This window comes from Pseudomonas sp. P9_35, from assembly GCF_034008205.1.
Lineage (GTDB): Bacteria > Pseudomonadota > Gammaproteobacteria > Pseudomonadales > Pseudomonadaceae > Aquipseudomonas > Aquipseudomonas kilonensis.
Map to the genome: position 1 here is coordinate 1,433,622 of NZ_CP125373.1, position 222,079 is coordinate 1,655,700.

Here is a 222,079-nt window from a genome sequence, read left to right on the forward strand (position 1 = left end):
CGCGGTTTGTCAGGCGCTGGAGTTTTTTGTGGGAGCGAGCTTGCTCGCGATGGCGGCCTGATGGTCGGGTACATATCCATTGCTGCGGTAACGGCGGCTTAGGGTTCCGCCCTGACGGCGGCTCACTTTTGAAAAGCCCGGGAGCCGGCCCAGTCAAAAGTAAGCAAAACGCTCTTGCCCCACCACTCGGTGCCTCGCCTAGGCTCGGCATGCCCGAACGAAGGCATTGCTCCGTGGGCCCGCCGCGAAGGGCCATCCATGGCCCAGCGCGGCTACCTCGGCATCCATGCCTGGATGCCCACTGCGCAATGCCTGCGTTCGGCCAGCGTGGTTAACGGGGCGCCGAGATCAACGTCCACCGCGAGGCGGCCTAACAGCCGGCCTGGCTCTTGCGGTCGTACACCCGTCAGATCTGTTTGAGCAGGACCTGTGGGAGCAAAGCTTGCTCGCGATTGCGGTGTGCCAGTCAACATCAAGTCGACTGAACGGACGCTATCGCGAGCAAGCTCGCTCCCACAGTTTGATCTTCAGTGAGGGCCCGCTGCGGTGTGTCAAATGGCGCCGTCGGTGCGCAGTTTGGCGATCTGCTGCGCGTCGTAGCCAAGCTCGCCGAGCACTTGTGCGTTGTGTTCACCCAGCGCCGGCCCGACCCATTCGGAGGTGCCCGGGGTGTCGGAGAGTTTCGGTACGATCCCCGGCATCTTGAACGCCTTGCCGTCGGGCAACTTGGCCTGCAGGAACATTTCACGAGCCAGAAACTGCGGGTCGCTGAACATATCTTCGGCGCTGAAGATCCGACTGGCCGGCACCCCGGCCTGGTTCAATTGGTCGATAACGCTATCGAGCGGCAGCGAGTTGACCCAGCGATCGATGACGCCATACAGCTCGTCACGGCGGCTATCACGGCCGTCGTTGCTGGCCAGTTGCGGGTCATTGGCCAGGTCGTCACGGCCGATGATCTGCATGAAGCGCTTGAAGATCGCGTCGCCGTTGGCGCCAATCTGCACGTGCTTGCCGTCAGAGCTGGTGTGGATGGACGAGGGGGTGATGCCGGGCATGATGTTGCCGGTGCGCTCACGGATGAAGCCGAACACGTCGAACTCCGGCACCATGCTTTCCATCATGGCGAAAATCGCCTCGTACAAGGCCACGTCCACCACTTGCCCGGTTCCGCCATTGATCTCGCGGTGACGCAGGGCCATCAATGCGCCGATCACGCCCCAGAGGGCGGCGATGGAGTCGCCGATGGAAATTCCGGTGCGCACCGGCGGACGGTCCTCGAAGCCGGTGATGTAGCGCAGGCCGCCCATGGACTCGCCTACCGCGCCAAACCCCGGCTGATCTTTCATCGGCCCGGTCTGGCCGAAGCCCGAAAGCCGCACCATCACCAGTTTCGGGTTCAGTGCGTGCAGGACATCCCAGCCCAGGCCGAGCTTTTCCAGTACGCCGGGGCGAAAATTCTCGATCAGGATATCGGCTTCGCCGATCAGTTTTTTCAGGATCGCCAGGCCTTCAGGGTGCTTGAGGTTCAAGGTCAGGGACTTCTTGTTGCGTGCCTGGACGAACCACCACAGCGAGGTGCCTTCGTACAGCTTGCGCCACTTGCGCAGGGGGTCACCGCCGTCGGGCGATTCGACCTTGATGACTTCGGCGCCGAATTCGCCGCAGATGCGCGAGGCGAAGGGCCCGGCGATCAAGGTGCCGAGTTCGATGGCTTTGACGCCGGCAAGGGGTTTGGCAGTAAGCGACATGACAGATCCTGTAGGACAAAGGCAGAACGAATAGAGCGTTTTATCATAGGCCAAGGCTGGTCGCCGCAGGTTGATGGTCGGCAATTCGTGGATTGCCCGCGTCATCGGTTAGACTTGCCGCCTTTCCTCGTATCAAGAAGCCCGTTCATGGCCCAGCCGTCCACGACCTATAAGTTTGAACTGAACCTCACCGACCTTGACCGCAATGTGTACGAGAGTGTGAAGCAGACCATCGCCCGCCACCCTTCGGAAACCGAAGAGCGCATGACCGTGCGCCTGTTGGCCTACGCGTTCTGGTACAACGAACTGCTGGCGTTTGGTCGTGGTCTGTCAGACGTCGATGAGCCTGCGCTGTGGGAAAAAAGCCTGGATGACCGTGTGCTGCACTGGATCGAAGTCGGCCAGCCGGATGCCGATCGCCTGACCTGGTGCTCGCGCCGGACCGAGCGCACCAGCTTGCTGGCCTATGGCAGCCTGCGGGTCTGGGAAGGCAAGGTGATCCCGGCGGTCAAGAACCTGAAAAACGTCAACATCGCCGCTGTACCCCAGGAAGTGCTCGAAACCCTGGCCCAGGACATGCCGCGGGTGATCAAGTGGGATGTGATGATCAGTGAGGGCACGATTTTCGTGACCGACGACCGTGGCCAGCATGAAGTCCAGCTGCAATGGTTGCTGGGCGAGCGTGGCTGAGCCCACCGGGCCCTGTAGGAGCTGCCGAGCGAAGCGAGGCTGCGATCTTTCCCCTGGCGCTTGAGTCTCAAGCGAAAGATCAAAAGATCGCAGCCTTCGGCAGCTCCTACGGGGTCCAGCGTGAGCACGCGCTCTTGTCACAGTCTGCGATTCCTACAAAAAAATAGAGAAACGTCCGTTCCCCATGCGCATAGAACCCCGCCAACTGCCCGACACCTTGCCATTCCTGGGTGACCTGCCGCCCCTGTTGACCCGCCTGTACGCAGCGCGTGGTGTGCAGTCCGAGGCTGAACTGGACAAGAGCCTGGCGCGCTTGATTCCCTTCCAGCAGCTCAAGGGGATCGACGCCGCGGTGGATCTGTTGGTGACGGCGCTGGAGCAACGCCAGCGCATCCTGATCGTGGGCGACTTCGACGCCGATGGCGCGACCGCCAGCACCGTGGGCATGCTCGGGTTGCGTCTGCTCGGTGCGGCCCATGTCGATTACCTGGTGCCCAATCGCTTCGAATATGGCTACGGGCTGACCCCGGAAATCGTCGAAGTCGCCCTGGCCCGCGAACCGCAGTTGCTGATCACCGTGGATAACGGTATTTCCAGCGTGGAAGGCGTGGCGGCGGCGAAAGCGGCGGGGCTCCAGGTGCTGGTCACCGACCACCACTTGCCCGGCCTCGAACTGCCGGCAGCCGATGCCATCGTCAATCCGAACCAGCCGGGCTGCGAGTTCCCGAGCAAGGCCCTGGCCGGTGTCGGGGTGATTTTCTATGTGCTGATGGCCCTGCGGGCGCGTCTGCGCAGCCTGGGCTGGTATGCCAGCACACCCCAACCGAACATTGGCGAATTGCTCGACCTGGTGGCCCTGGGCAGCGTGGCCGACGTGGTGCCTCTGGACGCGAATAACCGGATCCTGGTGCACCAGGGCCTGGAGCGGATTCGCGCCGGACGCGCCCGGCCCGGCATCAAGGCGATCCTGGAAGTGGCCAAGCGCGATGCTTCACGGATTACCTCCACCGACCTCGGCTTTATCCTCGGGCCGCGTCTGAATGCGGCAGGGCGCCTGGACGACATGAGCCTGGGCATCGAATGCCTGCTCACCGACGACCCGGCCCTGGCGCGGGAGATGGCGGCGCAACTGGACGGCATGAACCAGGACCGCAAGTCCATCGAGCAGGGCATGCAGCGCGAAGCCCTGGCCCAGCTCAAGGACCTGCCGGTGGAGTCGATGCCGTTCGGTTTGTGCCTGTTCGATCCGCAGTGGCACCAAGGGGTCATCGGCATTCTCGCCTCGCGGATGAAAGAGCGCTATTTCCGTCCGACCATTGCTTTTGCCGATGCCGGGGACGGCTTGCTCAAGGGCTCGGGTCGCTCGGTGCCGGGTTTTCACATTCGCGATGCGCTGAGCGTGGTGGCGGCGCAGCACCCCACCCTGATCAGCAAGTACGGCGGTCACGCCATGGCGGCGGGGCTGACGCTGCCGGAGGCGAATTTTCCGTTGTTCGCCGAGGCGTTCGATGCGGAAGTGCGCCGGCAGTTGCGCGAAGAAGACCTGACCGGCCGGCTGTTGTCGGATGGCACCCTGGCGGTCGAGGAGTTCCACTTGGAACTGGCCCGGGCACTGCGCCACGCCGGCCCCTGGGGCCAGCATTTTCCTGAGCCAATGTTCCACGGCCTGTTCCAGTTGGTCGAACAGCGCGTAGTGGGCGAACGGCACCTGAAGGTCGTCCTCAAGAGCGAGTGCGGCTCGGTGAAGCTTGATGGCATCGCCTTTGGCATCGACCGCGAGATCTGGCCCAACCCTACCGTGCGCTGGGTGGAACTGGCCTACAAGCTTGACCTCAACGAGTTCCGCGGCCAGGAAACGGTGCAGTTGATGATTGCCCATATCGAGCCGCGGTAGCCGATCGGCCTTTGTGGCGAGGGAGCTTGCTCCCGTTGGGCCTGTAGGAGCTGGCGAAGCCTGCGATCTTTTGATCTTGATCTTTCGCTCTCGACTCAATTGTCAGTGGAAAGATCGCAGCCTCGTTGCACTCGTCAGCTCCTACACAGCTCCTACAGCGTCCAGCGGGAGCAAGCTTCCTCGCCACAGGGTTTCAGGGGCGCCTTAAGTGAACTGCATTGCGCCACACCGTCGGTTTTTAAGTTCTGAACCCTCCGTCCTTGCGGGTTGTCGACTAGGCTCTAAGCACTGCTTGATAGCCCTTGTGACGTCTTGTCGAGTTTTTTGCCCGCGGGGGCGGGAGTTGCACCTTTTGTCACTCGTCGACTTTTCAAACAGAACCCTGGAGCCTGCCCACTGATTCGAGAGGTGCCCCATGAGTCTGCTGCTGGAACCCTATACCCTTCGCCAATTGACCCTGCCCAATCGCATCGCGGTATCGCCGATGTGCCAGTATTCGAGCACCGATGGCCTGGCCAACGATTGGCACCTGGTGCACTTGGGCAGCCGTGCCGTGGGCGGCGCCGGCCTGGTGTTCACCGAAGCCACCGCTGTTACCGCCGACGGCCGCATCACCGCCCAGGACCTTGGGCTTTGGAACGATGAACAGATCGAGCCGCTACAACGCATCACCCGTTTCATCACCGCTCAGGGGGCAGTGCCGGGCATACAACTGGCCCATGCCGGACGCAAGGCCAGCACCTGGCGACCCTGGCTGGGCAAGCATGGCAGCGTAAAACCGGCGGACGGCGGCTGGGTGCCGGTCGGCCCGTCGCCGATTGCCTTCGACCCACAACACACTCCGCCGGTGCAGTTGGACGAAGGACAGATCGCCGGTGTGATCCAGGCCTTCGTGGATTCGGCCAAGCGCGCCCTCACGGCCGGCTTCAAAGTGGTCGAGGTTCACGCGGCCCATGGTTATCTGCTGCATCAATTCCTCTCGCCCTTGAGCAATCAGCGGCGCGATCAATACGGCGGCTCGTTCGAGAATCGCATCCGCCTGGTGCTACAAGTCACCGAAGCGGTGCGGGCCGTATGGCCTGAAGAACTGCCGGTGTTCGTTCGCGTTTCCGCCACTGATTGGGTCGAGGACGGGTGGAACCCGGACGAAACCGTGGAGCTGGCGCGGCGCTTCAGGGCCCTGGGAGTGGATTTGATCGATGTGTCATCGGGTGGCACGGCCGCCAATGCGGAAATTCCCACCGGCCCGGGTTACCAGACACGCTTTGCCGAGCGGGTGCGCAAGGAGTCGGAAATCGCCACCGGCACTGTCGGCATGATCACCGAACCGGCCCAGGCCGAACACATCCTGCGCACCTGCCAGGCCGATATCATTTTCCTGGCCCGCGAATTGTTGCGCGATCCGTACTGGGCCCTGCATGCCGATGATGACCTGGGTGGTCGCAAGGCCACGTGGCCCGCGCAGTACCAGCGGGCCACGCATCGGGACCAGCCGATTCATGAGTCGGATTTGCGCGATTGAGTGTTTGGTAAAACAAAAAAGCCCCGGTCGTCATTGGCCGGGGCTTTTTGTTTATTGGGCTGGATTGTTCGGTGGTTGTACCGGCCTCATCGCGAGCAAGCTCGCTCCCACAGTGGATTTGTGTTGTTCACACATAACCTGTGGGAGCGAGCCTGCTCGCGATAGGGCCAGCCCAGATACCCGATCCCTATCAGGGATATTTGCGCTTATCCGGCGCCGGCGGGAAGTACTGGTACAACCAGGTCTCGCTCAAGGTGCGGTCCTTGGTACGAATGAACAGGCGCATCTGCACCGGCTCCACACTGTCGTCGGTCGGGTACCAGTCGAAGGTGATGCGGTAGCCCTTGATTGCATCCATCACCAGCACGTTGAAGTCTTTCACTTCACCGTGGGAGCAGGTCACCACCGGTTCGATGCCGGTGCCCGGCGGCAGTTGGTCGAGGCCACCGCCGCTGAAGTCGACGGCAAAGCGACGGGCCCAGACGGTCGGGTAATGCTCGCCCGGTGCCCAGCCTTCGATGAAACCGCCCATGCCTGAGCGGGTGGCGTCGACGTGGGCCAGGTCCGTGCTGACTGGCGGCAGCGCGCTCCAGTAGAGCTTGTAGCCATAGTTCAGCGAGTCGCCGGCGGCCACCGGTTTTTTCGGCGTCCAGAACGCGACAATGTTGTCCAGGGTTTCGCCGGTGGTAGGAATCTCCAGCAGGTCGACCGAGCCTTCGCCCCAGGCCGTCGTCGGTTCGACCCACAGGCTTGGGCGCTTGCTGTACCAGTCCACAGTGTCCTGGTAGCTGGCGAAGTCGTGGTCGGTTTGCACCAGGCCGAAACCTTTCGGGTCCTTGTCGGCGAAGGCGTTGAATTGCAGGGTGGCGGGATTGTTCAACGGCCGGCACACCCATTCGCCGTTGCCGCGCCACATGGCCAGCCGGTCGGAATCGTGGATTTGCGGGTGAATGGTGTCGCACATGCGCCGTTCGACGGTGCCACAGCTGAACATGCTGGTCATGGGCGCGATGCCCAACTGTTCGATGGCAGTACGGGCATTGATGTGCGCGTCGATCTCCATCACTACCCGGGTCGGCTGGCAATCAATGTCAAACCGATAGGCACCGGTGGCGCTGGGGGAGTCGAGCAGGGCGTAGACCACGAAGCGGGTGCTGTTCTTGTCCGGGGTTTCAAACCAGAATTTGGTGAAGTCCGGGAATTCTTCGCGCTTCTTGGCGTAGGTGTCGATGGCCAAACCGCGGGCCGACAGCCCGTATTGGCCGCTGGCATCCACGGCGCGGAAGTAGCTGGCCCCCAGGAACGAAAGGATGTCGTGCCGGTCCAGTTCCGGCGCCTTGAAGACGCGAAAGCCGGCGAAGCCCAGGTCACCCGTCAGTTGCGAGGTGTTGACCGTGGTTTTCTGATAGTTGAACAGCTCGGGGCGGAAGTGCACCTCACGGGCCATGCGCGTCTTCGGGTCGACGCTGTACATGCGCACCGGCTGCTTGAAGCCCATGCCGACGTGGAAGAATTGTGCGTCCAGTTGCCCGTCCAGCTCATTCCACAGCGAGTGATTGACGTCGTACTGGATGGCGTTGAACTGCAGCGGCGACATTTGGGCCAGGGTTTCTGGCAGGACTTGCTTGGTGTCGATATAGCGGCTCTCGGCCAGCCGCCGGGCCTGATCCTTCAAACCGTTGAAGTCGAAAGGACGGGCTTCGCCATCGGCAGTCTGATCGGCGGCCCAGGCGCGTGCGGCCATGAGCCCGGAGGCTGATAGCCCGGTGTAGGCGGCGAAGGCCATGGAGGCCTTGAGCAGATTCCTGCGGTGCATAAATACAACCTTTTCTCGAAACAGTCCCGAGCCGATCCTGGCAACAGTGACTGATAAGGGAGTTCGGACATGCCTTTGGCCAAACGCGACGAACGTTAGAACAGATGCCTGAGAGTTGGATCGGTTCACCGAGGCGCAAAATCATAGGGGAAATACGGGCTTTGAGAGCAAGGAAAGCGTGGCTTGGTCAAATTTTCTTACAGTTATTTCTTTTTTTATGTCGATTCCGACTTTTTTTGACTAATTACTCTAAAACTCCCTTTTCACGCTTTGAATCCTCCCTATTCTTTAGCGTGATAGGCGATCTAACCCGGATTCAGACGGCGCTATCAGGTCAACCTCGACGTAAAGAAGGACAACTCATGACAAAAATACAGGGCATTACCGAAATGCTGGGGATCTTTCCAGGCCTGACCAACCCACGCAGGACACGCCGGCTCAGCCTGGAAGAATTGAGACTGGTCGAGCGCTATCGGGAGTTGTCGGAAAACGACCGTATCGCCATGCGCTACCTGGTGGATGCGATGCGCAGTGTTTCGCGGTTTTGAAGCGTGGCGCAGGTGGGCGGCCGGAGCAGGAACGCCGGCCGACATCACTCCACCGACCAGCCCTGAGGGCGTTCGGTGCGCTGGTGCAGTATCCGCAGCACCTGCAGTTGTCCATGCTTGAGCCGGTAGGGGGCTACGAACGGGTAGCGGGTCAGCACCAGCTCTCGAATATCGGGAGCGACCGAAGGACGGCCCGAGCCGGGAAAGCGTTGCAGTTGGCGCAGTGTCTCCAGGATGGCGCTGATGACGTCATCAGCGTTTTGGTAATGTTCGTGGATCGAGTCGAGGTCACTCTGTGCTTTGTCGGTCAGTACGATGCTCGGCACGTTTTGCCCACTTGGCCTTCACGGCGTCCAGATCGGTCAGGTTTCCAGCGTCGGCATCGGCTATGCCTTCGCTGATGGCTTGCAGATGCCAGGATTCGGCTTCCACATATCGGACCAGTGCACGCTTGAGGTGATATTGACGGTCGCGGTCGGTGGCGGCGGCCAGCAAGTCCAGCTGTTGGGCCAGACCTTCTTCCACACGAAAGGACAAAACGGGCGAGGCCATGGCTGATCTCCAAGGTGTATACGTTGTAGACAACCTAGGGGCTGCCAGGATTTCCGTCAACCGGCGAGCGTGCCCCGATCGACGAAAACCTTAGCAGGACGAACGCTGGGCAGGCGTGGGCATGTGTTGCCAAGGTTGTCTTGGTGTCAATGCTTGAACATCACATGCCGTACTACCGTGTAATCCTCCAGCCCATACATGGACATGTCCTTGCCATAGCCGGAACGTTTCTGACCGCCATGGGGCATTTCGCTGACGAGCATGAAGTGCGTGTTCACCCAGGTGCAGCCATATTGCAGGCGTGCCGACAGGCGATGGGCACGGCCAATGTCGGCGGTCCACACCGATGAGGCCAGGCCGTAGTCCGAATCGTTGGCCCAGGCCAGCACTTGTGCTTCGTCGAGGAACTGCGTGACGGACACCACTGGCCCGAAGACTTCCCGGCGGACGATTTCGTCATCCTGCAGGGCGTCGGCCAGCACCGTCGGCTCGAAGAAAAACCCGTTGCCGTCCACGGCCTTGCCGCCGGTGATCAGGCGGATATGCGACTGGGCGATGGCCCGTTCGACGAAACCGGCCACGCGGTCGCGGTGCTGGGCGGTGATCAGTGGGCCCATCTCGGTGTCTGGCGCGGTTTGCAGGCCGTACTTGATGCTGCCCACGGCGGCGCCGAGCTTCTCGACGAACTGGTCGTAAATGCCTTGCTGGGCATAGATGCGGCAGGCAGCGGTGCAGTCCTGGCCGGCGTTGTAGAAACCGAAGGTGCGGATGCCCTCCACGGCGGCGTCAATGTCAGCGTCGTCGAAAATGATCACCGGGGCCTTGCCGCCCAGTTCCATGTGCATGCGTTTGACGCTGTCGGATGTGCTGGAAATGATGTTTGAGCCAGTGGCGATGGAGCCGGTCAGCGACACCATGCGCACCTTCGGGTGGGTGACCAGCGGGTTGCCGACGGTTTGCCCACGACCGAATATCACGTTGAGCACGCCGGCCGGGAAAATTTCCGACGCCAGTTCTGCCAGGCGCAGCGCCGTCAGCGGAGTTTGCTCCGATGGCTTGAGCACCACGGTATTGCCGGCAGCCAGGGCCGGGGCGATTTTCCAGGCGACCATCATCAGCGGGTAGTTCCACGGCGCGATGGAGGCGATGACGCCCACCGGGTCGCGGCGGATCATCGAGGTGTGCCCCGGCAGGTATTCGCCGCCTGCCGAACCACTCATGCAGCGGCTGGCGCCGGCAAAGAAGCGGAACACGTCGGCAATCGCCGGGATCTCGTCGTTCAGCGCGGCACTCAAGGGTTTGCCGCAGTTGTCCGACTCCAGTTCCGCCAGTTCTTCGCCGTGGGCTTCGATGGCATCGGCCAGCTTGAGCAGCAACAGGGAACGGTCCTTGGGCGGCACTTGCGACCAGGCCTCGAAGGCGGCATCGGCGGCGCGCACGGCGGCATCGACCTGAGCTTCGCTGGCTTCATTGATCTCCACCAGCACCCGGCCCAGCGATGGGTTGAACACCGCCTGGCCAGGGCCTTCGCCGTTCACCAGATGGCCGTTGATCAGCAGTTTGGTTTGCATGTCCATGTCCTCTTGAATGTTTCCCAAGTCCCCTGTGGGAGCGAGCTTGCTCGCGATAGCGGTGGATCATTCACCCTTTGCAGCGACTGACACGACGCCTTCGCGAGCAAGCTCGCTCCCACAGGATTTCGGTTCTGATTATTTCCCGCCGCTACCGGCCACGCTCTCACCGCCTCGGGTCAGGTAATACGCGCCCAATATCGGCACCATCGTGACCATCATCACCAGCATCGCCACTACGTTGGTCACTGGCACATCGCGAGGGCGGCTGAGTTGGTTGAGCAGCCACAGCGGCAAGGTGCGTTCGTGGCCGGCGATGAAGGTGGTGACGATGATCTCGTCGAATGACAGCGCAAACGCCAGCATCCCGCCGGCCAGCAGCGCTGACCCCAGGTTGGGCAAGATGATGTAGCGAAAGGTCTGCCAGCCGTCGGCCCCCAGGTCCATCGAAGCCTCGATCAGGCTGTGGGAGGTTCGGCGCAGGCGGGCGATGACGTTGTTGTAGACGATCACCACGCAGAAAGTGGCATGGCCGACGACGATGGTGAACATCCCTGGTTCGATGCCCAAGGTCTTGAAGGTCGCCAGCAGCGCAATGCCGGTGATAATGCCCGGCAAGGCAATCGGCAGGATCAGCATCAGCGAAATGCCTTGCTTGCCGAAGAAATCGCGCCGGTACAGCGCCGCCGAGGCCAGGGTGCCAAGCACCATGGCGATCAGCGTGGCGATGGCCGCGACCTGCAACGACAGCTTGATCGCCTCCAGCACATCCGGGCGCGCGAAGGCGACGCTGAACCACTTCAAGGTCAGGCCCTTGGGCGGGAAGCTGAACGCGGCGTCCTCGGTATTGAAGGCGTAGAGGAAGATGATCAGGATCGGGAAGTGCAGGAACACCAGCCCGCCCCACGCCGCGATCCGCAAGCCCCACGAGGCCCGGTCTTGAGAGTCAGAGTGCATCGAAAGCTCCCAGTCGCTTGACGATGGATAAATACAGGGCGATCAGCACAATGGGCACCAGGGTGAACGCCGCGGCCATGGGCATGTTGCCGATGGCGCCTTGCTGGGCGTAGACCATGCTGCCGACGAAGTAGCCCGGCGGGCCCACCAGTTGGGGCACGATGAAATCCCCCAGGGTCAGCGAGAAGGTGAAGATCGAGCCGGCGGCGATGCCGGGAATCGACAGCGGCAGGATCACCTGCATGAACGTCTGGTGTGGCCTGGCGCCCAGGTCGGCCGAGGCTTGCAGCAGCGATGGCGGCAGACGCTCCAGGGACGCCTGGATCGGCAGGATCATGAACGGCAGCCAAATGTAGACGAATACCAGAAAACGCCCCAGGTGTGAGGTGGACAAGGTGCTGCCACCCACGCCGGGAATCCCCAGCACGAACTGCAACACCGGCCCCAGTCCCAGGTGCTGGACGAACCATTGCGCCACGCCACCCTTGGCCAGCAGCAGCGTCCAGGCATAGGCCTTGACGATATAGCTGGCCCACATCGGCAGCATCACCGCGATGTAGAAAAACGCCTTGGTCTTGCCACTGGTGTAGCGCGCCATGTAGTAGGCAATCGGGAACGCGACAATGGCGCTGGCGATGGACACCGCTATCGCCATGCTCAGGGTGCGCAAAATGATGTCGAAGTTCGACGGCTGGAACAGCGCCGCGAAATTCGCCAGGGTCAGGTCCGGCGTGACCGCCATGGTGAAGTCGTCGAAGGTGTAGAAACCCTGCCAGAGCAAGGTCAGCAGCGAGCCCAGGTAGATTGCGCCGAACCAGATCAGCGGCGGCACCAGCAACATCGACAGGTACAGGTTGGGGCGCCGGTACAGCAGGTTGGAAAAACGTCGCAACGGTGAACCGGGCGTGGGCGTTTGAGCGATGGCCAGGGTGTTCATCTCACACCTCGCCACTGACGGTGTCGTGCAGCGCGACCATCGCCTCCCGGGCCCAGCGTACGCTCAGGTGCTGGCCGGTCTGGTGCTGGGCGGTGTTGTCGAGCCACTGGGTGTTGGCCTGGCTGAGGTTCAGGGTCTGGCCGTTGGCAAGCTTCAACTCGTAGCGCGTGGCACTGCCCTGGTACTGGATGTCGTGCAGCAGGCCGTGGACTTCGATCTCACCACTGGCCAGCGGACCCTCGGCGAAACGCACGTGTTCCGGGCGAATCGAGAACGGCTGTGGATAACCGCTCAGTTCCCGGGCCAGCTCGCCACGGATCACGTTGGAAGTGCCGACGAATTCGGCGACGAAGGTGGTCGCCGGTTTCATGTACAGGTTGCGTGGGGTATCGACCTGTTCGATGCGGCCCTTGTTGAACACCGCCACGCGGTCGGACATCGACAGTGCTTCGGTCTGGTCGTGGGTGACGAAAATGAAGGTGATGCCCAGTTGGCGTTGCAGCTTCTTCAACTCGCCCTGCATCTGTTCGCGCAGCTTCAGGTCGAGGGCGCCCAAGGGTTCATCGAGCAGCAACACCCGCGGGCGATTGACCAACGCGCGGGCCAGGGCCACGCGTTGGCGCTGGCCGCCGGAAAGCTGTACCGGCTTGCGTTCGCCGTAGCCGCCCAGGGCAACCATCTCCAGCGCTTCGTCGGCGCGCTTGATGCGCTCGGCCTTGGCGATGCCTTTGACTTTCAGGCCGTAGGCCACGTTGTCGCGCACGTTCATATGGGGGAAGAGGGCGTAATCCTGGAACACCGTGTTGACGTCCCGTTGGTACGGCGCAAGCCCGGTGGCCTCTTCGCCATGGATGCGGATCGAGCCGGCACTGGGTTGTTCGAACCCGGCGATCAGTCGCAGGCAGGTGGTCTTGCCCGAACCGGACGGGCCCAGCATGGAAAAGAACTCGCCGTCCTGGATGTCGATGCAAACCCGGTCAACGGCTTTCACATCGCCGAACTGACGGGATACCTGGGTGAATTGGACTGCAAGCGTCATGGTGCGGGGCTCCAAAAAGCGGGACTGCTGTTGAATCGTTGCTGGGTTGCCGTGCACCAAACCTGTGGTAGCAGTGCTGTGGGAGCAAAGCTTGCTCGCGATACAGGCGCCTCGGCTCCCCGAGATACCGCGTCATCTTCATCGCGGGCAAGCCTTGCTCCCACACAAGAGCGGTGCTCAGCTCCAGATTTTCGCCGACTGAGGCCTTACCGCCCGCCCATGATCGCAATGTAGTCCTGGGTCCAGCGGCTGTACGGCACGAACTTGCCGCCCTCGGCCTGTGGGGTTTTCCAGAAGGCGATCTTGTCGAACTGATCGAAACCGTTGGTCTTGCAGCCCTCGGCGCCCAGCAGCTCGCTGCCCTTGCACGCCGCCGGCACCGCCGGCAACGAGCCGAACCACGCGGCGACGTCACCCTGGACTTTCGGTTGCAGCGACCAGTCCATCCACTTGTACGCGCAGTTGGGGTGCTTGGCCTCGGCGTGCAACATCGTGGTGTCGGCCCAACCGGTGGCGCCTTCTTTCGGAATGGTCGAGGCGATCGGTTGCTTCTCGTTCATCAGGCCGTTGACCTGATACGGCCAGGCGCCGGATGCCACCACGCCTTCGTTCTTGAAATCGCTCATCTGCACGGTGGTGTCGTGCCAGTAGCGGTGGATCAGCGGCTGCTGGGCCCGCAGCAATTCCAACACTGCCTTGTACTGGGCTTCGTCGAGTTGGTACGGGTCCTTGATGCCCAGCTCAGGCTTGGCGGTCTTGAGGTACAGCGCCGCGTCGGCGATGTAGATCGGGCCATCGTAGGCTTGCACGCGGCCTTTGTTCGGCTTGCCGTCGGGCAGGTTCTGGGCGCTGAACAGCACGCTCCAACTGGTGGGCGCCTGCTTGAACACGTCGGTGTTGTACATCAGCACGTTTGGGCCCCACTGGTACGGGGTGCCGTAGGTCTGCTGGTTGACCACGTACCACGGTGCATCCTTGAGGCGCGGGTCGAGGTTTTTCCAGTTGGGGATCAGCGCGGTGTTGATCGGCTGCACGCGCTTGCCGGCAATCAGCCGCAACGAGGCGTCGCCCGAGGCGGTGACCAGGTCGTAGCCACCCTTGGTCATCAGGCTGACCATTTCGTCGGAGGTAGCGGCAGTTTTCACATTGACCTTGCAACCGGTTTCCTTCTCGAAACCGGTGACCCAATCGTAGGCCTTGTCGCTTTCGCCGCGCTCGATGTAACCCGGCCAGGCGACGATATCCAGTTGGCCCTCGCCGGCGCCGACGGCCTTGATAGGTTCGGCGGCCTGGAGGCTGACGCTGGTCAGCAGCGCCGTGGTGATTGCACTGAGCAATACGGTCTTGTGCGCGTACATGGAAATCCCTCTTGCTTTAATTATGGTCGGGGCAGTGTTCGAACAGGGTGAAGCGCCATGGGTGGCCTGTTATTAGAGTAGTGCTGTTATCTAGAGATGCTGGCCGTGGCGGGCCATGATGTGGCGCACCACGCTGTAGTCCTGGAGCGAATCGCTGGACAGGTCTTTGCCGTAGCCCGAACGTTTCAGGCCGCCGTGGGGCATTTCGCTGACCAGCATGAAATGGCTGTTGATCCAGGTGCAGCCGTATTGCAGGCGCGCCGCCACTTGCATGGCCTTGTCGAGGTTCTGGGTCCATACCGAGGACGCCAGGCCATATTCGGAGTCGTTGGCCCAGTCCACCGCCTGGCTGAGTTCGTCGAAGCGGGTCACGGTGACGACCGGGCCGAATACTTCGCGCTGGACGATTTCATCGCTTTGCTTGCAGCCGGCCAGCAGCGTGGGCTGGTAGTAGAAGCCGGCACCGGAATGCACCGCCGCGCCGGTAATGCGTTCGATGTGTGGTTGGCCGAGGGCACGCTCGACAAAACTGGCCACGCGGTCGCGCTGGCGAGTGCTGATCAGCGGGCCGATCTCATTGTCGGCGTCGCGCTTGCCGGCAAAGCGCAGGCTGCTGACCGCCGCGCCGAGTTCGGCCACCAGACGATCGTGAATCCCGTCCTGGGCGTAGATCCGGCAGGCCGCGGTGCAATCCTGCCCAGCGTTGTAGTAACCGTAGGTGCGCACGCCTTCGACCACGGCCTGGATGTCGGCGTCGTTGCACACGATCACCGGCGCCTTGCCGCCCAGCTCCAGGTGCGTGCGCTTGAGGGTTTTCGCTGCTGCCTGGAGGATCTTCTGTCCGGTGACGATATCGCCGGTCAGCGAGACCATGCGCACCTTGGGATGGCTGACCAGATGGCTGCCCACACCTTCGCCGCCCCCGCAGAGGATGTTGATGACGCCTCGTGGCAGGATCTGGGCCAGTGTTGGCGCCAGGGCCAGGATCGACAGCGGTGTGTGTTCCGACGGCTTGAACACCAGCGTATTGCCGGCGGCCAGGGCCGGGGCGATTTTCCACGCGGCCATCATGATTGGGTAGTTCCACGGTGCAATGGACGCCACCACGCCAATCGGGTCGCGGCGCACCATGCTGGTGTAGCCGGGCAGGTATTCGCCACTGAGCTGGCCGGTCTGGCAGCGCACGGCGCCAGCGAAGAAACGGAATACATCCACCGTCGCACTGAGGTCGTCCTGACGCGCCAGGTGCAGCGGCTTGCCGCAGTTCAGGGATTCGAGGCGGGCCAGCTCATCGGCGTTCCTTTCGATGGCGCTGGCGATGTCCAGCAGCAGGTTCGAGCGTTGTTGCGGCGTGGTGCGCGACCAGCCGTCGAAGGCCTGGTGGGCGGCGAGGATCGCAGCTTCGACCTGCTCGGTACTGGCCTCGGCGATGTGAGCCACTACTTCACCGGTGGCCGGGTTGAGAATCGGCTCGACGATGCCTGCACCGGGAACCAGCTCCCCATCGATCAGCAACGCGGTGCACAACGGGGTTTGCGTACCAGCCATTTTTATAGGTCTCAGTTGAAACAAAGAACCTGTGGGAGCGAGCTTGCTCGCGATAGCGGTCTGTCAGTCGAATCAATGTTGCCTGACCCACCGCTATCGCGAGCAAGCTCAGCTCCCACAGGAAGGGGGCGCGTAGTCAGATTAGTGCTCAGCCACAAGGCCGACAAATTCGAAATACTCAAGGCTGCGTTCGATTAAATAGATGGCTTGCGCCCGCCATGGAGCTGTTCCCGGGCGACCGCCAGGAACGGGTCGACCGACGCCGGTCGCGCCGTGCCTCGGCGCCAGGCCAGGCCGACGTCAAGGGTCTGGTTGAGGTCGGCAATCGGTCGTGCTTCGATGATGTCGCCTTCCAGCGACCATGGACGGTAGGTCATGTCCGGCTGGATCGACACGCCCAATCCCGCCGCCACCAGGCTGCGCACCGCTTCGGTCGAGGCCGTGCGCAGGGTTATCTTCGGTTGCAGGCCGGCACCGCGCCACAGACGCTGGGCGTTGCGGTCCATTTCATCGACGTTCAGTTGGATCAGCGGTTCGCGGGCCACATCGGCCAGGTTGATGCTGTCGTGTTCCAGCAGTGGGTGCTGCGCCGGCAGCCACAAACGGTGTGGTGAGTGCGTCAGGACTTCGGTCTGCAGGGCGTGGCGGTCTTCCAGGTTGGACAGGATCAACACCCCGACGTCGATTTCGCCGCTGACCAGCAAATGCTCGATGTACGGGCGTTCGTCCTCCATCACGCGGATTTCCACGTTTGGATAGGCGCGCTGGAAACGGGTCAGCAGGTCAGCCAGGTAATAGCCGGCGACCAGGCTGGTAACGCCAATGGTGACTTGGCCGGCGATCTGGTCGGTGCTCTGTTGCAGGCTGCGCTTGGCGTTGTCGACGGTGGCCAGGATCAAATGGGCCTGGCGCAGGAATTGATGACCCTGGTGGGTCAGGGTCATGCCCTTGGCGTGGCGGTTGAACAGGCTGACGCCGATTTCCTGCTCCAGTTGCTGGATGGCCAGGGTCAGGGTGGATTGGGAAATGAACGCCGTTTGCGCAGCGGCGGAGATCGAGCCGGTTTCGGCCACGGCGATGAAATGGCGGATCTGGCGCAGGGTCATCATGGTCGAATACCCGGTGGGCGGTTTTATCAATGTGCTGGAGTGTATATCGTTTTTTTAGAAGGATAGGTGAGTGCGTCTTTGAATGAGCCAGGCAACATCTGGAAGCAATCTCGCCGCAGGCGCCGGGGCACTTTCGATCTAGGCTGGTGGCCTTACGTTGACCCGAAATGTGGAGACGACAAATGAACACCCGTGGATTGCTCGATCAGCTTCTCAAGTCCGGCCAGGAAATGTTGCAGAACAAGGCTGGCGGGTCCCAAGGCAAGTCGTCTGGCGGTCTGGGCGGATTGCTCGGCGGCTCCGGCAACCTGGGCGGGATGCTTTCCGGCGCGGGCGGCGGGGCACTGGCCGCCGGGGCCATGGGCCTGTTGCTGGGCAACAAGAAAGCCCGAAGTTTCGGCGGCAAGGCCCTGGCCTATGGTGGGCTCGCGGCCTTGGGCGTGATCGCCTACAAGGCCTATGGCAACTGGCAGGCCCAGCAAGGCACTGCGCCGAAAACCGAACCGCAGACCCTCGACCGTGTACCCCCGGCGCAGGTCGAGCAGCACAGCCAGGCGATCCTCAAGGCGCTGGTGGCGGCGGCCAAGGCCGACGGCCATGTGGACGAGCGCGAGCGGCAGTTGATCGAAGGCGAGTTCACCAAGCTCGACAACGACCAGGAACTGCAACACTGGCTGCACGCCGAACTGAACAAGCCCCTGGACCCCACCGACGTCGCCCGCGCCGCCAGCACCCCGGAAATGGCGGCAGAAATGTACATCGCCAGCGTGATGCTGGTGGACGAGGAAAACTTCATGGAGAAATCCTACCTCGATGAACTGGCGCGCCAACTCAAGCTGGAGCCGGGGCTGAAGGTGGAGTTGGAGAAACAGGTACGTCAGGCGACTGTATAGAACAGTCCCAACCACAGTCCCCTGTGGGAGCGAGCTTGCTCGCGATGGGGCCCGGTCGGTCACAGTGTTTTTGACTGATGCACCGCTATCGCGAGCAAGCTCGCTCCCACAGCTCAAAAATCCCCTCACACCGCCATACAGGCCCGACACCGCCCTCGGCTATACTCCCCAGCATTTCAAGTACCCGAGGTTTTACTGTGAAGAATTGGACATTGCGCCAACGCATCCTGGCGAGTTTTGCAGTGATCATCGCCATCATGCTGTTGATGGTGGTTGTCTCGTATTCGCGGTTGTTGAAGATCGAGGACAGTGAAGAAAACGTCCGGGTCGATGCGGTGCCAGGGGTGTATTACAGCTCCATGATTCGCGGTGGCTGGGTGGACAGCTACGTCTTGACCCAGCAAATCGTCGGCCTTTCGGGCAACCGGGAAATCACCGCCGAGGACAAGGCCCGCTACCAGGGCTTCGAGCAGCACCTGCGCGAAGAGATGCAGAACTACCAAAAACTGATCCAGAACCCGGCCGACCAAGCCTCTTTCGACGAGTTCGAGGTCAATCACCAGGCGTTCAACCAAGCCATGGCAAAGGTCCTGGACTTGTACCAGCGTAAGGACTACGAAGGGGCGCGGCAGGCCTTGGACAAAGAGCTGACGCCAGAATGGATCGGCGGCCGCGGGCATTTGAACCACATCATCGAGCGCAATCGTGAGCTGGCGGAAAACGCCACCCAGACCATCGGCGATGCGGTAACGGCGGCCAAGGTCGCCATGGGCCTGTCGTTTCTGGTCGCGCTGGTCGTCGCCGTACTCTGTGGCCTGTTGCTGATGCGGGCGATCATGGGGCCGATGAACCGCATCGTCGAGATCCTCGAGATCATGCGCAGCGGCGACCTGAGCGGGCGCCTGAACCTGGCGCGCAAAGACGAATTCGGCGCCGTGGAAACCGGCTTCAACGACATGATGGCCGAGCTGACCTCACTGGTGTCCCAGGCCCAACGCTCCTCTGTGCAGGTCACCACTTCGGTGACCGAGATCGCCGCCACCTCGCGCCAGCAACAGGCCACGGCCACCGAAACCGCCGCCACCACCACCGAGATCGGCGCGACGTCCCGGGAAATCGCCGCCACCTCACGAGACCTGGTGCGCACCATGACAGAGGTGTCCACCGCCGCCGACCAGGCCTCGGTGGCCGCCGGCTCCGGCCAGCAAGGCCTGGCGCGCATGGAGGAAACCATGCATTCGGTGATGGGCGCCGCCGACCTGGTGAACGCCAAGCTGGCGATCCTCAACGAGAAGGCTGGCAACATCAACCAGGTGGTGGTGACCATCGTCAAGGTGGCCGACCAGACCAACCTGTTGTCCCTCAACGCGGCCATCGAGGCCGAAAAGGCCGGCGAGTACGGTCGTGGTTTCGCCGTGGTCGCCACTGAAGTACGACGCCTGGCCGACCAGACCGCCGTGGCGACCTATGACATCGAGCAGATGGTGCGCGAGATCCAGTCCGCGGTATCGGCCGGGGTGATGGGCATGGACAAGTTCTCCGAAGAAGTGCGCCGGGGCATGGCTGAAGTGCAGCAGGTGGGTGAGCAACTGTCGCAGATCATCCATCAGGTCCAGGCCCTGGCACCGCGGGTGTTGATGGTCAACGAAGGCATGCAGGCCCAGGCCACCGGTGCCGAGCAGATCAACCACGCCTTGGTGCAGTTGGGCGATGCCAGCAGCCAGACCGTGGAGTCCCTGCGCCAGGCCAGTTCCGCCATCGACGAGCTGAGCCAGGTAGCCGTAGGGCTGCGCAGCGGCGTCTCGCGTTTCAAAGTCTGATGGGCGAACTCGAGACCCGGCGTGGCGCCGCACCGACGGCCCGCCAGTCGTTGTTCCTGGTGTTCTGCATCGGCAACGAACGTTACGCCCTGCAGGCCATCGATGTGGTGGAAGTGCTGCCGCGCCTGCCTCTCAAGCCGATTGCCCGGGCGCCGTCCTGGGTGGCGGGGGTGTTTGCCTGGCGTGGCACGGTGGTGCCGGTGATCGACCTGTGCGCCCTGACCTTTGGCCAGAGCGCACAGGCCCGGACCAGTACGCGACTGGTGCTGGTGCGCTATCAGGGCGACGCGCAACAAACGGGACAGGTGCTGGGCCTGATCCTGGAACAGGCGACCGACACCGTGCGCTGTGACCCGGCCGATTTCAAACCCTATGGCCTGGACAACCGGCAGGCGCCGTACCTCGGCCCGGTGCGCGAAGATGCCCAGGGATTGCTGCAATGGGTGCGGGTTAATGACCTGCTCGATGAATCCGTTCGGGCGCTGCTGTTTCCTGCGCCGCCGCTGAACCTCGACGACCTCGAGGCAACGCCATGAACAACGACCAGCGCTTTTTCGATTTTCTCAAGGAGCGCATCGGCCTGGATGTGACCTCCGTCGGCACCGCGATCATTGAGCGGGCCGTGCGTCAGCGCATCGGAGCCGTGCCTGGGCGAACCGCCGATGAATATTGGCAGGGCCTGCAGTATTCGGCCCAGGAGCAGCAGGCGCTGATCGAAGCGGTAATCGTCCCGGAGACCTGGTTTTTCCGCTACCCCGAATCCTTCGCCACCCTCGCCAAGCTGGCAGTCAAGCGCCTGGCCGAGATCAAGCACCTGCGCGCGCTGCGCATCCTCAGCTTGCCGTGTTCCACCGGCGAAGAACCTTATTCGATTGCCATGGCCTTGCTCGATGCAGGCCTGGGACCGCATCAGTTCAAGGTGGACGGCCTGGACGTCAGCCCGCTGTCGGTGGCGCGGGCCAAGGAAGCGCGTTACGGCAGGAATTCCTTCCGTGGCGCGGAGCTGGGTTTTCGCGAGCGGTACTTCGACGCCGAAGACGAGGGCTACCGCCTCAGCGAGCGGGTGCGCGAACAGGTGCGTTTGCAAGTGGGCAACCTGCTGGATCCGGCCTTGTTGGTGAACGAGGCACCGTACGACTTTGTGTTCTGTCGCAACCTGCTGATCTATTTCGACCAGCCGACCCAACAGCAGGTGTTCGAGGTGCTCAAGCGCCTGACCCATCAGGACGGTGTGCTGTTTATCGGCCCCGCCGAGGGCAGCTTGCTGGGCCGACTGGGTATGCGCTCGATCGGGATCGCCCAATCGTTCGCCTTCAGCCGCCAGGGGGCTCCCGAGCCGCAACCGTTGCCGGCCTTGATGCCGACCCCGCTGCCGGTTCGTCAGCCACCGCCCCGCGTTGTCCCTCCGGTGATTCGACCGCGGCCGTTTGCGACGAGCGTGACGCCGATTGCCGAGCCCAAAAGCAGCGATGCCGCGACCTTGCTGGCCAATATTGCCGCCCTGGCCAACGCTGGCAAAAGCGCCGAGGCCCGCGTGGCTTGCGAGGCCTACTTGCGCAGCCACGCGCCAAACGCCCAGGTGTTCTATTGGTTGGGCCTGCTCAGCGACATGGCTGGCAGCGCCCTTGAAGCCCAGGGTTTTTATCGCAAGGCGCTTTATCTTGAACCGCAACACGCCGAGGCCCTGGTGCATCTGGCGGCGCTGCTGGCTTCCCAGGGAGACGCGGCCGGAGCCCGTCGATTGCAGGAACGCGCCGCCCGTAGCGGGCGCGCGGCAGACAGTGAGCACAAACGATGAGCGGTTCGGCTTCTTACACCGTCACCCATGACGATGCCCAGGCAATCGACGACTGCTGGAATCGCATCGGCGTGCATGGCGACAAATCCTGTCCGTTGTTGGTCGAGCATATTCACTGCCGCAATTGCTCGGTGTATTCGGCGGCCGCCACCCGGCTGCTCGACCGTTATGCCTTGCCACAGGATCAGCGGGATCTGTCCCTTGCCCCCGCGGACACCGATGTGGTCACGCGCTCGCTGCTGATGTTCCGCCTCGGTGAGGAATGGCTGGGCCTGACGACGCGCAGCCTGGTGGAAGTGGCGCCGTTGCAGCCGATCCATTCCTTGCCCCACCAGCGCTCGCGGGCCTTGTTGGGGGTGGCGAATGTACGCGGGGCGCTGGTGGCCTGCTTGTCTCTGGTGGAGCTGTTGGACCTGGAGCCCGGCGCGGCGGTGGTTGCCGGCGCACGGGTGATGCCGCGCATGTTGATTGTCGCGGCCAAGGGCGGGCCGGTGGTGGTGCCGGTGGATGAGGTGGACGGCATCCATGCCATCGATGAGCGCATCCTGGCGAGCGCTTCGCAATCGACGGGCAAGTACACCCGTGGCGTGCTGCCCTTCAAGGGTCGCAGCCTGCGCTGGCTGGATGAAGAACAACTGCTGTCCGCCGTGGCTCGGAGCCTGTCATGACCCCTGATCAGATGCGCGACGCCTCGTTGCTGGAACTGTTCAGCCTGGAAGCCGAAGCCCAGACCCAGGTGCTGAGCACCGGCCTGCTGGCCCTGGAGCGCGACCCGACCCAGGCCGAATACCTCGAGTCGTGCATGCGCGCGGCGCACTCTCTCAAGGGCGCGGCGCGCATTGTCGGGGTGGACGCCGGGGTCAGCGTGGCCCATGTGATGGAAGATTGCCTGGTCAGCGCCCAGGAGCGGCGCCTGGTGCTGGGCGCCGAGCACATCGACGCCTTGCTGCAAGGCACCGACCTGCTGACGCGCATCGCCACCCCGGGCAACAGCGTCGGCGCCCCGGACATTGACGCCTATGTGGGGTTGATGGGGCGGCTGCTTGATCCCAACGCGCCACAGGCCTCGGCGATGGTCTTGCCAAGCGTCGAGATTCCGGTCGAGACATCGGTCGAGCCGCTACGCGTCGAGCTGCCGGAAGTGGAACTGCCCCCGACAACTGAGCCGGCCCCCAAGCGCAAACGGGTCACCGAAGGCGGCGAGCGGGTCTTGCGGGTCACGGCCGAACGCCTCAACAGCTTGCTCGACCTGTCGAGCAAGTCCCTGGTGGAGACCCAGCGCCTCAAGCCCTGGCTGGCGGCGATGCAGCGGCTCAAGCGCCAGCAAAGCAGCGGCTTGCGCGCCCTTGAAGAGCTGAACGTGCACCTCAAGGACCATGCCCTGAGCCTGCAAGCCCAGGAAGCCCTTGGCGATGCCCGCCGTTTGCTCGCCGAAACCCAGCAATTGCTGGCGCAGAAAACCGCCGAGCTGGATGAGTTCGCCTGGCAGGCCAGTCAGCGGGCGCAGGTGCTGTACGACACCGCGCTGGCCTGTCGCATGCGGCCGTTCGCCGATGTGCTTTCGGGTCAGGTACGCATGGTCCGTGACCTGGGCCGCAGCTTGGGTAAACAGGTGCGCCTGGAGATTGAGGGCGAGAAAACCCAGGTCGACCGCGATGTGCTGGAACAGCTCGAAGCGCCGCTGACCCATTTGCTGCGCAACGCCGTGGACCATGGCATCGAACCCCCGGAGCAACGAATACTGGCCGGCAAACCCGCCGAAGGCCTGATCCGCCTGCGGGCTTCCCATCAGGCTGGCCTGTTGGTGTTGGAGTTGGCGGACGATGGCGCCGGGGTGGACCTGGAACGGGTGCGCCGCAGCATCGTCGAGCGCGGCCTTTCCCCTGAGCAAACCGCCGCCAGCCTGAGCGAAGAGGAGCTGCTGACTTTCCTGTTCCTGCCCGGTTTCAGCCTGCGTGACAAAGTCACCGAAGTGTCCGGGCGCGGCGTCGGCCTGGACGCCGTCCAGCACATGGTCCGGCAGTTGCGCGGTGCGGTGGTGCTGGAGCAGACGGCGGGCGAGGGCAGTCGTTTCCATCTCGAGGTGCCGCTGACGCTGTCGGTGGTGCGCAGCCTGGTAGTGGAGGTCGGCGATGAAGCGTACGCCTTTCCCCTGGCCCACATCGAACGCATGTGCGACCTGGCGCCGGAAGACATCGTCCAGCTCGAAGGTCGCCAGCATTTTTGGCACGAAGGCCGGCATATCGGGCTGGTGGCCGCCAGCCAATTACTCAATCGCCCGGCGACGCAAGGCAGTAGCCAGACCCTCAAGGTCGTGGTGATCCGCGAGCGCGAGACGATCTACGGCGTGGCGGTGGAGCGCTTCATCGGCGAGCGGACCCTGGTGGTCCTGCCCCTGGACGAACGCTTGGGCAAGGTCCAGGACATTTCCGCCGGGGCCTTGCTCGACGACGGTTCAGTGGTGTTGATTGTCGATGTCGAAGACCTGCTGCGTTCGGTGGACAAGTTGCTCGATACCGGGCGCCTGGAGCGTATCGCCCGGCAGAACCAGGCCCAGGCCCCGCGCAAGCGGATCCTGGTGGTGGACGACTCCCTGACCGTGCGCGAGCTGCAACGCAAGTTGTTGCTCAATCGCGGCTACGACGTGGCGGTGGCGGTGGATGGCATGGATGGCTGGAATGCATTGCGCTCGGAGGATTTCGACTTGCTGATCACCGACATCGACATGCCACGCATGGACGGCATCGAGCTGGTGTCGCTGTTGCGGCGCGACAACCGCTTGCAGTCGCTGCCGGTGATGGTGGTGTCCTACAAGGACCGCGAAGAAGACCGCCGTCGTGGTCTCGACGCCGGGGCCGACTATTATTTGGCCAAGGCGAGTTTCCACGACGACGCCTTGCTCGATGCCGTGGTCGAATTGATCGGAGGGGCGCGCGCTTGAAGATCGCCATCGTCAATGACATGCCCCTGGCGGTCGAAGCCCTGCGCCGCGCCCTGGCGTTCGAGCCGGCGCATCAACTGGTCTGGGTGGCCGCCAACGGCGCCGAGGCGGTGCAGCGTTGCGCCGAATACACCCCGGACCTGATCCTCATGGACTTGTTCATGCCGATCATGGATGGCGTGGAAGCCACCCGGCGGATCATGGCCGACAGCCCGTGCGCTATCGTGATTGTCACCGGTGACAGCCAGCAGAATGTCCACCGGGTGTTCGAGGCCATGGGCCATGGCGCGTTGGATGTGGTCGACACCCCGGCCCTGGGCGTCGGTAACCCGGCAGATGCGGCGGCGCCGCTGCTGCGCAAGATTACCAACATCGGCTGGCTGATCGGTGAGCGCAACAAGCGTGAACGACCTGCGCCAGCGGCGCAGCGTGCGGCAGTGTCGCGCAAGAGCCTGGTGGCCATCGGGTCGTCGGCGGGCGGGCCGGCGGCGCTGGAGGTGCTGCTCAAGGCGCTGCCGCGTGACTTTGCCCCGGCCATCGTGCTGGTCCAGCATGTGGACGAGGTGTTCGCTGCAGGCATGGCCGAGTGGCTGGGCAGTGTCTCGGGCCACACGGTGCGCCTGGCCCTGCACGGCGAGACGCCGCAGAGCGGCACGGTGTTGCTGGCCGGGACCAATCATCATCTGCGTTTGTTGAAGGACGGCACCCTGGCCTACACCGCCGAGCCGGTGAACGAGATCTACCGGCCCTCCATCGACGTGTTTTTCGACAGTGTCGCCCAGTACTGGAGCGGTGATGCGGTGGGTGTATTGCTCACTGGCATGGGCCGCGACGGTGCACAAGGGCTTAAGCTCATGCGAGAGCAGGGCTATGTGACCATCGCCCAGGATCAGCGCAGCAGCGCGGTGTACGGGATGCCCAAAGCGGCGGCCGCCATCGACGCCGCCGCCCATATTCTCGCCCTGGACGCTATCGCGCCACGGTTGTTGGAGATTTTTACCCCATGATGAACCCCGCCAGCCTTGCGCCAGGGCGTACTCAGGTAAGCCACCATGAATGATCTGCAGCTCGACGAATTCAAGCGCGATGAAAACGCCGCCATGGTCTTGCTCGTCGACGACCAGGCGATGATCGGCGAGGCCGTGCGGCGTGGCTTATCGAACGAAGAAAACATCGACTTCCACTTCTGCTCCGACCCTCACCAGGCCATCGCCCAGGCCGTTCGCATCAAGCCGACGGTGATTCTCCAGGACTTGGTGATGCCCGGCCTGGATGGCTTGAGCCTGGTGCGCGAGTACCGTAACCATCCCGCCACCCGTGATATCCCGATCATTGTCCTGTCCACCAAGGAGGACCCGCTGGTCAAGAGCGCGGCGTTCGCCGCCGGAGCCAACGACTACCTGGTCAAGTTGCCGGACAACATCGAACTGGTGGCGCGTATCCGCTATCACTCGCGTTCCTACATGATGCTGTTGCAACGCGATGCGGCCTTTCGCGCGCTGCGGATCAGCCAGCAGCAACTGCTCGACACCAACCTGGTGCTGCAACGGTTGATGAACTCCGACGGCCTGACCGGCCTGTCCAATCGCCGGCACTTCGACGAATACCTGGAGCTGGAATGGCGCCGGGCGATGCGCGACCAGAGCCAACTGTCGCTGCTGATGATCGATGTGGATTATTTCAAGTCCTTCAACGACAACTTCGGCCACCTGGAGGGCGACGAAGCCCTGCGCCAGGTCGCCACGGCGATCCGCGAGGCGTGCAGCCGTTCGTCCGACTTGCCGGCCCGCTACGGCGGCGAGGAGTTCGCCCTGGTCCTGCCGGGCACCTCGCCGGGCGGCGCCCGGCTGATGGCCGAGAAACTGCGCCAGAGCGTCGTCGCCCTGAAGATCCCACACACCACGCCCAACGCCGGCGCGAACCTGACCATCAGCATCGGCGTCTCGACCTTTACCCCCCAGCAGGGTAGCGATTGCCGGCAACTGATCCTGGCGGCGGACAAGGGGCTGTACATGGCCAAGCACAATGGGCGTAATCGGGTGGGGGTTGAATAAACCCTTTGCCTGGCGAGATTGCTTTTGTGGCGAGGGAGCTTGCTCCCGCTGGGCTTGTAGGCGCTGTGTAGGAGCTGTCGAGTGCAACGAGGCTGCGATCTTTCCCCAGCCAATTGAGTCCCAAGCGAAAGCTCAAGATCAAAAGATCGCAGGCTTCGCCAGCTCCTACAGGACCCAGCGCGAGCTTGCTCCCTCGCCACAGGACCTGTGGCGTACAAGGAATTGGTGTTCCTAAAGCCGCCAGGCGGGCTGCCGCTGGCGCTTGATTACGTTATACTCGCCGGCTTTCAAAAGTTCGCCAACGAGTGCTGCCCGCCATGGAAATCAACCCGATCCTGAACACCATCAAGGACCTGTCCGAGCGCTCCGAAACTATTCGGGGGTATCTTTGACTACGATCAAAAGCATGAGCGTCTGACAGAAGTCAATCGCGAGCTTGAAGATCCGAATGTCTGGAACAACCCTTCGTACGCCCAGGAACTGGGCCGCGAGCGTTCTGCGCTGGCGCAGATCGTCGAGACCCTGGACGAGTTGTCCAGCGGCCTGGCCGATTGCCGCGACCTGCTGGACATGGCTGTCGAAGAGAACGATGAAGGCGCGGTCGGCGATGTGGTCGCCGAGCTGACACGCCTCGACGAGAACCTCGCCAAGCTGGAATTCCGTCGCATGTTCAGCGGCGAGATGGACATGAACAACGCCTACCTGGACATCCAGGCCGGTTCCGGCGGCACCGAAGCCCAGGACTGGGCCAACATCCTGCTGCGCATGTACCTGCGCTGGGCTGACAAACGCGGTTTCGACGCCACCATCATGGAACTGTCGGCCGGTGAAGTCGCCGGGATCAAGGGCGCCACCGTGCACATCAAGGGCGAATACGCCTTTGGCTGGCTGCGGACCGAGATCGGCGTGCACCGCCTGGTGCGCAAGAGCCCGTTCGACTCCGGTAACCGCCGCCATACCTCGTTCTCGGCCGTATTCGTTTCGCCGGAAATCGATGACAACATCGAGATCGAGATCAACCCGGCGGACTTGCGCATCGACACCTACCGTTCCTCCGGGGCCGGTGGCCAGCACGTTAACACCACCGACTCGGCCGTACGGATTACCCACGTACCGACCAACACCGTGGTCAGCTGCCAGAACGAGCGTTCCCAGCACGCCAACAAAGACACCGCGATGAAGATGCTCCGGGCTCGCCTTTACGAGCAGGAAGTGCAGAAGCGCAACGCGGCGTCCCAGGCGCTGGAAGACACCAAGTCGGACATCGGCTGGGGTCACCAGATCCGTTCGTACGTGCTCGATGCCTCGCGGATCAAGGATCTGCGGACCAGCATCGAACGCAGCGATTGCGACAAGGTGCTCGATGGCGATATCGATGAATACCTGATCGCCAGCCTCAAACAAGGGCTGTAACGCGACACCCATGCGGCGGGCAGGCACGCTTCCATCAAGGAGCATGACTCGCCCGCAAACTCCGGCCCGGGGCCGGGGGCAACGAACCTGTGATGGAATCCTTAAAGACATGAGCGACCTAGAACTCGACCCGCAAGCCCTGCAACAGGAAGAAAACTCCCTGATCGCCCTGCGCAAGGAAAAGCTTGCTGCCGAGCGCGCCAAGGGCCAGGCCTTCCCCAACGACTTCCGCCGCGACGCCTACTGCGACGTCTTGCAGAAGCAGTATGCGGACAAGACCAAGGAAGAGCTGGCCGAGGCGGCGATTCCAGTCAAGGTGGCCGGTCGTATCGTGCTCGATCGTGGTTCGTTCATGGTGATCCAGGACATGACCGGGCGCCTCCAGGTCTACGTCAACCGCAAGACCCTGCCGGAAGAAACCCTGGCCGCCGTCAAGACCTGGGACCTGGGCGACATCATTGCCGCCGAAGGCACCCTGGCCCGCTCCGGCAAGGGCGACCTGTACGTCGAGATGACCAGCGTGCGCCTGCTGACCAAGTCCCTGCGCCCGCTGCCGGACAAGCACCACGGCCTGACCGACACCGAGCAGCGTTATCGCCAGCGCTACGTCGACCTGATCGTCAACGAAGACGTGCGCCAGACGTTCCGCGTGCGCTCGCAAGTCATCGCCCACATCCGCAGCTTCCTGATGAAGCGTGACTTCCTGGAAGTCGAGACGCCGATGCTGCAGACCATCCCCGGCGGTGCGGCGGCCAAGCCGTTCGAAACCCACCACAACGCCCTGGACATGGAAATGTTCCTGCGTATCGCGCCGGAGCTGTACCTCAAGCGTCTGGTTGTGGGTGGCTTCGAAAAAGTCTTCGAGATCAACCGCAACTTCCGTAACGAAGGCGTTTCGACCCGGCACAACCCCGAGTTCACCATGCTCGAGTTCTACCAGGCCTACGCCGACTACGAAGACAACATGGACCTGACCGAGGAACTGTTCCGCGAACTGGCGCAGCTGGTTCTCGGGACTACCGACGTGCCGTACGGCGACAAGGTGTTCCACTTCGGCGAGCCGTTCGTGCGCCTGTCGGTGTTCGACTCGATCCTCAAGTACAACCCTGAACTGACTGCCGATGACCTGAACGACATCGAAAAGGCTCGCGCCATCGCCAAGAAGGCCGGTGCCAAGGTGCTCGGCTTCGAAGGCCTGGGCAAGCTGCAAGTGATGATTTTCGAAGAGCTGGTCGAGCACAAGCTGGAGCAGCCGCACTTCATCACCCAGTACCCGTTCGAAGTGTCGCCGCTGGCCCGTCGTAACGACGAGAACCCAAGCGTGACCGACCGTTTCGAGCTGTTCATCGGTGGCCGTGAAATCGCCAACGCCTATTCCGAGCTCAACGATGCAGAGGACCAGGCCGAGCGTTTCATGGCCCAGGTGGCTGACAAGGACGCCGGCGACGACGAAGCCATGCACTACGATGCCGACTTCGTGCGTGCCCTGGAGTACGGCATGCCGCCGACCGCTGGAGAAGGCATCGGCATCGATCGCCTGGTGATGTTGTTGACCAACTCGCCGTCGATCCGGGACGTGATTCTCTTCCCGCACATGCGGCCTCAAGCGTAAGTGCTTCAACTAAAAAGCCGCCTGGAAGGGCGGCTTTTTATTGCCTGTCTGGTACAAACGTATCAATTGGTTACTTTTTCAAAGAGCGAGGAAGACCTGTCGTGAATCGTGCAATGGCTTCAGAAGGTGCAGCGGGCGTCGCCACGGCTGTCGCTGAAAGTGTTCAGTACCAAGGCCGCAAGGCCAGCCGACAGGGCAGTGAGCAGCGTCGCCAGGAGATTCTCGACGCGGCCATGCGCATTGTGGTGCGCGATGGCGTGCGAGCCGTGCGCCACCGCGCAGTGGCCGCCGAAGCCGGCGTGCCGCTGTCGGCCACCACGTATTATTTCAAGGACATCGATGACTTGCTCACCGATACCTTCGCCCAGTATGTGGAACGCAGCGCGGCGTTCATGGCCAAGCTGTGGACCAACAACGAAGGCCTGCTGCGGGAAATGGTCGCTTACGGTGACGGCAGCGCCCAATCGCGTTCGCAGCTGGCGGACGACATTGCCCGGATGACCGCCGACTACGTGCAACACCAATTGGACAGTCGCCGTGAGTACCTGATGGCCGAACAGGCCTTTCGCCAGGAAGCGCTGCTCAACCCGCGCCTGGCGGTGTTGGTGCGTTCCCACCAGCAGATTTTGCTGCACGGCACCTGTCAGTTTTTCCAGGTATTGGGCTCCCGTGAGCCGCAACAGGATGCCAAAGTGTTGACGGCGATTATCGGACGGATGGAATATCAGGGCTTGCTCAATGGCGCCGAGCCGGTAGCCGATGAAGATATGCTCGGCATCCTGACCCGCTACATGCACCTGGTACTGGCGTCGGTGTAACCCCTTGTGGGAGTAGGCTAGGTGGGAGCAAAGCTTGCTCGCGATGAACGATAACGCGGTCCCTCGATAGACCGAGGTGCCTTCATCGCGAGCAAGCTTTGCTCCCACACACACCTGCTCCCATATGTAAGGACGAGGCGCTGTGCCATAGGGAGTTCAAATGAAAGCCTGGCGTGCCGTTGTACTGGCCGTGTCGTTGCTGCTGCTCAGTGGTTGCCTGGTGTCGTTCAAGGCGCCGTTGCCTGACAGCGAAGCCGCGCCCGAGGGCCTGCTCGGTCACTGGACCAGCACCAATGCCTGGGGCGAACCGTTGAACCTGGAGCTGACGAAGGTCGGCAAGCACCGCTACCAGGCCATCAGCTACTTCAGGGCCAGGCCCCATGAGCGCGAAGCCATCCCGCTGACTGTTTCCCGTCATGGCAGCCGCTGGTATGTGTCGGCCAAGGTGCCGGCCCGGTTTGGCGGCCACTATTTGATCGCCGGTTTCGAGTTGACCGACAAGCAAGAGCTGGTGGTCTACAACCTGGACGTGGATCAGATCAACCAGGCCATCGTCCAGAAACGCCTCAGCGGCCAGCCGAACCAGAGCGAGGAAGGTGACGGGGTGCTGGTGGACAGCGACATGAACAAGGTTTTCAGTTACCTCGACGACCCGGCCAATTCCGATGTGTTCTCGGAGGCCGTGCGCTACCAGCGGCTGGTCAAATCCCAATAACAGCAACAAGCGGACGTTTTTTCACAGGAGTTCCGGGTGGACGATTACCAGCAGACGATACGCACCTTGTCCGATCGCATTGTGCTGGCGCAAACGCCGATTCGCATCCTCGACGCGGTGAAGTGGGACGAGAACATCCGCAAGGGCTTTCTCAAGGCCAAGGGCAAGGAAATGCCCGCGGTGGATCGCGACTATTACCTCAACCGGCCACTGTCCTTCGATTCGAGCAAGGTGAAGCTGGAGTTCCAGAACATCGAGCGTGACATCACCCGCCAGCTTGGGCAGTTCAACCCGGTTGGCCAGATCATGCGCCGCATGTGCAAGGAATACCGCATGGTGGTGCGCATGCTCGAGGCGCGTGGCACCGAGGATTTCGGGCTGATCTCCCAGGAACTCTATGGCGCCGCCTCCGATGCCTTCCACGCCGGCGACCCGACCTTGGCCGACCTGGGCCTGATGCTCTCCGATTACCTGAACAACATCGATGGCCGTGGCGACCTCAAGGACGAGCCCAAAGTCCTCAGCGCCAAGGAAGCCGTCAGCCTGCTGCAACACCGCCTCAACCGGGTGTTTGGCGAAGCCGAGGAAACCATCCGGGTGTTCGAGTCCGATGGCATCGTGGCCGATGCAGCGGCGGGTGCGGACTACATCAAGATCCGCACCGATGCGATGTTCAACGAGCGCGACGTGCGGGCGTTGGAAGTCCACGAAGGCCTGGTGCACGTCGGCACGACGCTCAACGGCCTCAACCAGCCGATCTGCACTTTCCTGTCCAAGGGCCCGCCCTCGTCCACGGTGACTCAGGAAGGCCTGGCGATCCTGATGGAAATCATCACCTTCGCCTCCTACCCGAGCCGCCTGCGCAAACTGACCAACCGCACCCGGGCCATTCACATGGTGGAGGAGGGCGCCGATTTCCTGCAGGTCTTCGAGTTCTTCCGCGAGCAGGGTTTTGAAATGGCCGAAAGCTACGGCAACGCCAGTCGGGTTTTCCGAGGGTCGGTGCCGACAGGGCTGCCATTTACCAAAGACTTGTCCTACCTCAAGGGCTTCATCATGGTTTACAACTACATTCAGTTGGCCGTGCGCAAGGGCAAGCTGGAACAGGTGCCGCTGCTGTTCTGCGGCAAGACCACCCTCGAGGACATGCGCACGTTGCGGCAACTGGTGGACGAAGGCCTGGTCGTCCCGCCCAAGTACCTGCCCGAGCAGTTCCGCGACATGAACGCCCTGTCGGCCTGGATGTGTTTCTCCAACTTCCTGAACCACCTGAGCCTGGACCGGATCGAAGCGGATTATTCCAATATCCTTTAATCGCACCACCAATCCCTGTGGGAGCGAGCTCGCTCGCGATAGCGTCAGTACAGGCAGTACGGCTGTGACTGACCCGCCGCTATCGCGAGCAAGCTCGCTCCCACAGGGGGACTGCGTTTACTTCTGACTTGCGAGGCTTCACCGGATGCGAACCCTCGGCATCATTTGCCTGTTGCTGGCCCTGAGCGGTTGCAGCTCCCTGCTGTTTTACCCCGAGCACGGCCTGCCGTTCACCCCGGAGCGGGCCAGGCTCGAGTACCGCGACGTCACCCTGACCACCGCCGACGGTCTCAAGCTCCACGGCTGGTGGCTGCCCGTCAAACCGGGTGTGGAGGTCAAGGGCACGGTCCTGCATTTGCACGGCAACGGCGGCAACCTGGCTTGGCACTTGGGCGGGAGCTGGTGGTTGCCGGAGCAGGGCTACCAGGTGTTGATGGTCGACTACCGGGGTTATGGCCTGTCCGAAGGCGAGCCGAGCCTGCCGGCGATTTACCAGGACATTGACGCCGCGTTCCAATGGCTCGACCAGGCGCCCGAGGTGCAGGGCAAGCCGCTGGTGCTGCTCGGCCAGAGCCTGGGCGGCGCGCTGGCGGTGCATTACCTGGTCGAGCATCCGCAGCGCCAACGGCAGCTCAAGGCCCTGGTGCTCGATGGCGTGCCCGCCAGTTATCGCGACGTCGGCCGGTTTGCCCTGAGTACCTCGTGGCTGACCTGGCCGTTCCAGGTGCCGTTGTCCTGGCTGGTGCCGGACGGTGACAGCGCGATCAGTTCCGTGGCGCAATTGAATGGCGTGCCGAAATTGATCTACCACAGCCTGGACGACCCCATCGTGCCCCTTTCCAATGGCATCCGCCTGTATCAAGCTGCGCCGCCGCCGCGGGTCCTGCAGTTGACACGCGGCGGCCATGTGCAGACATTCGCCGACCCGACCTGGCGCACCGTGATGCTGCGCTACCTCGACGACCCCCAGCACTTCGACGGCCTGCGCCGCCTGGGCGAGGTCCCGAATTACCCGAAATCACCCGTTGAATCACCTGAGAGCCCGCAATGAGCGAAGAACGTAACGCCATCCCCCTGATCATTACCGGTATCTGCAGCATCCTCGGCACCGTTGCGACGCTGTGGTACTACGGCTACCTGCACTTCGCCAAGCCCGAGGACGCGTTGCTGCTCAACCAGTTCACCATGCTCAAGACCGTACCGGGCGAGGACTACAAGGTTTCCCTGGAACCGGCCCCCCAGGTCGCCCAGTGCATTGATGGTGTGCTGGTATTGTTCGACACCGAGCAGAAAGGCCTGACCGGCGTGCTGATCAACGAGAAGAAACGCGCGGTGCGCTGCATGGGCCAGGAAACGCCGCAAAAATTGCAGCCATAAGCGAGCCCCCTGTGGGAGCGAGCTTGCTCGCGATAGCGGTGGTTCAGCAGCCTAAATAGTGCCTGACACTCCGCCATCGCGAGCAAGCTCGCTCCCACAGGGAATGGATATTTGGCCATGAAAAAGCCCCGCCTGATTAAAGTCAGGCGGGGCTTTTTTGTTGCACTCAGCCGATCAGTTGGCGCTCATGGTCGAACGCGGGGCGACGGGTTGGTTGTCGTTGGAGATGGTCACTTCCACGCGACGGTTCATGGCACGGCCCGAGACGCTGGTGTTGTCAGCCACCGGGAACTCCTTGCCGTAGCCCTGGGTCACGATGCGAGCCGGATCGACGCCCATCTTCACCAGCGCGAGTTGCACTGAGCTGGCGCGGCGCTCGGACAGGGACTGGTTGTAGGAGTCCGAACCGGTGCTGTCGGTGTAGCCTTCGATGATCACCTTGCGGTCCGGGTTTTCCTGGAGGAACTGCGCGAGTTTGCTCACATTCGTCATGCCGCTGGCGCGCAGGTCGGACTTGTTGGTGGCGAACAGCACGTCGCCGAAGGTCACCAGCGTACCGCGTTCGGTCTGCTTGGCGTTGAGGCTGTCCTGCAGTTGCTTGATCTGCGCGTTGCGCGCATCGAGCAAGGCACGCGCACGTTCGTCACCGGCGTTTTTCAGCTCGGCTTCGGCGTTGCGCAGGGCGATGGTCTGCTTGGCCACTTCGACGCGCTGGTTGGTCAGGTAGGCCAACTGGTCGACCTTGGCTTCGTCTTCCTTGTCCATATAGGCCTTGTCAGCCTTGGCCAGGAAGTCGGCGGCGTCCTTGGTTTCCAATGCAGCCACTTTGGTCGCCGCTGGATCAGCCTGCAGGCCGTTGTAGTTGGTCCGTGCCTGTTCCAGGTTCGCGTTCGGGTCGTGGGAGCAAGCGGCCAGGGCTACGCAGGCAGCGAGCAGGGCGGGCATCATCAAGTGTTTGTGCATCATAGTCTGTCGTCCTTTTATCAATGAGAAGTACGTCGTGGCGTGAACGGCTTACTGAACCTTGTTCATGCCTTCCTGACGCAGTTCCTGAACCCCTTTCTGAGAATCCTTGAGTGCTTGTTCGGCCTTGGCGGCCTGAGCCTTGCGCTCGGCGACGCGGGCGTCCCACTCGGCTTGTTCGGCCAGACGCTTGGCTTCGTCGTATTTCTTGTCATGCATGGCGATTTCCGCCTGCTTGAGTTTGTCCTGGGCCGATTTCATTTCCACAGCAGCGAATTCGGTACCGCCGGCGCTGACGGCGCTGTTGACCGCCGATTGGGTCACCGCGTACTGCTCCGAAGGTGGATTACCGGCGCAACCGGCGAGAATGAAGCTGCTACCGATCGCCAGGGCAGCCAACTTCAAGCCGCGCAGGCCAGTGGATGAGGGTTTGGCAGTGCAGGTATTCATAGGCTTCAACTCCATTGGAAAACTCCTGAAAAAACGACAAATCCATGCTGGGACCGAAGCCGTGACGTCTGGTTTGGCGCTGGCGCCAAGGCGCGTTTATTTAAACAACCGTTCCAGTATGGTTACTCGGTGTGACCCGAGGCGTTTTTCAAAAGTTCAGCGAAGATGGCCATTCGCCAAAAGAATTACTGACTGATCGGTCAGCGGCAGAAAAGCTGAACTTTCAAGGCGCGCAGCGGTATTCCCGGTGTAGGGAGCGTGTATTTTTTGTGACGGGCGCGTGTGTAGGAGCTGCCGAAGGCTGCGATCTTTTGATCTTTCGCTTGGGACTCAAGCGTCAGGGGAAAGATCGCAGCCTCGCTTCGCTCGTCAGCTCCTACAGGAGTCAATGCAGGAATCAGTGTTTGGATTTGTCGTTCTGCGAGGAAAGTTCGTGCAGATGCCGGCGGGACAACGCGAGGAATCGCGGGGTCGGGCCCACGTCCTCGTACAGCGGGTCGCCTTCTTCATCGGTGGCGACGACTTGCGAACCCTTGATGTAGGGGAAGCTTGCTTCCAGCTCCTCCAGCGCCGCCCCGATCAGCTCGCCGAGCAGTTCCTCGGGATGGCGCTTGGGGTACATGTCGCAGATTGCTGCCAGCCGGGCGGCGGCTTCCACGTCCAGATGAATCGTGTAGCCAGTCTGGGTCAGACGGCCCTTGGCGTTTTCTTCCCAATGCTGGGCAAGCTCACGAATTTTCATGATGACCTCAATAAGCCTGCTCGTGGCAGGCGCGGTGAGTGACAAGCCGTTGTGTGGCTTAATCATGAGACTAGCTTTGTCCTGCAAGGTTTAAAGTCCCTTCGTCGCTTGTCATAAGCGACGGGCATCGGCACTCTCTGATCCAAGAGCTGTCCGGACTTTTTTGCTGGAGAAATGCTGATGACCGATATCGATGCCCGCTTGCGCGAGGACGTCCACCTGCTCGGCGAACTGCTGGGCAATACCATTCGCGAACAATACGGGGATGCGTTTCTCGACAAGATCGAGCAGATCCGCAAGGGCGCCAAGGCTGACCGACGCGGTTCCGTGGACGCCGAACTCAGCGCCAGCCTCAACCAGTTGAGCGAGGACGAACTGCTGCCGGTGGCGCGGGCGTTCAACCAGTTTCTCAACCTGGCCAACATCGCCGAGCAATACCAACTTATCCACCGCCGCGAAGAATCGCAGCCGGAACCCTTCGAGGCGCGGGTGTTGCCCGAGCTGCTCGCCCGGTTGCGGGCCGAGGGCCATGGCGCCGAGGCCCTGGCCCGGCAATTGGGGCGGTTGGAGATCGAACTGGTCCTCACGGCCCACCCCACGGAAGTGGCTCGCCGTACGCTGATCCAGAAATACGACGCCATCGCCGCGCAACTGGCGGCCCAGGATCACCGCGACCTGACCAGCGCCGAGCGCGCGCAGATTCACGAACGCCTGCAACGCTTGATCGCCGAAGCCTGGCACACCGAAGAAATCCGCCGCACCCGGCCGACCCCGGTGGACGAGGCCAAGTGGGGGTTCGCGGTGATCGAGCACTCGTTGTGGCAGGCCATTCCCAATTACCTGCGCAAGGCCGACCAGGCCCTGCATGCCGCGACCGGCTTGCGCCTGCCACTGGAGGCCGCGCCGATCCGTTTTGCTTCGTGGATGGGCGGTGACCGTGACGGCAACCCGAATGTCACCGCCGCCGTGACCCGCGAGGTGCTGTTGCTGGCGCGGTGGATGGCGGCGGACCTGTACCTGCGTGATGTCGATCAACTGGCGGCCGAGCTGTCCATGCAACACGCCAGCGAGGCCTTGCGCGCCCAGGCCGGCGACAGCGCCGAACCTTATCGCGCCGTGCTCAAGCAACTGCGTGAACGCCTGCGCGCCACCCGCAACTGGGCCCACGCCTCCCTGAGCGCCGCCACGCCGCCTAGCGCCGATGTGTTGCAGCACAACCGCGAACTGCTGGACCCCCTGGAGCTGTGCTACCACTCGTTGCACGAATGCGGCATGGGTGTGATTGCCGACGGGCCGCTGCTCGATTGCCTGCGCCGGGCGGTGACCTTCGGCCTGTTCCTGGTGCGCCTCGACGTGCGCCAGGACTCGACGCGCCATACCGCCGCCATGACGGAAATAACCGACTACCTGGGCCTGGGGCGCTATGAGGATTGGAACGAGGAGCAGCGCATCAGCTTCTTGCTGGCGGAACTGAGCAACCGGCGTCCGCTGCTGCCGGCCCATTTCAAACCATCGGCCGACACGGCGGAAGTTTTGGCGACGTGCCGGGAAGTGGCTGCGGCGCCGGCGGCGTCCCTGGGTTCCTACGTGATTTCCATGGCCGGTGCGGCTTCCGATGTCCTCGCGGTGCAGCTGTTATTGAAGGACGCCGGCGTGTTGCGGCCAATGCGCGTGGTGCCGCTGTTCGAGACCCTGGCCGATCTGGACAACGCCGGGCCGGTGATCGAGCGGCTGTTGCTGCTGCCCGGTTATCGCTCGCGGCTGCAAGGCCCTCAGGAAGTGATGATCGGCTATTCCGATTCGGCCAAGGACGCCGGGACCACCGCGGCGGCCTGGGCGCAGTATCGGGCCCAGGAGCGGCTGGTGGACATCTGCCGCGAGCAGCAAGTCGAACTGCTGTTGTTCCATGGTCGCGGCGGCACGGTGGGCCGTGGCGGCGGTCCGGCGCACGCGGCGATCCTGTCCCAGCCACCGGGTTCGGTGGCCGGGCGTTTCCGCACCACTGAGCAAGGCGAAATGATTCGTTTCAAATTCGGCCTGCCGGACATCGCCGAACAGAACCTCAACCTTTATCTCGCTGCGGTGCTTGAAGCGACGCTGCTGCCACCGCCGCCGCCCACGCCGCAGTGGCGGGACCTGATGGACGAACTGGCGGCCGATGGCGTCCGTGCCTATCGCGCCGTGGTGCGGGAAAACCCGCAATTTGTCGAGTACTTCCGCCAGTCCACCCCCGAGCAGGAACTGGGGCGCCTGCCCCTGGGCAGCCGTCCGGCCAAGCGTCGGGCCGGTGGCATCGAAAGCCTGCGGGCGATCCCGTGGATCTTCGGCTGGACCCAGACCCGCCTGATGCTGCCGGCCTGGCTCGGCTGGGAAACCGCGCTGAGCAAGGCCCTGGAGCGCGGCGAAGGTGAGTTGCTGGGGCAGATGCGCGAGCAATGGCCGTTCTTCCGGACCCGCATCGATATGCTGGAGATGGTGCTGGCCAAGGCCGACGCCGATATTGCCCGCTCCTATGACGAGCGTTTGGTGGAGCCTGGGCTGCTGCCTTTGGGTGCGCAGTTACGCGACCTATTGTCGCAGGCCTGCTCGGTGGTCCTTGGGTTGACCGGTCAGTCGCAGCTACTGGCACATAGCCCTGCCACGCTGGAATTCATTCGCCTGCGCAACACGTACCTCGACCCGCTGCACCTGTTGCAGGCCGAACTGTTGGCGCGCTCGCGGCAACAGGATGTAGCCCAGGGCAGCCCCGTGGAACAGGCGTTGCTGGTGTCTGTGGCAGGGATTGCCGCCGGTTTGCGCAATACCGGCTAAGATCAGGCAGCGCACCGAAACGGCTCGCCCGGTGTTCCCGGGCGTTGTCCGCCGGGGGAGGGAACGGGTTGGCCAGGTGACAGTTCGTTGCCCGGTTGCGACTCTCGCCACCCCCTCCGAAGGTCGTATCGGGCGCGGGTTCCTCCGACTTTCGGCGGCTTGTGTGGGTCGGGCCTGCTGTGTATCTTGATCAGCCTTTGGCCGTTTGGGCGGTCACGATCCTGTTTTTCGAAGATTGGCCCCACGAGGCGAATCCGAGCGTTTTACATAAAAAATTGAGGAGCACATCGATGCGCGTCATTCTGCTGGGAGCTCCCGGGGCCGGTAAAGGTACTCAGGCAAAGTTCATCACCGAAAAATTCGGTATCCCGCAAATTTCCACTGGCGACATGCTGCGTGCCGCGGTCAAGGCGGGCACTCCACTGGGCGTTCAAGCCAAGGGCATCATGGATGCCGGCGGCCTGGTGTCGGATGACCTGATCATCGCCCTGGTCAAGGATCGTATCGCTCAAGCCGATTGCGCCAACGGCTTCCTGTTCGATGGCTTCCCGCGCACCATTCCCCAGGCCGAAGCCCTGGTGACTGCCGGTGTTGAGCTCGATCATGTGGTCGAAATCGCGGTCGACGACGAAGAGATCGTCCAGCGCATTGCCGGTCGTCGTGTCCACGAGCCGTCCGGCCGTGTCTACCACACCGTCTACAACCCGCCGAAAGTCGCGGGCAAGGACGACGTCACCGGTGAGGAGCTGGTGCAGCGCAAGGACGACACCGAAGAAACCGTGCGTCATCGCCTGTCGGTCTACCATTCCCAGACCAAGCCGCTGGTGGCGTTCTACCAGAACCTGTCGGCTGCTCAGGGCAAGCCGAAGTACAGCCACATCCCGGGCGTTGGCTCGGTCGATGCGATCACCGGCAAGGTGCTCGAAGCGCTGAGCTGAAAAGTCTGATCAGTTGCATCAACTACGGCCCGCTTGCGGGCCGTAGTTGTTTATACTGGCGCACTTTTTTCCACCTGATTTACGGACACATCGATGAGTACCTTGCTGGCCCTGGACACCGCGACTGAAGCTTGCTCCGTTGCCTTGCTGCACGACGGCAAGGTCACGAGCCATTACGAGGTGATCCCGCGCCTGCACGCGCAGAAACTGTTGCCGATGATCCAGAAACTGCTGAGCGATGCCGGGACGACCTTGCAGGCAGTGGACGCGATTGCCTTCGGTCGCGGGCCGGGGGCTTTTACCGGCGTGCGCATCGCCATCGGTGTGGTGCAAGGGCTGGCGTTTGCCCTGGAGCGGCCGGTGTTGCCGGTGTCGAACCTGGCAGTGCTGGCCCAGCGCGCCTTGCGCGAACAAGGCGCCCGCCAAGTCGCAGCGGCCATCGATGCGCGCATGGACGAGGTGTACTGGGGCTGCTATCGCGAAACCGACGGGGAAATGCGCCTGGTCGGTGCTGAAGCGGTATTGCCGCCCGAAGCGGCGGCGTTGCCGAGCGGCGCCGATGGCGACTGGTTCGGTGCCGGTACCGGCTGGGGCTACGGCGAGCGCATCGCCGTCAACCTCAGTGGCCAGGACGCCACCTTGCTGCCTCACGCCGAAGACCTGCTGACCCTGGCCCGCTTCGCCTGGGCCCGTGGTGAAGCCATTGTGGCCGATGATGCGCAACCCGTTTACCTGCGGGACAAAGTCGCCACGCCAAAATCCGAGCGGTAAACCCAGGCTTGACCACACTCCCAAGTGGGCACAGTTGTGGCGAGGGAGCTTGCTCCCGCTGGGCCCTGTAGGAGCTGGCGTAGCCTGCGATCTTTTGATTTTGATCTTTCGCTTTCGATTCAATTGTTCGGGACAAGATCGCAGCCTCGTTGCACTCGACAGCTCCTACGGCGCAGCTCAGCGGGAGCAAGCTCCCTCGCCACAAAGGCATTGCTCGCCGCCAAAGTGGTGTTCTCACAAAAGTCAGTTTCGCCCCCAAAAGTCACACCCAATATTGCCAGTCGTCACTTTTTTCAGCCCGTTTTTAAACCTTTTGGACTTTATGTGTTCTAGTTATCACTTGCGCATTTGCGCGGCTGCGAAAGTGCCGCTAAATTGCCATCATTGATACCGAGCATTCTGTTATGCGTATAGACGGCTTTTCGTCCCAGTCCTATCCCATCAAGCGCAAGCCTCGTGCAGGCAAAGTCGCTGAGCAAGAGTCCTTCGATGAAGATATCGATGGCGAACTGGAGTTTCCGTCTGAAGAGCAACTGGCTGCTCGCGCCGCCAAAGCCTCCGCGCAACGCCTGAGCAATCTTCCCGCCCGCCAGCAAGACATGCTTTACCACCGTGCGATGAGCCGCAGTGTCGCCACGGCCCTGGCGAGCTACCTGAGCACCGCCGGTTTCGTCGATTGGGATATGGAAGTGCTGGGTCTCGATCTCTATATCTGATGGTCTTGCCTTACTACCTGGGCTGTCCGTCCTGGAGCGAAAACGCCTGGCGTGATTATCTCTATCCCCAGGACGCGAAAAGCACCGATTTTCTGAATCTCTATTCCCAAGTGTTCAATGCCGTGGAAGGCAATACGACCTTCTACGCCAGCCCATCTGCGGCCACGGTCCAGCGCTGGGCCGAAATCATGCCCGAGCACTTTCGCTTCACCGCCAAGTTTCCCGGTGACATCAGCCACAACGGCGACTTGCGTGAGCGCCTGGTGGCCACCGAAACCTTCCTGCAGCTGCTCAGCCCCTTGGGTGAGCGCGTCTCGCCGTACTGGCTGCAACTGTCCAAGGCCTTCACCCCGAATCGGTTGCCGGAACTGGCAGGGTTCATCGACGCCTTGCAGCGTCCGTTGGCCGTGGAGGTCCGTCACGATGAGTTCTTCGCCAAGGGCGATGCCGAACGGCGCCTCAATCGCCTGTTGCTTGATCGTGGTGTCGAACGCATCTGTCTCGATCCCCGGGCCTTGTTCAGTTGCACCTCGCTTGATCCTGCGGTGCTTCACGCGCAATCGAAAAAGCCCCGCGTGCCGCCCCGGCCTGCGGCGTTCACCCAATGTCCGCAAGTGCGCTTCATCGGGCATCCGGTGCTGGAAGCCAATGAGCCGTTCCTGACGCCGTGGGTAGAGAAAATCGCCGGATGGATCGAAGAAGGGCGCACGCCCTATATCTTCCTGCACACCGCCGACAACCTGTTGGCAGCGAAACTCGCGCAGCGCTTCCACACTCGCCTGATGTGTCGTTTGCCTGGCTTGCCGGCCCTGCCTGAGCTATATAGAGAGCCCGCCGCCGAGCAACTGGGTTTGCTCTGAGGCCAACACTCTCTTTTCAGGAGCGAACTACATGGATGCGCAAACTCGTCGAGCCCAGGCGTTCAAGGCCTTGCACGAACGTGAAGGGGCTTTTGTCATTCCCAACCCGTGGGATGCCGGTTCGGCCAAGATGTTGGCCAGCCTCGGCTTTGAAGCCCTGGCGACCACCAGTGCCGGCCACGCTTTTTCCTTGGGCCGGCCCGATGGCGCGTTGGGCCTGGAGAACACGCTGGCCAATGTGCGGGCGATTGTGGCGGCCACCGACCTGCCCGTGGCCGTTGACCTGGAGAACGGTTTTGCCGATGCCCCCGACGATTGCGCGCGTAACCTGCTCCGTGCGGCAGAGGCTGGTGCGGTGGGTGGTTCGATCGAAGATGCCACGGGGCGCGAAGACAGCCCGATCTATTGCTTCGACCATGCCGTAGCGAGGGTCAAGGCCGCCGCGGACGCCGTGCGCAGCTTGCCGTATCCCTTCCTGCTGACGGCCCGGGCGGAGAACTTCCTGCACGGCAATCCGGACCTGGACGACACCATTCGCCGCTTGAAGGCCTTCGCAGACGCGGGGGCCGACGTGTTGTACGCCCCGGGGCTGAGCAGCGCCGAGCAAGTGCTTGCAGTGGTGCGGGCCGTGGCGCCGAAACCGGTGAACGTGCTGATGTCCGGGGCGCTGGACCTGACCGTCGCGCAGTTGAGCGAGTTGGGCGTCAAGCGCATCAGCGTCGGATCGGCGTTGGCCCTGGCCGCGTATGGCGAGTTCTTCCGCGCCGCCGAAGAAATCCAGCAACAGGGCACGTTCACCTTCACGCGCCGCTCGATGCCGTTCAAGCAGGCCAACCAATTTTTCAAGGGTTGATGCCCGAGGCAACGTCGTGCGGTTTTTGAAAGTTCTTGCTGTAGTGGCGCTGCTCGTTGGCGTCGCGGTGCTGGGGGTATGGCGCGGCTGGGTGGCTGTGCCGCCCCAATGGAATCCCTGGGCGCCCCTGGACGTCAACCTTGCGCCGAACCTGCTGACCCGCTTCAAGCTCATGGCCCTGCGCAACGACCGGCAGCTGTGCGACCAGGCCCTCGCGACCTCGGGGTTGCGCACCGCTCGCCAGGCTGACAGCGGGGCCAATACAGATTGCCCGCTGACCAACGTGCTGAGGGTGCAGGGCGGTGAAGTGGCGCTGAGCAGCAGTTTTCTCGCCAGTTGCCCGCTGGCCGTGGCCTTCGCGCTGTTCGAGCGCCATGGGTTGCAGCCGGCGGCAATGGCGGTCTACGGGCAGAAAGTGGCGCGAGTCGATCACCTCGGCAGTTTCGCCTGTCGCAACATGTACGGTCGTGAGAGCGGGGCGCGCAGCCAGCATGCCACCGCCAGTGCGCTGGACATCGCCGGGTTTCGCCTGGCCGATGGGCGCACGGTCAGCGTGCTCAAGGACTGGCCCAAGGACGATGCCGATGCGCGGTTTTTGCGTCAGGCCCGCGACGGCGCCTGCGATATGTTCAGTGTGGTCTTGAGCCCGGATTACAACGCGGCGCACCGCAACCATTTTCATCTGGACGTGGGGCCATGGTGGATCTGTCGTTGATTTAAGCGGCGATACGCAGGTTCTGCAGCACGATCGGACGTGCCCAGCGGGTGTCGAAGTCCAGTTGTTTCTGCTGCGCCACCAATTCCTCTTCCGGGAAGGATGGGAACGGCTTGTCCAGCAGGTCGAGTTCGAACTCGGCGATTGGCAGGTGCAGTGGGCGCGGTTGCGGTGCCGGGCCGGGCTCCGGCAGCGGTTGGCCGGCGGTGAGGACGAGTGGGCGAACCCAGTTGCTTTCGAAGGTCTGCTGTTTTTGCTGGGCGGCGATTTCTTCCGCTGGGAAAGGCGGGAAGGGCTTGTCCAGCAGATCGAGTTCGAATTCGGCGATGGGCAGGAACAGTGGCTCAGGCGGCTTGACCGGTGTTTCGGTCACTTCGCAGGTGCGCTGGCTGACGATGTGTTCCAGCAACTCGGCGCCGAGGGTCGGTTCAACGGCCTCATCGAGGGCCACTGGCTGGTAGCTGCCAGGTGCCGGTGCGTTATCACCCAGTTGATCGGCCAGGGCCCGGGCAAAAAAATCCTGCCACAGGTGACTGACGCCGCTCAGCGCTTGGGTGTTACGCAGGCTGTAATCGCCGTAAGGGGAGATAACGCCTATCGATGTGGATTGAATGTCTGACATTTTTCTCGGTCGACGCTCAGCTCTGGCAAAATGCCGTTCACCGTTGTTATCGGCCGTTTTTGCCGATCCTTAATTTTTTGAGCATGTTTCCAAGAATGAACAACTTCCATGAGTGAGCAACCCGCAGTCTGCCGCATCCATGTCGAGGCCCTGGCCCCGGCCTTCCAACCGCAGGCCGAGCACTGGGCCGAGCGGCTTGGCCTGCCTTTGCAAGTGGACGATGGCGAGTTTGCCTTGCAGATTGGCGAGCAGGGGTTGCAGTTGCAGCAACTGGGCCCGGACGCGCCAGGACCGGTGCGGGTGGACTTCGTTGAGGGCGGAGCGGCCCATCGTCGTTTGTACGGTGGCGGCAGCGGCCAGATGATCGCCAAGGCGGTCGGCATTGCCCAAGGTGTGCGTCCGCGGGTGCTGGATGCCACGGCCGGGTTGGGCAAGGATGCGTTTGTGCTGGCCAGCCTGGGCTGCGAAATGAGCCTGATCGAGCGTCAACCGCTGATTGGAGCCCTGCTGGAGGATGGCCTGGCCCGCGCGGCGGAGGACTTCGACGTGGCGCCGATCGTGGCGCGCATGCGTTTGCTCAAGGGCAACTCCATCGAGGTGATGCGCAACTGGGAAGGCGAGCCGCCCCAGGTGATCTACCTGGACCCGATGTTTCCCCATCGGGAGAAAACCGCCCTGGTGAAGAAGGAAATGCGCCTGTTCCGCCCCTTGGTGGGCGATGACCCGGACGCCCCGGCACTGCTCGCCGCGGCCCTGGCCCTGGCGACTCACCGGGTGGTGGTCAAGCGCCCACGCAAGGCCCCCTGTATCGAAGGGCCGAAGCCAAGCCATGGGCTCGATGGCAAATCCAGTCGCTACGACATCTACCCCAAGAAAGCGCTCAAGCCCTGAGGCCGTGTCGCCTGCATCGCGAGCAAGCTCGCTCCCACAAAGGGCGGTGGTGAACACAGAATCTGTGAACACCCTCGATCAAACTGTGGGAGCGAGCTTGCTCGCGATAGCGGTTTGTCTGTGGTATCGCCTTCGCGAGCAAGCTCGCTCCCACATTGGATTTGTGGTGTTCATCAAACCCTGTGGGAGCGAGCTTGCTCGCGATGAGGCCCTGCCAGCCAGCGAAAGGCTACCGGTCGAGCTAAGGCCGATAGGCCCGCATGAACAACCCCACCACTTCCTGCACATGAGCCTCGGCGGCTTCCGGTTCCGGGGCCGGGCCGCAGCCAGACAACAACCGGAAATTCGCCGCGCCCTTGATCAGGCAGAAGAAATGCTCGGCAGCATTGCGCGGTTTATCGATGCTCAGGGCACCGCTCTGGTTGATCTTGCTCAGCAGCCGCTCCATGCCTGAGAGCATCCGCTGTGGGCCTGCTTCGTAGAAAATCGTCGACAGCTTCGGATCCTGGCTACCCAGGGCCATGATCAGCCGATGCAGGTTCAACGATTCCTCGCTGCTGACGAGCTGGTGAAAGCCACGGGCGATGTTCAGCAGCACGTGTTCGATCGGAACGCCGTCCGGCCATTCGAAAAACAGCGGCGGCACCTGTTCTTCGCACTTGGCGATCACGGCAGCGGAAAACAGCGTCTCCTTGTCGTTGAAGTGACTGTAGACCGTCAGCTTCGAGACCCCGGCCTCGGTAGCGACGGCGTCCATGCTGGTACTGGCGTAACCCATGCTCAGGAACAAGCGTTTCGCCGCGTCGAGAATGGCCTGGCGCTTGGCCAGGTCCTTGGGACGGCCAGGGCCGGAAGGGATTGGAGGATTGTTCGACATTTCTTCGCTTTAATACTGGACTGGTGAGTTTGCTATTAATAACATACTCGCCAGTATAATTATTCCAAGCACCATTAGCGAAAGGTCACTCGCCATGTTCCGCTATGCCCTGCCCCTCGCCGTGCCAATCACCCTGGCTTTTTTATTGTCTGCGTGCGGTCATGACGAACCGGTCCCGGTCGCCGTGCGCCCCGCCATGGTGGTGAAACCACAGCCTTCAGCCCAGGCGATGGACAGTTACCCCGGTGAAGTGCGAGCACGTTTCGAGCCCGACCTGGCCTTTCGGATTGGCGGCAAGGTGAGTCGACGACTGGTCGAAGAGGGCCAGCGGGTCAAGGCCAATCAGCCGCTGGCTGAACTCGATCCCGAAGATGTGCGCCTGCAACTGGAAGCCTCCCGTGCCCAGGTCGCCGCCGCGGAGGCCAACCTGAACCTGGTGCGGGCCGAGCGTGACCGCTACAAAACCTTGATGGAACGGCAGATGGTCAGCCGCTCCCAGTACGACAACGCCGAAAACCTTTACCGCTCTGGCACCGCGCGGCTCAAGCAGATCAAGGCCGAGTTCGATGTCGCCAACAACCAGGCCAGTTATTCGATATTGCGTGCGCCCCAGGATGGCGTGGTTGCCCGGCGTTCGGTGGAAGTCGGGCAGGTGGTGTCGGCCGGGCAAACCGTCTTTACCCTGGCCACCGACGGCGAGCGTGAAGTGCTGATCAGCCTGCCGGAGCAGGGTTTCGGCCGGTTCAAGATCGGCCAGCCGGTTTCGGTCGAACTGTGGAGCCAGCCCGATCAGCGTTTCAGCGGACACATTCGCGAGCTGTCGCCGGCCGCCGACCCCAAGTCTCGCACCTTCGCCGCCCGCGTGGCCTTCACCGCCGGCAGTGTTCCGGCCGAGCTGGGCCAGAGCGCGCGGGTGTTTGTCCAGACCGCCGACAAGGTGCCGCTGTCGGTACCGTTGTCGGCCCTGACGGCTGAAAACGGCGCGACGTATGTCTGGGTCGTTAACGCCAATAACACCCTGAAGAAAGTCCCGGTGCGGGTCGGCGCCTTCGGCGAAAAGACCGTTCCGGTGCTGGAAGGCCTCAGCCCCGATGACTGGGTGGTGGCGGCCGGTGTGCATGTGCTCCTCGACGGCCAGCAGGTGCGGCCGGTGGATCGCTCCAACCGCGTGGTCAATCTGACGGCCAAGGAGTAATCCCCGATGGGTTTCAATCTTTCCGAATGGGCGCTGCGCAACCGCCAGATCGTACTGTTCCTGATGCTGTTGCTGGCCATCGTTGGCGCGCTTTCCTACACCAAGCTCGGCCAGAGCGAAGACCCACCGTTCACCTTCAAGGCCATGGTCATCCGCACCAGCTGGCCGGGCGCCACGGCCGAGGAAGTCTCGCGACAGGTCACTGAGCGCATCGAAAAGAAACTGATGGAAACCGGCGATTTCGAAAGGATCGTCTCGTTCTCCCGTCCGGGCGAGTCCCAGGTGACCTTCGTGGCCCGCGACTCCCTGCATTCGGTGCAGATCCCCGAGCTGTGGTACCAGATCCGCAAGAAGATCAGTGACATCCGCCACACCTTGCCGCCGGGTATCCAAGGGCCATTTTTCAACGATGAATTCGGCACCACCTTCGGCAACATCTATGCACTGACCGGTGACGGCTTCGACTACGCCGTGCTCAAGGACTACGCCGACCGCGTCCAGATCCAGTTGCAACGGGTCAAGGACGTGGGCAAGGTCGAACTGCTCGGTTTGCAGGACGAGAAGATCTGGATCGAGCTGTCGAACGTGAAGCTGGCGACCCTCGGCCTGCCCTTGGCGGCGGTCCAGCAGGCCCTTGAAGAGCAGAACGCCGTATCGACCGCCGGCTTCTTCGAAACCGGCAGCGAGCGATTGCAGCTACGGGTTTCCGGGAATTTTCAGTCCGTGGAAGAGATCCGCAACTTCCCGATCCGGGTCGCCGATCGTACGTTCCGCATCAGCGATCTGGCGGATGTGCGCCGGGGGTTCAACGACCCACCGGCGCCACGCATGCGTTTCATGGGGGAAGATGCCATCGGCCTGGCCGTGGCCATGAAGGAAGGTGGTGACATCCTGGTGCTGGGCAAGGCCCTCGAGGTCGATTTTGCCCGGATCCAGGACACGCTCCCGGCCGGCATGCAATTGCGCAAAGTGTCGGACCAGCCGGCGGCGGTGAAGACCGGGGTCGGTGAGTTCGTCCAGGTGTTGGTGGAAGCGCTGACGATTGTGTTGCTGGTGAGCTTCTTCTCCCTTGGGCTGCGCACCGGGATGGTAGTGGCCCTGGCGATCCCGCTGGTACTGGCAATGACGTTTGCCGCGATGTACTACCTGGGCATCGGCCTGCACAAGATTTCCCTCGGCGCGCTGGTATTGGCGCTGGGGTTGCTGGTGGACGATGCGATCATCGCCGTGGAGATGATGGCGATCAAGATGGAGCAGGGTTTCGACCGGATCAAGGCCGCCAGCTTTGCGTGGACCAGCACGGCGTTCCCGATGCTCACCGGTACGTTGATCACCGCGGCCGGCTTCCTGCCAATCGCCACTGCGCAATCGGGCACCGGTGAATACACCCGTTCGATTTTCCAGGTCGTGACCCTGGCATTGGTGGCGTCCTGGGTGGCTGCGGTGGTGTTTGTGCCGTACCTGGGGGAAAAGCTCCTGCCGGACCTGGCGAAAATTCACGCGGCCAAACATGGCACGGCTGACGGCCAGACCGACCCTTACGGCACGCCGTTCTATCAGCGTGTCCGGCGGATGGTGGAGTGGTGCGTGCGTCGCCGCAAAACCGTCATCATCCTGACCGTGCTGTTGTTCGTCGGCTCGGTGGTGTTGTTCCGTTTCGTGCCGCAGCAGTTCTTCCCGGCATCGGGGCGGCTGGAGCTGATGGTTGACCTGAAGCTGCAGGAAGGCGCCTCCCTGAACAACACCGCCGAGCAGGTCAAGCGCCTTGAAGCGCTGCTCAAGGACCACGCGGGCATCGACAATTACGTGGCCTACGTCGGCATCGGTTCACCGCGCTTCTACCTGCCGCTGGATCAACAACTGCCGGCGTCCAGCTTCGCCCAGTTCGTGGTGCTGGCCAAGACCATCGAAGACCGCGAGCCTTTGCGCAGTTGGCTGATCGCGACCCTGAACGAACAGTTCCCAACCCTGCGCTCGCGGGTCACGCGCCTGGAAAACGGCCCGCCGGTCGGCTACCCGGTGCAGTTCCGCGTCACGGGCGAGCACATCGAAAAGGTTCGCGCCCTGGCGCGCAAAGTGGCGGCGAAAGTTCGCGAAAACCCTTACGTGACCAATGTGCACCTGGACTGGGAAGAGCCGAGCAAGGTGGTGTACCTGAACGTCGATCAGGACCGTGCCCGAGCCCTGGGCGTGAGCACTGCCAACCTGGCGAGTTTCCTGCGCAGCTCCCTCACTGGCTCCAGCGTCAGCCAGTATCGGGAAGACAACGAATTGATCGAAATCCTGCTGCGTGGCACGGTGCATGAGCGCACCGAACTGTCGTTGCTGCCAAGCCTGGCGGTGCCGACCGACAACGGCAAGAGCGTTGCCCTGTCGCAGATCGCGACCCTGGAATACGGTTTCGAAGAAGGCGTGATCTGGCACCGCAACCGCTTGCCGAGCGTGACGGTACGGGCCGATATCTACGGCAAGGAACAACCGGCAACCCTGGTACAGCAGATCTTCCCGACCCTGGAGCCGATTCGTGCGCAGCTGCCGGACGGTTACCTGCTGGAGGTGGGCGGTACGGTAGAAGATTCGGCCCGCGGCCAGAAATCGGTGAACGCCGGGGTGCCGTTGTTTATCGTGGTGGTGTTGACGTTGCTGATGCTGCAACTGCGCAGTTTCTCACGCACGGCCATGGTGTTTCTTACCGCGCCGCTGGGGTTGATCGGTGTCACGCTGTTCCTGTTGATGTTCCGCCAGCCATTTGGTTTTGTCGCCATGCTCGGCACGATCGCGCTGTCGGGGATGATCATGCGCAACTCGGTGATCCTGGTGGACCAGATCGAACAGGACATCAAGGCGGGACTGACGCCCTGGCAGGCGATCATAGAAGCGACGGTGCGCCGCTTCCGCCCGATTGTGCTCACCGCACTGGCGGCGGTGCTGGCGATGATCCCGCTGTCGCGCAGCCTGTTCTTCGGCCCGATGGCGGTGGCGATCATGGGCGGCTTGATCGTGGCGACGGCGTTGACGCTGTTGTTCCTGCCGGCGTTGTATGCGGCGTGGTTCAGGGTCAAGAAAACCTGAGGCGTACAGAGGCCAGAACAGATCCAATGTGGGAGCGAGCTTGCTCGCGATAGCGGTGTAGCAGTCAACCAAGATGTTGAAGCCAATACCGCCATCGCGAGCAAGCTCGCTCCCACAGTTGTTTTGGATTGAGGCTTAGAGGGTGCCGAAAACCTTCTTCGCCAAACTGGTCGCCGCAGCCGCCGGGTTCTGGCGAATGGTGGCTTCCTGCTTGCCGATCATCTCGAACAACCCGTCCAGCGCCTGCTCGGTCACGTAGTTTTCGATGTTGGAGCTCTTGGCGTCCAGCACGCCGAAGGTCGCGGCCTGGCCGGCGAAAGCATTGTATTTCTGCGCCAGGCCGACCTTGTCGGTGGCTTGCTTGACAATCGGCAGGAACTTGGCGCGGATCTGCTCGCGGCTGCTCTTGTTCAAGTATTGCGTGGCGGAGTCTTGGCCGCCGCTGAGAATGCCCTTGGCATCGTCCACGCTCATGTTCTTCACAGCATTGACCAGGATCGGCTGGGCCTGGACCACCGCAGCTTCGGCGGCCTGGTTCATGCTGGTTTCCAGTTGATCGACCTGATCACCCATGCCGAAGGCTTTCATCTTGCTGGCGACTTTGCCCAGCTTGCCTGGCAGTTCGATCTTCACATCCGGGTTGTTGCTGAAGCCGCCGGGGGTACCCAGTTGCTTGACCGCTACCTGCGCGCCTTGGGTCAAGGCGTCCTTGAGACCGCCCGTGGCGTCTTTTTGCGACAGGTCGCCCAGGGACAGGGCCATGGCATTGGCGCAGATCAGCAGGCCTGCGCACAGGCCGGTGAAACGGAAGGTTGAGCGAAGCATGATGGCGTCCTTGAAAAAGTTGGAAAAAGGAATCAGCGTGCGGCGTTGACGCGGATCTTCAACGGCTGCGGATCCTTGCCATCGAGTTGCACGGCGTGTTGTTCGGTGGTGATGAACATCAACTGGCCGTCCACTTCGATGCGGGCGCTCACGGCATAACGATGGCCGGGCTTGACCTGGGCTGGATCATAACTGAGGTGGAACGGCAGCGGGACCTGGCCTTTGATCGGGCCGCTCTGCTCATCGAGCACCACCGCAGGGGCGTCGGCCAGGGAAACGTCCTGCAGGCTCACGCTCAAGGTCGCGTTGGGCGGCAGGGCGATGCGTTGCAGATAGAACACTTCGCCATCGAGGCTCGCGACGGAGGCGGCGGGTGGCGTTGCTGATTGGCATGCGGCCAGTAAGGAAAAGAATGCGAGCAGAACGAGCTTTTTCATTTGGAAGTTCCTTTTTGCTTTGACCTGGCAACGTGTGGGCGCCAAAGCGAATCTGGAGCATCGAGAGGTAAAAATCCAGCCGAAGCATCACCGCCCAGACGATTCTTCCACCCCTCGATGGGTGAAACTCAAACGCCAAACACGTTGCCTATTCTTGATAGGTGGGTTTATGGAGCATAGGTATTAAACCGAAGACATCAGTATCTCGATCGCCTTCAAGTAATTGCCGCGAGGGTCGACGGTATGATCCATTTTAGTGGTAAAGCGCAGTTCCCCTTCCGTTTCGATACGCGCCCTGACCACATAGGTATGATTTTCGATGACAGCCGATGCCGGCACTAGGAGTTCGAAGGCCAGGCCTGCGGTTTCGGCGTTGTTAATCACGCAAGTCGCAACGGTTTCAGCCGGCGCGTCGGCGACACTGATGTCTTCAAGGGACGCATAGAGAGTCGAGTTGGGAGCCAGGCTGATTTTTTCCAGGTAGTGGGCGATGCAAGAAAGGTTGTAGTGGTTCATCGTAATGTCCTTATATTAAGTTTTTTGCCGTCAGTGGCGCTGGATGACACCAGCAACATGCTGGCGTCGAAGAGATTGGAGGGGTTGCCTCATATCCAATTGAACGTTGCGGACTCAGGAACCAAACGAGAGTGGCTGAGTGTTTTCGGTGTTCGACACGGGCGCAAGGGTCAGATTGACATCAACTTCCTGATCACCACCGTTCCAGATGAAGGTGTGTGGGGTATCAAGAAACACTGGGGTCGGGCCATTGATTTGCACTTTCAGCGAAAACTCTTCCCCTTTGGTGGCAACATCGCCATCAACGGTCAGGCTGACGATCCATGGCATTTTAGGTATTTGGTTGGAGCCACTGCCACCGGAGGTATGCGGTGTTGTGAAGCTGATGTGAGTACCACCGCTTTCAGGCAGTTCATAGCCGTCAGGCAGGTGAATGGATGCTGTAATGGTGTGTAGGCTCATGCTGAATTCCTTTTCAGTACGTCGACATCGACGTGAGCCCATCCTAGAGGCCTGCTCAAGAGTTCTCTGTAGGTCTTTTCTTCGTTTGACGTCGCTTTAGCCGCTCGGCAGCGTCGGAATACTCGCTGGCTGCCCGATCAAACTCACCGGAACTGTTCCATGTTTCTCGGTGAGTGATCGGCAGCCTTCAACTGTCGGGGCTGACGGCGACGTCCGCGGCATCTTCACTGCGATGCAACGCCACCTGGCGAATCGACAGGCGAATTTCCGCCGGCAGCACCCGCTTGGCCGCGCCTTCGGCCAGTTCGCCCAGCAGCTCGTGGTAGCTGAGTTTGCCAGCCTCGTCGCGGTGCAGCACATCGAGGTCGAGCATGGTCTGGATGAAGTGGCGGAACAGGCTCTTGTCGAAGAACTCCGGCGCATTCAGGCCATGCAGGATCGACAGGCGCTGGGCCATGACGGTGCAGAGGTCTTCCAGTTCTTCGGCGCTGATGGTGTTCTGGCCGCTGTTGAGCAGCAGCGAGACGGTCATGTAGAAGCGCTGCAAGGTCTGGGCGATGCTTTTTGACAGTAGGGTCAGCAGCACGAAGTGCCGCGAACTCGGCGCCGGGCGCAGGTACAGGTCATTTTCGAAACGCAGCAGGCCCTGCTCGACGAATGCTTCGAGCCACTGGTCGACCACGCCATCCAGTTCTTCCAGCGACCAGCGAATGAACAGCTCCGATTGCAGGTACGGGTACAACGCGTGGGTGTAGCGCAGGATCTGCTCGCGGCTCATGCGCGAGCTGCTCTGGAAGAAGCTCGCCAGCAACGCCGGCAGGGCGAAGATGTGCAGGACGTTGTTACGGTAGTAGGTCATCAGTACCGCGTTCTGCTCATCCAGGTACAGAATCTTGCCCAGGGCATCGCTCTGTTCCGACAGCAGGTCCATGCCTTTTACATGTTCGATCAGCGCCCGGCCATCACCTTCGGGCAGGGTGGTGTGGGGCGAGTACGGGACCTTGCGCAGCAACGCCAGGTACAGGTCGAGCACCCGGGCCATGGCGCGGTCGTCCAGGGCCAGGCGGCTGGTGGACAGCAGCGCCAGGGCGACGAGGTTGACCGGGTTGATCGCCGCGGCTTCGTTCAGGTGCCGGGCCACGCGTTCGCCCAAGCGGTGGGTGGTCGCGTTGAGCCAGGCCGGTTTGAATTGCGGACCCAGGTCCTGTTGGCGCCAATCCGGCTGTTCGCCGTCGAGGAATTCCGCCAGCTTGATCGGTTCGCCGAAGTTCACCGCCACCTGGCCGAAGCGTTGCTTGAGGGCGCCGATGACCTTGAAGATGTCGAAGATCGATTCTTTTTTCTTGCTGGCTCCGCGCAGTTCGCCCAGGTAGGTGCGGCCTTCCAGTACGCGCTCATAACCGATGTAGACCGGCACGAACACGATGGGCATGCGCGAGGAGCGCAGGAAGCTGCGCAGGGTGATGGCGAGCATGCCGGTCTTGGGTTGCAGCATGCGCCCGGTGCGCGAACGCCCGCCCTCGACGAAGTACTCCACCGGAAAGCCTTTGGTGAACAACGTGTGCAGGTATTCATTGAACACAGCGGTGTAGAGCGGGTTGCCCTTGAAGGTGCGACGCATGAAGAACGCCCCGCCACGGCGCAGCAGGCCGCCGATCACCGGCATGTTGAGGTTGATGCCGGCGGCGATGTGCGGCGGCGTCAAGCCGTTGCGAAACAGCAGGTACGACAGCAGCAGGTAGTCGATGTGGCTGCGGTGGCACGGCACGTAGATGACTTCGTGGCCTTGGGCGACCTTCTGCACGCCTTCGATGTGGTTGACCTTGATGCCGTCGTAGATCTTGTTCCAGAACCAACTCAGCACCACTTCCAGGAAGCGGATCGCGGTGTAGGTGTAGTCCGAGGCGATCTCGTTGCCGTAGCGCAGGGCCTGGGCCTTGGCTTTTTCGGCGGAGATATTTTCCCGCTCGGCTTGCTCGGCAATCGCCTGCTTGACCAGCGGCTGGTTCAACAGGCCCTTGACCAGGTTGCGCCGGTGGGAAATGTCGGGGCCGATGACCGCTGCTTTCAGATTGCGGAAGTGCACCCGCAGGATCCGCTGGGCCATGCGTACGGTGCGTTCGTGGCCCTTGTCGTGTTCGATCAGCTCGCGCAGGTGGATCGGCGCGGAGAATTGCACGCGGGTCTTGCGCCCCAGGATCATGATGCTCAACAGACGACGCAGGCGCCCGGTGACGGCCCAGCTGTCGGCGAACAACAGCTTCCAGGGGCTGGATTCGCTGTCGGGCGACTGCCCCCAGAACACGCTGACGGGGATGATCTGGGCGTCTTCGGCAGCGTTGTGGGTGAGGGCGTTGACCAGCCGCGTCAGGGTCGGTGGCGCACCGCGCTTGTCCTGGCGGCCGATCCAGTCCGGCGCCGGCGTCAGGTAGAAAAACGCCGCCGGTTCCAGCAGGTTGCCCACCGAGACCGGCAGCACCGGACGGGGCAGGCCGGCCTTGGTGCATTCGGTGTCGAGCACCGCCAGGTCAGTGAGCGAAGGATCTTGCAGGACGTAGAACACCGGACGACTGCGGTCGAGGTTGAGGGTGAAGGACGACTGGTTGATCGTCTCTGAGCGAACCCAGAGGTACAACAGTCGGCGCAGGGTGCCAAACACAAGACGGCGGAACGGGGAGCGGGTCATACGGCTTCTGCATGAGTGAATGGGATAGGGCGGGCGCCAGTGTGCCGGATTCGCCGAAAATCGGCAAAAAAGCGCCGAAGTAAAGTCAGTTGAGAGTTTTTCCGGGTGTCATATACTCGGCCAGTGCCTGCCACGGCCTCCCTTATGGACGGCCGGGTGGTGGCTAAAGTTCGTACGGCTTTGCCTTTTGCGGTTGGGCGGAAAAAGCCGACTCAAAAAATAAAAATGGGAGTGAGCATCATGGCAGCACGGGAAACCGGCAGTGTGAAGTGGTTCAACGACGCGAAGGGTTACGGCTTCATTCAGCGTGAAGGCGGGGCGGATGTGTTCGTGCATTACCGCGCCATCCGCGGCGAAGGCCACCGTTCACTGACCGAAGGCCAGCAGGTCGAGTACGCGGTCGTGGAAGGGCAGAAGGGCTTGCAGGCTGAGGATGTGGTGGGGTTGTAACCCCACGCTGGAAGCCATAGTAGATGCCCTGTGGGAGCAAAGCTTGCTCGCGATAGCGCCCGGTCGGCTTGCACCAATGTTGAATGTACTTCAGCCATCGCGAGCAAGCTTTGCTCCCACAGTGCTCCCACATTTGGATCTAGGCTGCACCTGAGACGGGTGTCACGCCGTCTTCCAGGTAATCTCTTCTTCCCCATCGGCGCTGATGCGAATCCAGCGATCCGCCGATTCCTCACCTTCTTCCTCAACCCATGACCCAGGCGCGCAGCGCACTTCGACGTTCAGTGCGGCGAAGGCGGCGCGGGCGCAGGCGATGTCGTCTTCCCACGGGGTCTGGTCACTTTCCAGGTACAGGCTGTTCCATTTGCCCACGGCCTTGGGCAGCCAGGTCACGGGAATATTGCCGGCCTTGCACTTGTAGGTCTGGCCTTTCTGCACCCAGTCGCTGCACGGGCCCAGGGCCTGGCCGAGCCAGGCGGCGATGGCCTTGTGGTCGACGTCGGCGTCTTTGAGGTAAATCTCGATATCGGGTTGGCGCATGGATGTCCTCGCTGCGGTCTTGAAAAATCCATTCGCGGATTTAACGGGGCCCGAGCGGTTGCCCGGGACCGGAATCAAAAGGTTATTGAAGAACGAAATAATCGTAGCGCATCGACACCGTGACCTGGAACGGCTCGGCCTGCTCGATCACGCTGGCCCGGCGTTCGGCACTGGCGCGCCAGCCGTGGGGAGTCATGGCCAGCAGGTTGGCGCGGTCCTGGCCACTGTCGAGGGTCAGCTTGAATTCGAGGGTTTCGCTGTGATCCAGCACCATGCCCGGCGGCACCAGGGCCAGGTGCTTGTCGTCGGTGTATTCGCGCACCTCGTCGTACAGGCGCTCGCGCAATTCCATCAGGTGGCCGGCGGTGGGGCCGACTTTCATCAGGCCGCCGCCGGGGCTGAGCAAGCGCTTGGCCTCCTGCCAGTCCAGCGGGCTGAACACACTGGCCAGGAACTGGCAGCAGCCGTCCGCCAGCGGCACCCGGGCCATGCTGGCGATCAACCAGGTCAGCTGCGGGTTGCGTTTGCAGGCGCGCTTGACCGCCTCGCGGGAAATGTCCAGGGCATAACCATCGGCGTTGGGCAACGCTTCGGCGATCTGCGCGGTGTAGTAACCCTCGCCACAGCCGATGTCCAGCCAGCGCCCGGGCGCGCGTTCGGCGGCCAGTTCCGCCAGGCGCCGGGCGACCGGGGCGTAATGCCCGGCATTGAGGAAGTCGCGGCGGGCTTCGACCATCGCCTGGTTGTCGCCGGGGTCGCGGCTGTTCTTGTGCTGCACCGGCAGCAGGTTCAGGTAACCCTGCCGCGCGCGGTCGAAGCGGTGGCCGGCCGGGCACACCACACCGTTGTCCACCGCGTTCAGCGGTTCACTGCAGATCGGGCAGGCGAGCATCAGGCGAGCAACTTGATCAGCGTCTTGTAGTAGATCTCGGTCAGCACATCGAGATCGGCGGCCAGCACGCGTTCGTTGACCTGGTGGATGGTCGCGTTGACCGGCCCCAGTTCCACCACTTGCGTGCCCATGGTGGCGATGAAGCGACCGTCGGACGTGCCGCCGCTGGTGGACGCCTGGGTCTCGCGCCCGGTGACGTCCTTGATGCTCGACGATACGGCGTCGAGCAGCGCACCGGGTTCGGTGAGGAATGGCAGGCCGGACAGCGCCCAGTCGATGTGCCAGTCCAGCTGATGCTTGTCGAGGATATCGGCAACGCGCTGTTGCAGGCCTTCGACGGTGGATTCGGTGGAAAAGCGGAAGTTGAACACCGCCACCAGGTCACCGGGGATCACGTTGGTCGCGCCGGTGCCGGAGTTGAGGTTGGAGATCTGGAAACTGGTCGGCGGGAAGAAGTCGTTGCCATGGTCCCAATGCTCGGCGGCCAGTTCGGCCAAGGCGGGCGCGGCCAGGTGGATCGGGTTCTTCGCCAGGTGTGGATAAGCCACGTGGCCTTGCTTGCCGCGCACGGTCAACTTCGCGCCGAGGGAACCACGTCGGCCATTCTTGACCACGTCCCCCACCAGCGTGGTGCTCGACGGCTCGCCGACGATGCACCAGTCCAGTCGCTCCTGGCGGGCCTTGAGGCGCTCGATCACGGCTTTGGTGCCGTGGTGGGCCGGGCCTTCCTCATCGCTGGTGATCAGGAAGGTCAGCGAGCCCTTGTGGTCCGGGTAGTCGGCGACGAACCGTTCGGCCGCCACCACCATCGCCGCCAGGCTGCCTTTCATGTCTGCCGCGCCACGGCCGCAGAGCATGCCCTGTTCGTCGATGACCGCATCGAACGGGTCGAGCTGCCAGGCCTGCACCGGACCGGTTGGCACCACGTCGGTGTGCCCGGCGAAGCACAGCACCGGACCGTCATGTTTGCCATGGCTGGCCCAGAAGTTATCCACATCCTCGATGCGCATCGGCTCGAGCGTAAAGCCCGCGTTGCCCAGGCGCTGCATCATCAGTTTCTGGCAATCGGCATCCACCGGCGTCACGGACGGACGGCGGATCAGGTCGCAGGCGAGTTGCAGGGTCGGCGAGAGGTCGGCGTGGGCCGTCATGAAAGCTCCGGGAATATAGTGTGAACGCAAGGCTTGTGCAGGCGCGGGCTGGCTCGCGCAAAATGGCGGTTATCTTATAGCAAAACGACCACCATGGGCCCCTGGCGGGGGACAGGTGGAACACAAAACCTGTGGGAGCGAGCTTGCTCGCGATGGCGGTGGATCAGTAGCGCTGGTGTTGACTGACACACCGCTATCGCGAGCAAGCTCGCTCCCACAAGGGGAAATTGGTGGGATTCAATTCGCGAACAGCTCGAATTGCCACGGCAAAGCCCTATAATGCGCGCCGGTTTTTGGGGTAATGGTCATGAGTACAGAAGATCCACGGTTTGCCGGCATCGCCCGTTTGTATGGCATCGAAGGCCTGGAGCGCCTGCGGGCGGCCCATGTGGCGATTGTCGGGGTTGGCGGTGTCGGCTCCTGGGCAGCGGAAGCCATCGCCCGTTGCGGCGTGGGCGAGATCTCGCTGTTCGACCTGGACGATGTCTGCGTCAGCAACGCCAACCGCCAGTTGCATGCCCTGGACAGCACCGTTGGCAAGCCCAAGGTCGAGGTCATGGCCGAGCGGCTGCGTGGGATCAACCCCGACTGCACCGTGCATGCGGTGGCCGACTTTGTCACCCGCGACACCATGGCCGAGTACATCACGCCGAACATCGACTGCGTGATCGACTGCATCGACAGCGTCAACGCCAAGGCTGCGCTGATCGCCTGGTGCAAGCGCCGCAAGATCCAGATCATCACCACCGGCGGCGCGGGTGGGCAGATCGACCCGACGCTGATCCAGGTCTGCGACTTGAACCGTACGTTCAACGATCCGCTGGCCTCCAAGGTGCGCTCCACCTTGCGCCGCGACTATGGCTTTTCCCGCACCGTGACCCGCCACTACAGCGTGCCTTGCGTGTTCTCCACCGAACAACTGCGCTACCCGAAACCGGACGGCAGCATTTGCTTGCAGAAGAGTTTTGTCGGCGACGGCGTCAAGCTCGACTGCGCTGGTGGGTTCGGCGCGGTGATGATGGTCACGGCGACGTTCGGCATGGTCGCAGCGACAAAGGCTGTGGATAAGATCGTGGCGGGCGTGCGGCGGCCGGCGGATAGGGTCAAGCCTCAGGTTTGAGGGTGGGATTGATGGCCTCATCGCGAGCAAGCTCGCTCCCACAGGGGATCTGGCTGAATGCAGTATTTGCGTACACCCAAATCCCCTGTGGGAGCGAGCTCGCTCGCGATGGCGGTTACTGAGTCAACTCAAACATCCGCTTCAACACCGCATTCAATCCATTGCTACGCGACGGCGACAACTGCCGCGACAATCCCAACTGATTGAACCAGTCCGGCAAGTCCACCTGCTGCAACTCGTCTGCGGACAAACCATTGACCCGCGCCAACAGCAACGCCACCAGCCCACGAATCAACCGCGCATCGCTGCTGGCAGAGAACCGCCAGTGCCCGTCGTGCAACTGACCCACCAACCACACCTGGCTTTCACAGCCGTGGACGAGGTTGGCATCGCACTTGTCCTCGTCGCTCAGAGGCGGCAAACGCTCGCCCCATCGCATCAGCAGCCGGGCGCGTTGTTCCCAGCCCGAGGCTTCCTGGAAAATCTGCAGCGCTGTGGCGGCCTCGGCGGGCAGGTTCATCGGAGCATTTCCAGGGCCTGGTCCAGGGCCTCGAAGAAACGTTCGAGATCGGCGGAGTCGTTGTACAGCGCCAGCGACACCCGGATCGCCCCGGACAGCTTCAAATGTTTGAACAGCGGCATCGCGCAGTGATGTCCGGCGCGCACGGCGATGCCTTGCTCGGTCAGCAGGTGCGCCAGGTCGGCGTTGTGGATGCCTTCGACCACGAAACTGACCAGGGCCAGGCGCGGGTTGCCCACCAGGCGAACGCCGTTGCGGGCCAACAGGCCATGGAGCAGGTAGTCATGCAGTGCTGCCTCATGCTCGATGATCGCCTGCGGGTCGAGGTCGGACAGGTAATCCAGGGTCGCCCCCAGACCGATCACGCTGGCAATCGGCGGTGTACCCGCTTCGAAACCCAGCGGCGCGGGGCGGAAGCTGGCGCTGTGGTAATCGGCCTGTTGCACCATTTCGCCGCCGAACTGCCAATGACGCAGGTTGCCGAGGGCTTCGGTACGGCCAAACAGCACGCCCAGCCCGTCGGGGCCGTAGAGCTTGTGGCTGGAAAACACGTAGAAGTCGCAGCCCAGCGCCTCCACGTCATGGCGACCATGGACCACGCCTTGGGCGCCGTCGATCACCGTCAGCGCGCCCTGGGCCTTGGCCAGCGCCAGCAGCGCCGGCACTGGCTGCCAGGCGCCGAGCACATTGGATAACTGGCTCACCGCCAGCAAGCGCGTACGTGGGCCGATCAGTTCGGCGGCGGCGCCAGGGTCGATCACCCCGTCGGCATCCAGTGGCAACACCACCAGGGTCAACGAACGGCGCTCGGCCAGTTGCTGCCACGGCAGCAGGTTGGCGTGGTGTTCCAGGGCGCTGATGACGATCTCGTCGCCCGGGTTGAATAGATGCTCCAGCCCGTAGGCCAGTAGGTTCAGCGCCGAAGTGGCACCGTGGGTGAAGACCACTTGCCCGCAGTTTCCGGCATTGAGCCATTGCGAAACCTTGAGGCGGCTGTCCTCGAACGCCTGGGTGGCATGGGCGCCCGGCAAATGTTGCGCCCGGTGCACGTTGGCCGCGCCATTGGCGTAGTAGTGCGTCAGGGCATCCAATAGAACTTGGGGTTTTTGCGTGGTCGCGGCGCTGTCCAGGTAGGTCTGGCCTTGCCGTTGCAGGGCGGCGATGGCCGGGAAATCGGCGCGCCAGGGGGATTGGATCAACATGCTTTCGGGCCCTGCTGGAGGTACGCCGGCCCCTGTGAGGGCGGGCTTTTTTTTGTGGGAGCAAAGCTTGCTCGCGATGGCAGCGACACGGTTTACGGTGAGACCGCGTCATCGTTCATCGCGAGCAAGCTTTGCTCCCACAAAAAAAGCTCGCTCCCACAGGTGAGGGTGTGAAGCGGCTTAGTTGTGGGCGTGCAGTGCTTCGTTCAGCTCGATGGCCGATTTGTGCGTCTTGCATTCCACCGCACCGGTCTCGGAGTTGCGGCGGAACAACAGGTCGGGCTGGCCGGCCAGGTCGCGGGCCTTGACCACTTTGACCAGTTGGTTGTTTTCGTCCAGCAGCTTCACTTTAGTGCCGGCGGTCACGTACAGGCCCGACTCCACGGTGTTGCGGTCGCCCAGCGGGATACCGATGCCGGCGTTGGCGCCGATCAGGCAGCCTTCGCCAACCTTGATCACGATGTTGCCGCCACCCGACAGGGTGCCCATGGTCGAGCAACCGCCGCCCAGGTCCGAGCCCTTGCCGACGAATACGCCCGCCGAAACACGGCCTTCAATCATGCCCGGGCCTTCGGTGCCGGCGTTGAAGTTGACGAAACCTTCGTGCATTACGGTGGTGCCTTCGCCCACGTAGGCGCCCAGGCGGACCCGCGCGGCATCGGCGATGCGCACGCCAGCTGGGACCACGTAGTCGGTCATTTTCGGGAACTTGTCCACCGAGAACACTTCCAGCAGCTCGCCACGCAGGCGGGCTTCGAGCTGGTGCTCGGCCAGTTCGCTCAAGTCGATCGCGCCCTGGCTGGTCCAGGCCACGTTCGGCAGCAGAGGGAAGATGCCGGCCAGGTTCAGGCCATGAGGCTTGACCAGGCGATGGGACAGCAGGTGCAGCTTGAGGTAAGCCTCAGGCGTGGAAGACAGTTGGGCGTCTTCGGCCAGCAGCGTGGCGACCAGCGGCTTGTGGCTTTCGGCCAGGCGGGTCAGCAGCGCGGCTTGCGCGGCATCGACACCCTTGACGGCTTCCGCCAGTTGCGAGGCCTGGGCGGTAGTGAAGGTGATGGCCTGGTTGCCGTCGCTGTAGCCGAGAATCGGTGCGATGGCTGCGACGATGTCAGCCGACGGGTTGAGCAGCGGCTGTGCGTAGAACACTTCCAGCCAGGCGCCTTGACGGTTTTGTGTGCCGACACCGAAGGCCAGGCTGAACAGGGTAGTGGACATGAAATTACCTCTACAAAATGGACTGGGCAGGCTTACTTGATCTCTGCCGCATAAATATCTGGCTTGAAGCCAATCAGGGTTCGGTCACCGAGGTCAAGCACCGGGCGCTTGATCATCGAGGGTTGGGCGAGCATCAGTTCGATGGCTTTCGGCTGGTCGAGATCGGCTTTGCGTTCGTCGTCGAGCTTGCGAAAGGTCGTACCGGCACGGTTCAACACCACTTGCCAGCCATGCTCGTTGCACCATTGGGTCAGGTGCTCACGGTCGATGCCGGCAGTTTTGTAATCGTGAAAGTCATAGCGCACCGCGTGCTCATCGAGCCAGGTCCGCGCTTTTTTCATCGTATCGCAGGCTTTGATGCCGAAAAGCTGTAAGTGCTTGTTTTCCTTGGGCATGAATGCTCCCCCAAAACGTTCCCGGTATCGTCCTGAAAATCAGCGGACGATTATGCCACGTCGTTCCTTTCAGTGCCTTGACTGTCGCGACGGATCGGACGAGGCGGAACCGACAGGAAAGAGGTGACCACACAGCACGGGTAAACCCAGCACTTTTGCGTACAAGAGGCCCGCCCATGGATTCCATCTCCCTGACACTGCACCATCCACTGACGCATCAAACTGAAGAAACACTCCCGACCCATTCAACGACATCGACCACCAGGACCGCCGTATCCGTCCCGATCGGCCCTGTCACGGCTGAACAGGACCTGACAAATCGCACTGGTGCAATCAAGGCCCAGCTCAGCCGGGTATTCGAGCCGCATATAAACGGTGCCAATCGCGAGGCCTTCGAAGCATTGATCGACGATCGTTCGCGTACCTTGGCCAATGACGGGGAAACTGCGGAAAGCGTCGATGCCGTGCTGACCAAAGGCTCGCGGCTGGATCGCGCGTCCCATGACACTGTTGGATTCCTTCGTTCGGTTCCCTTCGGCGCGGCGTCCATCGCGCTGGACTTCGTCCCGGCGGTGACCGGCAATGGCTCGATTACCGCGCCGTTGGCGCTGTCGGCCATTGCCGGCCTGGTCAGCAGCGCCACCGACACGGTTGGCAATGGCCTGATCAAGCGCGCCACCAGCGACACCCAGTGGCTGGCGGCCGAAAATGCCGATCTGGAGCCGGTCATGCAGGAAGCCGCCCAGGCGGTGAAGCCGAGCCTGACGACCCAGGCTATCGAAGGCAGCCTGACGTTCCAGACCTTCTCCGCGCGAAACGTGTTGCGCACGGTCATCCAACCCGTCGTGACGAAGACCGTCGATGCGCAAACGGGCAGCAAGGTGGACTCGGTGATAGCTGCCATCGGCTCTCCGCTTTCAGGCATGGCCGCTTATGACCTGCAACATTCCATCGATAAATCCAAACACCGGATTGGTCCGGAATACCTGCTGGGGCGTCAAGACTGGCACCAGCGTTACAAGGACCTCAAGAATTATGGCGTAGGGAGTGCTGCGATGGGCATTGCGAAGCGGGTCGGCAGCCTGCCGCTGGACGCGATGCGCGATGGCAGCAAATCGCTGCAAGCCTTGGTTACGCCGACAGGCTTGGTCAGTGGTCTCGGAGCGTTGGCCGGCGGTATTACTGCGATCGGCATGGCCCAGACCGCCGCTGTCAACGCCGCCAGGCGCGCCGGGATTTCGCCTGCGGGGGTTGCGGCGGCGGGCAAGGCGACGGTTACGGCCACGATGGCCCCGGTGCTCGCCGCCTGGGTGACCACGGCTGTGATGACCCAACCGTTGGCGGACAAGGCTTCTGCTGCGTTGGACAGGCTTTCCGCCGGTCCCGCTCATCCGGATGAGCTGGAGGGAATGTTGCCCTTGGTCGAAAGGTCGACGCCCGAACCGATCGTGGAAGACAGCGACAACGAGGGTGACAGCGTCGATTTTGTCTCGGCCCGCTCGACGCTCAGTGCCGCTGAGCGAGCTGTTTAGCGTCGGATAGTCTCCGGTCGCTTCTGCCGCATGGAGGTTAGGAGCGGCCAGGGGGCGGCCTCAATCGACACGCAACTGAGCTTGCTTGGCCCCGTCTGCGTGGCTGGGTCAACCCGAGGATGGACCCAGACTCCTGCCAGCGTTCACTGGTGACGGGGCGATCATGGTTGCCGGTAATAACGAATTCAAGCCAGCTTGATTCTTGAAACAGGGCTGGATGAGATCTGTTGAGCTTCTAAACCAATAAAATCAATGGGTTGTTCTATGAAGGTCGGTTTTATTTCGTTTTTTGTCTGAGCAAGCGATCGTGGTCTGTCAGACGCGCCGAAGTTTCCGACAAGTTTTTAAGGTTGTCCGTCGGAAGCGGGGGCTCTAGCCTCTGGGTGTCGCTGCCAATTCAGCGACCGGACGTGAGAATCCGAACTCCTCTAGGCGCGCAGGCGTCGACCATATAAAGTGCAGGCGCTTTTCGTCTGCGCATTATGTTATGGCGGCTGTGCGCGGGCATGCTTCGGCATGGCCGGGCTCCTAGAGACTCGGATTCTCACCCCGCGTACGGCTGCCACCCTCCGGTCCGTGAGAAGACTCGGTGGCGGCTCCCACTTCTCTAGGAGCTATAAACATGATCAAAGAAACGCCGAATCCTCCAAAGCCAGCCTCCACTTTCCCCTACGGCGATTACGCACCCGAAAAGCTGCAAGAGGCCGCTGACCGTGTGCTGGATCATTACCTCAAACCTGACGACAGCAAGCCAGAACCCAAACCCTCAGTACAGCTATTCACTGTGGCTGACGGTATCGACACTGAAGTGTTGCTGGCCAATCTCAGTGAAACCCTGGCTTCGGCCAATGCAATGCTCAATGACCTTGCCTTCGATCAGGACGGCTCGCGACGACATGTCGCATTGGGAGTCGCCCAGATGATTGAGTTGGGGATGTTGTTGGCGAACAAGTGCCTGGATCGGGTAGAGCTTCGGACTTGATGTAATAAGTGCCGGCCTCATCGCGAGCAAGCTCGCTCCCACAGGAGGTTGGTGTCGATCACGCGTTCTGTGATCAACACCCATCCACTGTGGGAGCGAGCTTGCTCGCGATAAATCGATTGGCTGACGCAATAATACCTGCGGCCACTGAACTCTGTGGCGAGGGAGCTTGCTCCCGCTGGGCCGGGCTGGCGCTCCAGCGCGAAGCGGCCCTGAAACCGGGCAACGCGGTATGTCAGGTAGATTGAGTTAACTGCTTCAGGGGCCGCTGCGCAGCCCAGCGGGAGCAAGCTCCCTCGCCACAACAGCGCTTATGCGTGAGCCTCTTCCTGCTCGGGCACCAACCGTACTTCCACCCTTTGACCCAACGCACGCGCTGCGCTGGCAAGTGTTGCCAGTGTCATTCCCGCATCGTTCTGGTCCAGTGCGCGATCAACAGCAGTGCGACTGGTGTGCATCCGCTGTGCCAAGGCTTTTTTGGTCACTTTCTGAAGCTTCATTGCTTCGGCAATCTGCCAGGCAATAACGCGTTTGAGCGCAGCTGCGGAAACTTCTTCGGCGATACCTTGCTCGGCGAGGAAGTCGTCAAAATCAGATCCGATGTGCTTGTTCATGTGCTGTGCCTCATAGTCTTGCTTTGCGCTGCTTGGAGGTTGCCATGTCGGTGGTTGGTTTTTTTTTTGACTTTTCTTTATGAAAGCGTGGAGTAGAACCATGTCAGAGCCCACCACAGTGAAGAGAACGCGGGCGATGGTATCTGCGAGGTCAATCCTGACCTCCCATAGCCCAGTGTCCAGCTTGCGAACCACCGGCATACCTATAGGCCAACCAATCTGAACGGTCTTGATGTCAGTCCCGATCATCCGCCTATGCTCGCGAGGCAGCTCAGTTAGCCATTCGCGAACGGGCTCATTCCCGGCGTCTGTGCGGAAGAAACGTACGTTCAGTATGGGGGCAATATCAACCATGAATGGAGTGTACCGAAATAGGTGCATTGCGCAACCCGGGTATTACTGAGGATTCGTACAGGGGCTCAGTTGGTCGGTACGGATGGATCGTTCCCACGCTCGGCGTGGGAATGCCGCCAGGGACGCTCCGCGTTCCGCTTCGGGGATGTGACGCAGAGCGTCACGGGATGCATTCCCACGCAGAGCGTGGGAACGATCGATACAGCCATCAACCCCGACGTTGGATGAACGCGCGGATTCGCTCCGCCGCTTCCACGCATTCAGCCAATGGCGCGACCAAGGCCATGCGCACGCGGCCGGCGCCTGGGTTGACGCCATCGACATCGCGGGACAGGTACGAGCCTGGGACGACGGTCACGTGTTCCTGTTCGAACAGGTCCCGGCAGAAGGCTGCGTCGTCGCCCGCCACATTTGGCCACAGGTAGAAACTGCCATCGGGGCGTTGCACGTCCAGCACCGGGCTGAGGATCTCCAGCACGGCGTCGAATTTCTCGCGGTACAGCGCGCGGTTGGCGCGTACGTGCACTTCGTCGTTCCACGCGGCGATGCTCGCCAGTTGGGTCTGAACCGGCATCGCGCAGCCGTGGTAGGTGCGGTACAGCAGGAAACCCTTGAGGATGTCGGCGTCGCCGGCCACGAAACCGGAGCGCAGGCCGGGCAGGTTGGAGCGTTTGGACAGGCTGTGGAACACCACGCAGCGCTTGAAATCCTTGCGGCCGAGTTCGACACAGGCGCTGAGCAGCCCCGGCGGCGGGGTTTGTTCGTCGAAGTACAGTTCGCTGTAGCACTCGTCCGCGGCGATGACGAAGTCATGTTCGTCAGCCAGGGCGATGAGTTTCTTCAGCACGTCCACCGGAATCAATGCACCGGTCGGGTTGCCAGGGGAGCACAGGAACAGGATCTGGCAGCGTTTCCAGATGTCCGGCGAGACCGCATCGAAATCCGGGTTGAAGCCGTTCGCGTCCAGGCACGGCAGGTAGTGCGGCTTGGCCCCGGCCAGGAACGCGGCGCCTTCGTAGATTTGGTAGAACGGGTTCGGGCTCACCACCAGGGCGTCGTCGCCACGGTTGACCACGGTCTGGGTGAAGGCGAACAGGGCTTCACGGGTGCCATTGACCGGCAGCACATGGCGCGCCGGGTCCAGCCAGCCGTTTGGCACGTTGAAGCGGCGCTCGCACCAACCCGTGATGGCCTCACGCAACTCCGGGATGCCGAGGGTGGTCGGGTACACCGCCATCTTTTCCAGATTGCTGGCCAGGGCTTCAGCCACGAAGCTGGGCGAGCGATGCTTGGGTTCGCCGATGGACAGGGCGATCGGGCGTTTGTCCGGGTTGGGCGTGACGCTGCCAAGCAAGGCGCGGAGCTTTTCGAATGGGTAGGGCTGGAGCTGGTTCAGAGCGTTGTTCATCGAGGGCCTCGTCAATGTGGGCGCGGTCCTTGTGGGAGCGAGCTTGCTCGCGATGGCGGTGAGTCAGGCAGCATCAATGCTGGATGCTCCGTCGCTATCGCGAGCAAGCTCGCTCCCACAGAGGGGGATTGTTCGTTCAGATGCTGATACGTGTCATGTGAGCATCGGGTTCCTGGTTGACGCTCAAATGCTGCACGATCGCTTCCTGCAGGCGGCTGCACAGTTGCGGATCGGACAGCGGATGGTTATGCGCGTCGGTGATGAAGAAGACGTCTTCCACCCGTTCGCCGAGGGTGGCGATCTTGGCGTTTTGCAGCGACAGGTCGAACTCCAGGAAGATATGGCCGATCCGCGCCAGCAGGCCCGGGCGGTCCGGGGCGCTGAGTTCCAGCACGGTGACCTGGCGCTGGGCGTCGTTGTGGATCGTCACCTGGGGCGCGAAGGCGAAATGCTTGAGCTGGCGCGGCACCCGGCGCTGGATGATGGTCGGGTAGTCCGCCGGGTTGCGCAGGGCTTCGGTCAGGCCGTCGCGAATCTTCTTGACCCGCGCCGGGTTGTCGCCAATCGAGTCGCCGTCGGTGTCGAGCACGATGTAGGTGTCGAGGGTGAACTGGCTGCTCGAGGTGATGACCCGGGCGTCATGGATGTTGAGGTTGAGCTGGTCCATCGCCGCCACGGTCACGGCGAAGAAGTCGTGCTGGTCCGGGGCGTAGATGAAGATCTGCGTGCCGCCCTCGAACTCGCGCTGGGTGGTTTCCTTGATCAGCACCAGCGGCCCGGCATCGGCCGGTTGCTGCAGGATCGCGTCGCTGTGCCAGGCCACGTCGCCGGCGGTGTGGCGCAGGAAATAGTCATCGCCCAATTGCGACCAGAGCTGCTCGACATCGTCCGGATCGGTGCCGCCGCGTACCAGGATGTCCAGGGCGGCGCTTTGGGTTTGACGGATCTGTTCTTCGCGGTCCACCGGGTTTTCCAGGCCACGGCGCAAGGCGCGCTTGGTCTCGGTGTAGAGCTGGCGCAACAGGCTGGCGCGCCAGGAATTCCACAGGCTCGGGTTGGTGGCGTTGATGTCGGCCACGGTCAGCACGTAGAGGTAGTCCAGACGTGTTTCATCGCCGACGATCTGGGCGAAGTCGTGGATCACCTGCGGGTCGGACAAGTCCTTGCGCTGGGCAGTGGTAGACATCACCAGGTGGTTCTGCACCAGCCAGACGATCAGCCGGCTGTCCCACAGGGGCAGTTGATGGCGCTGGCAGAACGCCTCGGCATCCACCGCACCAATCTCGGAATGATCGCCCTGGCGGCCCTTGCCGATGTCGTGATACAGCCCTGCCATGTAGATCAGTTCGGGCTTGGGCAACTTGGCCATGAGCTTGCTGGCCAGCGGGAATTTCTCCGACACCTGGGTGTATTGCAGCTTACGCAGGTGCTTGATCAGGTTCAGGGTGTGGGCATCGACCGTATAGATGTGGAACAGGTCGTGTTGCATTTGCCCGACGATGAAACCGAACTCCGGCAGATAGCGCCCGAGGATCCCATAGCGATTCATGCGCCGCAGGTTGCGGTGCACGCCGATCCGGCATTTGAACAACTCGATGAACAGGCTGGTGTTGCGGATGTCGTGGCGGAAATCCTCATCGATCAGATGACGATTTTCTCGCAGCAGGCGGATGGTGTCGGCGCGCACTCCCTTGATTTCCGGCTGCTGGGCCATGAGCACGAAGATTTCCAGCATGGCGAACGGCGTGCGGCGGAACACATAGTCGTGGCGGGCTTCGATGTAGCCGTCGTGCAGTTGGAAACGAGAGTTGATCGGCTGCGGCGGTTCTTCGTCCTCGGGGGCGAGGATGACTTCCTCGAAGTGCTGGATGATCAGTTCGCTGAGCTGGGCAATGCTCATCACCACGCGGTAGTACTGCTGCATGAAGTTTTCGATGGATTGCTTGGCATCCTGCCCTTCGAAACCCAACAGGCTGGCGATGGAGCGCTGGTGGTCGAACAACAGGCGGTCCTCGGAGCGCCCGGCCAGCATGTGCAGGGCATAGCGGACCTTCCACAGAAATTCCTGGGACGAGGCCAACAAGGCGTTTTCGCTTTCCACCAGGAAACCTTCACCGGCCAGGGCGCGCAGGTTCAGCGTGCCGTACTGGCGGCGGGCAACCCAGAGGATCGTCTGGATGTCCCGCAGCCCGCCGGGCGAGCCCTTGACGTTGGGCTCCAGGTTGTATTCGGTGTCGTTGTACTTGTGGTGGCGGGCTTTCTGCTCGGCGCGCTTGGCCAGGAAAAAGTCCTTGCTGGGCCACATGTGCACCGTGCTGGTGACATCGAGCATGCGCTGGCGCAAGTGCTCGGGGCCGGCGACGGTGCGGCTCTCCATCAGGTTGGTGATCACCGTCAGGTCGGCGCGGGCCTCGTCGGCGCATTCCTGCACCGAGCGCACGCTCTGGCCGACTTCCAGGCCGATGTCCCACAGCAGCGTCAGGAACCGCTCGATGGAGTCACGGAAAACTTCATGATCGGCGCTGTCGAGCAGGATCAGCAGATCGATGTCGGAGTAGGGGTGCAGTTCGCCGCGCCCGTAGCCGCCGACCGCCACCAGGGCGATGTCGGCATCCTCGCTCCAGTTGAACTGCTCCCAGGCCTTTTGCAGGATGTTATCGACGAACCAGGCACGGTCCTCGATCAGCCGCCGAATGTCCCGGCCATTGCGAAAGCGCTGGTCGAGCACTTCGTGGGCCTGGCGGATCGCCTTCTTGAACGCCGAGATGGGACTTGCCTTCAGGGCCAGTTCGGCCTGGAACTGGCCGCGGTCGAAGAGTTCGGGATCCACCTGCGGCATTGAATGACTTTCCTTTCTATCTATATCTATAGGCTGGGTTCGGATCAGGCGGAAACGCGAGGGATGGTGTCATCGCTGCGCAGGGTGAAGATCTCGTAGCCGGTCTCGGTGACCAGCAAGGTGTGTTCCCACTGGGCCGACAGCTTGCGATCCTTGGTGATGGCAGTCCAGCCGTCGCCCAGCACCTTGGTGTCGGCGCGGCCCTGGTTGATCATCGGCTCGATGGTGAAGGTCATGCCCGCCTGCAGTTCCATGCCCGTGCCGGCGCGGCCGTAGTGCAGGATCTGCGGTTCTTCGTGGAATACCTTGCCGATGCCATGGCCGCAGAACTCGCGTACCACCGAGAAGCCGTTTTTCTGCGCGTGCTTCTGGATCACTTCGCCGATGTCCCCCAGGCGGCAGCCCGGCTTCACCAGTTCGATGGCCATGTACATGCATTCCTGGGTGACCTTGGACAGGCGCTGGGCCCACTCCGGCACGTTGCCGACATGGAACATGCGGCTGGTGTCGCCGTGAAAGCCGTCCTTGATGACGGTGACGTCGATGTTCAGGGTGTCGCCATCCTTCAACGGTTTTTCGTTGGGGATGCCGTGGCAGACCACGTGGTTGATCGAAGTGCAGATCGACTTCGGGAAGCCTTTGTAGTTGAGCGGGGCCGGGATGGCTTTCTGCTCGTTGACGATGTAGTCATGGCAGATGCGGTCCAGCTCTTCGGTGGTCACGCCAGGCTTGACGTAGTCGGCGATCATCTCCAGCACATCGGCGGCGAGTTTGCCGGCGACACGCATTTTGGCGATGTCCTCGGGAGTCTTGAGGGTAACGGTCATACAGGCTCTCTCTGCGCCCGACGGCGCTGTTCAAAACGAAATGGGCGGCGGATGATGCTTCACGTGGCCCTGAAAGAGGCGATTCTAACAGACGATCAGCGCAAATCCGCGTCCACATGCATCGCTTCTCTCTATAAGGGTGTTCATCCACTGCCCATGAAAGGGCTGTGGGAGGGGCTCCTCACCAGGATTTCAGAATCCGTGTTCCGTTTTCGCCCTTGCTGTGGTATAAAATGCGCCGCTTTCCGGGGATGACCCCGCAAGCTTAAATCCACACACGTGTCGACACGATGACCTGGGTGCCTTTGGCTTTTATAGCCGCTGGTTGGTCATTGGGATACGTGGAGGCCAAACCCGACTTATCAAGGAACTATCATGTCCCAAGTCAATATGCGCGATATGCTGAAGGCCGGTGTGCACTTCGGTCACCAGACCCGTTACTGGAACCCGAAAATGGGCAAGTACATTTTCGGCGCGCGTAACAAGATCCACATCATCAACCTTGAAAAAACCCTGCCGATGTTCAACGAAGCACTGACCTTCGTAGAGCGCCTGGCCCAGGGCAAAAACAAGATTCTGTTCGTCGGCACCAAGCGTTCCGCTGGCAAGATCGTTGCTGAAGAAGCAGCACGTTGCGGTTCGCCGTACGTCGATCACCGCTGGTTGGGCGGCATGCTGACCAACTTCAAGACCATTCGCGCTTCCATCAAGCGTCTGCGTGACCTTGAAGTCCAGTCCGAAGACGGTACTTTCGCCAAGCTGACCAAGAAAGAAGCGCTGATGCGCACTCGCGATCTTGAGAAGCTGGACCGCTCCCTGGGCGGTATCAAGGACATGGGCGGTCTGCCTGACGCACTGTTCGTGATCGACGTTGACCACGAGCGCATCGCGATCACCGAAGCCAACAAGCTGGGTATCCCGGTCATCGGCGTTGTCGACACCAACAGCAGCCCGGAAGGCGTTGACTACATCATCCCAGGCAACGATGACGCCATCCGCGCCATCCAGCTGTACATGGGTTCGATGGCTGACGCTGTTATCCGTGGTCGCAACAACGTGAATGGCGGCACCGAAGTCTTCGCTGAAGAAGCTCCGGCAGCAGCCGCTGAGTAATTGACGCCCTGGCGTTGACTCAGTAAGCAAAAAGGGGGCTTGGCCCCCTTTTTGCCACCTCGAAAACCATTTGCCGCCAGCGCAGTGACCTGTTTGTAACCTGCCGCGGCCTATAAGCAGTGGTTTTCCAGGAAGAATTGATCGCCCGTTCGATCGGGTGGAATGGTTGAAAACCTATCCAAGAGGATTTTGAAATGGCAGAGATTACTGCAGCGTTGGTCAAAGAACTGCGCGAGCGTACCGGCGAAGGCATGATGGACTGCAAGAAAGCCTTGACCAAGGCTGGCGGCGACATCGAGAAAGCCATTGATGACATGCGCGCTTCGGGCGCCATCAAGGCTGCCAAGAAAGCTGGCAACATTGCCGCTGAAGGCGCGATCGGCATCAAGGATGACGGTAAAGCTGCCGTTATCATCGAAGTCAACTCGCAGACTGACTTCCTGGCCCTGCAAGACGACTTCAAGGCATTCGTTGCCGCCAGCGTCGAAAAAGCATTCGCCGACAAACTGACCGACGCAGCTCCGCTGATCGCCGCTCAGGAATCGGCTCGTGAAGCCCTGGTTGCCAAAGTGGGCGAGAACGTCAACATTCGTCGCCTGGTTCGCGTCGAAGGTGATGTTGTCGGTTCCTACCTGCACGGTAACAAGATTGGCGTCGTCGTGGCCCTCAAAGGCGGCAACGTCGAGCTGGCCAAAGACATCGCGATGCACGTCGCTGCCAGCAACCCTGAGTTCCTGCTGCCGTCGGAAGTTTCCGCTGACGCCATCGAGCGTGAAAAAGCTGTGTTCATGCAGCTCAACGAAGACAAGATCAAAGGCAAGCCAGCCGAAATCGTTGAAAAAATGGTTGCCGGTCGTATCACCAAGTTCCTGGCTGAAGCCAGCCTGGTTGAGCAGGCGTTCGTCAAGAACCCTGAAATCAAGGTCGGTGAACTGGCCAAGAAAGGCGGCGCTGAAATCGTTTCCTTCACCTACTTCAAAGTGGGCGAAGGCATCGAGAAGCCAGTAGACAACTTCGCTGAAGAAGTTGCTGCTCAGCTGGCTGCCAGCAAGCAATAAGACAGTTTTTATAACTGTCGCCCTGAAGAGGCTGCCCGCTTAACGCGCGCAGCCTCTTTTTGGATGGGGATGCCGATTTTTATTGGTTTCCTGTCGGAACTGGCTTACAAAGCCGTGTTCCGATGGCGCTGTGTCAGCGTCAAGCTAGAGTGAACGCAGGCTGAAAACAGCCTGCAAAGAATTTTCGAAAATACGCCGCAGGAGAGATTCGCAATGGCTCAGCAGGGCAGTGGTTATCAGGCTCGCTATAAACGCATTCTACTCAAGCTTAGCGGCGAGGCCCTGATGGGCTCGGAAGAGTTCGGGATCGATCCGAAAGTGCTGGATCGCATGGCCCTGGAAGTCGGCCAGCTGGTCGGGATCGGCGTTCAGGTCGGTCTGGTCATCGGCGGCGGCAACCTGTTCCGCGGCGCAGCGCTGAGCGCGGCCGGCATGGATCGGGTCACGGGCGACCACATGGGCATGCTGGCCACTGTGATGAACGCCCTGGCTATGCGTGACGCGCTGGAGCGTGCCAATATCTCGGCCATCGTGATGTCGGCCATTTCCATGGTTGGCGTAACCGATCACTACGACCGCCGCAAAGCCATGCGCCACCTCAATGCCAAGGAAGTGGTGATTTTTGCCGCCGGTACCGGTAATCCGTTCTTTACCACGGATTCGGCCGCCTGCCTGCGAGCGATCGAGATCGATGCCGATGTCGTGCTCAAGGCAACCAAGGTCGATGGCGTCTATACCGCTGACCCGTTCAAAGACCCGCATGCCGAGAAGTTCGATCATCTGACCTACGATGAAGTGCTGGATCGCAAGCTGGGTGTAATGGATCTGACGGCTATCTGCCTGTGCCGCGACCACAAGATGCCGCTGCGCGTCTTTAACATGAACAAGCCCGGTGCCCTGCTGAATATCGTCCATGGCGGCGCCGAAGGAACACTGATCGAGGAAGTTCAACAATGATCAACGAAATCAAGAAAGACGCTGAACAGCGCATGCAGAAATCCCTGGAGTCCCTGGCACACAACTTCGGTCGCATCCGCACCGGCCAGGCGCACCCGAGCATCCTTGAAGGCGTGATGGTGCCGTACTACGGCTCCGACACCCCGATCAAGCAAGTGGCCAACATCACCGTCAAGGACGCTCGCACCCTGCAGGTCGTGGCCTTTGAGCGCAACATGCTGGGCGCAGTCGACAAGGCCATCGGCAGTGCCGGCCTGAACCTGAACCCGACCAACCTGGGTGAGCTGCTGCTGATCTCCATGCCGGCCCTGACCGAGGAGACCCGCAAGGGCTTCACCAAGCAGGCTCGTGATGTGGCTGAAGACGCCCGTGTTGCCGTGCGCAACATCCGTCGTGATGCCAACAGCCAGCTCAAGGATCTGGTCAAGGAAAAGGAAATCAGCGAAGACGAAGAGCGTCGTGCCACTGGCGAGATCGACGACCTGACCAAGAAGTACGTGGCTAAGATCGACGCGGATTTGGCGCAGAAAGAAAAAGACCTGATGGCCGTATAAGGGTCTCGTTTTCATGGAAAAGACCAAGCAGGCCGTGCCGTTCGCGGTGCCGCGCCACGTGGCGATCATCATGGACGGCAATAATCGCTGGGCCAAGAAACGCTTTATGCCTGGCGTCGCCGGGCACAAGGCGGGGGTCGATGCGGTTCGTGCGGTCATCGAGGTGTGCGCCGAGGCAGGGGTCGAGGTGCTGACCCTGTTCGCCTTCTCCAGTGAGAACTGGCAGCGTCCGGCCGATGAAGTCAGTGCCTTGATGGACCTGTTCCTCAAGGCTCTGCGTCGTGAGTCCAAGCGCCTCAACGATAACAAGATCTGCCTGCGGATCATCGGTGATCGCTCGCGCTTCCATCCTGAATTGCAGGCTGCGATGCGCGAAGCCGAGACTGCGACTGCGGGCGCCGATCGGTTTGTCCTGCAGATCGCCGCCAACTATGGTGGTCAGTGGGACATTGCCCAGGCTGCCCAGCGGCTGGCGCGGGAAGTCCAGGCCGGGCACTTGCGCCCGGAAGACATCACGCCGGAACTGCTGCAGACCTGCCTGGCGACCGGCGACCTGCCGTTGCCGGACCTGTGCATCCGTACCGGTGGCGACCATCGCATCAGCAACTTCCTGCTCTGGCAGTTGGCATATGCCGAGTTGTACTTCTCCGACCTGTTCTGGCCGGACTTCAAACACGAAGCCATGCGCACCGCACTGGCCGATTTCGCTTCCCGTCAGCGTCGCTTCGGTAAAACGAGCGAGCAGATCGAAGCTGGAGCCCGGGTTTAATGCTCAAACAACGAATCATCACTGCCTTGATCCTGTTGCCCATCGCCCTGGGCGGTTTCTTCCTGCTCGAAGGCGCCAGTTTTGCGCTGTTCATCGGGCTGGTCGTGACCTTGGGGGCGTGGGAATGGGCGCGGCTGGCGGGTTTTCCTGCGCAGTCGGCGCGAGTGGCCTACGCAGCGGCCGTGGCGGCCATGCTGTTCATCATGTACGTGGTGCCCGGGCTCGCGCCTTGGGTGTTGGGTGCCGCGGTGCTGTGGTGGGCGACAGCGACCTTCCTGGTCCTGACCTACCCGCAGACTACGCATCATTGGGCCAATGCGGCGACCAAACTGGTGATCGGCCTGCTGATCCTGCTGCCGGCCTGGCAAGGGCTGATCTGGATCAAGCAAGGCCCGCTGGGCAATTGGCAGATCATGGCCGTGATGGTGCTGGTCTGGGGGGCCGACGTCGGCGCCTATTTTTCCGGCAAGGCCTTCGGCAAGCGCAAGCTGGCGCCGAAAGTCAGCCCTGGCAAGAGCTGGGAAGGGGTCTATGGTGGCCTGGTCCTGAGCCTGGTGATCACCACTGTGGTCGGCTTCGTGCGGGACTGGACGGTCGCGCAGCTGCTGATGGGCCTTATGGGTGCCGCCTTGATCGTATTTGTGTCTGTGGTCGGCGACCTGACCGAAAGCATGTTCAAGCGTCAGTCGGGGATCAAGGACAGCAGTAACCTGTTGCCCGGTCACGGCGGCGTGCTGGATCGCATCGACAGCCTTACCGCCGCGATTCCGATCTTTGCCGTGCTGTTGTGGATGGCGGCGTCGTGAGTCGCCCCCAGCAGATCACTGTCCTTGGTGCGACCGGTTCGATCGGCCTGAGTACGCTTGACGTCATCGGCCGGCACCCGGAGCGTTACCAGGTGTTCGCCCTCAGTGGCTTCACGCGCATGAGTGAATTGCTGGCCTTGTGCATACGCCACACGCCGCGGTTTGCCGTGGTGCCTGAAGCCGCTGTGGCGCGGGCGCTGCAGGACGATCTGCGCGCAGCCGGCCTGCAAACTCGCGTGCTGGTGGGGGAGGAAGGCCTCTGCCAAGTAGCTTCCGCCCCAGAAGTCGGTGCCGTGATGGCGGCAATCGTCGGTGCGGCGGGCTTGCGTCCGACGCTGGCGGCGGTGGAAGCCGGCAAGAAGATCCTGCTGGCCAACAAAGAAGCGCTGGTGATGTCCGGCGCGCTGTTCATGCAGGCTGTGCGCAAAAGCGGTTCGGTGTTGCTGCCTATCGACAGCGAGCACAATGCGATTTTTCAATGCATGCCGCAGGATTTTTCCCGTGGCCTCGGCGCGGTGGGTGTCCGGCGGATCTTGCTGACAGCCTCCGGTGGTCCGTTCCGGCAGACGCCGCTGGAAGAATTGGTGCATGTTTCACCCGAGCAGGCCTGTGCCCACCCGAACTGGTCCATGGGACGCAAGATTTCCGTGGATTCGGCCAGCATGATGAACAAGGGGCTGGAGCTGATCGAGGCCTGCTGGCTATTCGATGCCAAGCCGTCCCAGGTCGAGGTGGTGATTCATCCCCAGAGCGTGATTCACTCCCTGGTGGACTATGTCGACGGTTCGGTGCTGGCCCAGTTGGGCAATCCGGACATGCGCACCCCGATCGCCAATGCCCTGGCCTGGCCGGAGCGCATCGATTCGGGTGTTGCGCCGCTGGACCTGTTCGCCATCGCTCGCCTGGATTTCCAGGCGCCCGATGAGCAGCGTTTCCCCTGCCTGCGCCTGGCGCGCCAGGCGGCCGAGGCGGGCGACAGCGCGCCGGCCATGCTTAACGCCGCCAATGAAGTGGCGGTTGCAGCGTTTCTCGATGGGCGTGTCCGTTACCCCGAGATCGCGAGTATCATCGAGGAAGTCTTGAATCTCGAGGCCGTGGTTTCGGTCAATGACCTCGATACGGTATTTACGGTGGATGCCAGGGCTCGTGAGTTGGCGGGCCAATGGCTGCAGCGCCACGGGCGTTGAGGCTGCGATACGTTAGCCAGGGTTGCCCTGGACAGGATTGCGGAGAAAACAGATGAGCGCGCTCTATATGATTGTCGGCACCCTGGTTGCCTTGGGGGTGTTGGTCACATTTCACGAATTCGGTCATTTCTGGGTCGCGCGGCGCTGTGGCGTCAAGGTCCTGCGTTTTTCCGTGGGCTTTGGCATGCCCTTGCTGCGTTGGCATGACAAGAAAGGCACCGAGTTCGTCGTAGCGGCCATCCCGCTGGGCGGCTACGTCAAGATGCTCGATGAGCGCGAAGGCGAAGTCCCGGCCGACCAGCTCGATCAATCCTTCAATCGCAAGACCGTCCGTCAGCGTATCGCCATTGTCGCCGCGGGGCCGATCGCCAATTTCCTGCTGGCCATGGTGTTTTTCTGGGGCCTGGCCATGCTGGGCAGCGAGCAGGTGCGTCCGGTCATCGGTGCGGTGGAGGCGGGTAGCGTTGCCGCCCGTGCCGGGCTGGGTGCCGGGCAGGAAATCGTCGCTATCGATGGCGAGCCGACCTCGGGCTGGGCGGCGGTCAATCTGCAGCTGGTGCGTCGCCTGGGTGAGAGCGGTTCGTTGCAATTGATGGTGCGCGAGCAGGGCTCCACGGTGGATTCGCCTCGTGAACTGGTCTTGGACAAATGGCTCAAGGGCGCCGACGAGCCGGATCCGATCCGGTCCCTGGGGATCCGGCCATGGCGTCCGGCGATGCCGCCGATACTCGCCGAACTCGATCCGAAAGGCCCGGCCCAGGCTGCAGGCCTGAAGACCGGCGATCGGTTGCTGGCACTCGACGGCCAACTGGTCAGCGACTGGCAACAGGTGGTCGATTCGGTCCGTGTACGTCCTGATACCAAGATTGTGCTGCGCATCGAGCGCGACGGTGCTCCAATCGATGTCCCGGTGACCCTGGCCGCCCGTGGCGAGAGCAAGGCGCCGAGCGGTTACCTGGGAGCGGGCGTCAAGGCTGTCGACTGGCCGCCGGAAATGATTCGCGAGGTCAGCTTCGGCCCTGTGGCGGCGATTGGCGAGGGTGCGCGTCGTACCTGGACCATGAGCGTCCTGACGCTGGACTCGCTCAAGAAAATGTTGTTCGGCGAGCTCTCGGTAAAAAACTTGAGTGGACCGATAACCATTGCTAAAGTGGCGGGCGCTTCTGCCCAGTCGGGCGTCGCTGATTTCCTGAATTTCCTTGCTTATCTGAGCATTAGCCTGGGGGTTCTGAATTTGCTGCCCATCCCGGTACTGGATGGGGGGCATCTGCTGTTTTATCTGATCGAGTGGGCGCGTGGTCGTCCCTTGTCGGATCGGGTGCAGGGTTGGGGGATACAGATCGGTATCAGCTTGGTGGTCGGGGTTATGTTGCTTGCCCTCGTCAACGATCTGGGTCGTCTGTAACGCTTCGCTGAATTGCGAATCTGCCGCATTTTGCGGCAGTTTGTTTATTGCCAGTTGGAATAAGAAAGGACTTCATGAAACGTCTGCTGCTAACTGCGGTTCTCACCGTATTGATGATCGCCGAAGTTCACGCCGAGTCCTTCACTATCTCTGATATTCGCGTCAATGGCCTCCAGCGGGTCTCCGCGGGTAGCGTCTTTGGTGCCTTGCCGTTGAACGTCGGCGAGCAGGCGGATGATCGGCGCCTGGTGGAATCCACGCGTGCGCTGTTCAAGACCGGCTTCTTTCAAGATATCCAACTGGGCCGTGACGGCAATGTCCTGGTCATCACCGTTGTTGAGCGCCCGTCGGTCGCCAGTATCGAGATCGAAGGCAACAAGGCGATCTCCACTGAAGACCTGATGAAAGGCCTCAAGCAATCCGGCCTGGCCGAAGGCGAGATCTTCCAGCGCGCCACCCTCGAAGGTGTACGTAACGAACTGCAACGCCAGTACGTTGCCCAGGGCCGCTACTCGGCCACCGTCGACACCGAAGTGGTGCCGCAGCCGCGCAACCGCGTTGGCCTGAAGGTCAACATCAACGAAGGCACCGTGGCAGCCATCCAGCACATCAACGTGGTGGGCAACACGGTTTTCCCTGACGAAGACCTGATCGACCTGTTCGAACTCAAGACCACCAACTGGCTGTCGTTCTTCAAGAACGACGACAAGTACGCCCGTGAAAAACTCTCCGGTGACCTGGAGCGCCTGCGTTCCTACTACCTGGACCGCGGCTACATCAACATGGACATCGCCTCGACCCAGGTGTCCATCACCCCGGACAAGAAGCACGTCTACATCACTGTCAACGTCAACGAAGGCGAGAAGTACACCGTTCGTGACGTCAAGCTCAGCGGTGACCTGAAAGTGCCTGAAGACCAGGTCAAGTCGCTGCTGCTGGTGCAGAAGGGCCAGGTGTTCTCGCGCAAGCTGATGACCACCACGTCCGAGCTGATCACCCGTCGCCTGGGTAACGAGGGCTACACCTTCGCCAACGTCAACGGCGTGCCACAGCCGCACGATGAAGACCACACTGTCGACATCACCTTCGCCGTGGATCCGGGCAAGCGTGCCTACGTCAACCGCATCAACTTCCGTGGCAACACCAAGTCCGAGGACGAAGTGCTGCGCCGTGAAATGCGCCAGATGGAAGGTGGCTGGGCCTCGACCTACCTGATCGACCAGTCCAAGACCCGCCTGGAGCGCCTGGGCTTCTTCAAGGAAGTCAACGTCGAGACCCCGGCCGTACCGGGCGTCGATGACCAGGTCGATGTGAACTACAGCGTCGAAGAGCAGGCTTCCGGCTCGATCACTGCCAGCGTCGGTTTTGCCCAGAGTGCCGGCCTGATCCTCGGTGGCTCGATCACCCAGAACAACTTCCTGGGTACCGGTAACAAGGTCAGCATCGGCTTGACCCGCAGTGAGTACCAGACCCGCTACAACTTCGGTTATGTGGACCCCTACTGGACCGCTGATGGTGTGAGCCTGGGCTACAACGCCTTCTACCGCACCACCGACTATGACGAGCTCGATTCCGATATCTCCAGCTATGCGGTGGACAGCTACGGTGTCGGTGCCAACGTGGGTTACCCGATCAGCGAGACTTCGCGCCTGACCTTCGGCCTCACCGCCCAGCAGGACAAGATCAACACCGGTAAGTACACCGTTGACGAGATTTTTGACTTCGTTAAGAAGGAAGGCGACAGCTACCTGAACTTCAAGGCGTCTGCCGGTTGGTCCGAATCGACCCTGAACAAGGGCGTACTGGCGACCCGTGGTCATTCCCAGAGCCTGGTTCTGGAAACGACTACGCCTGGCAGCGACCTGTCGTTCTTCAAGCTCGACTATCGTGGCCAGCTGTTCCAGCCGTTGACCGACAACTACACCATGCGCCTGCACACCGAGCTGGGCTACGGTGACGGCTACGGTTCGACCGATGGCCTGCCGTTCTACGAGAACTACTACGCCGGTGGTTTCAACTCGGTGCGTGGCTTCAAGGACAGTACCCTCGGTCCTCGCAGTACCCCAAGTAAAGGTACCAATCCAGGTACCGTTGCAGACCCAGACCAGGATCCACTGCCATTTGGTGGCAACGTCCTGATCCAGGGTGGTGCCGAGATCCTGTTCCCGATGCCGTTCGTCAAGGACCAACGCTCCCTGCGTACCTCGGTATTCTGGGACGTGGGTAACGTTTTCGATTCCAGTTGCAGCGACACCACCAACGCCAATGGCACCAAGTCCAATACAAAGTGCAACGACATCAGCCTGAGTAACATGGCCAGTTCCGTTGGCGTGGGTGTGACCTGGGTCACCGCGCTGGGTCCTTTGAGCTTCGCATTGGCGATGCCGATCAAGAAACCGGATGACGCTGAAACCCAAGTGTTCCAATTCTCCCTCGGCCAGACGTTCTAAGCGCCTGACCCATGACAACGACAATGGATTTTGTAGGAGTACATCGTGCGTAAGTTGACTCAATTGGTTCTCCTGGCGACCGTACTGGTCGCCGGTCCGGCTTTTGCCGACATGAAGATCGCCGTGCTGAATTATCAGATGGCCCTGCTGGAATCCGACGCGGCGAAGAAATACGCCGTGGATGCGGAGAAGAAATTCGGCCCGCAACTGACCAAGCTCAAGGGCCTGGAAAGCAGCGCCAAGGGCATTCAGGATCGTCTGGTAGCCGGTGGCGACAAGATGGCCCAGGGTGAGCGTGAGCGTCTGGAGCTTGAATTCAAGCAAAAGGCCCGGGACTTCCAGTTCCAGTCCAAGGAGCTGAACGAAGCGAAAGCTGTTGCCGACCGCGAAATGCTCAAGCAACTCAAGCCGAAACTCGACAGCGCCGTGGAAGAAGTCATCAAGAAAGGTGGTTTTGACCTGGTGTTCGAGCGTGGCGCAGTGATCGATGTCAAGCCTCAATATGACATCACGCGCCAGGTGATCGAGCGCATGAATCAGCTGAAGTAATCCATGACAGCGACTATCAAGCTCGGCCAGTTGGCCGAGTTCCTCGGCGCCACCCTGCGTGGCGACCCGGAGAAGGCAATTACTGGGCTAGCCACTTTGCAAGAGGCTGGCCCAGCTCAGTTGAGCTTTCTGGCAAATCCTCAGTACCGCAAGTACCTGGCCGACAGCCGGGCGGCCGCGCTGTTGCTCAAGGCCGCGGATGCCGATGGGTTTGCCGGCGATGCCCTGATCGTGCCCGATCCGTACCTGGCGTATGCCCGCATTTCCCATCTGTTCGATCCCAAGCCGAAATCGGCTGCCGGTATTCATCCCAGCGCAGTGATCGCGGCAGATGCTGTGGTTGATCCCACGGCCAGTGTCGGCCCATTCGTGGTCATCGAAAGCGCGGCCCGTATCGGTGCCGGCGTCACGCTGGGTGCCCATTGTGTCATTGGCGCACGCTGCGAGATCGGCGAAGGCGGCTGGCTGGCACCACGGGTCACCCTGTATCACGATGTGCGCATCGGCCAGCGGGTCGTGATTCAGTCCGGCGCAGTACTGGGCGGCGAAGGGTTCGGGTTTGCCAACGAGAAAGGCATCTGGCAGAAAATTGCCCAGATCGGCGGCGTCACCATTGGCGATGACGTGGAGATTGGCGTCAACACCGCGATCGACCGCGGCGCCCTGGCCGACACGGTCATCGGCAATGGCGTCAAGCTCGACAACCAGATCCAGATCGCCCACAACGTCCAGGTCGGTGACCACACCGCCATGGCCGCCTGCGTGGGCATCTCCGGCAGCACCAAGATCGGCAAGCACTGCATGCTCGCCGGTGGCGTGGGGCTGGTGGGCCATATCGATATCTGTGACAACGTGTTCCTGACCGGGATGACCATGGTGACCCACTCGATTACCGAGCCAGGTGCCTACTCTTCCGGTACGGCCATGCAGCCGGCAGCCGAATGGCGCAAGAGCGCGGCGCGTATCCGCCAGCTCGACGACATCGCGCGGCGCCTCAAGCAGGTGGAAAAGCGTGTAGGGGACGTGACCCCTGGCGGTAATGCTTCATCAGATGGCTGATACCATTTCCATATCAAGTGTGCACAGCCGTTAGGGCATCTTGATTTGCTAGCGGAGTGCGCGTCACTCGTGCGCTTCCAATCTTTACATAGGCTTCCCCCCGAAATGATGGACATCAACGAGATTCGCGAATACCTGCCTCACCGTTACCCGTTCCTGCTGGTGGATCGGGTGGTGGACCTGGACGTTGAAGGCAAGCGCATTCGCGCCTACAAGAATGTCAGCATCAACGAGCCGTTCTTCAATGGTCACTTCCCCGCGCATCCAATCATGCCGGGCGTATTGATCATCGAGGCGATGGCTCAGGCTGCCGGGATCCTTGGTTTCAAAATGCTCGACGTAAAGCCTGCCGACGGCACGCTCTATTACTTCGTTGGCTCCGACAAGCTGCGTTTCCGTCAGCCGGTCACTCCGGGCGATCAGTTGATCCTCGAAGCCAAGTTCATCAGTTGCAAGCGCCAGATCTGGAAATTCGAATGCCAGGCTTCGGTCGACGGCAAGCCAGTCTGCTCCGCTGAAATCATCTGTGCGGAACGCAAACTATGAGTTTGATTGACCCTCGCGCAATCATCGATCCGACGGCCGTTCTGGCCGCCGATGTCGAGGTCGGCCCGTGGTCGATTGTCGGCGCAGGTGTGGAAATCGGCGAGGGTACGGTGATCGGTCCCCACGTAATTCTCAAGGGACCGACCCGGATTGGTCGGCACAATCGCATCTACCAGTTTTCTTCGGTAGGCGAGGACACGCCCGATCTCAAGTACAAAGGTGAGGAAACCCGTCTGGTCATCGGCGATCACAACGTGATCCGCGAAGGCGTGACGATTCACCGTGGCACCGTTCAGGATCGTTCCGAAACGACCCTGGGCGACCACAACCTGATCATGGCCTATGCGCACATCGGCCATGACAGCGTCATTGGCAACCATTGCATCCTGGTCAACAACACCGCCCTGGCCGGCCATGTGCACGTGGACGATTGGGCGATCCTGTCCGGGTTCACCCTGGTGCACCAGTATTGCCATATCGGCGCCCACAGCTTCTCTGGCATGGGCACCGCCATCGGCAAGGACGTCCCGGCCTATGTCACGGTGTTCGGCAACCCGGCCGAAGCCCGCAGCATGAACTTCGAAGGCATGCGCCGTCGTGGGTTCAGCGAAGAGGCGATTACGGCGCTGCGTCGCGCCTACAAGGTCGTGTATCGCCAGGGCCTGACGGTCGAGCAGGCACTCGCCGAACTGGCCGAGGCTTCGGCGCAACACCCGGAAGTCGCGATCTTCCGCGATTCCATCCAGTCTTCGACCCGCGGCATCACTCGCTGACCATGGCTAATTTGCGTGTTGCACTGGTGGCGGGAGAGGCTTCCGGTGACATTCTGGGCGCCGGTCTGATGCGCGCGCTCAAGGCGCAGCATCCCGCTGTCGAATTCATTGGTGTTGGCGGGCCGTTGATGGAGGCCGAAGGCCTGACGTCCTATTTCCCGATGGAACGCCTGTCGGTGATGGGCCTGGTGGAAGTGCTCGGTCGCCTGCGCGAGCTGCTGGCCCGGCGCAAAAAGCTGATCCAGACCCTGATCGACGAAAAACCGGATGTGTTCATCGGCATCGATGCGCCGGATTTCACCCTCAATATCGAACTCAAATTGCGTCAGGCCGGTATCAAGACCGTGCATTACGTCAGCCCGTCGGTCTGGGCCTGGCGGCAGAAGCGGGTGCTGAAGATTCGCGAGGGTTGCGACCTGATGCTGACGCTGCTGCCGTTCGAAGCCCGGTTCTATGAAGAGAAGGGCGTGCCGGTGCGGTTTGTCGGGCACACCCTGGCCGATACCATTCCCCTGCAAGCCGACCGCGATGCGGCCCGCCAGGCGTTGGGCCTGCCCGAGGGACCGCTGGTGGCCTTGATGCCCGGCAGCCGGGGCGGCGAAGTGAGTCGCCTGGGCGGCCTGTTTTTCGACGCCGCCGAACGCCTTCGGGCGCTGCGCCCCGGTGTCCGTTTTGTCCTGCCGTGTGCCAGTGCGCCGCGTCGCGCCCAGTTGGAAGCGCTGCTGGTTGGCCGCGATTTGCCGGTGACGCTGCTTGACGGTCGTTCCCACGAAGCGTTGGCGGCCTGCGATGCCGTGTTGATTGCCTCCGGCACCGCTACCCTTGAGGCGCTGTTATATAAACGCCCGATGGTGGTCGCCTATCGCCTGGCGCCGCTGACATTCTGGATTCTCAAACGCATGGTCAAGAGCCCCTACGTGTCCTTGCCGAACCTGTTGGCCCAGCGCTTGCTGGTGCCGGAGCTGTTGCAGGACGAGGCGACCGCCGAGGCGCTGGCCACCACGCTGTCGCCCTTGATCGACAGCGGCGAGGAACAGACCCGAGGCTTTGACGAAATCCACCGTACCTTGCGTCGTGATGCTTCCAACCAGGCGGCTGACGCGGTACTGACCCTGATTGGCGCAAAACCATGAGTAACTCGAAGCTACAGATGGGCCTGGACTTCAACCTGGTCGCCGAAGTGGAAGAACTGGTGGCGGGTGTCGATGAAGTGGGGCGTGGCCCGTTGTGCGGCGCGGTGGTGACGGCGGCGGTGATTCTCGACCCGAAGCGGCCGATCCTGGGCCTCAACGATTCGAAGAAACTTACTGAAGCCCGTCGCGAAAAACTCTACGACGAGATCTGCGAGAAAGCCCTGAGCTGGTGCATCGCCCGGGCCGAAGTCGAAGAAATCGATGAACTCAATATCCTGCACGCCACCATGCTTGCCATGCAGCGTGCGGTGCAGGGCCTGCACATCACGCCGAAACTGGCGATGATCGATGGCAATCGCTGCCCGAAACTGTCGATGCGCGCCGAAGCGGTGATCCAGGGCGACGCCAAGGTGCCGGCCATCGCGGCGGCCTCGATCCTGGCGAAGGTCAGTCGCGACCGGGAAATGGCCGCCTTCGAATTGATTTACCCGGGCTATGGCATCGGCGGCCACAAGGGTTACCCGACCCCCGTTCATCTCGAAGCCCTGGCGCGCCTTGGGCCAACGCCGATCCATCGGCGTTCGTTCGCCCCGGTGCGGCTGGCTTATGAAGCGCGTGATGGCTTGATCGAAAGGATATAGCGAAAGCGTCGCAATGCCCTGCATGCCCTGTAGGAGCTGGCGAAGCCTGCGATCTTTTGATCCTGATCTTTCACTCTCGACTCAATCGGCAGTGGAAAGATCGCAGCCTCGCTTCGCTCGACAGCTCCTACATGTTTTACCCAAGGCCCGGTACAATCCGGGCCTTGTTGTTTTCATGACTTAACGCAGGATCACTATGCCGGCTTCATTCGTTCATCTACGCCTGCACACTGAATACTCCCTGGTCGACGGTCTGGTGCGGATCAAGCCCCTGGTCAAGACCCTGGTGGGCATGAACATGCCTGCCGTGGCGGTCACCGACCAGAACAACATGTGTTCGCTGGTCAAGTTCTACAAGGCCGCCATGGGCGCCGGGATCAAGCCGATCTGTGGCGCCGACCTGTGGCTGTCGAACAAGGACCCGGACGCGCCGCTGAGCCGTATCAGCCTGTTGGTGATGAACGCCCTGGGTTATCGCAACCTCACCGAGCTGATCTCCCGTGGTTTTATCGACGGCCAGCGCAACGGCTCGATCATCATCGAGCGCGAGTGGGTGGCCGAGGCCAGCGAAGGGCTGATCATGCTGTCGGCGGCCAAGGAAGGTGAAATCGGCCTGGCCCTGCTCAGTGGCAATCCCGAGGAAGCCGAGACCCTGGCCCGTGACTGGATGTCGGTGTTCCCGGATCGCTTCTACATCGAAGTGCAGCGCACCCATCGTCCCAATGATGAAGAACACCTGCATGCCGCCGTGGCCCTGGCCGACAAGATCGGCGCGCCGCTGGTGGCGACCAACGATGTGCGGTTCATCAAGCAGGACGACTTCGAAGCTCACGAAACCCGCGTCTGCATCGGTGAGGGCCGGGCCCTCGATGATCCGCGTCGGTCGAAGAACTACAGCAACCAGCAATACCTCAAGAGCGCCGAGGAAATGGCCGAGTTGTTCAGCGACCTGCCCGAGGCGCTGGAAAACACCGTCGAGATCGCCAAGCGCTGCAACATCGACGTGAAACTGGGCAAACACTTCCTGCCCAACTTCCCGATCCCCGATGGCATGACCATCGACGAGTATTTCCGCAAGGTGTCCTTCGACGGTCTTGAGGAGCGCCTCAGCGTCCTGCTGCCCAAGGACACCACCGAAGATTACGAAGCCAAGCGCCAGGTCTATGTCGACCGGTTGAATTTCGAGCTGGATATCATCATCCAGATGGGCTTTCCCGGTTACTTCCTGATCGTGATGGACTTTATCCAGTGGGCCAAGAGCAACGGCGTGCCGGTGGGGCCGGGCCGTGGGTCGGGTGCCGGGTCGCTGGTGGCCTATGTGCAGAAGATCACCGACCTCGACCCGCTGGAATATGACCTGCTGTTCGAACGTTTCCTCAACCCGGAACGGGTATCCATGCCCGACTTCGACGTCGACTTCTGCATGGACGGTCGCGACCGGGTGATCGACTACGTGGCCGAGAAATATGGCCGCAACGCCGTGAGCCAGATCATCACCTTCGGTTCCATGGCCGCCAAGGCGGTGGTGCGCGACGTGGCGCGGGTGCAGGGCAAGTCCTACGGTTTGGCGGATCGTCTGTCGAAGATGATTCCGTTCGAAGTCGGCATGACCCTGGAGAAGGCCTACGAGCAGGAAGAAATCCTGCGGGACTTCATCAAGGTCGACGAAGAAGCCGCCGAGATCTGGGAGATGGCCCGCAAGCTCGAAGGCGTGGTGCGTAACGTCGGCAAGCACGCCGGGGGCGTGGTGATCGCGCCGACCAAGCTGACTGACTTCTCGCCGATCTATTGCGACGAAGAGGGCGACGGCCTGGTGACCCAGTTCGACAAGGATGACGTCGAGGCGGCGGGCCTGGTGAAGTTCGACTTCCTCGGCCTGCGCACCCTGACGATCATCGACTGGGCGCTGAAAACCATCAACCGTGACCGGGCCAAGGTCGGCGAAGAGCCGCTGGACATTGCCTTCATCCCGCTGGATGACAAACCGACCTACAGCCTGCTGCAAAAAGCCGAAACCACGGCGGTGTTCCAGCTTGAATCCCGGGGCATGAAGGAGCTGATCAAAAAGCTCAAGCCCGACTGCCTGGAAGACCTGATCGCACTGGTGGCCCTGTTCCGTCCGGGCCCGTTGCAATCGGGCATGGTGGATGACTTCATCAACCGTAAGCACGGCCGCGCCGAGCTGGCGTACCCGCACTCGGACTATCAGTACGAAGGCTTGAAACCGGTGCTGGCGCCGACCTACGGCATCATCCTGTATCAGGAACAGGTGATGCAGATTGCCCAGGTCATGGCCGGTTATACCCTCGGCGGCGCGGACATGTTGCGTCGGGCGATGGGTAAGAAAAAGCCCGAGGAAATGGCCAAGCAGCGCGGCGGTTTCATTGAGGGTTGCGCCACCAACGGCATCGACCCTGACCTGGCCGGTAACATTTTCGACCTGGTGGAAAAGTTCGCCGGCTACGGCTTCAACAAATCCCACTCCGCCGCCTATGGCCTGGTGTCGTACCAGACCGCGTGGCTGAAGGCGCACTACCCGGCGCCGTTCATGGCCGCGGTACTGTCGGCGGATATGCACAACACCGACAAGGTCGTGACCTTGATCGAAGAAGTGCGGACCATGAAGCTGCGCCTCGACGCACCGGACGTGAACGCCTCGGAGTTCAAGTTCACGGTGAACGACGAAGGCCGCATCATTTACGGCCTGGGCGCGATCAAGGGTGTGGGCGAGGGGCCGGTGGAAGCCATCACCGAAGCGCGCCAGGACGGGCCGTTCAAGGACCTGTTCGATTTCTGCGCCCGGGTTGACCTCAAGCGCATCAACAAGCGCACCCTCGACGGTTTGATCCGCAGTGGTGCCCTGGACCGGCTGGGGCCTTACTTCCAGGATGAGCCCAAGGCCTACCAGGCCAACATCGACCGCAACCGCGCGGTGTTGCTGGCGGCGATGGAGGAGGCGATCAAGGCCGCCGAACAGACTGCCCGTACCCATGACAGTGGCCACGCCGACCTGTTTGGCGGGCTGTTCGTCGAAGAAGACGCCGATGTCTACGGCAACCATCGCAAGGCCAAGGAGTTGACCCTCAAGGAGCGCCTCAAGGGTGAGAAAGACACCCTGGGCCTGTACCTCACCGGCCACCCGATCGACGAATACGAAGGCGAGATCCGCCGCTTCGCCCGTCAGCGCATCATCGACCTCAAGCCGGCGCGCGATACGCAAACCGTCGCCGGCATGATCATCGCCCTGCGGGTGATGAAGAACAAAAAGGGCGACAAGATGGGCTTCATTACCCTCGACGACCGCTCCGGGCGCATCGAGGCCTCATTGTTCGCCGATGCGTTCCACTCGGCGCAGTCGCTGTTGCAGACCGACGCGATGGTGGTGGTGGAAGGCGAGGTCAGCAACGATGATTTTTCCGGTGGCCTGCGACTGCGGGTCAAGCGGGTGATGAGCATGGAAGATGCCCGTACCAACCTGGCCGAAAGTCTGCGCTTGAAGTTGCAGACCCAGGATCTCAAGGGCGATCAGCTACGCTGGTTGGGCGAATTGTTCAAGCGCCATCGCGGTGCTTGCCCGATCACCATGGAGTACGTACGCCCCGACGCCAAGGCTGTGTTGCAGTTCGGCGAAGGCTGGCGGATCGATCCGGCGGATGCGTTGATTCAAGCCTTGCGTGACCAGTTCGGCAAAGACAACGTCTTCCTCCAATACCGTTGACGGCCAGGGGCCATTCTTGAAACCGGAATACCCCTGATCTCGACCCGATTTTTTAATCTCGACCTGAACGCGCCTCTCCCTTAAGGTAGGCGCGAATAGACAACCGGCCGGCCCAAGCTCTCTTGGACGTCGACCCAAGACGGACGCCTATGAACCCGAATTTTCTAGATTTCGAACAGCCGATCGCCGACCTGCAAGCCAAGATCGAAGAGTTGCGCTTGGTCGGTAATGACAATTCGCTGAATATCGGCGATGAAATCTCTCGTCTGCAAGACAAAAGCCGCACGCTGACCGAAGACATCTTCGGCAAGCTGACCAGCTGGCAGATCGCCCGCCTGGCGCGTCATCCACGTCGTCCCTATACCCTGGACTACATCGACCACATCTTCACCGAGTTCGATGAGCTGCATGGCGACCGTCACTTCTCCGACGACGCCGCGATCGTCGGCGGTGTCGCCCGTCTGGACGACCAGCCGGTGATGGTTATCGGCCATCAGAAAGGCCGCGAAGTGCGCGAGAAGGTGCGCCGCAACTTCGGCATGCCGCGTCCGGAAGGCTACCGCAAGGCCTGCCGCCTGATGGAAATGGCCGAGCGCTTCAAGATGCCGATCCTGACCTTCATCGACACGCCGGGTGCCTACCCGGGCATCGACGCCGAAGAGCGCAACCAGAGCGAAGCGATTGCCTGGAACCTGCGCGTCATGGCGCGCCTGAAAACCCCGATCATCGCCACTGTAATTGGCGAAGGTGGTTCCGGCGGTGCACTGGCCATCGGTGTCTGCGACCAGTTGAACATGCTGCAATATTCCACCTATGCGGTGATCTCGCCGGAAGGCTGCGCCTCGATCCTGTGGAAAACCGCCGAGAAGGCGCCGGATGCTGCTGAGGCCATGGGCATCACCGCCGAGCGTCTCAAAGGCCTGGGTATCGTCGACAAAGTGATCAACGAGCCAGTCGGCGGCGCTCACCGCGATCCGGCTGCAGCGGCGGCACTGATTCGCGCCGAGCTGAGCTCGCAACTGTCGATGCTCAAGAAGTTCGACAACGAAGCGCTGCTGGCTCGTCGCTACGAGCGGTTGATGAGCTACGGCCTCTGATTCAAGCGCTGTACCCCTGTGTGGGAGCGAGCTTGCTCGCGATGACGGGTTAACATTCAACCGATAAGTTGAGTGATACACCGCTATCGCGAGCAAGCTCGCTCCCACATTTGATTTGTGTGAAGGCAGTTGCGATGAATCAGCCCACGATTGATCTGCCAACCCGGCTCCTCAAGCACATGCTCCCCTGGCGCAACGCCGCCACCTGGCGCATCGCCTTCTCCGGCGGCCTCGACTCCACCGTTCTGCTGCACCTGCTCGTAACTCTTTCGCAACGCCAACCTTTGCCCGCGCTGAGCGCTATCCATGTGCATCACGGCCTCCAGGCTGTGGCCGAGGCGTGGCCGGACCATTGCCGTTCGGTCTGTGCGGCCCTGGGCGTGCCGCTGGACGTGGTGACTGTGAAAGTGCGCGCTGGTGCCAGTGTCGAGCGCGCTGCGCGGGAAGCGCGTTACGCGGCCTTTGTCGCGGCGATCCACAGCCATGAAGTGCTGCTTACCGCCCAGCATCGAGATGACCAGGCTGAAACCCTGCTGTTTCGCCTGCTAAGGGGCGCGGGGGTGAAGGGCTTGGCGGCGATGCCGTCGCAGCGTCCTTTGGGCCAAGGGCATTTGCTGCGGCCCTTGCTCGATGTGTCCCGGGTGGAGCTGGAAGCCTATGCGAGGCAGCACGGCTTGAGCTGGATCGACGATCCGTCCAACGACGACCATCGATACGCGCGCAATTACCTGCGCCAGCGAATTTTTCCAGTGTTGGCCGAGCAATGGCCCCAAGCTTCGACGACCCTGGCGCGCAGCGCCGCGCACATGGGTGAAGCCCAAGGCTTGCTGGACGATTTGGCGCAAATTGACCTGGCCCAGGCCGCGACCCCAGGCGCGTTCGACTGGCTCGGGTTGCAATCACTGGCGCTGGCGCCTTTGCGGGCGTTGTCGCCGGCCCGTCAGCGCAACGCCTTGAGCCACTGGCTGGCACCGATGACCCTGCTGCCCGACACCGATCACTGGTCGGGCTGGGACTCGTTGCGCGATGCCGCCGACGATGCCCGGCCGATCTGGCGACTGGCCGGTGGCGAGCTGCACCGGGCCGCCGGGCGGGTCTGGTGGTTATCCGACCACTGGCTATGTTCGCTGCCAGGCACCGTCGACTGGGCCGATCCGGCGGTTGCACTGCGCTTGCCGGGCAATGGTCGGGTGGTGCTCAGTGGCACGCCGCCTGTGGGGCCGCTCAGCGTGCGCTATCGTCAAGGCGGCGAGGTGATGGCGTTAGCAGGTCGTGGTCACCGTGACCTCAAGCGTTTGCTCAATGAAAAGGCCGTGCCGGCGTTCGTTCGCGGCCGATTGCCGCTGCTCTATCAGGGCGAGCAATTGCTGGCGGTGGCCAACCTGGCCGGGCTCGATGCACAGGCTGATGGCAGTTGGCAATTGATCTGGACGCCAGGAAGCCAAGATCTGGGTTTGAGCTGAAAGGGGCTTTCCGGTAGACTACGCTCCCTTCTTGATACAACTTCTGTGGATTCGCCTGAATTGCAGGAGTTGCCGATTACCAAGCAGTCTTTGCTGGGCGATTCCAAAAAATGTGTAGCGAGCAACGTACCGGTGATTTCACTTCCGGTCTGTCCCAACGCGGCGGTTTTTTTGAAAGGTGCACTGTGATTAATGCAGGTGATCGGGGGCTTCGGCCTTCCTTCGCTTTCCCCGGCGGCTCGGACCGCTTTAACGCAGACTTCTAGGGTTTTTCATGACGCGCTACATATTCGTCACGGGCGGTGTTGTTTCTTCATTGGGGAAAGGCATTGCCTCGGCTTCATTGGCGGCCATCCTGGAGGCGCGGGGACTTAAGGTCACCATGCTCAAGCTGGACCCGTACATCAACGTTGACCCGGGCACCATGAGCCCGTTCCAGCACGGTGAAGTGTTCGTCACCCACGACGGCGCCGAGACCGACCTGGACCTGGGCCACTACGAGCGGTTCATCCGCACGACCATGACCCAGAACAACAACTTCACCACCGGCCGTGTCTACGAACACGTGCTGCGCAAGGAGCGTCGTGGTGACTACCTGGGCGCGACCATCCAGGTCATCCCGCACATCACCGACGAAATCAAGCGCCGCATCATCAAGGGTGCTGGCGATGCCGACGTGGCGATGGTCGAAATCGGCGGCACCGTGGGCGACATCGAGTCCCAGCCGTTCCTCGAGGCCATCCGCCAGTTGCGTTTCGAAATCGGCGCCAAGCGCGCGATGCTGATGCACCTGACACTGGTGCCGTACATCGCCACCGCCGGCGAAACCAAGACCAAGCCGACCCAGCACTCGGTCAAGGAACTGCGTTCCATCGGCCTGCAGCCAGACGTGCTGATCTGCCGCTCCGATCACCCGATCGACATCTCGTCGCGTCGCAAGATCGCCCAGTTCACCAACGTTGAAGAGCGCGCGGTCATCGGCCTGGAAGACGCCGACACCATCTACAAGATCCCTGGCATCCTGCACTCCCAGGGCCTGGACGACTTCGTCGTCGAGCGCTTCGGCCTGCAATGCGCCAGTGCCGATCTGTCCGAGTGGGAAGCCGTGGTCGATGCCAAGCTCAACCCGGAGCACGAAGTCACCATCGCCATGGTCGGCAAGTACATGGAGCTGCTGGACGCCTACAAGTCGCTGATCGAGGCGATGAGTCACGCCGGCATCAGCAACCGTACCAAGGTCAACCTGCGCTACATCGATTCCGAAGACATCGAGAACCAGGGCACCGGCCTGCTCGAAGGCGCCGATGCGATCCTCGTGCCGGGCGGTTTCGGCCTGCGGGGCGTGGAAGGCAAGATCACTGCCGTGCAATACGCTCGCGAAAACAAGGTGCCTTACCTGGGTATCTGCCTGGGCATGCAAGTGGCGGTCATCGAGTTCGCCCGTAACGTGCTGGGCTGGAAAGACGCCAACTCCACCGAGTTCGATCGCGCCAGCGGCCATCCCGTCGTGGGCCTGATCACCGAGTGGGAAGACGCCACCGGTGCCGTGGAAGTGCGTACCGAAAGCTCGGACCTGGGCGGCACGATGCGTCTCGGTGCCCAGGATTGCCTGCTGGAAGCCGGCTCCAAGGTGCACGATTGCTACGCCAAGGATGTGATCGTCGAGCGTCACCGTCATCGCTACGAAGTGAACAACAACCTGTTGCCGCAGTTGATCGAAGCCGGCCTGAAAATCTCCGGTCGTTCCGGTGACGGCGCGCTGGTCGAAGTGGTCGAGGCCCCGGATCACCCATGGTTCGTCGCCTGCCAGTTCCACCCCGAGTTCACCTCGACGCCACGGGACGGTCATCCGTTGTTCAGCGGTTTCGTGAAAGCCGCTTTGGCTCAACACCAGAAAAAGGCATAAGACGATGGCCCAGAAGATCATTCGCGTCGGCGACATCGAGGTTGCCAACGACAAGCCCATGGTGCTGTTTGGCGGCATGAACGTGCTGGAAAGCCGCGACATGGCGATGCAGATCTGCGAAGAGTACGTGAAGGTCACCCAGAAACTGGGTATCCCTTACGTGTTCAAGGCCAGCTTCGACAAGGCCAACCGTTCGTCCGTGACGTCCTACCGTGGCCCAGGCCTGGAAGAAGGCATGCGGATCTTCCAGGACATCAAGCAAGCCTTTGGCGTGCCGATCATCACCGACGTCCACGAGCCGGTCCAGGCCGCGGTCGCCGCCGAGGTCTGCGACGTCATCCAGTTGCCGGCCTTCCTGTCGCGCCAGACCGACCTGGTGGTCGCGATGGCCAAGACCGGCGCGGTGATCAATATCAAGAAGGCCCAGTTCCTCGCGCCCCAGGAAATGAAACACATCCTGAGCAAGTGCGAAGAGGCCGGCAATGACCAGTTGATCCTCTGCGAGCGTGGTTCGAGCTTCGGCTACAACAACCTGGTGGTGGACATGCTCGGCTTCGGCATCATGAAGCAGTTTGAGTACCCGGTGCTCTTCGACGTGACGCATGCCTTGCAGATGCCTGGCGGTCGTTCCGACTCCGCTGGCGGTCGTCGCGCCCAGGTCACTGATCTGGCCAAGGCGGGCATGAGCCAGTCCCTGGCCGGTCTGTTCCTCGAGGCCCACCCCGATCCAGACAACGCCAAGTGCGATGGTCCTTGTGCCTTGCGTTTGAACAAGCTGGAACCCTTCCTGTCTCAGCTCAAGGCGTTGGACGAGCTGGTCAAGAGTTTTCCGACGATAGAAACCGCGTAACGCGGTTTTCTCCGGTAAAGTACCGCTCGATTATCGCTCTGGCCTGCTGGCCGCACTGCTCTTGTGGGAGCATGGCTTGCCAGCGATGGCGTCCGTGAGGTCCCCATCGCCGGTAGTTCGTGCTCTTGTGGCGAGGGAGCTTGCTCCCGCTGGAGTGCGAAGCGCTCCCATTCGGTCTGTTTTGGCTGAATCGCCGCTGAGGGTGAGCAAGTTTTCTGCAACGTTCTAGTCAACTTTGGAGTGTTTACAACAATGGCAAAAATCGTCGACATCAAAGGTCGTGAAGTTCTCGACTCCCGTGGCAACCCCACTGTTGAAGCGGACGTGCTTCTCGACAACGGTATCATCGGCAGCGCCTGCGCGCCGTCCGGTGCTTCCACTGGCTCGCGCGAAGCGCTGGAGCTGCGTGATGGCGACAAGAGCCGTTACCTGGGCAAGGGCGTGCTCAAAGCCGTCGCCAACATCAACGGTCCGATCCGTGAGCTGTTGCTGGGCAAGGATCCTGCCGACCAGAAAGCCCTCGATCACGCGATGATCAAGCTCGACGGTACCGAAAACAAAGCCACCCTGGGCGCCAACGCGATCCTCGCCGTGTCCCTGGCCGCTGCCAAGGCCGCTGCCCAGGACCAGGACCTGCCGCTGTACGCCCACATCGCCAACCTCAACGGTACCCCGGGTGTCTACTCGATGCCGGTGCCGATGATGAACATCATCAACGGCGGCGAGCATGCCGATAACAACGTCGACATCCAGGAATTCATGGTGCAACCGGTTGGCGCCAAGACCTTCTCCGAAGGCCTGCGCATGGGCACCGAGATTTTCCATCACCTCAAGGCTGTGCTCAAAGCCCGTGGCCTGAGCACCGCGGTTGGCGACGAAGGCGGTTTCGCACCGAACCTGGCGTCCAACGAAGACGCGCTGAAAGTGATCTCCGAAGCCGTGGCCAACGCTGGCTACAAGCTGGGCACCGACGTGACCCTGGCCTTGGACTGCGCCGCCAGTGAATTCTACGAAGACGGCAAGTACAACCTGTCCGGCGAAGGCCAGGTGTTCACCGCCGAAGGTTTCGCCGACTACCTCAAGGGCCTGACCGAACGCTATCCGATCATCTCCATCGAAGACGGCCTGGACGAGTCCGACTGGGCTGGCTGGAAAATCCTCACCGACAAGATCGGCGAGAAAACCCAGCTGGTGGGTGACGACCTGTTCGTGACCAACACCAAGATCCTGAAAGAAGGCATCGACAAGAAGATCGCCAACTCGATCCTGATCAAGTTCAACCAGATCGGCACCCTGACCGAAACCCTGGAAGCCATCCAGATGGCCAAGGCTGCCGGCTACACCGCCGTGATCTCCCACCGTTCCGGTGAAACCGAAGACTCGACCATTGCCGACCTGGCCGTGGGCACTGCGGCAGGCCAGATCAAGACCGGTTCGCTGTGCCGTTCCGACCGCGTTTCCAAGTACAACCAATTGCTGCGTATCGAAGAGCAATTGAATGGCAAGGCCAAGTACAACGGTCGTGCCGAGTTTCGCGGTTAAGCGGTAAATGGTAAAAAGACAGCGGATCAGGTCGCAAAAGTCGCCATGGCGACGGTTTTGCCTCTAATCTGATGCCTTATCAAGCACAAGCCTGGGTTTTCCAGGCTTCGTGCTATCAGACGCTTCAAAGTTTGGCATGGCGGTCTTTTTTCACTGGATACTGATATTCGATGCGCAGTCCCAATTGGTTGTTTCTTGTCTTGCTCCTGTTGCTGGCCGGCCTGCAGTACCGCCTGTGGGTGGGTAATGGCAGCTTTGCGCAAGTGGCCGACCTGACTCAGCAAATTGCCGACCAACACGCCGAAAACGAGGCGCTGCTGGAGCGTAATCGGGTGATGGACGCTGAAGTGACAGAGCTGAAAAAAGGCATGGAGACCGTTGAAGAGCGGGCTCGACATGAACTGGGCATGGTCAAGGAGGGCGAAACCCTCTACCAGTTGGCCCAATGAGTATTCGTTTGCCGGCCTTCTGGGCCGTGATTCCTGCCGCGGGCGTTGGCGCTCGTATGGCCGCGGACCGTCCCAAGCAATACCTGCAACTGGGCGGACGCACAATTCTTGAACACAGCCTCGGCTGTTTCCTCGACCATCCCACCGTCAAGGGCGTGGTGGTCAGCCTTGCACACGATGATCCCTACTGGCCGACCCTGGCCTGCGCCAGCGACACACGCATCCAGCGCGTCGACGGTGGCGAGCAACGTTCGGATTCAGTGCTCAATGCCTTGCTGCACCTGCACGAGCAGGGCGCCGACGATCACGACTGGGTGCTGGTGCACGACGCCGCCCGGCCCAACCTGGCTCGGGACGACCTGGACACACTGCTCAGCGAGTTGGCGACCGATCCGGTCGGCGGCCTGCTGGCTGTCCCGGCGCGCGACACCCTCAAGCGCGTCGACAAACACGGCCGCGTGCTGGAGACCGTTGATCGCAGCGTGATCTGGCAAGCCTACACGCCACAGATGTTCCGCCTCGGCGCCTTGCATCGGGCCCTGGCTGACAGCCTGGTGGCGGATGCGCTGATTACCGATGAAGCGTCCGCCATGGAATGGGCGGGGCAGGCGCCACGGCTGATCGAAGGGCGAGCCGATAACATCAAGGTCACCCGGCCGGAAGACCTGGAGTGGTTGCGCCAGCGCTGGGCGAATCGGCATTAAGTCGGATCTGTTTCCTCGTTAGATCGGCATCGTCCGGGCCGGCGCCATCGCGAGCAAGCTCGCTCCCACAGTGGATTGGTGTGAACACTTGACCAACCCTGTGGGAGCGAGCTTGCTCGCGATGGCGTCACCCCAGACGACAAAAAACCACTGTCATCCCCGATACTCCGGCCGTCCAGCCAACCCTTCCTTCAAATAATCCACCAGCTTGCGCACCTTCGGCGACAGGTGTCGCTGCTGCGGGTACAACGCCCATACCGCTGTATTCGGCGGCTGATGAGCTTCCAGCAGCGAGATCAATGCACCGCTGTGCAAATGCTCCAGCACGTAATAATCCGGCAGTTGGCACAACCCCACCCCTTGCAACGCCGCGTCGAGCACTGCTTGCCCACTGTTGCAGCGCCAGTTTCCCTGCACCCGCTGGGAAAATTCCCGCCCGTTCTGCTCCAGCTGCCAGATGTCGGAGCTGCCGATCAGGCAATTGTGGCGGCTCAGTTCCGACAAGCTATGTGGCCGCCCGTAGCGTTCCAGGTAAGAGGGTGAAGCGCACAGGTACATGCGTCGCGGTGCCAGGCGCGTGGCGACCAGGCGAGAGTCCTGCAAGCGACCCAGGCGAATCGCCAGGTCGAGGCCTTCGTGCACCAGGTCCAGAGGGCGGTTGCTCAGCTCGATGTCTATCCGCAACTGCGGGTACAGCCCCATGAACCGCGTGACCAGGGGCACGATAAACCGTTCGCCATAGGCCACGGCACAGGTCATGCGCAGCATGCCCTTGGGTTCGCTGGTGAGATCGCCCACCGCTCGCAGTGCTTCCTCGCGCCCGTCCTGCAGGCGTTGGCAATGCTGCAAAAACGTCTGGCCGGCCTCGGTCAGGGTGACCCGACGGGTACTGCGGTAGAGCAAGCGTGTCTGCAAACGCTCTTCCAGCCGTACGATTTGCCGGCTGATGTGGGAGGAAGAAACCCCAAGACGCTCGGCGGCGGCAGTGAATTGACTGCATTCGGCCACGGCGACGAACTCGTCGATCCCTTCCCAGCGGTTATCGGACATGAAGGATTATCCCTGTACGGCAATAATGTTTTGCTTTTGGCTGGATTATTCATCGTCAGGCGGAGGATTACACTCCCGGTCTTGTTTTTATTTGCTGGAGAGACCGGATGATCAAGTCGCGCGCTGCCGTTGCCTTCGAGGCCAAGAAACCCCTGGAAATCGTTGAAGTCGACGTCGCCATGCCCAAGGCGGGCGAAGTGCTGTTGCGCGTGGTGGCTTCCGGTGTCTGCCACACCGATGCCTACACCTTGTCGGGCGCCGACCCGGAAGGGATCTTCCCGTCGATCCTCGGTCACGAGGGCGGCGCTATTGTCGAAGCCATTGGCGAAGGCGTGACCTCGGTCGCGGTGGGGGACCATGTGATCCCGCTGTACACACCAGAGTGCGGCCAGTGCAAATTCTGTAAGTCGGGCAAGACCAACCTCTGCCAGGCGATTCGCGCCACCCAGGGCAAAGGCCTGATGCCAGATGGCACTTCGCGCTTTTCCTACAAGGGCGAGACGATTTTCCACTACATGGGCACCTCGACGTTCTCTGAGTACACCGTGCTGCCGGAAATCTCCGTCGCGAAGATCCCCAAAGAAGCCCCGCTGGAAAAAGTCTGCCTGCTGGGTTGCGGCGTCACCACCGGCATCGGCGCGGTCCTCAACACCGCCAAGGTCAAGCCAGGTGACACCGTGGCGATCTTCGGCCTGGGCGGCATCGGCCTGTCGGCGGTGATTGGTGCCGTGAAGGCCAAGGCCGCGCGCATCATTGCCATTGACATCAACCCGGCCAAGTTCGAAATCGCCAAGCAACTGGGTGCCACCGATTGCGTCAACCCGAAAGACTTCGATCGTCCGATCCAGGAAGTCATCGTCGATATGACTGACGGCGGCGTGGACTTTTCCTTCGAGTGCATCGGCAATGTCCAGTTGATGCGTGCCGCGCTGGAGTGCTGCCACAAAGGCTGGGGCGAGTCGGTGATCATCGGCGTGGCCGGTGCCGGCCAGGAAATCGCCACCCGTCCCTTCCAGTTGGTGACCGGGCGCGTCTGGCGCGGTTCGGCCTTTGGTGGCGTGCGCGGTCGCAGCGAGTTGCCAAGCTATGTGGCAATGGCCGAGACGGGCGAGATCCCGCTGGATACTTTCATTACCCACACCATGGGCCTGGAAGATATCAACAAGGCGTTCGACCTGATGCATGAAGGCAAGAGTATCCGCACCGTTATCCATTTCTGAGGTCGGTCATGAGTCTGGAAAACATCTCCTGCCAGAAAAGCTTCGGCGGCTGGCACAAACGTTACCGGCACCGTTCCGACGTGCTCGGTTGTGACATGGTGTTTGCCGTGTACCTGCCGCCGCAAGCGGAGCAGGGCGGCAAGTTGCCTGTGCTGTATTGGTTGTCCGGGCTGACCTGCACCGACGAGAACTTCATGCAAAAGGCTGGTGCCCTGCGTATGGCCGCCGAGTTGGGCCTGATCATCGTTGCGCCGGACACCAGCCCCCGTGGCGCCGACGTGCCGGGCGATCCGGACGGTGCCTGGGACTTCGGCCTGGGGGCGGGTTTTTATCTGAACGCCACGCAGGATCCGTGGGCACGGCACTATCGGATGCATGACTACGTGGTGCAGGAATTGCCGACACTCGTCGAAGCGCATTTCCCTGCCTCGGACAAACGCGGCATCAGTGGTCATTCCATGGGCGGCCATGGCGCGCTGGTCTGCGCCTTGCGCAACCCGGGGCGTTACCGTTCGGTGTCGGCCTTTTCGCCGATCAACAATCCGATGGATTGCCCATGGGGCCAGAAGGCTTTCTCTCGTTACCTGGGGGAAGACCGCTCGAAATGGCGTGAATGGGATGCCTGTGCGTTGATTGCCGAGGCGCAGGAGAAGCTGCCCTTGTTGGTGGACCAGGGCGATCGTGATGATTTCCTGGCCAACCAGCTCAAGCCCGAAGCCCTGCAACAGGCGGCCAAGGCTGCCGACCATCCGTTGGAATTGCGCCTGCAACCGGGCTATGACCACAGCTATTTCTTCATCGCCAGTTTTATTGATGACCACTTGCAGCATCATGCGCGCGCTCTAAACGCCTAATGCAGGTAGAATCACGCCCTGACAAAAATCGGGGCGTTTTTTTATGCGTATTGGCCACGGCTACGATGTTCACCGTTTCGCTGAAGGCGATTTCATTACTCTGGGCGGCGTGCGGATTGCACACGGCTTCGGGCTGCTCGCGCATTCTGACGGTGATGTCCTGCTGCATGCCTTGAGCGATGCATTGCTCGGCGCGGCTGCCCTGGGTGACATCGGCAAGCACTTCCCCGACACCGACCTGCAATTCAAGGGCGCCGACAGCCGCGTGCTGCTGCGCCATGTTGTCTCGCTGATCCATGCCAAGGGCTGGAAGGTCGGCAACGTCGATAACACCATCGTTGCCCAAGCCCCCAAGATGGCGCCCCACATCGAAGCGATGCGCCAATTGATCGCCGAGGATCTTCAAGTTGAGTTGGACCAAGTGAACGTGAAAGCCACCACCACCGAGAAGCTGGGCTTCGTCGGTCGCGAAGAAGGCATTGCCGTCCACTCCGTCGCCTTGTTGCTGCGCCCATGACTGAACTGGAACTGTTAGGGCCACGTGCCTATGGCGAACCGCTGGGCAGTGCGGTACTCAAGGCCACCGCTGAAGATTTCCAGGTCGATGAAGTGCTCGATATCCCGTTGACCGGTGATGGCGAGCACCTGTGGATCTGGGTTGAAAAACGTGGCTTGAACACCGAAGAAGCCGCCCGGCGAATCGCCAAGGCTGCCGGCGTGCCGTTGCGCACGGTCAGCTACGCGGGGCTCAAGGACCGTCAGGCCCTGACCCGTCAGTGGTTCAGCGTCCAGTTGCCGGGCAAGGCCGATCCGGACCTGTCGGCGGCAGAGAACGACACGCTGAAAATCCTCAAGACCGCACGCCACCGGCGCAAGCTGCAACGCGGCGCGCATTCGGCCAATGGCTTCACCCTGCGCCTGACCCAGTTCAAGGGCGACACGGCAGCGATCGATGCGCGTCTGCAACAGATTGTCCGCCAAGGCATCCCCAACTATTTTGGCGCCCAGCGCTTCGGCCATGACGGCGGCAATGTTGTCGATGCCCGGGCCTGGGCGGTGCGCAAGGCGTTGCCGGAACAGCGCAATGTACGCTCGCGGTTGTTGTCCACCGCCCGCAGCTTTCTGTTCAACCGGGTGCTGGCGGCGCGGGTTGCCGACGGTACCTGGCAGCAAGCCCTGGTTGGCGATTTGCTCGCCTTCACCGACAGCCGCAGTTTTTTCCCGGCCGGCGAGGCTGAGTGCAGCGACCCGCGCCTGGCCATTCTTGACTTGCACCCGACCGGGCCGCAGTGGGGCGAGGGACCTTCGCCTGCCGCTGGCGCGACGTTCGAGTTGGAACAAGCCATCGCCGCGGGCGAGGCCGATTTGCGGGACTGGTTGATAAACGCGGGAATGAGTCACGAACGTCGCATCCTGCGACTGCCCATTGGCGGGCTGTCGTGGCATTATCCCGAGTCTGACATTCTGCAACTGGAATTCGTCCTGCCGGCCGGATGTTTCGCCACTGTCTTGGTGCGCGAACTCGTCGATCTGGTGCCGGTGGGGCAGACGGACAGCTCATGCGTATTCTGATTTCTAACGACGACGGGGTGACTGCACCCGGTCTTGCCGCGCTTTATGCTGCGCTGGCGGATTTTGCCGAGTGCGTGGTCATCGCCCCGGACCAGGACAAAAGCGGCGCCAGCAGCTCGCTGACGCTCGACCGTCCGTTGCACCCCTGCTATCTGGATAACGGTTTCATCAGCCTCAACGGCACCCCGACCGATTGCGTGCACTTGGGCCTCAACGGCTTGCTGGAGCGTGAGCCGGACATGGTGGTGTCGGGTATCAACCTGGGCGCCAACCTGGGGGACGACGTGCTTTATTCCGGTACGGTTGCCGCCGCCCTGGAAGGTCGTTTCCTGGACAAGCCATCGTTTGCCTTTTCGTTTGTTTCGCGCCAGGTCGATAACTTGCCGACCGCCGCCTACTTCGCCCGTAAACTGGTCGAAGCCCACGGCGAACTGGAGCTGCCGCCACGCACGGTGCTGAACGTGAATATCCCCAACCTGCCGCTCGATCACATCCGTGGCATCCAGCTCACTCGCCTGGGCCACCGTGCCCGCGCCGCCAAACCGATGCATGTCGTCGACCCGCGCGGCAAGGCCGGTTACTGGATCGCCGCCGCCGGTGATGCCGAAGACGGCGGGCCGGGCACTGATTTCCATGCGGTGATGCAAGGTTATGTCTCGATCACGCCGTTGCAGTTGGACCGTACCTTCAACGACGCCTTTCGAAATCTCGATGGCTGGCTGGAGGGGCTGCGCTGATGGCTCGTGAGCAAGACGATATGCTGCGCCGCGGAATCGGCATGACCTCCCAGCGCACCCGTGAACGACTGATCCAGCGTCTCTACGAAGAAGGCCTCTCCAACGCCCAGGTGTTGGAAGTCATTCGCCGCACGCCGCGCCATCTGTTCGTCGATGAAGCCCTGGCCCATCGCGCCTATGAAGACACGGCGTTGCCGATCGGCCACAACCAGACCATTTCCCAGCCATACATGGTGGCCCGCATGAGCGAGCTGCTGCTGGAGGCGGGGCCCCTGGACAAGGTGATGGAGATCGGTACCGGCTCGGGTTACCAGACGGCGGTGTTGTCGCAACTGGTCGAGCGGGTGTTTTCCGTAGAGCGGATCAAGGTACTGCAGGATCGCGCCAAGGAACGCCTGGTTGAGTTGAACCTGCGCAACGTGGTGTTTCGCTGGGGAGATGGCTGGGAGGGGTGGCCGGCCCTGGCGCCGTACAACGGCATCATCGTGACCGCGGTGGCCACCGATGTACCCCAGGCCCTGCTGGATCAGCTTGCTCCCGGCGGGCGACTGGTCATTCCGGTGGGCGCCGGTGAAGTCCAGCAACTGATGCTGATCGTGCGTGAAGAACATGGTTTTTCGCGACACGTCCTGGGGGCGGTGCGGTTCGTGCCGTTACTCAATGGGCCGTTGGCCTGAGCATTTATATACAGACGCTGAATTCCGTGGCCGGGCCTGTGTCTTACAGCGGCACCGATTTGCTGAACAGAGTCCAACGGCGTCGAGCAAACGTGTGCGACGACACATTGCGCTTCATTAATAGAGGCGCAGTCGTTGCCAGCTATATTTATATGAGTTCTGCCTGGACAGGCAGTTTCCAATTTTTCTGCCACCACAAAGGGAGCGGCGGGTGAGTCTCACAGTCATTGCGCAGCGTATGGGTATCACGAGCTTTCAGCGCCTGGTGACTGGCCTTGTCTTGAGCACTTTGCTGGTCGGATGTTCCAGTACGCCGTCGAGTAATGTCCGGGTTGTCGATCGCAACAGTGCAACACCTCAACGTCCTACAGTAACGACCGGCCAATATGTAGTCCGTCGCGGCGACACGCTGTTTTCCATCGCTTTCCGCTACGGCTGGGACTACAAAGCCCTCGCGGCGCGCAACAACATTCCTGCGCCTTATACGATTCACCCCGGTCAGACGATTCGCTTCGATGGCCGTAACGGTTCAACGCCTACCGCGGTGGTTACGCAGTCGGATTCGACGACTTCTTCGTCGAGTAAAACCACGGTCATTCGCCGGCCGACGGGGGCTGAAACGGCGACAGTACCGTCCGTCGCGAGCAAATCGCCCCCCGCTCCGATGCCTCCGGCAGGCCCCGCCCCGACAGGCTGGGGATGGCCTTCTAATGGCGTTCTCATTGGAAAATTCTCTTCAAACGGTAGTTTGAATAAAGGAATTGATATCGCCGGGGATTTGGGACAGCCTGTTTTAGCCGCGTCTGATGGCACGGTTGTGTACGCCGGGAGTGGTTTAAGGGGCTACGGCGAACTCGTGATCATCAAACACAGCGATACCTACGTCAGTGCCTACGGTCACAACCGCAGGCTGTTGGTTCGGGAGGGGCAGCAGGTCAAAGTCGGACAGACAATTGCCGAAATGGGATCAACGGGAACAGACCGGGTGAAACTGCATTTTGAGATTCGCCGACAAGGTAAACCAGTCGATCCGCTGCAATTCCTGCCACGGCGTTGATTTGATTGTCAGCCTGTTCCGTCACGTAGAGGGAACAGGCTCCAGCGTTGCCAAGGATAAAGGCGTCGCTTGAGCTTGAGGTCGAACTCACCAAAGGACTATAACAATGGCTCTCAGTAAAGAAGTGCCGGAGTTTGACATCGACGATGAGGTTCTCCTTATGGAGACCGGCATCGCTATGGATTCGATGTCGAATGATGAAGGGGCGACTCCACCTTCCGTTCGTGCCAAATCCAAACACTCCGCTTCACTTAAACAACATAAGTACATCGATTACACCCGGGCGCTGGACGCCACTCAGCTGTACCTCAACGAAATCGGTTTTTCGCCACTGCTCTCCCCCGAGGAAGAAGTTCATTTTGCGCGGCTGTCGCAAAGTGGCGACCCGGCCGGCCGAAAACGCATGATTGAAAGCAACCTGCGCCTGGTGGTGAAAATCGCCCGACGCTATGTCAATCGCGGGCTTTCGCTGCTGGATTTGATCGAAGAGGGCAACCTGGGGTTGATTCGCGCCGTCGAGAAATTCGATCCCGAGCGCGGCTTCCGTTTCTCGACCTACGCGACCTGGTGGATCCGCCAGACCATCGAACGGGCGATCATGAACCAGACCCGGACTATCCGGTTACCGATTCATGTGGTCAAGGAACTGAACGTCTACCTGCGGGCCGCCCGCGAGTTGACCCAGAAACTCGACCATGAACCTTCACCCGAAGAAATCGCCAACCTGCTGGAAAAACCGGTAGGAGAGGTCAAGCGCATGCTTGGGCTCAACGAGCGTGTCTCTTCGGTAGACGTCTCGCTGGGGCCGGACTCGGATAAGACCCTGCTGGATACCCTGACTGACGATCGTCCGACCGATCCGTGCGAGTTGCTCCAGGACGATGACTTGTCCCAGAGCATTGACCAGTGGCTTTCGGAACTTACGGACAAGCAACGGGAAGTGGTGATTCGCCGCTTCGGCTTGCGCGGTCATGAAAGCAGCACGCTTGAAGATGTGGGCCTGGAGATTGGTTTGACCCGTGAGCGGGTGAGGCAGATCCAGGTTGAAGGTCTCAAGCGTCTGCGAGAGATCCTGGAGAAGAACGGCTTGTCGAGCGAGTCGTTGTTTCAATAATACCAAGGCAAGTGCAGCAGAAACGCCCTGACTGGTTGTGATGCTGTTTACTTGGAAAAAACGGTGCTTCTTTCAGGAATGGGAAGTGCCGTTTTTTTTGGCTTGGGCTTGGGTTTGGGTTCGGGTTTGGGTGTATATCCGTTGCTGCGGTTACGGCCACTAATGGTTCCGCTCTTACAGCGGGTCACTTTTGGAAGAGCGCCAAAAGTAACCAAAAGCGCTTTGCCCCACCACTCGGTGCCTCGCTCAGGCTCGGCATGCCCTCACTCCGGCATTGCTCCGTGGGCCGCCGCGAAGGGCCATCCATGGCCCAGCGCGGCTATCCCGGCATCCATGCCGGGATGCCCACTCCACAATGCCTGCGTTCGGCCAGCGTGGTTTAACGGGGCGCCCGAGATCAAAGGCCAGGGCGAGGCGGCCTGATAGCCGACCTGGTTCTGGGTGGGACCGCGTTTCCCCTGTGGGAGCGAGCTTGCTCGCGATGAGGCGACCCAGCCAACATCCATGTTGACTGAACCACCGTCATCGCGAGCAAGCTCGCTCCCACAATCAATCTTCAGCGGACACACAAAACTCATATCCCCAACACAGACCTCCTGTGGGAGCGCGGGTGCCGCGATAGCGGAGGTCGGCGAGATAGGTGCTGGCAGTAGCCCGCCTCGCTCCTCGCCGGCTTCTTGATCTGGGCGCCCCGTTAAACCACGCTGGCCGAACGCAGGTATTGCGCAGTGGGCACCTCGGCATGGATGCCGAGGTAGCCGCGCTGGGCCATGGATGGCCCTTCGCGGCGGCCCACGGAGCAATGCCGGAGTGAGGGCACACCGAGCCTAGGCGAGGTGCCGAGTGGTGGGGCAAAGCGTTTTTGGTTACTTTTGGCGCTCTTCCAAAAGTGACCCGCTGTAAGAGCGGAACCATTAGTGGCCGCTACCGCAGAAACGGATATACACACCACCCCTGTAATCCCCGCTCGTAAAACTATAGAGCATCACGACTGGTTCGAATCTTCTGCGTATCTGAAGAATCGCTTTTCCAGCCGAGATCCATTTGTAGGTTCAGCTTGTAAGCCTTTGCCTAGTATTACGTAAGCGATCAGTTCCTCATCGGCGCGACAGACCGCTATAAACACCGTGATCTTTTTGTATTCATCTGATTTATAACGAAAATTTATTGATTAACGTAGCGTTACAGAGCAAGCCGCCTGTATCAGCCGCGTTGCACTCGCCTGGGAAAATACTAATATCAGTCCTGTGTCGACGGACAGACACACCCGTCAAGGATGATGGGAAGGAAGGACATCGCAGGACGCGATTCATCAGGATGATGAAAAGGATTAAAGGGATTAGGGAAAAAATGTGGGCGGGTCAAACCGCCCCTTTTTTTTGCCTGCGATTTCTTGATCCGAAAAAGCAAAAAGGCCCGCAAGGGGCCTTTTCGACGAACACAGGGATGATCAGCGTTCGAGGTCTGCGATCTTGCCTTCCTTGCCATCCCACTCTTCGGCGTCCGGCAGCGCATCTTTCTTCTCGGTAATGTTCGGCCAGATGTCCGCCAGTTCAGCGTTCAGCTCGATGAAATTCTCCATGCCAGCCGGCACTTCGTCTTCCGAGAAAATGGCATTCGCCGGGCATTCCGGCTCACACAGGGCGCAGTCGATGCACTCATCCGGGTGAATGACCAGGAAGTTCGGGCCTTCGTAGAAGCAGTCCACCGGACAGACTTCTACGCAATCGGTGTACTTGCACTTGATGCAGTTGTCGGTGACGACGAAGGTCATTTCTAATTCTCTCCTCAGGCGGCGGCAGCGAAGCCCCTTCACGGTAGGGTCGCCAGGTTTGGGAGCGATAGTCTGCGAACCAGGCTAATAGTCCGCAGCATCCCAAACCGCGCGCGATTCTAACAGCTTGAAAGCCTGTGTGTTAGATCCGTGTCTTCAATGTATAGAGTAAATCCAGTGCCCGACGAGGTGTCAGGTCGTCCAGATCGAGCTTGGCCAGTTCATCGAGTACCGGATGCGGCAGGCTGGCGAACAGATCGCTTTGCTGCGGTGCGGCCGGTTTGCCTTTGGTTGGGCGCGGCGCTTCGTGGGGCAGGCTGGTGGTTTCCAGGCGGCTCAGGTGCTCGCGGGCACGGGTAATGACTTCACTTGGCACGCCAGCCAGTTGCGCCACCGCCAAGCCGTAGCTCTGGCTGGCCGGGCCGGGCAGCACGTGGTGCAGGAAGACGATGCGCTCGTTGTGCTCGGTGGCATTGAGGTGAACGTTGGCCACCAAAGGCTGGCTTTCCGGCAACACGGTGAGTTCGAAATAATGGGTGGCAAACAGCGTGTAGGCCCGCAGGTGCGCCAGGCGCTCGGCCGCTGCCCAGGCCAGGGACAAGCCGTCGAAGGTGCTGGTGCCGCGTCCGACTTCGTCCATCAGCACCAGGCTGCGCTCGGTGGCGTTGTGCAGGATGTTCGCGGTTTCGCTCATTTCCACCATGAACGTCGAACGTCCACCGGCCAGGTCGTCGCTGGAACCGATGCGGGTGAAGATCCGGTCCACCAGGGACAATTCGCAACTGGCCGCCGGGACGAAACTACCGATGTGGGCCAGCAGCACGATCAACGCGGTTTGGCGCATGTAGGTGGATTTACCGCCCATGTTCGGGCCGGTGATCACCAGCATGCGGGTGTTGTCGTCCAGGCTCAGGTCGTTGGCCACGAACGGCGTGGTCAGCACTTGCTCGACCACCGGGTGACGACCCTGGCTGATGCGCATGCACGGCTCGCTGACGAAACGTGGGCAGTTGAGGTCCAGGTTCAGCGCGCGTTCGGCCAAGTTGCTCAGCACGTCCAGTTCCGCCAGGGCACCGGCGGTGTCCTGCAACGGCGGCAGTTGACTGATCAGGTCTTCGAGCAACGCTTCATAGAGCATCTTTTCCCGGGCCAGGGCGCGGCTCTTGGCCGACAGCGCCTTGTCTTCGAACGCCTTGAGTTCCGGGGTGATGAAGCGCTCGGCGCCCTTGAGGGTCTGGCGGCGAACATAATCGGCTGGGGCCTGTTCGGCCTGCTTGCTTGGCAATTCGATGAAATAACCGTGGATGCGGTTGTAGCCGACCTTGAGGTTGGCCAGGCCCGTACGGGCTTTTTCCCGGGCTTCGAGGTCGATCAGGAACTGGCCGGCGTTCTCGCTCAGCGCTTGCAGCTCGTCGAGTTCGGCGTCGTAGCCGGTTTTCAGCACGCCACCGTCACGGATCACCGCCGGTGGGTTGTCGATAATGGCTTTTTCCAGCAGCGCGGCCAGCTCCGGGTAGGTGCTGGTGGTGCGCGCCAGTTGCTGCAGGTGCGGCGCTTCGAGGTCGGTCATCGCCACTTGCAGTTGGGGCAATGCGCCAAGGGCATCGCGCAGGCGCGCCAGGTCGCGGGGACGGGCGTTGCGCAAACCGATGCGGGCGAGGATCCGCTCGATGTCACCGATTTCCTTGAGCTGCGGTTGCAATTGTTCGAAGCGATAACGATCGAGCAGGCAGGTAATGGAGGATTGACGCGCCAGCAGCACGGTCAGGTCCCGCAGCGGACGATTCAGCCAGCGGGTCAGCAATCGGCTGCCCATGGCGGTCTGGCAGCGATCGACTACCGATTGCAGGGTATTGTCGCGCCCGCCGGCCAGGTTGGTGTCCAGCTCCAGGTTGCGGCGGCTCGCGCCGTCCAGCACCACGGTGTCATCCAGGCGTTCGTGCCGCAGGCTGCGCAAGTGGGGCAGGGCGGTGCGCTGGGTTTCCTTGGCGTAGGCCAGCAGGCAACCGGCAGCGCCGATGGCCAGGGTCAGGTTCTCGCAACCGAAGCCCTTGAGGTCCTGGGTGGAAAACTGCTGGCAGAGACTTTTCAGCGCCGAATCACGCTCAAAATCCCACGGCGCCCGACGACGCACGCCACGGCGTTTTTCTGCCGGCAGGTCTTTGGGCCAGTCATCTGGGATCAACAGTTCCACCGGGTTGACCCGCTCCAACTCCGCCAGCAGGTTTTCCCAGCCCTTGATTTCCAGCACCGAGAAGTTACCGCTGGTGATATCCAGCACCGCCAGGCCGAACAGGCGTTCATCGCCCAGTACTGCGGCGATCAGGTTGTCCCGGCGTTCATCCAGCAAGGCTTCGTCACTGACCGTACCCGGGGTGATGATCCGCACGACTTGGCGTTCCACCGGGCCCTTGCTGGTGGCCGGGTCGCCGACTTGCTCGCAGATCACCACGGATTCGCCGAGCTTGACCAGCTTCGCCAGGTAACCTTCTGCTGCGTGGTAAGGAATCCCACACATCGGAATGGCCATGCCCGCCGATTGCCCACGCGCGGTCAGGGTGATGTCCAATAGCTTGGCGGCCTTCTTTGCGTCCTCGTAGAAGATTTCGTAGAAGTCGCCCATGCGGTAGAACATCAGCTGGTCGGGATGCTGGTTCTTCAGGCGCCAGTATTGCTGCATCATCGGCGTGTGGCTGGAGAGGTCGTTCACGGCTGTATTCATGGGTGTCAGGCAAGCTCGTTGAAAGGTGTGGGGCAAAAGGAGGGGCATTGGCCCGGCTTTTCCGCGATGGGCGCAAGGTTAACATGGGTGGTCGGGGGGGACCCAGGCGTGAGTGGTTTTTGGGGTGGGGGGTGTATCCGTTATTTAGGTAATGGCTGCTGACGGTTCCGCTCTTACAGCGGCTCACTTTTGAGAAGCCCGGGAGCCGGCCCAGTCAAAAGTAAGCAAAACGCTCATGCCCCACCACTCGGTGCCTCGCCTGGGCTCGGCATGCCTGAACGAAGGCATTGCTCCGTGGGCCGCCGCGAAGGGCCATCCATGGCCCAGCGCGGCTAACCCGGCATCCATGCCGGGTTGCCCACTGCGCAATACCTTCGTTCAGCCAGCGTGGTTAACGGGGCGCCGAGATCAACGTCCACGCCGAGGCGGCCTGGTAGCCGACCTGGTTCTTGATGGGACCGCGTTTCCCCTGTGGGAGCGGGCTTGTTCGCGAAGGCGGCCTGACAGCCGACCTGGCTCTCCCGGTCGTACACCCATCATATCTGTGGGAGCAAAGCTTGCTCGCGAGGCGGCCTTACAGCCGGCCTGTCTCTCCGGCTGTACCCGATCAAATTGTGGGAGCGAGCTTGCTCGCGATGACGGCAGCCAATACAACTTAGTTGTAACTGAACTACCGCTATCGCGAGCAAGCTCGCTCCCACAGTGATTGCTTGGGCTTCTCTTAGGTCTCGGCTTGCATCTATGGATGCCTACCTCGGTTCAACCACATCCAACGCCCGATTCGCCAGCAACTGGCTCAGCTCGATCATCTGTTGAACCCCCAGCAAGATATTCCGCCGCGAGCCCTTCAGGTCGAATGCCAGGTCGCTGACCATGGCGTTGGCCGAGGCCAGGGTTTCGCTGAGGTTGGCGAGCAGGCATTCGGCGTCGATGTTAGGGGCGATGATGAAAAGGGTGTCGGGTGTGTCAGGGGCTTCCTTGTCGGTTTTCGGCTTGAGGTAATAGTCCAGGGCGCGGGTGGCCGCGTCGTCGAGTTTCTTGGCGTTGGCCGATTGGCTGCGGGAGACGTGATCGTCTGGGGTTGGGGGATTTGGAGTGTGCTTGCTCATGATTCTTGGATCCTCGAAGTGGGAGCCATCACCGATTCGCTACTAAACGAAATGGGTGGCAGCTGTACGCAGGTTAGTAGACCGGGGATCCAAGAAACCGGCGCACCCGAAGGCGCCCTGCGCACAGCTACCATCGAATGCAGGAGCAGGAACACCTGACTGGATGGAGCGATGTACATCTTGGAGATACCGAGCTACTAAACCCGATCACTGATGGGCAGTGACAGGATCAAAAGTACCGATGGGCCCCAAGGCGCACAAGCCGGCGGATTCTGGCGTAGTTGTAGGCAGAGGCGCAAGAAAACGTAGCCTTGCGTCACACATTTGAAGGACGCGATTGGAGTCTTTTCTTATGGACCTGTAGGGCAAATTCCGGGTGGGGGAGTTTGGCTTTTGTAGGAGCTGGCGAAGCCTGCGATCTTTTGATCTTTCGCTTGAGATTCAAGTGTCTGGGGAAAGATCGCAGCCTCGTTGCACTCGACAGCTCCTACACATTGCATATTTATGCAAAACAGCATTTGTCTTCTGCGAAAAGAACAAGCACTATGCGCGTTATGCAAAAACGCAACGTTTCTACCGTATTAAGAGCATTGCTCGATCAGCACGGGATCTCCCCCACGGAGCTTCACCGGCGTACCGGCGTGCCTCAGTCCACCCTCTCGAGGATCCTCAGCGGCAAGATCGTCGATCCTTCGGATAAACACATCTCGAAGATCGCCGAATACTTCGCCGTGAGCACCGACCAGTTGCGCGGGCGCGCGGACGTTGTGCCCGTCGGCAATGCCCGCCGCGATGAGCCGCATTCCGAACTCAAGGACATAAGCCTGTGGGACGACGAAACACCCGTCGAAGAAGACGAAGTGTCGGTCCCTTTTCTGCGCGAGGTTGAATTGGCTGCTGGATCAGGAAGATTCGTCATCGAGGAAAGCGAGCGCTCCAGTTTGCGCTTCGGCAAGCGCAGCCTGCGTCACAACGGTGTGCAGTTCGACCAGGCCAAGTGCGTGACGGTGCGCGGCAACAGTATGTTGCCGGTGCTGCGCGACGGCGCCACGGTTGGGGTGAATGCGGGCAAGTGTGGGATCGGCGACATCGTCGACGGTGACCTCTACGCCATCAATCACAACGGCCAATTGCGGGTGAAGCAGCTTTATCGGCTGCCCACCGGCATCCGCCTGCGCAGCTTCAACCGTGATGAGCATCCGGACGAGGACTACACCTTCCAGGAAATGCAGGACGAGCAAATCGTCATCCTCGGCCACGTCTTCTGGTGGGGCATGTACGCCCGTTAACCCCTCCGCTGTCAGATAAAACCCGCCGCCATGCGGGTTTTTTTTCGCCTCCTGAAAACCCGCTAACCCCGTATTTACGAGGCTCCATGCATTTTCGCATTCCGCATGCATAAATAAATGCATTTACGCATTGACTGTATATGCATCCATGCATATTCTGTGTCCAAGCCGCTCGACAAAGCAGCTGGCAACGAAGCTCTTTAGTTCCACCAACAGGCAGCGATGAACCGGCCTTAACGGTTCAGAGGGTTGGCAACTGACCCGGGTGTGCAGCGTAAAGCACCAGAAGCAGTTATCCGGCGGGCAGGGACCGCGGTCGGAAGAACAATTTGAATGGATCCGTACCGCGCCAGTCGCGCCGAAAGATCAAGCGCATTACTGAAAAGCCTGGGCGACCGGGCTTTTTGGAATGCCTCTGCCGCAAGACACTTCAAACCGCCGCCAATGGGAGGGCTTTCGATGCTGAAGGATTTCAGATGCGGTCACTGCCAAAGACTTCTGGCCCGCATAGGCGAGAACACCGAACTCCAGATCAAATGTGTCCGATGCGGGACGTTGAATCATGTGAAGGCCCTTGAGCCTCGAGTGAACGCCGGCGAGCGAACAGCGTGCGCAATAGACCCTGCACTTCGTACTCAATGACATCCATCGAGGTAAGAAAATGAAATTGCTCAAAACAATCCTACTGGCGACTGCGTTTCTGTCGTCCTTCGTATCCCTGAACGGTTGGGCTGATACGGCGATGTCGTGGAACCTGGCCCGGGACATGTACCTGATGACCGAAGCCGCACCGGCGGGTTCGCCCTGGTCCTTCATGCAAAACAAATCGGGGGTGAACGCCTCGGTCAACTACACGCTCTTTCCGTCGTTCCAGGCCGGGGTCTGTAATGGCAAGCCAACCACCTGCTGGCGCGACGATGCGACGGGCGCTTGGATCTCCATTCCAAATGAAAGCTTCACCTTCACCGGCTCGGGCACCAGTTTCGTGTTCAAGCAGGGCGATGTAGCCACGCATCCCGGCACCAACAGCCAGAGCATCTTCCGCTGGGCCAGTCCTGTCACCGGCAATATCAACGTGCTGGGCCGGGTCAATGACCTGCATAACGCTTGCGGGGATGGTGTTGGCTGGTCGCTCAACCTGGGTGACACGGTGCTCCAGTCCGGGAGCCTGGCAAACGGTGGTAGCGCCACGTTCATGCTGAACAGCGTCGCAGTCACGCCGACGTCTTCGCTTTATCTGGTCATCGACAGGAAAGCCAACAATTCCTGCGACGCGACCAGTCTCGACATGCTCATCACTCGATAGCGTGATCGATTCTCTCGTTCTTAACCCTCACCCCCCAGGAAGCCTGACATGACAAACGAGCAACAAGCGTTGCTGGACATGCCGATCTGGCTGGTCATCGTGCTCGCCCTGGTGGGCGGGGTGTCCGGCGAGATGTGGCGTGCAGACAAGGAGGGCGCCCGTGGCTGGTCGTTATTGCGGCGCCTGGCCTTGCGCTCCGGTGCCTGCGTGGTCTGCGGTGTATCGGCAACCATGCTTTTGTACGCCCTCGGCATGTCGATCTGGAGCGCCTGCGCCTTGGGTTGCCTGACCGCCATGGCCGGTGCCGATGTGGCGATCGGTCTTTACGAGCGCTGGGTCGCCAAGCGGCTCGGCGTCTGCGAAGTCCCTCCGCGGGACGTTCCTCCCGACCAGCAGTGAGTCGACAGCGCTGATCCATACAAAAGGAGGCGATCAATGCCTGCCCTTATCGAAAAACCGTCGCAGTTGTGCTCGGCCATTGCCCAGACGCTGCGCGCCATTTATCCGGCCTTGAAAGTCGGCAGCCCCCAGGATTTCGATGGCACCGACGACCAACCTTGGGTGCTGATTGCTCTTGAGCGTGATGCGCCCGGTAACCGCGCCAATGACGGGCGTATCGCCCATGTCCTGACGGTGTCCTTGCAAGTGGTCATGGCCGTTCCAGGATGGGATGCCTGCGATCTGGCCGGGGAGCTGAAACACCTGGTCATGGATAACCGCTGGGGTCTGTCGGGTGATCAATGCGACCTGCCCACGGAGCTCGATGGCCTGCCGTCCACGTTCATTAACCCGGCACGGGCGTACACCGCCTGGACCCTTTCCTTCAACCAAACCCTGTACCTCGGCCCTACGCTGTTGGAGGACCCGCTGGGCATCCCGAAGTTTGCCCGTACCTGGGAAGTGTCGAACATCGACGACCCGGACCAATACACCGCACTCGAGGGCTGAGCCATGTTTGATGCGCTGTTACGGATGCATCTGGGGCCGATCATCGAGCGTCTGGCGCAGATGGAAACCGAGCTGGAAGACATGCATCGGCGGGCGGAGAGTTTCTGCCGCATCGGCGTCTGCCAGGAAGTCGACGCGGCCAGCAACACCTGCAAAGTCAGCCATGGCGGACTGCTGACCCCGGCGATCCGCTTTTTCAACCCGAGTGCCGGGGCCCAGAGCGAGTCGCGGATTCCGTCCGTAGGTGAGCAATGCCTGTTGCTCAACCATGGCGGCGGCGAGAGCGGCGGGCAGGCGGTGGCGTTGTTCGGTCTCAACGGTGGTCAGTTCCCGCCCGTCTCGACCCAGGCCTCGCTGACGCGGCGCCTCTATCAGGACGGTACGGAAAACGGCTACGACCATGCCAGTCATGTCCTGCACTGGCAAAACGGCCCGGCGGCGTTCAGCGGTTCTCGCGAATCGCTGCAGTTGAACATTGGCCCGTCGCGGCTGGCGATGACGCCCCAGGCCATCGAATTGCAAGTCGGCGCCGTCGGCATTCGGCTCGACGCTTCCGGCGTGCACCTGAGCGGCCCGGTGGTGGATCACCAGGGGCGCGTCATCAGTACCGCATAAGAGATTTCCTCATGATTGGAATCGATCGAAACACCGGCGCCACGGTCGACGACTGGCTGCAGTTCGTGCAGCGCGCCACCCGTGCATTGACCACGCCGTTGGGCACTCGCCAGAAGCGCCCGTTGTATGGCTGCGCACTCACGCAGTTGCTGGGGCAGAACCTCGGTGACGACCTGCTGATCCTTGCCCAGAGCCACGCGGCCCAAGCGTTCTACAACCCGGATAACGGCATCGATGATTTCGAGCCGCAGGTCATTGTCGCCAGCCGACAGGGGGCCGGATTGCTGTTGCGTTTCGCCGGCATCTGGAAAAACCGCAAACAGACTTTCGAGGTGGTGACATGAGCATGCTGATACCCGGCCAGAACCAACTGGCCGAACCGGCCATCGTCACTGTCGAAGCGTTCGAGGATCTGCTCGCCGAATTCAAGACCTTCGTGGTCGAGTACGTCGGCGCGCGCTCTCCCGCCAGCGCGGCGAAGCTGGTGGACAGCCTCGAAAACGAAAGCGAACTGCTGACCCTGGCCCTTGAGGCGTTTTGCGTCCGACTGCAAACCCACGAACGCAAATACAACGCCCGCATCAAGCAGATGTTGGCGTGGTGGGCCACGGGCACCAACCTCGACGCTCGCCTCGCGGACATGGGCCTTGAGCGCCAGTTGCTCGATCCGGGCGACCCGGCAGCGTTCCCGCCCATCCCCCCGGTCTACGAGAGCGATGACGATGCGCGGTTGCGTTATTACCTGGCGCCCCATGCCCCGGCAGCCGGCTCGCGCATGCAGTATCGGCGGGAGATTTTTACCCTGGGTGAACGGCCCGTCGTGAAGGTGGAAAACGCCTCGGCGGGTGTGGTGACGGTTACCTATACCTTCGATCCGGATGGTCATGCGGCGCAGGTCAAGGACGGTAATGGGCGTCGCACGGCACCGGGCGAAGTCACGGTCACGGTGCTGTCCCGTGACGGCGACGGCACGCCCACCGAGGCACTGCTCGACGGTGTTCGCCAGCATTTCGCCCGGCCTGATGTACGACCGGAAACGGACCTGGTCATCGTCCAGGCCGCGCAAATCAAACCCTACAAAATCCGCGTCGTGGCGAAGATCAATGCCGGCCCGGATTCGGGGTTGACCCAGGTTGCCGCCGAACAGCAGTTGCAGGCATATGCCGAGGCGTGTCATCGCCTGGAAGGGCGGGTGGACCCCAGCTGGATCGACTACACGCTACACAGCGCGGGCGCGGTTCAGCTGCAGATTCTCGAACCGCTCGCACCGATTGTGACGACGGCTTTTCAAGCCCCGTACTGCACGGGCATAGAGGTCGAGGTGGATACGTTATGAGTGACGAAACCCCTCGCCCAAGCCTGCTGCCGGTCAACAGTTCACCGCTGGAACGGGCGCTGGATCTCGGTTTCGCGCGGTTGCTCGAACGCATCGATCCGCCGTTTCCCGAACTGATGAACCCAGCGACCACGCCCTTGGCGTTCCTGCCGTATCTCGCGGCGGATCGTGGGGTCAACGAGTGGAGCTCCGCGGCGCCCGAGGTGGAAAAGCGCCTGACCGTTGAACTCGCCTGGCCAACCGCCCGCCAGGCCGGGACGCGAAAGGCGCTGGAAAACGCGGCCAAGGGTTTGCAACTGATGCCTGAAGTGCGCGCCTGGTATGAGCAAACACCCCCTGGCCCGCCCTACAGTTTTTCCGTCAGGGCATTTACCGAGCAGCCTTACAGCGAAGAAATCGATGCCCGTCTCGACCGTCGCCTGGCGGACGCCAAAAGCGAGCGCGACACCTTGAAGGTGTCTGTCGGCTTGAGTGCATTCGGCCGTCACGTCATCGGCGCCGCGACGCTGTGCGGCGAACTGACCACGGTTTATCCGATCGTCATCGAAGGGCTGGAAGCCTCGGGTCAGGCCTTCATGGCCGCGGGGCTCTACACCGTCGAAACCTCCACTATTTATCCACAGGGGTCCTAAATGGCCGACTACTACACCCTGCTCACCGATGCGGGGATCGCCTACGAAACCGCCTGTAAGGCGGCGGGCACACCGATCAAGCTGTCGCAGATTTCCGTCGGTGACGGCGGCGGCACGGAATACAACCCGGCGGCAACGGCGACGGCACTCAAGCGTGAAGTCTGGCGCGGGCCGCTCAATGCCTTGTTCCAGGATGAAAACAACCCGAGCTGGCTGCTGGCCGAGGTCACCATCCCCTCCGACGTGGGCGGCTGGTATGTGCGTGAGGCCGGGATCTGGACCGATACCGGGATCCTGTATGCGATTGTCAAATATCCGGAGTCGTTCAAACCGGTGTTGGCAACGTCCGGTTCGGGCAAAGAGTTCTACATTCGGTCGATCTTCGAGACCAGCAATGCTGAGCTGGTGACGCTGCTGATTGACGACACGGTGGTCAAGGCGACGCGGGCTTGGGTGACCGACTACGTGGCCGACGAACTCGCCAAGCTCGACAGGAAGCAGTCGGTGCGTGTGGCGACGACGGCCAACATTGTTTTGAGTGGCGCGCAGGCGATCGACGGTGTTGCGGTGATTGCCGGGAATCGGGTCTTGGTAAAATCCCAGACCTTGGCGAAAGACAACGGTATTTATGTGGCCGCGAACGACGCTTGGGTCCGGGCAAAGGATGCCGATGCGAGTGCCGAAGTGACTTCGGGATTGATTGTTTCGGTGGAGGAGGGAGCGACGCTTGCCAACACGATCTGGCAGTTGATTACTGATGGTGTGATTGTGCTGGGCACTACGGCGTTGGCGTTTCAGAACATCACTCAAGGGTTTGCGCCGCTCAATTCGCCGGTTCTGCTGGGCGTCCCGACGGCGCCGACTGCACCGGTCAGCACCAACAATCAGCAACTCGCGACGACTGCGTTTGTGCAGCGTGCGCTCGGCAACCATTCGAGCGTTGGTGGGCTGGACGTGAGTACCGTTCTGACTGCGGATGCGTTCGGTAAGTCGTTCATCATCAACTCGGCCAACCCGGTGAATATCACCTTGCCGAAGGCAAGCACGGGGTTCAATGGCGGCACTATCAACCTGCTGAACGTGTCGACCGGTACCGCAACCATCGTCCTGCAAGGTACGGATTATGTAGCGGGTATTGCTGCCAATCAGTTGGTGCTCAAGGCACTGGACAGCATCACTCTGTCGACTGGCGCGGGCATCACCTGGTATGCGGAGAACGGATCGATGCCGGATGCGCTGTCTACTGCTTTCAATGGTGGGGTTCGGGCTGTTCTGGACAAATTCGGTCTGGGCTCGGATGCAGCAAAAATCCCGGTGATTAGTGATTTCTCGGAGGATATCAAGCCTGGGCTCTATCGGGCATTCACGCTTGGACATCCTGAAGCATCTGCCGGTGGACCGCCAGAAACGAGCGGTATTGGCGGTACGTCCATGACGGTTATGGTCGGCGGTGGCTATCTCACATCCAGCTATAAGACATTTCTGGCAATTATCAACCTCAATGCAACCGGCCCGACGAGGATATATGTCGGTCACAAAGTCACTGCCGGTGTGCCGCCGATTTGGAATGAAATCGCGCAAAGTGTCCATCTGCCTTATCGCAGCAAGGCCTATTACAAAACCGCTGGCACCTTTCAGTGGACGGTGCCGGCCAATGTTTGGAAGGTTTTCGTAGAGGTCCGTGGCGGTGGCGGCAGCGGTGCTTTTGGAGCATTGGCAACGGGTGCCGGCGGAGGTGGTGGCGGTGGACTCAGCTCGCGGCTCGTGCCTGTTACGCCAGGCTCTGTAATCACGGTAACCGTGGGTGCAGGAGGTACGTACGTGACAGCTGCGAATACAGTAGGTAATGCAGGGGGAACATCCTCGTTCGGTCCTCATTGCTCGGCCACGGGTGGCGCCGGCGGGTCGATCACCGATGGAGCGAGTGGCGGCCTCGGTTCAGGCGGTGATTTCAACGGCTCGCTAGGCGCCGGCAATCCTCCTGTGCGCAATAACGCGTCGAGTGGTGCGAATGGAGGGGCCGGCGGTGGTGGCGAGAGCATCTTTGCCGCGGTTGACACCAGCACGCTGACACAGCCAGGTATGGGAGGAGGCGGTCGAATCGGGACTCGATCTCAGGCTGGTGCCGATGGTTGTGTGTTCATCACCTATTGAGGAGAGCTGTATGTTTTGGGCAAGAACTGAAAACGGGTCGGTGGTCGAAACGACCGACTTAGACCCCTCTGAGCGTTTCCACTCGGATTTATTGTGGCAAGCCTGCCCATCCGACGTGCGACCAGGCTGGGCCATCATTGACGGGGAGTTTTCCCCACCCCCAGTGCAAACCTCTGAGCAAGCCGAGGTCGAACGGGTGTGGCGCAATTTTGAGTTGGGGACCACCGAATGGTTGGTTACACGTCACCGTGACGAACTAGATTTAGGCGTGGCTGCTACGCTGACGGTGGAGCAATTCCCTGAACTGCTTTCCTACCGTCAGTCGCTTCGGGATTGGCCGCAAGCAGCGACTTTCCCCAGCGCTGAATTTCGGCCCATCGCACCACCATGGATCGCCGAGCAATCCCAATAAACGCCCCGCACCGACGGGGCGTTTTCTTACCCATCCAAAACCCAACAGCCCCTTCCTCAAAAGGGGCTTTTTCATATCTGGAGAAACACAAATGGCACTACGCCAAACCTACACCGTGCTCCTCCCATTCCCCACCGGGGGTGGTCACTGGTCGAGCGTTGGCCAGGAACTCGACCTGCTCGACGTCGAGGCCAACGCCTTGCGCAGCGCCGGTCGCCTGGCGCTGAAAGAAACCGAAGTCGTCGAAGCGGCTTCTGCATCCATCCCGGCCAAAAAGGCCGCCACCAAGAAGGCTGAATAACCATGGCTGAGGTTTTGAACTTCGAGCACAACGGCATTACCGTCAATGCCACTGAATCTCCCGAGGCCATGGGTGGCCTGGGTGACAACGTCATCGGGCTGGTCGGCACCGCGCCGAATGCCAACCCGCTGATCCCGAAAAACACCCCGTTCCGCATCAACAGCTTCACCACCCAGGCCCAGTTGGACCCGACCGGTGCCGAGGCGGGGACATTGTTCCAGGCCGTTTACCAGATCCTCAAAGTGGTCAAGGTGCCGGTCTACGTCGTCATCGTCGAAGAGGGCGCCACTCTGGCCGACACGCAGAACAATGTGATCGGCGGTATCGAAGCGCAGACCGGTCGCAAGTTGGGCTTGGCCGCGTTGAGTGGGGTCGCTGAAGACTTGACCATCATCGGCGCGCCGGGCTTCACCGGCACCAAGGCGGTGGCCAGCGAGTTCGCCTCGTTCGGCAAGCGCATCAAGGCCCGTGTGGTGCTCGACGGCAAGGACGCCGCGGTCGCCGATCAAGTGACCTACAGCCAGGAACTGGGCGGTGCCGACCTCGGTTTCGACCGTTGCCTGGTGGTGCACAACATGCCGGCGGTGTACTCCAAGGCCGCGAAGAAAAACGTCTTCCTGGCCCCGTCGAGCCTGGCCATCGCCGCCCTCGCCAAGGTCAAGCAATGGGAGAGCCCGGGCAACCAGGTCACCTTCGCCGAAGACGTTTCGCGCACCGTCGAATACAACATCCTCGACACCTCCACCGAAGGCGATCTGCTCAACCGCTACGGCGTCAGCTATTACGCCCGGACCATCCTTGGCGGCTTCTCGTTGCTGGGCAACCGTTCCATCACCGGCAAGTTCATCAGCTACGTCGGCCTGGAAGATGCCATCAGCCGCAAGCTGGTGAAGGCCGGCCAGAAAGCCATGGCCAAGAACCTGACCAAGTCGTTCATGGACCAGGAGGTCAAGCGCATCAACGACTGGCTGCAAACCCTGGTCGCCGACGAAACCATCCCTGGCGGCAGCGTGTACCTGCACCCGGAGCTGAACAGCGTCGAGAAGTACAAGAACGGCACCTGGTACGTGGTCATCGACTACGGCCGCTACGCGCCGAACGAACACATGATTTATCAACTCAATGCCCGCGATGAAATCATCGAGCAGTTCCTGGAGGACGTTCTCTAATGTTTACCAACCGCGTAAGACAGGCCATCGCGGCCACCCTGCAAGGCCTGCCGTTGTCGGCGACCGTGGAAGATTTCAGCCCGCCGAAAATCGAATTTGAGATGGAAGAGATGCGCGGCGGCCGTTTCATTGGCGAGGAAATGGCCAAGGGCGGCAAGGTGCTGACGGCCAAGCTGACGCTGCAAGGTCTCGGGCCGGAAGTCATGCTGGCACTGGGCGTGAGCTTGGGCGACGACATTCTGCTGAACGTGCGTGAAGCCGGCCAGGATCAGGACGGCAACACCTGGTTTACCTACCACACGGTGGGCGGCAAGTTGAAATCCCTCGAGGAAACTCCGCTGAAGATGACCGAGAAGCCCAAGACCAACCTTGAGCTGTCCTGCCGCACCTACAACCGCCTGGAAAACGGCGTCCCGGTGATCGACATCGACGTGCGCACCCAGAAGTTCGTGCTCAACGGCGTGGACATCCTCGGTGATGCGCGCCGTGCGGTGTTGTTGCCCTAAGCCCTTACCGGCCGGCTAGATGCAATCCCTGTGGGAGCGAGCTTGCTCGCGATGGCGGCGGTTCATTCAGTATCAAGCTGTCTGACACCCCGCTATCGCGAGCAAGCTCGCTCCCACAGGATGTCCTCTGATTCACCAAGGAACCGATTTCATGTCCTGGATGCCTCCTACCCATGAGCTGTTGTCGCCGATCACCGGTGACGACGGCTCGCAGATCGAGCAGCTCCCACTCAAACCACTGCTCTACGCCGCGCAGAAAGAAGCCCTGGCCCGTGCCGGTGATGATGAAGACGACCAGTTCTTCGAGCTGGCCAAGCTGGCCACCGGCCTGTCGGTCAAGGAGCTCGATCAGCTCAAGCGCCCGGACTACGTGAGCATTGCCCAGTACGTGCACGAAATGTCGACCCGTCCGGCGTCGTACTTTCTGGATGTTCCACAGGCCGATCCCGACCAGGTGCAACTGCTGCAACCGCTCGACGTCGCGGGCCGCAGCCTGACGTCGCTGACCCTGGAAATGCCGGTGCTGCGTGCGACCAAGGCGATGAAAAAACTGAAGACGGCCAAGGAACGCGCCGAGTTCATCACGGCCCATTGCACTGGCCTGATGATTCCCGATCTGGACCTGCTGACCGTGCCCGACTGGACACAACTTCAGGTACGCATCGACGATTTTTTAAACAAACCGGCGGACTTCTTTCGGAGCGCGACATCGAAGTGATTCTCGATGTGGTGCCGCTCATTTACTCGGTAAGTGAGGCGGAAATCCTGGAGTGGGACGCCGGCAAGGCCTTGCGCCGCTACGACATCGCGATCACTCGCCTTGGCGTGAAACAGGAGTAGAGCGGGATGGCGGACGATAGATATTCGCTCAAATACGCAACCTTCAATGAGCCTGGGTTGGCGTTCGGTAATACCAGCCTCACCAGTGGTGTGTCAGCACAAGGCGCGTTCGCCAGGGATCAACTGTCGAGCCTCGATCTGGCGCTGGAAACACTCGGGCTCAAGCTCGGGTTGCTGACCACGGCGATCGAGTCGCTGACGGTAAAGCTTTCGGCGCAACGATTGTTTTCCCAATCGATGGGCGCTGGCGCCAAGGGTGAGTCGGCCAACGAGCCAAAGGGTAAGTCGGGTGGCGGTATCGAGCCACCGGCGCTGCTCAAACCTGCAATAGCGATGGATTCGGCCATGGCCGATCTGAAGCAGGCCGGCCAATTCACGCCTCGCCAGATTGCAGAGATGGCGGAACCCACCCAGCGTATCGCCAGTGCGCCATTGGTGGCGGCCGGCGGGACCTCGGCGGTTGAGGTGGTGAGGATGCAAAGCCTGGCGGCCAGGGCAGGCATCGGCGGTGATCTGCCCAATGCCTCGGACCGGCAATTGGCGCTGTTGCGCTTCGCCAGTGATGCGGGCGTCACGGCATCGACGTTCAAAATGCCGGCCATGGAAGCCGCTGAGATGGTGCTCGGCTGGCGCACTTCCATGAAGCTCAGCGCAGAGAAAGCGTTTGATCTGGCGGATGCAACCAACCACCTGGGCAAGATTCCCGGTGGTGCGAAAGCGAGTGAGATCGGCACGGTGCTGCAGCGTGACGGTGCGGCTGCGACCTCGGCGGGCCTGCAGCCTGCCCAAGTTGCGGCACTGACGGCGGCACTTCTCACTACCGGCGCGCAACAAGCTGAAGCGGGTGTGGCGCTCGATCACTTCACGACCGCTTTAGGCAAGGGCGATCAGGCCTCCGCGACCGAGCAAGCGGCCTGGAAGCAACTGGGGCTGGATCCCAAAGAGGTGGCGAGCGGCTTGCGTGACAAGGACGCCGCGCCGGGGACAGTGATGTCGGTCCTGGCGGCCTTGAACGCGCAGCCGGCCGAAAAGCGCACGACCCTGGCCTCTTCGCTGTTTGGCACTGGGGATGCAGCGGTGCTGCGCATGTCGCAGAAACTCGACGATGTGAACGCCGCGTTCTGGCAGGTGAAAGACCCAGGCCAATACGCTACATCGCAATTGGGCAACGACGGCTCGGTGCGCCAGGACGCCTTGGCGCTGTCGAACACCCGGCAGGGCCAGTTGAACGTCCTCAACGCCAGCAGCGAGCGTTTGTCGCTGGCCACGGGAAATGCCCTGATGCCCTCGGCGGATACCTCGTTCCAGTGGCTGGGATCGCTGGCCGATGGCATGAGTGAGTTGGCTGAGTCCTCACCTAGAGCCGCTGCGGCCATTGTGGTGATTGGCGCGGCGATCAAACCGTTGGTGGGCGCGCTGCTCAAAGCCCTAGGTGATGAGATGAGCAATCAAGCGGCCAAGCGCGTATTGGGGGGCGTGGCGACGCGTCTTCCCAGTCGTGTGGGAGAGGTGTTCTCTGAGGACTTCAGAAACGACAGTCGTAACGCCAAGCTGGATATGAAGGGCATCAGCCGGCTCGAGCCGGCGAACGTTGCCAAAGCCGAGGCTGGAATGAGCGCCGGCGGTTCCCTTCGAGGCACGAGCTCGGCGTTGCGCTCGGTTACCCGTTTCATCCCAGGAGCCGTCGCGTTAACTGCCGCCCCTGAGGTGCTCGAGGGCGCGCTGAGCGGTGACGCCCGCAAAGTTGGTGCGGGCCTGGGGGCCGCAGGTGGCGGCTGGGCGGGGGCCTCGGCAGGTGCTACCGCCGGAGCCACTTTCGGGACTCTTTTTGGTCCGCTCGGCACGGCCATTGGCGGCGCACTCGGTGCGGTTGTGGGTGGGCTGGCCGGCAGCTGGGTCGGGGGAGAGTCGGGGGCCTGGCTGGGTGACAAACTCGCCGCGCCTGCCGACAAGCTCCCCCCACCGGACCAGGCTGCCAGAGACCTGACCAACGCCCAAACCAGCCAACAACAAAACACCATGACCGCAAACATCTACATCAACGGCCAGGACCAGGCCAGCGCGAGTCAGTTGGCCAACCTGGTTGTGCAACAGCTCTCGGGCCAGTTCGGCTTGACGACCATGCCCAACTCACTCGCCATGCGCAGTGACGCGGCCCTGACCGACGGAGGTACGTGATGCGTCAGCAAATGGCACTTGGCAGTTTCATTTTCGGGCTGTCGAGAAACTTTGCGTACCACAGCCTGGTACGCAGCTCGGACGGTGGCTGGAAAAGCATCGACATCCTCACTAGCAAGCCCAAGTCCAGCCAGGTCGGCCAAGGCCTGCAATTGCTGACGGTCACCGGCAAATCGATGTACGCGACCGCCATGGATCGTCTCGATGAGTTGCGCGCCTTGCAGGCGCAGCGCGTGCCCGTGCCGTTGGTCGATGGCATCGGTCGCAATTGGGGCCTGTGGCAGATCAACAAGGTGACGGAAACCCAGACCGAGATCATCGATGACGGTACGGCGATGGTGGTCGGCTGGGTGGTTGAATTGACGGAGTTCGCCAATGCGTAGGGTTCGAAGTATCGCCGGTGATTCGGTGAATCTGTTGCTGTACCGCGAGCTTGAGCGTTGTGACGATATCGTCGAGGAAGCGCTCTGGCTGCTCAATCCGGGCTTGGCTGAATGGGGCCCGGTATTGCCGGCGGGCGTATGGGTGGTCTTGCCGGAAGTGGACCTCAAGCCCGTTGCAACCCCGCCGGTTTCGGCCTGGGATTAAGGAGGCAACATGTCACTGGGTTTCACGCCTGCAGTGGAAATTTATGGTGCGAACGCCGCACTGCTCAACGAACGCTTGCTCAAGTGGGAGCATGTCGACGCGGCGGGTATCGAGTCCGATCAGCTGACGCTCACCATTAGCCTGGACGGGCTCGAAGGGTTACCCAGCCTGGGCGGCAAAATCGGTCTGCGGGTCGGGTATCTGGAGTCGGGGTTGGTGGATAAAGGCGAGTTTGTCATCACCCGACGCACGCCGTTCTTGTTCCCCCTGCAACTCGTGCTGGTGGCCATGGCGGCGCCGTTCAGTGCTGCGGACCAGACCGGCTTCAAGCAACGCCGATCCGTCAGCCATGGCCCGACGACCCTGGGGGCGCTGTTTCGGCAATTGACTTCCAGGCACGGTTTTTCCCCGCGGGTGGCGCCGGACCTGTCGCTGATCAAAATCGAGCACATCGACCAGACCAACGAAACCGACATGGGTTTCCTCACGCGCCTGGCCCACCGTTATGACGCCGTCGCCAAGCCGATCAACGAGTTGTATGTGCTGGCTCGGCGCGGTCAGGCAAAGTCGTTGTCAGGCAAGGTCCTGCCCGAGATGAAACTGTCGGTGACGACCAACAATCGCCCGGGCGACCACGCCTTCATTTCGGCCAAGTTTGATGAAAACGCCCGGGCCAAGTACCAGGGCTGCAAGACCTATTGGTGGGATGCGACGGCCGGCAAGCTGCAGGTCGAGGAGAGCGGCGTCGCGCCGTTCAAGACCCTGCGCCAGCGCTTCCAGAGCGCCGACGATGCCCGCGCCGCCGGTGAAGGGGAGGTGCGACGGATGGAGCGCGAAGCACTCAAGGTGGACATCGAGTGCCCTGGCAACCCGGGACTTTCGGCCGAGGGCATCGTACTGCTGGATCCCACCTGGCCGGATTTCATGCGCGGTCGCTGGTCGATCGACAAGGTCACCGCCAGTGGCGACCGGGAAAAAAGCTATCGCAGCTTGATTCATGCCACCCGCCTGGATGCCAAGGCCTGACCCCACCCCCCCCTGTGGGAGCGAGCTTGCTCGCGATAGCGCCCAGACATTCAACATCTGCACTGACTGACACACCGCCATCGCGAGCAAGCTCGCTCCCACAGTTTTGTTCAGCGTTGCACATATCCCTGCGCCCAACCGAGTTCTCCTGTGGGAGCGCGCTTGCTCGCGATAGCGCCCAGACATTCAACATCTGCACTGACTGACACACCGCTATCGCGAGCAGGCTCGCTCCCACAGGTCTCTCTCGACTGCACCGTCTCTACAACTGGAATTCCTCCATGAAGATCACACCGATCCTCACGCAGTTGCGTGAGCAATGTCCGACGCTCGCCCATCGCGTGGCCGCAGGTTTTGACCTCGCCACGCTGCAAGCCGAGACCCCGCTGCAGACCCCCTGCGCCTATGTCCTGCCCACCGCCGACATCGCCAGCAAGAACGCGGCTCAGAACGTCACGCTGCAAGCGGTGCGTGATCGCTTCGATGCCGTGCTGGTGCTCGATGCTACCGATGCGACAAAAGCGCTGGATCTGTTGCACGACCTGCGGGCCGAACTGTGGCGCGCGCTGGTGGGGTTCAAGCCGGGCGCCGAGTACACCGGCATTGAATACGACGGCAGCGAACTGGTTTCCATCAATAGCAGCCGTGTGTTGTACCGGCTGCGCTTTTTCGCCGAGTTCCAGTTGGGCCGCAATCTGGCGAGCCAGCCTGCCGAAAGCTGGCACGAGCGTGAACTGGACGGCTTGTCGTCCTTTACCGGGGCCACCGTGCGGGTCGATGCCATCGACCCGGCGGACCCCAACCTGAAACGTCCCGGCCCCGACGGGCGCGTGGAACTGACTTTCTCTGGAGACGTAACCCCATGAGCAAACGCATCACTGTGCTGCCGGCCCCGGGCCGTGCCGTACCGGACCCGGAAGCGGGCGATCTGTTGCCCCTCGAAGGCCGTGAAGTGCCAGACAACGCCTGGTGGCGTCGACGTCTGGCCGATGGCGATATCACTACCAAAGCCGTGAAAGCGGCAAAACCACAGGGAGCCAAATAATGGCGATCGGATTCAGCAATATTCCCGCGGACATTCGTGTGCCGCTGTTCTACGCCGAAATGGACAACTCGGCCGCCAATAGCGCGTCGTCGGCCATGCGCCGGTTGATCGTCGCCCAGGTCAACGACAACGTCGCCCCGGCCGAGGTCGGCAAACTGGTGCTGGTGTCCAGCGTCGCGCTGGCCAAGAACATCGGCGGGCAGGGTTCGATGCTCGCGTCGATGTACGAGACCTGGCGCAAGACCGACCCGCTCGGTGAAATCTGGTGCCTGCCGTTGCACAACGTCGAAGGCGCCATCGCCCAGGGCGTGCTGACCCTCACTGGCGCCGCAACTGAAAGCGGTGTGCTCAACCTGTACGTCGGCGGTGTGCGCGTTCAGGCCGCCATCGTCAACGGCGCCACGGCAGCTCAGGCTGCCACTGCGCTAGCCTTGAAAGTCAACGCCGCCGACCTGCCGGTGACTGCTGCGGCCGCCGAAGGTGTCGTGACCCTGCGCGCCAAATGGACCGGTGAGAGCGGCAACGACATCAGCCTGCAATTCAATCGCCTGGGCAAGAGCAATGGCGAAAACACCCCGGCGGGGCTGACCACCGCCATCACTGCGATGACCGGCGGCGCCGGCGTGCCGGACCAGACCGCTGCCGTTGCGGCCCTGGGCGACGAACCGTTCGAGTTCATCGCCATGCCCTGGTCCGACGTGGCGAGCCTCAACATCTGGCAAGCGGTCATGGATGACAGCACCGGTCGCTGGTCCTGGGCCAAGCAGTTGTTCGGTCATGTCTACAGCGCCAAGCGCGGCACTATCGGCACCCTGGTTGCCGCCGGTCAGGCACGCAACGACCAGCACATGACCATCCAGGCCCTGGAACCGGGCGTACCGCAACCGTTCTGGGTCCAGGCCGCTGCCTTGGCGGCGCGCACGGCGGTGTTCATCTCCGCCGACGCCAGCCGTCCGACCCAGAGCGGTAGCCTGCCGGGCTTGGACCCGGCACCGGCCAGTGAACGTTTCACCCTGACCGAGCGCCAGTCGCTGCTCAACTACGGCATCGCCACGGCGTATTACGAAGGTGGCTACGTGCGCATCCAGCGTTCTATCACCACGTATCAGAAGAATGCCTTCGGTCAGGCGGACAATTCCTACCTGGACAGCGAAACCATGCACCAGTCGGCGTTCATCGTCCGTCGCCTGCAAAGCGTGATCACCAGCAAGTACGGCCGCCACAAACTGGCCGCCGACGGCACCCGTTTCGGCGCCGGCCAGCCCATCGTGACCCCGAGCACGATTCGCGGCGAGCTGATCGCTCAATACGCCAAGCTCGAACTGGAAGGCCATGTGGAAAACGCCGAGCTGTTCGCCGAGCACCTGGTTGTCGAGCGTGACAGTCAGGACCCGAGCCGGGTCAATGTGCTGTTCCCGCCGGATTACATCAACGGCCTGCGGGTGTTCGCGCTGCTCAACCAGTTCCGCCTGCAATACGACGCCGCCGCCTGACCGTGGCGAGGGAACTTGCTCCCGCTGGATGCGCCAGCATCCCCTACGGTGTGATGCCTGGCAAAGCAGGGGGCCGCTTCGCAGCCCCAAGCGGGAGCAAGCTCCCTCGCCACAATGATTCAAACAAACCTTAAGTGCATAGCATCGGCCCACTTCACGTGGGCTTTTTATTGAAGGGAGAAACACCATGGGTCAACTGATTGCGGGCACCTGCTACGTCAAAGTGGACGGCGCTCAACTGACCATCAACGGCGGCTGCGAAGCGCCACTGATGTTCACCAAACGCGAAACCGTCGTACCGGGTTTCTACAAGGAAACCGACATTGCCCCGTCCTTCAAGGTGACGGCGCTGCACACCGCGGACTTCCCGCTCAAGCAACTGGTTGCGGGCACCGACATGACCGTCACCTGCGAATTCAATAACGGCAAGGTCTACGTGCTGGCCGGCGCCTACCTGGTGGAAGAGCCTGTGTCCAAGGGTGACGACGCCACCATCGAGCTGAAATTCGAAGGCATCAAGGGGACCTGGCAATGAGCGATGTCGTGACGCTGCGCGTGGCCATCGAGGCCCACGGCGAGCCGGTGAGCGAACTGACCCTGCGCCGTCCGACGGTGCAGGAAGTCCGGGCGATCAAGGCGCTGCCGTACAAGATCGACAAGAGCGAGGAGGTGAGCCTGGACATGGACGTCGCGGCCAAATACATCGCGGTGTGCGCCGGCATCCCGCCGTCGTCGGTCAACCAGTTGGACCTGGCTGACCTCAATGCCCTGAGCTGGGCCGTCGCGAGTTTTTTCATGAGTGCGGCGTCGCAACCATCGGCGACCTGATCGCCGCCGCCTATGACCTGGCCTGGTTCTGGAAGGTTGACCCCGAACAGATGATGGCCAGGCCACTGGATGTGCTCCGCGAATCCCTGGAGCACGCGCAACGGATCAATGCGATGCAGCAGGTGCAGTGATGGCAGACACACAAACGGTAGAGAAAAAAGCGGTGCTGCTCACGGGCATCGATGAGCTGTCACCCAAGCTCGCCGGCCTTCGTGCGAAGGTCGCGAGTTTCAAGCAGAACCTCGACGCCACGGGCCTGGGCAGCCTGGACATTTCCGGTCTGCTGCCCAGCGGCGGCCTGGCCCAGCCGTTTATGGACGGGCTCAAGTCGGCGCTGTCCTTCAAGGACGAAGCGGGCGCAGCGAGCGCGGCGGCCAATGCCGTCCAGGCGCCTGACGCGCCCCGTGTAGCGGCACAGAACCTGGATGGATTGAAGACTTCCATCAGCAACGTGTCGGTGCAGTTCGGCTCGGCCCTGGGGCCTGCGGTCAACGCGGTGACGGTCAGTTTGCAGCCCATGGTCAGCGGCGTGGCCCAGGTGCTGCAGGACAACCCGCAACTGGTACAGGGCCTGGCGAATGGCGTCGTGGCGTTCAACGCGATCCAGATGGCGGTCAGCGGCGCGAGTCAGGCAATGGAAGTGGTCAACCTGGCCATGAAGATGAACCCCATCGGCTTGATTGCCATGGGCATCGCCTTGGCGGCAGGGATGATCATCGCCCACTGGACGCCGATTTCGGCGTTTTTCGCCGGGCTCTGGCAGCGCCTTGCGCCGATCGTCCTGCCGATGGTCGAGTTCTTCAAGACAATGTTCGCCTTCACCCCGATGGGGCTGTTGATCAGTAACTGGGGCCCGATCAGCAGCTTTTTTGGCGCGCTCTGGAATGTGATCGTGGCGGCGGCAACGCCGGTCATCGGTTTCATGCAGACGCTGTTCGCCTGGTCACCCTTGGGTTTGATTGTTACCAATTGGGCACCGCTGACCGGGTTGTTCGCGGCGATCTGGGATCTGCTCAAGGCCTTGACCGTGCCGGTGATGGATGCCCTGAAAGGCTTGTTCGACTGGACGCCGTTGGGACTGATCATGGCCAACTGGGGCACGATCGGAGAAGTCTTCGCTGGGATCTGGGAGGGCGTCCGCAATCAGGTGGCGATCATGCTGGCGGTGTTCAGCGGCCTGTTCGACTGGTCGCCCATCGAGGGCCTCACCCAACAGTGGGGGCCGGTGGGCGAGTGGTTCAGCCAGTGGTGGGACAAGCTGCAGGGCGTGATTGCACCGATCAAGGCGTTCTTCAACAGCGGCTTCGGTGAACTCATCACCACGTTCACTGGCAAGGTCGAAGGACTGACCGAGGCGCAGCGCGCCACCAATGCCGAAGGCAAGGGTGAGCTGGCGCCGGCGTTTTTTGGCGGGGCCAGCGAAGAGCCTGCGGGCCTGTCGTCCAGCCTGGCGCCAGCGTCCGCCAACGGGCCAGCGAAAACCTCGCTGGCGCCGGGTGCGTTGCCGCAAACCTCCAGTGCCTTGGTACAACAAAGCGCCGCGAACAACCGCACGCAACTCGAAGGCGGCCTGACTGTGCGCTTCGAAAACGCGCCGGCCGGGTTGCGCGCCGATCCGCCACAGACCAATCAACCGGCCCTGGCGGTGAGTTCGCGCATCGGCTATCGCTCACTTTCCACAGGAGGCTCCAATGAGCTGGCGTGATCGTTTGTTGCCTGCGTCGTTTCGTGGCGTCGGGTTCTGGGTCGATCAGGCGAAAACCCCGGTCGGCCACAAAGGTCAGTTGCATGAATATCCACAGCGCGACCAGCCGTTTTTCGAAGGGCTCGGCCAGCAGGCGAAGATTCATGAGCTGACCGCGTTCATCGTCGGCCCCGATTGCCTGGAGCAGCGCGACAAGCTGCTCAAGGCTTTGGAGCAGGGCAGCGGTGAACTGGTGCATCCATGGCTGGGGCGCATGCAAGTCAAGGTTGGCGAATGCGACATGACCCAGACCCGCCAGGACGGCGGGCTGGTGACGTTCGCCCTGAAGTTCTACCCCGACCAGCCACTGCCATTTCCCTCGGCCACGATCAACAGCCAGAAACTGCTGCTGGTCTCGGCCGACAGCTTCCTCGGTTCGGCGGTGCGGCGCTTCGAAGACGCCATGACCTTGATCAAGGCCGCACGGATCGGCATCGCGGACCTGCGCAACAGCCTCAAGGATGTTTACGCAGTGATCGAGCAGGAGCTCAAGCCGTTGATCGAGACCTATCGGCAACTCAGCGATCTGGTCAAGGCGGTGAAAGCGTTGCCCAAGGAGGTGGTGGCCGAGTTCAAGGGGTTGCTGGGCGACATCCGCGAGCTGAAGGAGTTTGCCCGTGACGGCTATCGCGGCGTGATTGCCAGCGTGTCGCAACAGGTGGAGGCCATTCGCAAGGCCGACGCGCCCAAACTCACCACCGGCAAGGACACCACGGCGGCGGCCCAGGCGGTGGCCGATCTGGTGCAGGACACCCTGCTGGTGCAGGCCGCGCAATGGATTGCGGCGATGCCGGTGGCGGCGCCTGTGGTCAAGTTGGGCGCTACGCCGTCGGTGGCGCAACAAGCCGTGCAACCGGTCCAGCGCAGGGACGTGCCGGTGGCCGACGATGTGCTGGCCCTGCGCGAGGCCCTTAACGAGGTTATCTGGCAGGCCTCCCTCAAGGCTGATCCGGAGCACTACCAGGCGATGAACAACCTGCGCCAGCAAATGGCCGCGCACTTGACGGCGGTGGCATCGTCGGGGGTAAGGCTGATCAACCTGTCGTTCAAGCAAAGCCTGCCAGCGCTGGTGGTGGCGTATCAGCAATTTGCCGATGCCACCCGGGTGACTGAAGTGACCCAGCGTAACGGCGTAGCCCATCCTGGTTTCCTGCCGCCCAATGACCTGAAAGTCTCGGGGGAGTAAGCCATGAACGAGCTCGACAACGCTGTCTCGCTTACCGTCGGCGGGCTGGATTACGGTGGCTGGAAAAGTGTCGAAATCAGTGCGGACCTGGAGCGCCAATTCCGCACCTTCAAACTCGACATCACCTGGCAATGGCCGGGGCAGACCCAAGCGGTGCCGATCCGTCCGGGCGATGAATGCCAGGTGCGCATTGGTGCCGACCTGGTTCTCAGCGGTTATGTGTTCAAGGCACCGGTCAGCTATGACGGTCGGCAGATCAGCCTGAGCATTGAAGGCGGTTCCAAGACCCAGGATCTGGTGGACTGCGCGGCGATCAACCGCCCGACTCAATGGCGCGGGCAAACGGTGCTGAGCATCGTCCAGGCCCTGGCGTCGCAATATGGCGTGGGGGTCATCAGTGAAATTCCTGAAACCGCGCGGTTGAGCGGACACAGCATCGTGCCAGGGGAAACGGTCTTTCAATCCATCGACCGTTTGCTGACGTTGTTCCGAGTGTTCTCCACCGATGACGCGCAAGGGCGCGTGCTGCTGGCCAAACCCGGCAGCGGCGGACGGGCCAGTGATGTGCTGGAACTGGGCAAGAACATTCTGTCGGGCAACGCACCGATGGACTACAGCCAGGTGTTCTCCGAATACCGGGTCATCGGTCAGCACAAGGGCAGTGATCAGCAGAGTGGGGCGGCGGTGAGCGAAGTCTCTGGCACCGCCACGGACCTGAGCTTCAAGCGCAAGCGGGTGACGGTGATCAGCGAGAGCGCGCAGTTGACCTTCGAACTGGCCCAGCAACGGGCCGATTGGGAAAGCGCAATTCGCACCGGCAAGGCCCTGACCACTACCTACCGCGTGCAGGGCTGGCGCCAGGCCAATGGCGACTTGTGGCGGCATAACACCTTGGTGCGGGTGATCGACCCGGTGCTGGGGTTCGACGGTGACATGCTGATTTCAAAAGTGACGTACTCGCTGTCGGCACAAGGCTCCGTCACTACCCTGCAAGTCGCGCCGCCGCACACGTTCGACGCCAACCCGGTGGCGCCCAAACCCTGAATCCGGCACCGATGCCTGCCCACCACAGATCTCCTGTGGGAGCGAGCTTGCTCGCGATGGCGGTGTGTCAGTCAACATCTGCTTCGAATGTCAGACCGCTATCGCGAGCAAGCTCGCTCCCACAGTGTTCCGGGTTAGCCGCCCAATTGCTGTTAAACCCGATTCCGAAGGAAAACCTCAATGAGCCTACTGACCCGCCTCCTGGCGCGCGGCACTGTCGTGCTCGCCAATTCGGCCACCAAGTTGCAGTCGCTGCAAATGCGCCTCACCGCCGGCGAAGTGAACGACGACATGGAGCACTTCGAACCCTACGGCTTCACCAGCAACCCGTTGGCCGGTGCCGAGGGCATTGCCACGTTCCTGGGGGGCGACCGTTCCCATGCCGTGGTCCTGGTGGTCGCCGATCGCCGCTTCCGCCTCCAGGCCCTGGCCCCTGGCGAAGTGGCGCTCTACACCGACGAAGGCGACAAGCTCCACTTCAAGCGTGGTCGTGTCATCGACATCCAGACCGCGACCCTGAACATCCGCGCCAGCAGCGCGGTGAACATCGACAGCCCGGTCATCAACCACACCGGCAAGATCGTTTCCCAGGGCGACCAGATCGCCGGCGGCATCAGCCAGATCAAACACGTGCATGTCGGTGTACAGGCCGGCAACGGTCAGACCGGCGCGCCGGCGGGAGGCCAATGATGTTCATCAGCCAGAACCTGCACGCCGCACTGACCCGCTCGGTGCTGATCAGCCTGTTCACCTGGCGCCGCGCCGCTGACGACGATGCCGTCGATGACGAGGAACGTTTCGGCTGGTGGGGCGACACTTTCCCTACCGTTGCCGACGACCGCATCGGCTCGCGGCTGTGGCTGTTGCGACGGGTCAAGCTGACCCGCCAAACCCAGCTCGATGCCGAATTCTATGCTCGCGAAGCCTTGCAATGGCTGATCGACGACGGCCATTGCAAGGCCATCGACATCATCAGCGAACGCCTCGACGCCCAACGCCTGAACCTGCGCACGGTCCTGACCCTGGCTGACGGCGAGCGCCTGGACATCAACCCCGATAACAGTTGGCAGGTGACCTATGCCGTTTGAAACCCCTTCGCTGCCGGTGCTGATCAAGCGCGCCCAAAGCGACCTGGCCAGCGATTCGCTGCGCCAGTCCGATGCCCAAGTGCTGGCCCGCACCCTCGGTGGCGCCGCCTATGGTTTGTATGGCTACCTGGACTGGATCGCCGAGCAGATCCTGCCGGACAAGGCCGATGAATCCACCCTTGAACGCATCGCTGCCCTGCGCCTGAACCAGGCGCGCAAAGCGGCCCAGGTGGCCATCGGCAGTGTCAGTTTCACCGCCACCGCTGGCGCGGTACTGGATGTCGACACGCTGTTGCAATCCGCCGATGGCCGCACATTCAAAGTGACCACCGCCCGCACTACCAGCAATGGCCTGAACAGCACAACCATTGCCGCACTGGACGCTGGCAGCCTGGGCAACGCCGACGCCGGCCTGGTGCTGACGCCAGTCCAACCGATCCTCGGCATTGGCAGCAGCTTCACCGTGTTGGCACCGGGGCTGACCGGCGGTGTCGCCCGGGAGAGCCTCGAATCCCTGCGGGCGCGGGTGATCCGTTCCTATCGCGTCATTCCTCACGGCGGTTCGGCCCAGGATTATGAGACCTGGGCCCTGGAGTGCCCTGGCATTACCCGCGCGTGGTGCCGGGGCAGCTACCTGGGACCGGGCACTGTCGGCCTGTTCGTGATGCGGGACGACGATCCGCAACCGATCCCCAACGCCGAGCAATTGGAAGAGGTGCGGGCCTACATCGAGCCCTTGCGCCCGGTGACCGCCGAGCTGCAGGTGCTGGCGCCGACGCAGGTACCGGTGAACTACAGGCTGCGCATCATCCCGGACACCAGTGCCGTGCGGGCCGCCATCGAGGCGCAACTGCGCGACTTGCACAATCGTGAAGCTGGCCTCGGCGAAACGCTGTTGCTGAGTCATATCGCTGAAGCCATCAGCAGCGCCACCGGCGAAACCGACCACAAACTCAGCGCACCTATCGCCGATGTCGTCGCCGCCAGCAACCAGTTGCTGACGTTCGGAGGCTGCACATGGCTGGAATAAGAACCGCCGAACAGTACCAGGCGCAACTGCGCAGCCTGCTGCCCAGTGGCCCAGCGTGGGATCCGGAGCGCGTGCCGGAACTGGACGAAGTGCTGCAAGGCATCGCCCAGGAGCTGGCCCGCCTCGACGCCCGTGCCGCCGACCTGCTCAACGAGATGGACCCGGCGGGCGTGAGTGAACTGGTGCCGGACTGGGAACGGGTGATGAACCTGCCTGACCCGTGCCTGGGCGCCACGCCGTTGTATGACGATCGTCGCTTGGCGGTGCGTCGGCGGTTGTTGGCGGTCGGTAGCCAGGCCATTGCCTATTACGTGGAAATCGCCAAGAGCCAGGGTTACCCCAACGCCACGATCACCGAACTGAAGGCGCCGCGCATGGGGCGCGCACGTTTCGGAGAAGCTCATTTCGGCACTTGGCAGGCGCAATTCATGTGGACCCTCAATACCGGCGGCCGCCTGCTGTTGGGCCGACGTTTTGGCGCTAGCTATTGGGGGGAGCGGTTTGGCGTCAATCCGGGCTCGGCCCTGGAGTGCCTGATTCACCGCAGTGCACCGGCGCATACCAAGGTTCACATCAATTATGACTAGGGAGTAGACGATGGATTATCCGAAAAGTGTGCCCAGCGCCGGGTTGGTGAATGGGAAGTTCGTGGATGAAAACCCATTGACCGGGACGCCGGGGTCGTTGATTCCGGCGGCTTGGGGGAACGGGGTAACGCAGGAGATTGTGAATGTCATCAAGGCGGGGGATCTGACGCCAGATGAAACCCAAAACGATCAACTGCTTGAGGCGATTCAGTCAGTCACCGCCAAGGGCTGGAACCAGGACCTCGCGCTTCCGATCGCCGCTTTGCCGCTGCCAACGATTGCAACAGCGGACGCCCGCTTGGCGATAACGCCAATGGCGCTGTCCACCAGCGGCGGTCGTGTCTCGATTCCGGCGGGTGTGTACATCAGCATTGGACAAGAGGTGGTAAGTGGGCGGTTGGGTCGATCCCGTACTTACATGACGGCGGCCTGGAGCAGCGCCGATTTGTTGCCCAGCGCCAGCTATTTTCTTAGAGCGCAGGTTATAGGCGGCGCGCTGACGTTCCACATGCAGCGTGGAAGCCTGTATGACCTCCCGCCGGAGTCCTTGAAGGGGACTGTCAATGGAGCATCCGGCGGCGGGTTTCCATCCACCCCCCTGGACATGTGCGTGGCTTGGGTGATGACCGGCGCGCCGGGCTCCTTGCCGATCATTCGCGCGATCTACAACCGTGCTCGATTGACCTGGACTCAAACGGTAAATGGCAATGGAGTGGTATATCTGCCGTTGGATCCCCACGCCCGTGCAGCACGGCTTGTGGTGGGTAATCCGACACCCGCGCCGAACGTCGTGACCTCGCTGTCGTTTGTTCAGGCTGGGTGGGTTGGGGGTAATTACAGCTATTTGACACCCACGTTACAAAGTATCGGCAACCAAGCGGGGGGCTGGAGCAGCCCATACATGTGTGTGTTGCTCTCCAACAACGTTGTCAACGACGTTGCGGTATCTACCGTCACAGCCAGTTTTGATCACGCTCAATCTCGCTCGCTTTGGCAGTGCTTTCAGGCGGAGCACACATTGGGTGTTACCAATGCCGAGAGTGACGAGCTGTTGCTGAGCATGGGTATCAAGGAGCACCAGGCCCTGACGGATTACAGCGTGGGCATCGGCGTCAATTTTATCAACGCAGTCAATGCTCACTTGTCCTGGGAGCTGATCCGATGAAAGTCATTCAAGAGCTGCACCAGTACGAAGAGGGACTTCGCCCGCCTGCACCTTCTTCCGCCCATACCTGGGAGGACGATACATGGGTACTCACTGAAGAAAGTGCTGCTGAGTTATTACGCCAGGAGGCCGAACGCTTGTGCACCAAGGTCGATACCGCTGCCGACAGCGTACGTCGCGCCTTGGCCGGTGATTCCTTGCGTGCCCTGGAGTACCAACAAGCCGCCCTTGAAGCGCAGGCCTTCAAGGATCAGGGCTACCCGAAAAAAGCCGTTCCACTGGCCGTTTCTGCGTGGGTCGTCAAAGGGCGCACAGCCAGGCAGGCGGCGGACCAGATCCTCGCCAAGTCCGCCGAATTCGAAGCGAACCTGCTAGCGCTTCGCGAACTGCGCCTCAAGGCCAAGGCACAGATTCGCACGCACATGGCCAAAGGCAAGGCGGACCTTGCGAGCCAAGCCGCTAATGATGTGCTCGCGACTATCCGAGCACTGCCTCTTCACGCTTGAGCCTCCATTTCATAGAGAGCAATAAAACATGGACTATCCAAAAAGTGTTCCCAGCGTCGGGCTGGTGAACGGCGTGTTCGTGGATGAAAACCCGCTGGCGGGCACGCCCGGATCTTTGATTCCAGCAAAATGGGGCAATAGCGTCACGCAGGAGCTTCTTACGACGATCATTGAGGCAGGACTGGTTCCAGCCGAAGATGAAAACAACCAGTTGTGCCAAGCAATTCGAACGCTAGCCAAACTTGACCCAAGGCAGAACTTTCCGGCCCAGGTGTATCGCAGAAATCTGCTAATTAACGGTAATTTTGATATCTGGCAGCGCGGGACAACTAACCTTAACCCCAATACAGGTGCATTTGTAGCAGACCGCTTTCGTTGCGATTGGAACGGTAATGCAGGCGTCAATATTTCCCGCCAGAGTTTCCTTTTGGGGCAGTCAGAAGTGCCCCATGAGCCTCGTTTTTTTTACCGTTGGCAGCAAGTAGTTGCCGGGGCGGGGGCCACTGTCCATAAAATTTCCCAGGCCGTTGAGTCGGTTCGGACTTTAGCGGGCAAGGTTGCAACTATAACCTTTTGGGCCAAGGCCGACACATCGCGGCAAGTTTCGTTAACCATGACTCAGTTTTTCGGAAATGGTGGCTCAGTATCGGTTGTTACCCCTGTGGCGGCCTTTCAAGTCAAGAGTGCATGGGCAAAATATAGCGCAACTTTTCAGGTGCCTTCCATTGCGGGAAAGGTTGTCGGCGCTGCGGGTAATGACTATCTTATGCTGTCTTTCGACTTGCCCCTTAATGTTTTGCAGACTCTTGACTTGGCGCAGATTCAACTCGAAGAAAGCCCTGTCGCTACACCATTTGAAAATCGCAGTCCCGTCGAAGAGTTGCTGCTGTGTCAGCGCTATTATGAAAAAACCTACAAACAGGATACACCACCCGGAAGTGCGACTAATGTTGTAGAGGGATGCCTGATATCAATTGTCAACATGGGGCAGTCGGGACCAGCTTCACAACCCTTGGCTCAGTGGCCGTTCAAAGTCGAAAAAAGAGCGATTCCCAGTATCAGTCTATTTCGGCCCGCCCAAAGCGGAACGTTGGGGCAATGGCGCTCCGGCTCCGATGAGGTTTCTTCCGCCAATGCTGTTTCCTATGCAACGTCACCCCGGGGAACTTGGGTGCACAACTCAGATATCGGCTTGGTGTCGCAAACTTATTACATTCACGCCACGGCGGATGCCGAATTTTAGGAGCTGTTATGAGTTTTCAACTAACTGTTGATCCAGATACGGTCATTCGTTTGTATGACAATACCACCATCCCTCGTCATCACCGTTATTGGGCTGAGTATGAAGAGTGGGTCGAAAATGGCGGCATTCCAATCCCTACCAAGGAACAGAACGACGATGTGAAAGAGCGGGCTTGGCGCGATTCGCAATTTTCAAGTGTTAAGTGGCTTCGCGAGCGTCATCGCGACGAAGCTGATCTTGGTTTTACTTCGACGCTGACTAACGAGCAATTCAAAGAATTGTTGAACTATATGCAAGCGCTTCGAGAATGGCCTCAGGATGCAAGTTTTCCTCAAACGCAGCAGCGCCCTCCCGTACCCCAATGGATCACTGAGTGAGCACTTCTGATTTGATAGGGGCAACGGGTTCTCCCTATCCTGCAGGATGAGCTTTTTTCTGGAACTCAGCGTCGTCCGGTTGCGCCGTCCTGGCTGGCCGGACATCTTTGATCATGCACTTGCGATGACCTGAATATGGACCTTACGCAGCAGCAACTCATCAACATCATGCCCAACGCCCGCGCCCAAGCGGGCGTTTTTATTTCCGCGCTGAACACCGCCATGTCGCGCCATGGTATCGACTCGCCCAAACGCATCGCCGCGTTCCTGGCCCAGGTCGGTCATGAGTCGGGACAATTGCGTTATGTACGCGAGCTGGGCAGCGAGCAATACCTGAGCAAATACGACACCGGGACCCTGGCCGTTCGCCTGGGCAACTCGCCCCAGGCTGACGGTGACGGCCAGAAGTATCGCGGCCGAGGACTGATCCAGATTACCGGCCATGACAATTATCTTCGCTGCAGTCAGGGGCTGTTCGGCGACGAACGCCTGCTGGCATTGCCTGAGCTTCTTGAGCAGCCGCAATGGGCCGCCGAATCCGCCGCCTGGTTCTGGGAGCAGAACGGCTTGAACGCACTGGCCGACCGCGATCAGTTCAACACCATCACCCGGCGCATTAATGGCGGTTTGAACGGCCTGGAGGACCGCCTGCAATTGTGGGCGCGGGCGAGGGAGGTGTTATGCCAACCTTCGACCTGATGCCTTTTTCGTCTCGTGTCCTGGGCATTGTCGTGTTGCTCGCGCTGCTGGCCGGCGGTTCGGCGATGCTCGCGTGGCGGTTCCAGGACTGGCGTTACGGACAGCAGTTGGCCCGACTCGCACAGTCCCACGCCGAGACGCTTAATCAAATGACCCAAGCGGCCGCGACGCAGCAAAAGGCCGAGCAAGACAAACGCCTGGTCCTTGAGCAGCAGCTCGCCGCCAGCGAACAAACCCATTACCGAGCCTTGAGCGATGCCCAACGTGACCAGGATCGCCTGCGCGATCGCCTTGCTACTGCCGATGTCCGGCTGTCAGTCCTCCTCGACGCCGACGATGTTGCCGCCGGTTGTGCAGTGCCTGCCGCCACCCGCGCCGGCGGCGTGGATCATGGCGCCCCACGCGCCCGACTTGACCCGGCGCATGCTCAACGAATTATCGCCATCACCGACGCCGGTGATCGCGGACTGATTGCCTTGCAGGCCTGTCAGGCCTATATCAGAGCGCTGGGTCGGTAATCCCACGAGCCTTGCAAGCTTCCATTGCTCGTGTACGGTAGGCCTCAATTGTGTGGAATCAGGAGAGCACCATGGACGACATCACTGAACTGGCCGCTGAGCTGGGCAGGCGCCTGCAGCTGCTCAATGCCCACGTCACCACGGCCGAGTCCTGTACGGGCGGAGGAATTGCCGAGGCGATTACCCGGATTCCCGGGAGTTCGGCCTGGTTCGAGGCCGGTTATGTCACCTATTCCAATCGCCAGAAGAGCCAGCAGTTGAATGTCCCCGCCGAGTTGTTCGAGAAGGTGGGGGCGGTCAGCCGCGAGGTGGTCGAGGCCATGGCACAAGGGGCCCAGCGCAAAAGCCTGGCGCGTTATGCCGTGGCGGTCAGCGGTGTGGCCGGGCCGGACGGGGGCTCACCGAGTAAACCGGTGGGCACCGTGTGGCTGGCCTGGGCTGTTGGCGAGACGGTGTACAGCGAGCAGAAATTCTTCCCAGGCAATCGCGACGAGGTCCGCCGACAAACGGTGAAGGCCGCGCTAGACGGGCTGTTACAACATGCCGCCGTAGAAATCTCAAATCAGGGGTAGGCGATCCCCGATCGCTGTGGAATAATACTGGCTACTTATACAGGTGTTGGCCGTCAGGCCTTATTGATTACGTGAGGACTTTAATGGACGACAACAAGAAGAAAGCCTTGGCTGCGGCCTTGGGTCAGATCGAACGTCAATTCGGCAAGGGTGCCGTAATGCGTATGGGCGATCAGGACCGTCAGGCTATTCCTTCCATCTCCACCGGCTCCCTGGGCCTGGACATTGCGCTTGGCATCGGCGGCCTGCCAAAAGGCCGGATCGTTGAAATCTACGGTCCTGAATCGTCCGGTAAAACCACACTGACCTTGTCCGTGATCGCCCAGGCCCAAAAAGCCGGTGCGACCTGCGCCTTCGTCGATGCCGAACACGCCCTGGACCCGGAATACGCCGGCAAACTGGGTGTCAACGTCGACGACCTGCTGGTTTCCCAGCCGGACACCGGCGAACAGGCCCTGGAAATCACCGACATGCTGGTGCGTTCCAACGCGGTTGACGTGATCATCGTCGACTCCGTGGCGGCACTGGTGCCAAAAGCTGAAATCGAAGGTGAAATGGGCGACATGCACGTGGGCCTCCAGGCTCGCCTGATGTCCCAGGCCTTGCGCAAGATCACCGGTAACATCAAGAACGCCAACTGCCTGGTGATCTTCATCAACCAGATCCGTATGAAGATCGGCGTGATGTTCGGCAGCCCGGAAACCACCACCGGTGGTAACGCGCTGAAGTTCTACGCCTCGGTTCGCCTCGATATCCGCCGTACTGGCGCGGTGAAAGAAGGTGATGAGGTTGTCGGCAGCGAAACCCGCGTCAAGGTCGTGAAGAACAAGGTGGCTTCGCCGTTCCGTCAGGCCGAGTTCCAGATTCTTTACGGCAAGGGCATCTACCTCAATGGCGAGATGATCGACCTGGGTGTGCTGCACGGTTTCGTCGAGAAGTCGGGCGCCTGGTATGCCTACAACGGCACCAAGATCGGTCAGGGCAAGGCCAACTCGGCCAAGTTCCTGGCGGACAACCCGGAAGTCGCCGCCGCCCTTGAGAAGCAACTGCGTGACAAGCTGCTGAGCCCGGTTGCAGACGTAAAGGCAGTGGCCAATCGCGAGCCCGTTGACGATCTGGCTGACGCTGACATCTGATCGCTCCGATGACCGCCGTACTCGATACCCTCGTCGCGGTGCGGCGAACCGCAATGGACCTGCTCGCCAGGCGCGAGCACGGTAGAGTCGAGCTGACGCGTAAGCTGCGTCAGCGCGGCGCTCCCGATGAGTTGATCGACACCGCCCTCGACCGTTTGACCGAAGAGGGCTTGCTGTCGGAGTCCCGTTACCTGGAAAGCTTTGTCTCCTATCGCGCTCGCTCCGGTTATGGTCCTTTGCGAATTCGTGAGGAACTGGGCCAGCGCGGTTTGCAACGCCCGGATATCGAACTTGCCTTGCGCGAAAGTGGTATCGATTGGCAGGAGCAACTGACGGACACCTGGCGCCGAAAGTTCTCAGGACATTTACCCATCGATGCACGGGAGCGAGCCAAACAAGGGCGTTTCCTGGCGTATCGAGGTTACTCCATGGAAATGATCAACCGCTTGTTCAGCGGTCGTGGTATGGATGACTAAACAAAAACGGCCTGCTATTTCGATAGCAGGCCGTTTTTTTATGGGCTCAGGTTACCTTGATCGGCTCCCATGTGAGGGGATGAGGTTTTTGGGCGGGCTGGGCCCAGTTTTCCGGCAGGTTGATGTAGTCCACCAGTTCCCTCAAGCGACCGTGATCCCGAGCGTTGAAGGCAAACGCCAGTCGCGTCAGATGACTGAACTGCGCTTCGTCGTGCTCTTCACCGCTGTAGTCATGTTGATGAAAACAGTCGTTCAGGCACAAATCGGCGAATTCTCCCTGCATCTGCTGTAGCGCTTGTTCGTTTAGCTTGTGGTTCATGCGGATCACGAACTGATGCTTGAGCCAGCGACTGGAGTGGAAGTTGCGGTAGAACTGGTTGATTTCTTCCACGGCCTCTTCGGCGTTGTACACCAGGCGCATCAGCTTCATGTCGGTGGGCAGGATGTAGCGGTTTTCCTCCAATTGCTCGCGGATAAAGTTCAGGGCTCCTTGCCAGAACTTGCCCCCTGGAACATCCAGCAGGACCACCGGTACCAGCGGGCTCTTGCCTGTCTGTACCAGCGTCAGGACTTCCAGCGCTTCATCAAGCGTGCCGAAACCACCGGGGCAGAGCACCAGTGCGTCGGCCTCTTTGACGAAAAACAGTTTGCGGGTGAAGAAGAAGTGGAACGGCAGCAGGTTCGGCGTGCCCTCGACGGTCGGGTTTGCGTGTTGCTCGAAAGGCAGGGTGATATTGAATCCCAGGCTGTGGTCGCGCCCCGCGCCTTCATGGGCGGCGGCCATGATGCCACCGCCGGCGCCGGTGATGACCATCATGTCCGAACGGGCTAGCGCCGCCCCCAGCTCTCGGGCCAGGCCATACAGCGGATGTTCGATGGGCGTTCGTGCCGAGCCGAAGACCGTGACCTTGCGCCGGCCCTTGAACTGCTCGAGGGTACGGAAGGCGTGTTCCAGTTCCCTCAGGGCTTGTAGCGTGATCTTGGCATTCCAGCGGTTGTGATCTTCCTGGGCCATGCGCAGCACGGTCAGGATCATGTCTCGGTAAATGGGGAGGTTGGGGCTGTTGGGGGACACCAGGTTGAGTTGCTCTTCGACCTTGCGGGTGAGGTCGTGGCCATGGTTCTCAAAATGACGACTGAGCAGGTCATTCGGTTTGTAAGGCATTCAGCTTCTCCTTCTTAACAGGACCCCGGCCCGGACGAGAGATTCATCGGGGCCACGACACTCCGTGTGTCGTTGTCAGCCCAGGCATCGGCCTGGAGGGCGACCTGGCTTGACGCGGTCTGCAGCAAGGCGACCAAGCCATCCAGCGGGTTCTGCTTTTCCCTTTGATAAAAAACAATCACACGCCAAGGTGTTGGCCAGGCAGCCTCTTTCTGCCCGATGAAAATACTATGGATACTTTGAATCTAGACCGTCATGCCGATCTTTGCTGCCCTGATCATGGCGCTCAAAAGTGACCGTTGGCAACCGCTGATACATGCGCTGAACTATCGCGCCGCTCGTCAGATTGCCGGCCGGGTGCGTGCCGCTCTGATTTACTGATAACAAGCGTGCCAATGCAATTTGACGCCCAGGGTTGGGTGCCACGGGATGGATTGAAGCGGATCGGGGCAGGGAGGCGGGAGAAATGACCAGGGTCACTCTGGAGCTCGATAGGCAGTTGTACCTGATGCTGCGGGAATCGGCACAGGCCAATCGGGTGAGTCTTGAGGAAGAATGCTGTCGTCGGCTGGGAGGGCGAGCATGGCGCTCGCGTTACTTGCAGGCGCTGGTGGCGGAGTTGCGCGCCGACGATGAGCAGCGGCGCGCAAATTCAGGTTGATTACTTCTTCGTCTTGGCCGGTTTCGGGCAATCCGATTCCTGGAAGCGCTCGGTCGCGACCGGGCGGTTGGTCTTAACCTCGGTGAACTCGTAGCGCATGGTTGCGCCCTTGGCCATCAACTTGCGGAAACCTGGATTGGTGCACACCGTAGAGCCCAACTGGAAATACACAGCCTTGGGGTCTGCGCGCATTTTCTGGGCATGACTGCTTTGCACACTGAGATGGTTGATCAGCTCGGTGCCTTCGACGGTATAACCCTGGTCGAGAATGTCTTCGTTGATCGCCCGCGGCGTACCGACGCTACTTTCCTTGGCGACGTTCTGCAGCATCTTGTTCAGTTCGAGTTCTTTCAGCGAAGCAGCCTGAGCGCTGAAGGACGTCGCCAGCAGAACGGCAACGGTAGGGACGATAAGGCGCAGCATGAAACTCTCCTGGTTCAGTGACTGGTGGTTCGACCGATCACATGACTGTGCGTTCAGTGGCCGGGAATTATAGGGGAGCCAGGGTGGACGGTACAGGCTCGTGCGCTCTGGTAGACTGCCGGCCTTTATTGCCCTGCCGAGTGTTGTTCGTGTCGAGTTTTCCTGTCTGTCGGCGTTGCCCACGATGAATCACGCCCCTAACGCCGTAGCCCGCCTGCGCGACCAGCGCATCGATGAAGGGATCAGGCCGATCCAGGCCCGTGGCTGGCGTGCGCCCCGTTGCAGCGCCTGCCGAGTGATCGAGAGCCATTGCCTGTGCGCCTGGCGTCCGAGTGTCGAGACCCGCTCCGGGGTCTGCCTGATCATGACCAGCAAGGAAGTGTTCAAGCCGAGCAACACCGGTTGGCTGATTGCCGACGTCGTGCGCGACAATCACGCGTTCATCTGGTCGCGCACCGACGTCGACGAGCAACTGCTGGCGCTGCTGAACGATCCGCAATGGCAACCGTACCTGGTGTTTCCGGGCGAATATGTCGAGCCATCACGGGTTACCCATACGGTTGACCTTGATCATTCCAAGCGCCCGCTGTTCATTCTGCTGGATGCGACCTGGACCGAGGCGCGGAAGATTTTTCGTAAAAGCCCGTATTTCGACCGACTGCCGATCCTGAGCCTGCTGCCCGACAGACTGTCGCGTTACCGCCTGCGCCGTTCGACCCGCAGCGAGCACCTGTGCACCGCCGAAGTGGCGGCATTGTGTCTGGAGCTGGCGGGGGACAGCGATGCCGCTTCGGCCCTGGACGCCTATTTCGATGTGTTCAGCCAGCATTACCTGGGCGCCAAGGGCCAGCAGGAGGTGAACGTCTCGACCCCGGCCCACGCCGAGTTGCAACCCTTTATCCGTACGCCGCAAGCAGTATTGGCCCAATAGTGGCTCATACTGGACACTGTGGCGGCCGTGCTGCTTGACCACCCCGGCTTCGCTGGGCATGCTTGGCGCCGACCAGGGCGCCGCCAATGTTTGATACGCCGTGTTTGGCGTTGAATGTGCCCCTGTGGATGCCGCTGCACGGCGGTGTCTTGAGTTGTCTTGGCGAGGCGCGAATGCTCGGGCCTGCCATTAAAAACAGGATCATTTGAAAAATGGCCACATACGAAATCCTGATTGCCGATGACCACCCGCTCTTTCGCAGCGCGTTGCATCAGGCTGTGACCCTGGGCCTCGGCCCGGCTGTCCGGTTGACGGAGGTGGCCAGTATCGCGGAACTGGAGGTGCAGTTGACGGCGAAGGCCGATTGGGACCTGGTGCTGCTGGACCTGAACATGCCCGGTGCCTATGGTTTTTCAGGGCTGGTGCTGTTGCGGGGCCAATACCCGCAAATCCCCGTGGTCATGGTCTCGGCGCAGGAAGAAGCCTCGGTGATGGTCAAGGCCCGGGAGTTTGGCGCCAGCGGATTCATACCCAAGTCCAGTTCCCTTGAGATGATTCAGAAGGCCGTGAAGGCGGTCCTGGACGGCGACGTCTGCTGGCCACCCCAGGCGTTCGAAGCGGTGAGCGTGTCCGAGGAAGCCAAGGCCGCCAGCGAGGGCCTGGCCAGTCTCACGCCGCAGCAGTTCCGGGTATTGACCATGGTCTGCGAAGGCTTGCTGAACAAGCAGATTGCCTACGAACTGAGCGTTTCGGAGGCCACCATCAAGGCTCACGTCACGGCGATCTTTCGTAAGCTGAACGTGCGCACCCGGACCCAGGCGGCCTTGCTGCTGCAACAACTTGAGTCAATTTCACCGCAGGCCTAGTGTTCCGGTTCACGCTTTTTTGACCGGGTTTGAATTAGCTTCTCCACTCCTTTTAGATCAGTAGCCCACTCTATGTCACCTTTTAAAGGCCAGACCGGCCTGAAACGCATCCTCAACGCCTCCGGCTATTCCTTGGACGGGCTGCGTGCAGCTTTTGTCGGCGAAGCAGCTTTCCGTCAGTTGGTGTTGCTCAATGTCGTGTTGATCCCGTTGTCATTCTTCCTGAACGTCAGTCGTGTCGAGCAGGCGCTGCTGATTGCCGTGTGCCTGTTGGCATTGATCGTGGAATTGCTCAACTCGGCGGTGGAGGCGGCCATCGACCGCATCTCCCTGGAGCTGCACCCATTGTCAAAAAATGCCAAGGACATGGGCAGCGCCGCCCAGTTAGTCGCCATGACGATGATCGCGTTGGTGTGGGGCGTGGTGCTGTTGTAACGGCTCAGGCGATGGTCGGCAGCACGATTTCGTCGCTGCGCTGGGCCCCGGCGGTGAAGGCCCGGCACAGTTCGAGGAATTCGCGCATGGCCGAGGTCTGGTACTTCTGTTTATGCCAGATGAAATAAAACTGCCGCGCCAGGTCCATGTCCGGGGTTTCCACCGCGACAAGGCTGCCGCGGCGGAAGGCGTCGCGCAGGGCCAGGCGTGAGATGCAGCCAATGCCCAGGCCGGACTCCACGGCGCGCTTGATCGCTTCGGTGTGTTCCAGCTCCAGGCGGATATTCAGCGCGCTACGGTGGTGACGCATGGCCTGGTCGAAGGTCAGGCGCGTGCCGGAACCCTGTTCCCGTAGAATCCACGCCTCATGGGTCAGTTCCTCCATGGTCGCCTGGCCACGCTTGGCCAGCGGGTGTTGGGGGGCACAGAACACCACCAGTTCGTCCTCGACCCAGCTCTGTACCTCGATGTCCGGATGGCTGCAGTCACCTTCGATTAGACCCAGATCAATTTCATAGTGAGCAACCTGGTGCACGATATTGGCAGTGTTCTGCACGTGCAGCTTCACCTGGCTTTCTGGATGGCGCTGCATGAAACCGCCGATCAACAAGGTCGCCAGGTAATTGCCGATGGTCAGGGTGGCACCGACCGCTAGTGAGCCGAAACCGGATTTGCCGTTGAGCAGGTCTTCGATTTCCTTGGCCTGGTCCAGCAGCGCCACTGCCTGGGGCAGCAGTTGTTTGCCCAGGGCGTTGAGGCTCAGGCGCTTGCCGGCACGGTCGAACAATTGGCAGCTCGATTGCCGCTCCAGTTCGGTGATGGAGGTGCTGGCCGCCGACTGCGACAGATTGAGGTGACCCGCAGCGCGAGACACGCTTTCCTGCTGGGCGACGGCGACGAAGACTTGAAGTTGACGGAGAGTAAATCGCATATCGATATAACCGATAACCCTTATCTTAATAATCCATTTAACAGATATTGTCGCCGCCATTAGAATGCGATGCAATTGCGCAGATTATCGGCGCGGGCATTATTCCCAGGAGTCCCCGTACATGAGCAACATGAACCACGAGCGTGTCCTCAGTGTTCATCACTGGAACGACACTCTGTTCAGCTTCAAGTGCACCCGCGATCCGGGCCTGCGCTTCGAGAACGGTCAGTTCGTGATGATCGGCCTGCAACAGCCCAATGGCCGCCCGCTTATGCGCGCTTACTCGATTGCCAGCCCGAACTGGGAAGAGCATCTCGAATTCTTCAGCATCAAGGTGCCTGATGGTCCGCTGACCTCCCAGTTGCAGCACCTGAAGGAAGGCGACGAGATCATCATCAGCAAGAAACCCACCGGCACCCTCGTGCTGGACGATCTCAAGCCTGGCAAGCATTTGTACCTGCTCAGCACCGGTACTGGCCTGGCGCCGTTCATGAGCGTCATCCAGGATCCGGAAACCTATGAGCGTTTCGAAAAAGTGATCCTGTGCCACGGCGTGCGTTACGTCAATGAAGTCGCTTACCGCGAGTTCATCACCGAACACTTGCCGCAGAACGAGTTCTTCGGCGAAGCGCTGCGTGACAAGCTGATCTACTACCCGACCGTGACGCGCGAGCCGTTCGAGAACGAAGGCCGCCTGACCGACCTGATGCGCAGCGGCAAACTGTTCCGCGACATCGGCCTGCCACCGATCAACCCGCAGGACGACCGCGCGATGTTGTGCGGCAGCCCGAGCATGCTCGACGAGACCAGCGAAGTGCTCAACAGCTTCGGCCTGACCGTTTCGCCGCGTATGCGCGAGCCGGGTGATTACCTGATCGAGCGGGCGTTTGTAGAGAAGTAAGCTGTTGTGGTGACTGAAAGATCGCCATCGCGAGCAAGCTCGCTCCCACAAGGGGATTTGTGTTGAATCCAAATGCGTGAACAACACAGACGCACCTGTGGGAGCGAGCTTGCTCGCGATGGCAGCGACTCGGTCCAACAGATGCCCCACAAAAAAGCCCGCGCCGCCTGATGAAGGCCGCGCGGGCTTTTTCGTTTCTGGTGTTTACGGTTTCGCCGGAATCACTTCCAACACCCGAATCAACCCCGCCTGCGGGTAATGCCAACGAACGTCCAGGTCCCAGAACTGCGCGCCATATTCCCGTTCGACGGTAGGAACCTGGTACGCCGGGCGCGGGTCTTGGGCCAGGCATTGTTCAATCAGCTCCACCAGGGGCTCTCCCAGGCGCGTGGCATGCTCGCGCGCTTGAAGCAGGGCAGTGTCCGCCCATTGCACCGGAATCAATTCAGGCGCTGCGCTGGCGATGCTGTTGGAAGCTGAGCCGATGATGTCGGCGTAGGGTACGTAGGGCTTGATGTCCAGCACGGGTGTGCCGTCCAGCAAATCGATACCCGAGATCCACAGGCGCCCGGCTTCGACCCGCTCCAGCTTCACCACCGATTGGCCGATGCCGTTGGGGCGGTGGGTGGCGCGGGTGGCGAATACACCCATGGACTTGTTGCCGCCCAGGCGCGGCGGCCGCACTTTCAACCGCGGCTTGTCTTCCAGGGCCTGGTGGAACAGGAACAGCAGCCAGACATGGCTGACCAGCTCCAACCCCTGCACCGCCTCGCCCTGATCGAACGGCGCCACCAGCTCCAGCACGCCACGTGCGGCCGGCGCCAACTGCGGTTGGCGGGGGATGGCGAACTTCTCCTTGAAGCAGGAGCGGACGAAGCCGATGGGGGAGACGCTGTAAGTCACGGGGTGTCAGCCGCGCACGCGCAGCGTCAGGCCCTTGAGGAAATTGCGCAGCAACTGGTCGCCACACGGGCGGTAGTTGGTATGGCCGAACTTGCGGAACAGAGCGCTCAGTTCCGGTTTGGACACCGGGAACTCGGCGGCCTTGAGGATGGCGTGCATGTCGTCTTCCTTCAGCTCGAACGCCACTCGCAGTTTCTTGAGAATGATGTTGTTGGTCACCGGCACTTCGATCGGCTGCGGCGGGCGGCTTTCGTCCTTGCCACGCTTGAAGATCACCAGGCCATCGAGAAAATGCGCCATGACCTCGTCAGGGCAGAACACGAAGCCTTCTTCCTCGTCTTTCTTGAGGTAGCCCGTCAGGTCGGCCAGGGAGACTTCCAGGCCGCCCAGCTTGATGATCTCGATGACTTTCTTGTCGCTGATGTCGAGCATGTAGCGCACGCTGCGCAGTACGTCGTTGTGAATCATGTGTGCAGTCCTGATCAATCGGCAGTGGGCGCCCCGGTTCGGTGCGGCGCCGGAAAATTAGAATTTCTCTTTGGCAGACAGGTAGCGCCACTGGCCCAGCGGCACCTTGCCGATGGACACGCCGCCGATGCGAATGCGGCGAATGGCGACGACCTTGAGCCCGACAGCCTGGCAAAACAGAGCGATCACGCCGGGCTGCGGGTTTTTCATGGCGAAGCGCAGGCGGTTCTCGTTCTGCCAGCTGGCCTTGACCGCCGGCAGCTCCTTGCCCTTGTAGGTCAAGCCATGGTTCAGGCGATTGAGGCCATGGGCGACCATCTCGCCTTCGACTTCCACCACGTATTCCTGCTCGATCTTGGCGGCGTCGGCGGTGAGCTTGCGCAAGATCTTCCAGTCCTGGGTGAACACCAGCAGTCCGCTGGCGTTGGCCTGCAGGTCGGCGCTGGCGGTCAGGCGCAGGAAATGGCCCTTGAGCGGGCGTTTGCCGAAGCGATGTTCTTCGCTCAGGGTCTGCGGCCCGAGGGACGCCATGGCAGTGTCCACATCCGTGCCTGCCGGGACGTTGAGCAGGAGAGTCACCGGTTCCGGCGCGGTGGCCTTGGCCTCGGGGTCGAGTTCGACTTTCTGGGTGGTGACCTTGAACTGCGGCTCATCAATCACTTCGCCATCCACGGTGACCCAGCCGCCCTCGATGAACAGCTCAGCCTCCCGACGGGAACAGCCGACGAGTTCGATGAGGCGTTTGGAGAGACGAATCGGGTCAGTCATGACGGGGGCCGTAACAAAAAGAGGGTGGGCATTGTACCTGCCTGGCGCCGGTTAATCGCGGGTCCATTTGCCTCATGCCGTTTTTAGCCGCGTCCAGCCTTCAGGCCGGCCTGCTTGTAGCGCATGTGCAGCAGCGGGTAGGGTTGGTTCATGCCATCTTTCGCCGAGCGTCCGACCACTTCGAAGCCTTGCTTGAGGTAAAAGCCCAGGGCTTGCGGGTTCTGCTCGTTGACGTCCAGTTGATCGGCGTTCAGGTGTTCCATGGCGTAGCGCAGCAGTTGCTTGCCCAGGCCCTGGCCACGGTGTTGCGGGTCGATGAAGAGCATCTCGATCTTGCCGGCCGCGACGCCGGCGAAACCGGTGATCCGCTGACGCGCGTCCCGGGTGCAAATAAGCATCACCGCATCCAGGTAACGGGTGAGCACCAGGTTTTTCAGCAGCTCGATGTAGCTGTCCGGCAGGAAGTCGTGGGTGGCACGTACCGATGCCTCCCACACCTGGGTCAGTTCCTGGTAATCGCTCGGTTTCGGTGTGTGGATGACCGAATGCTGACGCATGCCCGCCTGTTCCTTGTGCTGGATGTCCTGGGTTTCTCCATACGATAGCCGTAAAAAAGCCCCGCATCTTGTAGTAAGAGCAGGGCTTTTCAATTTTTTACCGAGTTTCGCAAGAGCCTGTGGGAGCACAGCTTGCTCGCGATGGCAGAGCATCAGTCAACACTTGCAGTGGCTGACACTGCGCTATCGCGAGCAAGCTGTGCTCACACAGGCCAACCGATCTGTTCAGCTCACAAATCAACCGATCTGCTCAGCCCACAAATCGTACTCATCGGCGTCGGTCACCTTGCACCAGACTTTGTCGCCCGGCTTGAGGTTGCTGCCATTGTCGATGAAGACGTTGCCGTCGATTTCCGGGGCGTCGAAGAAGCAGCGGCCCACGGCGCCTTGTTCGTCCACTTCATCCACCAGCACTTCGATTTCACGGCCGATGCGCATTTGCAGGCGCGCCGAGCTGATGGCCTGCTGGTGCGCCATGAAGCGGTCCCAACGGTCCTGCTTGACGTCGTCCGGCACCACGTCCAGGTCCAGGTCGTTGGCCGGTGCGCCTTCGACAGGGGAATACTGGAAGCAGCCGACGCGGTCGAGCTGGGCTTCGGTCAGCCAATCCAGCAGGTACTGGAAGTCTTCTTCGGTTTCACCGGGGAAGCCGACGATGAAGGTCGAGCGGATGATCAGGTCCGGGCAGATTTCACGCCAGTTCTTGATGCGGGCCAGGGTCTTGTCTTCGAACGCCGGGCGCTTCATGGCCTTGAGGACTTTCGGGCTGGCGTGCTGGAACGGGATGTCCAGGTACGGCAGGATCTTGCCGGCGGCCATCAGCGGGATCAGTTCGTCGACGTGCGGGTATGGGTAGACGTAATGCAGGCGAACCCAGACGCCGAGGGTGCTGAGGGCTTCGCACAGTTCGGTCATGCGGGTTTTCACCGGCGCGCCGTTCCAGAAGCCGGTGCGGTATTTCACGTCGACGCCGTAGGCGCTGGTGTCCTGGGAGATCACCAGCAGTTCCTTGACGCCGGCCTTGACCAGGCGCTGGGCCTCGTCGAGCACATCGCCCACCGGGCGGCTCACCAGCTTGCCGCGCATCGACGGAATGATGCAGAAGCTGCAGCTGTGGTTGCAGCCTTCGGAAATCTTCAGGTAGGCGTAGTGGCGCGGGGTCAGCTTGATGCCTTGCGGCGGCACCAGGTCGATCAGCGGGTTATGGTCCTGGCGTGGCGGCACCACGTCGTGCACGGCGTTGACCACCTGCTCGTACTGCTGCGGACCGGTCACGGACAATACGCTCGGGTGCACGTTGCGGATGTTGCCTTCTTCCACGCCCATGCAGCCGGTGACGATGACCTTGCCGTTTTCCTTGATGGCTTCGCCGATCACTTCCAGGGACTCGGCCTTGGCCGAGTCGATGAAGCCGCAGGTGTTGACCACGACCACGTCGGCGTCCTGATAGGTGGACACAACGTCATAGCCTTCCATGCGCAACTGGGTCAGGATGCGCTCGGAGTCGACCAGAGCCTTCGGGCAACCCAGGGATACGAAGCCAACCTTCGGATTGGCTGGCGCGGTAGTGGTGGACATGTCTAACCTCGGTGTAGGGGGGATCGTCTCTTGCCGAGACAGGGCGCCTGGCGCGCCTCTGATCAAAAAGTGCGCAATTCTATCTGTGGCTGGGCTGCTTGACCAGCTTTATACCGGGAAATGCGACGAGTGCTGCGCTATGCTTCGCGCCTTTGCGTTCAGACGATTGCTACAGTCAACAAAACGTCTGTAACAATGCGTAAAACAGCGCATGCTGCCTCAACAAAGCATAGTGCTTCGTTCAAGAAGCCAGGACTGGAATCAGGAGTGTTGGATGGGTCATGCAAGTAGTCAGGCGGTGGGTGCCGAGCATTCGGCAGCGAAACCGCTGAGCATGCTGGTCGCGGCGGTCGGAGTGGTTTATGGCGACATCGGCACGAGCCCGTTGTACACCCTCAAGGAAGTGTTTTCCGGTGCCTACGGCGTACCTGTCAATCACGATGGTGTGCTGGGGATTCTCTCGCTGATTTTCTGGTCGCTGATCTGGGTCGTGTCGATCAAGTACATGATGTTCGTCCTGCGCGCCGACAACCAGGGCGAGGGCGGGATCATGGCGCTCACCGCCCTGGCGCGGCGAGCAGCGGCGGGACGGGCGCGGCTGCGGACGTTCCTGGTGGTCTGCGGCTTGATCGGCGCGGCGCTGTTCTACGGCGACAGCATGATCACGCCGGCCATTTCCGTACTCTCGGCAATTGAAGGCCTTGGCCTGGCGTTCGAAGGCATCGACCACTGGGTGGTGCCCTTGTCGCTGGTGGTGCTGGTGGGGCTGTTCCTGATCCAGCGCCACGGCACTGCGCGCATTGGCATCCTGTTCGGCCCGATCATGGTGACCTGGTTCCTGGTGCTTGGCGCCCTGGGTGTGTACGGCATCCTGCAGCACCCGGAAGTGTTGCAAGCGGTGAACCCGGCCTGGGCCGTGCGTTTCTTTGTCGTCCACCCGGGCATGGGCGTGGCGATCCTCGGCGCCGTGGTACTGGCGTTGACCGGTGCCGAAGCGCTGTACGCCGACATGGGCCATTTCGGTCGTAAACCAATTGCCCGCGCCTGGTTCATCCTGGTGTTGCCAGGCCTGATGCTCAACTATTTCGGCCAGGGTGCATTGTTGCTGGGTGACCCGGAAGCGGCGCGCAACCCGTTCTATCTGCTGGCGCCGAGCTGGGCGTTGCTGCCTCTGGTGGGCCTGTCGACCCTGGCCACGGTGATCGCTTCGCAAGCAGTGATTTCCGGGGCGTTCTCCCTGACGCGCCAGGCGATCCAGCTCGGTTACATCCCGCGCATGTATATCCAGCACACCTCCAGCGCCGAGCAGGGCCAGATCTACATCGGTGCGGTGAACTGGTCGCTGATGGTCGGCGTGGTGCTGCTGGTGCTGGGTTTCGAGTCTTCCGGTGCGCTGGCTTCGGCCTACGGCGTGGCAGTGACCGGAACCATGCTGATGACCACGATCCTGGTGTCCGCCGTTATATTGCTGTTGTGGAAATGGCCGCCACTGTTGGCGGTACCGTTGTTGTTCGGTTTCCTGCTGGTCGATGGCCTGTACTTTGCCGCCAACGTGCCGAAAATCGTTCAGGGCGGTGCTTTCCCGGTCATCGCCGGTATCGCCTTGTTTGTGCTGATGACCACCTGGAAGCGCGGCAAGCAATTGCTGGTGGAGCGCCTGGACGAAGGTGCGTTGCCGCTGCCGATCTTCATCAGCAGTATTCGCGTGCAACCGCCTCATCGCGTACAGGGCACCGCCGTGTTCCTGACCGCACGCTCGGACGCCGTGCCCCATGCGCTGTTGCACAACCTGTTGCATAACCAGGTGCTGCATGAGCAAGTGGTGCTGCTGACGGTGGTGTATGAAGACATTCCCCGGGTACCGCCGCAGCGGCGCTTTGAGGTCGATGCCTATGGCGAAGGGTTCTTCCGGGTGATCCTGCACTTCGGTTTCACTGACGAGCCGGACGTCCCGCAGGCGCTCAAGCTCTGTCATCTGGATGACCTGGACTTCAGTCCGATGCGTACCACCTACTTCCTCAGCCGCGAAACGGTCATCGCGTCGAAACTCGAAGGCATGGCCCGCTGGCGCGAGGCGTTGTTCGCCTTCATGTTGAAGAACGCCAACGGCAACCTGCGCTTCTTCAATCTGCCGTTGAACCGGGTGATTGAGCTGGGGACGCAGGTGGAGATATAGCAACCAGAAAACAAAAAGCCCTCGTTGCCTTGCGGCGGCGGGGGCTTTTTTGTGGGCCACACAATGTCGATGTCAGGCGAATCTTGTGGGAGCGAGCTTGCTCGCGATAGCGGAGTGTCAGGTTGCAAAGATGTTGGATATGCCGCCGTCATCGCGAGCAAGCTCGCTCCCACAGGGGGGCTTGTGCAGTTGAGCGGGCACAAAAAAGCCCCGGCAACCCTAAGGCTGCCGGGGCTTTTGTCAGGCGTGTATCGACTTACTGTTCGGCCGTCTTGCTCTGCCGCTTGTTGATCTCATCGATCAAGCGCTTGGCCAGGGCCGGGTAGTTTTCGTCGAAGTGGTGACCGCCAGGCAGCTTGATGGCCTCGCCCACGGCAGTCTTGTCGGTGCAGCCGCTTTCGTCGGCTTCTTCACCGCCGTAGATGCACACCACTTTCTCGGCTGGCAGCTTGGCCATTTCCGGGCCGGTGGCGGCTTCGGTGCCGGCGTTGCCGAGCCAGCCTTCGACTTCGATCTCGAAGCTGCCGGTGCGGGCGAAAGCCAGCAGGATGATCGCATCGACCCGCTGTTGTTCGGTGGCTGGCAGGCGATTGTAGATGGCTGGCAACACGTCGGCGCCGAAGGAGTAGCCGGTCAGGACGAAGCGCTTGGTGCCCCAGACCTGACGGTAGTGCTGCATCAGTTCGGTCAGATCCGCCGCGCTTTGCTCCGGGCTCTTGTGCTGCCAGTAGTAGCGCAGGGTGTCGATGCCGACCACAGGGTAGCCAATCTTGGCCATTTCATCGGCCACGTCGCGGTCCAGGTCACGCCAGCCGCCGTCTCCGGAGAGAAACAGGGTCACGGTATCCCGTGTCTGGCTGGCTGGGACTTCCACCACCGGGATGCTCAGGCCGCCCTTGGCCTTGTCAGTGCCGACCAGGATCTTGCGCAGCTCGTTGTTCAGTACTTGTGGCAGGTTGATGTCGTAGTCGCTGATGCTGGTCTCGGCATTCGACTGATCGCGTACGAAGCCGGCGCTGGTGTCGTCGGGGTTATCGTTCCAGGCCACCAGCCAGTGGCCGTGGGCTGCGCTTTTGGGCAGCAAGTGTGTGCAGCCGGGTTTTTCCAGGGCCAGGTCCACCGAAACGGCCTTGGCCTTGTCATCCTTCTGCTCGGCCAGCCAGCGCCAGGCCAGCACGGCGCCTGGGCCGATGCCGCTGACCAGCGTGGCAGGCCCTTGGAGCTGCCGCAGACCCGTCTGCAGGGCGCGACCTTGCAACATGCAGTCCTTGGGCAGGATCACTTGGACGATCTGCGCCGAGCCGCTGCGGCTGAGGGTCGTCAACTGCGTGTCGCTGAGTTTCTGGTCCTCATTGACCGCCACCAGCACCTGGGCGCGCGGCTTGGTGCCGGGGATGACCCGAGTCATCGCTACGCCATCGGTGGGCGCCAGCTGTTCCAGGGTCGGTTGCGGGGCCGGGCGTTTCAAGTACCAGTAACCGCCACCGAGAATTACCGCCAGCACCAGCAGGGCGGCCACTACGTATCGCCAGGAGCGTTGCATCATCAGCGTTTCACCAATCCAGTCAGGCCGCCTGCAATCAGGGCGGCGGTATCAGCCAGCGCCACCAGCGGATCGAGTCCGGCGGGCACGGCCATGTAGCGAGGTTCCCAGTCAGGCTGGAATTTGTCTTTGAAGCGGCGCAGCCCCTGGAAGTTATAGAGCTGCTCGCCACGGCGGAACACCATCGAGCCCAGGCGTTGGGTCAACGGTGCGCCGCGACGCGGTTGCAGGCCTGACAGCGGGACCATGCCAAGGCTGAAGCGGGCGAAGTCATGGTTTTTGTAATGCTGGATGAGGCCGACCATCATGAATTCCATGGTCAGTTTCGGGGCCTCGGGGTGGGCGCGCATCAGGTCGAGGCTGGCCAGTTCGTGGCTGTGGGTTTCCAGCAGGTTGGCGAACGCCACTGGCCGGCCCTCGAAACGAATCACTGCGATGCGGAAATGCTTGAGGTAGTCATCGCTGAAACGGCCCAGGGAGAAGCCTTTCTCACGCACGTTCTTGCCGGTCAGCCAGGCATCGGAAATGACCTTGAGCTCTTCCATCGGCGCCTGGCCCGGTTCGTGGATCTCCAGCGACAGGCCGTCACGGGTGCCGCGGTTCCAGGTGTAGCGCAGGTCTTTCATCTCCTTGCCCTTGGCTTCGAGATCGAAACGCTTGAGGTCGACCCGTGCTTCCTCGCCCAGCTTGATGGCTGTCAGGCCGATGTCCATGTAGTAGGGCAGGTTCTCGGCGCGCACCTGGTAGAACACCGGGCGGGCATGGTGGATGTCACACAGGTCGCGGAACTGCCAGATCATTTCAGCCCGTTGCTGGGTAGGGCCGATCGGGTCGTACAGCGCTACCAGGCTGCGACCACGGCGGGCGTACATCAGGAACGCTTCGTCGTTGGGGTGAAACAGCAATGCCTTGTCGCCGGTCAGGGCCAGGCCGCCGTCGGGTTGCGAAGACGTCATGAGAATCGTCTTGGCCCGCTCCAGTTCTTCTGCCGTCGGCAAATGGATCACCGGCCGCGCGGTGCGCAGCAACCAGGTCAGGGACACCACCACCAGCAGCACCGCCGCCCCCAGCAGGGAGCGCAGGCCGCGAGGGGCGTCGGCATCAAGGGTGAACTGCCACCAGAGTTGATGGCTGTAGGGCACATCCTGGTAAGCAAACAGCAGCAGCCAGATCGACGCGCCCAGCACGCAGATACTGGCGATCAGGAACAGCGGGGAAAAGGGCAGTTCAGTCAGGCGACTCGGACGATAGAAGGAGCGTCGGAATATCGCCAGCAGGGTGGCCGTCAGCGTCAGCAGCGTGGCTTCTTCCCAGTCAAAACCCTTGAGCAGCGAGAGCAGGGCGCCAACCAGAAGCAAGACCGTGGTCAGCATCCAGGCGGCCGACAGGCGACGGCGCAAGCCTTGGGCGAGCAACAGGCACAACACGCCCACCAGGCTGGCGCCGAAGTGCGAAGCGTCGACCAGCCGATGAGGGATGAGGAAGCCGATGTGCTCCAGGCGGGTATCGATTTCCGGCGTTACCCCGGAAAACAACAGCACGACACCTGAGAGGAACACCAGCACCGCCAGGATCGGCGCCGCGAAACCCGATGCCGCCCGCAGGGTCTGGCGCGTCTGGAACAGCCGTTGCGCCTCATTGATCAGCAGGAGTACGCAGGCCACCAACATCGGCAGCAGCACGTAGATCAAGCGATACAGCAACAGCGCGGCGGCCAGTGGCGCGGCCCCGAGTTTGTCGGCGAACGCGGCCAGCAGAATCGCTTCGAACACGCCGACACCGCCCGGTACATGGCTGAGCACCCCGGCAGCCAGCGCCAGCAGGTACACCAGCAGGAAGGCACCGAACGGAGGCGCTTCGGGCAGCAACAGATACAACACGGTGGCGGCGGCGGCGACATCCAGCGCGGTGATTACCAGTTGCAGGAAGGTCAGGCGTCGGCCCGGCAGGCGCAGCGTGCGGCGCCCGGCTTTTACCAGCAGGCTGTCGCGATGAGGCTGTTCCGGCAGGCGTCGGCGGTAAATGCCGATGGCCAACACGCTGGTGAGCAGCAGCACCGCCACGGAAATGGCCCCCAGCAAAATCGCAGGCAGGTGCAGCGCGGCGGACGCGGCGGGCAGGTTGCTGAGCGTCGCCAGGGCCGCCAGCGGCGGCAACGCGCAGCCCAGGGACAGGCTGGCGAACAGCGTCATGTGGGCGACATCCGAGGCCCCCAGGCCATGACGCGCATATAGACGGTAGCGAACCGAGCCGCCCGACAACAGTGACAGGCCAATGGCATTGCCGATGGCGAACGCGGTGAACCCACCCAGGACCATGGTTTGTGGCGGCAGTGTCACCCCGGCATAACGGCTGGCGGACCATTCGTAGCCCAAAAGAATGATGAAGCCGGCTACCGTGGCGGCGATCGCGCCCAGCAGGGCCGGTCGTGGCACTTCCAGAATTGAATCGTGCAGGGCGTAAAGATCGAGCTCGCTCAGCAAGTGGCGACAGGCAATCAAGGCAATCGCAAACAGCAGCAACGTGACCGCGAGACCAATAGGCTGGCGGTATTGACTGATCCGATCCAGCCAGCGCAATCGTTCGGCTTTGATCGGTTGTGTCGCAGTAACAGGGTCTTGCGGGTCAGACGAGTGGGCGCGCATCAATCACCTCTTGAGCTATGCGCGACAGGATGGGGGTATCCAGCCAAGTTACCAATCCCCGCGAAGGAAAATAATTACAAAATCTTTGTAATGTAGAGCTTTTTTCGCCAGACACAAAAAAGGCCACTCTTTCGAGCAGCCTTTCTTGATATTTGGTTGCGGGAGCCGGATTTGAACCGACGACCTTCGGGTTATGAGCCCGACGAGCTACCAGACTGCTCCATCCCGCGTCTGTGTGGCGGCATTCTACAGGCGAACGCCCGGGTGTCAACCGTTAAAAGGTAATGGGCTCAAATAAACGCTCGATCCGCCCCTTGTCTTCCTAAATACTCGGAATTTAAAGGAAATTGTCCTACAACTGGTTGCGTGTAGGGAGTCGCAGGCGGCGACTCTCTGATCAGGCAGTCAAAAATGGACAGGCACAAAAAAGGCCACTCTTTCGAGTAGCCTTTTTTGATGTTTGGTTGCGGGAGCCGGATTTGAACCGACGACCTTCGGGTTATGAGCCCGACGAGCTACCAGACTGCTCCATCCCGCGTCTGTGTGGCGGCATTCTACAGAGGATCGCGCTGCTGTCAACCCTGGCTTCACAAAAACCTGTTCCGCTTCAAGTGGTTAGCCCTGGAGAAAAGCATTGTGACAGCGCTGTGACGCAGGCCTGGCAAGGGCTTAGCTCTATTGGAGACTTCGTTGCGATTGAAGAAGTAAATTTGTGTAGGCACTTTCGACTCTCAACGAAGGATCTTTCAAACTACTGGTGCTATATACAGGTGCGGGTGCGATACTGGTGGCCCGATTCGTCGCACACTCTGCTTCTTTACTATGACGCAACGTAAGATCATCCATGTCGACTGTGACTGTTTCTATGCCGCCATCGAGATGCGCGATGACCCGCGGCTGGCCGGCAAGCCCTTGGCGGTGGGAGGCTCGGCGGATCGGCGGGGCGTGATTGCCACCTGTAACTACGAAGCGCGGGCCTATGGGGTGCGCTCGGCCATGTCCTCCGGCCACGCCTTGAAGCTTTGCCCGGACCTCACCATCGTCAAGCCACGAATGGATGCCTATCGGGAAGCGTCGAAGGAAATTCATACGATTTTCAGCGATTACACTGACCTGATCGAGCCGCTGTCGCTGGACGAGGCCTACCTGGACGTTTCCGCCAGCGCCCATTTCGGTGGCAGCGCCACGCGCATCGCCCAGGACATTCGCCGACGGGTTTCCAACCAGCTGCACATCACTGTGTCCGCAGGCGTCGCGCCGAACAAGTTCCTGGCCAAGATCGCCAGTGACTGGAAAAAGCCCAACGGGTTGTTCGTCATCACCCCCGACCAGGTCGATGACTTTGTTTCGGCCCTGCCGGTCAGCAAGCTCCACGGTGTTGGAAAGGTCACCGCCGATAAGCTGAACCGGCTCGGCATCGTCGATTGCCTGCAGTTGCGCCAATGGGACAAGTTGGCGCTGGTGCGCGAATTTGGCAGTTTCGGTGAGCGGCTCTGGAGCCTGGCTCGTGGGATCGATGAGCGGCTAGTGCACAACGACAGCCGACGGCAGTCCATCAGCGTGGAAAATACCTACGATGCCGACCTGCCCGACCTGGTGAGCTGCCTCGCCAAACTGCCGGAACTGATGGAAACCCTCAACGGACGCATGGCGCGGATCGACAGCAGTTATCGACCGGGCAAGCCGTTCGTCAAAGTGAAATTCCACGACTTCACCCAAACCACACTGGAACAGGCCGGGGCAGGGCGGGACCTGGGCAGCTACCAGTTGCTGCTGACCCAGGCGTTCAACCGGGGCGGCAAGCCGGTGCGGTTATTGGGGATAGGAGTGAGGCTGGAGGATTTGCGCGGTGGGTTTGAGCAGTTGGAGTTGTTTGAGCGGTGAGGCTGTCGGTGGGCTGAATGCCTTGCCTTGCCTTGCTCTTGTGGCGAGGGAGCTTGCTCCCGCTGGGCCTGTAGGAGCTGTCGAGCGAAGCGAGGCTGCGATCTCTCCCCTAACGCTTGCATCTCAAGCGAAAGATCAAAAGATCGCAGCCTTCGGCAGCTCCTACAGCCCAGCGGGAGCAAGCTCCCTCGCCACAAGAGAGGTTGACCAATCCAAGCTGGACTCAGTTAACGCCCGGATCCGCCACCAACCGTCCACCATCCTTGGTCAGTGCTTTCATGAATTCGGCCTGCAACTCCGGATCATTGCGGGTCAGTTCGATCAGGCTCTGTTCCAGTTCGCTGGCTTCTTCTTCAAGTCCCAGCTCCGACAGGCGCTTGACTCGATGCACCCACTGGCTCACCTCGTCGTCTTCCAGGTCGTCGTAGATCAGCGCGTGGGCTTCCAGCAGCTTGCTGCGCAGACTGCTGCTGATGCTCAGGGATGAGTCGGTGTGCACTTCGTCCTGGGCATCGGTCACGCTGATCTGCAATTTGCCGAATTGGCTCAGGTCCTGCTCGGCGAACGGGCTTTCCAGCAGGTTCAGGCGCAGCACGCCGCTACGGTCGGTGCTCAACTCGAAGGTCTGCCGGGCGGCCTTGACCTCCACCGGGCGTTCGCTCCAAGGCAGGCTCGAGTGTTCCGTGCGCTTGTCGCGCTGGACTTCGTCGATGCCCGCCAGGTTCTGCTGGGCACGACCATGGGAGGGGACGTTCATGAACGGGTTGAGCCCGGCGAAACCGTAGCTGATCCAGTCACGGGTCACGGTGTCCGGCAGGTTGCCGAGGGCGAACACATTGACCACGTTCGCGCCGACACCGGCCACCACGGCCACCGCGCCCAGGGGGATCTCGTAAATCTCCCGCCAGGGTTGGTACGGCGTGTAGCGGTCGTAATGGCGAGTGACCTCGAACTCAGTGACTTCGAAGGTCTTCTGCTCATTGATTCGCACCCGACGCTGCGGCAGGTCGAGCACCTTGGGTTCGCCCACGTCGATCTGCAGGCTGTGGTCGAGCAATTTGCGCTCGACCCGCTCTTCGTGCTCGCTGCGTTGTGACATTTGGTTGGCACAGCCGCTGACCAGCAGGGCGCCGCACAGGGCGGCGCCACCGAGGCCTAAGGTGTTTCGCTTGAACATGACGTCTCTATCTGGTGTCAGCGGCGGATACGGGCCTGGAGGAACGACAGCACGTCGGCGACCGGCAGCGCTTGCGGCTCGGCCTCGGTGCGGCTCTTGTATTCCAGGTTGCCTTCGGCCAGGCCACGGTCACTGACGACGATCCGATGCGGGATGCCGATCAGTTCCATGTCCGCGAACTTGATGCCGGGGCTGGTTTTCTTGTCGCGGTCGTCCAGCAGCACTTCAAAGCCGGCGGCCGTCAGTTCGGCGTAGAGCTTGTCGGTGGCTTCACGCACCAGGTCGGTTTCATAGCGCAGCGGCACCAGGGCAATCTGGAAAGGCGCCAGCGTGTCGCTCCAGATGATGCCTTTCTCGTCGTTGTTCTGCTCGATGGCGGCAGCCACCACGCGGGAAACGCCGATGCCATAGCAACCCATTTCCAGGGTGACCGGCTTGCCGTTTTCGCCCAGCACTTCGCACTTCATCGCCTTGCTGTACTTGTTGCCCAGCTGGAAGATGTGCCCGACTTCGATGCCTCGCTTGATTTCCAGGGTGCCCTTGCCGTCCGGGCTCGGGTCGCCGGCCACGACGTTGCGCAGGTCCGCGACGGTTGGAACCGGCAGGTCGCGTTCCCAGTTCACGCCAAAGTAATGCTTGTCGTCGACGTTGGCGCCGATGGCGAAATCGCTCATCAACTCCACCGAGCGATCAATGATGATCGGCAGTGGCAGGTTCAATGGGCCGAGGGAGCCGGCACCGGCGCCAATGGCGTCGCGCAGGTCGGCTTCGGTGGCCATGACCAGCGGGCTGGCGACGCCAGGCTGGTTGGCGGCCTTGATTTCATTGAGCTCGTGGTCACCACGGACGATCAGGGCAATCAGCTTGCCTTCCTCTTCGGCCCGCACGATCAGGGTCTTGATGGTGCGCTCGATCGGCAGGTCGTAGCCTTCCACCAACTGGGCAATGGTCTTGGCGTTCGGCGTGTCTACCAGGCGCAACTCTTCGGTCGGCGCGGCGCGGGAGGTTTCCCGTGGCACGGCTTCGGCTTTCTCGATGTTGGCGGCGTAGTCGGAGCCATTGCTGAAGACGATGTCGTCTTCGCCGGACTCGGCCAGTACGTGGAACTCGTGGGAGCCGGCACCGCCGATGGAGCCGTTGTCGGCTTCAACCGGACGGAATTTCAGGCCCAGGCGGGTGAACACGTTGCAATATGCCTGGTGCATGCGGTCGTAGGTGACTTGCAGCGAGGCCAGGTCGGTGTGGAACGAGTAGGCGTCCTTCATGATGAATTCGCGACCGCGCATCAGGCCGAAGCGTGGCCGGATTTCATCACGGAATTTGGTCTGGATCTGGTACAGGTTGATCGGCAGCTGCTTGTAGCTGCTCAACTCGTTGCGCATCAGGTCGGTGATCACTTCTTCGTGAGTCGGGCCTGCACAGAAGTCGCGACCGTGACGGTCTTTGATGCGCAGCAGCTCAGGGCCGTATTCTTCCCAGCGCCCCGATTCCTGCCACAGCTCGGCCGGTTGGGTGCCCGGCATCAACACTTCCAGGCAACCGGCAGCGTCCATCTCTTCGCGAACGATGGCTTCCACCTTGCGCATGACCCGCAGGCCCATCGGCAGCCAGGTGTACAGGCCCGAGGCGAGTTTGCGGATCATGCCGGCACGCAGCATCAACTGATGGCTGATCACGACGGCGTCGGAAGGCGTTTCTTTCTGTGTGGCGAGCAAATATTGACTGGTGCGCATGGTTGGCCGTTGTCGGTTGCTGATGACGAGAAGTGACGGAGCATTGTACGGGCGAGATGCCCTGGCGTACAGGCGCGTGGCCGGTCGCCCGATGCGAACGCCGGTTTCCCCGGCGTTTTCTGAAGTTTCCTACGACTCTTCCGCAGGCCGGGTGGGCGTCGGTTCCGCGGTGGGCGTCGAGCCCTGGCGACGGTTCTCCTGGAACCAGTGCAAGGCGATCAGCAGCAGGGTCGGAACGCCCAGCAACGCGGTGATCAGGAAGAAGTTGTGATAGCCGAACTTCTCCACCATCACCCCTGAATAACCACCGATCAGGCGCGGCAGCAACAGCATGATCGAGCTGAGCAGGGCGTATTGAGTGGCGGAGAATTTCAGGTTGGTCAGGCTCGACAGGTAGGCGACGAACGCCGAAGTGGCCAGGCCGGAGCTGAAGTTATCCAGGGATATGGTGACAATCAACATCTTCAGGTCGGCGCCCATGTCGGTGAGCATCAGGAAGAGGATGTTGGTGCTGGCCGAGGCGACGCCACCGATGAACAGGATGGGCAGGATGCCGAAACGTACGATCAGCAGGCCGCCCATGCCGGCACCGACGAGGGTCATGATCAACCCGAAAATCTTGCTGACGCTGGCGATCTGGTCCTTGGTGAACCCCTGGTCGATGTAGAACACGTTGGCCATGACGCCCATGACGGTGTCAGACATGCGATAGGTCGCGATCAGCCCGAGCAACAGCAGGGCCTGCCAGCGGTAACGCAGGATGAAATCGTTGACCGGCGTCAGCACCGGCGCCAATCCGCGGCGGCCCACGGCCGACAGGCACAGGGCGGTCAGGATGATATAGAGGATGGCCCGCAGGAACGCGCGGTCTTCGAGCAGCAGGTCAAGCAGGCTGACGCCCTCGAACAGCACGCTGGCGAAGTCGGTGTTGTAGAGCTGGGTGAACATCGCCGGGACAGACACCAGCAGCACGATCAGCACGAACACCGATGCCAGTTGATGGGCGAACGAGTAGCGTCCGGCCTGCAGTTGGGTGCGCAGCGGCACCGGCGGTTCGCGCATGAACAGCGAGGTAAGCAACGCCGGGACCATCAATACACCGAACAGCAGGTAAGTGCCGGTCCAGGCCGAGTGTTTGTAGTTGAAGCCGGTGGAGCCAAACCCTTCGGCGAAAAACAGGGCGCCGGCGGTGGCCAGCAGTGCCGCGACGCGGTAGCCGGACATGTAGCTGGCGGCGAGGGCGGCCTGGCGGGTGTCGTCGGCGATCTCCAGGCGATAGGCGTCGACGGCGATGTCCTGCGTCGCGGAGGCGAAGGCCACGATGACGGCGATGGCGATCAACCATGACAGGTGTTTCTGTGGGTCGCAGAAACCCATGCCGATCAGGCCGAGGATTACCAGGCCCTGGGAGAGCACCAGCCATGAACGCCGACGCCCGAGTTTACCCAGCAGCGGCAGGCGCCATTGGTCGAGCAGCGGCGACCAGACCCATTTAAAGGCGTATGCCAGGCCGATCAGGCTCGCGTAGCCAATGGTCTCGCGGGCCACACCGGCTTCGCGCAACCAGACCGAAAGCGTAGAGAACACCAGCATGTACGGCAAGCCGGCGGCGAAGCCAAGCAGCAACAGCACGAGCGTCGAGGGACTGGCATAGGCGGCGAGGGCGGCGCGCCAGGTTTTACGGGGCATGGGCTGGAGTCTGCCTCAAAAATTGCGAAAACAAAGCGCGCACTCTAACCGCTGTGCTCTACCGGGCGCCAGCCATGGCGCTGAATATCAACACGATTGTTCAGGACACTGATCCCTTCCATGCGCAGGCGTGCGCGCTGTTCATCCCCTGAAGCGCTGCCCGCCGGCAGGCTGATCCGACCGCCGGCACCCAATACCCGATGCCAGGGCAGCTTCGTGTCGTTCGGCAATTGGCTGAGGGTCCGCCCGACCCAGCGCGCCGCGCGGCCCAGGCCGGCCATTTCAGCCAGTTGGCCATAGGTGACCACCTTGCCCGCTGGCACCTGTGCCAGGGTCAGGTAAAGGGTGGTGCGGCGGATTTGGGCGGTGTTCTCGGTGCCCGCTGGGGTATCGGTCACGTAAAGGGTTCCTGAAATGGGGATGTCCGTCTGTAGATTAATTCCTACAGCGCTGATTGAGAAATGAACTCATCACCCTTACGCGGGTCAGTCCTTGCTGAGGTGTCATCCTGGGGGATAATGCCGCCTTTTCACCGCAAACTTGAGCCCTTTATCGCTTATGTTGTCTAGAACCCTGCTTTGCCTGGCTGTTGCCAGTGCCTCCATGCCCTTGCTTGCCGACACCGTCTGGTTGAAGAATGGGGACAAACTCAGCGGCAAGATTACCGTTTTTGATGGCGGCAAGTTGCTGATCCAGACCGATTACGCCGGGGCGATTCCCGTCGACTGGAAACAGGTCAAGACGCTGGAGAGTGATCAGCAACTTTTGGTCAAGCAGGATGCTTATACCGGCGAGAAAGCCAAGGCGCTGCATGCGGCCGAGGATGGCAAGGTCACCTTGGCCAACGGTGATGCGCCCAAGACTGTCGATCTGGCCAGTATCCAGCAGATCCTCAAGCCCAAGCCGGTGGTCGAGGACCTGGTGTGGAAAGGCAATATCGATGCCGCGCTGGATTACCAGCGTGCGGAAAACGATACCGACGATTACGACATCGACTTCAAGACTTCGGCGCGCCACGGCAGATGGCGGCACACCGCCGAAGGCGAATACAACCGTGAATTCCAGGACGATGTGGTTTCCGCCGATAACTGGCGCCTGGAGTATTCCCTCGACCGGTTCATCACCGACAAGTGGTTCTGGCAAGGTCGCCTGAACTACAAGCGCGACAAAGTCGAAGACCTGGCGCGCCAGCGCGTGGTGGGTACCGGTCCGGGCTATCAGTTCTGGGATGACGAACTGGGCGCGTTCTCGCTGGGGTCGCTGTTGAACCGCACCGACTATGAATACCGCGACGGCGGCAAGGACAACTTCTATTCCGTCGCCATGAAGTGGGACTACAACCGCTACCTGATTGGCAAGCGCGTCGAGTTCTTCACCAATGGTGAAGTGGGCAAGCCACTGTCCGACGTGGCGGATTACGCCTACGACGCTGAAGTGGGGTTACGCTACAAGGTTACCGATTGGGCGTCGCTCAACCTCAAGGCTGAGAAGGATGTCATTGAAGGCACCGAGGACAGCGACTTGAGCAAGACGCGCTACACGGCTGGATTTGGCGTGACCTGGTAATCCCAGGCGATTAACAAATCCTGTGGGAGCGAGCTTGCTCGCGGTAGCGGTCTATCAGTCAGCGTTGATGTTGCTGGTCCACCGCTATCGCGAGCAAGCTCGCTCCCACAGTTTTTTGTGCGCGGGTAAAACTGGGGCGCGTTATCAAAAACACTCTGTCGGCTGATTCGGTTACAGAGCTTTTCGGTAACCAATGATGATGGGCAGTTCAGTTAGCTAGGCTGGGTCTTTACCCGCGTTGACATTCCTGCTCGCGTACACCGTTGGTGTATTTGCAGTCTTCCACTAGCTTTCCATTGCCAGTCCAGTATTGGCTGGTGCCGTGGCGTTTGTTATCCCGATAGTGAACGGATGAGCGCAGCTGACCGTTTTCTGCCCAGTTTTTGACGTGCCCTTGAAGCTGCCCGTCTTTGTAGGTCTTATGCTCCTTGAGCTGGCCATTTTCATACCACTGCTTGAAATTGCCTTGTTCGCGTTTATGTTCGTCCCACTGCCATTCGATTGTTTGGGTACCCTGCTCGTTCCAGAGAGCGTAGCTGCGCTGCATCCCACGCTGATAGAGCTCCTTTCTTTTGGTCTTGCCATTGGGAAAGTACTCTACCACCCAGCCATCAGGCTTACCGTTGAGCAAGTTCCGAGATACCTGGAGCGCGCCATTTTCAAAATAGATGGGGCTGAAACCTTGAGCTTTGCCACGAACGAAGAATGTGCGGCTTCTTAGCTTACCGTTCGGGTAGTAAGCCAGAGCCGGTCCATCCCACACGCCAGCCTTATAGCTGGTTCGGCCAATCACCCTTTGGTTTTCGTCATATTCAAGATACTCACCGTCCTCCAGCGTGCCTTGATGCCATTTGAAGGAATCGGCGATTTTGCCGTTGTCGTGATAGGTGGTTTGCCAACCGTCCAGCTCATTGTTCAGGTGATTTTCTCGTTGGATGATCACGCCGTCTCGGGAGTAGGTCAGCGATTCTCCCTGGCGTAGGCCATCCCGATCATTTTGGTAGCGATGGTGTAGCTGCCCGGTTGGATAATAGGCTTTGGCTTCGAATACGGGGCGGCTTGAAGCGAAATCTTCCGCATTTACGAAGTAGTCGTAGCGCAGAGCTCGGGAGTTGACGTAAAAAACTTTCGCCCGCCATGCCTGGCGTTTGCTGTCGTAAGGCATAGGCATTTCCAGGTAATAAGCCGCGAGACTTTTTCCCGTTGGTTTATAGTCCTCATCCAGAAAAAGTTTTCCGTCGACCAGCGTAGCGGTCAGCTCCCCGCATTTTTCGGGGGTACAGGGGCGGACTTTTTCAAGAAAAGCGCGTTTGCGTTCGCAGTTTGAAAGCGTCAAGAGAAGAGGGGTTTTCTGGTCTATCAGATCCTGAACTTCGCCAAGTGCCCGCCGAAACGATTCATCTGGCACCCCTATGGATTCAGGGGTGAGGTAAACCTCGTTGCTCCCGCAGGAGTGAGGTGTAGAGAGGGTCAGGCGTGCTGCGGCTCTTAACTGTATTGCGGAGTGGCCGTTAACCTCTGGACCTTTCGCCAGGTACGTGGCGCGAGGATTCATCGCTGTTATGACCGAAGGGTGATCAGGTCGTGATTCTGCATTGAGAGGAGGGGCAAAAACGAGTAGTGCTGCGTTGAGCGCCTTCCAGGAAATGAGCTGCATCCTGCTTCTTCCATGTGATTTTCAGGGTGCGAATCATATAGAGCAGAAGCGGGGCTGAGGGCTGGTAAAACACTAGGACACAAAAAAGCCCCGCTTTTGAGGGCGGGGCCTTTTACTAAAGCAAGGACAAGTTAGATAACTTGAACTTCTTCAGCTTGCATGCCTTTCTGACCGCGGGTAGCGATGAAAGAAACCTGTTGGCCTTCTTTCAGGCTTTTGAAGCCGTCGGATTGGATAGCTTTGAAGTGAACGAACAGGTCGTCACCGGATTGTGGGGTGATGAAGCCGAAGCCTTTTTCATCGTTGAACCACTTAACGGTACCGGTTTGGCGATTAGACATGGTGTAACTCCTTGAACAAAGATAACTGCGACTCAGGAAGAACCCTGGCCGAGACTGAGTGCAAAGAGCAGGAAAAATTCTTGTAGATGGTTGGATCGAAATTCAACATATCGTGTAGAGATTCTCAGTGACACAAGCAACACAGTGGCGCCACCTTAACCCTTTTTCCAGAATGTGCCAATGGTCTTTGCGAAGGTTTCTCTTATTTGGTGACTGACGGCGCGGGCGATGGCCGGCAGGACCCGGAAATCAAGGCGGATCGGCGAGATTTACGCGCCGTGCTTTGAACCCTGCCCCGCGCCCCGGTAAGATGCCGGACGTATTTTTTCCACCTCGCTATTTCAGGAAACCGCCATGAGCATCAAATCGGACAAGTGGATTCGCCGCATGGCGCAAGAGCACGGCATGATCGAGCCCTTCGTCGAACGCCAGATGCGTGGCGAAGGCGCCGACCGGCTGATCTCCTTCGGTGTCTCCAGCTACGGCTACGACGTGCGCTGCGCCGACGAATTCAAGGTGTTCACCAATATCAATTCGGCCACCGTCGACCCGAAGAATTTCGACGAGAAGAGCTTCGTCGACGTCAAGAGCGACGTGTGCATCATCCCGCCGAACTCCTTCGCCCTGGCCCGTACCGTCGAGTACTTCCGCATTCCGCGCAACGTACTGACCATCTGCCTGGGCAAGAGCACCTACGCCCGTTGCGGCATCATCGTCAACGTCACGCCGCTGGAACCCGAGTGGGAAGGCCACGTGACCCTGGAATTCTCCAACACCACGACCCTGCCGGCGAAAATCTACGCCAACGAGGGTGTGGCGCAGATGCTGTTCCTGGAATCCGATGAAGAATGTGAGGTTTCCTACAAGGATCGTGGCGGCAAGTACCAGGGCCAGCGCGGCGTGACGCTGCCGCGTACCTGAATCTGACGAGCTGTTGGAATTCCTGGGCGGGCAGACACTCTATTGCGTGTACTGCCCGTTTTTGTGCGTCAGCGCAGCGGGCCTTCGCTCAGGAGCTGCTCTATGAAGATCGATCCGCGAATCAGTGCCGAACTGGCAAGGCTTGAGCCCAATCAGATCGGCGTCATGGCCTGGTCATTGCTGGCCCATCCTGTCGAAGCAGCGGGCGGCATCCCTGGCCAGCCTGATCCCGATACCCCCAACGAACAACCTACCGAGCCCGGCGAACCTACCCTGCCGGACGAGCCGCCTCCTGCGCCTGTTGCCTGATGAATCATGGCCCCCTGGATCTGGATGACACGCTGCAAGGGGAGGCTGCGCCTCCAGCGGGAGCAAGCTCCCTCGCCACAAAAGCAGCGCCTGGCGCCGAATGCCAGTCAGTTAAGCAGCAAACCTGTGGGAGCAAAGCTTGCTCGCGATTACGGTAAGCCAGCCGACTAAGATATTGGCGACTCTGCCGCTATCGCGAGCAAGCTTTGCTCCCCCAGGATTTATGCCGTTTGCTCCTAACTGACAGGCATTGGCGCCTGGCGCCTCCTTTTCAGGGGAGTCCGAAATTTATTTCAGGTTGCCACTGAGAAACTGCTTGAGCCGTTCACTGGTGGGATTGCCCAGCACGTCTTCCGGCGCGCCTTCTTCTTCCACCAGGCCCTGGTGCAGGAACAGCACCTGGTTCGAGACTTTGCGGGCGAAACTCATTTCGTGGGTCACCATGATCATGGTCCGGCCTTCCTCAGCCAGGCCCTGGATCACCTTCAGCACTTCACCCACCAGCTCCGGGTCCAGGGCCGAGGTGGGTTCGTCGAACAGCATCACCTCCGGCTCCATCGCCAGGGCGCGGGCAATGGCCACGCGCTGTTGCTGGCCGCCGGAGAGGAACGCCGGGTATTGCTCGGCGACCCGTGCCGGCAGGCCGACCTTGTCGAGATAACGACGGGCGCGGTCGTCGGCTTCCTGCTTGCTGACCCCCAGCACCCGGCGCGGTGCCATGGTGATGTTTTCCAGTACGGTCATGTGGCTCCACAGGTTGAAGTGCTGGAACACCATGGCCAAGCGCGTGCGGATGCGTTGCAGTTCGTCGGCGTCGGCCACGTGCATGCCGTGGCGGTCCTTGATCATCTGGATCGGCTGGCCGTCCAGGCTCATGGCGCCGTCGTTGGGTTGTTCCAGGAAATTGATGCAGCGCAAAAAGGTACTTTTGCCTGAGCCGCTGGCGCCAATGAGGCTGATGACGTCGCCGGTCTTGGCCTTGAGCGAAACGCCCTTGAGCACTTCATGTTCGCCATAGCTTTTATGCAGGCCTTCGATGGTCAGTTTGTACATGGAGCATGCATCCTCAAGGCGAAAGTAGGTAGCCGCTGCGATAGGCTTCGGTGCCGGCGACATGGGCGATCACCATGCCGGCCGTGGCCATGCGGCGCAGCGAACGGGCGTACAGCAGCCCGGCGTTACGGCAATGAACGGGGGTGACGGTGTCGTTGACCGGGTCGATGACTTCCGCGATCAACTGCCCCGCCTCCAGGTATTCGCCGGGCAGGGCGCTGTAGACCAGCAACCCACCCACTGGCGTCGCCACCGGCTCGACAGCGGCCAGTGGCGTGGCCGGGTAGGGCAACTCGGGCATGGGCATCGGTTCGCCGTCGATGGCCCCGAAACGGATCAGGTATTCGATCAAGGCCTGGCAGTCCAGGCTCGCCAGCCCGTGGTTGACGTCACCCTGGCCACGCAACTCCACGGTGACCGAAAAACTGCCCAGGGGAATCTCGAAGCGTTCGCCGAAGCGTTCCTTGAGTTGCCACCAGAGCAGGGTGAAGCATTCGTCGAACGACTGGCCGCCCGAATCGGTCGCCAGCAGGCAGGCTTCGGCACCGATGTAGCGGGCCAGTGGTTCGACCTGTGGCCAGGCTTCGGGCGTGGTGTAGAGGTGGGCCACGGCTTCGAAGTCGCAATGCAGGTCCAGCACCATGTCGGCGTCGCAGGCCAGCCGTTGCAGGGCCAGGCGCAGGGATTGCAGTTGCGTGCCTGGGGTCTGCCGGGCGAGGGCGTCGCGCAGGCTGGTGCGGATCAGCATCAGGTTGTGCTGCGGATCGTCGGTGAGCAGGTCCTGGATTTCGTTGCCGATCTCTTCGCTCAGGTCGACGAAGCGGCGGTTGAAGTTCTGCCCGCTCTCGGTTTCGTAGCGGCCCAGGGGCACGTCCATCAGCACTTGTTCGAGGCCGATGGGGTTGGCGACGGGCACCAGCACGATCTCGTGCCGCAGGTGGCCCGACGCTTCGAGTTCGGCCAGGCGCTGCTTGAGGTGCCAGGCGACCAGCATGCCCGGCAGTTCATCGGCGTGCAGGGACGACTGGATATAGATTTTGCCGACGGCTTTTTCCGGGCCGAAGTGGAAGCTGTGGATCTTGCGTGCGGTCCCCGGTACTGGGGCCAGCAGGTCATGGATCTGGTGGCGCATGTGCGTGTGTGTCCTGGAACAAAAGCCCTAGTGGGTCGGCCCGAGAAAGGCCAGCCAGCGGCGTTCGGCGAGGCGGAAGAGGCCCACCAGTGCAAAGGTGACGGTCAGGTAGATCAACGCGGCGATCCCGAACGACTGGAACGTCAGGAACGTCGCCGAGTTGGCGTCCCGGGCCACTTTCAGCACGTCTGGAACGGTAGCGGTGAACGCCACGGTCGTCGAGTGCAGCATCAGGATGACTTCGTTGCTGTAATACGGCAGCGAGCGGCGCAGCGCCGACGGCATGATCACGTAGGTGTACAGCCTCCAACCGGTCAGGCCGTAGGCCTTGGCCGCCTCGACTTCGCCATGGTTCATGCTGCGAATCGCCCCGGCGAAAATTTCCGTGGTGTAGGCGCAGGTGTTCAAGGCGAAGGCCAGGATCGTGCAGTTCATTGCGTCGCGAAAGAAACTGTCGAGCAGGGGCTGGGCGCGCACCGCCGCGATGCTGTAGATGCCGGTGTAGCAGATCAGCAGTTGGATATAGAGCGGTGTGCCACGGAACAGATAGGTGTAGAACTGCACCGGCCAGCGGACGTAGAACTTGGGTGAAACCCGGGCGATGGACAGCGGGATCGATACCAGGAAACCGATCAGCAGCGAGGCGCTGAGCAGCCACAGGGTCATGGCCAGGCCCGTGACGTTGACGCCATCGCTGTAAAGGAATGGCCGCCAGTATTCTTGCAGAAGTTCGATCATCGCACCGCCTCCCGGGCTCCGGCGGCGTAGCGGCGTTCAAGCCAGCGCAGGATGACGTTGGACGCGCTGGTGATCAGCAGATAGATCAGTGCCGCCAGTACCAGGAAGTAAAACAGCTGGTAGGTGCTCTTGCCCGCATCCTGGGCCGCCTTGACCAGGTCGGCCAGGCCGATGATCGACACCAGCGCGGTGGCCTTGAGTATCACCATCCAGTTGTTGCCGATACCCGGCAGGGCAAAGCGCATCATTTGTGGGAACACCACGACGCGAAAGCGCTGGCCACGCTTGAGGCCATACGCGGTGGCGGCTTCGACCTGGCCTCGGGGGACCGCGAGGATCGCGCCGCGAAAGGTTTCGGTGAAGTACGCGCCATAGATGAAGCCCAGGGTGATCACCCCGGCGCCGAATGGGTCGATCTCGATGTATTCCCATTCCATGAAGTCGGTAAGCGAGGTCAGCCAGGTTTGCAGGCTGTAGAAGATCAGCAGCATCAGCACCAGGTCCGGCACGCCGCGGATCAGCGTGGTGTAGAGCTGGGCAGGGATTCGCAGCAGTTTGACGCTGGAAAGCTTGGCGCTGGCGCCCAGCAGGCCGAGCAAGACGCTCAACAGCAAGGACAGGGCCGACAGCTTGATGGTCATCCAGGTGCCTTGCATCAGCAGCGGGCCAAAGCCCTGCAGGCTGAAGGCGGAGAGCCCCAGATTTTGTAGGAGTTGTTCGAACATGGAAGAAAGCCTTTGGCAGGAGAAAAGCGCCCATCCGAGACCGGATGGGCGCCGCGCATTATTTGCCGCTGTACAGATTCAGATCGCCAAAGTGTTTTTTCTGGATCTCGGCGTACTTGCCGTCGTCGTGTAACGCTTTGATACCTTTATCCAAAAGCGCCTTCAGCTCACTGTTACCTTTCTTGATACCGATGGCGGTCTTGGCTGGCAGCAGTTCGCTGTCCACTGGCTTGCTGATTTCATAGCCTTCGCCTTTTGGCGACTTCAGGAAGCCCAGCTCAGCCTGGAGCATGTCCTGGATCGCCGCATCGAGGCGGCCGGAGGTCAGGTCGGAATAAACCTGGTCCTGGTTCTGGTAGGCCTGGGTCTTCACACCGGCCTTGTCCAGCACGGCCTTGGCGTAGGCTTCCTGGATGGTGCCTTGCTCGTAGCCGACGGTCTTGCCTTTGAGCGAGGCAACGTCTTCGCTCAGGCCCGAGCCTTTCTTGAAGACATAGGCCGTTGGGCCGGAGAACAGCTCGCTGGAGAAGTCGATGGCTTTTTCACGAGCCGGGGTAACGGTCATGGAGGAGATCACGCCGTCGAATTTATTGGCCTTGAGGCCCGGGATCATGCCGTCGAAATCGCTTTCGACCCATTTGCATTTGACCTTCAGCTCTGCGCAGATCGCGTTGCCCAGGTCGATGTCGAAACCGACCAGGCTGCCGTCGGCGGCTTTGGACTCAAATGGGGCGTAGGAAGGGTCGACACCAAAACGCAGTTCCTTGTATTCCTTGGCCGTGGCGACGCCAGCAGCCATGCACAACGCCAGTGCAGAAAGGGTCAGCAGTGCTTTTTTCATTATTCAATCCCTAAAACCAATATGAGCGCTTGTGGCGCGTAAGTATTGTTACCGGTGAAGGCGAGAACGGTATGACGGCATAAAGGTAGCAATTTCCGAACCAGAGTGCCGAACAAGTGTTTTAAAAGCACTGGCGGCGGGAGACGGAACGCGTTGGTGCGCGAGGACGAGCGTACATCAAAAAGCGCACCGGGATGGAGCGTGCGTTGTGTTGGGTTTGGTCTTTGTGGCGAGGGAGCTTGCTCCCGCTGGAGGCGCAGCCTCCCCTCGCGGTGTGTCAGACAGAACCAGGGGGCCGCTTCGCGCCCCAGCGGGAGCAAGCTCCCTCGCCACAAAGGGAGTGCCTGCTATTTCAGCAGGTCTTGCAGCGTCGCCAGTGTGTCGGCCTCGTCGACGTGCTTGTCCTGGCGCCAGCGCAACATCCGTGGAAAGCGCACCGCGATCCCACTCTTGTGGCGATTGGACAGGGCGATGCCTTCGAAACCCAGTTCGAACACCAGGGTGGGCGTGACGCTGCTCACCGGGCCGAACTTCTCCACGGTGGTCTTGCGCACGATGTTGTCGACCTGGCGCATTTCTGCATCGGTCAGCCCTGAATAAGCCTTGGCAAATGGCACCAGTGTGCGCTCGCGACTGTCCGGCGGGTTGTCCCATACGGCGAAGGTGTAGTCGCTGTACAGGCTGGCGCGCCGACCATGGCCGCGCTGGGCATAGATCAGCACCGCGTCGACGCTGAAGGGGTCGATCTTCCATTTCCACCACACGCCCATGTCCTTGGTGCGACCAACGCCGTACAGCGCGTTGCGGGCCTTGAGCATCATGCCTTCGACACCGAGGTGGCGAGAGGTTTCGCGTTGCCGGCCGAGGTCGAACCAGTCCCGGCCGGTGACCGTCGGCGATGGCAACAACACCGGACTGTGAACATGGGCGATCAGTGTCTCCAGCCGTTCGCGGCGCTCGGCCTGGGGACGGCTGCGCCAGTCCTCGCCCTGCCATTCCAGCAGGTCGTAGGCCATCACCACCACCGGCGCATCGTCGAGGATTTTCTTGCCCAGGGTCTTGCGACCGATGCGCTGCTGCAACAGGGCGAAGGGTTGCACCGCCGGTTGCAGCGGCGCCTCCGGGTCGAAGGCGTCCTCGGTCACCGGCCGGGCGGTTTTCCACACCACGATTTCGCCATCGATCACGGTACCGTCGGGCAGTGCCTGCGCCAGGGCGTGCAGTTCGGGGAAGCGCTCGGTCACCAGTTCTTCGCCTCGGGACCAGATCCATAAATGGCCGTCGCGCTTGATCACTTGGGAGCGGATGCCGTCCCATTTCCATTCCACCTGCCAGTCGCTGGCCGGCCCCAGCAGGGTGTCGAGTTGCTCCACCGGGGCAGACAAGGCGTGGGCCAGGAAAAACGGATAAGGCTGGCCGCCGCGCTGGGCATGTTCATCGTCGGATTCGGCCTCGATCAGCTTGAGGTAGCTGGCGGCCGTGGGACGATGGGACAGGTCGGTGTAGCCCACCAGACGCTGGGCCACCCGCTTGCTGTCCAGGTTGGCCATGCCGGCCAGGGCCCGGGTGACCAGCAATTTGGACACGCCGACGCGAAAGCTGCCGGTGATGAGCTTGATGCACAGCATCAGGCTCGGCCGGTCCAATTGTGCCCACAACGTGGGCAAGCGCAGCGCCAGTACCTCGGGCGACTCGCCACGCAATGGCAGCAGTTTTTCCTCGATCCACGACGCCAGGCCCTCGTCGGAACGGTGGGGCGATTCCGGCAACACCAACGAGATGGTTTCGGCCAAATCGCCCACGGCCTGGTAGCTCTCTTCGAACAGCCACGCGGACAGCCCGGACACCTGCACGGCCAACTCCCGCAGGATTTTTACCGGCACCAGTTGCCGTGGACGCCCGCCGGACAGGAAATACACGGCCCACGCCGCGTCTTGAGGCGCAGCCTTGGTGAAATAGGCTTGCATGGCGGCAAGCTTGGCATTGCTGGAGGTGGTGGCGTCCAGTTCGGCGTACAGCTCGGCGAAGGCTTTCATGACGCCTGCGCACCGCTGTCGGTGGCCGTGGCGAGGTCTTCTTCGTCATCGCCGTATTCGGTGCTGAACCCCTGGGCGTCGAGGCCTTGCTCGCAGAGATGGCGCACCAGCACGCTTACCGAACCGTGGGTGACCATCACCCGTTCGGCGCCGGTCTGTTCGATGGCCCAGAGCAGGCCAGGCCAGTCGGCGTGGTCGGACAGCACAAAACCCCGGTCCACGCCGCGGCGCCGCCGCGTACCGCGCAGGCGCATCCAGCCGCTGGCGAAGGCGTCGCTGTAGTCGCCGAAGCGGCGCATCCAGCTGCTGCCCCCGGCAGAGGGCGGGGCGATGACCAGCGCCTGGCCCATGATCGGGTCGTTCTTGTCGATGTCGCTGGCATAAATTGTCGGCGGCAGGTGAACGCCGGCCTCGCGGTAGACCCGGTTCAGTGGCTCCACCGCGCCATGGGCCAGGATCGGGCCGAGGCTTTCATCGATGCCGTGGAGAATCCGCTGGGCCTTGCCGAAGGAATAGCAGAACAACACGCTGGCTCGGCCGGCGGCGATGTTCCCGCGCCACCACTGGTTGATCTCTTCAAAGATCTGCGCCTGGGGTTGCCAGCGGTAGATCGGTAGGCCGAAGGTCGATTCAGTGATGAAGGTATGGCATTTCACCGGCTCGAACGGGGTGCAGGTGCCGTCAGGCTCGACTTTGTAATCCCCCGACGCCACCCAGACCTCGCCTTGATATTCCAGCCGCACCTGGGCCGAGCCCAGCACATGGCCGGCGGGGTGAAAGCTCAAGGTCACGCCATGATGCGACAGGCGTTCGCCATAGGGCAGGGTTTGCAGGTTGATGTCCTGGCCCAGGCGTGAACGCAGAATGCCTTCACCGGGTGCCGCTGCCAGGTAGTGTTGGTTGCCGCTGCGGGCATGGTCGCCGTGGGCGTGGGTGATGACCGAACGTTCCACTGCACGCCACGGGTCGATGTAGAAATCCCCGGGCGGACAGTACAAGCCTTCGGGGCGGGCAATGACAAGATCCATGCAGTCACCGGAGCGATGGGCTTGTCAGGTAGAGGCGAGGGCGGGGGGAGAAGTTCTATCGGGTTTTCGGGGTGGATGGGCTGGCGCCATCGTCGGATCGCCGCCCGGAGCAAGCTCGCTCCCACAGGGGGGCGGTGTTGAATTCGGTATGGCGATTCGACACAAAGCCAATGTGGGAGCGAGCTTGCTCGCGATGGCGTCAGTCCAGACCCAGAACCGTGGCGAGGGAGCTTGCTCCCGCTCGGCTGCGCAGCAGTCGTAAACCGGCTGATGCATTCTGCCTGAAGACACGCAGGGGCCTGCTTCGCAGTCCAGCGGGAGCAAGCTCCCTCGCCACAAAAAAACCTATCTCCAGCCCCAGGTTGCAGTTATTTGCCAGGCACCAGGGTCAATCGCGTCTTGCCATAGCCCCGATCGAAATTCTGCGATTGCAACGGCAGGCTCTGGTACTGCCCCTTGATCCACGGATCGATGCCATTGGCATAGTTCGGGCTGACCGGGTTGCCGGACTGTCCGGCGCCATCCTGGATCATCATCGGTTCAGGCTGGCCGAAGTCGACGATAAAACGCATGGCTGGCGCCAGGTTGGTGTTGAAATCCTGCCCCCCAGCGAACGCTGCGGTGTTGAGCGTGCTGGCGTCGCCACCGGCCGGCAGCGGGCCACGTACGATCTGGCCGTTGCTGTTCTTCCACGCGTAGCGATGCAACTGGCCCCACTGCCAAGCCTTGCGGTCACCGCCCAACTGGCTTTCACCGGCGCTGATGGTGGTGGCCAGGCTGCGGGCGAGGATGACGGCCTTGTCTTCTTTCTGAGGTGTGCGCACATCGTCCCAGAACGGGCTGTCTTCACGCCCCAGCAGATGATCGGCCTGGGCCGAGTAGGACAATTGGCCGTTGGCGACCAGTGCCTTCCACGCCGGGCTGCTGTCCGGGCCCAGCTCGTCGAGGAAAATCTGCTTCATGCTTTCCTGCAGGAACAGCTCATAGATCGCCGCGTCGGCGGAGGTCGGGCTGAGCCGGCCATCGAATGCCATCAAGCGCGTGTAGGCCTCGCGGGCCTTGGCCCGGTCAGCCACTGGCAGGGCTTCGATCGCCTGTTTGAGCGGTTGGGCCATGCCCGGCGCTTCGAAGACTTTCTTGAGCTTGGCCGCGAACGTTGTGCCCTGGTCATATTGCATGGCGGTCAGGCTGCGGGTGTCGTGCTTGCCCGCGCCGGCCAGTTCGGCCAGGCGTTCGCCACGCTCCGGTGCGGCCCACGAGTTGGACAGTTGCATGCCGTAGCCGTGGGGAATGACCCGTTGGTTGGCCGTGCCAAGCCAGCCCTGGGCCGGGTCCTGATCGTAGGGGTGCAGCATCGGGTCGGCGTAACCGTCCCAATCGTAGCGGCCGTCCCAACCCGGCGACGGCAACAGGCCTTCGCCTTCACGACGGTTTGGATAGCGACCGGTGACTTGCCAGCCGATATGGCTGGCGTCGGCAAATACCAGGTTCACCGCCATGGCGCGGATTTCCCGGCTGGCGTCGGAGGCTTTCTCGACGTTCTGCGCCCGGGACAGGTCGAAGAAAGCATCCAGGGTCTTGTCGTCGCTCAAGCTCGGCGTCTGCAAGGCCAGGCCAAAGCCGTTGGCCATCGCCGGGCCCTGGGCGCTGTTGAGCAGCGGGCCGTGACGGGTCTCGAACACCGCTTCACGAATCGGCCGCTGGCCTTTGATGAAATAGGTTTCGTTGCGCACGATCGCTGGCTGCCATTTGCCGTTGACCTCATAGGACAGGCCGTTGCCCTGGCGTCGGATTTTCTCCAGGAACAGGTCCTGGTTGTCCCCCAGTACGCTGGTCATGCTCCAGGCCACTTTGCCGTTGAACCCGGCCAGGATCATCGGGATGCCCGCCACGGAAATCCCGGCCGCCTGGTACTTGGGCGCGCGGATCTGTACGGGGCTCCACAGCCCCGGCATGCCCAGCGGCCCATGGCTGTCACTGGCCAGCAGGCTCTTGCCGCTGCGGCTGCGTTGCGGCGCGATGGCCCAGTTACTCGAAGACGCAGCGCTCAAAAGGTTCAGCTCGGCCAACTGGCTGGTGGCCTTGCTGATCTCGTTCAGGCCCGGAATCTGGCCGTTGAGTCGCAAGCCCTGGAGTTTGTCAGCCTCGGCCACGGGCAGTGGTTCGTCTGGGTAGGACGGGCTCAGCCAGGCGAGTTTGTCGTTGGTGACGGTCTGGGCCAGAACCAGGCCGGCGATTTCTTCCGGCAGGTTGGCTGACTGGCTGAAATTCAGCAGGCAGAACATCAGCGCCGAGTCTTCCGGTTTCCAGTATTCGGGTTTGTAGCCGGTGGCGGCCAGGTCCGACGGCAACTTGTCGCGGTAGCGGAACAGGTAGGCGTTGACGCCGCGGGCATAGACTTCGAAGAAACGCTTGAGCCGTGGCGAAGACGCCTTGTACAGCTCGTCGGCGTTTTTCTTCAGGTTGACGGCGCGCATGTAGCGGTCGACGTCCAGCCGTTCGGCGCCGGACATCTCTGCCAGCCGCCCCTGGGCCAGCAGGCGCAGGGTGACCATCTGGGTGATGCGATCGCTGGCGTGGACGTAGCCGAGGGTGAACAGGGCATCATGGAAGCTGTTGCTTTCGATCAGCGGCATGCCCGTGGCATTGCGCCGGACCGAGACGTTCTGCGCCAGCCCCTTGAGCGGTTGCACACCGGAAGTCGGCGGGACAGTGTCCTGGGCATTCCAGGCCTGGCATCCGCTCAAACCGAGCACACTGGCCACTGCGGCGGCAACGCCGAGCCGGGGGATAAGGGAAATCGAGGCTGGCGAGGCCATGGCAAAGCTCCTGCGGGAGGGGGGTGGCACCAATAAAGGCGCTACGTTAGTGAGCAGGAGGGGGCCGCGCAAGCGGGGCGAGGGTTATTTGTTGGTTTGGCGATGAAACTCCGGGGCCGGGTCATCGCTTTTGCTCGAAGGCTTGCCTGTAGGAAGAGGTGATGATCAAGTGTGGACGATTCAATGACCGAGAGGAGAAAACCGGCATGGAGCTCCAAAACAACGCAGCGCTGATCCTCATCGATCAACAAAAAGGCATCCTTCACCCCAGGCTCGGTCCTCGCAACAACCCCGAGGCAGAGCTGCGCATGCTGGAGCTACTGGCGTTATGGCGACGCACGGCGCGACCGGTGATTCACGTCCACCACTTGTCCCGCTCGCCGGACTCGGTGTTCTGGCCGGGGCAGACGGGCGTAGAGGTCCAGCCACGGTTCGAGCCGCGGGCGGGGGAATGGCTGGTGCAGAAACAGGTACCGGATGCGTTCAGTGGCACGCGCCTGGAGGAAGACCTGCGCAGGGTGGGTATCGGGCAACTGGTGATCGTCGGTGTGGCGACGCACAACTCGGTGGAGTCCACGGGGCGTACGGCCGGCAACCTGGGATTCGACACGTGGGTGGCCGAGGATGCCTGCTTTACCTTCGACAAGAGCGATTACTTCGGCAACGCCCGTTCGGCTGCCGAGGTGCATGCCATGTCCCTGGGCAATTTGCATGGCGAGTATGCGACGGTGGTCGCTGTGAAGCGGATTCTGGAGGCGGGCTGATACATAAGCAGTGAATGTACTGACCTCATCGCGAGCGAGCTCGCTCCCACATTGATTCTTCGGCGATCATTAAATATCGCCTCACCGCAAATCCCCTGTGGGAGCGAGCTTGCTCGCGATGACGGTCTAACAGGCGAAAAAGTTTTTCGCCCGGACCCTCAAGCCCCGTGGCACTTCTTGAATTTCTTGCCATTGCCGCACGGGCAAGGATCGTTGCGGCCGACATCCTTCAGGGTGTTGCGCACCGGTTCCTGGTGGGCGTGGCCGCAGTTCGGACCGTGGACATGGCCGTGGTCATGATCGTGATGATGGTCGTGATCGTGGTTGCAATCAGGGCCATGGACGTGGGGTTGTTGGGTCATCGGGGTTACTCCGCAATAAAATCGGCGGCGATTATCACGCCATTGCGTTCCAGGTGCACGTAGTGAGCGATGAATAATCCGGTTTCCAGCTCACCTTCCAGACGATAGGGGATCTGTTCCCGGGGTTTCTCCAGCAACTTCACCACGTGCCGCACCTGCGGCCACAGGTTGGTGCGGATCGGCACCTTGAAGTAGGCGCTGTGCCGGGGGCTCACGGTGAACCAGTGTTCATGGGCACCTTCGGTCAGCAACAGGTCGCCCAGGTGGATGCGGTACGTCAGGCCGCGGACGGTCAGGTCGCTGTCGCCGGGGTTATCGACGCGAAAGTGCAGTATGAACTTCTGTTCCAGCAGCCGGGCCCGCACCACCTCGACCTTGACCAGGTGCACCTGTGGCTCAGGGGCTTCTTCACCTTGCCAGGACGCGCAACCGCCGAGCCCGACGAACAGCAGCAGGCAGGTGATGCGCAGCAGGAGTGATGTGGCGGTCATGTCCGAGCCTCTGGTTTACCCCCAGTCTAGCCCTATGGGCCGATGGACGAGTGTCGGACGTTTCTGAATTCAACGATTGAAGTAGCCGGCGCAGCACTTTTTGAATTTATGCCCGCTACCGCACGGACAGCCGTCGTTGCGGCCCGTCTTGACCGGTACGGTCGGGTCGATGAAGTACCAGCGCCCGCTGTTCTGCACGAACGAGGACTGCTCGCGGTGGCTGTGCTCGCCCTGGCCGTCGTGCCAGCGTGCCGTGAACGTGACAAAGGCGTGTTCCGGTTGACCACCGAGCACTTCGCTGCTTTCCACTTCCAGCCCCAACCAGGTGCTGTTGGCGCTCCACTCGCTGATCGACTGGCGATCAAGGCCTGGCTGCTGGGCGGGCAGGGTGGTGGCGACCAGATAGTCCACCAGGCCCAACACATAGGCGCTATAGCGCGAGCGCATCAAGGCTTCGGCGCAGGGCGCCGGGTGACCGTCGTGGTAATGGCCGCAGCAGGCGTCCAGTGGGTTGCCACTGCCACAGGGGCAAATGGGTGTGTGTAGGGTTGTGTTCACGGTTACCACCAATATTTTCCAAAATTTTCCGGGTTGGCCCAAAAGCGCGAGTTGAGCCAGTCGGGGACTTGTTTGTATTCAAGCAGATCGTAGGTAAACAGAGTCAGCACCTGATCTTCGCGCTGGAATCGCTCGCTGGCTTGCAGGGCCAGGGAAAAAAAGTCTGTCTCTTGCCAGCCGCAGGCGTTGAGGTCTGCCAGCACGGCGATGCGGCTGGCATTGAGATTGCGGATGCCGCCCAACAGGTTCAGACCCTCGCGCTTGGGCAAATGCTCCAGGCAATCGAGCGCCAGGGCCAGGTCGAAACGCCGCGCCGCCACGTCCGCCGGCAGCGCGCCGGGGCCGGCGTGGACCACTTCGGTGTCGGGATGGGCCTGCTGGAATGCTTCGAGCGCGGGAAAGCCGCTGGCACCGATCAACAGCAGTTTTTGCGGGGCATAACGGTCAAGCACGGCCGCCAGGGCTTGCTGGGGCGTACGCGCAGAAATGGCAACGGTCATCGAAGTTCCTCAGTCAGAACCACAACGATAGCCTGCCCGGACATCGTGGCCTAGAGCGGTTTGTCCCTGAACGTGCGGAATCTTCGCAAACACGGGGCGAAAACCCGCGATTGCTCAGGCTGGCGCAGATTCGAAGACGGGTCTTTACTCCCCTCAATCGGCGACAAGCCGATCCCTCAAGGAGAAAACCGATGAGCATAGTTCGGACAGCGTTACCCCTGGTTCTGCTAACCAGTGTGTTGACTGGTTGCGCAGGTTTGCAGAAAACCGACTGGCCGATCTGTGCGGCCACTGGTGGTGTCGTCGGCGCGGGATTGGGCGCGATCGAAAGCAGTTCCTGGATCGGCCCGGGAGCGCTGGTGGCCGGCACTGTGGCGGCGGGCTGGTGCTGGGCCCATGGTGACGGCGACGAAGACGGCGATGGCGTGCCGGACAGCCGCGACAAGTGCCCGGGTACGCCGAAGGGCGTACAGGTCGATGCCGACGGTTGCCCACCACCTCCACCGCCACCGGTGGCTGACGTACCTCCAGTGGTCAAGGAAGAAACCATCGTGATCCGCGATGTGCACTTCGAGTTCAACAAAGCCACGCTGACCCCGGCCGACAAAGATGTCCTGAGCGGCGTTGCGACCCGGCTGAAACAGGAAACGTCCACCACGCAACTGCGGGTCATCGGCCACACCGACAGCGTTGGCAGCGATGCCTACAATCGTAAACTGTCGGAGAAACGGGCCAACTCGGTGGTGAAATACCTGGTCGACAACGGCGTGCCGCAGTCCAGTTTTGTCTCGGTGTCCGGTGCCGGTGAGAGCCAGCCGGTGGCCGATAACAAGACTGCCGACGGCCGCGCGCTGAACCGTCGCACGGAAATCAAGATAAACCGCTGAAACCCTTGCCATTCGCGGCTTGTAGAGTTGCGGATGCGGGTCTTTACTCCTGTGTGACCGGTATGGGCCGGTGACACAGGAGCATTCATCATGAACGTTCTAATCAGGGCCGCCTTACCGGTACTGCTGGCGAGCAGTCTGTTGTCCGGTTGCGCCACTCACAGCGACGGTAGCGCACCTCTCAATCAACGCACCTGGCCAATCTGTAGCCTGATCGGCGGCTTGGTTGGCGGTGGGTTGGGGGCCATTGAAAGCAGTGGCTGGGCCGCCGGCGGCGCCGCACTGGGACTGCTGGGCGGTGGTTTGATCTGCTACGCCCAGGATGGCGATGAAGACGACGACGGGGTGTTCGACCGTCGCGACCGTTGTCCCGATACGCCGGCCAATACCCCCGTTGAGCATCACGGTTGCCCGGTGCCGCAATACCCGGCCAGCGCCCCGCCCGTGGAGCCTGAAGCACCGGCTAGCGAGGTCATCACCCTCAACGACGCCGGCAAGGTACTGTTCGATTTCGACAAATCCGACCTCACCGCAGATGCTCGAAGCCAGCTCGATGGGCTGATGGGCAAGCTCAGCCATGCCAATGTCGCCAGCATCCGGGTCGTGGGTCACACCGACAGCGTCGGCAGTGATGCCTATAACCAGGGGCTGTCTGAACGTCGGGCCAGCAGCGTCGTGGAGTATTTGCTGACCCAGGGGCTGGCCCCCGGCAAACTCACCAGCGAAGGCAAAGGCGAAAGCGAGCCGGTGGCTGACAATGAGACCGACGAAGGGCGGGCGCAGAACCGTCGGGTCGAGCTGCATATCCAGCGTTGAAGCGCGGGCCAGGGCTGCCGGGTCGTCGGGAAGGCGATCCGGGGCTCGGGTCAGATTAAATTTGCCTGGCCCTCTGGCTTATCCTGCGCGCAAGCCGTTACTGTGCGCGCAAAGAATAATTCCCGATCAGGGGGGCGTATGAAGGTGTTTTGGGGGCTGGGGCGCTTGCTGACCCTGCTGTTCTGGCTGGTGGTGCTGGTCAATCTGGTCGTGCCGTTCGTCCATCCGCTGCATCTGCTGGTCAATGTCGCCGGCGCGTTTTTGCTGGTGCTCCATCTGCTGGAACTGCTGTTGTTCAGGGCCAGTTTCCGTGGCCGCCCTGCGCCTGGTCGTGATCGCCTCAGAGTGCTGCTGTTCGGTATCTTCCATTTGCAAACCCTCCCGACCGCGCCAGAGGCTTCCCATGCGTAAATTGTGTCTGCTCGCCGCACTCGTATGCCCGTGGGCTTCGGCCCAGGTGGTCCAGGTCGAAAGCCATTCGTTGATGCGCCTGCCCAACACCACCAGCACCCTGGTCCTTGAGCGACTGGACGTGGCCGACTACGGCACGCTGCTGGTGCCTTCCAATGTCACGGAACTGACCATCGACCAATTGCACCTGGGACGTGAAGCACGGATTGCCATCGTGCCGGCGCAGCAGGTATTGGAAATGAAAGTGGCCCAGGCTGAGCTGGCCGAGGGCAGCCAGATCACTTCACGCGGCGCACCAGGTACCTATACCAAGGCCGCGCGGTCGGGGCGCGATCTCAACCTGCGTTTCAATACCTTGAATGCGCCGCTGTTGTCGGTGGATGCCCGTGGCGGCACCGGTGCACCGGGTTTCGTCGGTCTTGACGGTGCCAATGGCCAGGCGCCGGGTTGCACCTGGGGTTCGGCCGGTCGCGGGGCCGACGGCAGCAATGGCAGCGATGGCCAGCCGGGTGCGGCCGGTGCGCTGGTACGCCTTGAACTGCCCCGCGCCTATCCTGCCGAGCAGATCAAAGTGACGGTGGACGGCGGTGCCGGTGGCGCGGCGGGGCGCGGCGGCAAGCCCGGGGCCGGTGGCAAGGCCAAGGGCTGCCTGGTCTATACCGCTGACGGCGGCAAAAGCGGCCGTCCTGGCGCCGATGGCCAGCCAGGGCCTGCCGGAGCGGCGGGGACGGTGACGGTGCAGCGGTTCTGAAGAAAAACCTGATCTGAAACTGTGGGAGCGAGCTTGCTCGCGATGGCGTTGTGTCAGTCGATGAAGTGTTGCCTGATACACCGTCATCGCGAGCAAGCTCGCTCCCACAGGTTTTTATGTGATGTTCAGAACATCGGCCGCGCCGCGCCAATCGCCACCACCAGCAACCCGATCAACAGGTTGATCCCCACCAACCGCCGAATCTTCCCCAGCACCGCCGCACCCGTCGGCCAGTCCTGCGCCGTCACGGCGCTACGCAATGCCGGCAGTTGCAGACCCTGGATGCGGATAAACAGTGCTGTCATCACCACGTACAACCCCATCATCACCTGCACATACCGCGGCGCGGTTTCGAAACCGGCGAAGCGCACATGGATCAGGCCTACACCGCTGATCGGCAAAAGCACCACGGCGACCCAGACCCAGACGAAAAAACGCTGAAACACTTCTACCCACAACTTGAGCCGGGCAGGGCCCTCAAGCGCCGTCATTGCGGCGGGGCGCAGGATCATCCAGGCGAAGAACATGCCGCCGACCCAGACCAGGGCCGCCAGTAAATGCAGGGTGTAGACGAGGGCAAAGGATGTCATTGGGTTACTCCGTTCTGCGCAGGATTCATTAGCGGGGTATGATAGCCGCCGATCCGAACCACTGAAAATTTATCCAGCGTTTTTTGCGCCCGACCATTCATGATCAGCACCGAACTCAAAACCACGATCCAGGGCGCCTATTCGCGTTTTCTCGAAGCCAAGAGCCTCAAGCCGCGATATGGCCAGCGCCTGATGATTGCCGAAGTGGCAAAAGTCCTGGGTGACATCGACACCGACGACGAAGGCCGGCGCAGTGGCGAGCCCGCCATCGTGGCGGTGGAGGCCGGCACCGGTACCGGCAAGACCGTGGCCTACAGCCTGGCGGCGATTCCCACGGCCAAGGCCGCCGGCAAACGCCTGGTGATCGCCACGGCCACCGTCGCCCTGCAGGAGCAGATCGTCTACAAGGACCTGCCCGACCTGATGCGCAACAGCGGCTTGAACTTCACGTTCGCGCTGGCCAAGGGCCGTGGGCGCTACATGTGCCTGTCCAAGCTCGACATGTTGCTCCAGGAAGGCCACGCGCAGACCGCCACGGCCCAGTTGTTCGAAGAAGAAGGCTTCAAGATCGAAGTCGACGAGGCCAGCCAGAAGCTGTTCACCAGCATGATCGAGAAGCTGGCCGGCAATAAATGGGACGGCGACCGCGACAGCTGGTCCACGGCCCTGGAAGACGCCGACTGGTCCCGCCTGACGACCGACCATAGCCAGTGCACCAACCGGCATTGCCCGAACTTTGGCCAGTGCGCCTTCTACAAGGCCCGCGAAGGCATGGGCAAGGTCGATGTCATCGTCACCAACCACGACATGGTCCTGGCTGACCTGGCCCTGGGCGGTGGTGCGGTGCTGCCGGACCCGCGCGACACGATCTACGTGTTCGACGAAGGCCATCACCTGCCGGACAAGGCCATCGGTCATTTCGCCCATTACACCCGGCTGCGTTCCACTGCCGACTGGCTGGAAACCACCGCCAAGAACCTCACCAAACTGTTGGCCCAGCATCCATTGCCGGGTGACCTGGGCAAGTTCATCGAGCAAGTGCCGGAGCTGGCGCGGGAAATCAAGACGAACCAGCAGTTCATGTTCACCGCTTGTGAACAAGTGGCCGACTTCAAGCCTGGTGAAGACGTCGAGGGCCGCGATCGGCCACGCCACCGGTTTGTTGGCGGGGTGGTCCCCGAGCACATGCGCGAAATGGGCATCGAGCTCAAGAAAGGTTTCTCGCGCCTGACCGACCTGTTCACACGCCTGACCGACCTGCTCAAGGAAGGCATGGATGGCGAGGTCAACATCGGTATCGCCAGCAACCAGGCCGAGGAGTGGTACCCGCTGTTTGGCAGCCTGTTGTCCCGCTCACAGGGCAACTGGGAGCTGTGGACGGCCTTCACCGCCGAAGACCCGGAAGACAACCCGCCGATGGCGCGGTGGCTGACCCTGGCCGAAAGCGGTTCGCTGTTCGATATCGAGGTCAATGCCAGCCCGATCCTGGCGGCGGAAATGCTGCGTCGCAACCTGTGGAACGTGGCCTATGGCGCGCTGGTGACGTCCGCCACGCTGACCGCCCTGGGCACGTTCGACCGCTTCCGCATGCGCGCCGGCCTGCCGAAGAAAGCCGTGACCGCCGTGGTCCCGAGCCCCTTCCACCACGCCGATGCTGGCGTGCTGCGGGTGCCGGACCTCAAGGCCGACCCACGGGATGCCGCCGCCCACACGGCGGCGATCATCCGCGACCTGCCAGAACTGGTGGAAGGCTCACGGGGCACCCTGGTGCTGTTTTCCTCGCGCAAACAGATGCAGGACGTATTCGACGGTCTTGACCGTGACTGGCGCAAGCAGGTGTTCATCCAGGGCAACCTGTCGAAGCAGGAAACCCTGAACAAACACAAGGCGCGGGTCGATGGTGGGGATTCCAGCGTGCTGTTCGGCCTGGCGAGTTTTGCCGAAGGCGTGGACTTGCCCGGTGCCTATTGCGAGCACGTGGTGATTGCCAAGATCCCCTTCTCGGTCCCCGATGACCCGGTGGAAGCCGCGCTGGCCGAGTGGATCGAAGCCCGAGGCGGCAACCCGTTCATGGAGATCTCCGTACCGGACGCTTCGCTGAAGCTGGTCCAGGCGTGTGGCCGGTTGCTGCGCACCGAAGAAGATCGCGGCACCATCACCTTGCTCGACCGCAGGCTGGTAACCCAGCGCTATGGCAAGGCGATCCTCAACGCGCTGCCGCCGTTTCGGCGGGAGATTTCCTGAGGCTGCTGCAACTTCACGGTGAAGCAATGTATTTGTGGGAGCAAGGCTTGCCCGCGATGAAGGTACCTCGGTCTCAGAAAGACCTCACAGGCCTCATCGCGGGCAAGCCTTGCTCCCACAGGTTCTTCTTGCCACGGGGGGGCATGCTTAGCCAGCCGTCTTGCGACGGTTCCCAAAAACCCTAATGGCTGAAACAATGCCAGCCACCTTAAAAGTGTTTGTTTCAAGGGAGTTACGGGTGCAGATTCAAGGCCATTATGAACTTCAGTTCGAGGCGGTGCGTGAAGCGTTCGCGGCGCTGTTCGATAATCCCCAGGAGCGCGGCGCGGCGTTGTGCATCCAGGTGGGTGGTCGCACGGTGATCGATCTGTGGGCCGGTACCGCCGACAAGGATGGCCATGAAGCCTGGCACAGCGACACCATTGCCAACCTGTTTTCCTGCACCAAGACCTTCACCGCCGTCACTGCCCTGCAATTGGTGGCCGAAGGCAAGTTGCAGTTGGATATCCCGGTAGCCCGCTATTGGCCCGAGTTTGCCGCAGCCGGCAAGCAATCCATTACCCTGCGCCAATTGCTCTGTCATCAGGCCGGGTTGCCGGCGCTACGTGAATTGCTACCGCCCGAAGCGCTTTATGACTGGCAAGCCATGGTCGATGCCCTGGCCGCCGAAACACCTTGGTGGACGCCGGGTGAGGGTCATGGTTATGCCGCGATCACCTACGGCTGGCTGATTGGCGAGCTGTTGCGCAGGGCCGATGGGCGTGGCCCGGGGGAGTCCATCGTGGCCCGTATTGCCAAGCCGTTGGGCCTGGATTTTCACGTTGGCCTGGCCGACGAGGAGTTTCATCGCGTGGCCCACATCGCCCGTGGCAAAGGCAACGTCGGCGATGCCGCGGCCCAACGTCTGCTGCAGGTGACGATGCGCGAGCCGACGGCCATGACCACCCGGGCCTTCACCAATCCGCCGTCGATCATGACCAGTACCAACAAACCGGAGTGGCGGCGCATGCAGCAACCGGCGGCCAACGGCCACGGTAACGCCCGCAGCCTGGCTGGATTCTATGCGGGGCTGCTGGATGGCAGCCTGCTGGAAGGTGAAATGCTCGACGAACTGACTCGCCAGCACAGCTTCGGCGAGGACAAGACTTTGTTGACCCAGACCCGTTTCGGCCTGGGTTGCATGCTCGACCAGCCGGATGTACCGAATGCGACCTATGGCCTCGGCCCACGGGCGTTCGGTCATCCGGGGGCCGGGGGCTCCATGGGGTTCGCCGACCCGGAGCATGATGTGGCTTTTGGCTTCGTAACCAACACGCTCGGGCCTTACGTATTGATGGACCCGCGCGCGCAGAACCTTGCGAGGGTACTTGCCACTTGTCTATAAAACGCCATTGAAGGCGGCGGGCACCGGAACCTCGTGGCCTTTTCAGTTTCCAAGCGACTGTTTATGCGGCCAAAACATGGCCTTTATTTTCCATTTACATCATTTTGTGGATATCCAATGTCATCGAATAAAACCCTCGCTCTGGCGCTGTGCTTCGCTATCACCGGTTGCGCACAAAACCCACAAAATGATGCCGAGGGCGGCGGTAGCTGGTGGTCGTTCGGCTCTTCCGACAAGGTCGTAGCCAAGGACACGGCGCCAGCTGCGCCTCTGAAACCGGCCGCCGTCGCACCGCAAGCCAAGGCCGAGAGCGCCACCCACTGGTGGTGGCCGTTCTCTTCCGATGATGCGGCCGACGTTGCGAAGAAAGATGACGTCAAACCCCAGGACAAGCCTGAAGCCAAGGCGCCGGCCGTTGCCAAGGCCGAAGCCGAAAGTAACGGCAAGTGGTGGTGGCCGTTTGGCGGCAAGGATCAGGAAACCGCCAAGGCGGTGCCGATGCCCGATCCTAAAGTCACCCAGGCCTGGCTCGACGACTACGAGCCGAAGCTGCGCACAGCCATCCAGGACAGCAAGCTCCAACTCGAGCGCCGCGACAACGTGCTGGTGGTCACCGCGCCCGTGGACGGCTCCTTCAACCCGGACCGTCCGGCCATGCTGCTGCCCGTGACCCTAGGGCCGTTCACCCGCGTGGCGAAGATCCTTGAAGCCGACCCGAAGACCGCCGTGCTGATCCTCGGCCACGCCGACACCTCGGGCGCCGCACCGGCCAACTTGAAGCTCAGCCAGGAGCGAGCCCAGTCCGTGGCGGCGATTTTCCGTCTCAGCGGCCTGCAACGTGATCGCCTGATGCTGCGCGGCATGGGCGCAGTGGCGCCACGTGCGGCCAACGATAGTGTGGAAGGGCGTGCCTTGAACCGTCGTGTGGAACTGCTGGTCACGCCGGCCAACACCATGGTTGCGCTGCTGAGCAAATACAACATGCCGGCCCCTGCGCCAGTGACGCTGGTGGCGGCCCAGGACGTGAAACCCGTGGCCCCGGCCCCAGTGCCTGCGGCGAAAAAAGCCGTGACCCCGACCAGCAAAAAAGCACCGGCCAAAAAAGCCGTGGCCAAGGCGCCTGCCAAGAAGGTCCCTGCCAAGGCCACTACCCCGGCGAAGAAAACCCAACCGGCCAAAGCCGCCACCGATACCAAGAAAGTCGCGGCCGCCGATACCCCCAAGCAGTGATGGGCTAACCACAAGGAACGCGCCATGACCCAACCTCTGGCTGATATGCGCCGCGACTACACCCGCGACGGCTTGACCGAGGCACAAGCCCCGGCCGAGCCGTTTGCACTGTTCCACCAATGGTTCGCCGACGCGGTGAAAACCGAGCAGGCCCCAGTGGAGGCCAACGCCATGACCCTGGCGACGGTGGATGCAGAAGGGCGCCCGCACTGCCGGATCCTGCTGCTCAAGGGCCTGGATGCCCTGGGGTTCACGTTCTTCACCAACTACGACAGCGCCAAGGGCCAGCAACTGGCCGCGAATCCATTTGCGGCCATGACGTTTTTCTGGCCGGCCCTGGAGCGCCAGGTGCGCATCGAGGGCAAAGTGGTGAAGGTCACCGCGCAGGAGTCGGACGCCTATTACCAGGTTCGCCCGCTGGGCAGCCGTCTCGGCGCCTGGGCTTCACCCCAGAGCCGGGTAATTGCAGGGCGTGGTGAGCTGGACGACCTGCTCAAGGCCACCGAACAACGCTTCAGCGACAGCCAACCGCACTGCCCGGAGCATTGGGGCGGTTATCGTTTGCTGCCTGAGCGCATCGAGTTCTGGCAGGGGCGTCCGAGCCGCCTGCACGATCGCCTCAACTACCGCCTGCAAGGGGCGAACTGGACGCGCGAGCGTCTGGCGCCTTAGCATCGGGGTAACCTGCCGCAGCGGTTTTAAGCCATTGCGGCAAGTCCCGGCGCTTGACCCCTTGCTCCCGGGCGCGGGCCAATTGTTGCAGCATGTAGGTCTTTTTCTGCTCATCCTGCCCCGCCAGGGACAGCGCCAGGTCGCGGTCCATCCAGCGTTTGATTCGTACGTACAGCCACCAGTGGAAGTACAAACCGGCCACGGTGACCGCGACGATGATGAAATAATCCATGAAAATCCCCGGGTTGATGACGCAGGTTTCGGAAATTGGCGCTACTGTTTGGTGAATTTTTCGGGTGCGCCTGTATCCCACCTGAATGAAAACAATTTTATCCCGGCGAGGCCGTGACAGGCGTCAAGCTGCGGAGTTTAATGAATCCCTGTCTTTTGGAGTTGATGCTATGCGTAAGTCTGTTTTGCTGGTTGCTTCCTTTTCCACGATGGCGATGTTGCTCACTGGCTGTCAGTCGAGCCTGACCGGTGACTCCTACTCTCGTGACGAAGCGCGTCGCGTGCAGACGATTCGCATGGGGACTATCGAGTCCTTGCGTCCGGTCAAGATCGAAGGCACCAAGACCCCGATCGGCGGTGCGGCTGGTGCGGTGGTCGGTGGTGTCGGTGGCAGCGCCATCGGTGGTGGCCGTGGCAGCATCGTCGCCGCTGTGATCGGTGCGGTGGCCGGTGGCCTGATTGGTTCTGCGACTGAAGAAGGCCTGACCCGTACCCAGGGTGTGGAAATCACCGTTCGTGAAGATGACGGTAGCATGCGTGCCTATGTGCAGCAGGTTCAGGAGAACGAGGTATTCCGTGTGGGTGAGCGGGTTCGTATTTCCACTGTGGATGGTACGAGTCGCGTATCGCACTAAGCTTGGTTAGGTAAGAGAAAAAACGGCGCTTGTTCCTGAACGGGAAGGCGTCGTTTTTTTATGGCTTCGTTTCGGGGGACGGGGTGTATATCCGTTTTTTGCGTAACGGCGGCTTATGGTTCCGCTCTTACAGCGGGTCACTTTTGAAAAGCGCAAAAGTAACCAAAACGCTACATGCCCCACCACTCGGTGCCTCGCCTAGGCTCGGCATCCATGCCGGGTTACCCACTGCGCAATACCTTCGTTCAGCCAGCGTGGTTAACGGGGCGCCGAGATCAACGTCCACTACGAGGCGGCCTAACAGCCGACCTGGTTCTTGGTGAGACTGCGTTTCTCCTGTGGGAGCGAGCTTGCTCGCGAAGGCGGTGTGTCAGTTTGCGGTGATGTTGGATGTGCCGGGGTCATCGCGAGCAGGCTCGCTCCCACAGTGGTTCTGTGTTGGATATGAATTTTGTGTCCGCTGAAGATTGAATGTGGGAGCGAGCCTGCTCGCGATGGCGGTGGTCCAGTCACATGGATGCTGGGCTTGCTGGCCTCATCGCGAGCAAGCTCGCTCCCACAGGAGAGACGCGGTCCCACCGAGAACCAGGTCGGCTACTAGGCCGCCTCGGGGCGGACGTTGATCTGGGGCGCCCCGTTAACCACGCTGGCCGAACGCAGGCATTGTGGAGTGGGTATCCCGGCATGGATGCCGGGATAGCCGCGCTGGGCCATGGATGGCCCTTCGCGGCGGGCCCACGGAGCAATGCCGGAGTGAGGGCATGCCGAGCCTAGGCGAGGCACCGAGTGGTGGGGCATGAGCGTTTTTGGTTACTTTTGGCGCTCTTCCAAAAGTGACCCGCTGTAAGAGCGGAACCCTAAGTAGCCGTTACCGCAGAAACGGATATACACACCATTCCTTAACCTCCCACGGCTCTCAAGACGCTAACGCAGAAGCAAGGATCAGCCAGGCAATGCAGCAGGCTGCTTGCGACTGGCCGCCGCCGTCACCGCGTAACCCAACAACGCCGCGAGGATCGAACCAGTGAGAATCCCCATCCGGTCCATACCGGCGTAGTCACTCACACCCGGCTCGAACGCGAGGGAGCCAACGAACAGGCTCATGGTGAACCCGATACCGCACAGAATCGCCACCCCCAATATCTGGCCCCAATTGGCGCCAGCGGGCAAGCTGGCAATGCCGATTTTCACGGCCAGCCAGGTCAGGCCGAAGACGCCGACGGTCTTGCCCAGCAGCAGGCCAATGGCGATGCCCATCGGCACGTCATGGGTGAAACTCTCGACAGTGATGCCACTTAGGGACAGGCCGGCATTGGCGAAGGCGAACAGCGGCAGAATGCCATAGGCCACCCAGGGATGCAGGGCATGTTCCAGGGTTAGCAGCGGCGAAGTCTCGGCATTTTTCGTGCGCAGCGGGATGCAGAACGCCAGGGTCACCCCGGCCAGGGTGGCATGGACACCGCTCTTGAGCACGCAGACCCACAGAATCAGCCCGACAACCATGTAGGGTCCGAGCTTGACCACGCCCATCCGGTTCATCGCCACCAGCGCGGCGATGCAGGTTGCCGCCAGTATGAGCGACAGGCTGGACAGAGCACCGGAGTAAAAGATCGCGATGATGATAATGGCGCCCAGGTCGTCGATGATCGCCAGGGTCATCAGGAACAGCTTGAGCGACACCGGCACCCGCTTGCCCAGCAAGGCGAGCACGCCGAGGGCGAATGCAATGTCGGTGGCCGTCGGAATCGCCCAGCCGGCGAGGGCGGGAGGATTGTCGCGGTTGAGGAACCAGTAGATCAGCGCCGGCACCACCATGCCGCCAATCGCCGCCGCACCCGGTAGGACGATTTGCGAAGGTTTCGACAGTTGCCCATCGAGGACCTCTCGCTTGACCTCGAGGCCGATGAGCAGGAAAAACATCGCCATCAGGCCGTCGTTGATCCACAGCAACAAGGGTTTGGCGATCTTCAACGCGCCGATCTGGGCGACCACCGGCGTGTCCAGCAGGCCGTTGTACAGCCAGGAAAGGGGCGAGTTATTGATGGCCAGGGCCAGCACGGCGGCGGCGATCAGCAGCAGGCCGCTGGCAGCCTCCAGTTGGAAAAAACGTGTCAGAGAATTGCGTAGAGCCACGATCGCTCTCCATTCATTGAATCAAAAAGATGGCACACCCTAACTCGTACTGTTAGTTGTTAAAACAAAAGTTATATTCTTTTTTGTTATATGTCGTTACAACGCATGCTCCACGCAGTCGGGCAGTTATGGGCCATATTGGACCTTAGCTGTACCTGTGCGTGATGTAGGTTTTTTCCTAAGCTTGCGACTGGTTTTTCCGAGACCACGTTGCGCCTGCATGACCACCAGGTTTCCCCGCGTCGAACCGAGCCAGTGAGAAAACACCATGAACGACCACCGCCAGTGGGCGCGCGAAGCGATCCGCATCATCGAGGCTGACTTCCAGCGCAGCGCCGATACCCACCTGATTCCGTTGCCGCTGCCCGGCCTGCCGGGTATCGAGCTGTATTTCAAGGATGAGTCCAGCCATCCCACCGGCAGCCTCAAGCATCGGCTGGCCCGTTCGCTGTTTCTCTACGCGTTATGTAACGGCTGGCTCAAGCCCGGTGCGCCGGTGATCGAGGCCTCCAGCGGCTCGACGGCGATTTCCGAGGCTTACTTCGCCAGGTTGCTGGGCTTGCCGTTCATTGCGGTGATGCCGGCGACCACCTCCCGGGAAAAAATCGCACAGATCGCTTTCTATGGCGGCCAGAGCCACCTGGTGGACGATCCTACGCAGATCTACGCCGAATCCGAACGCCTGGCCCACGAGCATGATGGGCACTTCATCGACCAATTCACCTATGCCGAGCGCGCCACGGACTGGCGGGCCAATAACAACATTGCCGAATCGATCTTCCAGCAGATGCGCTTCGAGCGGCACCCGGAGCCGAGTTGGTTGATTTCAAGCCCCGGCACCGGCGGCACCACCGCCACCCTGGGGCGTTACGTGCGTTACCGCCAGCACGGCACCCGCGTGCTGTGTGCCGACGCCGAGCGTTCAGTGTTCTTCGACTATTACCGCAGCGGTGATGCCAGCCTGCGCCTGGATTGCGGTTCACGCATCGAAGGCATCGGCCGGCCACGGGTCGAGGCGTCGTTCTTGCCGAAAGTCATCGATGCGATGGTCAAGGTCCCGGACGCCTTGTCATTGGCGGCCATGCATTACCTGGCCCAGCGCTTGGGGCGACGGGTCGGCGGGTCCAGCGGCACCAATCTGATCGGCGCACTCATGGCGGCCCGGCAGATGGCGGATGCGGGTGAGTCGGGGTCGATCGTGGCGATTTTATGTGACGGTGGCGAGCGCTACGCCACGACCTATTACGACCCGGCGTGGCTCAAGGCCCAGGGGTATGAGTTGAGTGGGCTGATGGACATCGTGGCGGCGTGTGTGGAACGGGGCGAGGCGCTGCCGGAGAGCGTGTTGCGGGCCAATATCTGAATCACTGAGGTCCCTTGTGGGAGCGAGCTTGCTCGCGATAGCGGTGGATCAGTCAACATCTGTGTTGATGCCAGGCCGCCATCGCGAGCACGCCCGCCCACAGGGTCATGCTGTTCACTCGGGCAAATCCTGCCTTGGGTGAACAGCATCGGCCCCTCAGGCCTCGAGGCCGAGGATATCCCGCGCCACCGCCTCGGCAATCCGGATCCCATCCACGCCCGCCGACAGGATCCCGCCGGCATAACCGGCGCCTTCACCGGCCGGGAACAGGCCCTTGACGTTCAGGCTCTGCAGCGATTCGTTGCGGGTAATGCGCAGGGGCGATGAGGTGCGGGTTTCGATGCCGGTCAGCACGGCGTCGTGCAGCGAGTAGCCGCGAATCTGTTTCTCGAACGCCGGCAGGGCTTCGCGGATGGCTTCGATGGCAAAGTCCGGCAGGGCCAGGGCCAAGTCGCCCAGGGACACCCCTGGCTTGTAGGAAGGTTCGACGCTGCCCAGTGCCGTAGACGGCTTGCCGGCGATGAAATCACCCACCAGTTGCGCCGGGGCCTCGTAGTTGCTGCCACCGAGTATGTACGCGTGGGATTCCAGGCGTTCCTGCAACTCGATCCCGGCCAGCGGGCCGCCGGGATAATCCACTTCCGGGGTAATCCCGACGACGATGCCGGAGTTGGCGTTGCGCTCGTTGCGCGAATACTGGCTCATGCCGTTGGTCACGACGCGGTTCGGCTCGGACGTCGCGGCTACCACGGTGCCGCCCGGGCACATGCAGAAGCTGTACACCGAACGACCATTCTTGGCGTGGTGCACCAGTTTGTAGTCGGCGGCGCCAAGTTTAGGGTGGCCTGCGTACTTGCCCAGGCGCGCGCTGTCGATCAGCGATTGCGGGTGTTCGATACGGAAACCCACCGAGAACGGCTTGGCTTCCATGTACACGCCCCGGCTGTGGAGCATGCGGAAGGTGTCCCGGGCGCTGTGGCCCAGGGCCAGGATCACATGTTTCGAATGAATCTGTTCGCCGCTGGCCAGTTCGACGCCGACCAGTTGGCCGTCTTCGATCAGCACATCGGTGACCCGCTGCTGGAAGCGTACTTCGCCACCCAGGGCGCGAATCTGCTCACGCATGGTTTCCACCACACCGGTCAGACGGAACGTGCCGATGTGCGGCTTGCTGACGTAGAGGATTTCTTCCGGCGCCCCGGCCTTGACGAATTCGTGCAAAACCTTGCGGCCAAGGAATTTCGGATCCTTGATCTGGCTGTAGAGCTTGCCGTCGGAAAACGTCCCGGCGCCGCCTTCACCAAATTGCACGTTGGATTCGGGGTTGAGCACGCTTTTGCGCCACAGGCCCCAGGTGTCCTTGGTGCGCTGGCGCACTTCCGGGCCACGCTCGAGAATGATTGGCTTGAAGCCCATCTGTGCCAGCAGCAGGGCGGCGAAGATCCCGCACGGGCCGAAACCGACCACGATCGGCCGCTCGCCCAGGTCGGCCGGTGCCTGGCCCACAACTTTGTAGCTGACATCCGGCGCCTCGTTGACGTTACGGTCATCGGCGAACTTGCGCAGCAGGCTGGCTTCGTCGCGCACCGTCAGGTCGATGGTGTAGATGAAGCACAATTCGGAGGATTTCTTGCGCGCATCGTAGCTGCGCTTGAACAAGGTGAAGTCGAGCAGGTCATCGCTGGCGATGCCCAGGCGCTGCACGATGGCAGGGCGCAGGTCTTCTTCGGGGTGGTCGATCGGCAGCTTGAGTTCGGTGATTCGTAACATGGTGGGATCCGGTTCGCGGGATGCACAACTGCACCAGGGCGTGAACCGGCGATTATAAGCCAAAAAACGGCGAATCAGTCGTTGCGCGCACCACCGAAGTAGGCGCAGCCACGCTGGACCTGACCGTTGACCCGCAGTTCGGCGCTCATGTGTTGCACACTGCCGGTGGTGCTGTCGACGCAGCGCTGGGCGGCCAGCCAGAGTTCGACCTTCTGGCCGTTGGCTTCGGTGCTGAGATTGAAGCGACCATCGCCCAGTTGTTCTTCAAGGTAAGGCACCGCCAGTGTCGGTTGGCCTTCACGCTCAAGCACCATGCCCTTGCCGCTGGCCTTGAGGTTCCATTCCGGGCCATGACCGGCGGCACGCAAGACCAGCAGTTTGAAATTGCCGTCATCGCAAGCGCTGCCCGAGCGCTCCAGGCGATACAACTGCTCCAGGTCCAACTGGCTGTCGCTGCCGGCCGCTGCGCTGGAGACGATACGGCCGCGCACATCGGCAAACAGCTTGCCCTGGTCATCGGCCAGGCTGGCGGCCTGCTGCAGCACGCTGGTGCCACCGCTGTCATTGACGATGTAGCGGCGCTGTTCCTGGCACGGCTGGAACACCAGCTTGCCATCGGCTGCCGTGAGCTCGCCTTGCATGCGCGTCTGGCCGGCGTGGGAGGCGCTCTGACGAGGGGCGTCGAGCAATTGGCAGCCGGTGAAGAGCGGCAGGAGGGCGACAAACAGCAGGGAGCGGGCGGCACGCATCATTGGGTCTCCAGACAAGTGCCGCCACGTTACTCAGACTGATCCTGCATCACAAGGGGTGTTAGCCCACGTGAAAGGTCTGACCGGTTTGTAGGCCTTCGACACTCTTGGCGTAGGCCAATGCAACATCGACGGCCGGGACCGGTTTGTAGCCGCGGAAGTACGGGGCGTATTTGTCCATGGCTTCCAGCAACACGTTCGGGCTCACCGAGTTGACCCGCAAGCCCCGTGGCAACTCGATTGCCGCGGCGCGCACGAAACTGTCCAGGGCGCCATTGACCAGGGCCGCCGAAGCACCACTCTTGATCGGATCGTGGCTGAGCACGCCGGTGGTGAAGGTGAAGGATGCACCGTCGTTGGCGAATTCGCGACCGATCAGCAGCAGGTTGACCTGGCCCATCAGCTTGTCTTTCAAGCCCAGGGCAAAGCTGTCATCGGTCATGTCGGCCAGGGGTGCAAAGGTGACGTTACCGGCGGCGCAAACCAGGGCATCAAAGCGGCCGGTCTTTGCGAACAGCGCGCGGATTGAAGCGCTGTCGCTGATATCCACCTGCAGGTCACCGCTGTGGCGGCCGATCCGAATGATCTCGTGGCGCGGCGACAGTTCGTTATCAATGGCCGAACCGATAGTGCCGTTGGCGCCGATCAAGAGGATTTTCATGAGTTGTTTCCCAATGGGTTGAATGAGTTTTCAGTCTAGAGGGGTTCTTTCCATTGATAATCATGCTAATAGGCAACCTTTGGTTTTCAATTGGAAACAATCCAATGAGCGAAATGGATGACCTGGCGGCGTTTGCCGTGTTGATGGAGGCCGGCAGCTTCACCCAGGCGGCCCAGCAGTTGGGGTGCAGCAAGGGCCAGTTGTCCAAGCGCATCAGTCTGTTGGAGAGGCGGTTTTCGGTGGTGTTGCTGCAACGCACCACGCGGCGCTTGAGCCTTACGGCGGCAGGGGCGGCGTTGTTGCCCCAGGCCCAGGCGCTGTTGGTGCAGGTGGAACGGGCGCGTCAGGCATTGGCTCGGCTGAAGGACGATATTTCCGGGCCGGTGCGTATGACGGTGCCGGTTTCGTTGGGCGAAACGTTCTTCGAAGGCTTGCTGATGGAGTTCGCTCGTACGTATCCCAATGTGCAGATCGAACTGGAGCTCAACAACGGTTACCGTGACCTGACCCGCGATGGCTTCGACCTGGCGATCCGCTCCGACGCCGCCATCGATGAGCGGCTGGTGGCCCGGCCATTGCTGGCGTGGCACGAAATGACCTGCGCCAGCCCGGCCTACCTCGAACACTATGGCGAACCCGAGACGCCTCAGGCCCTGGCCGAACATCGCTGTTTGCTGAACAGCCACTACAGCGGCCGGGAAGAATGGCTTTATCACCAGCAACACGAACTGCTGCGGGTCCGGGTGTCCGGGCCGTTCGCCAGTAATCACTATAGCCTGCTGAAAAAAGCCGCCCTGGCCGGCGCGGGAATCGCCCGGCTGCCGTCATACCTGCTGCATGAGGAGTTGGCCGACGGACGCCTACGCTGGCTGCTGCGCGACTACCAGACCCGGCGCATGCCGATGTACCTGGTGCACCCGTACCAGGGTGGATTGCCCAAGCGCACCCAGGTGCTGGCTGACTATCTGATCGACTGGTTCAAGCGCAGCGGCGAGGCGCTGGATCGGCTACAACGATAGCCCAGCCATTGGACACCCTATTGTGGGAGCGAGCTTGCTCGCGAAGGCGATGGCACATCCGACATTTATGCAAGCTGACCCACCGCTATCGCGAGCAAGCTCGCTCCCACATTTGATGGGTAGTGACTTCGATATTTCGACCTGCACAGATCCACTGTGGGAGCGAGCTTGCTCGCGAAGGCGGTGGCACATCCGACATTTATGCAAGCTGACCCACCGCTATCGCGAGCAAGCTCGCTCCCACAGGAGATTTTCAATCGCAGTCAGTGGGCGTAACGCTTGGCAATCAGGTGGTCGATGGACAGTATCCCCGGCCCACGGGCCATCAAGTAGAGCAATACCGCCGCCCAGGTGCCATGGGTCGGGTAGGCGTCCGGGTAGACGAACAGCTGGATGGTCAAGGTCATGCCCAGCAAGGCCAACGCTGAAAAGCGTGTCGCCAGGCCAAGCAGGATCAGGACCGGGAACACATGCTCGGCAGAGGCCGCCAGGTGTGCGGCCAGTTCCGGCGACAGCAACGGCAGGGCGTATTCGCTTTTGAACAGGGGAATGGTCGAGTCCGCCAGCCGTGGCAGACCGATCTGGAAGGTGCCGTCGAACAAGTCGATGGCCAGGCCTTCGATTTTGGTCTGGCCGGATTTCCAGAACACCGCGGCAATCGAGAAACGCGCGATGAAGGCGATCAGGCTGTGGGGAATTTTCTCCAGCCATTGAATGGAACCGGCAATCAGGGCGTTCATGGGGATACCTGTTCAGCTAGGAGGTGAGTGATAGCTCTGTGGCGAATGAGCCCCGCCAGGGTCTGTTCCAGGTCGAGGTCGATTGAGGCTTCAATGGCAGCGGTCAGGGACAGCCCCTGTTGCAGGGCGGTGATGAACCCATGGGCCGCGTGATTGATCGCGAACACTTGCACGTCGAGGCCGTTGCGCAGCACCAAGGCGTTTTGCGCAGAAAATGCCTCGAACGGCACGGGGGGCTCGTGCTGATGGGCGGCCCAGATCGTCACCACGGCGAAGGGCGATTGCAGCAGCCGCAGTGACGGGTGCAGACCGACCTTCTGGTGCCTTGTCTGTGTGGGTGATGACAGCGCCTCGACAATCTGTTCTGCGGCCATGGGCTCGGCGTCGGCGGCATGCCAGGCTTGCACGTGCAGTCGCTCCAGCCGGGCGACGTCCGCCAGGTACGGCACGCAGGCGGCGGGTTCGAAGCGTTCGATGAACCCGGCAAAATCATCCCCATAGTCGCTCATCACCGGGCTTTGCGGTGGCGCCGACTGAACGTAGACCTCAGCCATGCCTCGGAAGAATTCCTCGCCCACCAGTTGCGCCACCACCGGGTAATTGTCGGCCAGGGCGTTGATCAATGAGCTGAGCACGTTGTTGCGGTACACCGCGAAGCGGCTCTGCGGGTCGGCGCCGTTGGCACTGACCAGGCCGGGCGGACAAGCCTTGCGCGGGTCGAGCAGGGCGGCGGCGAATGTGCGCTGGTCGCTCATGATCGGGCTCCAACGGCGTTTAAAAGTTGATCGGCCTGGCGCGCTTCGGCCAGCAGCACCTCCCATGGAGGGATGTGGTTGTCGCGCTCGATCAAGGTGGCTACCGGCCCGGTCTGCGCCAGAACCTTGAGGTACAGTTGCCAGACTGCGTTGTCGATTGGCGCGCCGTGGTCGTCTATCAACAGGCGCTCGCCAAGGCTGTCGGTGTCTTCGGCAAAGCCGGCCAGGTGAATTTCACCGGTCGCTTGCAGGGGCAGGGCGTCGAGGTAGGCCAGTGGATCGCGGCAGTGGTTGATGCACGAAACGTAGACGTTGTTCACATCCAGCAGCAGGCCGCAGCCAGTGCGCCGGATCACTTCGCTGATGAAGTGTGGCTCGTCGAGGGTCGAGGCTTCGAACGCCAGGTAGGTCGCCGGGTTCTCCAGCAACAGCGTGCGTTTGAGGCTGGACTGCACCTGGTCGACGTGTTCGCAGACACGGTCGAGGGTCGCTTCGTCGTAGGCCAGGGGGAGCAGGTCATTGAGAAACACCGGGCTGTGGCTGGACCAGGCCAGGTGTTCGGAAAAGGATTGGGGCTGATAGCGGTCGATCAATGCGGCCAGGCGCTGCAAATGCGCGATATCCAGCGGCCCCTCCGCACCAATCGACAGGCCGACGCCGTGCAGCGACAGCGGGTACTGTTCGCGTATCCGCCCCAGGAAGTGATGAAGCGGCCCGCCGGCCACCATGTAGTTTTCCGCGTGCACTTCGAAAAAGCCCAGGTCCGGTCGGGTCTGGAGCACCTCACGAAAATGCTCGGCCTTGAGCCCCAGCCCCACCCTTGGTGGCAGTCGGGTATCAGTGGCGAGGAAAGGGCTATTCAACATGGTGGCGGGCCTCAGGCAGATGCGATCAGGACTTGGCTTTGAACGCTTCGAGCTGGCCGAAACCAGTTGGGGAGGTCTTGCTTTCCATGGTGGTGCAAGTGCCTTTGGGTACCGATTTCCAGGCGTTGCCCTGATAGTCCATTTTCGCCGTGCCGGCGCAGGTGGTGCCGGCGCCAGCGGCGCAGTTGTTCATGCCTTTGAGGGCGACACCGAAGCATTTTTCCATGGTGTCGTCGGCTGCGTGGACGGTCGAGACGGCTGTCATGCTCAGGGCAGAACCCAGGGCCAGGATCAGGGCGGTGGCGGACAGGGTGCGGGTCGAAGCAGTCATGATGATTCTCCAGTCATTCAGGGAAATGAACCGGCGTTAGCGCCGGTCTGCTGAACTAGAGAGGGGAGGTGGGAAAGCGTTACAGCGGGCGCATGATTTTTTTTAGTGATCCTGGAACCTGTGGCGAGGGAGCAAGCTCGCGCTGAGACCTGTAGGAGCTGGCGAAGCCTGCGATCTTTTGATCTTGATCTTTCGCTTTAGACTCAATTGTCCGGGACAAGATCGCAGCCTCGCTTCGCTCGACAGCTCCTACATTGGGCAAAAAAAACGGCCCGAAGGCCGTTTTTTTATTGCTGCAGACTCAACCGCCCAGGTACGCCTCGCGCACTTTCGGGTCGGTCAGCAGGGCTTCACCGGTGCCTTGCATCACCACGCGACCGTTCTCCAGCACGTACGCCCGGTCGGCGATTTTCAGCGCCTGGTTGGCGTTCTGCTCCACCAGGAACACCGTCACGCCGTCCTTGCGCAGTTGTTCGATGATGTCGAAGATCTGCTGGATGATGATCGGTGCCAGGCCCAGGGAAGGCTCGTCGAGCAGCAGCAGCTTGGGCTTGCTCATCAGCGCACGGCCGATGGCGAGCATTTGCTGTTCACCGCCGGACATGGTGCCACCGCGCTGGGTGAAGCGTTCTTTCAGGCGTGGGAAAAGGTGCAGGACCTTGTCCATCTGTTCCTGATAGTCGCCCTTGTCGGTGAAGAATCCGCCCATGGCGAGGTTTTCTTCCACGGTCAGCCGGGCAAATACCCGACGACCTTCCGGCACCACCGCGATGCTCTTGCGCATGATCCGTGACGAGTCCTGGCCCACCAGTTCCTCACCCATGTAGCGGATGCTGCCGCTGTGGGCCTGGGGCGAACCGCAAAGCGTCATCAGCAGGGTGGATTTGCCGGCGCCGTTGGCACCGATCAGCGTCACGATTTCGCCTTGGCGGACTTCGACGTTGACGCTGTGCAAGGCCTGGATCTTGCCGTAGAAGGTGGAAACGTTTTCGAATTGCAGCATTTACGCTTCCCCCAGGTAGGCTTTGATCACTTCAGGATTGTCGCGGATCTGTTCCGGCGAGCCGTTGGCCAGGGGGGTGCCCTGGTTGATCACGACGATGTGGTCGGAAATGCTCATGACCAGCTTCATGTCGTGCTCGATCAGCAGCACAGTGACGTTGTGCTCCTCGCGCAGCACGCCGATCAGCGCTTTCAGGTCTTCGGTTTCCTTGGGGTTCAGGCCGGCGGCCGGTTCGTCGAGCATGAGGATCCGCGGACGGGTCATCATGCAGCGGGCGATTTCCAGGCGTCGTTGCTGACCGTAGGCCAGGGTCCCGGCGGTACGGTTGGCAAACTCCTTGAGGTTGACCTTGTCCAGCCAGTACTCGGCGTACTCCATGGCCTCGCGTTCGCTTTTGCGGAACGCCGGGGTCTTGAACAGGCCGGCAAAGAAGTTGGTGTTCAGGTGACGGTGCTGGGCGATCAGCAGGTTTTCGACCGCCGTCATGTCCTTGAACAGCCGCACGTTCTGGAAGGTGCGCACCACACCCTTGCGGGCGATCTGGTGGCCGGGCAGGCCCTGGATCGGCTCGCCGTCCAGCACGATGGTGCCGCCGGTGGGCTGGTAGAAGCCGGTCAGGCAGTTGAACACGGTGGTCTTGCCCGCGCCGTTCGGCCCGATCAGCGCAACCACCTGTTTTTCTTTCACGGTCAGGGCCACGCCGTTGACCGCCAGCAAGCCGCCGAAGCGCATGCTCAAGTTTTCGACTTTGAGGATCTCGCGGCTCATTTGCGCAGCTCCATGTGGGGGCGTTGCATAGGCAGCAGACCTTGAGGACGCCAGATCATCATCAGCACCATCAAGGCGCCGAACATCAACATGCGGTATTCGCTGAATTCACGCATCATTTCAGGCAGCAGGATCATCACGATGGCCGCCAGGATCACGCCCAACTGCGAGCCCATCCCGCCCAGCACCACGATGGCGAGGATGATCGCCGACTCGATGAAGGTAAAGGATTCCGGCGTCACCAGGCCCTGGCGGGCGGCGAAGAAGCTGCCGGCAAAACCGGCGAACGCAGCACCGAGGGTGAAGGCCGACAGCTTGATGATCGTCGGGTTGAGTCCCAGGGCGCGGCAGGCGATTTCGTCTTCACGCAATGCCTCCCAGGCGCGACCGATCGGCATGCGCAGCAGGCGGTTGATGACGAACAGCGCGGCCAGGGCCAGCAACAGGGCAACCAGGTAGAGGAAGATCACCTTGTTGATCGAGTTGTATTCCAGGCCGAAGTACTCGTGGAAGGTCTGCAGGCCTTCGGCGGCCTTACGTTCGAAGGTCAGGCCGAAGAACGTCGGTTTCTCGATGTTGCTGATGCCGTTCGGGCCACCGGTGATGTCGGTCAGGTTGCGCAGGAACAGACGGATGATCTCGCCAAAACCCAGGGTTACGATGGCCAGGTAGTCACCGCGCAAGCGCAGGACCGGGAACCCCAGCAGGAAACCGAAGGTGGCGGCCATCATCCCGGCGATCGGCAGGCAGATCCAGAAGCTCAGGCCGAAGTAGTGGGACAGCAGCGCATAGCTGTAGGCACCGACGGCGTAGAAGCCGACATAACCCAGGTCCAGCAGGCCGGCCAGGCCTACCACGATGTTCAGGCCAAGGCCGAGCATCACGTAGATCAGGATCAGCGTGGCGATGTCCACCGCGCCGCGGGAGCCGAAGAACGGCCAGACCAGTGCCACGACGATCAGGCCCAGCACGATCCAGCGCTGGGTCGATGGCAGGGTCAGGAAGTTGCTGGCCTTGGCCGGGATCACCGGCAGGCCGGGCGACGACTTCCACATGGCGCTGATCTGCGTGCTGAACAGCACCCGCAGGAACATCAGCAGCGAACACACGGCGATGGTTGCCAGGATGGCCGGGCTGGTGCCATGCACTTCCAGGTCGATGCCGACGATGGTCAGTTTAAGACCCAGTACCGGGTAGGCCACGGCCCAGACCAGCAGGGCGCTGAAGAGCGCCGATTTGAGATGCCTAGTCATACTTTCTCAACCTCCGGGCGGCCCAGGATGCCGGTCGGCCGGAATAACAGAACCAGAACCAACAAGCCGAATGCCACGACGTCCTTGTACTGGTCGCCGAAGATGTCGGCGCCAAAAGCTTCCGCCACGCCCAGCACCAGCCCGCCGAGCATCGCGCCGGGAATGCTGCCGATGCCGCCCAGTACTGCGGCGGTGAAGGCTTTCAGGCCGACGAGAAAACCGGCGTTGGGGTTGATCACGCCGTATTGCATGCTCAACAGCACCGCGGCGATGGCCGCCAGGGCCGCACCGATGACGAAGGTCAGGGCGATGATGTTGTTGGTGTTGATGCCCAGCAGGTTGGCCATCTTGATGTCCTCGGCACAGGCGCGGCAGGCGCGGCCCAGGCGGGAACGGGAGATGAACAGCGTCAGGCCGAGCATGGCGACCAGGGTCACCACGAACACCACGATTTGCATGTAGGAAATCAGCACTTCATGTGCCCCGCCTGGCCCGATGGCAAAGTTGCCCGGAATCAGGTTGGGTATGGATTTGTCCTTGGAGTCTTGCGAAAGCAGTACCGTGTTCTGCAGGAAGATCGACATGCCGATGGCGGAAATCAGCGGGATCAGACGGTTGCTGCCGCGCAGGGGGCGGTAGGCGATCCGTTCGATGCTGTAGCCATAGGAGCTGGTGACGACGATGCTCGCGATGAAAGCCGCGGTCATCAACAGCGGGACACTGTCGAGTCCCATCATGCTCAGCCCGGCGATGGCAATGAACGCCACGTAGGAGCCGATCATGTACACCTCGCCGTGGGCGAAGTTGATCATTCCAATGATGCCGTAAACCATCGTATAGCCGATGGCGATCAGGGCATACGTGCTGCCAACGGTCAGGCCGTTAACCAGCTGCTGGAAGAAGTGATAGATGTCAGGCATTACAGCGCTCCTAAAAACCTGATACGCATTTCACTGGTGGAGTCATTTTCCCGCCCGGGTCCCGTGGATCTGCATCCACTTCGAACACGAGGTTTGCCAGCGAACCGCTGATGACGGTTTTGAGATTTTCAGGTGGGGAGACTGGCGGATCACGCCAGCGCGGCCCAATACATTTAAAACAAAGCCCACGGCACGCCGTGGGCTTTATTGGCAGTCAGTCAGGCCAGGCCTTACTGAGGCGAAGCTTCGGTTTTAGGTTTGCCGAAGTGCCACTCGTAGACCACGAACTTGAAGTCCTTCAGGTCGCCCTTCGCGTCGAAGCTCAGGTCACCGGTTGGGGTCTTGAAGGTGCCGGCGTGGATGGCTTCAGCCACTTTGGCCGCGTCTTCGCTCTTGGCTGCGGTGATGGCCTGGGCAATCACCTGGACAGCGGAGTAGGACGGGAACACGAACGGACCGCTTGGGTCTTCTTTCTTGGCCTTGAACGCGTCAGCCAGGGCGACGTTGGCCGGATCCTGGTCGAAGGATTTCGGCAGGGTCACCAGCAGGCCTTCGGAAGCGTCCTTGGCGATTTGCGAGATGGAGTCGTTACCCACGCCTTCCGGACCCATGAACTTGGCCTTCAGGCCTTTTTCCTGGGATTGACGCAGGATCAGGCCCAGCTCCGGGTGGTAGCCGCCGTAGTAGACGAAGTCGACGTTGGCTTGCTTGAGCTTGGCGATCATCGAGGAGAAGTCTTTGTCGCCGGCGTTCACGCCTTCGAAGACGGCAACCTTGACGCCTTTGCCTTCGAGGGTTTTCTTCACGGCGCTGGCGATGCCTTCACCGTACTGCTGCTTGTCGTGCAGGACCGCAACGATCTTCGGCTTGACGTGGTCGGCGATGTAGTTGCCGGCCGCAGGGCCTTGGGCGCTGTCCAGGCCGATGGTGCGGAAGATCATCTTGTAGCCGCGAGCGGTGATGTCCGGGCTGGTAGCGGCCGGGGTGATCATGACCACGCCTTCGTCTTCATAGATGTCCGAAGCCGGCTGGGTGGAGCTGGAGCACAGGTGGCCGACCACGAACTTGACGCCATCGTTGACGACTTTGTTCGCGACCGCTACCGCTTGTTTTGGATCGCAGGCGTCATCGTATTCAACGGCGACGAGTTGCTTGCCGTTGACGCCACCCTTGGCGTTGATCTGTTCGATGGCCATTTTGGAGCCACTGAACTGCATGTCGCCGTATTGGGCTACAGGGCCGGTTTTTGGGCCGGCGATGCCGATCTTGATGGTGTCGGCGGCGAACGAATGGCTGGCAACCCCGGCCAGAACCATAGCGGCAAACAGTTTGGAAATCTGCTTAGTAGCCTTAGTCATAGTGCTCCACTCATGCTGTTGTAGTTTTTATAGTCCTGGCGCCGTAGCAGCAGAACCGGGTCAGATATCTTGGATACCCTCGCGGAAAATGCCCCCGGCAACTGTACCGGTACAGTGTAGAGCGCCGATTGTTGGCAAGGGAAGCTGGCGCTTGGGGGCAAAACCTGAGGGTGTCGCTTAATTGAAAGAAAAAGACAGAATTGCGGCGGGGGTTGTCCGGTCATATCGGCAATCCTTGGCTTTCCTGCGCTTTTCAATCGGTACTGCAATTGCTACCGGGTTTTTCTGCCAGACCACCGACGTTATCATTCGCGCCGATTTCTTTTCCGGACAAGTCCCATGAATCAAGAACCTAGCACCCTCTATGCCAAACTGCTTGGTGAAACCGCATCCATCACCTGGAAAGAGCTGGAGCCGTTCTTTGCCAGGGGTGCCCTATTGTGGGTCGATCCGGCACTGGATTTGATCGCCGCCGCCGAAGCCGTCGCCCAGGACGAAGGCGACAAAGTCGCCGCCTGGCTGGCCGCCGACCAGCTCGCCAAGCTGTCTGAAACGCGGGCGCTGGATTTTCTGGAGCGTGATCCGCAGCTTTGGGCGGTGGTGGTTTCGCCCTGGATTATGATCCAGGAAAGGGCGTCGAACTGATCGATGCACCAAGTTGGTTCGCGTTCGGGTGGGCAAGAAAGTGTGTAGGTGAGTAGCGTGATGGCGTCCTGCCGTGGCGAAACGCCACAGGGGAGGGTGACGTATACGTAACGGGAACAGTTTATGGAGCAGCCTTTGGGCTGCTCAATTGTTTCTGGATGTTGTTCAGGTGCAGGATTCAGGGCCGCTATCGCGAGCAAGCTCGCTCCCACAGTGGGTCTGTGTACACAAAACCCTGTGGGAGCGAGCTTGCTCGCGAAAGGGGCAACACGCTGCTGCGCCAGCCTCAGTAACTCTTGCCAGTATGGTTATTAAGGGAAATAACCTTGGTCTTGCCAATGCGGTGACGGTAGATCTCGCGCAGGTACTTGATGGATTTCTTCACGCAGTCGCGGGACAGGCGGATGTCGTTGATCGAGACGAACTTGTCCTTGTCGTTGATCAGCTCGCGGTATTTCTTCTCGTACATCGGCTTGATCGCGTACCAGTTGGTGTCGAGGATCTTCGCCGGGTTTTCGAATTCGTTGAGCAGGTCGTCGATGCGTTCTTCGTCGAAGTCTTCATTGATGATGAAGTCCAGGATCGAGTTGTCCAGGGTGTCGTCGAAGCGGTACGGGGTGCGGGCGAAGCAGCGTTTGATGAAGGCCACGATCAGGGTCAGGAAATCGTCCGACAGGCACGGGCTCTTGGCGATCAGGGTGGTGAGCGACAGGTTGGCCGACGCACCGATCACCAACGCGTAACGCTTGAGGGTGGTGTTGGGGAACAGGCTGTTGAGGTGGGTCTTGAGCCGGTTCAGGTCCATGTAGGACAGCTTGTAGTCCTTGGGCAGGGAGACGATGGACACCACCGACGAACAATTCTTGAAGAAGTGCAGGTCATGCAGGGCGGCTGCGTCGTAGCCGGAATTCTTGTACTGCTCCAGCGACGCCCGGTAGCGCTTGGATTCGATCGGCAACAGGCTGATGCCTTCGATGGCCTGGGTGACTTTGTTGAAGTGCGGCAGGTCGATGGAGCGGAAGAACAGGTCGTCGATGTTCAGGCGCGGCGGCTCTTTCTCGAACACCTTGAACTTGTCGCCGCTTGGCGCCGGGGTTTCCGGAACGACGGACTCGGCGTAGGCAATCGCCACCGGGCCGGCCAGGCTCATGAACAGGTCGTTGGCGTCCAGGCGAATGGTTTCGCCAATGTCGATGCCGGCACGGCGGAAGTAGTTCTGGTCGTAGTCGGTGGTAACCGCCTGGGCCGTCAGGATGTTGAAGATCTGCTGGGAGATGTACTGGTTGGCGTGCTTCTCCATGGCATTGACATCAATGTTCTGGATGTTGCCGTCATCGCTTTCTTCGGCGTAGCGCATGATGTCGTTGGAGATCAGCATCATCGCGTTCCAGGGGCGGATACGGCCCATCACGCTGGCTTCGCTGCTGTCTTCGTTGGCGAAGTTGTACGAGAAATCCCATTCTTCCGACAGGTACTTGCACAGCAGGCGTCCGGCGTTGATGTGCAAGGCCTCGGACATTTCACTGCGGTGGTCGGAAATGTTCGGCAATACGCAGATGCCGCTGGTGAAAATCGGTTCGAAGACGAAGGAGTGACCGCTCTTGCTGTCGTGTTCGTCCATCGGCTTGGTGTCGAACGTCTTGTTCATGTACGAGTATTGCTGGGCCAGGCCAAACTCCGAGGCCATGCCCGAACCGGTACCGCCGCCGGCACTGAAGATCGAGAAGTACAGGCGCGACTGGTTGGCCTTGATGCCGCAGCTGTCGATCAGGTACGAGTGGATCATTTTCCAGTCGGGGCTGGAGAAGCGCTGGGTGTCCTTGTTCAGGATGATCTTGGCCAGGTACTGGCCCAGGATCGGCGCGTTACCGGCGCCACCGGCGTGGACTTCCGACAAGTCCATGATCTTCATTTTGCTGTAGTCGCGCAAAAAGCCGCTTTTCTCGCCCTTGCGCGAGAAACGGATGCGCCCGGCGATGTCCTTGTCCAGGTCGCCGAGCATCACCAGCGGTTCCACCAGGAACACCGGTTTGCTGGCCTTGCTGTTGCCCAGGCGCAGGTTGTTGCGGATCCACTGCGCGGGGCTGTAGCCCTTGTCGTTGTAGGCCTTGTCTTCGGCGTTGAATTCGTTGAGGTAGAACTTGCGGGCGTTGTACACCAGCTCCGCCACGTCCAGGGCGATGTTGGAGCCGCAGCGCCCCAGGCCAATCAGGCATACCGACGGGAATTCCTGTTGGGCGCGGTCGTTCTCGTCTTCTACCAGATGGGGCGGTCGCGGGAACACCGCGTCGCGCAGGCCATCGAGGTTGTCGAGGATCCGGTCGGTGTTGGTTTCGGTGAAATACAGATACTGCTGAGTCGACAGGGGACGCGAGCTCGAGCTGCTCGAGGGTTTCGAGGCTTCAGGGCCGTTGGCGGCCGGGCTCAGGGTCAGATCGGATACCGCAGTGGCTGTTTTTTTGGAAGTCATTGTGCGCCATGTGCCTGAACTGGTTGGCTCGACGAGCGCTGTCATCGAACCATCGCGGATGGGAGCTCGCGTCCTGGATGGCGCGAAGGTCGGCCCGAGCGTCCAAGGCTATGGCCTGGGCGCCGCTCGAGAGATTCTTTCCTGATAGGTTGAATCGGCCAGCGGGAGACGATCTTTAATCAAGAATGGGCGAAATGATGGCAATTGTTACAGGAAATTGACCGTTATCAAGAAACGCGCCGCTCGCCATGGATGGGTATCAGCCTTGCGAATGATTGGAGACAGCCCGCGCACCGCTGTCTAGATTGCAGATTCCGCTAATGCTCCATAACAATAAAAGAGACGGACCCATGCAGAACTCGACCCAAGCGGCGAATGCCTGGCGCATTCTGTTCCTGTTGTTCCTGGCCAACCTGTTCAACTTCTTCGACCGCACCATCCCGGCGATCATCATCGAGCCGATTCGCATGGAGTGGAGCCTCAGCGATTTCCAGATCGGCATCATCGGCACCGCTTTCACCATCGTCTACGCCATTGCCGGGTTGCCATTGGGACGCATGGCCGATACCGGTTCGCGCAGCAAGTTGATGGGCTGGGGCCTGGCGACCTGGAGCGCGCTGACGGCGGTCAACGGCCTGGTGGGCAGTTTCTGGGCGTTCCTGCTGGTGCGCATGGGCGTGGGGATCGGTGAGGCGAGTTATGCGCCGGCTGCCAACTCACTGATTGGCGATCTGTTCCCGGCCCATCGCCGGGCGCGGGCCATGGGCATCTTCATGCTGGGCCTGCCGATTGGCTTGTTGCTGGCGTTCTTCACCATCGGCGCGATGGTCAAGGCCTTCGACAGCTGGCGCGCGCCGTTCTTTATCGCGGCGGTGCCAGGCTTGGTGCTGGCGCTATTCATGTTCTTCATCAAGGAACCCAAGCGCGGCGCGGCGGAAACCGTGCAGGTGTCCCAGGAAAAGGTCGACCGGCCGATCCGTCGGGTATTGGCGATTCCCACTTTCCTGTGGCTGGTGCTGGCCGGGTTGTGCTTCAACTTCGCCACCTATGCCTGCAACTCCTTCCTGGTGCCGATGCTGCAACGCTATTTCCTGATGCCGTTGCACGAGGCGGCGGTGGCCACCGGGATCATGGTGGGCGTGACCGGGTTGTTCGGCTTGACCCTCGGCGGTTGGATCGCCGACAAGATTCACCAGCGCGTGCCCAGCGGTCGCTTGCTGTTCGCCGCGTTCAGCCTGGTGATCTCGACGCTCACCACGGCCTGGGCATTGCACGCCGGGCGAATTGAAATCGGCGTGTTCGTCGCGGTGTTCAGTGTCGGCTGGTTGTTCGCCTATACCTTTTATACCTGCGTGTACACGGCGATCCAGGACGTGGTCGAGCCGCGCCTGCGGGCTACGGCGATGGCGCTGTTCTTCGCCGGCCTGTACTTGCTCGGTGGCGGCCTGGGGCCGGTGGTGGTGGGCGGCTTGTCCGACTACTTCGCCCGCACGGCCATGGCCGCAGCCGGAGTCGACCAGATGACCGAAGCGTTCAAGGCCATCGGCCTGCATGACGCGATGTACCTGATCCCGGTGGCGCTGTTCCTGACCATGGTGTTCCTGTTTTTGGCGTCACGTTGTTTTGTGCGCGATGCCAAGCGCATGAAGGACGGGATGAGCGCGGTGGTGCTGCCCGAAGGTGTCGTGGCGACGGCCTAAAGAAATTTTGTGGCAATGATGCTTTTGTGGCGAGGGAGCTTGCTCCCGCTCGGTTGCGCAGCGACCGCAACATTTTTGGGGCCGCTTCGCACCCCTGCGGGAGCAAGCTCCCTCGCCACAAAGGCCGTGTGTTACAGGTTATCCAGCCTTGTCATCTCGCCCACGCAACAGGCGATTGGGCATCGCCACCGCGGCCGCCAGTCCCAACAACGACACTGCTGCGCTGATCATCAGCAAATGCCGGAACGTCGCCTGCAGTTCCTGGCGCAAGGCGTTCTGCGCCTCGCCCGGGGCGGCGTTCAGGCCGTCCAGCAAGACGCTGCCGGAATGCCCTTCACCGATCAGCGACGAGCTGGCGAGCTGGGCGAAGCTTGAATCTTGCAGCAAGGCCAGCAGCAACGCTGACATCAGTGCCACGCCCACCGCGCCGCCAAGGGAGCGGAACAGGTTGGTGGTGCTGGTGGCGACGCCGATGTCCTGTTGGTGTACGGCGTTCTGCGCACCCACCAGCGAAGTGGGAAACTGCATGCCGGAGGCGATGCCGCTGAGCAGCATGAACAGGCTGCTCAGCCAGAGCGCGGCGGGCGGGGTGAAAGCCATGCCGAGGATAGCGAACGGGAAGAGCAGGGCGCCGCTCAGGATCATCGGCTTGTAGCGCCCCGTGACCGAGGTCCGGCGTCCGGCGAAATACGCGCCGATCGGCAGCCCTATCGCCAGCGGCAACAAGTGCAACGCCGCACTGTCGGCACCGGCGCCGGTCACGCTCTGGAAGCGCAACGGCACCAGCACTGTCAGGGAAATCGCCTGGAAGCTGGTGAAGAACACCGTGCACCAACACAGCACCGCATCGCGGTTGGCGAACAGGTGCATCGGCAACAACGGCTCCCGCGCCCGGCGCTCGTGCCAGGCGAACACCCCCAGCGCTGCCCCTGCGCAACCCAGCAACCCCAGCACTTCACGGCTGTGCCAGGCATGACCCTGGCCGACCTGGGTGATCCCCAGCAGCAGCGCCGTCAGGCCGATGATCAGCAACACGGTGCCCAGGTAATCGATGATCGGCGTGCGTTGCGGCACCGGCAGCCCGACCAGGCTGCGTCGGGCGACCCACCAGGCCACCAGGCCCAGCGGCAGGTTGATCCAGAACACCCAGCGCCACGACAGGTACTCGGTCATGTAGCCGCCGAGCACCGGTCCCGCCACGCTCGCCACCGCGTACATGCTGCTGAAGTAGCCCTGGTAGCGACCGCGTTCGCGGGGCGCGATGATGTCGCCGATGATCGCCTGGCTCACCGAAATCATCCCGCCGGCGCCGATGCCCTGGAAAATCCGCGCCAGCACCAGTTGCTCCATGTTTTGGGCCAGGCCGCAGAACAGCGAGGCCAGGGTGAACAGGCCCATGCCGAACAGCATCAGCGGCCGGCGACCGTAGAGGTCACCAAGCTTGCCGTAGATCGGCACCGCCACGGTCATCGCGACCATGTAGCCGGCAATCACCCAGGCCAGCAGGCTGACGTCGGCGAATTGTGCGGAAATGGCCGGCATCGAGACGGCGACGATGGTCTGGTCCAGCGCACCCAGGAAAATCGCCAGCATCAGGGCTGCCAGCACGCTACGGATGGCCGGTTTTGGGGCGTGGAGCGTATTGAACTGAGTCAAGGCAGAACCTGCGGGCATCGCGCCGGAGAGGCAAAATGGACGAAACCCGCAGTTTAAGTCGATAGGCGACTATTCGATAGCCTCGTAAGGAAGTCCGACGTAATTTTCCGCGATGGTCTTGCGACCGGCCTCGGAGTCGACGAAATATTCCAGCTCGGCTTCGCTGATACGCTGGTTGAAGGCGTCGTCGTCGAAGCGGTGCAGCATCGAGGTCATCCACCAGGAGAACCGTTCGGCTTTCCAGACGCGCCGCAGGCAGATGGCCGAATACTTCTCCAGCAGATCCACACGGCCCTCGCGATAGACCTTGAGCAGGATGTTGAACAGCGTGCTGACATCGCTGGCCGCCAGGTTCAGCCCCTTGGCGCCGGTGGGCGGGACGATGTGGGCCGCATCGCCCACCAGGAACATCCGCCCGTACTGCATCGGCTCGACCACGAAGCTGCGCAGCGGGGCGATGCTTTTCTCGATGGACGGGCCGGTCACCAGGGCTGCGGCCAGGTCGGCGGGCAGGCGGTTTTTCAGCTCATCCCAGAAACGCTCGTCCGGCCAGTCGGCCACTTGTTCCTCGGCGGGCACTTGCAGGTAATAACGGGTGCGGGTCTTGGAGCGCATGCTGCACAAGGCAAAACCGCGCGCGTGGCGAGCGTAGACCAGTTCTTCGTGGACCGGCGGGGTGTCGGCCAGTACGCCGAGCCAGCCAAACGGGTAGACGCGTTCGAAGACCTTGAGTTTTTCCGCAGGAATGGACTGTCGCGCCACGCCGTGGAAACCGTCGCAACCGGCAATGTAGTCGCAGTCCAGGCGCCAGGTTTCCCCTTCATGCTCGAAGGTCACGAAAGGGGTTTCGGTTTGCATGTCGTGGGGTTGGGCGTTGCTGGCCAGGTACAGGGTCCGGGCGCCGGCGGCTTCGCGGGCGGCCATCAAGTCACGGGTCACTTCGGTCTGGCCGTAGACCATGACATTTTTACCACCGGTCAGGCCCTTGAGGTCGATGTGCACCCGTCGATCGTTGAGCACCAGTTCAAAACCATCATGGGGCAGGCCTTCGGCGTCCATGCGCTGGCCAACGCCGGCCTGACGCAGCAGTTCGACCATGCCTTGCTCCAGCACACCGGCGCGGATGCGGCTCAGGACGTATTCCGGGGTCTGGCGTTCGAGGATGACAGTGTCGATCCCGGCGTTGTGCAGCAACTGGCCGAGCAGCAGGCCAGAGGGGCCGGCACCGATAATAGCGACTTGGGTCTTGAGGGTTTTCATTGTTGTTATGACTCGCACGAAGCACGCGACCAGGGTCGGTGTTGATTATTAGAAATCGAGTGCCTACATTTTTCGCTTGCGGAGCTGTCAGTTGAAGGGGAAAACTGAGCCGATACCTGTTCTTTTCGCCAATTGGTGCGATTATCGCCCGCAACCCCAGGCCCGGATCCACGTTATGAAAAAACCTGACCTGCCTCCGATCCCGGTGTTCAAGCTCTATGGCGAGAGCCAGGAATGGCCGACGCCGGACTTGTTGCACTGCGAGACCATCTCCAAGCGCAGCCGCGAGCATCAATGGGAAATCAAGCCTCATCGGCATGCTGATCTGTGCCAGTTGTTGTTTGTCTTCAAGGGCCAGGCGGAACTGGAAATCGAGGGCCGGCGCACGCTACTCACCGAGCCGGCCGTGCAGATCCTGCCGCCGCTGTCGGTCCATGGCTTTCGTTTTTCCGAAGATGTGGAAGGTTACGTGGTGACCCTGGCGGCGCCGCTGGTCACGCACCTGCAAGCGCAACTGGGGCATTCGGTCAACGTCCTGGCCCAGGCCGAAAGCTACCCCGCCCTTGAGAATGCCGAGTACCTCAACAGCCTGTTCAGCGCCTTGCAGAATGAGTACGTGGGGCATCAACCGGCGCGGGAAATGCTGATGCACGCGCTGGTCAGCGTGATCATGGTCTGGGTCAGCCGCCAGGTGATGCAGCGACACACCCAGGCCCAGCGCCCGCAACGGGCCCGGGAATACCTCAACGGCTTCATTCAGTTGGTGGAAGAAACCTATCGCGAGCACGTCAAGGTCGAAGACCTGGCCCACCGCCTGGGCATTTCCGTGTCGCACCTCAACGGCACCTGCCGGGAGCTGGCGGGGCAACCGGCGTTGCAGATCATGCATGAGCGCCAGTTGCTGGAAGCCAAGCGCCTGCTGACCTACACCGGCATGACCATCTACGAGATTTCCGAAATGCTCGGGTTTTCCGACCCGACCAACTTCACCCGGCTGTTCCGCCGGCGCGTGGGCATCTCGCCCAAGGCGTTCCGGGACCGGCTCAAGACCGATCAACAGGACGACTGACCACGCCTCAGCGCAGGGCGTTCAGGGTTGCGCTGTGGGGGATGCACCGTTCGAAGTTGCAACTGGCGTATTCACGGGGCAGTTGCCTGGCCTGCTCGACCCGGTAGGCCGCAGTGCCGTATAGCGCGAGCGTCGCGGCGCAGGTGACAAAAATGGCGAGGCGTCTTCTTGTTTTAATGTTCATGGCGGTGACCTCTGAACGAATACCCGGGGGTACTACTTTCAGAATAGGTCAGCCGTGGCGAGTTGCCAGCCGGGCAGGCTTTGTGTGTAACCCGATATTCAGAACACTGATATTCCCCAGTAGGACCCAGCCTCCCAAGGGCTGAAGCCCTGCTTCATTGTGGCGAGGGAGCTTGCTCCCGCTGGGCTGCGCAGCGGCCCAAAAATGTTGCGGTCGCTGCGCAACCGAGCGGGAGCAAGCTCCCTCGCCACAGGTTCGCTGTATGTCAGGAACTGGCAGTGTTTCCCAGTCAGTTACGCCAGGTGTTCTGGCTTCATCGGGTCGCCCGGCTTGACGTCCAGTTGCTTGCGCACGTCTTCGAACATTTCGTCGTAGTACTTGTGCATCGAGCCGATGCTCGCGGTCTTGGGCAAGCCATACTTCTGGGCGATGCGCGTGGCGTGGCGGGCGAAATCGAAGGCCTGGTCCTTGGCCAGGAAGAATGTCTCGTCCAGTGACTTGTCTTCGACGCTGCCATGCACCCGGAACGACATGCCCGTGCCTTCCTTGCCGTCCTGGTCGACCTTGTAGTCGATGCACAGGTTGTAGCTGAAATCGTCCTTGTTCAGCGCATGGCGCTCCATGTGCAGGTGTCCGGGTTCGAACATGGCCATAAGCAACTCTCCTTCGAAGGCATGGGGAGTAGGGCAGACCCTGGATCCGCCCCGCAAGTTTCCTGTTATCGATAAGCGATGCCAGGTGTCGCTGTGCTGATGCGCGTACCGGCAGTGCCCTGGACGATAGCATCGATGTCCGACAGCGACCCGATCACCGCGACCTTGCCAGTGTTGCGCGCGAATTCGCAGGCCGCCTGCACCTTCGGCCCCATGGAGCCGGCGGCGAAGCCGAGCTTTTCCATGTCGTCGGGGTGGGCCTGGGCGATGGCTTTCTGGGTCGGCTTGCCGAAGTCGACGAACGCGGCGTTGACGTCGGTGGCGATCACCAGCAGGTCGCTTTCCAGCTGTTCGGCCAGCAGCGCCGAGCACAGGTCCTTGTCGATTACTGCTTCCACGCCTTGCAGCTTGCCGTCGGCGTCGTACATCGTCGGGATGCCGCCACCGCCGGCACAGATCACGATGCTGCCCTTTTCCAGCAGCCATTTGATCGGGCGGATTTCAAAGATGCGCTTGGGCCTGGGGCTTGCGACCACGCGACGGAACTTGTCGCCGTCGGGGGCGATGGCCCAGCCTTTTTCGGCAGCCAGTTTTTGCGCCTCTTCCTGGCTGTAGACCGGGCCGATGGGCTTGGTGGGTTTTTGGAAGGCCGGGTCGTTGCCGTCCACTTCAACCTGGGTCAGCAGCGTGGCGAAGGGGACTTCGAAGTCCAGCAGATTGCCCAGTTCCTGTTCGATGATGTAGCCGATCATGCCTTCGGTTTCGGCGCCGAGCACGTCCAGCGGATACGGCGCGACCGAGGTGTAGGCCGCCGCCTGCAACGACAGCAGGCCGACCTGCGGGCCGTTGCCGTGGGCGATGACCAGTTGGTTGCCAGGGTGGATTTTCGCGATCTGTTCGGTCGCGGTGCGGATGTTGATGCGTTGATTGTCTGCGGTCATGGGTTCACCCCGACGCAGGAGGGCGTTACCGCCCAGGGCAACGACGATACGCATGGTGCTGTCCTTTCAAAAATGGAGCGAACAATGCGGTCCTCTGTGGGAGCGAGCTTGCTCGCGATGGCGGTGTGTCAGTCGACATCAATGTTGCCTGTTCCTTCGCCATCGCGAGCAAGCTCGCTCCCACAGGGGAAATGTGTCGGTTGCTCAGATATCCGCCAACGCCGACACCAGGATCGCCTTGATGGTGTGCATGCGGTTTTCCGCTTGCTCGAAGGCGATGTTGGCCGGCGATTCGAACACTTCCTCGGTCACTTCCACGCCATTGGCCAGGTTCGGATAACGGGCGGCGATGTCCTTGCCGACCTTGGTTTCGCTGTTATGGAACGCCGGCAGGCAGTGCATGAACTTCACCCGCGGGTTGCCCGAGGCTTTCATCATTTGCGCATTGACCTGGTAGGGCAGCAATTGCTCGATGCGCTCATCCCAGGCTTCCACCGGCTCGCCCATGGACACCCAGATGTCGGTGTGGATGAAGTCCACGCCC

Annotated in this window: 219 protein-coding genes, 2 tRNA genes and 1 pseudogene (1 of these 222 running past the window's edge); 131 read left to right on the forward strand and 91 right to left on the reverse strand. The window is 61.3% G+C overall.

Going from position 1 to position 222,079, the window contains the following annotated elements; genetic code table 11:
- Window positions 1-551: 551 nt before the first annotated feature.
- Complete coding sequence (locus QMK47_RS06215; protein ID WP_320389958.1) at window positions 552-1,751, reverse strand: CaiB/BaiF CoA-transferase family protein; 1,200 nt, start codon at window positions 1,749-1,751, stop codon at window positions 552-554.
- 147 nt (window positions 1,752-1,898) lie between these two features.
- On the opposite strand from QMK47_RS06215, the gene QMK47_RS06220 reads away from it, so the two are divergent.
- The 3 genes from QMK47_RS06220 (at window position 1,899) to QMK47_RS06230 (ending at window position 5,857) form a co-directional block, all read left to right on the forward strand.
- Window positions 1,899-2,441, forward strand: coding sequence for a YaeQ family protein (locus QMK47_RS06220; protein ID WP_018611098.1), 543 nt, complete (start codon window positions 1,899-1,901; stop codon window positions 2,439-2,441).
- Between the two features lie 184 nt (window positions 2,442-2,625).
- Window positions 2,626-4,335, forward strand: coding sequence for a single-stranded-DNA-specific exonuclease RecJ (recJ, locus tag QMK47_RS06225; protein WP_018611096.1), 1,710 nt, complete (start codon window positions 2,626-2,628; stop codon window positions 4,333-4,335).
- Window positions 4,336-4,750: 415 nt separating this feature from the next.
- On the forward strand, window positions 4,751-5,857 hold the full coding sequence (locus tag QMK47_RS06230; protein WP_214511341.1) for an NADH:flavin oxidoreductase/NADH oxidase: 1,107 nt from the start codon (window positions 4,751-4,753) through the stop codon (window positions 5,855-5,857).
- Between the two features lie 190 nt (window positions 5,858-6,047).
- Here the strand turns inward: QMK47_RS06230 and QMK47_RS06235 are convergent, their stop codons facing one another.
- Entirely contained in the window at window positions 6,048-7,673 is a 1,626-nt protein-coding gene (locus QMK47_RS06235; RefSeq protein WP_253471805.1) for a glucan biosynthesis protein D, read from the reverse strand.
- A gap of 362 nt (window positions 7,674-8,035) precedes the next feature.
- Here QMK47_RS06235 and QMK47_RS06240 point away from each other — a divergent pair, with 362 nt between their 5' ends.
- Window positions 8,036-8,221 (forward strand): hypothetical protein, encoded by a 186-nt coding sequence (locus tag QMK47_RS06240; RefSeq protein ID WP_003198116.1) that lies wholly within the window; start codon window positions 8,036-8,038, stop codon window positions 8,219-8,221.
- A 44-nt stretch (window positions 8,222-8,265) separates the two neighbouring features.
- Here QMK47_RS06240 and QMK47_RS06245 read toward each other — a convergent pair whose 3' ends face one another.
- From QMK47_RS06245 to QMK47_RS06285, 9 genes are all read right to left on the reverse strand, one after another.
- Window positions 8,266-8,547 (reverse strand): type II toxin-antitoxin system RelE/ParE family toxin, encoded by a 282-nt coding sequence (locus tag QMK47_RS06245; RefSeq protein ID WP_258690416.1) that lies wholly within the window; start codon window positions 8,545-8,547, stop codon window positions 8,266-8,268.
- The gene (locus QMK47_RS06250; RefSeq protein WP_003198119.1) at window positions 8,510-8,773 is read right to left on the reverse strand and encodes a CopG family ribbon-helix-helix protein; all 264 of its coding nucleotides are present in this window, start codon (window positions 8,771-8,773) and stop codon (window positions 8,510-8,512) included. The genes QMK47_RS06245 and QMK47_RS06250 overlap by 38 nt, the downstream gene beginning before the upstream one ends.
- A 146-nt stretch (window positions 8,774-8,919) precedes the next feature.
- Window positions 8,920-10,344, reverse strand: coding sequence for a gamma-aminobutyraldehyde dehydrogenase (locus tag QMK47_RS06255; protein WP_320389959.1), 1,425 nt, complete (start codon window positions 10,342-10,344; stop codon window positions 8,920-8,922).
- Window positions 10,345-10,482: 138 nt separating this feature from the next.
- Window positions 10,483-11,301 (reverse strand): ABC transporter permease, encoded by an 819-nt coding sequence (locus QMK47_RS06260; protein ID WP_320389960.1) that lies wholly within the window; start codon window positions 11,299-11,301, stop codon window positions 10,483-10,485.
- Window positions 11,291-12,238 (reverse strand): ABC transporter permease, encoded by a 948-nt coding sequence (locus tag QMK47_RS06265; RefSeq protein WP_018611082.1) that lies wholly within the window; start codon window positions 12,236-12,238, stop codon window positions 11,291-11,293. The genes QMK47_RS06260 and QMK47_RS06265 overlap by 11 nt, the downstream gene beginning before the upstream one ends.
- Before the next feature lies 1 nt (window position 12,239).
- Window positions 12,240-13,277 carry an ABC transporter ATP-binding protein gene (locus QMK47_RS06270; RefSeq protein ID WP_320389961.1) on the reverse strand — a complete coding sequence of 346 codons (1,038 nt, stop codon included), beginning with the start codon at window positions 13,275-13,277 and terminating at the stop codon, window positions 12,240-12,242.
- A gap of 206 nt (window positions 13,278-13,483) precedes the next feature.
- On the reverse strand, window positions 13,484-14,635 hold the full coding sequence (gene ydcS / locus QMK47_RS06275; protein ID WP_253471811.1) for a putative ABC transporter substrate-binding protein YdcS: 1,152 nt from the start codon (window positions 14,633-14,635) through the stop codon (window positions 13,484-13,486).
- Between the two features lie 90 nt (window positions 14,636-14,725).
- The gene (locus QMK47_RS06280) at window positions 14,726-16,183 is read right to left on the reverse strand and encodes a gamma-aminobutyraldehyde dehydrogenase (protein ID WP_320389962.1); all 1,458 of its coding nucleotides are present in this window, start codon (window positions 16,181-16,183) and stop codon (window positions 14,726-14,728) included.
- Window positions 16,184-16,377: 194 nt separating this feature from the next.
- Window positions 16,378-17,292, reverse strand: a complete 915-nt coding sequence (locus QMK47_RS06285; protein ID WP_320389963.1) for a LysR family transcriptional regulator — start codon at window positions 17,290-17,292, stop codon at window positions 16,378-16,380.
- A 182-nt stretch (window positions 17,293-17,474) separates the two neighbouring features.
- Here QMK47_RS06285 and QMK47_RS06290 point away from each other — a divergent pair, with 182 nt between their 5' ends.
- The 15 genes from QMK47_RS06290 (at window position 17,475) to QMK47_RS06360 (ending at window position 34,047) form a co-directional block, all read left to right on the forward strand.
- Entirely contained in the window at window positions 17,475-18,185 is a 711-nt protein-coding gene (locus QMK47_RS06290) for a tellurite resistance TerB family protein (protein ID WP_003198134.1), read from the forward strand.
- A gap of 197 nt (window positions 18,186-18,382) precedes the next feature.
- Window positions 18,383-20,005 carry a methyl-accepting chemotaxis protein gene (locus tag QMK47_RS06295; protein WP_253471815.1) on the forward strand — a complete coding sequence of 541 codons (1,623 nt, stop codon included), beginning with the start codon at window positions 18,383-18,385 and terminating at the stop codon, window positions 20,003-20,005.
- The gene (locus tag QMK47_RS06300; protein WP_253471817.1) at window positions 20,005-20,541 is read left to right on the forward strand and encodes a chemotaxis protein CheW; all 537 of its coding nucleotides are present in this window, start codon (window positions 20,005-20,007) and stop codon (window positions 20,539-20,541) included. The genes QMK47_RS06295 and QMK47_RS06300 overlap by 1 nt, the downstream gene beginning before the upstream one ends.
- Entirely contained in the window at window positions 20,538-21,803 is a 1,266-nt protein-coding gene (locus QMK47_RS06305) for a protein-glutamate O-methyltransferase CheR (protein WP_320389964.1), read from the forward strand. Before QMK47_RS06300 ends, QMK47_RS06305 begins: the two co-directional genes overlap by 4 nt.
- Window positions 21,800-22,471 (forward strand): chemotaxis protein CheW, encoded by a 672-nt coding sequence (locus QMK47_RS06310; protein ID WP_214511354.1) that lies wholly within the window; start codon window positions 21,800-21,802, stop codon window positions 22,469-22,471. The genes QMK47_RS06305 and QMK47_RS06310 overlap by 4 nt, the downstream gene beginning before the upstream one ends.
- Entirely contained in the window at window positions 22,468-24,744 is a 2,277-nt protein-coding gene (locus QMK47_RS06315) for a hybrid sensor histidine kinase/response regulator (protein ID WP_253471823.1), read from the forward strand. The genes QMK47_RS06310 and QMK47_RS06315 overlap by 4 nt, the downstream gene beginning before the upstream one ends.
- Window positions 24,741-25,751, forward strand: a complete 1,011-nt coding sequence (locus QMK47_RS06320; RefSeq protein ID WP_214511356.1) for a chemotaxis response regulator protein-glutamate methylesterase — start codon at window positions 24,741-24,743, stop codon at window positions 25,749-25,751. Before QMK47_RS06315 ends, QMK47_RS06320 begins: the two co-directional genes overlap by 4 nt.
- A 45-nt stretch (window positions 25,752-25,796) precedes the next feature.
- The gene (locus tag QMK47_RS06325) at window positions 25,797-26,798 is read left to right on the forward strand and encodes a diguanylate cyclase (RefSeq protein ID WP_253471824.1); all 1,002 of its coding nucleotides are present in this window, start codon (window positions 25,797-25,799) and stop codon (window positions 26,796-26,798) included.
- 317 nt (window positions 26,799-27,115) lie between these two features.
- Window positions 27,116-28,211, forward strand: a protein-coding gene (prfB, locus tag QMK47_RS06330) for a peptide chain release factor 2 (protein ID WP_095963568.1) whose coding sequence is annotated in 2 segments (ribosomal slippage) — window positions 27,116-27,187 and window positions 27,189-28,211 — 1,095 coding nt in all. Because the reading frame shifts where the segments join, the coding sequence is not laid out codon by codon here.
- Window positions 28,212-28,320: 109 nt separating this feature from the next.
- Window positions 28,321-29,823, forward strand: a complete 1,503-nt coding sequence (gene lysS / locus QMK47_RS06335) for a lysine--tRNA ligase (RefSeq protein WP_003198151.1) — start codon at window positions 28,321-28,323, stop codon at window positions 29,821-29,823.
- Between the two features lie 101 nt (window positions 29,824-29,924).
- Window positions 29,925-30,641 (forward strand): TetR/AcrR family transcriptional regulator, encoded by a 717-nt coding sequence (locus QMK47_RS06340; RefSeq protein ID WP_003198153.1) that lies wholly within the window; start codon window positions 29,925-29,927, stop codon window positions 30,639-30,641.
- Window positions 30,642-30,801: 160 nt separating this feature from the next.
- On the forward strand, window positions 30,802-31,356 hold the full coding sequence (locus tag QMK47_RS06345; RefSeq protein WP_253471826.1) for a hypothetical protein: 555 nt from the start codon (window positions 30,802-30,804) through the stop codon (window positions 31,354-31,356).
- Window positions 31,357-31,392: 36 nt separating this feature from the next.
- The gene (locus tag QMK47_RS06350; RefSeq protein WP_003185001.1) at window positions 31,393-32,670 is read left to right on the forward strand and encodes a flavohemoglobin expression-modulating QEGLA motif protein; all 1,278 of its coding nucleotides are present in this window, start codon (window positions 31,393-31,395) and stop codon (window positions 32,668-32,670) included.
- A 145-nt stretch (window positions 32,671-32,815) separates the two neighbouring features.
- Complete coding sequence (locus tag QMK47_RS06355; RefSeq protein WP_003198158.1) at window positions 32,816-33,721, forward strand: alpha/beta hydrolase; 906 nt, start codon at window positions 32,816-32,818, stop codon at window positions 33,719-33,721.
- Complete coding sequence (locus QMK47_RS06360) at window positions 33,718-34,047, forward strand: hypothetical protein (protein WP_003198160.1); 330 nt, start codon at window positions 33,718-33,720, stop codon at window positions 34,045-34,047. Before QMK47_RS06355 ends, QMK47_RS06360 begins: the two co-directional genes overlap by 4 nt.
- Before the next feature lie 174 nt (window positions 34,048-34,221).
- On the opposite strand, the gene QMK47_RS06365 is transcribed toward QMK47_RS06360, so the two are convergent.
- The 3 genes from QMK47_RS06365 to QMK47_RS06375 all read right to left on the reverse strand — a co-directional run bounded on the left by QMK47_RS06365 (window position 34,222) and on the right by QMK47_RS06375 (window position 36,202).
- The gene (locus QMK47_RS06365; RefSeq protein WP_027913149.1) at window positions 34,222-35,010 is read right to left on the reverse strand and encodes an OmpA family protein; all 789 of its coding nucleotides are present in this window, start codon (window positions 35,008-35,010) and stop codon (window positions 34,222-34,224) included.
- 51 nt (window positions 35,011-35,061) lie between these two features.
- Window positions 35,062-35,475 (reverse strand): DUF4398 domain-containing protein, encoded by a 414-nt coding sequence (locus tag QMK47_RS06370; RefSeq protein ID WP_003198164.1) that lies wholly within the window; start codon window positions 35,473-35,475, stop codon window positions 35,062-35,064.
- Window positions 35,476-35,857: 382 nt separating this feature from the next.
- Window positions 35,858-36,202: a hypothetical protein gene (locus QMK47_RS06375; RefSeq protein ID WP_025212083.1), complete on the reverse strand. Its 345-nt coding sequence runs from the start codon at window positions 36,200-36,202 to the stop codon at window positions 35,858-35,860.
- Window positions 36,203-36,382: 180 nt separating this feature from the next.
- Here QMK47_RS06375 and ppc point away from each other — a divergent pair, with 180 nt between their 5' ends.
- From ppc to QMK47_RS06410, 7 genes are all read left to right on the forward strand, one after another.
- Complete coding sequence (ppc, locus tag QMK47_RS06380; RefSeq protein WP_214511360.1) at window positions 36,383-39,013, forward strand: phosphoenolpyruvate carboxylase; 2,631 nt, start codon at window positions 36,383-36,385, stop codon at window positions 39,011-39,013.
- 290 nt (window positions 39,014-39,303) lie between these two features.
- Window positions 39,304-39,951, forward strand: a complete 648-nt coding sequence (gene adk, locus QMK47_RS06385; protein WP_214511361.1) for an adenylate kinase — start codon at window positions 39,304-39,306, stop codon at window positions 39,949-39,951.
- A gap of 93 nt (window positions 39,952-40,044) precedes the next feature.
- Window positions 40,045-40,722: a tRNA (adenosine(37)-N6)-threonylcarbamoyltransferase complex dimerization subunit type 1 TsaB gene (gene tsaB / locus QMK47_RS06390; RefSeq protein WP_214511362.1), complete on the forward strand. Its 678-nt coding sequence runs from the start codon at window positions 40,045-40,047 to the stop codon at window positions 40,720-40,722.
- 404 nt (window positions 40,723-41,126) lie between these two features.
- The gene (locus QMK47_RS06395; RefSeq protein WP_214511363.1) at window positions 41,127-41,438 is read left to right on the forward strand and encodes a hypothetical protein; all 312 of its coding nucleotides are present in this window, start codon (window positions 41,127-41,129) and stop codon (window positions 41,436-41,438) included.
- Entirely contained in the window at window positions 41,438-42,298 is an 861-nt protein-coding gene (locus QMK47_RS06400) for a DUF72 domain-containing protein (RefSeq protein ID WP_320389965.1), read from the forward strand. The genes QMK47_RS06395 and QMK47_RS06400 overlap by 1 nt, the downstream gene beginning before the upstream one ends.
- A gap of 31 nt (window positions 42,299-42,329) precedes the next feature.
- Entirely contained in the window at window positions 42,330-43,151 is an 822-nt protein-coding gene (locus QMK47_RS06405; RefSeq protein WP_258690424.1) for an isocitrate lyase/PEP mutase family protein, read from the forward strand.
- A gap of 16 nt (window positions 43,152-43,167) precedes the next feature.
- Window positions 43,168-43,866, forward strand: a complete 699-nt coding sequence (locus QMK47_RS06410; RefSeq protein ID WP_320389966.1) for an extensin family protein — start codon at window positions 43,168-43,170, stop codon at window positions 43,864-43,866.
- A 1-nt stretch (window position 43,867) separates the two neighbouring features.
- Here QMK47_RS06410 and QMK47_RS06415 read toward each other — a convergent pair whose 3' ends face one another.
- Window positions 43,868-44,488: an energy transducer TonB gene (locus QMK47_RS06415; protein WP_253471838.1), complete on the reverse strand. Its 621-nt coding sequence runs from the start codon at window positions 44,486-44,488 to the stop codon at window positions 43,868-43,870.
- A 108-nt stretch (window positions 44,489-44,596) separates the two neighbouring features.
- Here QMK47_RS06415 and QMK47_RS06420 point away from each other — a divergent pair, with 108 nt between their 5' ends.
- Entirely contained in the window at window positions 44,597-45,379 is a 783-nt protein-coding gene (locus QMK47_RS06420; RefSeq protein WP_214511368.1) for a class I SAM-dependent methyltransferase, read from the forward strand.
- A gap of 241 nt (window positions 45,380-45,620) precedes the next feature.
- On the opposite strand, the gene QMK47_RS06425 is transcribed toward QMK47_RS06420, so the two are convergent.
- Window positions 45,621-46,256 carry a TetR/AcrR family transcriptional regulator gene (locus QMK47_RS06425; RefSeq protein ID WP_253471840.1) on the reverse strand — a complete coding sequence of 212 codons (636 nt, stop codon included), beginning with the start codon at window positions 46,254-46,256 and terminating at the stop codon, window positions 45,621-45,623.
- 94 nt (window positions 46,257-46,350) lie between these two features.
- Between QMK47_RS06425 and QMK47_RS06430 the strand changes: the two genes are divergently transcribed.
- Window positions 46,351-47,451, forward strand: coding sequence for an efflux RND transporter periplasmic adaptor subunit (locus tag QMK47_RS06430; RefSeq protein WP_214511370.1), 1,101 nt, complete (start codon window positions 46,351-46,353; stop codon window positions 47,449-47,451).
- Window positions 47,452-47,457: 6 nt separating this feature from the next.
- Complete coding sequence (locus QMK47_RS06435) at window positions 47,458-50,523, forward strand: efflux RND transporter permease subunit (protein ID WP_253471842.1); 3,066 nt, start codon at window positions 47,458-47,460, stop codon at window positions 50,521-50,523.
- 135 nt (window positions 50,524-50,658) lie between these two features.
- On the opposite strand, the gene QMK47_RS06440 is transcribed toward QMK47_RS06435, so the two are convergent.
- From QMK47_RS06440 to plsB, 5 genes are all read right to left on the reverse strand, one after another.
- Complete coding sequence (locus QMK47_RS06440) at window positions 50,659-51,348, reverse strand: DUF4197 domain-containing protein (RefSeq protein ID WP_258690427.1); 690 nt, start codon at window positions 51,346-51,348, stop codon at window positions 50,659-50,661.
- A 32-nt stretch (window positions 51,349-51,380) separates the two neighbouring features.
- Window positions 51,381-51,785 carry a YbaY family lipoprotein gene (locus QMK47_RS06445; RefSeq protein WP_018603764.1) on the reverse strand — a complete coding sequence of 135 codons (405 nt, stop codon included), beginning with the start codon at window positions 51,783-51,785 and terminating at the stop codon, window positions 51,381-51,383.
- Between the two features lie 183 nt (window positions 51,786-51,968).
- A complete protein-coding gene (locus QMK47_RS06450) occupies window positions 51,969-52,301 on the reverse strand; it encodes a YbaY family lipoprotein (RefSeq protein WP_253471844.1) in 333 nt (110 codons plus the stop codon).
- A gap of 114 nt (window positions 52,302-52,415) precedes the next feature.
- The gene (locus QMK47_RS06455; protein ID WP_024617053.1) at window positions 52,416-52,763 is read right to left on the reverse strand and encodes a hypothetical protein; all 348 of its coding nucleotides are present in this window, start codon (window positions 52,761-52,763) and stop codon (window positions 52,416-52,418) included.
- A 187-nt stretch (window positions 52,764-52,950) separates the two neighbouring features.
- Window positions 52,951-55,449 carry a glycerol-3-phosphate 1-O-acyltransferase PlsB gene (plsB, locus tag QMK47_RS06460; RefSeq protein ID WP_258690429.1) on the reverse strand — a complete coding sequence of 833 codons (2,499 nt, stop codon included), beginning with the start codon at window positions 55,447-55,449 and terminating at the stop codon, window positions 52,951-52,953.
- 240 nt (window positions 55,450-55,689) lie between these two features.
- Between plsB and QMK47_RS06465 the strand changes: the two genes are divergently transcribed.
- The gene (locus QMK47_RS06465) at window positions 55,690-55,899 is read left to right on the forward strand and encodes a cold shock domain-containing protein (RefSeq protein WP_003198198.1); all 210 of its coding nucleotides are present in this window, start codon (window positions 55,690-55,692) and stop codon (window positions 55,897-55,899) included.
- A gap of 162 nt (window positions 55,900-56,061) precedes the next feature.
- On the opposite strand, the gene QMK47_RS06470 is transcribed toward QMK47_RS06465, so the two are convergent.
- The 3 genes from QMK47_RS06470 to dapE all read right to left on the reverse strand — a co-directional run bounded on the left by QMK47_RS06470 (window position 56,062) and on the right by dapE (window position 58,482).
- Complete coding sequence (locus QMK47_RS06470) at window positions 56,062-56,439, reverse strand: hypothetical protein (protein WP_003198200.1); 378 nt, start codon at window positions 56,437-56,439, stop codon at window positions 56,062-56,064.
- Between the two features lie 82 nt (window positions 56,440-56,521).
- On the reverse strand, window positions 56,522-57,331 hold the full coding sequence (locus tag QMK47_RS06475) for a putative RNA methyltransferase (RefSeq protein ID WP_003198202.1): 810 nt from the start codon (window positions 57,329-57,331) through the stop codon (window positions 56,522-56,524).
- Window positions 57,331-58,482: a succinyl-diaminopimelate desuccinylase gene (gene dapE / locus QMK47_RS06480; RefSeq protein WP_014336780.1), complete on the reverse strand. Its 1,152-nt coding sequence runs from the start codon at window positions 58,480-58,482 to the stop codon at window positions 57,331-57,333. The genes QMK47_RS06475 and dapE overlap by 1 nt, the downstream gene beginning before the upstream one ends.
- A 307-nt stretch (window positions 58,483-58,789) precedes the next feature.
- Between dapE and tcdA the strand changes: the two genes are divergently transcribed.
- Complete coding sequence (tcdA, locus tag QMK47_RS06485) at window positions 58,790-59,602, forward strand: tRNA cyclic N6-threonylcarbamoyladenosine(37) synthase TcdA (RefSeq protein WP_003198205.1); 813 nt, start codon at window positions 58,790-58,792, stop codon at window positions 59,600-59,602.
- 115 nt (window positions 59,603-59,717) lie between these two features.
- Here tcdA and QMK47_RS06490 read toward each other — a convergent pair whose 3' ends face one another.
- The 4 genes from QMK47_RS06490 to QMK47_RS06505 form a co-directional block, all read right to left on the reverse strand.
- Window positions 59,718-60,122 carry a SufE family protein gene (locus QMK47_RS06490; RefSeq protein WP_320389967.1) on the reverse strand — a complete coding sequence of 135 codons (405 nt, stop codon included), beginning with the start codon at window positions 60,120-60,122 and terminating at the stop codon, window positions 59,718-59,720.
- Window positions 60,119-61,324, reverse strand: a complete 1,206-nt coding sequence (locus QMK47_RS06495) for an aminotransferase class V-fold PLP-dependent enzyme (RefSeq protein ID WP_214511378.1) — start codon at window positions 61,322-61,324, stop codon at window positions 60,119-60,121. The genes QMK47_RS06490 and QMK47_RS06495 overlap by 4 nt, the downstream gene beginning before the upstream one ends.
- Window positions 61,325-61,504: 180 nt before the next feature.
- Complete coding sequence (gene dapD / locus QMK47_RS06500) at window positions 61,505-62,539, reverse strand: 2,3,4,5-tetrahydropyridine-2,6-dicarboxylate N-succinyltransferase (RefSeq protein ID WP_253471857.1); 1,035 nt, start codon at window positions 62,537-62,539, stop codon at window positions 61,505-61,507.
- 32 nt (window positions 62,540-62,571) lie between these two features.
- Window positions 62,572-62,934, reverse strand: coding sequence for an ArsC family reductase (locus tag QMK47_RS06505; RefSeq protein ID WP_014336784.1), 363 nt, complete (start codon window positions 62,932-62,934; stop codon window positions 62,572-62,574).
- Between the two features lie 176 nt (window positions 62,935-63,110).
- On the opposite strand from QMK47_RS06505, the gene QMK47_RS06510 reads away from it, so the two are divergent.
- Together QMK47_RS06510 and QMK47_RS06515 are read left to right on the forward strand one after the other, a co-directional pair.
- Window positions 63,111-64,466, forward strand: a complete 1,356-nt coding sequence (locus QMK47_RS06510) for a type III effector protein RopAA (protein WP_258690431.1) — start codon at window positions 63,111-63,113, stop codon at window positions 64,464-64,466.
- Between the two features lie 622 nt (window positions 64,467-65,088).
- Window positions 65,089-65,448, forward strand: a complete 360-nt coding sequence (locus QMK47_RS06515) for a DUF6124 family protein (RefSeq protein WP_320389968.1) — start codon at window positions 65,089-65,091, stop codon at window positions 65,446-65,448.
- Window positions 65,449-65,759: 311 nt separating this feature from the next.
- Here the strand turns inward: QMK47_RS06515 and QMK47_RS06520 are convergent, their stop codons facing one another.
- The 5 genes and pseudogenes from QMK47_RS06520 to map all read right to left on the reverse strand — a co-directional run bounded on the left by QMK47_RS06520 (window position 65,760) and on the right by map (window position 71,490).
- Complete coding sequence (locus QMK47_RS06520; RefSeq protein ID WP_057448352.1) at window positions 65,760-66,062, reverse strand: XRE family transcriptional regulator; 303 nt, start codon at window positions 66,060-66,062, stop codon at window positions 65,760-65,762.
- Between the two features lie 10 nt (window positions 66,063-66,072).
- Window positions 66,073-66,416: pseudogene (locus QMK47_RS06525) on the reverse strand (type II toxin-antitoxin system RelE/ParE family toxin).
- 208 nt (window positions 66,417-66,624) lie between these two features.
- Window positions 66,625-67,824 (reverse strand): succinyldiaminopimelate transaminase, encoded by a 1,200-nt coding sequence (dapC, locus tag QMK47_RS06530; RefSeq protein WP_018603735.1) that lies wholly within the window; start codon window positions 67,822-67,824, stop codon window positions 66,625-66,627.
- Between the two features lie 136 nt (window positions 67,825-67,960).
- Complete coding sequence (locus tag QMK47_RS06535; protein ID WP_320389969.1) at window positions 67,961-70,663, reverse strand: [protein-PII] uridylyltransferase; 2,703 nt, start codon at window positions 70,661-70,663, stop codon at window positions 67,961-67,963.
- A 44-nt stretch (window positions 70,664-70,707) separates the two neighbouring features.
- Window positions 70,708-71,490 carry a type I methionyl aminopeptidase gene (map, locus tag QMK47_RS06540; RefSeq protein ID WP_003198229.1) on the reverse strand — a complete coding sequence of 261 codons (783 nt, stop codon included), beginning with the start codon at window positions 71,488-71,490 and terminating at the stop codon, window positions 70,708-70,710.
- 375 nt (window positions 71,491-71,865) lie between these two features.
- On the opposite strand from map, the gene rpsB reads away from it, so the two are divergent.
- The 23 genes from rpsB (at window position 71,866) to ispD (ending at window position 98,219) form a co-directional block, all read left to right on the forward strand.
- The gene (gene rpsB, locus QMK47_RS06545) at window positions 71,866-72,603 is read left to right on the forward strand and encodes a 30S ribosomal protein S2 (protein ID WP_003198231.1); all 738 of its coding nucleotides are present in this window, start codon (window positions 71,866-71,868) and stop codon (window positions 72,601-72,603) included.
- 194 nt (window positions 72,604-72,797) lie between these two features.
- Window positions 72,798-73,661 (forward strand): translation elongation factor Ts, encoded by an 864-nt coding sequence (tsf, locus tag QMK47_RS06550; RefSeq protein ID WP_024619613.1) that lies wholly within the window; start codon window positions 72,798-72,800, stop codon window positions 73,659-73,661.
- A 213-nt stretch (window positions 73,662-73,874) separates the two neighbouring features.
- A complete protein-coding gene (pyrH, locus tag QMK47_RS06555; RefSeq protein WP_024779012.1) occupies window positions 73,875-74,618 on the forward strand; it encodes a UMP kinase in 744 nt (247 codons plus the stop codon).
- Window positions 74,615-75,172, forward strand: a complete 558-nt coding sequence (gene frr, locus QMK47_RS06560; RefSeq protein WP_003198238.1) for a ribosome recycling factor — start codon at window positions 74,615-74,617, stop codon at window positions 75,170-75,172. The genes pyrH and frr overlap by 4 nt, the downstream gene beginning before the upstream one ends.
- Before the next feature lie 13 nt (window positions 75,173-75,185).
- The gene (gene uppS, locus QMK47_RS06565) at window positions 75,186-75,941 is read left to right on the forward strand and encodes a polyprenyl diphosphate synthase (protein WP_214511385.1); all 756 of its coding nucleotides are present in this window, start codon (window positions 75,186-75,188) and stop codon (window positions 75,939-75,941) included.
- Entirely contained in the window at window positions 75,941-76,747 is an 807-nt protein-coding gene (locus QMK47_RS06570; protein ID WP_253471871.1) for a phosphatidate cytidylyltransferase, read from the forward strand. The genes uppS and QMK47_RS06570 overlap by 1 nt, the downstream gene beginning before the upstream one ends.
- Entirely contained in the window at window positions 76,744-77,934 is a 1,191-nt protein-coding gene (ispC, locus tag QMK47_RS06575) for a 1-deoxy-D-xylulose-5-phosphate reductoisomerase (protein ID WP_320389970.1), read from the forward strand. Before QMK47_RS06570 ends, ispC begins: the two co-directional genes overlap by 4 nt.
- 52 nt (window positions 77,935-77,986) lie before the next feature.
- On the forward strand, window positions 77,987-79,339 hold the full coding sequence (gene rseP, locus QMK47_RS06580; RefSeq protein WP_258690434.1) for an RIP metalloprotease RseP: 1,353 nt from the start codon (window positions 77,987-77,989) through the stop codon (window positions 79,337-79,339).
- A gap of 74 nt (window positions 79,340-79,413) precedes the next feature.
- Window positions 79,414-81,789 carry an outer membrane protein assembly factor BamA gene (bamA, locus tag QMK47_RS06585; protein ID WP_253471877.1) on the forward strand — a complete coding sequence of 792 codons (2,376 nt, stop codon included), beginning with the start codon at window positions 79,414-79,416 and terminating at the stop codon, window positions 81,787-81,789.
- A gap of 45 nt (window positions 81,790-81,834) precedes the next feature.
- Window positions 81,835-82,338 carry an OmpH family outer membrane protein gene (locus QMK47_RS06590; protein WP_003184901.1) on the forward strand — a complete coding sequence of 168 codons (504 nt, stop codon included), beginning with the start codon at window positions 81,835-81,837 and terminating at the stop codon, window positions 82,336-82,338.
- Between the two features lie 3 nt (window positions 82,339-82,341).
- Window positions 82,342-83,397: a UDP-3-O-(3-hydroxymyristoyl)glucosamine N-acyltransferase gene (gene lpxD, locus QMK47_RS06595; protein WP_258690436.1), complete on the forward strand. Its 1,056-nt coding sequence runs from the start codon at window positions 82,342-82,344 to the stop codon at window positions 83,395-83,397.
- Window positions 83,398-83,502: 105 nt separating this feature from the next.
- Window positions 83,503-83,943: a 3-hydroxyacyl-ACP dehydratase FabZ gene (gene fabZ / locus QMK47_RS06600; RefSeq protein ID WP_003184897.1), complete on the forward strand. Its 441-nt coding sequence runs from the start codon at window positions 83,503-83,505 to the stop codon at window positions 83,941-83,943.
- The gene (lpxA, locus tag QMK47_RS06605; RefSeq protein ID WP_003198252.1) at window positions 83,940-84,716 is read left to right on the forward strand and encodes an acyl-ACP--UDP-N-acetylglucosamine O-acyltransferase; all 777 of its coding nucleotides are present in this window, start codon (window positions 83,940-83,942) and stop codon (window positions 84,714-84,716) included. Before fabZ ends, lpxA begins: the two co-directional genes overlap by 4 nt.
- 2 nt (window positions 84,717-84,718) lie before the next feature.
- On the forward strand, window positions 84,719-85,849 hold the full coding sequence (gene lpxB, locus QMK47_RS06610; RefSeq protein ID WP_320389971.1) for a lipid-A-disaccharide synthase: 1,131 nt from the start codon (window positions 84,719-84,721) through the stop codon (window positions 85,847-85,849).
- Window positions 85,846-86,490 carry a ribonuclease HII gene (gene rnhB, locus QMK47_RS06615; protein ID WP_057451690.1) on the forward strand — a complete coding sequence of 215 codons (645 nt, stop codon included), beginning with the start codon at window positions 85,846-85,848 and terminating at the stop codon, window positions 86,488-86,490. The genes lpxB and rnhB overlap by 4 nt, the downstream gene beginning before the upstream one ends.
- Before the next feature lie 196 nt (window positions 86,491-86,686).
- On the forward strand, window positions 86,687-90,208 hold the full coding sequence (gene dnaE / locus QMK47_RS06620) for a DNA polymerase III subunit alpha (RefSeq protein ID WP_253471885.1): 3,522 nt from the start codon (window positions 86,687-86,689) through the stop codon (window positions 90,206-90,208).
- A gap of 149 nt (window positions 90,209-90,357) precedes the next feature.
- Complete coding sequence (locus tag QMK47_RS06625) at window positions 90,358-91,305, forward strand: acetyl-CoA carboxylase carboxyltransferase subunit alpha (RefSeq protein ID WP_003198261.1); 948 nt, start codon at window positions 90,358-90,360, stop codon at window positions 91,303-91,305.
- 134 nt (window positions 91,306-91,439) lie between these two features.
- On the forward strand, window positions 91,440-92,768 hold the full coding sequence (tilS, locus tag QMK47_RS06630) for a tRNA lysidine(34) synthetase TilS (protein WP_320389972.1): 1,329 nt from the start codon (window positions 91,440-91,442) through the stop codon (window positions 92,766-92,768).
- Between the two features lie 274 nt (window positions 92,769-93,042).
- Window positions 93,043-94,674: a CTP synthase gene (locus QMK47_RS06635; protein WP_018603697.1), complete on the forward strand. Its 1,632-nt coding sequence runs from the start codon at window positions 93,043-93,045 to the stop codon at window positions 94,672-94,674.
- Between the two features lie 4 nt (window positions 94,675-94,678).
- The gene (kdsA, locus tag QMK47_RS06640) at window positions 94,679-95,524 is read left to right on the forward strand and encodes a 3-deoxy-8-phosphooctulonate synthase (RefSeq protein WP_253471889.1); all 846 of its coding nucleotides are present in this window, start codon (window positions 94,679-94,681) and stop codon (window positions 95,522-95,524) included.
- A gap of 252 nt (window positions 95,525-95,776) precedes the next feature.
- A complete protein-coding gene (eno, locus tag QMK47_RS06645; protein WP_013692387.1) occupies window positions 95,777-97,066 on the forward strand; it encodes a phosphopyruvate hydratase in 1,290 nt (429 codons plus the stop codon).
- A gap of 170 nt (window positions 97,067-97,236) precedes the next feature.
- On the forward strand, window positions 97,237-97,515 hold the full coding sequence (ftsB, locus tag QMK47_RS06650; RefSeq protein ID WP_018603692.1) for a cell division protein FtsB: 279 nt from the start codon (window positions 97,237-97,239) through the stop codon (window positions 97,513-97,515).
- Window positions 97,512-98,219, forward strand: coding sequence for a 2-C-methyl-D-erythritol 4-phosphate cytidylyltransferase (gene ispD, locus QMK47_RS06655; RefSeq protein ID WP_214511547.1), 708 nt, complete (start codon window positions 97,512-97,514; stop codon window positions 98,217-98,219). Before ftsB ends, ispD begins: the two co-directional genes overlap by 4 nt.
- Window positions 98,220-98,372: 153 nt before the next feature.
- On the opposite strand, the gene QMK47_RS06660 is transcribed toward ispD, so the two are convergent.
- On the reverse strand, window positions 98,373-99,269 hold the full coding sequence (locus QMK47_RS06660; protein WP_214511548.1) for a LysR substrate-binding domain-containing protein: 897 nt from the start codon (window positions 99,267-99,269) through the stop codon (window positions 98,373-98,375).
- 107 nt (window positions 99,270-99,376) lie between these two features.
- Here QMK47_RS06660 and QMK47_RS06665 point away from each other — a divergent pair, with 107 nt between their 5' ends.
- The 9 genes from QMK47_RS06665 to QMK47_RS06705 all read left to right on the forward strand — a co-directional run bounded on the left by QMK47_RS06665 (window position 99,377) and on the right by QMK47_RS06705 (window position 106,883).
- On the forward strand, window positions 99,377-100,489 hold the full coding sequence (locus tag QMK47_RS06665) for an S-(hydroxymethyl)glutathione dehydrogenase/class III alcohol dehydrogenase (protein ID WP_018603686.1): 1,113 nt from the start codon (window positions 99,377-99,379) through the stop codon (window positions 100,487-100,489).
- An 8-nt stretch (window positions 100,490-100,497) separates the two neighbouring features.
- Entirely contained in the window at window positions 100,498-101,343 is an 846-nt protein-coding gene (gene fghA, locus QMK47_RS06670; protein WP_253471891.1) for an S-formylglutathione hydrolase, read from the forward strand.
- Window positions 101,344-101,386: 43 nt separating this feature from the next.
- The gene (gene ispF / locus QMK47_RS06675) at window positions 101,387-101,860 is read left to right on the forward strand and encodes a 2-C-methyl-D-erythritol 2,4-cyclodiphosphate synthase (protein ID WP_320389973.1); all 474 of its coding nucleotides are present in this window, start codon (window positions 101,387-101,389) and stop codon (window positions 101,858-101,860) included.
- Window positions 101,857-102,915, forward strand: a complete 1,059-nt coding sequence (gene truD, locus QMK47_RS06680; protein WP_253471893.1) for a tRNA pseudouridine(13) synthase TruD — start codon at window positions 101,857-101,859, stop codon at window positions 102,913-102,915. The genes ispF and truD overlap by 4 nt, the downstream gene beginning before the upstream one ends.
- Window positions 102,903-103,652, forward strand: a complete 750-nt coding sequence (surE, locus tag QMK47_RS06685) for a 5'/3'-nucleotidase SurE (protein ID WP_038856712.1) — start codon at window positions 102,903-102,905, stop codon at window positions 103,650-103,652. The genes truD and surE overlap by 13 nt, the downstream gene beginning before the upstream one ends.
- 41 nt (window positions 103,653-103,693) lie before the next feature.
- Entirely contained in the window at window positions 103,694-104,329 is a 636-nt protein-coding gene (locus QMK47_RS06690) for a protein-L-isoaspartate(D-aspartate) O-methyltransferase (RefSeq protein WP_170862085.1), read from the forward strand.
- Window positions 104,330-104,540: 211 nt separating this feature from the next.
- Window positions 104,541-105,386 carry a peptidoglycan DD-metalloendopeptidase family protein gene (locus tag QMK47_RS06695; protein WP_320389974.1) on the forward strand — a complete coding sequence of 282 codons (846 nt, stop codon included), beginning with the start codon at window positions 104,541-104,543 and terminating at the stop codon, window positions 105,384-105,386.
- Window positions 105,387-105,492: 106 nt separating this feature from the next.
- Entirely contained in the window at window positions 105,493-106,500 is a 1,008-nt protein-coding gene (rpoS, locus tag QMK47_RS06700; protein ID WP_003198289.1) for an RNA polymerase sigma factor RpoS, read from the forward strand.
- Between the two features lie 257 nt (window positions 106,501-106,757).
- Complete coding sequence (locus QMK47_RS06705; protein ID WP_301301102.1) at window positions 106,758-106,883, forward strand: hypothetical protein; 126 nt, start codon at window positions 106,758-106,760, stop codon at window positions 106,881-106,883.
- A 1,067-nt stretch (window positions 106,884-107,950) separates the two neighbouring features.
- Here QMK47_RS06705 and fdxA read toward each other — a convergent pair.
- From fdxA to QMK47_RS06720, 3 genes are all read right to left on the reverse strand, one after another.
- Window positions 107,951-108,274, reverse strand: coding sequence for a ferredoxin FdxA (gene fdxA / locus QMK47_RS06710; RefSeq protein ID WP_014336809.1), 324 nt, complete (start codon window positions 108,272-108,274; stop codon window positions 107,951-107,953).
- Window positions 108,275-108,416: 142 nt separating this feature from the next.
- Window positions 108,417-110,984: a DNA mismatch repair protein MutS gene (gene mutS / locus QMK47_RS06715; RefSeq protein WP_214511554.1), complete on the reverse strand. Its 2,568-nt coding sequence runs from the start codon at window positions 110,982-110,984 to the stop codon at window positions 108,417-108,419.
- A 761-nt stretch (window positions 110,985-111,745) separates the two neighbouring features.
- Window positions 111,746-112,105, reverse strand: coding sequence for a DUF6124 family protein (locus tag QMK47_RS06720; RefSeq protein WP_320389975.1), 360 nt, complete (start codon window positions 112,103-112,105; stop codon window positions 111,746-111,748).
- A 554-nt stretch (window positions 112,106-112,659) separates the two neighbouring features.
- Between QMK47_RS06720 and QMK47_RS06725 the strand changes: the two genes are divergently transcribed.
- Complete coding sequence (locus QMK47_RS06725; RefSeq protein ID WP_028237204.1) at window positions 112,660-113,394, forward strand: helix-turn-helix transcriptional regulator; 735 nt, start codon at window positions 112,660-112,662, stop codon at window positions 113,392-113,394.
- A 375-nt stretch (window positions 113,395-113,769) separates the two neighbouring features.
- Here the strand turns inward: QMK47_RS06725 and QMK47_RS06730 are convergent, their stop codons facing one another.
- Entirely contained in the window at window positions 113,770-113,958 is a 189-nt protein-coding gene (locus tag QMK47_RS06730) for a hypothetical protein (RefSeq protein WP_250886266.1), read from the reverse strand.
- Between QMK47_RS06730 and QMK47_RS06735 the strand changes: the two genes are divergently transcribed.
- From QMK47_RS06735 to recX, 39 genes are all read left to right on the forward strand, one after another.
- Entirely contained in the window at window positions 113,902-114,036 is a 135-nt protein-coding gene (locus tag QMK47_RS06735; RefSeq protein ID WP_253478418.1) for a Com family DNA-binding transcriptional regulator, read from the forward strand. The two genes, QMK47_RS06730 and QMK47_RS06735, sit on opposite strands and share 57 nt — an antisense overlap.
- Window positions 114,037-114,055: 19 nt before the next feature.
- The gene (locus tag QMK47_RS06740) at window positions 114,056-114,700 is read left to right on the forward strand and encodes a hypothetical protein (protein WP_320389976.1); all 645 of its coding nucleotides are present in this window, start codon (window positions 114,056-114,058) and stop codon (window positions 114,698-114,700) included.
- A gap of 48 nt (window positions 114,701-114,748) precedes the next feature.
- Window positions 114,749-115,099, forward strand: a complete 351-nt coding sequence (locus QMK47_RS06745; RefSeq protein WP_003198302.1) for a phage holin family protein — start codon at window positions 114,749-114,751, stop codon at window positions 115,097-115,099.
- Between the two features lie 36 nt (window positions 115,100-115,135).
- The gene (locus QMK47_RS06750) at window positions 115,136-115,648 is read left to right on the forward strand and encodes a hypothetical protein (protein ID WP_039010711.1); all 513 of its coding nucleotides are present in this window, start codon (window positions 115,136-115,138) and stop codon (window positions 115,646-115,648) included.
- Window positions 115,649-115,651: 3 nt separating this feature from the next.
- A complete protein-coding gene (locus tag QMK47_RS06755) occupies window positions 115,652-116,263 on the forward strand; it encodes a phage baseplate assembly protein V (RefSeq protein ID WP_214511559.1) in 612 nt (203 codons plus the stop codon).
- Window positions 116,264-116,274: 11 nt separating this feature from the next.
- Window positions 116,275-116,607 (forward strand): phage baseplate protein, encoded by a 333-nt coding sequence (locus tag QMK47_RS06760; RefSeq protein ID WP_320389977.1) that lies wholly within the window; start codon window positions 116,275-116,277, stop codon window positions 116,605-116,607.
- On the forward strand, window positions 116,604-117,599 hold the full coding sequence (locus QMK47_RS06765; RefSeq protein ID WP_320389978.1) for a baseplate J/gp47 family protein: 996 nt from the start codon (window positions 116,604-116,606) through the stop codon (window positions 117,597-117,599). The genes QMK47_RS06760 and QMK47_RS06765 overlap by 4 nt, the downstream gene beginning before the upstream one ends.
- A complete protein-coding gene (locus tag QMK47_RS06770; RefSeq protein WP_320389979.1) occupies window positions 117,596-118,231 on the forward strand; it encodes a phage tail protein I in 636 nt (211 codons plus the stop codon). The genes QMK47_RS06765 and QMK47_RS06770 overlap by 4 nt, the downstream gene beginning before the upstream one ends.
- A complete protein-coding gene (locus QMK47_RS06775; RefSeq protein WP_320389980.1) occupies window positions 118,232-120,385 on the forward strand; it encodes a phage tail protein in 2,154 nt (717 codons plus the stop codon). It abuts the gene before it with no gap.
- 10 nt (window positions 120,386-120,395) lie between these two features.
- The gene (locus QMK47_RS06780) at window positions 120,396-120,797 is read left to right on the forward strand and encodes a phage tail assembly chaperone (protein WP_320389981.1); all 402 of its coding nucleotides are present in this window, start codon (window positions 120,396-120,398) and stop codon (window positions 120,795-120,797) included.
- Between the two features lie 91 nt (window positions 120,798-120,888).
- Complete coding sequence (locus QMK47_RS06785) at window positions 120,889-121,098, forward strand: hypothetical protein (protein ID WP_320389982.1); 210 nt, start codon at window positions 120,889-120,891, stop codon at window positions 121,096-121,098.
- Between the two features lie 2 nt (window positions 121,099-121,100).
- Entirely contained in the window at window positions 121,101-122,267 is a 1,167-nt protein-coding gene (locus QMK47_RS06790; protein ID WP_018607964.1) for a phage tail sheath protein FI, read from the forward strand.
- Window positions 122,267-122,773 (forward strand): phage major tail tube protein, encoded by a 507-nt coding sequence (locus QMK47_RS06795; protein WP_258690449.1) that lies wholly within the window; start codon window positions 122,267-122,269, stop codon window positions 122,771-122,773. Before QMK47_RS06790 ends, QMK47_RS06795 begins: the two co-directional genes overlap by 1 nt.
- A gap of 151 nt (window positions 122,774-122,924) precedes the next feature.
- Window positions 122,925-123,491: a phage tail assembly protein gene (locus QMK47_RS06800; RefSeq protein ID WP_258690450.1), complete on the forward strand. Its 567-nt coding sequence runs from the start codon at window positions 122,925-122,927 to the stop codon at window positions 123,489-123,491.
- A gap of 128 nt (window positions 123,492-123,619) precedes the next feature.
- Window positions 123,620-125,791 (forward strand): phage tail tape measure protein, encoded by a 2,172-nt coding sequence (locus QMK47_RS06805; protein WP_253471922.1) that lies wholly within the window; start codon window positions 123,620-123,622, stop codon window positions 125,789-125,791.
- Window positions 125,791-126,174 (forward strand): phage tail protein, encoded by a 384-nt coding sequence (locus tag QMK47_RS06810; RefSeq protein WP_320389983.1) that lies wholly within the window; start codon window positions 125,791-125,793, stop codon window positions 126,172-126,174. The genes QMK47_RS06805 and QMK47_RS06810 overlap by 1 nt, the downstream gene beginning before the upstream one ends.
- Window positions 126,167-126,379 (forward strand): tail protein X, encoded by a 213-nt coding sequence (locus QMK47_RS06815; RefSeq protein ID WP_058542798.1) that lies wholly within the window; start codon window positions 126,167-126,169, stop codon window positions 126,377-126,379. The genes QMK47_RS06810 and QMK47_RS06815 overlap by 8 nt, the downstream gene beginning before the upstream one ends.
- A gap of 9 nt (window positions 126,380-126,388) precedes the next feature.
- Entirely contained in the window at window positions 126,389-127,405 is a 1,017-nt protein-coding gene (locus tag QMK47_RS06820; RefSeq protein WP_258690451.1) for a contractile injection system protein, VgrG/Pvc8 family, read from the forward strand.
- A 281-nt stretch (window positions 127,406-127,686) separates the two neighbouring features.
- Window positions 127,687-128,271, forward strand: a complete 585-nt coding sequence (locus QMK47_RS06825; RefSeq protein ID WP_024618256.1) for a hypothetical protein — start codon at window positions 127,687-127,689, stop codon at window positions 128,269-128,271.
- The gene (locus QMK47_RS06830) at window positions 128,268-128,450 is read left to right on the forward strand and encodes a DUF2635 domain-containing protein (protein ID WP_003198311.1); all 183 of its coding nucleotides are present in this window, start codon (window positions 128,268-128,270) and stop codon (window positions 128,448-128,450) included. Before QMK47_RS06825 ends, QMK47_RS06830 begins: the two co-directional genes overlap by 4 nt.
- Entirely contained in the window at window positions 128,450-129,943 is a 1,494-nt protein-coding gene (locus QMK47_RS06835; protein ID WP_320389984.1) for a phage tail sheath subtilisin-like domain-containing protein, read from the forward strand. Before QMK47_RS06830 ends, QMK47_RS06835 begins: the two co-directional genes overlap by 1 nt.
- Window positions 129,944-130,130: 187 nt before the next feature.
- The gene (locus QMK47_RS06840; RefSeq protein WP_003198314.1) at window positions 130,131-130,478 is read left to right on the forward strand and encodes a phage tail tube protein; all 348 of its coding nucleotides are present in this window, start codon (window positions 130,131-130,133) and stop codon (window positions 130,476-130,478) included.
- The gene (locus tag QMK47_RS06845) at window positions 130,475-130,771 is read left to right on the forward strand and encodes a phage tail assembly protein (protein WP_003198316.1); all 297 of its coding nucleotides are present in this window, start codon (window positions 130,475-130,477) and stop codon (window positions 130,769-130,771) included. Before QMK47_RS06840 ends, QMK47_RS06845 begins: the two co-directional genes overlap by 4 nt.
- Window positions 130,772-130,901: 130 nt before the next feature.
- Window positions 130,902-132,476, forward strand: a complete 1,575-nt coding sequence (locus QMK47_RS06850; protein ID WP_320389985.1) for a phage tail protein — start codon at window positions 130,902-130,904, stop codon at window positions 132,474-132,476.
- A complete protein-coding gene (locus QMK47_RS06855; protein ID WP_253471934.1) occupies window positions 132,463-133,701 on the forward strand; it encodes a DNA circularization protein in 1,239 nt (412 codons plus the stop codon). The genes QMK47_RS06850 and QMK47_RS06855 overlap by 14 nt, the downstream gene beginning before the upstream one ends.
- A gap of 3 nt (window positions 133,702-133,704) precedes the next feature.
- A complete protein-coding gene (locus QMK47_RS06860) occupies window positions 133,705-134,745 on the forward strand; it encodes a phage baseplate assembly protein (RefSeq protein WP_320389986.1) in 1,041 nt (346 codons plus the stop codon).
- A 180-nt stretch (window positions 134,746-134,925) separates the two neighbouring features.
- On the forward strand, window positions 134,926-135,435 hold the full coding sequence (locus QMK47_RS06865) for a phage baseplate assembly protein V (RefSeq protein WP_028237198.1): 510 nt from the start codon (window positions 134,926-134,928) through the stop codon (window positions 135,433-135,435).
- On the forward strand, window positions 135,435-135,833 hold the full coding sequence (locus QMK47_RS06870) for a phage GP46 family protein (RefSeq protein ID WP_079303617.1): 399 nt from the start codon (window positions 135,435-135,437) through the stop codon (window positions 135,831-135,833). Before QMK47_RS06865 ends, QMK47_RS06870 begins: the two co-directional genes overlap by 1 nt.
- Entirely contained in the window at window positions 135,823-136,863 is a 1,041-nt protein-coding gene (locus QMK47_RS06875; protein ID WP_253471938.1) for a baseplate J/gp47 family protein, read from the forward strand. Before QMK47_RS06870 ends, QMK47_RS06875 begins: the two co-directional genes overlap by 11 nt.
- Window positions 136,851-137,450 carry a YmfQ family protein gene (locus QMK47_RS06880; RefSeq protein WP_024617650.1) on the forward strand — a complete coding sequence of 200 codons (600 nt, stop codon included), beginning with the start codon at window positions 136,851-136,853 and terminating at the stop codon, window positions 137,448-137,450. The genes QMK47_RS06875 and QMK47_RS06880 overlap by 13 nt, the downstream gene beginning before the upstream one ends.
- 10 nt (window positions 137,451-137,460) lie before the next feature.
- Complete coding sequence (locus QMK47_RS06885) at window positions 137,461-138,615, forward strand: phage tail protein (protein WP_320389987.1); 1,155 nt, start codon at window positions 137,461-137,463, stop codon at window positions 138,613-138,615.
- On the forward strand, window positions 138,612-139,121 hold the full coding sequence (locus QMK47_RS06890; protein WP_320389988.1) for a phage tail protein: 510 nt from the start codon (window positions 138,612-138,614) through the stop codon (window positions 139,119-139,121). Before QMK47_RS06885 ends, QMK47_RS06890 begins: the two co-directional genes overlap by 4 nt.
- Window positions 139,122-139,149: 28 nt before the next feature.
- Window positions 139,150-140,364, forward strand: a complete 1,215-nt coding sequence (locus tag QMK47_RS06895; protein ID WP_258690460.1) for a carbohydrate-binding protein CenC — start codon at window positions 139,150-139,152, stop codon at window positions 140,362-140,364.
- Window positions 140,365-140,372: 8 nt separating this feature from the next.
- Window positions 140,373-140,741 carry a phage tail assembly chaperone gene (locus QMK47_RS06900; RefSeq protein WP_258690461.1) on the forward strand — a complete coding sequence of 123 codons (369 nt, stop codon included), beginning with the start codon at window positions 140,373-140,375 and terminating at the stop codon, window positions 140,739-140,741.
- Window positions 140,742-140,876: 135 nt separating this feature from the next.
- Window positions 140,877-141,440 (forward strand): glycoside hydrolase family 19 protein, encoded by a 564-nt coding sequence (locus QMK47_RS06905; RefSeq protein WP_258690462.1) that lies wholly within the window; start codon window positions 140,877-140,879, stop codon window positions 141,438-141,440.
- Window positions 141,422-141,958 (forward strand): lysis protein, encoded by a 537-nt coding sequence (locus tag QMK47_RS06910; RefSeq protein ID WP_258690463.1) that lies wholly within the window; start codon window positions 141,422-141,424, stop codon window positions 141,956-141,958. The genes QMK47_RS06905 and QMK47_RS06910 overlap by 19 nt, the downstream gene beginning before the upstream one ends.
- A gap of 71 nt (window positions 141,959-142,029) precedes the next feature.
- On the forward strand, window positions 142,030-142,530 hold the full coding sequence (locus QMK47_RS06915) for a CinA family protein (protein ID WP_253471950.1): 501 nt from the start codon (window positions 142,030-142,032) through the stop codon (window positions 142,528-142,530).
- A gap of 83 nt (window positions 142,531-142,613) precedes the next feature.
- On the forward strand, window positions 142,614-143,666 hold the full coding sequence (gene recA / locus QMK47_RS06920; protein WP_018607950.1) for a recombinase RecA: 1,053 nt from the start codon (window positions 142,614-142,616) through the stop codon (window positions 143,664-143,666).
- An 8-nt stretch (window positions 143,667-143,674) separates the two neighbouring features.
- The gene (gene recX / locus QMK47_RS06925) at window positions 143,675-144,142 is read left to right on the forward strand and encodes a recombination regulator RecX (RefSeq protein ID WP_018607949.1); all 468 of its coding nucleotides are present in this window, start codon (window positions 143,675-143,677) and stop codon (window positions 144,140-144,142) included.
- A gap of 46 nt (window positions 144,143-144,188) precedes the next feature.
- Here the strand turns inward: recX and QMK47_RS06930 are convergent, their stop codons facing one another.
- The gene (locus QMK47_RS06930) at window positions 144,189-145,307 is read right to left on the reverse strand and encodes a TIGR00730 family Rossman fold protein (RefSeq protein WP_072343282.1); all 1,119 of its coding nucleotides are present in this window, start codon (window positions 145,305-145,307) and stop codon (window positions 144,189-144,191) included.
- A gap of 255 nt (window positions 145,308-145,562) precedes the next feature.
- On the opposite strand from QMK47_RS06930, the gene QMK47_RS06935 reads away from it, so the two are divergent.
- A complete protein-coding gene (locus tag QMK47_RS06935; protein WP_284731376.1) occupies window positions 145,563-145,688 on the forward strand; it encodes a hypothetical protein in 126 nt (41 codons plus the stop codon).
- 85 nt (window positions 145,689-145,773) lie between these two features.
- The gene (locus QMK47_RS06940; protein ID WP_024617640.1) at window positions 145,774-145,968 is read left to right on the forward strand and encodes a hypothetical protein; all 195 of its coding nucleotides are present in this window, start codon (window positions 145,774-145,776) and stop codon (window positions 145,966-145,968) included.
- Here QMK47_RS06940 and QMK47_RS06945 read toward each other — a convergent pair whose 3' ends face one another.
- The gene (locus QMK47_RS06945; protein ID WP_003198359.1) at window positions 145,969-146,391 is read right to left on the reverse strand and encodes a quorum-sensing-regulated virulence factor family protein; all 423 of its coding nucleotides are present in this window, start codon (window positions 146,389-146,391) and stop codon (window positions 145,969-145,971) included.
- Between the two features lie 184 nt (window positions 146,392-146,575).
- On the opposite strand from QMK47_RS06945, the gene QMK47_RS06950 reads away from it, so the two are divergent.
- The 3 genes from QMK47_RS06950 (at window position 146,576) to QMK47_RS06960 (ending at window position 148,623) form a co-directional block, all read left to right on the forward strand.
- Complete coding sequence (locus tag QMK47_RS06950; RefSeq protein ID WP_214511582.1) at window positions 146,576-147,322, forward strand: tRNA-uridine aminocarboxypropyltransferase; 747 nt, start codon at window positions 146,576-146,578, stop codon at window positions 147,320-147,322.
- Between the two features lie 212 nt (window positions 147,323-147,534).
- Entirely contained in the window at window positions 147,535-148,188 is a 654-nt protein-coding gene (erdR, locus tag QMK47_RS06955) for a response regulator transcription factor ErdR (RefSeq protein ID WP_046064978.1), read from the forward strand.
- Between the two features lie 72 nt (window positions 148,189-148,260).
- Entirely contained in the window at window positions 148,261-148,623 is a 363-nt protein-coding gene (locus tag QMK47_RS06960) for a diacylglycerol kinase (protein ID WP_214511583.1), read from the forward strand.
- Between the two features lie 4 nt (window positions 148,624-148,627).
- Here QMK47_RS06960 and QMK47_RS06965 read toward each other — a convergent pair whose 3' ends face one another.
- A complete protein-coding gene (locus tag QMK47_RS06965) occupies window positions 148,628-149,554 on the reverse strand; it encodes a LysR family transcriptional regulator (protein WP_003198364.1) in 927 nt (308 codons plus the stop codon).
- 121 nt (window positions 149,555-149,675) lie between these two features.
- Between QMK47_RS06965 and fpr the strand changes: the two genes are divergently transcribed.
- Window positions 149,676-150,455: a ferredoxin-NADP reductase gene (fpr, locus tag QMK47_RS06970; protein WP_003184787.1), complete on the forward strand. Its 780-nt coding sequence runs from the start codon at window positions 149,676-149,678 to the stop codon at window positions 150,453-150,455.
- 204 nt (window positions 150,456-150,659) lie between these two features.
- On the opposite strand, the gene tsaA is transcribed toward fpr, so the two are convergent.
- The 5 genes from tsaA to rimO form a co-directional block, all read right to left on the reverse strand.
- Window positions 150,660-151,358 carry a tRNA (N6-threonylcarbamoyladenosine(37)-N6)-methyltransferase TrmO gene (gene tsaA / locus QMK47_RS06975; RefSeq protein ID WP_253471954.1) on the reverse strand — a complete coding sequence of 233 codons (699 nt, stop codon included), beginning with the start codon at window positions 151,356-151,358 and terminating at the stop codon, window positions 150,660-150,662.
- Between the two features lie 6 nt (window positions 151,359-151,364).
- Complete coding sequence (locus tag QMK47_RS06980; RefSeq protein ID WP_003198373.1) at window positions 151,365-151,826, reverse strand: DUF1456 family protein; 462 nt, start codon at window positions 151,824-151,826, stop codon at window positions 151,365-151,367.
- 57 nt (window positions 151,827-151,883) lie between these two features.
- Window positions 151,884-152,594 (reverse strand): rRNA pseudouridine synthase, encoded by a 711-nt coding sequence (locus tag QMK47_RS06985; protein ID WP_003198375.1) that lies wholly within the window; start codon window positions 152,592-152,594, stop codon window positions 151,884-151,886.
- Window positions 152,595-152,677: 83 nt separating this feature from the next.
- Window positions 152,678-153,151 carry a GNAT family N-acetyltransferase gene (locus QMK47_RS06990; RefSeq protein WP_258690467.1) on the reverse strand — a complete coding sequence of 158 codons (474 nt, stop codon included), beginning with the start codon at window positions 153,149-153,151 and terminating at the stop codon, window positions 152,678-152,680.
- Window positions 153,152-153,388: 237 nt separating this feature from the next.
- The gene (gene rimO / locus QMK47_RS06995) at window positions 153,389-154,729 is read right to left on the reverse strand and encodes a 30S ribosomal protein S12 methylthiotransferase RimO (RefSeq protein WP_077505975.1); all 1,341 of its coding nucleotides are present in this window, start codon (window positions 154,727-154,729) and stop codon (window positions 153,389-153,391) included.
- A 334-nt stretch (window positions 154,730-155,063) separates the two neighbouring features.
- Here rimO and QMK47_RS07000 point away from each other — a divergent pair, with 334 nt between their 5' ends.
- Window positions 155,064-156,905, forward strand: coding sequence for a potassium transporter Kup (locus QMK47_RS07000; RefSeq protein WP_408980857.1), 1,842 nt, complete (start codon window positions 155,064-155,066; stop codon window positions 156,903-156,905).
- A gap of 256 nt (window positions 156,906-157,161) precedes the next feature.
- Here QMK47_RS07000 and QMK47_RS07005 read toward each other — a convergent pair whose 3' ends face one another.
- From QMK47_RS07005 to QMK47_RS07020, 4 genes are all read right to left on the reverse strand, one after another.
- A complete protein-coding gene (locus tag QMK47_RS07005; RefSeq protein WP_253471958.1) occupies window positions 157,162-158,451 on the reverse strand; it encodes a virulence factor family protein in 1,290 nt (429 codons plus the stop codon).
- Complete coding sequence (gene mprF, locus QMK47_RS07010) at window positions 158,451-161,093, reverse strand: bifunctional lysylphosphatidylglycerol flippase/synthetase MprF (protein WP_253471960.1); 2,643 nt, start codon at window positions 161,091-161,093, stop codon at window positions 158,451-158,453. The genes QMK47_RS07005 and mprF overlap by 1 nt, the downstream gene beginning before the upstream one ends.
- Window positions 161,094-161,246: 153 nt before the next feature.
- Window positions 161,247-161,323 (reverse strand) — tRNA-Met (locus QMK47_RS07015).
- A 231-nt stretch (window positions 161,324-161,554) separates the two neighbouring features.
- Window positions 161,555-161,631 (reverse strand) — tRNA-Met (locus QMK47_RS07020).
- Window positions 161,632-161,915: 284 nt separating this feature from the next.
- Between QMK47_RS07020 and dinB the strand changes: the two genes are divergently transcribed.
- The gene (gene dinB, locus QMK47_RS07025) at window positions 161,916-162,977 is read left to right on the forward strand and encodes a DNA polymerase IV (protein WP_253471962.1); all 1,062 of its coding nucleotides are present in this window, start codon (window positions 161,916-161,918) and stop codon (window positions 162,975-162,977) included.
- Between the two features lie 223 nt (window positions 162,978-163,200).
- Here dinB and QMK47_RS07030 read toward each other — a convergent pair whose 3' ends face one another.
- The 4 genes from QMK47_RS07030 to QMK47_RS07045 all read right to left on the reverse strand — a co-directional run bounded on the left by QMK47_RS07030 (window position 163,201) and on the right by QMK47_RS07045 (window position 167,998).
- Window positions 163,201-164,154, reverse strand: a complete 954-nt coding sequence (locus QMK47_RS07030) for a hypothetical protein (protein ID WP_320389989.1) — start codon at window positions 164,152-164,154, stop codon at window positions 163,201-163,203.
- A 17-nt stretch (window positions 164,155-164,171) separates the two neighbouring features.
- Window positions 164,172-165,887 carry a proline--tRNA ligase gene (locus QMK47_RS07035; RefSeq protein ID WP_214511591.1) on the reverse strand — a complete coding sequence of 572 codons (1,716 nt, stop codon included), beginning with the start codon at window positions 165,885-165,887 and terminating at the stop codon, window positions 164,172-164,174.
- Window positions 165,888-166,016: 129 nt separating this feature from the next.
- Window positions 166,017-167,576 (reverse strand): AmpG family muropeptide MFS transporter, encoded by a 1,560-nt coding sequence (locus QMK47_RS07040; RefSeq protein WP_214511592.1) that lies wholly within the window; start codon window positions 167,574-167,576, stop codon window positions 166,017-166,019.
- 44 nt (window positions 167,577-167,620) lie between these two features.
- Complete coding sequence (locus tag QMK47_RS07045; protein WP_320390513.1) at window positions 167,621-167,998, reverse strand: MGMT family protein; 378 nt, start codon at window positions 167,996-167,998, stop codon at window positions 167,621-167,623.
- Window positions 167,999-168,134: 136 nt separating this feature from the next.
- Here QMK47_RS07045 and QMK47_RS07050 point away from each other — a divergent pair, with 136 nt between their 5' ends.
- Complete coding sequence (locus tag QMK47_RS07050; RefSeq protein ID WP_253471966.1) at window positions 168,135-169,142, forward strand: DUF481 domain-containing protein; 1,008 nt, start codon at window positions 168,135-168,137, stop codon at window positions 169,140-169,142.
- Between the two features lie 229 nt (window positions 169,143-169,371).
- Here QMK47_RS07050 and QMK47_RS07055 read toward each other — a convergent pair whose 3' ends face one another.
- Both QMK47_RS07055 and QMK47_RS07060 read right to left on the reverse strand, forming a co-directional pair.
- Window positions 169,372-170,799, reverse strand: coding sequence for a toxin-antitoxin system YwqK family antitoxin (locus tag QMK47_RS07055; protein WP_258690469.1), 1,428 nt, complete (start codon window positions 170,797-170,799; stop codon window positions 169,372-169,374).
- Window positions 170,800-170,930: 131 nt separating this feature from the next.
- The gene (locus QMK47_RS07060) at window positions 170,931-171,140 is read right to left on the reverse strand and encodes a cold-shock protein (protein WP_002554837.1); all 210 of its coding nucleotides are present in this window, start codon (window positions 171,138-171,140) and stop codon (window positions 170,931-170,933) included.
- 354 nt (window positions 171,141-171,494) lie between these two features.
- On the opposite strand from QMK47_RS07060, the gene dcd reads away from it, so the two are divergent.
- Together dcd and QMK47_RS07070 are read left to right on the forward strand one after the other, a co-directional pair.
- Window positions 171,495-172,061, forward strand: a complete 567-nt coding sequence (gene dcd, locus QMK47_RS07065; protein WP_003184751.1) for a dCTP deaminase — start codon at window positions 171,495-171,497, stop codon at window positions 172,059-172,061.
- Between the two features lie 102 nt (window positions 172,062-172,163).
- The gene (locus QMK47_RS07070; protein ID WP_003184748.1) at window positions 172,164-172,370 is read left to right on the forward strand and encodes a hypothetical protein; all 207 of its coding nucleotides are present in this window, start codon (window positions 172,164-172,166) and stop codon (window positions 172,368-172,370) included.
- 288 nt (window positions 172,371-172,658) lie between these two features.
- On the opposite strand, the gene QMK47_RS07075 is transcribed toward QMK47_RS07070, so the two are convergent.
- From QMK47_RS07075 to QMK47_RS07110, 8 genes are all read right to left on the reverse strand, one after another.
- Window positions 172,659-173,423, reverse strand: coding sequence for an ABC transporter ATP-binding protein (locus tag QMK47_RS07075; RefSeq protein ID WP_053118987.1), 765 nt, complete (start codon window positions 173,421-173,423; stop codon window positions 172,659-172,661).
- A 13-nt stretch (window positions 173,424-173,436) separates the two neighbouring features.
- Window positions 173,437-174,555 carry a succinylglutamate desuccinylase/aspartoacylase family protein gene (locus tag QMK47_RS07080; RefSeq protein ID WP_003198402.1) on the reverse strand — a complete coding sequence of 373 codons (1,119 nt, stop codon included), beginning with the start codon at window positions 174,553-174,555 and terminating at the stop codon, window positions 173,437-173,439.
- Between the two features lie 27 nt (window positions 174,556-174,582).
- Window positions 174,583-175,293, reverse strand: coding sequence for an ABC transporter permease (locus QMK47_RS07085; protein ID WP_063322691.1), 711 nt, complete (start codon window positions 175,291-175,293; stop codon window positions 174,583-174,585).
- Window positions 175,290-176,018 (reverse strand): ABC transporter permease, encoded by a 729-nt coding sequence (locus QMK47_RS07090; RefSeq protein WP_253471968.1) that lies wholly within the window; start codon window positions 176,016-176,018, stop codon window positions 175,290-175,292. The genes QMK47_RS07085 and QMK47_RS07090 overlap by 4 nt, the downstream gene beginning before the upstream one ends.
- 58 nt (window positions 176,019-176,076) lie before the next feature.
- Window positions 176,077-176,859 carry a transporter substrate-binding domain-containing protein gene (locus QMK47_RS07095; RefSeq protein WP_003198409.1) on the reverse strand — a complete coding sequence of 261 codons (783 nt, stop codon included), beginning with the start codon at window positions 176,857-176,859 and terminating at the stop codon, window positions 176,077-176,079.
- A gap of 347 nt (window positions 176,860-177,206) precedes the next feature.
- Window positions 177,207-178,895, reverse strand: coding sequence for an ATP-dependent DNA ligase (locus tag QMK47_RS07100; RefSeq protein WP_320389990.1), 1,689 nt, complete (start codon window positions 178,893-178,895; stop codon window positions 177,207-177,209).
- Window positions 178,892-179,923, reverse strand: coding sequence for a ligase-associated DNA damage response exonuclease (locus QMK47_RS07105; RefSeq protein ID WP_320389991.1), 1,032 nt, complete (start codon window positions 179,921-179,923; stop codon window positions 178,892-178,894). Before QMK47_RS07105 ends, QMK47_RS07100 begins: the two co-directional genes overlap by 4 nt.
- Window positions 179,924-180,291: 368 nt before the next feature.
- Window positions 180,292-182,742: a penicillin acylase family protein gene (locus QMK47_RS07110; protein WP_320389992.1), complete on the reverse strand. Its 2,451-nt coding sequence runs from the start codon at window positions 182,740-182,742 to the stop codon at window positions 180,292-180,294.
- A gap of 206 nt (window positions 182,743-182,948) precedes the next feature.
- On the opposite strand from QMK47_RS07110, the gene QMK47_RS07115 reads away from it, so the two are divergent.
- Entirely contained in the window at window positions 182,949-183,506 is a 558-nt protein-coding gene (locus QMK47_RS07115; RefSeq protein WP_258690472.1) for a cysteine hydrolase family protein, read from the forward strand.
- 158 nt (window positions 183,507-183,664) lie between these two features.
- On the opposite strand, the gene QMK47_RS07120 is transcribed toward QMK47_RS07115, so the two are convergent.
- The 4 genes from QMK47_RS07120 to QMK47_RS07135 all read right to left on the reverse strand — a co-directional run bounded on the left by QMK47_RS07120 (window position 183,665) and on the right by QMK47_RS07135 (window position 185,417).
- Window positions 183,665-183,868: an SEC-C metal-binding domain-containing protein gene (locus QMK47_RS07120; RefSeq protein WP_047228413.1), complete on the reverse strand. Its 204-nt coding sequence runs from the start codon at window positions 183,866-183,868 to the stop codon at window positions 183,665-183,667.
- 5 nt (window positions 183,869-183,873) lie between these two features.
- A complete protein-coding gene (locus QMK47_RS07125; RefSeq protein ID WP_320389993.1) occupies window positions 183,874-184,359 on the reverse strand; it encodes an LEA type 2 family protein in 486 nt (161 codons plus the stop codon).
- 69 nt (window positions 184,360-184,428) lie between these two features.
- Window positions 184,429-184,917: a YchJ family protein gene (locus tag QMK47_RS07130; protein ID WP_258690474.1), complete on the reverse strand. Its 489-nt coding sequence runs from the start codon at window positions 184,915-184,917 to the stop codon at window positions 184,429-184,431.
- A gap of 2 nt (window positions 184,918-184,919) precedes the next feature.
- Window positions 184,920-185,417: a DUF6231 family protein gene (locus QMK47_RS07135; protein ID WP_214511604.1), complete on the reverse strand. Its 498-nt coding sequence runs from the start codon at window positions 185,415-185,417 to the stop codon at window positions 184,920-184,922.
- Window positions 185,418-185,608: 191 nt separating this feature from the next.
- Here QMK47_RS07135 and QMK47_RS07140 point away from each other — a divergent pair, with 191 nt between their 5' ends.
- The 4 genes from QMK47_RS07140 to QMK47_RS07155 all read left to right on the forward strand — a co-directional run bounded on the left by QMK47_RS07140 (window position 185,609) and on the right by QMK47_RS07155 (window position 188,282).
- Window positions 185,609-186,304 carry an OmpA family protein gene (locus tag QMK47_RS07140; protein WP_214511605.1) on the forward strand — a complete coding sequence of 232 codons (696 nt, stop codon included), beginning with the start codon at window positions 185,609-185,611 and terminating at the stop codon, window positions 186,302-186,304.
- 90 nt (window positions 186,305-186,394) lie between these two features.
- Window positions 186,395-187,120: an OmpA family protein gene (locus QMK47_RS07145; protein WP_253472002.1), complete on the forward strand. Its 726-nt coding sequence runs from the start codon at window positions 186,395-186,397 to the stop codon at window positions 187,118-187,120.
- A 138-nt stretch (window positions 187,121-187,258) separates the two neighbouring features.
- Entirely contained in the window at window positions 187,259-187,531 is a 273-nt protein-coding gene (locus QMK47_RS07150; RefSeq protein ID WP_063322681.1) for a DUF1145 domain-containing protein, read from the forward strand.
- Window positions 187,524-188,282 carry a collagen-like protein gene (locus QMK47_RS07155; RefSeq protein ID WP_320389994.1) on the forward strand — a complete coding sequence of 253 codons (759 nt, stop codon included), beginning with the start codon at window positions 187,524-187,526 and terminating at the stop codon, window positions 188,280-188,282. Before QMK47_RS07150 ends, QMK47_RS07155 begins: the two co-directional genes overlap by 8 nt.
- A 125-nt stretch (window positions 188,283-188,407) precedes the next feature.
- Here the strand turns inward: QMK47_RS07155 and QMK47_RS07160 are convergent, their stop codons facing one another.
- Complete coding sequence (locus QMK47_RS07160) at window positions 188,408-188,872, reverse strand: CopD family protein (protein WP_214511608.1); 465 nt, start codon at window positions 188,870-188,872, stop codon at window positions 188,408-188,410.
- 99 nt (window positions 188,873-188,971) lie between these two features.
- On the opposite strand from QMK47_RS07160, the gene dinG reads away from it, so the two are divergent.
- The 4 genes from dinG to pdxH all read left to right on the forward strand — a co-directional run bounded on the left by dinG (window position 188,972) and on the right by pdxH (window position 194,402).
- Window positions 188,972-191,116 carry an ATP-dependent DNA helicase DinG gene (gene dinG / locus QMK47_RS07165; RefSeq protein ID WP_253472006.1) on the forward strand — a complete coding sequence of 715 codons (2,145 nt, stop codon included), beginning with the start codon at window positions 188,972-188,974 and terminating at the stop codon, window positions 191,114-191,116.
- Window positions 191,117-191,354: 238 nt separating this feature from the next.
- The gene (locus tag QMK47_RS07170; RefSeq protein WP_320389995.1) at window positions 191,355-192,500 is read left to right on the forward strand and encodes a serine hydrolase domain-containing protein; all 1,146 of its coding nucleotides are present in this window, start codon (window positions 191,355-191,357) and stop codon (window positions 192,498-192,500) included.
- Between the two features lie 117 nt (window positions 192,501-192,617).
- Window positions 192,618-193,730, forward strand: coding sequence for an OmpA family protein (locus tag QMK47_RS07175; RefSeq protein ID WP_258690477.1), 1,113 nt, complete (start codon window positions 192,618-192,620; stop codon window positions 193,728-193,730).
- A gap of 24 nt (window positions 193,731-193,754) precedes the next feature.
- Window positions 193,755-194,402: a pyridoxamine 5'-phosphate oxidase gene (pdxH, locus tag QMK47_RS07180; protein WP_072343206.1), complete on the forward strand. Its 648-nt coding sequence runs from the start codon at window positions 193,755-193,757 to the stop codon at window positions 194,400-194,402.
- On the opposite strand, the gene QMK47_RS07185 is transcribed toward pdxH, so the two are convergent.
- Window positions 194,350-194,634: a hypothetical protein gene (locus QMK47_RS07185; RefSeq protein WP_253472012.1), complete on the reverse strand. Its 285-nt coding sequence runs from the start codon at window positions 194,632-194,634 to the stop codon at window positions 194,350-194,352. The genes pdxH and QMK47_RS07185 overlap by 53 nt on opposite strands.
- A 169-nt stretch (window positions 194,635-194,803) precedes the next feature.
- On the opposite strand from QMK47_RS07185, the gene QMK47_RS07190 reads away from it, so the two are divergent.
- The gene (locus QMK47_RS07190; RefSeq protein WP_003184697.1) at window positions 194,804-195,268 is read left to right on the forward strand and encodes a glycine zipper 2TM domain-containing protein; all 465 of its coding nucleotides are present in this window, start codon (window positions 194,804-194,806) and stop codon (window positions 195,266-195,268) included.
- A 597-nt stretch (window positions 195,269-195,865) separates the two neighbouring features.
- On the opposite strand, the gene QMK47_RS07195 is transcribed toward QMK47_RS07190, so the two are convergent.
- Both QMK47_RS07195 and nhaA read right to left on the reverse strand, forming a co-directional pair.
- Complete coding sequence (locus tag QMK47_RS07195) at window positions 195,866-196,066, reverse strand: nucleoid-structuring protein H-NS (protein WP_320390571.1); 201 nt, start codon at window positions 196,064-196,066, stop codon at window positions 195,866-195,868.
- A 144-nt stretch (window positions 196,067-196,210) separates the two neighbouring features.
- Window positions 196,211-197,401 (reverse strand): Na+/H+ antiporter NhaA, encoded by a 1,191-nt coding sequence (gene nhaA, locus QMK47_RS07200; RefSeq protein WP_320389996.1) that lies wholly within the window; start codon window positions 197,399-197,401, stop codon window positions 196,211-196,213.
- Between the two features lie 268 nt (window positions 197,402-197,669).
- On the opposite strand from nhaA, the gene QMK47_RS07205 reads away from it, so the two are divergent.
- A complete protein-coding gene (locus tag QMK47_RS07205; protein WP_258690478.1) occupies window positions 197,670-198,764 on the forward strand; it encodes a PLP-dependent cysteine synthase family protein in 1,095 nt (364 codons plus the stop codon).
- 156 nt (window positions 198,765-198,920) lie between these two features.
- On the opposite strand, the gene QMK47_RS07210 is transcribed toward QMK47_RS07205, so the two are convergent.
- The 3 genes from QMK47_RS07210 to QMK47_RS07220 form a co-directional block, all read right to left on the reverse strand.
- Window positions 198,921-200,534 (reverse strand): NAD(P)/FAD-dependent oxidoreductase, encoded by a 1,614-nt coding sequence (locus tag QMK47_RS07210; RefSeq protein ID WP_258690479.1) that lies wholly within the window; start codon window positions 200,532-200,534, stop codon window positions 198,921-198,923.
- 74 nt (window positions 200,535-200,608) lie between these two features.
- Window positions 200,609-201,283, reverse strand: a complete 675-nt coding sequence (locus tag QMK47_RS07215) for a COG3650 family protein (RefSeq protein ID WP_258691208.1) — start codon at window positions 201,281-201,283, stop codon at window positions 200,609-200,611.
- Between the two features lie 61 nt (window positions 201,284-201,344).
- A complete protein-coding gene (locus tag QMK47_RS07220; RefSeq protein ID WP_253472022.1) occupies window positions 201,345-201,944 on the reverse strand; it encodes a short chain dehydrogenase in 600 nt (199 codons plus the stop codon).
- A gap of 104 nt (window positions 201,945-202,048) precedes the next feature.
- Between QMK47_RS07220 and QMK47_RS07225 the strand changes: the two genes are divergently transcribed.
- On the forward strand, window positions 202,049-202,963 hold the full coding sequence (locus QMK47_RS07225; RefSeq protein WP_258690480.1) for a LysR family transcriptional regulator: 915 nt from the start codon (window positions 202,049-202,051) through the stop codon (window positions 202,961-202,963).
- 263 nt (window positions 202,964-203,226) lie between these two features.
- Here the strand turns inward: QMK47_RS07225 and QMK47_RS07230 are convergent, their stop codons facing one another.
- The 9 genes from QMK47_RS07230 to QMK47_RS07270 form a co-directional block, all read right to left on the reverse strand.
- Entirely contained in the window at window positions 203,227-203,703 is a 477-nt protein-coding gene (locus tag QMK47_RS07230) for a DoxX family protein (RefSeq protein WP_320389997.1), read from the reverse strand.
- Window positions 203,700-204,458, reverse strand: coding sequence for a DUF2063 domain-containing protein (locus tag QMK47_RS07235; protein ID WP_258690481.1), 759 nt, complete (start codon window positions 204,456-204,458; stop codon window positions 203,700-203,702). The genes QMK47_RS07230 and QMK47_RS07235 overlap by 4 nt, the downstream gene beginning before the upstream one ends.
- Window positions 204,455-205,324: a DUF692 domain-containing protein gene (locus QMK47_RS07240; RefSeq protein ID WP_320389998.1), complete on the reverse strand. Its 870-nt coding sequence runs from the start codon at window positions 205,322-205,324 to the stop codon at window positions 204,455-204,457. The genes QMK47_RS07235 and QMK47_RS07240 overlap by 4 nt, the downstream gene beginning before the upstream one ends.
- Before the next feature lie 25 nt (window positions 205,325-205,349).
- On the reverse strand, window positions 205,350-205,655 hold the full coding sequence (locus QMK47_RS07245) for a DUF2282 domain-containing protein (protein WP_214511620.1): 306 nt from the start codon (window positions 205,653-205,655) through the stop codon (window positions 205,350-205,352).
- Between the two features lie 301 nt (window positions 205,656-205,956).
- Window positions 205,957-206,658, reverse strand: a complete 702-nt coding sequence (locus QMK47_RS07250; RefSeq protein WP_003198474.1) for an ABC transporter ATP-binding protein — start codon at window positions 206,656-206,658, stop codon at window positions 205,957-205,959.
- Complete coding sequence (gene livG / locus QMK47_RS07255; protein ID WP_057448896.1) at window positions 206,659-207,426, reverse strand: high-affinity branched-chain amino acid ABC transporter ATP-binding protein LivG; 768 nt, start codon at window positions 207,424-207,426, stop codon at window positions 206,659-206,661.
- Window positions 207,423-208,679: a high-affinity branched-chain amino acid ABC transporter permease LivM gene (locus QMK47_RS07260; protein WP_214511621.1), complete on the reverse strand. Its 1,257-nt coding sequence runs from the start codon at window positions 208,677-208,679 to the stop codon at window positions 207,423-207,425. Before QMK47_RS07260 ends, livG begins: the two co-directional genes overlap by 4 nt.
- Complete coding sequence (gene livH, locus QMK47_RS07265) at window positions 208,676-209,599, reverse strand: high-affinity branched-chain amino acid ABC transporter permease LivH (protein WP_003198480.1); 924 nt, start codon at window positions 209,597-209,599, stop codon at window positions 208,676-208,678. The genes QMK47_RS07260 and livH overlap by 4 nt, the downstream gene beginning before the upstream one ends.
- 230 nt (window positions 209,600-209,829) lie before the next feature.
- The gene (locus QMK47_RS07270) at window positions 209,830-210,957 is read right to left on the reverse strand and encodes a branched-chain amino acid ABC transporter substrate-binding protein (protein WP_253472032.1); all 1,128 of its coding nucleotides are present in this window, start codon (window positions 210,955-210,957) and stop codon (window positions 209,830-209,832) included.
- A gap of 339 nt (window positions 210,958-211,296) precedes the next feature.
- Between QMK47_RS07270 and QMK47_RS07275 the strand changes: the two genes are divergently transcribed.
- A complete protein-coding gene (locus tag QMK47_RS07275) occupies window positions 211,297-211,602 on the forward strand; it encodes a DUF2288 domain-containing protein (RefSeq protein ID WP_253472034.1) in 306 nt (101 codons plus the stop codon).
- A gap of 286 nt (window positions 211,603-211,888) precedes the next feature.
- Here QMK47_RS07275 and QMK47_RS07280 read toward each other — a convergent pair whose 3' ends face one another.
- Window positions 211,889-214,072, reverse strand: a complete 2,184-nt coding sequence (locus tag QMK47_RS07280) for a hypothetical protein (protein WP_320389999.1) — start codon at window positions 214,070-214,072, stop codon at window positions 211,889-211,891.
- Between the two features lie 350 nt (window positions 214,073-214,422).
- Here QMK47_RS07280 and QMK47_RS07285 point away from each other — a divergent pair, with 350 nt between their 5' ends.
- Window positions 214,423-215,772 (forward strand): spinster family MFS transporter, encoded by a 1,350-nt coding sequence (locus tag QMK47_RS07285; RefSeq protein ID WP_258690483.1) that lies wholly within the window; start codon window positions 214,423-214,425, stop codon window positions 215,770-215,772.
- A 138-nt stretch (window positions 215,773-215,910) separates the two neighbouring features.
- On the opposite strand, the gene QMK47_RS07290 is transcribed toward QMK47_RS07285, so the two are convergent.
- Complete coding sequence (locus QMK47_RS07290; protein ID WP_253472038.1) at window positions 215,911-217,446, reverse strand: MDR family MFS transporter; 1,536 nt, start codon at window positions 217,444-217,446, stop codon at window positions 215,911-215,913.
- 51 nt (window positions 217,447-217,497) lie between these two features.
- Complete coding sequence (gene pobA, locus QMK47_RS07295; protein WP_320390000.1) at window positions 217,498-218,688, reverse strand: 4-hydroxybenzoate 3-monooxygenase; 1,191 nt, start codon at window positions 218,686-218,688, stop codon at window positions 217,498-217,500.
- A 175-nt stretch (window positions 218,689-218,863) separates the two neighbouring features.
- Here pobA and QMK47_RS07300 point away from each other — a divergent pair, with 175 nt between their 5' ends.
- Entirely contained in the window at window positions 218,864-219,757 is an 894-nt protein-coding gene (locus QMK47_RS07300) for a helix-turn-helix domain-containing protein (protein ID WP_320390001.1), read from the forward strand.
- A 7-nt stretch (window positions 219,758-219,764) separates the two neighbouring features.
- On the opposite strand, the gene QMK47_RS07305 is transcribed toward QMK47_RS07300, so the two are convergent.
- The 4 genes from QMK47_RS07305 to QMK47_RS07320 all read right to left on the reverse strand — a co-directional run.
- Complete coding sequence (locus tag QMK47_RS07305) at window positions 219,765-219,941, reverse strand: hypothetical protein (protein ID WP_162843733.1); 177 nt, start codon at window positions 219,939-219,941, stop codon at window positions 219,765-219,767.
- A 293-nt stretch (window positions 219,942-220,234) separates the two neighbouring features.
- Entirely contained in the window at window positions 220,235-220,594 is a 360-nt protein-coding gene (locus QMK47_RS07310) for a DUF5064 family protein (RefSeq protein WP_253472044.1), read from the reverse strand.
- Between the two features lie 65 nt (window positions 220,595-220,659).
- Window positions 220,660-221,589 carry a carbamate kinase gene (gene arcC, locus QMK47_RS07315; RefSeq protein WP_258690486.1) on the reverse strand — a complete coding sequence of 310 codons (930 nt, stop codon included), beginning with the start codon at window positions 221,587-221,589 and terminating at the stop codon, window positions 220,660-220,662.
- A 150-nt stretch (window positions 221,590-221,739) separates the two neighbouring features.
- Window positions 221,740-222,079 carry the final stretch of an ornithine carbamoyltransferase gene (locus QMK47_RS07320; RefSeq protein WP_057448903.1) on the reverse strand. It continues 671 nt past the right edge of the window, so only the last 340 of its 1,011 coding nucleotides appear in the window; its start codon lies off the right edge, out of view — the gene reads right to left on this strand; its stop codon occupies window positions 221,740-221,742.

What these genes read in the sequence shown, in the direction of transcription:
- QMK47_RS06840 (WP_003198314.1), top strand. Translation starts at nt 130,131, where the DNA reads ATGGGTCAACTGATTGCGGGCACCTGCTACGTCAAAGTGGACGGCGCT.
- QMK47_RS06810 (WP_320389983.1), top strand. Translation starts at nt 125,791, where the DNA reads ATGCGTCAGCAAATGGCACTTGGCAGTTTCATTTTCGGGCTGTCGAGA.
- dapC (WP_018603735.1), bottom strand. Translation starts at nt 67,824, where the DNA reads ATGAACAACGCTCTGAACCAGCTCCAGCCCTACCCATTCGAAAAGCTC.
- QMK47_RS06860 (WP_320389986.1), top strand. Translation starts at nt 133,705, where the DNA reads ATGAACGAGCTCGACAACGCTGTCTCGCTTACCGTCGGCGGGCTGGAT.
- QMK47_RS06400 (WP_320389965.1), top strand. Translation starts at nt 41,438, where the DNA reads ATGGTCTTGCCTTACTACCTGGGCTGTCCGTCCTGGAGCGAAAACGCC.
- QMK47_RS06890 (WP_320389988.1), top strand. Translation starts at nt 138,612, where the DNA reads ATGAAAGTCATTCAAGAGCTGCACCAGTACGAAGAGGGACTTCGCCCG.
- fdxA (WP_014336809.1), bottom strand. Translation starts at nt 108,274, where the DNA reads ATGACCTTCGTCGTCACCGACAACTGCATCAAGTGCAAGTACACCGAT.
- QMK47_RS06775 (WP_320389980.1), top strand. Translation starts at nt 118,232, where the DNA reads ATGGCCGACTACTACACCCTGCTCACCGATGCGGGGATCGCCTACGAA.
- QMK47_RS07035 (WP_214511591.1), bottom strand. Translation starts at nt 165,887, where the DNA reads ATGCGCACCAGTCAATATTTGCTCGCCACACAGAAAGAAACGCCTTCC.
- QMK47_RS06265 (WP_018611082.1), bottom strand. Translation starts at nt 12,238, where the DNA reads ATGAACACCCTGGCCATCGCTCAAACGCCCACGCCCGGTTCACCGTTG.
- QMK47_RS06885 (WP_320389987.1), top strand. Translation starts at nt 137,461, where the DNA reads ATGGATTATCCGAAAAGTGTGCCCAGCGCCGGGTTGGTGAATGGGAAG.
- QMK47_RS07000 (WP_408980857.1), top strand. Translation starts at nt 155,064, where the DNA reads ATGCTGGTCGCGGCGGTCGGAGTGGTTTATGGCGACATCGGCACGAGC.
- QMK47_RS07240 (WP_320389998.1), bottom strand. Translation starts at nt 205,324, where the DNA reads ATGTTGAATAGCCCTTTCCTCGCCACTGATACCCGACTGCCACCAAGG.
- QMK47_RS06250 (WP_003198119.1), bottom strand. Translation starts at nt 8,773, where the DNA reads ATGGCCTCGCCCGTTTTGTCCTTTCGTGTGGAAGAAGGTCTGGCCCAA.
- recA (WP_018607950.1), top strand. Translation starts at nt 142,614, where the DNA reads ATGGACGACAACAAGAAGAAAGCCTTGGCTGCGGCCTTGGGTCAGATC.
- QMK47_RS06220 (WP_018611098.1), top strand. Translation starts at nt 1,899, where the DNA reads ATGGCCCAGCCGTCCACGACCTATAAGTTTGAACTGAACCTCACCGAC.
- QMK47_RS07090 (WP_253471968.1), bottom strand. Translation starts at nt 176,018, where the DNA reads ATGTTCGAACAACTCCTACAAAATCTGGGGCTCTCCGCCTTCAGCCTG.
- pyrH (WP_024779012.1), top strand. Translation starts at nt 73,875, where the DNA reads ATGGCTCAGCAGGGCAGTGGTTATCAGGCTCGCTATAAACGCATTCTA.
- QMK47_RS06895 (WP_258690460.1), top strand. Translation starts at nt 139,150, where the DNA reads ATGGACTATCCAAAAAGTGTTCCCAGCGTCGGGCTGGTGAACGGCGTG.
- QMK47_RS07245 (WP_214511620.1), bottom strand. Translation starts at nt 205,655, where the DNA reads ATGACTGCTTCGACCCGCACCCTGTCCGCCACCGCCCTGATCCTGGCC.
- lpxA (WP_003198252.1), top strand. Translation starts at nt 83,940, where the DNA reads ATGAGTTTGATTGACCCTCGCGCAATCATCGATCCGACGGCCGTTCTG.
- QMK47_RS06950 (WP_214511582.1), top strand. Translation starts at nt 146,576, where the DNA reads ATGAATCACGCCCCTAACGCCGTAGCCCGCCTGCGCGACCAGCGCATC.
- QMK47_RS07080 (WP_003198402.1), bottom strand. Translation starts at nt 174,555, where the DNA reads ATGCGCCACCAGATCCATGACCTGCTGGCCCCAGTACCGGGGACCGCA.
- mprF (WP_253471960.1), bottom strand. Translation starts at nt 161,093, where the DNA reads ATGCGCGCCCACTCGTCTGACCCGCAAGACCCTGTTACTGCGACACAA.
- kdsA (WP_253471889.1), top strand. Translation starts at nt 94,679, where the DNA reads ATGGCCCAGAAGATCATTCGCGTCGGCGACATCGAGGTTGCCAACGAC.
- QMK47_RS06985 (WP_003198375.1), bottom strand. Translation starts at nt 152,594, where the DNA reads ATGACTGACCCGATTCGTCTCTCCAAACGCCTCATCGAACTCGTCGGC.
- ispD (WP_214511547.1), top strand. Translation starts at nt 97,512, where the DNA reads ATGAGTATTCGTTTGCCGGCCTTCTGGGCCGTGATTCCTGCCGCGGGC.
- fpr (WP_003184787.1), top strand. Translation starts at nt 149,676, where the DNA reads ATGAGCAACATGAACCACGAGCGTGTCCTCAGTGTTCATCACTGGAAC.
- QMK47_RS06945 (WP_003198359.1), bottom strand. Translation starts at nt 146,391, where the DNA reads ATGCTGCGCCTTATCGTCCCTACCGTTGCCGTTCTGCTGGCGACGTCC.
- QMK47_RS06235 (WP_253471805.1), bottom strand. Translation starts at nt 7,673, where the DNA reads ATGCACCGCAGGAATCTGCTCAAGGCCTCCATGGCCTTCGCCGCCTAC.
- dcd (WP_003184751.1), top strand. Translation starts at nt 171,495, where the DNA reads ATGAGCATCAAATCGGACAAGTGGATTCGCCGCATGGCGCAAGAGCAC.
- QMK47_RS06515 (WP_320389968.1), top strand. Translation starts at nt 65,089, where the DNA reads ATGATCAAAGAAACGCCGAATCCTCCAAAGCCAGCCTCCACTTTCCCC.
- QMK47_RS06900 (WP_258690461.1), top strand. Translation starts at nt 140,373, where the DNA reads ATGAGTTTTCAACTAACTGTTGATCCAGATACGGTCATTCGTTTGTAT.
- QMK47_RS06745 (WP_003198302.1), top strand. Translation starts at nt 114,749, where the DNA reads ATGACAAACGAGCAACAAGCGTTGCTGGACATGCCGATCTGGCTGGTC.
- QMK47_RS06230 (WP_214511341.1), top strand. Translation starts at nt 4,751, where the DNA reads ATGAGTCTGCTGCTGGAACCCTATACCCTTCGCCAATTGACCCTGCCC.
- QMK47_RS07005 (WP_253471958.1), bottom strand. Translation starts at nt 158,451, where the DNA reads ATGATGCAACGCTCCTGGCGATACGTAGTGGCCGCCCTGCTGGTGCTG.
- QMK47_RS06960 (WP_214511583.1), top strand. Translation starts at nt 148,261, where the DNA reads ATGTCACCTTTTAAAGGCCAGACCGGCCTGAAACGCATCCTCAACGCC.
- QMK47_RS06905 (WP_258690462.1), top strand. Translation starts at nt 140,877, where the DNA reads ATGGACCTTACGCAGCAGCAACTCATCAACATCATGCCCAACGCCCGC.
- QMK47_RS06740 (WP_320389976.1), top strand. Translation starts at nt 114,056, where the DNA reads ATGAAATTGCTCAAAACAATCCTACTGGCGACTGCGTTTCTGTCGTCC.
- rimO (WP_077505975.1), bottom strand. Translation starts at nt 154,729, where the DNA reads ATGTCCACCACTACCGCGCCAGCCAATCCGAAGGTTGGCTTCGTATCC.
- QMK47_RS06815 (WP_058542798.1), top strand. Translation starts at nt 126,167, where the DNA reads ATGCGTAGGGTTCGAAGTATCGCCGGTGATTCGGTGAATCTGTTGCTG.
- QMK47_RS06725 (WP_028237204.1), top strand. Translation starts at nt 112,660, where the DNA reads ATGCAAAAACGCAACGTTTCTACCGTATTAAGAGCATTGCTCGATCAG.
- QMK47_RS06310 (WP_214511354.1), top strand. Translation starts at nt 21,800, where the DNA reads ATGAGCGGTTCGGCTTCTTACACCGTCACCCATGACGATGCCCAGGCA.
- QMK47_RS06280 (WP_320389962.1), bottom strand. Translation starts at nt 16,183, where the DNA reads ATGGCTGGTACGCAAACCCCGTTGTGCACCGCGTTGCTGATCGATGGG.
- QMK47_RS06870 (WP_079303617.1), top strand. Translation starts at nt 135,435, where the DNA reads ATGTTCATCAGCCAGAACCTGCACGCCGCACTGACCCGCTCGGTGCTG.
- QMK47_RS06285 (WP_320389963.1), bottom strand. Translation starts at nt 17,292, where the DNA reads ATGATGACCCTGCGCCAGATCCGCCATTTCATCGCCGTGGCCGAAACC.
- dinB (WP_253471962.1), top strand. Translation starts at nt 161,916, where the DNA reads ATGACGCAACGTAAGATCATCCATGTCGACTGTGACTGTTTCTATGCC.
- QMK47_RS06305 (WP_320389964.1), top strand. Translation starts at nt 20,538, where the DNA reads ATGAACAACGACCAGCGCTTTTTCGATTTTCTCAAGGAGCGCATCGGC.
- pdxH (WP_072343206.1), top strand. Translation starts at nt 193,755, where the DNA reads ATGACCCAACCTCTGGCTGATATGCGCCGCGACTACACCCGCGACGGC.
- QMK47_RS06535 (WP_320389969.1), bottom strand. Translation starts at nt 70,663, where the DNA reads ATGCCGCAGGTGGATCCCGAACTCTTCGACCGCGGCCAGTTCCAGGCC.
- QMK47_RS07235 (WP_258690481.1), bottom strand. Translation starts at nt 204,458, where the DNA reads ATGAGCGACCAGCGCACATTCGCCGCCGCCCTGCTCGACCCGCGCAAG.
- eno (WP_013692387.1), top strand. Translation starts at nt 95,777, where the DNA reads ATGGCAAAAATCGTCGACATCAAAGGTCGTGAAGTTCTCGACTCCCGT.
- QMK47_RS06750 (WP_039010711.1), top strand. Translation starts at nt 115,136, where the DNA reads ATGCCTGCCCTTATCGAAAAACCGTCGCAGTTGTGCTCGGCCATTGCC.
- QMK47_RS06820 (WP_258690451.1), top strand. Translation starts at nt 126,389, where the DNA reads ATGTCACTGGGTTTCACGCCTGCAGTGGAAATTTATGGTGCGAACGCC.
- QMK47_RS06830 (WP_003198311.1), top strand. Translation starts at nt 128,268, where the DNA reads ATGAGCAAACGCATCACTGTGCTGCCGGCCCCGGGCCGTGCCGTACCG.
- QMK47_RS07100 (WP_320389990.1), bottom strand. Translation starts at nt 178,895, where the DNA reads ATGAAAGCCTTCGCCGAGCTGTACGCCGAACTGGACGCCACCACCTCC.
- rnhB (WP_057451690.1), top strand. Translation starts at nt 85,846, where the DNA reads ATGAGTAACTCGAAGCTACAGATGGGCCTGGACTTCAACCTGGTCGCC.
- QMK47_RS07140 (WP_214511605.1), top strand. Translation starts at nt 185,609, where the DNA reads ATGAGCATAGTTCGGACAGCGTTACCCCTGGTTCTGCTAACCAGTGTG.
- QMK47_RS06315 (WP_253471823.1), top strand. Translation starts at nt 22,468, where the DNA reads ATGACCCCTGATCAGATGCGCGACGCCTCGTTGCTGGAACTGTTCAGC.
- QMK47_RS06845 (WP_003198316.1), top strand. Translation starts at nt 130,475, where the DNA reads ATGAGCGATGTCGTGACGCTGCGCGTGGCCATCGAGGCCCACGGCGAG.
- dapE (WP_014336780.1), bottom strand. Translation starts at nt 58,482, where the DNA reads ATGACGGCCCACGCCGACCTCTCGCCGACCCTGCAACTCGCCTGCGAC.
- adk (WP_214511361.1), top strand. Translation starts at nt 39,304, where the DNA reads ATGCGCGTCATTCTGCTGGGAGCTCCCGGGGCCGGTAAAGGTACTCAG.
- QMK47_RS06365 (WP_027913149.1), bottom strand. Translation starts at nt 35,010, where the DNA reads ATGCACAAACACTTGATGATGCCCGCCCTGCTCGCTGCCTGCGTAGCC.
- frr (WP_003198238.1), top strand. Translation starts at nt 74,615, where the DNA reads ATGATCAACGAAATCAAGAAAGACGCTGAACAGCGCATGCAGAAATCC.
- QMK47_RS07230 (WP_320389997.1), bottom strand. Translation starts at nt 203,703, where the DNA reads ATGAACGCCCTGATTGCCGGTTCCATTCAATGGCTGGAGAAAATTCCC.
- QMK47_RS06490 (WP_320389967.1), bottom strand. Translation starts at nt 60,122, where the DNA reads ATGAACCTGCCCGCCGAGGCCGCCACAGCGCTGCAGATTTTCCAGGAA.
- QMK47_RS06495 (WP_214511378.1), bottom strand. Translation starts at nt 61,324, where the DNA reads ATGTTGATCCAATCCCCCTGGCGCGCCGATTTCCCGGCCATCGCCGCC.
- bamA (WP_253471877.1), top strand. Translation starts at nt 79,414, where the DNA reads ATGAAACGTCTGCTGCTAACTGCGGTTCTCACCGTATTGATGATCGCC.
- QMK47_RS07070 (WP_003184748.1), top strand. Translation starts at nt 172,164, where the DNA reads ATGAAGATCGATCCGCGAATCAGTGCCGAACTGGCAAGGCTTGAGCCC.
- tsf (WP_024619613.1), top strand. Translation starts at nt 72,798, where the DNA reads ATGGCAGAGATTACTGCAGCGTTGGTCAAAGAACTGCGCGAGCGTACC.
- QMK47_RS07055 (WP_258690469.1), bottom strand. Translation starts at nt 170,799, where the DNA reads ATGCAGCTCATTTCCTGGAAGGCGCTCAACGCAGCACTACTCGTTTTT.
- tcdA (WP_003198205.1), top strand. Translation starts at nt 58,790, where the DNA reads ATGAGTACAGAAGATCCACGGTTTGCCGGCATCGCCCGTTTGTATGGC.
- QMK47_RS06965 (WP_003198364.1), bottom strand. Translation starts at nt 149,554, where the DNA reads ATGCGATTTACTCTCCGTCAACTTCAAGTCTTCGTCGCCGTCGCCCAG.
- QMK47_RS06570 (WP_253471871.1), top strand. Translation starts at nt 75,941, where the DNA reads ATGCTCAAACAACGAATCATCACTGCCTTGATCCTGTTGCCCATCGCC.
- QMK47_RS06790 (WP_018607964.1), top strand. Translation starts at nt 121,101, where the DNA reads ATGGCTGAGGTTTTGAACTTCGAGCACAACGGCATTACCGTCAATGCC.
- rpoS (WP_003198289.1), top strand. Translation starts at nt 105,493, where the DNA reads ATGGCTCTCAGTAAAGAAGTGCCGGAGTTTGACATCGACGATGAGGTT.
- livH (WP_003198480.1), bottom strand. Translation starts at nt 209,599, where the DNA reads ATGCCTGACATCTATCACTTCTTCCAGCAGCTGGTTAACGGCCTGACC.
- QMK47_RS06465 (WP_003198198.1), top strand. Translation starts at nt 55,690, where the DNA reads ATGGCAGCACGGGAAACCGGCAGTGTGAAGTGGTTCAACGACGCGAAG.
- QMK47_RS07280 (WP_320389999.1), bottom strand. Translation starts at nt 214,072, where the DNA reads ATGACTTCCAAAAAAACAGCCACTGCGGTATCCGATCTGACCCTGAGC.
- QMK47_RS07105 (WP_320389991.1), bottom strand. Translation starts at nt 179,923, where the DNA reads ATGGATCTTGTCATTGCCCGCCCCGAAGGCTTGTACTGTCCGCCCGGG.
- QMK47_RS06435 (WP_253471842.1), top strand. Translation starts at nt 47,458, where the DNA reads ATGGGTTTCAATCTTTCCGAATGGGCGCTGCGCAACCGCCAGATCGTA.
- QMK47_RS07270 (WP_253472032.1), bottom strand. Translation starts at nt 210,957, where the DNA reads ATGACTAAGGCTACTAAGCAGATTTCCAAACTGTTTGCCGCTATGGTT.
- QMK47_RS06635 (WP_018603697.1), top strand. Translation starts at nt 93,043, where the DNA reads ATGACGCGCTACATATTCGTCACGGGCGGTGTTGTTTCTTCATTGGGG.
- QMK47_RS06705 (WP_301301102.1), top strand. Translation starts at nt 106,758, where the DNA reads ATGCCCTCACTCCGGCATTGCTCCGTGGGCCGCCGCGAAGGGCCATCC.
- QMK47_RS06805 (WP_253471922.1), top strand. Translation starts at nt 123,620, where the DNA reads ATGGCGGACGATAGATATTCGCTCAAATACGCAACCTTCAATGAGCCT.
- dinG (WP_253472006.1), top strand. Translation starts at nt 188,972, where the DNA reads ATGATCAGCACCGAACTCAAAACCACGATCCAGGGCGCCTATTCGCGT.
- surE (WP_038856712.1), top strand. Translation starts at nt 102,903, where the DNA reads ATGCGTATTCTGATTTCTAACGACGACGGGGTGACTGCACCCGGTCTT.
- QMK47_RS06990 (WP_258690467.1), bottom strand. Translation starts at nt 153,151, where the DNA reads ATGCGTCAGCATTCGGTCATCCACACACCGAAACCGAGCGATTACCAG.
- QMK47_RS06910 (WP_258690463.1), top strand. Translation starts at nt 141,422, where the DNA reads ATGCCAACCTTCGACCTGATGCCTTTTTCGTCTCGTGTCCTGGGCATT.
- QMK47_RS06360 (WP_003198160.1), top strand. Translation starts at nt 33,718, where the DNA reads ATGAGCGAAGAACGTAACGCCATCCCCCTGATCATTACCGGTATCTGC.
- QMK47_RS06850 (WP_320389985.1), top strand. Translation starts at nt 130,902, where the DNA reads ATGGCAGACACACAAACGGTAGAGAAAAAAGCGGTGCTGCTCACGGGC.
- QMK47_RS06475 (WP_003198202.1), bottom strand. Translation starts at nt 57,331, where the DNA reads ATGCTCGCCTGCCCGATCTGCAGTGAACCGCTGAACGCGGTGGACAAC.
- QMK47_RS06405 (WP_258690424.1), top strand. Translation starts at nt 42,330, where the DNA reads ATGGATGCGCAAACTCGTCGAGCCCAGGCGTTCAAGGCCTTGCACGAA.
- QMK47_RS06755 (WP_214511559.1), top strand. Translation starts at nt 115,652, where the DNA reads ATGTTTGATGCGCTGTTACGGATGCATCTGGGGCCGATCATCGAGCGT.
- lpxB (WP_320389971.1), top strand. Translation starts at nt 84,719, where the DNA reads ATGGCTAATTTGCGTGTTGCACTGGTGGCGGGAGAGGCTTCCGGTGAC.
- rseP (WP_258690434.1), top strand. Translation starts at nt 77,987, where the DNA reads ATGAGCGCGCTCTATATGATTGTCGGCACCCTGGTTGCCTTGGGGGTG.
- QMK47_RS06445 (WP_018603764.1), bottom strand. Translation starts at nt 51,785, where the DNA reads ATGAAAAAGCTCGTTCTGCTCGCATTCTTTTCCTTACTGGCCGCATGC.
- QMK47_RS06420 (WP_214511368.1), top strand. Translation starts at nt 44,597, where the DNA reads ATGAGTGAGCAACCCGCAGTCTGCCGCATCCATGTCGAGGCCCTGGCC.
- rpsB (WP_003198231.1), top strand. Translation starts at nt 71,866, where the DNA reads ATGTCCCAAGTCAATATGCGCGATATGCTGAAGGCCGGTGTGCACTTC.
- tilS (WP_320389972.1), top strand. Translation starts at nt 91,440, where the DNA reads ATGAATCAGCCCACGATTGATCTGCCAACCCGGCTCCTCAAGCACATG.
- fghA (WP_253471891.1), top strand. Translation starts at nt 100,498, where the DNA reads ATGAGTCTGGAAAACATCTCCTGCCAGAAAAGCTTCGGCGGCTGGCAC.
- QMK47_RS07120 (WP_047228413.1), bottom strand. Translation starts at nt 183,868, where the DNA reads ATGACCCAACAACCCCACGTCCATGGCCCTGATTGCAACCACGATCAC.
- QMK47_RS06865 (WP_028237198.1), top strand. Translation starts at nt 134,926, where the DNA reads ATGAGCCTACTGACCCGCCTCCTGGCGCGCGGCACTGTCGTGCTCGCC.
- QMK47_RS06510 (WP_258690431.1), top strand. Translation starts at nt 63,111, where the DNA reads ATGGATTCCATCTCCCTGACACTGCACCATCCACTGACGCATCAAACT.
- QMK47_RS06415 (WP_253471838.1), bottom strand. Translation starts at nt 44,488, where the DNA reads ATGTCAGACATTCAATCCACATCGATAGGCGTTATCTCCCCTTACGGC.
- QMK47_RS06375 (WP_025212083.1), bottom strand. Translation starts at nt 36,202, where the DNA reads ATGAAAATTCGTGAGCTTGCCCAGCATTGGGAAGAAAACGCCAAGGGC.
- livG (WP_057448896.1), bottom strand. Translation starts at nt 207,426, where the DNA reads ATGAGCCGCGAGATCCTCAAAGTCGAAAACTTGAGCATGCGCTTCGGC.
- QMK47_RS06345 (WP_253471826.1), top strand. Translation starts at nt 30,802, where the DNA reads ATGAAAGCCTGGCGTGCCGTTGTACTGGCCGTGTCGTTGCTGCTGCTC.
- QMK47_RS06325 (WP_253471824.1), top strand. Translation starts at nt 25,797, where the DNA reads ATGAATGATCTGCAGCTCGACGAATTCAAGCGCGATGAAAACGCCGCC.
- QMK47_RS06240 (WP_003198116.1), top strand. Translation starts at nt 8,036, where the DNA reads ATGACAAAAATACAGGGCATTACCGAAATGCTGGGGATCTTTCCAGGC.
- fabZ (WP_003184897.1), top strand. Translation starts at nt 83,503, where the DNA reads ATGATGGACATCAACGAGATTCGCGAATACCTGCCTCACCGTTACCCG.
- QMK47_RS06270 (WP_320389961.1), bottom strand. Translation starts at nt 13,277, where the DNA reads ATGACGCTTGCAGTCCAATTCACCCAGGTATCCCGTCAGTTCGGCGAT.
- QMK47_RS06835 (WP_320389984.1), top strand. Translation starts at nt 128,450, where the DNA reads ATGGCGATCGGATTCAGCAATATTCCCGCGGACATTCGTGTGCCGCTG.
- QMK47_RS06785 (WP_320389982.1), top strand. Translation starts at nt 120,889, where the DNA reads ATGGCACTACGCCAAACCTACACCGTGCTCCTCCCATTCCCCACCGGG.
- QMK47_RS06765 (WP_320389978.1), top strand. Translation starts at nt 116,604, where the DNA reads ATGAGCATGCTGATACCCGGCCAGAACCAACTGGCCGAACCGGCCATC.
- QMK47_RS07310 (WP_253472044.1), bottom strand. Translation starts at nt 220,594, where the DNA reads ATGGCCATGTTCGAACCCGGACACCTGCACATGGAGCGCCATGCGCTG.
- erdR (WP_046064978.1), top strand. Translation starts at nt 147,535, where the DNA reads ATGGCCACATACGAAATCCTGATTGCCGATGACCACCCGCTCTTTCGC.
- truD (WP_253471893.1), top strand. Translation starts at nt 101,857, where the DNA reads ATGACTGAACTGGAACTGTTAGGGCCACGTGCCTATGGCGAACCGCTG.
- QMK47_RS06355 (WP_003198158.1), top strand. Translation starts at nt 32,816, where the DNA reads ATGCGAACCCTCGGCATCATTTGCCTGTTGCTGGCCCTGAGCGGTTGC.
- QMK47_RS07085 (WP_063322691.1), bottom strand. Translation starts at nt 175,293, where the DNA reads ATGATCGAACTTCTGCAAGAATACTGGCGGCCATTCCTTTACAGCGAT.
- QMK47_RS07150 (WP_063322681.1), top strand. Translation starts at nt 187,259, where the DNA reads ATGAAGGTGTTTTGGGGGCTGGGGCGCTTGCTGACCCTGCTGTTCTGG.
- QMK47_RS07030 (WP_320389989.1), bottom strand. Translation starts at nt 164,154, where the DNA reads ATGTTCAAGCGAAACACCTTAGGCCTCGGTGGCGCCGCCCTGTGCGGC.
- QMK47_RS07095 (WP_003198409.1), bottom strand. Translation starts at nt 176,859, where the DNA reads ATGAAAAAAGCACTGCTGACCCTTTCTGCACTGGCGTTGTGCATGGCT.
- QMK47_RS06915 (WP_253471950.1), top strand. Translation starts at nt 142,030, where the DNA reads ATGGACGACATCACTGAACTGGCCGCTGAGCTGGGCAGGCGCCTGCAG.
- QMK47_RS06260 (WP_320389960.1), bottom strand. Translation starts at nt 11,301, where the DNA reads ATGCACTCTGACTCTCAAGACCGGGCCTCGTGGGGCTTGCGGATCGCG.
- ydcS (WP_253471811.1), bottom strand. Translation starts at nt 14,635, where the DNA reads ATGTACGCGCACAAGACCGTATTGCTCAGTGCAATCACCACGGCGCTG.
- QMK47_RS06855 (WP_253471934.1), top strand. Translation starts at nt 132,463, where the DNA reads ATGAGCTGGCGTGATCGTTTGTTGCCTGCGTCGTTTCGTGGCGTCGGG.
- QMK47_RS07275 (WP_253472034.1), top strand. Translation starts at nt 211,297, where the DNA reads ATGAATCAAGAACCTAGCACCCTCTATGCCAAACTGCTTGGTGAAACC.
- QMK47_RS06300 (WP_253471817.1), top strand. Translation starts at nt 20,005, where the DNA reads ATGGGCGAACTCGAGACCCGGCGTGGCGCCGCACCGACGGCCCGCCAG.
- QMK47_RS06440 (WP_258690427.1), bottom strand. Translation starts at nt 51,348, where the DNA reads ATGCTTCGCTCAACCTTCCGTTTCACCGGCCTGTGCGCAGGCCTGCTG.
- QMK47_RS06215 (WP_320389958.1), bottom strand. Translation starts at nt 1,751, where the DNA reads ATGTCGCTTACTGCCAAACCCCTTGCCGGCGTCAAAGCCATCGAACTC.
- QMK47_RS06450 (WP_253471844.1), bottom strand. Translation starts at nt 52,301, where the DNA reads ATGAACCACTACAACCTTTCTTGCATCGCCCACTACCTGGAAAAAATC.
- QMK47_RS06930 (WP_072343282.1), bottom strand. Translation starts at nt 145,307, where the DNA reads ATGCCTTACAAACCGAATGACCTGCTCAGTCGTCATTTTGAGAACCAT.
- QMK47_RS07160 (WP_214511608.1), bottom strand. Translation starts at nt 188,872, where the DNA reads ATGACATCCTTTGCCCTCGTCTACACCCTGCATTTACTGGCGGCCCTG.
- QMK47_RS06780 (WP_320389981.1), top strand. Translation starts at nt 120,396, where the DNA reads ATGTTTTGGGCAAGAACTGAAAACGGGTCGGTGGTCGAAACGACCGAC.
- pobA (WP_320390000.1), bottom strand. Translation starts at nt 218,688, where the DNA reads ATGAAAACCCTCAAGACCCAAGTCGCTATTATCGGTGCCGGCCCCTCT.
- QMK47_RS06625 (WP_003198261.1), top strand. Translation starts at nt 90,358, where the DNA reads ATGAACCCGAATTTTCTAGATTTCGAACAGCCGATCGCCGACCTGCAA.
- QMK47_RS06760 (WP_320389977.1), top strand. Translation starts at nt 116,275, where the DNA reads ATGATTGGAATCGATCGAAACACCGGCGCCACGGTCGACGACTGGCTG.
- QMK47_RS06430 (WP_214511370.1), top strand. Translation starts at nt 46,351, where the DNA reads ATGTTCCGCTATGCCCTGCCCCTCGCCGTGCCAATCACCCTGGCTTTT.
- uppS (WP_214511385.1), top strand. Translation starts at nt 75,186, where the DNA reads ATGGAAAAGACCAAGCAGGCCGTGCCGTTCGCGGTGCCGCGCCACGTG.
- arcC (WP_258690486.1), bottom strand. Translation starts at nt 221,589, where the DNA reads ATGCGTATCGTCGTTGCCCTGGGCGGTAACGCCCTCCTGCGTCGGGGT.
- QMK47_RS07250 (WP_003198474.1), bottom strand. Translation starts at nt 206,658, where the DNA reads ATGCTGCAATTCGAAAACGTTTCCACCTTCTACGGCAAGATCCAGGCC.
- QMK47_RS06720 (WP_320389975.1), bottom strand. Translation starts at nt 112,105, where the DNA reads ATGAGCAAGCACACTCCAAATCCCCCAACCCCAGACGATCACGTCTCC.
- recJ (WP_018611096.1), top strand. Translation starts at nt 2,626, where the DNA reads ATGCGCATAGAACCCCGCCAACTGCCCGACACCTTGCCATTCCTGGGT.
- lpxD (WP_258690436.1), top strand. Translation starts at nt 82,342, where the DNA reads ATGACAGCGACTATCAAGCTCGGCCAGTTGGCCGAGTTCCTCGGCGCC.
- QMK47_RS06470 (WP_003198200.1), bottom strand. Translation starts at nt 56,439, where the DNA reads ATGCGCCAACCCGATATCGAGATTTACCTCAAAGACGCCGACGTCGAC.
- QMK47_RS06795 (WP_258690449.1), top strand. Translation starts at nt 122,267, where the DNA reads ATGTTTACCAACCGCGTAAGACAGGCCATCGCGGCCACCCTGCAAGGC.
- QMK47_RS07220 (WP_253472022.1), bottom strand. Translation starts at nt 201,944, where the DNA reads ATGAAAATCCTCTTGATCGGCGCCAACGGCACTATCGGTTCGGCCATT.
- QMK47_RS07185 (WP_253472012.1), bottom strand. Translation starts at nt 194,634, where the DNA reads ATGGATTATTTCATCATCGTCGCGGTCACCGTGGCCGGTTTGTACTTC.
- QMK47_RS07285 (WP_258690483.1), top strand. Translation starts at nt 214,423, where the DNA reads ATGCAGAACTCGACCCAAGCGGCGAATGCCTGGCGCATTCTGTTCCTG.
- ftsB (WP_018603692.1), top strand. Translation starts at nt 97,237, where the DNA reads ATGCGCAGTCCCAATTGGTTGTTTCTTGTCTTGCTCCTGTTGCTGGCC.
- QMK47_RS07195 (WP_320390571.1), bottom strand. Translation starts at nt 196,066, where the DNA reads ATGCCCCACCACTCGGTGCCTCGCCTAGGCTCGGCATGCCCTCACTCC.
- QMK47_RS06370 (WP_003198164.1), bottom strand. Translation starts at nt 35,475, where the DNA reads ATGGAGTTGAAGCCTATGAATACCTGCACTGCCAAACCCTCATCCACT.
- QMK47_RS07115 (WP_258690472.1), top strand. Translation starts at nt 182,949, where the DNA reads ATGGAGCTCCAAAACAACGCAGCGCTGATCCTCATCGATCAACAAAAA.
- QMK47_RS07205 (WP_258690478.1), top strand. Translation starts at nt 197,670, where the DNA reads ATGAACGACCACCGCCAGTGGGCGCGCGAAGCGATCCGCATCATCGAG.
- QMK47_RS06730 (WP_250886266.1), bottom strand. Translation starts at nt 113,958, where the DNA reads ATGATTCAACGTCCCGCATCGGACACATTTGATCTGGAGTTCGGTGTT.
- QMK47_RS07110 (WP_320389992.1), bottom strand. Translation starts at nt 182,742, where the DNA reads ATGGCCTCGCCAGCCTCGATTTCCCTTATCCCCCGGCTCGGCGTTGCC.
- QMK47_RS07210 (WP_258690479.1), bottom strand. Translation starts at nt 200,534, where the DNA reads ATGTTACGAATCACCGAACTCAAGCTGCCGATCGACCACCCCGAAGAA.
- QMK47_RS06665 (WP_018603686.1), top strand. Translation starts at nt 99,377, where the DNA reads ATGATCAAGTCGCGCGCTGCCGTTGCCTTCGAGGCCAAGAAACCCCTG.
- QMK47_RS07290 (WP_253472038.1), bottom strand. Translation starts at nt 217,446, where the DNA reads ATGCCCGCAGGTTCTGCCTTGACTCAGTTCAATACGCTCCACGCCCCA.
- QMK47_RS06935 (WP_284731376.1), top strand. Translation starts at nt 145,563, where the DNA reads ATGCCGATCTTTGCTGCCCTGATCATGGCGCTCAAAAGTGACCGTTGG.
- QMK47_RS07260 (WP_214511621.1), bottom strand. Translation starts at nt 208,679, where the DNA reads ATGACTAGGCATCTCAAATCGGCGCTCTTCAGCGCCCTGCTGGTCTGG.
- ispF (WP_320389973.1), top strand. Translation starts at nt 101,387, where the DNA reads ATGCGTATTGGCCACGGCTACGATGTTCACCGTTTCGCTGAAGGCGAT.
- recX (WP_018607949.1), top strand. Translation starts at nt 143,675, where the DNA reads ATGACCGCCGTACTCGATACCCTCGTCGCGGTGCGGCGAACCGCAATG.
- QMK47_RS07125 (WP_320389993.1), bottom strand. Translation starts at nt 184,359, where the DNA reads ATGACCGCCACATCACTCCTGCTGCGCATCACCTGCCTGCTGCTGTTC.
- QMK47_RS06770 (WP_320389979.1), top strand. Translation starts at nt 117,596, where the DNA reads ATGAGTGACGAAACCCCTCGCCCAAGCCTGCTGCCGGTCAACAGTTCA.
- QMK47_RS06455 (WP_024617053.1), bottom strand. Translation starts at nt 52,763, where the DNA reads ATGAGCCTACACACCATTACAGCATCCATTCACCTGCCTGACGGCTAT.
- lysS (WP_003198151.1), top strand. Translation starts at nt 28,321, where the DNA reads ATGAGCGACCTAGAACTCGACCCGCAAGCCCTGCAACAGGAAGAAAAC.
- ppc (WP_214511360.1), top strand. Translation starts at nt 36,383, where the DNA reads ATGACCGATATCGATGCCCGCTTGCGCGAGGACGTCCACCTGCTCGGC.
- QMK47_RS06395 (WP_214511363.1), top strand. Translation starts at nt 41,127, where the DNA reads ATGCGTATAGACGGCTTTTCGTCCCAGTCCTATCCCATCAAGCGCAAG.
- QMK47_RS07050 (WP_253471966.1), top strand. Translation starts at nt 168,135, where the DNA reads ATGTTGTCTAGAACCCTGCTTTGCCTGGCTGTTGCCAGTGCCTCCATG.
- QMK47_RS06255 (WP_320389959.1), bottom strand. Translation starts at nt 10,344, where the DNA reads ATGCAAACCAAACTGCTGATCAACGGCCATCTGGTGAACGGCGAAGGC.
- QMK47_RS07145 (WP_253472002.1), top strand. Translation starts at nt 186,395, where the DNA reads ATGAACGTTCTAATCAGGGCCGCCTTACCGGTACTGCTGGCGAGCAGT.
- QMK47_RS06660 (WP_214511548.1), bottom strand. Translation starts at nt 99,269, where the DNA reads ATGTCCGATAACCGCTGGGAAGGGATCGACGAGTTCGTCGCCGTGGCC.
- QMK47_RS06880 (WP_024617650.1), top strand. Translation starts at nt 136,851, where the DNA reads ATGGCTGGAATAAGAACCGCCGAACAGTACCAGGCGCAACTGCGCAGC.
- QMK47_RS07300 (WP_320390001.1), top strand. Translation starts at nt 218,864, where the DNA reads ATGAAAAAACCTGACCTGCCTCCGATCCCGGTGTTCAAGCTCTATGGC.
- QMK47_RS06980 (WP_003198373.1), bottom strand. Translation starts at nt 151,826, where the DNA reads ATGATTCACAACGACGTACTGCGCAGCGTGCGCTACATGCTCGACATC.
- QMK47_RS06505 (WP_014336784.1), bottom strand. Translation starts at nt 62,934, where the DNA reads ATGCCCAAGGAAAACAAGCACTTACAGCTTTTCGGCATCAAAGCCTGC.
- QMK47_RS07135 (WP_214511604.1), bottom strand. Translation starts at nt 185,417, where the DNA reads ATGACCGTTGCCATTTCTGCGCGTACGCCCCAGCAAGCCCTGGCGGCC.
- QMK47_RS07190 (WP_003184697.1), top strand. Translation starts at nt 194,804, where the DNA reads ATGCGTAAGTCTGTTTTGCTGGTTGCTTCCTTTTCCACGATGGCGATG.
- QMK47_RS07215 (WP_258691208.1), bottom strand. Translation starts at nt 201,283, where the DNA reads ATGCGTGCCGCCCGCTCCCTGCTGTTTGTCGCCCTCCTGCCGCTCTTC.
- dnaE (WP_253471885.1), top strand. Translation starts at nt 86,687, where the DNA reads ATGCCGGCTTCATTCGTTCATCTACGCCTGCACACTGAATACTCCCTG.
- dapD (WP_253471857.1), bottom strand. Translation starts at nt 62,539, where the DNA reads ATGTCCACTACCCTGTTCAGCCTGGCCTTCGGTGTCGGCACACAAAAC.
- QMK47_RS06875 (WP_253471938.1), top strand. Translation starts at nt 135,823, where the DNA reads ATGCCGTTTGAAACCCCTTCGCTGCCGGTGCTGATCAAGCGCGCCCAA.
- map (WP_003198229.1), bottom strand. Translation starts at nt 71,490, where the DNA reads ATGACCGTTACCCTCAAGACTCCCGAGGACATCGCCAAAATGCGTGTC.
- QMK47_RS06940 (WP_024617640.1), top strand. Translation starts at nt 145,774, where the DNA reads ATGACCAGGGTCACTCTGGAGCTCGATAGGCAGTTGTACCTGATGCTG.
- QMK47_RS06520 (WP_057448352.1), bottom strand. Translation starts at nt 66,062, where the DNA reads ATGAACAAGCACATCGGATCTGATTTTGACGACTTCCTCGCCGAGCAA.
- QMK47_RS07225 (WP_258690480.1), top strand. Translation starts at nt 202,049, where the DNA reads ATGAGCGAAATGGATGACCTGGCGGCGTTTGCCGTGTTGATGGAGGCC.
- QMK47_RS06825 (WP_024618256.1), top strand. Translation starts at nt 127,687, where the DNA reads ATGAAGATCACACCGATCCTCACGCAGTTGCGTGAGCAATGTCCGACG.
- QMK47_RS06690 (WP_170862085.1), top strand. Translation starts at nt 103,694, where the DNA reads ATGACCTCCCAGCGCACCCGTGAACGACTGATCCAGCGTCTCTACGAA.
- QMK47_RS07075 (WP_053118987.1), bottom strand. Translation starts at nt 173,423, where the DNA reads ATGTACAAACTGACCATCGAAGGCCTGCATAAAAGCTATGGCGAACAT.
- QMK47_RS07175 (WP_258690477.1), top strand. Translation starts at nt 192,618, where the DNA reads ATGTCATCGAATAAAACCCTCGCTCTGGCGCTGTGCTTCGCTATCACC.
- QMK47_RS06800 (WP_258690450.1), top strand. Translation starts at nt 122,925, where the DNA reads ATGTCCTGGATGCCTCCTACCCATGAGCTGTTGTCGCCGATCACCGGT.
- QMK47_RS07155 (WP_320389994.1), top strand. Translation starts at nt 187,524, where the DNA reads ATGCGTAAATTGTGTCTGCTCGCCGCACTCGTATGCCCGTGGGCTTCG.
- QMK47_RS06290 (WP_003198134.1), top strand. Translation starts at nt 17,475, where the DNA reads ATGAACACCCGTGGATTGCTCGATCAGCTTCTCAAGTCCGGCCAGGAA.
- tsaB (WP_214511362.1), top strand. Translation starts at nt 40,045, where the DNA reads ATGAGTACCTTGCTGGCCCTGGACACCGCGACTGAAGCTTGCTCCGTT.
- plsB (WP_258690429.1), bottom strand. Translation starts at nt 55,449, where the DNA reads ATGACCCGCTCCCCGTTCCGCCGTCTTGTGTTTGGCACCCTGCGCCGA.
- QMK47_RS06425 (WP_253471840.1), bottom strand. Translation starts at nt 46,256, where the DNA reads ATGTCGAACAATCCTCCAATCCCTTCCGGCCCTGGCCGTCCCAAGGAC.
- QMK47_RS07305 (WP_162843733.1), bottom strand. Translation starts at nt 219,941, where the DNA reads ATGAACATTAAAACAAGAAGACGCCTCGCCATTTTTGTCACCTGCGCC.
- QMK47_RS07040 (WP_214511592.1), bottom strand. Translation starts at nt 167,576, where the DNA reads ATGCCCCGTAAAACCTGGCGCGCCGCCCTCGCCGCCTATGCCAGTCCC.
- QMK47_RS07060 (WP_002554837.1), bottom strand. Translation starts at nt 171,140, where the DNA reads ATGTCTAATCGCCAAACCGGTACCGTTAAGTGGTTCAACGATGAAAAA.